The sequence below is a fragment of the Kaistia soli DSM 19436 genome (genome assembly GCF_900129325.1).
GTDB lineage: Bacteria > Pseudomonadota > Alphaproteobacteria > Rhizobiales > Kaistiaceae > Kaistia > Kaistia soli.
Genome location: NZ_FQUP01000001.1, coordinates 1,344,615 through 1,570,148 on the forward strand (window position 1 = coordinate 1,344,615; position 225,534 = coordinate 1,570,148).

The following is a 225,534-nucleotide window of genomic DNA, read 5'->3' on the forward strand; positions in this document are numbered from 1 at the left end:
CTCATCGATCGGATGGACAAGTTCGAAGCCGGGGCCACCGTCCGGCGCGCCGCCACCGACGCCCGTTTCGGCAAGATCGAGGATCGCCTGCAGCCGCTCGACAATTATCAATACCGCACCACAACGGTCGAGGCACAGGTGAAGGCGATCAATGAGCGGCTCGATCGCGGCTTTGACGTCCAGCGCGATTCCATGGAAGCGTTACGCAAGAGCATCGGCGACGTGTCGCTGCAGATCGGGCTTCTTTCGCAGCGCCTGGATGCGGTCGTGCCGAGGAAGGGCGCCAATGTCGAACTGCCGAGCCGAATTGCCAAGGAATGAAGTTGATCAGTTTGCCGGCGGCACCGATGGCGTCGATGGCGTGATCCTGATCGAGGTATTGGCCGATCGGCGCTTGCGGCAACTGGGCGCGTGTCTGGCGACCGTCACCGGATGCCCTCGGCCAGCGCGAGCAGGTCTGCTGCTGCGAACTAGGGGATCCGCGCTATAGCGAATTTTCCGGGCTCAGGGATGTCTGCAGCGTCGGGGCCGGCGCAACCTCGCCGGTAGCGATCAGACGCGAAGCCAGCAATCGGGCTCCCGACATGCTTGGATGAGTTTCATTGAAGAACAGGACGCCAACGTCGCGCCTGTAGGCCGGACAGATTGTGTCATTGCAAAAGACTGCCATGGGGTCGAAGTAATCCGACCCGCTACTTGTTCCCGTGTCTTCGATGAAGGCATTCCAGCGCGAAAATCTCGCCCGGACCTCCTCTACGTTTGGTCCGATTGTGGTTGGATCTCTACCAAGCATCAGCTCGAACGCAACTGCACCTGTTGGCTCAAAATCCATGTTCGGGATTTGCTTTATCAGCACAATCCGCTTGCCAGCTTTTCGTAGGCTGTCAACGACCTGCCTGTAACCATCTTCGAGATCCTCTTCGGACTCGAAGTAATAGGCCGATCGGTTCATCAGAAGCAGCACCGTGTCGACATCCGGGTCACTCGCCACCGATTTTAGCGTGTCCTCATTCGCAGCCCGACAGTTCGGCCTGGCACGAAAATCGACGCTCACCACGGGCGGACAGGATGATGCGGTGATCTGCCGAAGTGCGATCCCGCTGTCCTTTACGAGCTCAGACAAGGCCGCGGCTAACTCCGCTCCATGGCTATCGGCCCAGACGACCACTTCCGATTTGTCGCCTACCGACAAGAGGCATGTAGCGTCGTATGCAAGGCGCCTTCCATCGGATTGATGGCATGGCCCCCTCATGGGGCTAATGTCTTGATCTGCAGCGAAGGCTGCGAGAACGCTGGGGCCAAACCTGCCGGGAATGCCGTTGAGTGCTACGATTGCAAATGCCGCAATGGAGATGGTGACCATGCCCATCGTGCCGAACCGCAGGAACGGGAACGTCGTGGTTGCCTTCGCTGCGAACGGGCGCTCGATGAGCCAATAGCTCGCAGTCGCGACTGCAAGCGCGGCCATCACGGCCAGGACGAGTTCCGAAGCGGTCGGACCTATTGAAGGCGTCCAGATTCTGAGAAATGACAGGATCGGCCAATGCCAAAGATAGAAAGAGTACGACACGGCGCCAAGGGCGACGAAGGGTGCCGACGATATCGCTCGCCCGCCCAAGGTCCGGCCACTCCCGCCGGCGAATATAATCATTGCTGCCCCGACCGTTGGGAGGAGGGCAGCAAAACCGGGAAAGGGCGTAGCAGGTGACAGGACGAACAGACTCGCGGCGATGGAAGTGAGCCCAGCTATCGAGAGGCCATCGCGCGCAGCCCGTGAACCGGCGAGCCAGTTTGGTACAGCAATCAACGGTATGCTACATCCGATCAGAAGCTCAAAGGCCCGAAACGGCGTCAAGAAATAGGCACCCGTCGGCGAATAGTTTATCGCGACTTGAGACAGAGCCAGCGATATCGAGCCAACCACTAGGATTGAAAGCAGCATAAGTCGATTCATGTACCTGTGAATCACAAAAACAAACACAGGGAATACAATATAAAATTGCTCTTCGACCGAAAGAGACCAAGTATGCAGAAGCGGTCGCAACTCCGCTGCTCTGTCGAAATACCCGCTAGACAGAAAGAAGTCTATATTCGAAAAGAACAACGTCGATGATATTGTGTTCCGCGCTATTTCTTGGTAGGCGCTGGGAGACAGAAGAAAATACGAAACAATAATTACAACCATGAGCATCGCGAATAGAGCTGGAAATATCCTTCTGATGCGACGCCGGTAGAACTCAAGAATACTAAAACGATTGGTAGATACGTCTCTATATATGGTTGACGATATTAGGAATCCCGAGATAACGAAAAATATATCAACACCAATGAATCCGCCAGGCACCAGTCGGGGAAAAGCGTGAAAGACAACTACCGAAACAACGGCGACTGCTCGGAGCCCCTGAATGTCCAAACGGTAATTATTCAGATGTGCCACGCAATGTCCCCGTGCTCAGCCATATCGCAGTGCAGCAATGATCCTTCGTGAATTTCGATCTGTGAGTCAATCTAGTTAACCTGAGTGCTCACCGCTGGATGCCGGTAACCGTGGCGGCGGCCGTCACCGTCCGTTGGGAGGCTTCGAAGCCGGCTCGACTTCTAGCTATCGGTCGGCAAAGAACGTCTCGATCGCTTCTCCGGTCGCATCGAGAACACGAGCGATGCTCTCGGTCGACGGCCAGCGCGGGCGGCCGTTTCTTGCGAACCGCTTGGACGGATTGAAGATTGTTGGGTCAAGGCCTGCCCGGCGGGCCAGTCCTGACGGGCTGAGCCCATTGCGGTGAGAGAGATCGTCGATGGCACGCCATATGCGCTCGTGAGTAAGCGAGCCAGTTGCTGTTCCTTCAGAACGGTCCATTATCCATCGTCTTCCGATGCGGTTGGTCCCCCATTATACCAACCTCTGCGAGAAGCCTCCAACCCGAGCTGGCGGCGTGGGAGGCTGCCACGAAGGTTGCAGCAGGCGATCGCAGCGCCACGAGCCGCCCGCCGCGCTCGAAACTTTAGGGATGTCCGATCGCGTGTTGCGCGGATCAAAGCACCCGTTGATGCGAACATCCTCGACAGGACGTGACATTGCCGGACCCCGGCATCAGCCGAAACTGCGCGTGATAACCTTGGCTAGGCCGTAAGGAACCCAGATCGGCGCTATTCGATGGGGGTGTCCATGGCAGGCGATAGCCGTGTCGCCGCGCCTGGCGTTCTTCGAAGCGGGCGCGCCGCTGCGACGGGGAGACCTGATGATTTGGCATCACCTGACGGCATAACAGCTTGGCCTTCCCCGCTGCTGATGCCGTGGGCCGGCCTCAGGGTCGGCGGAAGGGCACAGGTCGCAATCAGGGATGCGACCTCTTGGCGGTCAAAGTCGGCCGCCGCCCGCAATTCGATATTGTGATGCACTCTGCGTATTGCAAAGCACGCGGATAAGTTCGAGCGATAGTTCAGTCCGGCTAGCCGGATCGAGGCAGTCCCGCCTGTTTTTGAGTGGGGACAAACTCAGGGGTTGCGGTATTGCCGCCGCCAGCATGCTCAGAGGGCGGGGAGCCGACATAATGCCGGACGTTTCTGTCCCTTCGCGCTTCAAGTCGTCATCGATTGGGCTCCGTCGCAAGCTGTCCGGGACAGGACTGGTCGCCGCGAGCGTGATTGCGGCCATGCTGGTGCTGCTGGCCATCGCGGTTTCGCTAAGACAGTATCGCGAGGAGGTCGGAGCACGTGGGCTTTTGACCGCCCAAGCACTCGACGCCAGCGTCGAAGCGCAATTGCACCGCCAGTTAGAGAGCTATGATGCGGCGCTGCAACTGGTCATTGCCAACTTCTCCGATCCGACCCTTCGGATGATGAACGACGATATCTGGCAGCTTCTCCTCAGCAATATTCAGAACAGCGCCCCATCGATCCTCTCGATTACGATAGCGAATGCTGGGGGGCGGGTTCTATCCCGCCAGGGCGCAGCGATCGCGGAGGATTTTGCTAACCTCCCATTCTTCAAGGCACAGCAGGCGCGCGCAGGCCTCGGCTTGCTGATCAGCGATCTTGCTATAGGGCAGCAGAGCAGCCGCGAGACCGTAATTCTCAGCCGGCGCATCGTGAGGAGCGACGGAAGGTTTGGCGGTGTCGTCGCGGCCGTCGTTGATCTCGCTGTCGTCCATCGCATTCTTCAACCGATGCCGCTCGGGCCACAGGATCTGATTACGGTGGTGTCGGAATCTGGCCGCGTGATTAGCCGCATGCCGGCCATCGATGGTGGCGACGCCGGAATGGATGTCTCGAAAAGTCCGAACTTCTTGCGCATGCAGCGTTTGGGGCAAGGCAGCTTCACATCGCTGTCATCCTTGGACGGTGTCGAACGCCTATTCCGCTTCTCGAGGGTAGAAGGCACCGACATGCTCGTGGTCGTCGGATTGGGAACCGAGGCGCTCTACAGCAACTGGCGCCGGCAGTCCGCCCTTATCGGGGGACTGGCGCTCGTTGTCAGCGTTGCCCTCGTTCTCGCGGCCCTGTTGCTCGCCCGAGAGGCTCGGTTGAGGACGGCCGCACAGGACGAGCTGGAAAAGCAGGCCATGACCGACTTTCTGACTGGTCTACCCAACCGGCGGCAGTTTGAAATGAGCCTTGACAGGGAGTGGCGCCGCGCGGCGCGAACCGGCGCCGACCTGGCAGTGATCCTGTTCGATGCCGATCATTTCAAGCAGTTGAACGATCGGCACGGACATGCTGTCGGTGACGAGATGCTGAAGCTGATAGCGGAGGTCCTGGTCAGTGCCACTCACAGGCCGGGCGACCTTCCCGCGCGCATCGGCGGCGAGGAATTCGCCATAATCCTTGCCGACACTTCAGAGGAGGGCGCGTTGTGCGTCGCCGAGCGCATCCGGTCGACGCTTGGAGAGAAGACGCTTTCGGTGCATGGGGGAATTCCCGCGGTTACCCTCAGCGCCGGCATCGCTGCCACGGTCGGAAGATCAACTGGCTCGGCTGCTGAGCTACTCGCGGCCGCCGACGCTGCGCTCTACGTTGCGAAGGAAGAGGGCCGAGACCGGATCCGAGTGCGGTCGGTGCCGGAGACGAACGCGCCGGCATGATCGTTGGATCGCGCGTAGCCATGCAGATGCTGATGCCGATGTTCGGGCTGTAGACTATGGGTACGCGTGCTTGCAATGCACCATAAAGACACCGAAGCCATGGGAATGTCGCGGTATGCCGGTTAAGAGCGGATCATTCTGCGGCGGGCGCTTGTGACCGCAGAGCGGCTCTGCCGCCGTCGGTGAGCCGGAAACAGTTGGCGGCACCGTCCCAGATGATCAGATCCCTTGCGACAAGACTCTCGATTGTCGGACCATCATGAATCAGGCATCGGCTCGGATCCGCTACATCTTCGAGCGTCGATCGCTCGCCAATCGAAAGCGTCTTGGGCATCTGCATCTCCTTTCCGTTCATTTTTCCCCAATGCAGATCCATCAGTCCTGTTCCTGGCAATTCCGCGTGCCAATCGCAGTGCTCTTTCTGGGCGTCTGGCGCCGGCAATCAGAAGCCGACGCTCGAACAGCGCAGCGGATGGACCGTCGATGGGTCGGAATTCAAGGTGCGGCACGACGCGGCGTGAAGGCCCTGCATTGGCGGGGGCTCTACAAAAACGCTGGACTGTAGCCCTGGTTTCCCTTCGGGGGGCCGCGACCGGCCTGCTGCAGATGTCGCCGCGAAGGCGATCGACTGGCGCGGACTCTGGAAAAACCCGGGCGCTTAGTCGCCTGACGAACCGCCGCCGGACCGGTGACCGACGGCGCGAGCGGTGCGGTGCCACGCGCCTCTCTGGCGCCGGTTGCCAACGAGTCCACGCATTCTCGTGGCGGCCGGCGCCGATCTCGTACCCGCTGCTGACTGTCGCAGGCGTCCGGGACCTGTGTCGGGTCAGCGCGTCGGATTTCGCGGGGTTGTCGCGGTCGGCGGGCCCGTTTGGGCAGGCGATACGGCCAAGACTTCCGAAGTACCCGGGCTGCTGAATAATCCGCCCCCAATGCCCGAGCTAGCACCAGCACCTCCCTTTCGCGCGATAGAATGGTAGAGTAATGTAGCTCCTCAGATAGAGATGATCTGAATTCGTGCTTTCGGATTGCTGTCGTCCGCCAGGGTTGCGGCGTTTGCCGGAGCGAAGGAATGCAGCGCCAGGTAGCGCTTTCTCTGTCGGTGAGGCATTGTCTTCGCAATGATCATTTCGGCGCTTACATCTCGGCGCTTATATCGGCAACCCTCTCTTGGGCCGGGCTGTCCACGGATAACGAGGTACCGCAGCAGGACATCTGCAATAGCTTCCAATCATGCTGAGATGCTTGAGCAACTGGAAAAACAATGAGGGAAATCGCCGTGCAGGGTGGACAATTCTATTCTTATTCTGACTTTAAGACGCTTACCGGGACGATGCCGAGCGAAGCGTCCAGCGAAATGCTCGGAATTTTGCTCATGCGGAAGGGGCAGGAAATCGCGGACAAAGGCATTGTACCGTCGTTGAGCTATTTCGACGCGAGGTCAGGGGAGCACATACACTTTATCCTCGCGGGTTGGAGGCGGGACCAAATTGCACCAGGCCCACTTGTATGGAGCTACGATGATTCTGCGTTTGTAAGAGCCTGCCAAGTAATATCCGAGCAAACAACTTGGCTGTATAGTGGGGGCGTTGATCTGCTACTCGTCACCGCAAACCGCAGACCAAATGGCGGTTTTATAGTGGATTTTAAGAATGTTATCTACCTCCCTCTCCACACTCTGAAGGAACGAAAGCTTATTGAGAGCCCAGAGGTACTTTTCGAGCGCATATTCCGCTTTGCACAGCACTACAAGGGACCGAATCCGCTTGCGGCGTTCTCCGCTCAAGAGGCCCGGGTGTCGCTTGTGCAGGCGGTAATCGAAAGCGTTTTGGGCTGGCTTCCGAGAGAGGCAAAGGAGAACTTCGACTACGCAAAGAATTTCGTGGTCCGTGACGTGTCAAAATCCTCGCCCAGCAACGCAGCGTTGGTCCAGCAAGTATCGTGGGCGGGCCCGCCGTTTGTATGAGCGGTGGAGTCTCGATAGGACCGCTTGCTCGCCACGCATCATTTGGCCTTCCAGGGGTTGTACGGCTCCTTTACGCCTAGAGCAAAATCGGACCTTCCCCTGTGAGCTCCGAAATCAATAGGAGCGGCAATGATATAGCTGCGCCCAATTCCGCCTCGCTGGGCGCGCCAACTTGCAACTATGTAGCTTGCATTGAGATGCGGGCAGACAGGTTAGATTTGCGGAAGGCTGTTCCGTTCTTCCTTGCCGCGGCTGAGCAGGTTCAGGCGTCAGAAGCGCCGTTTTCGGCACAGGCTACCGACCGGAGTGGGACCGGAATCCTGCGTGCAGCGATACGCCCCAATACGGTTATCCGGAGCTTTCGGCGTTTCCTAAGCGCTGCCGTTCCGAGATCGCGACAAAAGGCCAGAATGCGATGGTTTGCAGGCGGTTTTGAGACGACGAGCGCGGCATATTGGAAGGTAGCTAAACGAGACCAGTCGACGCGCATATGCGCTATCTATTCCCGTTTAGAGTCATATTCTCCGGCGTAAAGACTGTCGAACGTGCAAAACAGGCGCGTATTTACTCGCTCGATCCAGTCCATCGTTCCTCTAATGTTCTCATCGTAGGCGTCGATCCGTTCCAGCCACATCCGAAATGGACGGGTCGTAAAATTCAGGATCGGTGCCATGAAACGAATGTCCGCCGGATGGTAGTCAGTGAATGCCGAAAAAGTGCCATCGTTATTGCGGACTAGTCCCCAGTCCATTGATTCATTCCACGAACCATGGATCGATTCTGACATCACGCCGTAAGTAACTGCGTATAAATCATCGTGTTCGATCTCGGAGAATATTGTCCGGAAGTTTTTGCCTTGCAACTTCCAGCCGTTCTTTTTTTGCGTGGCGAAGTCGTCTTTCGTCAAACCCTCGAGACGCATTTTTTCGCGCACGGCCGCCAAAAGACGCTTTCCCGCTTTCGTTTCGAAGAACCGAGATCCGCTTTCCGAATCGCGCAAGATACGTAAACGATCTTTGTAGGAGCATTTCCGATAGTCGGTGACGGCATCGGGCCCATTGAACATAAGGTATGTTGCGACGATCGAGGCCTCAATCATGGGCCGCTCGAGAGCACTAATGATCTCGGCATTATCGATCTTATAATATTTCACTACTTCTTTGACGAGCTTCGATATACGCACGAGCAGGCCGAGGATAGGAGCGTCATCCGTTGAGAAGCCGGTCGGGTTTCGCTCCACGTTCCTCAACCGCGTCAGGGTACCGTACAGTTCGCCTACGTCCTGATAAAAAGTGACGGAGAACTCATGAAGCCCGGCCATTGAGCTTAAGCAGCGCTCGATATAGGCGGGCTGGTATTTGGTTGTGATCTCGACCAGATCTTTCATCAATCGTGGGCCTCTCTCATCCTGCTTCATATCTATGGCAGGTTCCGTCGAGGCTCTGCAACGACGTCTGAAATGGGTTGCGAAGCCAGACAGAAACCGCCGCATTCCTGCCGTTCGACGTATCTTGCACGCAGCCCAAAGCGAATATCACCCTGAGCTCTGCTAATGGGGGTGAGTACGTCCCCGGGCCCGATATCGCACTTCAGCTGTTGCTGGTGTGATCAGCCGGATGCTTCAAGAGTGCCGGTTGGGGAAGGCGAATGTTGTTGTGCCTGTGTGTACGATCGACGGAAGAGATTAGGCTGAGGGCATGACACAAAACCGAATCTCACTTCGAAAGTACATTCGCTTCCAGCTTGAGCAGATGAGCGCATCCAACGAGCACCACCGCTTCGAGGATCTTGCATACGAGTTGTCGAGGCTGCGGATCGCCTCGAACGTGGTCCGTTCCACCGGGCCTGTGCAAGCAGGCGGCGATCAGGGGCGGGACTTCGAGACGTTCCGCACCTACCTGGGCAGATCTGCGATCGGCAGCAGTTCTTTCGTCGCCAGGGCATCGAACGAGACCATCGCCTTCGCATGCACGCTGAACAAGGCGATAGAGAGCAAGGTGAAATCGGACCTTGCGGCGATCTTCGGTGGGGGTGACCGCCCTGACGCGGTAACCTATCTCTGCGTGCCTGACATACCTGTCGCAATGCGTCACAAACTGCTGGACCACTGCAGGGACCAGTACGGTGCGAAGCTGACGCTGCTGGATGGGCAGACGATCTCGGACATGCTGAGCGATCCCGATACCTTCTGGATCGCTGAGGAATTCCTGTCGGTGCCAGCCGAGCTCTTCCCTCCGGTCGTGGTGGACGAGGAATACCAAAAGCTGAAGGAGAAGTGGCTGACCGAGCCGCTGGACGGCGGGCCGTCCAATCTGGCCGAGTTCCTCGAGATCAAACGCGGAATGCGCCGAGCGACGTTCGAGGAGAACGCTAGACCCGATCTCGACGGTTGGATTAGGCGCATGGAGCCTCTGAAAGCAATTCCCGGGCTTCGGCGCAAGGTTGTCTACGAGATTGCAGTCGCCACCCTGCGCGGAAAGGGCTTTCTCGATGCGAAGGACGCAGCGCTAGCCGAGTACTTCTCGACCCTACCGATCGAGGCCCCGCTGGAGGACATCGAGGACATCGTCTATCTCGCGTCGTACACCTCGTCGGCACGCGCTCACGGCCACCTAAGTCGGGCGAACCACGAGGTGGAAGGCTGGATCGACGAGGCGGCAAAAGCGGTCGATCGAGGCTTGCAGCTTCATACCGCGCAGTCCAGCCAGTTCCGCCTCCTAAGCCTTCGCGGCCATGTCGAGATCTTGGCCTTCTGGCACCAAGGTGCGACCGAAGCCGCCGGAAAGGCCATATCGACATGGAACCTTGCTGCGGACATCGCAAAGGAAGACCCGTTAAGCGATGCGTCGACCCTGGCCGACATAATCATGATCATTGCTCCGGCATTGGGGTCGCGCGGCGACTTCCAGGACCTCACCGACAAGATTGACATGCTGGTGTCGGAGAGGGAAGGCAAGGTCGCCGCAGGCGACCTGGCGCGTGGCCGCGCAGTGGCATTTGCGGAGTCGGGGCAGTTACTCCTCGCTATCGACCAATTACAAAGAGCCAAGGAGAATTGGTTCAGTGCCGAGACCCTAAAGGGGTCTGTGCTCGCCATGCTCTTGCTGTCCCAGTGGTACGCGGAACTGCACCTACCACATGCCGCTAGGTACCACGCGTCCATGGCGCTTTATACGATCGTGAGGGCTGACGACGACGGGCTTGGCGAGATGTCGGTCCGCAGCGGGTTTGCACTGGCAGCCACGTTCTTCCTCGCCGGCGAGATGCTGAGCTACCTTTCTTGCGTCGGTCACGTCCTACCGATGCACTCTAGCTACCGCGTGGACCCAGACGACGCCGAGCTGCATGACGACTTCGCGCGTGCGATCGCCCAAGGCGCCGTGATCCTCGCAACCGCGTCGGTCGTGGCGCCAGAGATCGTGCAGCGCGCCAGATCGATCGTCGTCGGCTGGAACGTGGACGAGGCCTACAAGGACGCCATGGACACTGCGACCAAGTCGCCACCGTGGTTCGGAATGTCCCATGACGAAGTTATTACTAAGCTTCGGGCAGAGATCGGTCAGGACATCGTCAACGACGTTTTAGGCGAGGTGCGCATCACCTGGAAGGCGTTGGGCCTGAACTGGACGATACTGGCGCCGCGGCGGCTGCGCAGGCGTGCTGAGGCGCTTGCTGCCACTCTTCAGATCGTCTTGGCCGATCTGGCCAGCACCGATCTGGTTGTGATCCCCTCGGCGGTCGAGCTGCGCTTGCAATTAGGCAGCGCGCAGTGGGATACGAGACACGAACCCAATAACGACAAGTTGTCGTGGATACTCTCATTGCCCACCGACGACGATAAGTCCAACGATCCAAAAGTTTTGGATCGCGAAGCACGATCAAGCCTTGCCTTCGTGATGCAGACCCTTCGCCAAGTCTCTGCACTGCCAAATGAAATGTTGATGAAGGCCTTCGAGGCGCGCATGGAGCGCGGGCTCTGGAAGAAGGTCGGGTTTGTGCGGCCCCCCGGCCACCTCATGGAGGAAGCACGTGCAATGGCAGATCATGAACGCGACGCCGGGCCTCTGACGGTTGCCGAGCCGCGTCCGTCGATCGAACCGCTGGAGCACCAGCTAATGGTTGGACCGCAGGGCGACGCGGTGCTCTACTCGAAGACCAAGGCTATGGAGATGATCGCCAACCGCTACGCCAAACTTGGGCCGTACGCGGCAAGGGTTATGCCGGGGCTGATGCGTGATCCGAAGATCAGAGCAATGCTGCAGGCGGAGCACGATAGAGGGATCAGGGATTGGGAGTTGATCACCATCATCCTCAACATCGCGCTGAACCAGTCCGTCAGGGCCGACCCGGCCAGGGTCAGAGTAGACGGAATGGACGCCTATCGTTCGCAACTGGCAGCGGAGAGCCAAGTGCTCCTGTCAGGCGGCGGTCCACCGTTCGATCCCGCATGGCTGAAATCGGAGGACTGGCCGATGCACGTGCGGACTTTCATCATGGCCGTGACCAACTCGTGGGGATTGGTCAGCAATCGCCAAACACCAAATATCGACGCGTTCAGGACGCTACTTGAGAGGCGCTTCCATCACCTTGACGATGATTTGCCCCACGATAACTGGTTCGGGTGGTTCAGTCCTGCCCAGGCCGATCGGGAACCGTAGCGGTCACTCGGCTGCTCTCTTTCTTACGCCGCTTACGATCCGTTCTCGGACATTCCAGCTCGAAGTCACGAACCCCTAAAGCTGCCATTCATCGCGTTCTAGTCACAGCGACCCCAATGACGGCATTTCCTTCTCGCCCGATGATATGTATTTCTCGCCTATACGACGGGGGGGCAAATTGGGGGATTGGACGCCAGAAGCGGCGGAGGCGATTGATCTCTGCGCACAATGGGCACGCGAGGTTAGCGCTGCTATCCCATGCGATATCTATCTGTTTGGAAGCGCGATCTACCAGGACGGTGATCAGTTCGACGCCCAACTGAGTGATCTTGATATCGTCGTCAAGTTTCATTGTGATTTGGAAGCGACCGAGCGTGTCGAGAGGATGATGGAACTTCGCACGCATAAAATGATGCTTGAGCTTCGAATGGTCCCTTGCCTTCACCGCACGAATTGTGCGGATCCGGGGGTCAGTGTCCTTCCGATCACTTCCCTCGAGCTTCTGGCGAATGTCCACAAGGGCAAATCGCGGCACTTCTTCACCAGGAATATTTTTCTCGATCTGCTTTCGGACGTGGAAACAATCAGCATCCCAACTGCAGGGACCAGTTCGTTATCGGATGAAGCACGACAAGCACTCGAGTTCGCCCAGGAGGTGCGGAACCACTTCTTGGCTGTCAGCGCAAATGGGACCGGTGGCTTGGCGCCGTTCGACGGGCCAGATCCGCTGCCAAAAGCGCTTGCCCGAACGGCTGCTCAACTTGTGCCGGAAGTCGAAGCCGGTAGCTGGTATGACACGCGATACGGTCTTGAATATCTCTGGGACGAACTGTCTCGGCGCCGAAGTGAGTCGCCGGAACTCCTCCAGTTGCATCGAAAAATTTCAATTAGGCGGGGCGGACGCGGTCATCGCCAAAAGCTCTCCGATGTCGACCAATTACTGCTCGCCGAGATCCTTTACGACCGTGCCGCGGCGTCCCCCGTGGTTCCCTTGGTCACATGGGAAATCCGCTTCGGCGGCATCTCGCCGAGTCGTAGCGAACGCGACCGGCTAGTCGAAGCGTTGCGGAGCCTAGTTCCGGATGCGGAGATTTTGGGCGTGTTTGATGGCAGCATCGTCATCAGACTGCGGAGTTCGAAGCGCAGCTTCTTGACGATGCGTCGGCTTCACGAACTCCAAGCTTTGCCGGAGTTTTTTACGGTCGAAGATGTTGATCTTGTCGATCTGGAAAGCGGAGAGGGAATCGCTGGGTTCAGCACGCATGGAGTCATTGATCGCATCGCCGAACGCATTTCAGAATGGCGTCCTCAATCCGGCGATCATGCAGCAGAGTCGGAGGCCAGTCTCGCGCGTTGGCTGAGTGATTGGCTGAGTGAGGATGACCAGCTTTCCACGGCCAAATTGGTTCGCGAAGCACTGATTGGCGACTTTGAACGCCCGCTGCGCGCGGACATTCTTCTGCAGTTTGCTCAGCCGGGCGGTGAACAGCGCGTGGTGATCGAGCTAGTGCGCGTAAGGCATCGGAGAGATTTCTTCTCCCAGCTTGGACGCGCGCAGGGACTTGGCGTCCCGACAATTCTCGTGTTGGTGGGTGAGCCCGGCAAGCTCTCCAGTCTTGCGCCTGACATCCGCGCTCTTACGGCCCTCGACGCCAAAATTAGGGTCGTGCCGGTCGCTCTAGATAATGGCTAGAGGCATGCTATTGCTATGCGTCCGCTTCTTCGTGAGTGCTCTAAAGGGCTGCCAGTCAGCTTTGCACCCGAACGCGGACATCGGCAGCCGCTTTGACTCCGGCAGGCAATGATGACTGCTACCGCCGCACCACCTTTCGACGCGATCCCCGCTCTCGCGCTTATTCCCATCTATCTGTGCCGATTGTTCCCAAGCAGCCGTCCGCCGGCCGCGGCCGTGGTTCGCGGGCGTCCCGCTCGGGTTGCGGTAGGGCTATCGTCTGCGGGCTGTCGAGCACGCCGAGGGGTGGCGATCGGCCCGCGATGACGCGCAAGCGGAGGCCCCCCGAAGGGGCTCGCTTGAATTGTTCGGGATTCGAGAGCAACCTGTCCGTGGGTGTGAGAACCCGGACCGAAGACCGCACTTCCTTTGACGAGGAACATCGCCATCCCCTTGCAGGGATAGCGGCGGTCGAAGAGCATCCGCTTTTTGGCGGAGGTGCTGCCAGCGCTTTGGCGAGCGCGCCGACCTGGCTATATGGCCGGGAGCGGTGCGCTATATCCAGGGGGCACCTTAAAAGCGTTCGGCCTGTCACTTCGGCAGTAAGCCGCTGCCCCTCGAGGTAGATGGGGAGATGCGGAAAGACGTCCTGTAGCTGCGACAGCCTGCGACGCTGCAACGCAGCGCCCGCGCGGCGATCGTCGCGGACTTGCCTTCAATCGCGCCGAGCACTGGAGCGTCAGGGCCGAAACGCTTTGCCATGGCATTGAGGTCGATCTCGCGGCGGTGATCGCAGGCATGGCAATAGGCGGTCAGTTCGTAGCGTCCGTCGATGAGCTTTTGCAACGTTCCGGTCATGTTGGTACGGCAGCGAGCGAGTGAAGATGGCGCTGAACTTCAGCGGCTTCGCTGTGGCCCCTTGTGTCATCAAATGTCCGGAACGATCGACGGCGGCGCGCCATTGTTTGGCCGGGCTGCTTCCCGCGCGGCACAGCGAAGGCGTACCGCGACCACATCGAGGCCTTCGCGGTCAGCTATGACAATGAGATCAGCGAGCCGCCGGCGGATTTGCGCGAGCGCTTCCGTTGATGACGGCTCCGGATTCTCGTCGGAGCGCTTCATTCGTCGCCTCTTCTGCCGCCATCTCCAGGAGGTAACGCAGGAACGACATTCCTGCGCCCTCAGCTTCCCGTGCCAAGCGGCGTGTCTCTTTCTCGATGTAGAGCGCGTTTGCTGTCATGGCCGACCAATCCCCCGATTTGTCAGTACAGTTAACATGGGTTGTATACACTATAAATTCTACTTCTGCGCACAATGTTCGCTCGGCGACTGGAACAATGTGTATTGGCTTAAAGTTATTGCAACGAGCCTGTACAGTTGCCCCTATCGTTTCTTGTCGTGCAAACGATGCCCGCCGTCATACCAGCCACGATCCCCAAACTGGTCCGGCTCGCCGCGCATCATGCATTTGAGTTCGTAGCCGAGATCGACGCAGCGTCGGCAAAGCGGCTCACATGGTGTCCGCTTGGCATTGGTCCGCATGCAGATGACGCGGGCGAGCGCCTCGCGCTTCGGATTGGCGACGTAGGCCCGGAGGGCCTCCAGCACGACGAAGCTGGTCTCCCAGGTGAGCCGGGCCCCGCGCTTCGCAGCGACCCGCTCCTCCAGGCGCTGAATGACCGCCCATGGTGTCAGCGGCGTCCGATCATCGGCCATGGTCGAGAAGCGCGGCACCCACTGCTCGGCCGCGAACATAGCCGTAGGACGTCGCTGCCGCGCGTGCATCGTTGACCAGCAACAGCGTCTCGATGACAGCACGCGGATCGCCGCCATGCGCTGCGACTAGATCATCAACGCGCCGCTGGAGGCCGTCCTCGACATCGTCACTCTGTTCTGCCGCCGCGCCCATCGCCGCCTCCGTTTGGGAATTCGTTCCCATTTTGTTCACGGTTTCGAAAGAGTCAAGCGAGGGCGGCGCTATCCACACCAGTGCGCCGCGCGGGCGGCATAGGCCTCGGCGCCTGGCTTGTATGAAAGAGCAAAGCCTTGGCGCAAAAGAGCCGCGCCAACATCGCCGTCAGGAGTCACGACCCGAACCAGCGGTCGGCTGTAGCGGTCTGTCTTGCCGGAATAGCGGATCGTCACCTGCTGCCCGGCAATCAGGGATCGGAGAGCTGCGGTCGCAGCCGCGCCGGCGCTCGCCTCGGCGGTGCAGCGCGGCTTGGAGGTTTCTGGCGTGTCGATGTCGAGGAGGCGCAGCCGCTCGCCCTTGTAACGCAGAGTGTCGCCGTCGACGACGACAAGCGCCGATCCGCTGACGACGACTGCCTGACCCGTGCCGAGGTCTGGAAGTGTTGGGAGGTCCTTGATGATCGCTGGCAACCAGCCCGCGGGCAGCTCAACGCCGAGAACAGCGCCGACGGCCAGCGCCGCCAAGACGATCGGCACAGCGGTGCGGCGCGGTCTGCGTCTTTTTGGAAATCGTGTGACGGACATCAGGAGGGTCTGCCGCTTGGGAACGCGGCCGCAGCATCTCAGCGTTCCGTTACCGATCCGGTCATAGTGGAGCTTCGTGCATGACCGTGGCATGCTGGCGGCCATGTGCAATCTCTACAGCATGATGTCGAACCCCGAGGCGATCCGCGCTTTTGCGAGCGCCATGCTCGATTCGACCGGCAACCTCGAGCCGCAGCCGGGGATCTTCCCCGACTATCTCGCTCCGATCGTCCGGAACACACCGGACGGCCGCGAGCTCGCCCGCGCGCGCTGGGGCATGCCGTCGTCGTCGCAGGCGCTGTTCAAGGCCGCGACGACCCGCGCCGACAAGCTGCGCGCCAAGGGCAAGGATGTCGACTTCCCGGCGCTACTGAAGGCCGAGCCGGACAGTGGCACGACCAATATCCGCAATACGGCAAGCCGGCACTGGACGCGCTGGCTTGGGCGAGAGAACCGCTGCGTCGTGCCGTTCACTTCGTTCAGCGAGTTCAATCGCGACGCCGGGGGCGATATCTGGTTCGCGCTCGATGAGAGCCGACCGCTCGCCTTCTTCGCTGGGATCTGGGTGCCGCAATGGACGTCGGTGCGGAAGATCAGGACCGGCGTCGAAACGTCCGACCTCTACGGCTTCCTCACGACCGAACCGAATGCGGAGGTGGATGCCATCCACCCTAAGGCCATGCCGGTGATTCTGCGCACGCCGGAAGCGGTCGAGGCTTGGATGACGCTGCCCACGGCGGATGCTCTCGTGCTGCAACGGCCGTTGCCGGATGGTTCGCTCAAGATTGTGGCGCGGGGGGCGAAGCAGGACGGATGAGTCTGGCGTCTTAGTGGATCGTCGGTCGGCGTACCAACTGAAGCCGGATCGTTGACCCGCTAGGCTGATCAATATGTGCGCAGCCGATCATGACGGTTCCGCCCGGCGTCATGTCGACTGAGCACACGGCCATGAGCCGCCTTCCGGAGACTAAGCGAACGAGGTCACCGACCTTTAGTATGTCTGCCATTGCGATTGACCTCCAGAGCAGGAAATATCTTGCGTCCAGCCGGGGGGCTCGATCGCGACGGCTACCAAAGTAACGGTCGGTGGACTTTCCAGGTGCCCTGCCGAAATCATATCATGGATCGACGAGGCAAGACGGATGAATACGGTCTGGCAGTGGTTGCTGGTGTTCGGCGGGGTTTGGGCCGCCTGGCTGCTGTATGTGGAGCCGCATCTGTCGCACTACGTCATCAATCGTTGGGACGACGAGCAGCTGCGCAGAATACCTGCAAGCAAGACGCGGCATTAGGTTCGGGGGCTATAGACTTGACGCACCGAATCCGGTGGACGGCGCGCGGCAAGACTAGCGGCGAGTTCATCGGTCGAGAACGGCGGCGCGGCGGGGCGCGATTGAGGCGCGGGCAGGGCTGATAATGTGCAACAGCGTGACCTATGAGGGCAGGATCTACAATACGCCCGGCGAGCTTGCCGAGCTTGTCGGCGGCGTCGATCGGCTCGTCTGGCAGAGCTTCAATCCGTTTACCCCTTGGCCCGCAGGCAAGGATTGGCATGCGCTCGACCTCTGTCTGTGCCCGGTTAATGTGGAGGCGACACTCACGAGCGCCGGCTTCACGGCGACGAACGATGGCGATCCGATGGAGTGGCAGGTCCAACGATGACCGAGCCATGCGGCGGGCGATCGAGGAAGCCGGCGTCGAGTTCATCGCTGAGAACGGCGGCGGGGCGGGAGTAAGATTAAGTAAATGAATGGACACGCCCGCGACCCTCTACATGAGATAACGATAAATGTTGAGAGCCTTCTTCGTAGCTCAAGAACAATACATGACAGTGGTAATTATGCCCTTTCTACGCACGTTTCTATATTGTGTATCGAAGAGAGCGCTAAATATTTATTAGTGTATTGCAAAGCGCATTTGCCGCATGATGTCTTCAGAAAACGATTTCAGCACGTCCACAAGCATGCGGTGTCAAATGCCCCGTGGTTTCTTGCCGGCCAATTCTCCGTGGCATATATGCTTCATATAACCGGAGAAATGGTCGACAAGAGTGAAAGTATCCGCGACCAAATGAGAGGATTGTCTCAGGCTGTTACCGAATACATTTTTCAGAACGACCCACAGATCGTTGCTGAGGCTATTGCTAGCGTTCTTGCGCCGAAAGATGCCGAAACCGATCGACAGTACAGACAATTTCATGACGAACGTGAGAAGGATCGCGTTAATTCTATATACGTTGACGTATCTGACGATCTAGTTGTCACGGCATCACCCAGAAGCTTCGGTCGCGCAAAATCGAAAGAATACGTCGAGCGCGCAGAACTGTGTGCGGCGCTCATTCAGTTCCTCGCCAACCCTACAGCAGACATAGTGGAGTTCGTCGATAGATTACCTCCGAAAGAGCGACTAAGAATCAAAAGAGAAGGACTGAGGAATGCAAGAACGCTAATCGCACGGCTACGGGCTGCGGGAGCAACGCCTGGGACCGAAGGCAGCGCAGCGAACGAAGGGAACAAGTCGTGACGGGGCTAATTGAAGAACTTCAACGTCAAGCACTTGATCCCGCTGTAGCGGTGAGCACGCTCTTGAGGAGGGTTAAGCTGATCGCTCTAAAGCTTGGCTTGCCGGATTTGCAAGAATGGGTCGAACTGGAGTTGAACGGCTATGATGGCCGGCCAGTGCCCAAATACCGAGTGCTAAACGGACAACCTAAAGCGCTCAATCCTTACAATGGCTGGATACCAATAATGGGCCCGCCAGACCTAATTCGAAAGCTCTCTGAACGCGACGTGGGACAGTCGCTGAGCTCTTTGGAAGCCATTGCAAGCTCAAACTCCGGAGAGCGGGTCACGATTCCGTTCTCACCCGAGACGATTGCTTGGCTGAACGAGCGTATGGATGTTCCCTTTGCAAGAATATCGCTCCACTGTCCCGCGTCCTCCGTCGTGGGGATCATAGACTGTGTTAGGAATCTTGTTCTGGATTGGTCTATCGAAATGGAAAAGGCGGGCATAACGGGAGAGGGTCTGTCCTTTTCTCCGGAGGAGAAGAAGGCTGCACACTCTCAATCGACGACCGTACACATTGGCACGATCGGGTCTTTTGCGGGGAACATCGGATCAGGAAACAAATCGGGTGACATTTCGATGTCGTCTGTCAATGTCGAGGCAATCAAGAGCCTCATCGGGCAGACAAGATCAAATATGGCGTCGTTGGATGGCGTTGACCATTCTGCCGTTATCGCGCATCTGGCCGAGCTTGAGGATGAGGTGGCCAAGCCCAGTCCCAGCGCCAGCCGTGTTCGAGCGACGCTTTCGGCGCTTCAAGGACTACTCACTGAAGTCTCAGGCAATCTCATTGCGGCTGGCATCATCGCCCTCATACAGCAGATTTCTTGAGCCCTATTGGGGGTCACAGCCGAGCCAAGACGACGCCTACCCTCACCCCCTATTCCCCTTGCATATCCCCGGGATCACTGCGAGCACAGTCGAGCACCGAAGCACACGATCACATCGAGCACCGCCCTCGATAGCGAAACGCTTGATATATCTCATTTATTCAAATTTTCATGCGCGATATCGCGCAACTGAACTGGATATATACGCCAATAACGCGCGAAGTGCTCCTTCACTAAAGACGTTTCGAGGCTGCCTGAAGCGCGGGCTAGTAGCTCGCATCCAATCATTGTACCGGAGCTGCCGACTGGCGAGAATGGCTTCGACGATGTGAAGGAAATAGCAATGGCGAATGGTCGGCAGGCAACAACAAAACGCATGAAAATGGCGGAACGCGCCGAACAGGCGATGAACGTTCATTTTCCCAATATGCCATCCTGGTGGCTTTGGCATCGCAAAACGAATGATGGCTTCGCAACAATCCCTCGTACGCTACCGATTGTGATGCAAGCGGCGGATGCTCAGTCTAAGGGACAGCCCGCGGGTCATGTTCTCTTCAGTCTTTGGATACGCGCGCCAGATCATCCCGTCTTGACGATCGAACATCCGGCGACCTTTGCAGCGGAAGCGGGCTTTGTAGGTGAGCGCGCGATCGATACCTGGCGAAAACGCATGAAGCGCTTGCGAGAGTTGAATTTGATTATGACCAAGCCCGGCGCGTCTGGGGAATTTCACTATGTTCTGCTTCTCAATCCCAACGCTTCTCTGGAATGGATGCGAAGCGCGGGATTGGTGCAGGACGGGCTTTATGGCCGTTTCGTCGATCGTTTAATCGAGGTGGGCGCCTACGGCGAACTCGAAGCTGTCCACGAGGGATGGGCGGCTGCAGCAAAGGCAGCAGCGCAAGCTCCGAGTATTGAACAGGCAATCCCAGCCCAGACAATCCCAGCCGCCGAAGTGCCGCCGGTCTGATGGGCCCACACGACTTAGAGGATAAGGAGCAGCTATGAATAAAAGAAGATCGCATGGCCTCGGACGCCAGCTTGCCCGTCCGAGGCCATGAAACGAACGGTCTGACCGAAGTTTTCCGCTCAGACCGATGGCGAGCATCCGAGATGCTGCTGAGCCTGGCACCAACCGAAGCTCCGATAGCAGTCTACAAAAATCAGGGAGTTCGCGCTACGGGCGCGATCTCCTTGTTATAGCGCGAGACGCGTGATCACCCAACCGGCCCTGGCTGACGCCACTTGGGATGGCTCACGCCAACGCCATGTCGTCCGACCAATCCGCCGGACTGTCATAGATCGACTGGCCGGTAGACCCGGCCGGGCAGCGCGCGACGACAATGGCGGCGGGGACCGCGCCATCGATGCGATCCCGGCTCTTGCCCTTATGGGAGGTCCGGATTGCCGGCCTTGTGCGCTTCGACAGCGATGTTGCCGAAGTTCCAGCGCAGCATGGGTTGGCAGCCATGAATGAAGCGGCCACCTAAGCCGTAAGCCTCAAGCAAAACGGCGGCTTCCCTTGGGGGGGTAGCGGCCGCAACGGGCTCCCGCTACCACCATTCCACTGATGATTTGCCGGCGGATTTGAGGCTGGCGAAATGTCCGGCGACGGATAGTTCGATGTCGCTAGTGTCGGCCATGAGGGGACTATGACTGTCTCAATTCCGATTCTGCCGGCCGCAACCCATGTGAAAGCGCGCGACGCACCACGAGAATGCGTCGGGCTATATCGTCGAGCGGCGCTTTCTGCTCAGTCAGCCTAGTCGGTCGGTTTGACTGCGTCAGGGAGCATGGGGAACGCCTGTCGCAGCGCGCGCTCGGCGCGGATCACCTTCATTTTGTCCTGCATCACATTGGCCGGATTGAAGGATGGAGGGAATGAACGCGGCGGGAAGTCATCGAAAGTCGCCACGAACTGGAAGACGTCATCCATCATTCCGTAGGCAGGGCCGACGTGATTGAGGTTCCAGTCCCAATAGGTGTTGGACGTGATGTCGGCACGCTCATAGGGGTCCTGCATCAGATTGAAGATCTTCTGGAGGCGCAGGGTCGTGAAAGGCTCGGCCCAGAGGCCGAGCGTGCCTTCCTTGCGCTGCTCGGAGAAGACGTATTTGTAATCGCCCTGCCGCATGGCAACGAGCAGGCCGTCGTCATCAGCATAGAAGAAATCGTTGCGCGCGCTTTTGGCGCCGTTGTTCTTGCCGACCGTCCCTGAGACCGTCTCCAGGAACGTGGCTTGGTCGAGCCCATCGAGATGAACCTTGTAGGCTTTGCCGTTCAGGGTCGTGCCGGCCTTCAGCTCGTCCACAAGCTTCGGATCGCCCGCGATATCGGCGAGCGTCGGCATCCAGTCATTGTGGCTCATCAGTTCGTTGGTGACCGTCCCAGCCGCGATATGGCCGGGCCAGCGGACCATCATGGGCACGCGGAATGCGCCCTCCCAATTGGTGTCCTTTTCTGAGCGGAACGGAGTCATCGCTCCGTCCGGCCAGCTGTTCATGTGAGGGCCGTTGTCCGAGGTGTAGACGACGATCGTATTGTCGGCGATGCCCATTTCATCGAGGGCATTGAGGATCGTCTCGATCGTGTCGTCGTGTTCGATCATGCCGTCGATATATTCGCTGTCGCCGTGGGTGTAGCGGCCGCGATGCTCCGAGCGAACATGCGTTCGAAGATGCATGCGCGTCGCATTGAACCAGACGAAGAATGGCTTCTCGGCGGTGTGCTGGCGCTTCATGAAGTCGATCGCTGCCGCCGAGGTTTCATCGTCGATCGCCTCCATCCGCTTCTTTGTCAGCGGGCCGGTATCGACGATCATCTGCTTGCCGATCTTGCCGAAGCGCGGGTCGAATATCGTTGTCATCTTCGGCGACGATATCGGCATCGCCAATGTCAGCGCCTATAGCGACGGCCTGATGGGCTATACGACCCCCAACATCGACCGCATTGCAGAGCAGGGTGCGCGGTTCCTGCAATATTACGGCGAGCAAAGTTGCACGGCGGGACGGGCGGCCTTCCTCATCGGCCAGCATGGCCTCCCTACCGGTCTCACCAAGGTGGGATATCCCGGCGCGCCGATGGGTCTCAGCCAGCTCGATCCGACCATCGGTGTCGTTCTCAAGAATCTGGGCTACGCGACCGGCCATTTCGGCAAGAACCATGTCGGCGACCGGAACGACACGCTGCCGACGGTCAACGGCTTCGACGAGTTCTTCGGTAATCTCTACCACCTGAATGCCGAGGAAGAGCCGCAGCTGCCGGATTATCCCAAGGGAGTGAGCAGCTTCGATTGCGTCAGATCGTGCCAAGCAGGCGGGAAGGGTCGGCGTCTGTCGGTAGCAGGCGGACGATTTCGACCGGCTTTTGCGGGTTGAGGCCGTCTTCCAGGCGTTGGCGTGCGGCATCGGGCCAGAAGCGCTGGACGGCGCCGGCCTTGCCGCGCTCGGCCCAGAATCGGCAGAGCAGGACGAGGCCCGACTGGGTCGTCTTCTCGACGGTGATGTCGGGTGCCGGATGCTCCTTGACGTCTGCCGTCGAGCGGGTGACCTCGCCGAGGACCGCTCGGGCGGCGTCGACATCCGTGCCGGACGGAAGATTGATCTGATAGGCGATGAGCCGGGATCGCGACTGGCTGTGATTGCGCAAGGCAACGTTCCAGATCGTCGAGTTCGGCGCGAAGATGACGACGCCGTCATAGCTGACGAGGCGGCAGGCGAAGAGGCCCATTTCCTCGATCGTGCCGGCGATGCTGCCCGACACGAGTTCGATATAGTCGCCGGCGCGAAACGGCCGCAGCCATAAGAGCATGATGCCCGCCGCGATATTGGTCAGCGTTCCCTGCAGGGCCAGGCCGATGGCGAGGCCGGCGGCGCCGAGGACGGCCAGAAGCGAGGCCGTCTGCACGCCAAGCTGACCGAGCGCCGCAATGAATGTCAGCACCAGGATTCCGTAACGGACGACGGCGCCGAGGACCGGCCGAACCGTTCTGTCGATATGGGCGACCGACGCGCCCATGCCGGCTACGAAACGGCCCGCAGCGCGCGCGATGAAAATGCCTGCGACGACGATGAGAGCGGCCGTCAGGATCCGCGGCAGGAAGGCGACGGACCAGGTCCAGGCCATGGCGGGGAGGGCGCCAAGATCGTTGGGAGCGATGCTGTCCACCGGCAGTCTCCTTTTTTCATGTTGCGATGCGCAACGCGTGGCGCCGCCAATCGATCCGGACGGGAAGGCGCGATTGCCCCAGGAAATCTGTCGGGTCAGCGCCCGGGCCCGCTGACGCTGTCCGCGCTCGGGAGGATGAGGCGTGCCTCGAAGCCGTCGATGCGGCCGGATGCCGGGGAGACGAGTTGCAGCTGTCCGCCGGCATTGCCGATGATCTGGTCGACGATGGCGAGTCCGAGGCCGGAGCCTTCGGCGCGGGTGTCGCCGCGCTCGAAGCGCCGGGTGAGGAGCGCCAGGCGCTCCGGCGCGACGGCCGGGCCTCCATTGGTGACGGCGACGACGCGATCTTCGGGCACGGCGACGGTCACCGGCGCCGCGACATCGCCGTGTAGGAGGGCATTTTCGAGCAGGTTTCGCATCGCAATGCCGAAGGCATCGACATCGAGCGGCGTCAGCAGCGACGCGCCCTCGACGATGTCGAGCCTCAGTCGACGGGCATCGGCCATGGCGCGCCGCGTATCATCGACCACCAGGCGGAGCGCCGGCATCAGATCGCGCGGCTTTGCTGTGCCGCTCATGCCAGAATCGGCGCGGGCAAGCTCCAGCAGCTTTTCGGACAGACGGCGCAGTCGCCGCAGGCTGTCCTCGACCTGACGCGCGCGAGCCTCCGCGGGCTGGCCTTTGAGTTCCGCCAGCAGACGCTGCGTCTGCGCCAGGCTGCCGGCGATGGGCGTCCGCAATTCATGCGCGCTGTTGGCAGCGAGCGATCGCTCCGCCTCGAAGGCCGCGGCAAGGCGCGCGATCAGCGCCTGGACGGCCGCCCCCATCGGCGCGAGTTCGACCGGCAAGGTGCCGGTCTCGATCGGGGCGAGGTTGCGGGCGTCGCGGCGGCTGATCTCCGCGCTGAACGCGCCGAGCGGCCTCAGGGCGGCACGGACGATGAGAAAGATCCCGATCGCAGACAGTGGAATCAGCGCTGCGATCGGCAGGACGAGGGTCGCGATGCTGCCGACGAGGGTCTCCGAGCGATGGCTGAGCTGCTCGGCGACATGGATGAAGAACCGCCCGTCCTGCGTGCCGATTGTCAGGATGCGCCAGCCATCGTCCTCGCTGAAGCCATTGGCCAGCGGCGCCTTGAAGGGCTCCATCGGGGCGTCGAAGGAGCGGACGAGGATCTGCCCTTTGGCGTTGCGGACCTGATAGACGATGTATTCGCCGTCGGCGGCGTCGAAGACGGGAATTTCGAGGCTCTCATCGCCGTCGTGCGCGCCGCCGTCCATGCCCTCCACCGCGAGCGGGAGCAGCCGTTCGGCGGTTTCGCGAAGGCCGCCATCGAAGGCAGCCTGAAGCTGGTGCTGCAGGACCGCTGCCGCAAAGAGCGCGCCGCAGAGCCAAAGCACGGTGGCGCCAAGCGTCAGCCAGAGGATGAGGCGCCGGGTCAGGCTTGAAGGACGTCGTCTCGCCGATTGCGTCATTCAGCGGCAAGCCGGTAGCCGAGGCCGCGCGCCGTCTGGATCAGGTTGGCCCCGAGTTTCTTGCGAAGGCGGCTCACATAGACCTCGACGGCATTCGACTCGATCTCCGCGCCGAAGGCATAGAGCGTGTCCTCGAGTTGCGGACGCGAGATGAGCATTCCGGGGCGCTGCGCGAGACGCTCGAGGATCGCCCATTCGCGCGCGGTGAGGTCGAGCCGACGGCCCTCGATGCTGGCGGTCCGGTTTCCCTGGTCGATTTCGAGCGGTCCGATGGTGATGAGCGGGTTGGGGTTGCCGGCATAGCGGCGGGCGACGGCACCGAGGCGGGCCATGAGTTCCGAAAGGTCGAACGGCTTGACCAGATAGTCGTCGGCGCCGGCATTCAATCCGTCGATGCGCATCGAGAGCTGATCCATGGCGGTCAGGATGATCACGGGCGTCGTGTCGCCCCGGCGCCGAAGGCGCTTCAGAAAGTCGAGGCCGCGGCCGTCCGGCAGGCTGAGATCGAGCAGAGCGAGATCGTAGACGACCGTCGCATGCGCGTCCTCGGCCTTGTCGATCCGGCGCACCCAGTCGATGGCATGGCCTTCCGCGGCGATGTGATCGCGCAGGGCGCCGCCCAGCATCTCGTCGTCCTCGATCAGCAATATCCGCATGTCGCTCCCCGTCCAATCGCTGAACGGAACAGTCCCGGCTGACGTGGAGCTTACGGCGTTGTCCCGGCCGCGTCAGCTTCGCGTCAGGGCGATGGGGGAGAACGGGTCGTCGAGCCAATCGACTGCAACAATGAGGTTACCCTGATGAAATCGACCCCTTCGATATTGCTCCTGGCGACGGCGGCGATGATCGCGATCGGCACCGCCGGTCCGGCGCTGGCGGCCGACGTCTGCAATGTTCCCGCCGCAAAGGCCCAGAGCACGGACGCCCTGAAGGCCCAGCTCGAGAAGGACGGCTGGACCATTCGCAAGATCAAGCATCAGAAGGGCTGCTACGAGGCCTATGCCGTGAAAGGCAGCGCCAGGATGGAGAAACTCTTCGATCCGGCGACGCTGAAGATGCTCGACGTGGCGGCTGACTGAGGAGGCCGCGATGTCGGGCGAGGTCAAGGTCTGGGATCCGGTCGTACGCCTGTTCCACTGGGCGCTGGCGATTTCGATCGCCATCGCCTGGCTGACGGCGGAGGACATGCAATCGGTGCATCATGTCGCGGGCTATGTCGCCGCCGGGCTGCTTGCGGTGCGCATCGTCTGGGGCGTGATCGGGCCGCGTACCGCGCGCTTCTCGTCCTTCGTGCGGCATCCCTCGACGGTGATCGGCTATCTCTGTGATATCGCCGCAGGGCGGGAACGTCGGTTCCTCGGCCACAATCCGGCCGGCGGGGCGATGATCGTCGCCTTGATGCTGGCGATCGCGGCCCAAGCGACCATGGGCTACCTGCTCACCACCGATGCGTTCTTTGGCGTCGATTGGCTGGCCGAACTGCATGGCGCCTTCGCCTATGTGATCCTCGGATTGATCGGGCTGCATGTCGCCGGGGTCCTGATCGCCAGCGTTCGCCACCGCGAAAACCTGCCACTTGCCATGATCACCGGGCGGAAGCGCGGGCTCGCGGCCGACGAAATGGGCTGACGTCGCCAAGGAATCCCCTGCCAAATCTCGCCCACGGAGAAGCAGCAAGGGGGTCGTGGAGCGGCCGCCGGCACCCACGCCGGTTGGCCGCTCTCGTCCATTTTGGAAGACCCAAATTGCGTTCCGCGTTCCGCTCACGACAACGCAACTTCACCAACGCAATAAAAAAGGGGCGGCCGAAGCCGCCCCTGATCCTACCCCGCCGACAACGGTCAAGTTGTCGAGGGAACGTCCTCGTCACGGAGCTTGCCAGCAAGAGCGGCCGAGACCGCTGCGATGAACGCGCCGATCAGCAGGGCTACGAAGCCGAGCAGCATTGTCGTCGTCGCGGCCTTGCGGGCCGCATCGGCTGCTTCCTTGGCCTTCGTCTTGGCAGCCTCGACCTGAGCGAGCATGTCGTTGACCCGTTTCTCGGCGTCAGCTGCAGGTATTCCGGTCCGAGCAGCGATGAGCTGGGCCAGATAAGCCTTGTCCGCATCCGTCATCTCGCCATTGGCGATACTGGTCGCAACGATGCGTCCTGCCTCGGTGCGGACGTCGCCCTGATTGGTGGCCGGCGTGGTCGGCGGCAACTGATCGGAGACCGGGCGAAACAGCGTATCGACCAGATAGCCCGATGGATCGCTGATATTGCCAGCTGCCTGGGCCGCGCCCTGCGAAGCACCCTGCGCCGCGCCTGACAACACGGACGTGGTGGCCTGAACGCCGGTTGAAACCGTTCCGACGACTGCCGAGCCGACCAGAAGAGCAGCAATCAGCGTCGAGACGCACCAGGCAAGGAAGCCATGCGCCGTGTCGCGGAAAAACACCTCATCGGTGTGAACGCCAACCCAGCGCGTCCGCAGACGGCCGGTGACGTAACCGCCGAGCGCCGAGGCGAGCCACTGGACAATGACGAGCCAGATCGCTGCCGAGACGGCGAAGGTGCCAGCTGCGACACCCGCGTTCGACCAGGGTGAGACTGCGGCGAAGCCGAGGCCGGATCCGAGAACGAAGAGGCAAAGCGAAGCCGCCGAGGCCGCTGCCGCGCCGGCGAGAATAGCGCCCCATGATATCGCCGATTGCGACGATTCCGGCGCCGCTACGGGCGCCGATGTTGCAACGATGGTCATCGTATTCCCCTAGTGCCAGAAGAGGGCAAGGAGGATGATGATCGGAATCGGGATACCGAGCAGCCAGAGAAGAATTGAGCGACCCATTTGTCAGCCTCCACTAGTGAACCAGATGATCACTAAACGGCGGCGTCGCGGTTTTGGTTCCGACAAATGAAAAAGGGGCGCGACAACGCGCCCCCTCTCAAGCAACGGTCGCTGGCGCTATTCGGCCGCGACAAGACCGGGGACGGGAGCCTCGATCAGGACGGTCTCGTCGTCGAGATCGCCGTCGAGTGCGGCTTTCATCTGTGCCACGTCCAGCTCGCCTTCCCAGCGGGCGACGACCAGCGTGGCGACGGCGTTGCCGATGAAATTGGTCAGTGCGCGGCATTCCGACATGAAGCGATCGACGCCGAGGATTAGCGCCATGCCGGCGACCGGCACGGTCGGCACCACCGAGAGTGTCGCAGCGAGGGTGATGAAGCCAGCGCCGGTGATGCCGGCGGCGCCCTTTGACGACAGCATCGCGACGAGGAGCAGCAGCACCTGCTGTTCGAGCGAGAGATGCGTATTGGTGGCCTGTGCGATGAACAGCGCCGCCAACGTCATGTAGATGTTGGTGCCGTCGAGATTGAACGAATAGCCGGTCGGGACCACAAGGCCGACGACCGAGCGCTTGGCGCCGGCCTTCTCCATCTTCTCCATCAGCGAGGGCAGGGCGGCTTCGGACGACGAGGTGCCAAGCACCAGCAGCAATTCCTCCTTCAGGTAGCGGATCAGCTTCAGGATTGAGAAGCCGTTGTAGCGCGCCACAGCGCCAAGCACGATCAGGACGAACAGGATCGAGGTCAGGTAGAAGGTGCCGACCAGGAAGGCGAGGTTGACCACCGAGCCGATGCCGTATTTGCCGATGGTGAAGGCCATTGCGCCGAATGCACCGATGGGGGCAGCCTTCATCAGGATGGCGACGAGGCGGAAGATCGGAACGGTGAGCGCAGTCAGGAAGCGCGTCACCGGCTCGCCGGCCTCGCCGACCATGGCGAGCGCGATGCCGAACAGGACCGCGACGAACAGCACCTGCAGGATATCGCCCGAAGCCAGCGCATCGGCCATGGTGGTGGGGATGATGTTCATCAGGAAGCCGACGATCGTCTGGTCATGCGCCTTCTCGGCGAAGCTCTGGACGGCGGCGGGATCAAGGCTCGCCGGGTCGACATTGAAGCCGGCGCCGGGCTGCACGACATTCGCGACGATGAGGCCGATGGCGAGCGCGAGCGTCGAGAAGGTGAGGAAATAGGCCATCGCCTTGCCGACGACGCGGCCGACCTTGCGAAGGTCGTGCATCGCCGCGATGCCTGTCGTGACCGTGAGGAAGATGACCGGCGCGATGATCATCTTGACCAGCTTGATGAACGCATCGCCCAGCGGCTTCAGATCGGTGCCGAGTTGCGGATAGAAGTGACCGACGGCGATGCCGAGCGCGATCGCAGTCAGAACCTGCACATAGAGCTGGGCATAGAAGGGCTTGCGACGATGAACGTGCGCAGCTGATGGGATGCTGATGGCCATGGAAAGGTCCTCCTCCTCGTCCGGGTGAGACGGCGGCCCCGGACTGGTTCCTCCCGCAGCGGCGGCACTTTCTTCGCACACGCGCTTCGTCCCGTGGTCATAGCCGCAAGCGCTGTGCCATCCGTTTGAAACGGCAGAAATCCGCGATTTTGACGCCGACATCGTCGCGAGTTGTGCGAATTTCCGCACGAGGCGGATTTCCTAGTGCGGGATTTCGCACTAGGCTGCAGCGATGACCGTCTCAGGCATCCCGATCGCTGCCGCGCGGGGCTCGGCCCGGCTCTGGACCGCCGCCGGGCTGCTGTTCGCCGTGCCCGTTGTGAGCGCTGCGGTCATCGGTGCCGATCGCTACGGTCGCTCTCTCGCTATGGCCGACCTCGATGGGCGCGCCGCCTCGACCTTGCCGCTCGCCGCCACTGTGCTGTCGGGCGAGATTTCCAAGCAGCAGCTTCTCCCTGCCGTCCTCGCGGTCGACAGCGATGTGGTCGCCCTGCTTCGGTCCCCGGACGATCAGCGCGCGAGGGCGATGAGCGCCAAGCTCAAGGCGCTCGCAGCGGAGGCCGGCGCCAGCGTGCTCTATCTGGTCGGCCGCGACGGCATCACGCTCGCCGCATCGAATTTTGACGCGCCCGACAGCTTCGTCGGCAGCGACTATGATTTCCGCACCTATTTCACCGCGGCCATGGCCTCTGGGCGCGGGCTGCAATACGCGCTCGGCACGGTCAGCCGGCGGCCCGGCCTCTATCTCTCGCATCGCGTCGACGGCCCTCCGGGAGCGCTTGGCGTCGTCGTGGTCAAGGTCGAGCTCGACCGGGTCGAGGCCAATTGGCGCGAGAGCGGCTATACCGTCTACGCATTCGATCCGCAGGGGATCGTCCTCGCGACGAGCCGGCCGGATTGGCGCTTTGGTCTCCTCGCGCCGCTTGCCGACGAAGATGCGGCACGGCGGGCGTTGCAGCTTGGCGATACGCCGTTGACGCCCGTGCCGCTTAAGACCGACAGCGACGGATTTGTGCTGATCGGACCCGGTGATGCCCGCGCGCATTTCGCCGTCGCGACGGGCCCCGTCGGCGCGGTCGCGCCGGAATGGCGGATGACGGTTCTCGTGCCGGCGGACGCGGCGGTCGCTTCGACATCTCGCACGGCGATATCGATCGCGCTCGCCGCACTCCTTGCCGTGATCGCGGTTGGCGTCGCCGTTCAGCGGCGTCGCTTGTCGATCCGTCGGCGGCAGGCGGCGCTGAGCGCGATGAATACCGAGCTTGAGCGGCGCGTTCTGGAACGCACCGGCGAACTCAGCCACGCCAATACGGCACTCGCCGGTGAGATCGAGGTGCGCGAGGCGGCGGAGCAACGTGTGCGGCGGCTGCGCGACGAGCTCGCGCAGGCCAACCGGCTCTCGATTCTCGGGCAGATCGCGGCCGGCGTCGCGCATGAGATCAATCAGCCGGTCGCCGCCATTCGCGCCTATGCCGACAATGCCGGCCGGATGATCGAAACCGGTCGCACCGATCAGGCACGCGAAAACATGGGCGCGATCGCGCGGATGGCCGACCGGATCGGCGAGATCACCGGCACGCTGCGCGGCTTTGCGCGGCGCGCCACCAGCCCGATGGGACCGGTGCGTCTCGACGACGCGATCGAAGGCGCGCTGTCGCTGCTGGCCGGCCGCATCCGCGATAGCGGGGTCGCACTGGAGCGCCGGCGGGCAGCGCCGGATCTGATCGTGCTGGCGAGCCGCATCCGGCTGGAGCAGATCCTGGTCAACCTGCTTCAGAACGCCCTCGACGCCGTGAAGGGCCAAGCGGAGGGGCGGATTCTGATCAGTGTCGAGAGCGATGATGCGGCTGTCTTGGTTCGTGTCGCGGACAATGGGCCGGGCATCCCGGCCGATGTCGCCGAAACGCTGTTCATGCCCTTCGTCACCACCAAGGAAGCCGGCCTCGGCCTCGGCCTCGTCATCTCGAGCGAGATCGCGCGCGAATTCGGCGGCGCTTTGCGTTTTGAGCCGGGCGACGCGGAGGGCGCCGTTTTTGTCCTCGAACTGAGGCTCGCGCCATGAGCGACGCTGCGCCCGTTATCCTCGTCGACGATGATCCAGACATGCGCGCCGCGACGGCTCAAACGCTGGAACTCGCCGGCTATCGCCCGCAGGTTTTTGCGGCCGCAGCGCCGGCTCTCACTGCTGTCGATGCGGATTTCCCGGGCGTCGTCGTCAGCGATATCCGCATGCCCGGCCTTTCGGGCCTGCAGCTTTTCGAGCGCGTCCGATCGCTCGATCCGGATTTGCCGGTGATCCTCGTGACCGGCCATGGCGATGTCGAACTTGCGGTGGCCGCGTTGAAGGACGGCGCCTACGATTTCATCTCAAAGCCCTTCGCCAGCGACCGTCTGGTCGAGGCCGTGCACCGGGCGCTGGAGAAGCGCGCGCTGGTTCTGGAGAACCGGCGCCTGCGCGCGGCGGCAACAGGCGATGCGGACGACATCACCTTTCTCGGCGATGCGCCGGCGATGCGGCGGCTGCGCGCCACGATCCGCCAGATCGCCGACGCAGATGTCGATGTCCTCGTCGAAGGGGAGACAGGGTCGGGCAAGGAGGTCGTTGCCGAGCATCTTCATCGCTGGAGCCGGCGGGCCACGCGGCCGTTCGTGGCCCTCAACTGTGGCGGCATGCCGGAGAGCATCATCGAGAGCGAACTGTTCGGCCATGAAGCCGGCGCCTTCACCGGCGCTCAGAAGCGACGCATCGGGCGCATTGAGCACTCGGACGGCGGCACGCTGTTTCTCGACGAGATCGAATCCATGCCGCCGGGCCTGCAGGTGAAGCTGCTGCGCGTGCTTGAGACGCGGCGGATCGCACCGCTCGGGACGAACGAGGACCGCGCCGTGGATCTCCGTGTCGTCGCGGCCGCGAAAGTCGATCTGTCCGATCCCAATGCGCGCGGCGATTTTCGCAGTGATCTCTATTACCGTTTAAACGTCGTAACCCTCCGCGTCCCGCCGCTGCGCGAAAGGCGAGAGGATATCCCGCTGCTCTTCGGCTTCTTCCTCCGCCGCGCCGCGCAACGCTTCGGAAGACCGCAGCCCGATCTGACGGCCGCGGCGCGCACGCATCTCGAAACGCATGACTGGCCCGGGAATGTGCGCGAGTTGCTGCATTTCGCCGAACGCTACGCGTTGGGTCTCGATGACGAGGCGTCGCCTGTCATGCAGGATGTCGCGACGGCGGGCGAGGGCGGGTTGACCGAGCGCGTCGACCGTTTCGAGGCAGACCTCCTCCGTGCCGCGCTTCGCGAGAGCGGCGGCGATGTACGGACGACGATCGAGAGGCTGCGCCTGCCGCGCAAGACGTTCTACGACAAGCTGAAGCGGCACGGGATCACCCGCGCTGCGTTCGAGCCGGGAGATCCCGGCTGATCGCAGGGCGACTTGAGCCAAAGCCAAGTGCCACCGAGCCCAATGGGCGGGTGGCACTTGCCTTGGCCGAGATGTGAACGGGAGGCGGTGTCAGACCGCTGTCTTTGCCTTCGGCGCGCGTGTCTTCTTCGCTGTGGAGGTTGTGCCCTCCGGCGCTGCTTCAGCGGCGGCCGTGGCTTCGGGCGCGCTGCTGCCGGCTTCCGTTACGGTTGCTGGCGCCTCGCTATCGACTTTCTGCGTCTTCGACTTGGACGAAGCCTTGGCCTTCGGGGCAGCCTTTGCTGCGGCGGTCTTGGGCGCTTCTTCCTTCACGGCCTTGGCGCTCGCTGCCTTGCCAGGGGCCTTAGCCGCCTTGCCAGTTGCCGGTTTGTCGGCAGCAGCTTTCTTGACCTTCTTGGCCGGCTTGTCGCCGCCCTCGACTTCGGCGACCGCCATCAACCAGTGATCCCAGTCCCGCCCATGCGGTTGGCCTTCGGCCACCCAAATCTCATAGGCCCTGATACGGATCGCTTCGTCGCTCTTCCCTGGCATGGCATGCTCCTGTTCCATCGGCGCGGCTGTGACCACCTGCAACGCGCGGCAGTCGATCGAAGTTCCTCGACCTTATTGCGCGCGCAGAGTGTGCCACTGCTTCGTTACAGATTCGACGCCGAAATTTGTGCGTCATGCTGAGGCCACGACATCGTCGCGCTTCCAGCGGTCCAGCATGCTGCCAAGGCGGTCGAACGCGAGATCCGTGACCACCGCGAGCAGCCCGACGACAAGCGCCCCCTGAACGACATAGGCCGTGTTGAAGCCGCTGAGCCCGATGATGATCGGCAGCCCGAGCGTCTTGGCGCCGACCGTCGAGGCGATGGCCGCCGTGCCGATATTGATGATCACCGAGGTGCGGATGCCGGCGAGGATCACCGGCGCGGCCAGTGGCAATTCGATCTGTCGAAGGCGGCCGGCCGGGGTCATGCCGATGCCACGCGCCGCCTCGCGTGCGCCGGCTGGAACCTGCTCGATGGCAGCGACAGTCGCCTCCGTCACCGGCAGCAGCCCGTAGAGCGCCAGCGCGATCAGAGCCGGCATCGCGCCGAAACCGATGAGCGGCACGGCGATGGCGAGCACGGCGACCGGCGGGAAGGTCTGCCCGGTCGCCACCACGGTCTCCACCAGTGGCCGGAACTCGCGACCCGAGGGCCGCGTGACGAAGAGCGCGAGCGAAACGCCCACTAGAACAGAGATCGCGCTCGAAGCCGCAACGAGGCCGATATGTGAGAGAGTCAGGTTTATGAAGCTGTCCTGCTCGAACAGCGGTCGATCCTGATCCGGAAACAGCAGGGCAAAGACCGGCTTCAGCGCCGGCATGAAGACGACAAGCGCCACCAGCGCAATGCCGGTCCAGATCAGCGGATCTCGGAGCCAGCGCCTCACGTCGGCCCACCCGTGAGATCGGCAAGGCGGATCGCGCCTGCGAGCGTTCCGGACGGGCCGATGACTGGCAGGCGATCGATCCCGCGGGCGACGAAAAGGGACAGGGCATGGCGAAGGCTGGCGTCAGCGGCGATCGGCTCGCCTTCGGCCGTCTCGCCAGGGCGCATGCGGTCGCTGACGCGCTCGATCGAGAGAAGCTTGATGCCGATATCCTCGCGGCCGACGAAATCGGCGACGAAATCATTGGCCGGTTTTGTCAGGATCGCGCGTGGCGTGCCGGACTGCACGATACGGCCGCCGTCGAGAATGACGATGCGTGAGCCGAGGCGGATCGCCTCGTCGATGTCATGCGTCACGAGGACGATCGTCGTGCCGGAAGCCTTGTGGATGCGCAGCATCTCGGCTTGCAACGTGTCGCGCGTCACCGGGTCGAGCGCGCCGAAGGGTTCGTCCATCAGCAGGACGGATGGATCGGCCGCAAGCGCGCGCGCGACGCCGACACGCTGCTGCTGCCCGCCGGAGAGATGGCGTGGATAGCGGTCGCGAAAGCGCTCGGGCTCCAGAGCAAGCAGGCCGAGCAGCTCGGTCACGCGGTCGCGGATGCGGCTCTTCGGCCAACCGAGCAGGCGCGGCACGGCGCCGATGTTCTCTTCCACTGTCCAATGGGGAAAGAGCCCGATCGACTGGATCGCATAGCCCATGCGCCGGCGCAGTTGCTCGGGCGCGAAGGAGCGGATTTCCGCGCCTTCGAACAGGATGCGGCCGCGATCGTGCTCGATCAGGCGGTTGATCATCTTGAGCGTCGTCGTCTTGCCGGAGCCAGACGGGCCGATCAGCACGCAGAACTCGCCCTCGGCGACATGCAGCGACAGATCGTCGATCGCCGTCCAGTCGCCATAGGTCTTGCCGACATGTTCGAAGGTGATCATCCGGACCTCATCTTGAGCATGGTGACGGCAAGCTTCAGCGCGATGTCGGCGGTGATGGCGATGGCGACGAGCGGCACGACGCCCAGCAAGACGAGGTCGATTGCGCTGCCGTTCAATCCCTGAAAGATGATCGCGCCGAGGCCGCCCGCACCGATGAGCGCGGCAACGGCCGTGAGGCCGACAGCCTGCACGACGGTGACACGAAGACCCGCGACGACGACGGGCAGGGCGAGCGGCACCTCGACGCGTCGGAAGATCTGGGCCGGCGTCATGCCCATGCCGGTCGCCGCGTCGACCACGGAACCCGGCACCTGTTCGAGCCCCGCCGTGGTGCTTCTGACGATGGGCAGAAGCGAATAGAGCGTCAGGGCAATGATCGCCGGCGTTGCGCCGATGCCGGAGATGCCGATCCGTCCGAGGAGGGGCGCGAATGCCACGAGGCCGGCGAGCGGCGCGATCAGGAGGCCGAACAGCGCGATCGACGGGATCGTCTGGATGATGTTGAGCACGGCGAAGACCGGTCTCCGCAACCGCGCGCGGCGATCGAGCAGGACGCCGAGCGGCAGGCCGATGCCAAGCGTCGGCAGAAGCGTTGCGCCGACGATGGCGAGATGCGTCGCCACCGCGGTAGCGAAGACACTTCGCCGGTTGGCATATTCCTTCATGATTGAAAGCTGGTCGATCGCGCCGCCACCAATCACCGCCAGGATCGGCAGGATCAGCACGGCGCCGATCGTGATGCGCGCCGCCGGATTTGAAATGCCGCGCTGGAGCGCGTCGGCCGCCGCGAGCGCAGCCATTGCCTCGATGAGCCAGAAGGCACCACCGAAGGACGTGCGCGCCGATGGCGTTGCCGTGTCGGCAAGACGGATCGCCACGTCGCCGGCCAGCCAGAGCAAGGAGGCGGCGAGCGCAGCGGCCGAGACGGCGAGAACCAGATGCACCGCACGGCTCTGCGGCAAGAACGGGCCAACGACGAGCGGGAGCGCAGGCAAAAGCGCCATCCACCGGCCCGCGCCGAGCACGATAGCCCAGCTGACGGCCTGGCCCGAAAGCAGCCGGTTGGGCGCATGCGTCACGAAGGCAAGGCCGGCCGCCGCGGCCAAGCCGACAGCGACCAGCAGCAGGAGCACGCGGTTCTTCAACATCCGCGTTTCCGCGCTTTCGTTATTTCAGGAAGCCCTTTGACTTCAGGTAGTCCGAAGCAACCTGGCCGGCATCCTGGCCATCGACGGCGATCTTCGCATTGAGGCCCTGCAGGGTCGGCGCGTCGAGGGACTGGAAGACAGGAGCGAGCAGATCCTTGATCTGCGGATAGTCCTTCAAGACTGCCTCGCGGATGATCGGAGTCGGCGCATAAACCGGCTGTACACCCTTGTCGTCGGCCAGCGCGACGAGGCCGAGCGCGGCCAGGGCGCCGTCCGTGCCATAGGCGAGGGAGCCGTTGACGCCGGATGTCTGTTCCGCCGCAGCGCGGATGAATGTCGTCGTATCGCCGCCGGCGAGGGTCACGATCTGGTCCGGCCCGAGCTTGAAGCCATAGGCAGTCTGGAACGCCGGCAGAGCCGCCGGGCTCTCGACGAATTCAGCCGACGCGGCGATCTTGAACGTGCCGCCGCCGTTCAGCCATTTGGCAAAATCCTCAAGCGTCTTCAGATTGTTGGCATCGGCGACATCCTTGCGGACCGCGATCACCCATGTGTTGTCGGCCGGGGCGGGCGTCAGCCAGACGATCTTGTTGGCGTCGTAATCGAGAGCTTTGACCTTCTCATAGCCTTCCTTGGCGTTCTTCCAGACCGGATCGCTGTCGATCGAGAAGAAGAACGCGCCGTTGCCCGTATATTCCGGATAGAGATCGACCTCGCCGGCAGTGATGGCGCCCCGGACGATCTTGGTATTGCCGAGCGAGACCTTGTTGACGGTAGGAATGCCGTTGGCCTCAAGGACATCGATAATGATGTTGCCGAGGAGCGCGCCCTCGGTATCGATCTTGGAGCCAACGCGGACGGGGTCGGCCGCTTGGGCAAGCGTCGCGCCCATCAGCGTTGCCATGGTTGCCGCGATCAAGGCGCGGCGATTGAGGATGGCGATCATGCTTCGTCTCCTTCAAGGGCCGCTCTGGAGCGGCGATTGATGCGATGGGTATGAATGACGCGCTCGGCCCAGCCCCCCAGGGTTGGGCAAAAAAACCGAATTTCAGGAACTGTACCCTATTCGTTCTTCGTGGTCATCGGCAATTGGAGCTCGATTTATTGCGTTCTTTCTCGGTGCGGTGGTTCGGCGTTGCCCCAATTGCGTCGAATTGCGAACGCTGTTGCCGAGCCCTCATTTCGTTCGCCCTCGCGGCTCAGCGCGCATTGGCGTTAGGAACCCGTCGCGTATAGGCTTTGAACGGTATCACTCAACTGCCGCGAGCCCCACTTGCCTTTCTCGACCGCGAAACAGCTGCGTCTCAATCTCGATGTCACCCGTCTCGTCGCATTGATGGGCATGCTGGGCATCCTGCTGACGCTGGCGACGACGGCATATCTGGCGCAACGCGAATATCAGCAGCGCTTCCGGGACGCCAAAAACGAGCTGGTGACGGAAGCCTTTTTTCTCTCGGACCATGCCAATCGGCTGTTCGAAGTTGCGATGATCGCGCTCTCCAGCGCTCGCTCGCTCGCCGCGGGCCGGAGTTGGGACGATATCGCCAACAATCCGCAACTGGCGCGACAGTTCCGCGATCTTGCGAGTGCGATTCCCTATATCGAGGATGTCTGGCTGAACGATTCGACCGGTCAGCTCCGCGCGACATCCTTTGCCTTTCCCGCCCCGAAGTCGGACGCCTCGGATCGCGAGAATTTCAAGGCATCGCAACTTCCGGTCGACGAACTGTTTGTCGGGCCGCTGATCCGCGGCAAGGTCACGCGGCGGCCGACATTCCTGCTCTCCAACCGCATGCAGACCGCGGATGGCGGGTTCAACGGCATGGTCTCGGTTACGGCGGACCTCGCTTATTTCAGCGACTATTGGCAGGGCGTGGCGCTCCCCTATGATGCGCGAGTCACGATTACCCGTGTGCCGACGCTGGAGGTGCTGGCCGAATTCCCCGAGCGTAGCGAGCGGCCGGCAACGCCCGAAGGGCTTGGCAAGAGCGTCGCCTACGCGCCGGGCGATGGCGAATATGCCTCCGAAGGCCCGAATGGCCGCTTTGGCGCTTTCCGCAAGGTCGGCGACCATCCGATCTATCTGACGGTCGATATCTCTGATGCTGCTGTTGTCGCCGGGTGGAAGTCGTGGCTCGCCAACATCCTCCCGGTGCCGGCCATCGCGATCGCGCTGTTCGGCGTCCTGAGCTGGCTGGCGATCCGGGATTCCCGGATGCGGCACGCTTCGCAACTGTCGCTGGCTGCCGCCAACGAGGGTTTGCTGGTTGAGATGAAGCGCCGCGAATCCGCCGAGGACCAGCTTCGCCAACTGCAGAAGATCGAGGCGATCGGTCAATTGACGGGCGGAATCGCACATGACTTCAACAACATGCTGGCGATCATCGTCGGCAGCCTCGGGCTGATGGAGAAGCGTCTGAAGCGCGGCGAACGCGACATCGAGAAATATTTGACGTCAGCTCAGGAAGGCGCCAGCCGGGCCGCCGCGCTGACGCAGCGGCTGCTCGCCTTCGCGCGCAAGCAGCCCCTTGCGCCTCAGACGATCGACCCGAACCGCTTCGTCGCCGGCATGTCGGATCTGCTGCAGCGGACGCTGACCGAGTCGATTCGCATCGAAACGGTACTCGCCGCCGGGCTCTGGAAGGTTCGTGTCGATCCGGCCCAGCTTGAGAACGCGCTCCTCAACCTTTCGGTCAATGCGCGGGATGCCATGCCGCAGGGTGGACGGCTCACGATCGAGACGGCGAATGCGAGCATCGATCCGGCTTATTCGGCGGCAAACGGCGATGTTCCCGCCGGACAATATGCGATGATCGCGGTGACCGACACGGGCACGGGCATGCCGCCCGAAATCATCAAGCGTGTCTTCGAACCCTTTTTCACGACCAAGGGAATCGGCAAGGGCAGCGGCCTCGGCCTGTCGCAGGTCTATGGCTTCGTTCGCCAGTCCGGCGGGCAGGTCACGATCTATTCCGAGCTTGGCCAGGGCTCGACGGTAAAGATCTACCTGCCGCGCCATTACGGGGTCGATGCCGAATTCGACAAGGATCAGCCGGCAGTCGATGGCCGGCCGACGGGCTCGCCCGACGAGGTGATCCTTGTGGTGGAGGACGAGGCCGGCGTGCGGCAGCTCAGCGTCGAGGCGTTGCGCGATCTTGGCTATACGGTCATCGATGCCAGCGGAGCCGGCCGTGCGCTGGAGCTGATCGAAACCAACTCGCGCATCGATCTCCTGTTCACCGACATCATCATGCCGGACATCAACGGAAGAGAACTCGCCGATCGGGCGCGGGCGCTGCGGCCGCTGATGAAGGTGCTGTATACCACCGGCTACACGCGCAACGCAGTGGTGCATAACGGCCTCCTCGATCCGGGTGTCCGCCTGCTTGGCAAACCCTTCTCGATCGATCAGCTTGCGGCCAGCGTCCGGGCCGCGCTCGATTCCTGACGGCGGCGCGCGCCGCCGCAGGCGACGCCTCGGGGAGGGGCGCCGTGATGGCAGACAAGACCTTCGCCATGCCTTCCATTCTCAATCGCTATTTCATCTTTGCCGCCTGCCTCCTGCTCGCGCTCGTCTTTCTGACGCTGGTGATCGCAACCGGGCGCGGCTTCCTGCCACTCGCGATCTTCGCCGCGCTCGGTCTTATCGGCATTCGCGACCTCATCCAGACGCGCCACGCCATCCTGCGCAATTATCCGGTGATCGGACATATGCGCTACCTCTTCGAGGAGGTGCGGCCGGAGCTCAGGCAATATCTCTTCGAGGATGATCGCGACGAAGTGCCCTTCTCGCGCACGCAGCGATCGCTCGTCTATCAGCGGGCCAAGAACGAGCCGGACCAAAGGCCATTCGGCACGCTGCTCGATGTCTATGGCGAGCGCTACGAATTCATGGGGCATTCGGTGCGCCCTGTCCCGGTGCCAGATCCGGCGAGCTTTCGCGTGCCGATCGGCAACGAACAGTGTGACCAGCCCTACGACGCGTCGGTTCTCAACATTTCGGCGATGAGCTTCGGCGCCCTGTCAGCCGCCGCGATACGAGCGCTCAACAAGGGCGCGCGCGAGGGCGGCTTCGCGCATGATACCGGCGAGGGCAGCATCAGCCCCTATCACGAGGAGTTCGGCGGCGATCTCGTCTGGCAGGTGGCGAGCGGCTATTTCGGCTGCCGCAAGGACGATGGCAGCTTCGATCCGGACAAGTTCGCGGCCCGTGCCGCAAGCCCGCAGGTCAAGATGATCGAGCTGAAGCTCAGCCAGGGCGCGAAACCAGGCCATGGCGGCATCTTGCCGGGCCACAAGGTCTCGGCCGAGATTGCCCGCGTCCGGGGCATTCCCGAGGGCCGCGACTGCATCTCGCCGGCGCGCCATTCGAGCTTCGATACGCCGCTCGGCATGATGCGGTTTCTCGCGGAGCTTCGCCGTCTTTCAGGCGGCAAGCCGGTTGGCTTCAAGCTCGCCCTCGGCCATCCATGGGAATTCATGAGCATCGTCAAGGCGATGCTGGCGACGGGGATCGTGCCGGATTTCATCGTGGTCGACGGTGCCGAGGGCGGCACGGGCGCCGCACCGGTCGAGTTCACCGATCACATCGGCATTCCGATGCATGAGGGCCTGCTGCTGGTCCACAACACGCTGGTCGGCGCGGGTCTCAGGCCTCAGGTCAAGATCGGCGTCGCCGGCAAGGTGATCTCGGCCTTCGATATCGCATCCTGCCTCGCGACCGGAGCCGACTGGGTCAATATGGCCCGCGGTTTCATGTTCGCGATCGGCTGCGTCCAGTCGCTGTCCTGCCATACCAACACCTGCCCGACAGGCGTTGCGACGCAGGATCCGCTGCGTCAGCGCTCGCTCGTCGTTGCCGACAAGGCCGAGCGGGTTGCGGCCTTCCATCGCCATACGCTCGCGGCGCTCGCCGAGATGCTCGCCGCCGCGGGTCTCAGCCACCCCGCGCAACTCGCGCCGCATCATCTTGCGCGCCGCGTCACGCCAACGGAAATCCGCCTGCTGTCGCAGCTGCACGTTTTCCTGAAGCCGGGCGAACTGTTAGAGCCCGCCGCGAAGGAGGGCTTCTATCAGACCGTCTGGGCGCGGGCGCAGGCCGAAAGTTTCGACGCGCTGCCCGTATAGTGTCGTCAGCGAAGCGCTTGCACGATGTCGGCGATGAGGTCGTCGGCCTCCTCGATGCCGGCGGAGATGCGGACGAGCGAATCCGAGATGCCGATCGCGGCACGTTGGTCGGCCGGGATCGAAGCATGCGTCATGGTGGCCGGATGCTCGATCAGGCTTTCGACGCCGCCGAGGCTTTCGGCGAGGGCGAACAGCTGCACCCGCTCCAGGAAGCGCTTCGTCGCGGCGAGATCGCGGTCGAATTCGACGGTGATCATGCCGCCGAAGGCATGCATCTGCCGCCGGGCGAGATCATGCTGCGGATGGCTTTCGAGACCCGGATAGCGGACGCTCTTCACATCGGGCCGCGCTTCCAGGAAGCGGGCGATCGCCATGCCGTTTTCCGAGTGCCGCTGCATCCGGAGCGCCAGGGTCTTCAGGCCACGCAACGCGAGAAAACTGTCGAACGGGCCCGAGATCGCGCCGACGGCATTCTGCAGGAATTTGATCTTCTCGGCGAGGTCGGCACGCGAGCCCACAACGACCGAACCGCCGACCATGTCAGAATGGCCGTTCAGATACTTGGTCGTCGAATGCACGACGATGTCGATGCCGAGTTCCAGCGGGCGCTGGATATAAGGGCTGGCGAAGGTGTTGTCCGCGACCGCGATGACATTGTGTCGGCGCGCGATGGCGGCGACGCCCTCGAGATCGACGATGCGCAGCATCGGGTTGGTCGGCGTCTCGACCCAAAGCATCTTTGTTTCCGGACGGATCGCCGCTTCGACTGCGGCGAGGTCCGTGAAGTCGACAAAGGAGACGTCGAGACCGGCGGAGCGCTTGCGCACGCGCTCCAGCAGGCGAAACGTGCCGCCATAGATGTCGTCGGTCGCGACGATGTGGTCGCCGCTGTCGAGCAGCTCGAGCGTCGTGGAGATCGCAGCGAGGCCTGACGCGAAGGCAAATCCGGCACTGCCGCTTTCGAGATCCGCGATCGCCCGCTCGAAAGCGAAGCGAGTCGGGTTCTGCGAGCGGGCATATTCGAAGCCCTTGTGGACGCCCGGGCTTTCCTGCGCATAGGTCGAGGTGGCGTAGATCGGCACCATCACCGCGCCCGTCAGCGGATCGTGACTCTGGCCGCCATGGATAGTGCGGGTGGCGAAGGCGAGGCGGTTCGAGCGTTCAGATGCGGTCAAGGCGAGAGCCTCAGATGGTTGATGAGATCGACGCGGGTGATGAGGCCGACGAATTCGTCGTCGTCCATGACGATCGCGACTTCGTTTCGCTCGAAGATCGGCAGCAACGCGTCGACGGGCGCTGTCGAGGGAACGGTGTGGAGATGGGTGACCATCGAATCCGCGACAGCCGCACTGAATTTGCCGGGCTCGCCCTGGCGCAACCGTCCAAGGCCCGCGAGAACGTCGCTCTCATCGAGGATGCCGACGAGACGGCCATCCTCGATGACTGGCAATTGCGAGACATCGGCACCGCGCATCCGGCCATAGGCGGTCGACAGTGTATCGGCCGGCGACACGGTGACCGTGCCGCCTTCGGCGTGCGAGCGCGCGACGAGATCGCGGAGATTGCCGTGTTTCAGCCGCTCGGCGAGCCCCTGCTCAGCGACCCAGACATCGTTGAAGACCTTGGAAAGGTATTTGTTGCCGCTGTCGCAGACGAAGGTGACGACGTTCTTTGGTTCGGTCTGCTCCCGGCAATAGCGCAGCGCCGCCGCGAGCAGAGTGCCTGATGACGAGCCGGCCAGGATGCCTTCCTGGGCCAGAAGCGCGCGTGCGGTCGCGATGCTTTCGCGGTCGGTAATCGTGAAGGCGCGCGCGACCAGCGAGAGATCGGCATTCGGCGGTACGAAATCCTCGCCAATACCTTCTACCGCCCAGGAGCCCGCCTCGATCATCTGGCCGGTCTCGATCAGCGGCGCCAGCACCGAGCCCTTCGGATCGGCGAGCACCATCCTGGTCTTCGGCGACGCGCGGCGGAAGAAGCGTCCGAGACCCGACAGCGTGCCGCCCGAGCCGACGCCGACCACGACTGCATCGACGTCGCCTCCAAGCTGTTCCAGGATTTCGGGGCCGGTCGTCGTCTCGTGCGCCAGAGGGTTGGCGGGATTGCCGAACTGGTTCACGTAAAAACCGCCGGTCTCGGCAGCAATGCGCTCGGCCATGTCCTGGTAATATTCGGGATGACCTTTGCCGACGTCGGATCGCGTCGTGCGCACATCGGCGCCGAGGGCACGCAAATGCTGCACTTTCTCGCGCGACATCTTGTCGGGAACGACCAAGATGAGATGATAGCCTTTTGGCAGGCCGACCTGGGCGAGCCCAAGGCCGGTATTGCCGGCCGTTGCTTCGACGATCGTCCCGCCTGGCTTCAGGCGGCCATCGCGCTCGGCGGCGGCGATCATCGAAAGGGCGATGCGATCCTTGATTGATCCGCCGGGGTTCTGGCTCTCGAGCTTGACGAAAAGGCGGCAGAGTCCGGTGTCGAAGGTCGTCAGCTCGACGATCGGCGTGCGGCCGATCAGATCGAGGCTGGAGCGCACAGGCGGCGGCAAAGGCAGCGCGACATCGCTCCGGGAGTTTGTCATCATCCTGCCTCCGGCACGGGAAACCTTGCCTTCATCTAGTGGGAAGGCCGAGCCCGCTCAAGGGCAGGATATCTCCATCGGACGCAAGCGCGCGGAATGATTTTCCGCTGCACGGCATATAGGGCACGCCCCCGGCAATCGATCAGCCTATAGGGCGGCTGCACGCGCAATTCCATTTCAGCGCTAAGCCTACGGCCAAAGCTGGCGTCAGGACACGCGCCGCTCGAGCTGCTCGATCTGCGGAACGATGATCTGGTCGTAGACGCGCCGCTGCGTGTCGTCCAGCACCGCCGCGCCGTCGCTGATCACCATCTGCATGATACGGAAGGCCTTGGAGCGACGCTTGATCTTGCCCTCATCAACCAGTCGTTCAAGGGCAGCCGTCAGGAATATTCGACGCAACATCGATCTCATCCCGCCGTTATGATTCTCTTCGTGAAGAATCCGTTTATTCGGCAGCGAAATCAAGGCATCAAAGCGGCTGAGCCTCTGATCACCTGTTTGTCCAACGGTTTCCTGGCGGAGGTGCCCATGGCGACGGCCCATGGCGGTGGCGTTGCAGGCCCGCCGGACGCGAGAACAAATTCAGTTGCAGTGAAACTCGTTGCCGCTGGCAGCACGCGGCCTATAATGGCAGCGGTTCAGGAGTTCATCACTTATGCAGAAGAAACTGGTTGCCCTCCGGGGGCGCCTTGTCGAAGAGCAGCAGAAGCTTATCTCGCAGGCGGCGTTGTCCGGCGTTTTGCCCACCGATAGTGCCATCCGCAAGATTTCCGATATCGAGAATTCGATCATGGCCGTCGAACACATGATCGAAGAACTGGGAAGCTCGAAGGCTCCCGCGAAGGGCGCCGCCAGCAAGGCATGACATGCCGGCGCTGGACTGTAGCGCGAACAGGCATTCTATCGGTGGTGGATACCGCCTTGGCGAATCCACTGGGGGAATAGTATAGTTCCGTGACGGATCGCATTGATTGCGATGCGGCATCGTTCGATAAGGAACGCCACGTGCTTTTCCCCCGGTTTCGCTCGAAGGAGCGTGATCTTCGCAGTGACATAGACCGACTGTCATCCATTCAACAGGTCGTCATGCGCGCGCTTTCCGATACGGAGAGCGAGGCCAGCGGTCTTGCTGCGCGCCTTGAAGATGCGCGCTCGCGTGCCGCATTTCTCTATGGCGATGTCATCGAGGGCGATGAGGGCGAGGACGGCAAGAGTTCGATCCTCATCCAGGAAGCAGAACGTTTTCTCGTGCGCGGCGAAAGGCGGCGCGACGAACTCGACACTCATGCCGCGTTTCTGCGCCAGCTCGACGAGCAATTGACTCGCGGAATCGATTCGCTCCGCCAACAGCCGACCGAGGACTGACCGCCGGCTGACGCCGCTCAGTCGACCCGGCCGCGCGCCGCGACTGTCTCCGTCGCGCTGACATGCTCGCCCGAAACGAGATGGACGCGATCGAATAGGTTCGAGACCGGACAGGCGTGGTTCGGCACGATGCGCAGCCGTTCGCCGATGGCGGGCTTCCGCTCCGACGCCGACAAATCGATCGTGCCATGTTCCTCGCTGAGGCCGGTGATCACCGCATCGGGATAGCCCATCACGAGGCCATGGCCTGAGAGCCCGAGCAGGTCGCTGGTCAGCGCCTTGGAGCCGGCATCGATCACAGCGCGATCCGGCGTCGGGCGGCTCACCACCGTCGTCAGCACCGTGAGCGCACAATCGTCAAGCGTGCCGACGCCCTTTGCGACCTGATACCTGTCGAGATAGATATAGGTGCCGGGCCGATATTCAGTGGCGATCCGTGTCTCATGCGCCGCCCAGAGATCGGGCGTGCCGCCTGTCGAGATCATCGTCGGCGGCAGGCCGGCATCGCGCAGCGCGCCGGCCATTGCCGCGAGGACGGCGCGCGCCGCGGCCGGCGCTCCGGCGGGCGGATAGGTCATCAGGCCCTCGAAGACGAGCCCGGGGCTGGCATCGATCGCCTGCGCAAGCGCCAGTGCTTCATCGGGCGTCTGCACGCCGCAGCGTCCCATGCCGGTGTCGCACTCGACAAGGACGCGCAGCGGCGCCGTGGCGTTGGCGAAGGCGCGCGCATAGCCCTCGATGGTGGCGAGGCTGTCGGCGGTGACGGCGAGCGTGACCCGGTCGGCGAGGCGGCGCAGTCGATGCAGCTTCTCTGCCCCCATGATGTTGTAGGGCAGCAGGATATCTTCGATGCCTGCATCGGCCATGACCTCGGCTTCACCCAGCTTCTGGCAGGTGATGCCGATGGCGCCGAGCTCGACCTGGCGATGCGCGAAGCGCGGCAGCTTGTGGGTCTTGATGTGCGGGCGGAGCTTCAATCCATGCGCATCGGCATAGGTCTGCGTGCGAGTGAGATTGGCCTCGACGCGGTCGACGTCGATCAGGACCGTTGGCGTTTCCAGCTGGTCGATATGAGCGGGCATGCAATGTCCTTTTCGGGTCCTGGCGACAATCCGAGGCTTCGCGAACGGATCGGCGACGGTCAAGCGCCTTGTCAGCCGCCGAGCACTTCGCTGACGAAACGGCGATTGCCGGCCGTCAGTCCGGCATCGACGGCGATAGCTGTCCCGGTGATGCCCGAGGAAAGCGGCGAGGCGAGGAAGAGCGCGGTCTGGGCAACTTCTTCCGGCGTTACGAGGCGACCGAGCGGATAATACCGCACGACGTCGTCGAGCAGTTGCGGCTGCTTCTCGATGCGATGATCCCAGGCGGGCGTGCGTACCGATCCCGGGCAGATGCAATTGGCGCGGATGCCGTGCTGTCCATGCTCGACGGCAAGCGCGCGCGCATAGGCGTTGAGCGCGGCCTTGGCGGCGGAGTAGGCGGGATTGCCGAAATGGGCGATGGCGTTGACGGAGGAGACCAGGACGATCGATCCGCCGCCCGCGGCGATCATGGCGGGAAGGGCGGGGGCGATGAGATTATAGGTGCCCGTGAGGTTGATTGCGATTTCGCTGTCCCAGACATCGGGGTCGATATCGGCCATGCGCTCGGCGCGCGTGAATCCGGCATTGCCAATGATCGCATCGGGCGCCCCCGATCGGCCGATGATCCGCTCCATGGCGGCGGTCGTCGCGGCGCGGTCCGTCAGTTCGAAGGTCTCGGTCGTCACATCGGGAAGCGCCGCGAGCAGGCCCGCATCGCGGTCGCAGGCCGTGACGCGCGCGCCGCTTTCAAGGAACAGGGCGACGAGCGCGCGGCCGATGCCGCCTCCAGCGCCGCTGATCACGACATGCTTTCCCGCCATTCCGAACATCGCGCGTCCCCTCGTCAGACGCACCAGCTTCGCGCCAAAATGAAAAAAAGCAACATGATTTGGCGCTTGACGGGCCCTCGGCACAGGAATTTACATAGCAATGCGGGCATCGCGGTGCTTCAGAGCGGGAGAGATCGGTGGCGAAGTTGAAAACGGTTTACGGAGCCTCGCATGTTCCGCTGTCGCCAGCCGTCCGGGCGGGCGACTTCGTCTACATCTCGGGCCAGGTGCCGACCGATAGCGATCGCAATGTCGTCCCGGGCGGCATCGAGGCACAGACCCGACAGGTGATGGAGAATGTGAAGGCGGCGCTGGCGCTGGCCGGCTGCACGCTCGACCAGGTGGTGAAGACGTTTGTGATCCTCACCGACGCCAACGACTTTGCCGCCTTCAACGCCGTCTATGCCACCTATTTCCCGATGGAGCCGCCAGCCCGCACCACTGTCGAGGCGCAGCTGATGATCGACATCAAGGTCGAGATCGAAGCCATCGCCTACGCGCCGCTCGGCTGACCCGTCATGCGGATCTTCACAGCGTCGCTCGCGACCGAGACCAATACCTTCTCGCCGGTCCCGACCGACCGGGCGAGCTTCGAGATGGCCTTCTATGCTGCTCCCGGCGAGCATCCGGCGACGCCGACGCTCTGCTCCTCTCCGATCGTCGCGCTACGCCGCCGGGCCGAGGCCGAAGGGATCGATCTCGTCGAGGGCACGGCGACATGGGCCGAACCGGGTGGCCTCATCCAGCGCGCCGCCTATGAAGGACTGCGCGACGAGATTCTCGACCAGCTCCGTGCAGCGCTGCCCGTCGACGGTGTCGTGCTTGGCCTGCATGGCGCCATGGTGGCGCAGGGCTATGACGACTGCGAGGGCGATCTGCTCGAACGGATCCGCGCGATCGTCGGTCCAGATGTCGTCATCGCCGCCGAGCTCGATCCTCACAGCCATCTGACGGCGAAGCGGGTTGCGAACAGCAATATCCTCGCGGCATTCCTCGAATTTCCGCACACCGATTTCTATGAGCGCGGCGAGCATGTCGTCGATCTCGCCATCCGCGCCGTCCGCGGCGCGATCAAGCCGGTGATTTCGACCTTCGATTGCCGGATGATCGAGGTGTTTCCGACGAGCCGTGAGCCGATGCGCTCGTTCGTCGATCGGGTAAAGGCGCTGGAAGGGCATGATGGCGTGCTGTCGATCTCCCTCATTCACGGCTTCATGGCCGGTGACGTGCCCGAGCTCGGCACGCGCATGATGGTGGTAACTGATGGCGATCAGGCCGGCGGCGACGCGCTGGCGAAGCGGCTCGGCCTCGAGATCTTTGCGCTGCGCGGCCAAACGATGATGCCGCAATTCGGCATCGATGAGGGGCTCGACCGCGCCGCGGCGCTCGCCGCGACCGATCCCGGCAAGCCGGTCGTCATCGCCGATACCTGGGACAATCCCGGCGGCGGCGTCGCGGGCGACGGGACATTGATCCTCCGGCGCATGATCGAGCGGCGGATGGACAGCATCGCGGTCGCGACGATCTGGGATCCGATTGCCGTCACCTTCTGTCTCGCGGCAGGAGAGGGCGCGCGCATCCAGCTTCGTTTCGGCGGCAAGGCCGGGCCTGACGGCGGCGCGCCTGTCGATGCGGAAGTCGACGTGCTCCGCGCCACCGAGGAGGGCTGGCAGAGCTTTGGCCGCAGCCGCGTGACGCTCGGGCCGGCGGCGGTGGTCCGCATCGTCGGCACCACCATCGACGTGATCCTCAACACCAACCGCACGCAGACCTTCGAGCCCGACATCCTCAGCAATCTCGGCATCGATCCTTCTGAAAAGGCGATGCTGCTGGTGAAGTCGACCAACCACTTCTATGCCGGCTTCGCGCCGATCGCGGCGGAGATCGTCTATATCGATGCGGGCGCGCCTTATCCCTCCAATCCCCGCCTGACGGATTATCGCAAGCTCGACCGGCCGATCTGGCCGCGCGTCGAGAATCCGCATGCCGATCTCGATCAGGCTTTGACCCAACAGTGAAAACGCCTTTCAGGTTGCGCGCATAATCAGCGTGATCTTGCGGAAAACCTGCAAAATGATGCTTGACAGGTGTGTGTCTTGCGGCATGATTGTGGAAAGAATTTACAAAGCTGCTGGTCGGCGCTGAAGCCCGATCAAGCCGCTGTCTTGACGAAGCAGGGGATTCTATGAAGGTCGGCATTGTCGGGCTCGGCTATCGGCTGGGCTATCTGGCGCGCATTTTTTCCGCCTCGCTCCCGGATTTCGATGTGGTCGGCTATGTCGACCCCGAGCCGGCCGGGCTGTCCTATACGAAGCAGTTCGATGTTCCGGTCGGCAAGGCGTATGGCTCGCTCGAGGAACTGCTTGCTGGCGAGACGCTCGACCTTTTGATGGTCGGCTCGCCCAACCACCTCCATCTCGGCCATATCCGCACCGGCCTCGACAGCGGCGTAAAGGTCTTCTCGGAAAAGCCCGTCGTGACGACGGTCGAGGAGACGATGGAGCTGGCGCGCCTCATCGCCGAATTTGGCTCCGACAATGTGATGGTCGGGCTCGTGCTGCGCTATGCGCCGCTCTATGTCGACCTCCGCAAGGCGCAGAAGGACGGTTTGCTCGGCGACATCGTGTCGATCGAAGCCTCGGAGCATATCGCGCCGTATCATGGCGCGTTCTTCATGCGTGATTGGCGGCGCTACGAGAAGTATTCGGGCTCGTTCATGCTCGAGAAGTGCTGCCACGATCTCGATCTCTACAATGGCGTCGTGGGCGCTCGTCCGGCGCGGGTCGCCAGCTTCGGCGGCAAGCGCAGCTTCGTGCCGAAGAATGCGCCGGAAGGACTCGGCATCAACGATACCGAGGTCTATCATCGCAAGCCAAGCGGCTGGATGGGAACCGAAAAGGTGTTCGACAGCGATGCGGACATCATCGATTTCCAGACGGCCATCGTGGAATATGCGAATGGCGCCTCGATGACCTTCCACACCAACTTGAACGTGCCCGACGAATACCGCCGCTTTTGCGTGATCGGTGCCAAGGGCATGGCCGAGGGTGATTTCGTCCGCAATTTCTTCAAGGTCCACGACGCGCGCACGTCGGCGAAGCTGATCGACACGGCCTATTCCGGGTCCGAGCTTTCGGTCCACTATGGCGCCGACGAGCAGATGGCCCGCGATATCGGCGCCCATATGCTGGACGGCGCGCCGCTCCCCGTTTCGGTCATCAATGCGCTTGAAGCCGGCCTTCTGGCGCTTGCCATGGACGAGGCCCGCCGCACCAAGACCGTCGTCGACATGAGCGAGACCTGGAAGCGCTTCGATGCGGCGCTTTCCGGCCACGGCAGCTGAGAGGAGTGGGCGGATGACGCGGTCCAGAAGTGCCACGCTTTTCGCCCTCGCTCTCCTGCTTCCGGCCACGATCTACATTCTCGTCATCGTCGCGTATCCTCTGGTCGACACCTTCTCGCTCTCCTTCACCGACGCCTCGCTGCGCAAGACGGTGAACTGGGTTGGCTGGGCCAACTACCAGAAGATCTTCGGCGGCGATTTCGGGACGATCATTGTCCGAACCTTCGTGTGGACGTTCTTTTCCGTCAGCATCAAGATGATCATCGGCACGTGCGGCGCTGTCTTGCTCAACGCGCTGGTCCCGGGCCGCGCGCTGTTCCGAATGCTGACGCTCCCGCCCTGGATCATCCCGATGGCCATCGGCATCTTCATGTGGGGCTGGATGTATAATGGCCAGTTCGGCATGATTTCCGGCGTTCTGCAGAATATCGGCGTGCTCGACCGGCCGCTTGCCTGGCTCGCGTATGGCAATACCGCGTTCGCAGCAACTGTTCTGACAGATGTATGGATCGGCGTGCCGCTGGTGACGCTCTATCTGCTGGCCGCGATCCAGTCGATCCCGAAGGATCTCTATGAGGCGGCGTGGACCGACGGGGCGGAGCGCTTCTATCGCTTTCGCCGTATCACGCTTCCGCTGATCGTGCCGGCGCTGCTGACGATGTCGATGATTTCGCTGATCTCGACGTTCAATTCCTTCGACATCATCTGGATCCTGACACAGGGCGGTCCGAACGGCCAGACGACGACGATGATCATCGACACCTACAGGACGGCGATCGGCTCGTACAAATATGGCGAAGGCGCTGCACGGGCCGTGATGATCTGCATCTTCGTCTCCATTTTCTGCTTCTTCTATTTCCGTGTCGTCAACAAGCTCTCGGCAGGAGAGGCAAAATGAGCAGCGGCCGCCCGATGATCGATCGGTATCGCTGGTATGAATATGCGGTGATCTATGCCGGCATGTTCCTGTTCCTGGCCTTCGTCCTGTCGCCCTTTGTCGAAGGATTCCTCGTCTCGCTGAAGCCGCTGACGCATCTCTTTTCCTCGCCCTACCGCTTTTGGCCGGATGACGGATCGTTCGATGCGTATTTCACCATCTGGGAACATGTGCCGCTGCTCGGGCGCTATATCTTCAATTCGCTACTGATCTCGACTGTGGCGACAGTTGTCGTGCTGATTCTCGTGGTTCCTGCGGCATATGCCTTCGCGCGGTTCGAGTTTCCCGGCCGCGGTCCGCTGCTCGGCGCCTTTCTTGGCGTCAACATGTTTGCGGGCGCGGTGCTCCTCATCCCGCTCTATCGGCTGATGCGTTCGATGGGGTTGCTCAACACCTATTTCGCCATGATCGTACCGGGCGTCGCGTTCCTGATCCCGACCGCGATCTGGCTGCTCAGGACCTATCTCCTGCGGATTCCGCGCGAACTGGAGGAGGCTGCCTGGGTCGATGGCGCCGGCCGGCTCTATATCCTGCGCCGGATCGTGCTGCCGATCGCCGCGCCGGGCATTCTTGTGGTCGCGCTGGCCACCTTCATCGGTGCCTATGCACAGCAGTTCATCTTCGCGCTGACCTTCAATTCGAAATCCGAGCTGATGCCGCTCGCCGTTGGGCTTTTCGCGTTTTTCGGCAAGGAGCGCGTGGTCTGGAACGAATTGATGGCAGCGAGCTTCGTCGGCATCGCTCCGGTGATGATCGGCTTCATCTTCCTGCAGCGTTACCTCGTCGCCGGGCTCACCGCCGGCGCGGTCAAGCAGTAGCGTTCAGGCTTCCGAACCGTCCCGAGGGAAGGGACGGCAACAACAAGTGAGGGAAATCGCATGAGATATTACGGGACACTTCTGGCGGGCGCCGCCGTCGTCCTCTCGACGATGGCGGGTTCTGCCTTCGCTGAGGACAAGGCGGTCAGCATGATCCAGTGCGGCGACGCGATCGCCGAGACCTATCCTGACCTGATCAAGGCCTGGGAGGCCAAGAATCCGGGCTTCAAGGTCAATGTCGAGATCGTCGGCTGGGCGCAGTGCCAGGACAAGATCACGACGCTCGCCGCCGCGGGCACGCCGGTGGCGCTCGCCTATGTCGGCTCGCGCACGCTGAAGCAGTTCGCCGACAGTGACCTTATCGTGCCGATCCCCATGACGGATGCCGAGAAGGCCGCCTACTACCCGCACATCGTCGATACGGTCACCTTCAAGGGCGAGGCCTGGGGCATCCCGGTCGCCTTCTCCACGAAGGCGCTGTTCTGGAACAAGGCGCTGTTCGAGAAGGCCGGCCTCGATCCGGCCAAGCCGCCGACCACCTGGGACGAGCTCTATAACGACGCGAAGACCGTCAAGGACAAGACCGGCATCGCCGGCTATGGCCTGCCGGCCAAGACGATGGACAACACGATGCACCAGTTCCTGCATTTCGTGTACACCAATGACGGCACGGTCATCGACGCCGATGGCAAGATCACGCTCGACAGCCCGCAGAACCTGCAGGCACTCGAATTCATCAAGAAGCTCGTCCCCGTGTCCGAAGATGGTCCTTCGGCCTATGACCAGGACGACATGATCAAGCTGTTCTCGGACGGCAAGGTCGCGATGATCGAAGGCGGCCCTTGGGTCCGCAACCAGGTCTCGAAGGACATCCAGTGGGGAGTCGCGCCGCTGCCGGTCGGCCCGCAGGCCAAAGGCGCCGGCACGCTGCTCATCACCGACAGCATGGCTGTCTTCAAGGGCACGGGCGTCGAGGATCAGGCGGTCGACCTCGCCAAGCTCCTCACCAACCCCGAGAACCAGTTCGTCTATGAAAAGACGCATGGCCTGACCCCGCTGCGTCCCGTCGCCGGCGTCGAGACGCTGGTCTCGGAAGATCCGAGCTGGAAGCCGTTCCTCGATGGCATCGCCTTCGGTGGTCCGGAGCCGCTGTTCCTTGACTACAAGGGCTTCCAGAATGCCCTGATCGACATGGTCCAGTCGGTCGTGACCGGCAATGCCGAACCCGCCGCAGCCCTGACCAAGGCGGCCGGGTCGATCGACCAGTACAAGTAAGCACCTGAGCCTCGACTCTCCCCCATCGCGTTCGCGCGGTGGGGGAGGGTCTGAAGTGCATGGCTTTCGTCTCCTTGCCCTCTCCAGGGCGAGGCGGATGGAAGCTCTTCATTCTCGCCTCCACGAGCGGAGACCGAAGCCTTGAGCGAACTCACGCTGTCCAGCCTGAAGAAGTCCTTCGCGGGCACAGACGTCATCAAGGGCGTCGATCTCGACGTCACGCAGGGCGAATTCGTGGTCTTCGTCGGACCGTCGGGTTGCGGCAAGTCCACGCTGCTTCGCATGATCGCCGGGCTGGAGGAGGTCACGTCGGGCGAAATCGTCATCGCCGGCAAGACCGTCAACGATCTGCCGCCGGTCAAGCGCGGCATCGCCATGGTGTTCCAGTCCTATGCGCTCTATCCGCATATGAGCGTCTACGAGAACATCGCCTTCCCGCTTCGCGTCGAGAAGCTGCCCGAAGATCAGGTCCGCACCCGCGTTTCCGAGGCAGCCCGCGTGCTGCAGCTCGAAAGCCGGCTGCAGCAGCGGCCGGGCACCTTGTCCGGCGGCCAGCGCCAGCGTGTCGCGATCGGCCGGGCCATCGTGCGGGAGCCGAGGATCTTCCTGTTCGACGAGCCGCTCTCAAATCTCGATGCGGCGCTGCGCGCCGATATGCGCATCGAGCTGACACGCCTGCACAAGAAGCTCGGCGCGACCATGATCTATGTGACGCACGACCAAGTCGAGGCGCTCACCATGGCCGACAAGATCGTCGTGCTGAATGCCGGTCGCATCGAACAAGTCGGGTCGCCGCTCGATCTCTATCACCGGCCTGCCAACCGCTTCGTGGCCGGCTTCATCGGCAATCCCAAGATGAATTTTCTCGCAGGAACCTGCACGGCAGCGAGCGGGGAGGGCATCACGGTTGATCTCGGCCCGCTGGGTTCGATTACGCTGCCGCGTCCGGGCAGCGCCGCGCTGGTCGGCCAGACGCTGGAGATCGGCATACGTCCTGAGCACCTCAGCCTCGATGACGAAGGCGGCTTCAGCCTGACGATCCGGCCGGGCATCATCGAGCGGCTCGGCATTCACACCGTCGCCTATGCACCGCTGCCGAACGGCGACACCTTCGTCGCGCTGTTCGAAGGCGATCCGCCGGTCGCCGACGAAACCGACATCGTGGTCAGTGTCGATCCCGCCCTGTGCCATCTGTTCGACGAGGCGGGCCTCGCGGTTGGCCTTGCTACGCATTAATGGCGGGGTGCTGCTTTCGGTCTCGACCGCGCGGAAGCTTCTAGAGCCGGCACCTTGGGAGGCGTTTCGGACATCATGCTCGATCTTGTCGGGCTCTTGCAGGCGGACATGGAGAGCTTCAGCCGCTCTGAGCGGCGGCTGGCGGATCTTGTCCTGTCCGACGTCCAGTCGGCGGTCAACGCCTCGATCGTGGAGCTTGCCGCGCGCGCCGATACCTCGCCGCCGACGGTGACGCGCTTCTGCCGGCGGCTGGGCTGCCAGAGCTTCGCAGACTTCAAGGTGCGCCTTGCGCAGAGTCGCTTCATCGCGCGGCGCTATCTGGTGCCGCCGAGCGGGCCGGAAACCGCGACGGAGATCACCCGCCACATCGTCAACTGCGCCCAGACGACGCTCTATTCGTTCTTCGAGCAGATCGACCCTCTGGCGATCGAAGCGGCGGCCGACAAGATCGTCGGCTCCAGCTACATCCTTTCATTCGGGTCCGGCGGAGCCTCGTCGATGATCGCGAACGAGTTGGAGACGCGGCTGTTCCGGCTTGGCCTGCGCGTAACAGCCTCGATCGACCATCAGGCGCAGATGATGCGCACGGCCGGCGCGCCGAAGGGGACGGTGATCATCGCCTCCTCGACGAGCGGCCGGAATCTTCCGCTCGCCAACACGCTGGCGATCGCCGGCGAATATCATCTCGATCGCATCGTCCTGACGCGGCCGGGCTCGCCTGTCGCTGAGCATGCCGACGTGCTGCTTGCCATCGACGTTCCCGAACAGGATGACATCCTCCGGCCGTCGTCGGCACGCTATGCCTTTCTCGCGATGATCGACGCCGTTGCACAGACCGTCGCGACCCGCATGCAGGGCCGCGCCGTCGAGAGCATGCGACGCATCAAGCACCAGCTCATGATCAATCGCGACGGCGACGATACGCAGCCGCTCGGCGATTGAAGCTCCCTTTGCAGACATTCACGACAGGCAGATCAGCATGACCGTTTCCTCGCGCGCCTTCCGTCTCGAAACCGAATGGACGCCGCCCGCCGAAGGGGTGCCGCTCGCCTACGCGCTGAAGCTCAGCAATCGGTCGAGCGAACCGGTCAGCGGGTTCCGTCTCTGCGTCAGCGGGCCGGCGCGGATTGATCCGGCGGCGAAGATCGAGGGCGGCTCGCTGGTCGAGCGGCTCTCCAACCATTCCGAATTCGCGCCGCCATCGGGATTTGTGCTGGAGCCCGGCGCCACCTGGACCGTCACGGTACACGGACTGTCCTATCCGCTGCGCCATTGGAGCGACGGGGCGGCGTCCGCCTATCTCGCTTTTGCTGATGGCAGCACGGCGCAAGTCGGCGTCGCGGCGACGCTAGCGCGCGGCGACAACGCGCCGCTGAAGCGCGGCTCCGTTGTCTATCCGGTTCCGGCGAGCGCCCCGGTCTCAGTGTCCGTGATTCCGTGGCCGGCCGAGGTAAAGATCGCCGGCCGCGCGCCGACCCCGCCCGGTCTCGCCCTCGAATCGCAGGAAGGCCCGGCGTCCGCGGCCACCGCCAGCTTCGCGGCGCTTGCCGAGGCGCTGTTCCCGGGTGATGCGCTGGTGCGTCCGGTTACCGAGGGCGGCCTTCCGGTCGCTTTCGAGCCCGACGAAGCGCTCCCCGGCGAAGCCTATCGCCTTGATTTCGCGCCGAACGGCGTGGTCGTCACTGCCCATTCGGAGGCTGGCTATCTCTACGGCCTCATTACGCTCGGCCAGATTCTCCGCGGCGCCCTGCGGCACCCGGCAACCTTCCTGTTCCCGGCTTCGGGCAGGATCGCCGATGCGCCGGCGCTCGGCTGGCGCGGCACCCATCTCGATGTCTCAAGGCAGTTCTATTCGACCGGCGAGATCAAGGCGCTGATCCGCATCCTCGCCTGGAACAAGATGAACCGGTTCCACTGGCATCTGTCCGATGACGAGGCGTGGCGGATCGAGATCGACGCCTATCCGGCGCTGACGGAGGTCGCCGCCTGGCGCGGCCATGGTTTCGCTCTGCCACCGCTGCTCGGCACGGGTCCGCAGAAGACCGGCGGCTACTACACCAAGGCCGCGATCCGCGAGATCGTCGCCTATGCCAAGTCGCTCGGCGTCACCGTGGTGCCGGAGATCGATATTCCGGGTCACTGCTATGCGATGCTGAAGGCCATTCCCGAGCTGCGCGACCCCGGCGAGAGCGGCGAATATTTCTCGGTGCAGGGCTTCCCGAACAATTGCCTCAATCCGGCGCGCGAAGAGACCTATTCCGTCCTTGAAACGATCTTCAACGAAATCATCGCGCTCTTTCCGGATCGGATCATCCATATCGGCGCCGATGAAGTGCCAATCGGCGCCTGGTCCGGTTCTCCGATCGCGCTGGCGCGGCTGGAAAGCGTCGCTGGTAAGCCGGCGGCCGAGGCTCATGCGCGGCGGAACAATGTCGTCACCAATCATCACGGCGCCGATGAGATCGAAGGCTCGGGCGCGGCCGTGCTGCAGGCGGAATTCCTGGCCCGAATCCAGAAGTTCCTCGCCTCGCGCGGCTGCATCACCGGCGGCTGGGAAGAGGCGGCGCATGGCCATGTCATCGACAAGGCCAAGGTCTATCTGGTCGGCTGGCGCAACCACGAGATCTCAGCCGCGCTCGCCGGCGAGGGCTATGACATCGTCGTCTCGCCGGGCCAAGCGTACTATCTCGACATGTCCCAGGCGACCGACTGGTCCGAGCCCGGCGCCGGCTGGGCCGGGTATTCGAGCCCGGAGAAGACCTATCGCTTCGATCCGACGGCCGGCTGGAGCGAGGCGCAGCGCGCGCATTTCCTTGGCATCCAGGCTTGCATCTGGTCGGAGCCGATGGCCGATCGCGCCATCTTCGACCGCCTCGTCTTCCCACGCCTCTCCGCGATCGCCGAGAGCGGCTGGACGCGCGCGTGCGACAAATCCTGGGAGCGCTTCCGATCCATCGCAGGGCTGATGCCGATCCTCTATGGCTGGCAGGACGCATCGGGAGAAGGCGCATGAAAATCGCCGTCGGCGGCATTCACACCGAATGCTCGACCTATAATCCGCTCCTCGCCACCACCGCCGACTTCACGGTCCTCAGAGGCGCCGAACTGACGGCGGCCGCCGATTTCGCCTGCCTCGCCGACTGGGACTGGGAGGTGGCGCCGACGCTGCATGCCCGCACGATTCCGGGCGGCCCTGTCGAGCGCGGCACCTATGAGGCTTTCCGTGCCGAATTTCTCGATCGGCTCGCAGCCGCCCTGCCGATCGACGGGCTCTATCTCGCCATGCATGGCGCGATGAACGTCGACGGCATGGACGATTGCGAGGGCGACTGGATCGCGGCGGCGCGCGATGTCGTCGGTCCCGATTGTCCGATCTCCGTCAGCTACGATCTGCACGGCAATGTTAGCCAGCGCGTCATCGACGCGATCGACATGTTCTCTGCCTATCGCACGGCGCCGCATATCGATGTCGAGGAGACCAAGCGGCGTTCTCTGGCGATGCTCTATAGCCGGCTCAATGGCGAAATCGATCCCTTCGTCGTCTGGGCGCAGGTCCCGGTGCTGCTGCCGGGCGAACGGACCAGCACGGTCGACGAGCCGGCTCGGTCGCTCTATGCCCGGTTGCCAGCCATCGATGCCGTACCCGGCATTTTCGATGCGTCGATCATGGTCGGCTATGTCTGGGCCGACGAGCCGCGTGCCACCGCCTCGATCATCCTGACCGGCGACGATCGCATCGCGATGGCGACAGAGGCCGAGAAGCTTGCCGCAGCCTATTTTGAGGCGCGGGAGGCGTTCGCCTTCGGGCCTGTTACGACGTCGATCGACGAATGCCTCGCGCTGGCCAATGCATCGGCGACGCGCCCGGTGATCCTCGCCGATTCCGGCGACAATCCGACAGGCGGCGGCGTCGGAGACCGGGCGGATGTGCTTGCGGCCTTTCTCGCCAAAGGCAGGGGCAGCGCGCTTTTTGCCGGCATTGCCGATCGACCAGCGACCGAGGCGGCCTATCGGGCCGGCATCGGCGCGCGGCTATGGCTGCAGGTTGGCGGCACGCTCGATCCGTCGAGCAGGCCGGCCGAAATCGAGGCCGAGGTCGTCGCGCTGCTCGAAGCGGACGGCGTCATGCGCGAGGCGGTTGTCCGAAGGGGAACGGCGACGATCATCCTCACCGCGCGGCGGCGGCCCTTCCATGACATCGAGGATTTCACGCGGTTCGGCTTTCACCCCAGCGATTTCGATCTCGTGGTCGTCAAATCGGGCTATCTCTCGCCTGATCTCGCGCCGATCGCCAATCCGAACCTGATGGCGCTCTCGGAGGGCGTCGTCGACCAGGATATCCCACGCATCGGGAACATTCGTCGCCAGCGGCCAATGTTTCCGTTCGATGGCGATTTCACTTTTGCGCCGAAGGCTGTGGCATCTGCCCGCGCGCGATAAGCCGCGGACGCGTATTCCTGCTTGTGCCCGGCCGACGAACGCGCGATGAGGGGAGGTCTCCTCTCCGCGCCCGCCAATGCCATCGACCGTCCCCAAATCGTCCCTGATCGCGTTTCTCGTTGCCGGTGCGTTCTTCATGGAGAACCTCGACGGCACTGTGATCGCCACCTCGCTGCCCGCGATGGCGCGGTCGTTCGGCGTGCAGCCGGTCGATCTCAATATCGGCATGTCCGCCTATATGCTGACGCTCGCAATCTTCATCCCAGCTAGCGGCTGGATGGCGGATCGTTTCGGCGCACGCACGATCTTTGCGTCCGCCGTGGCGGTCTTCACGCTCGCCTCGGTCTTCTGCGCGATCAGCGAGGGCGTTCTTTCCTTCACTTTGGCCCGTGTGCTGCAGGGCATGGGTGGGGCCATGATGGTGCCGGTCGGCCGCCTTGTGGTTCTGCGCAACACGTCGAAGACCGAGTTGATGCGTGCCATCGCCACGCTGACATGGCCGGCGCTCTCGGCGCCGATCCTCGGCCCCCCGCTCGGCGGCTTCATCACCACCTATGCCTCGTGGCACTGGATCTTCATTCTCAACGTGCCGATTGGCATCGTCGCGCTGGCGCTGTCATTCTGGTTGATCCCGAACGATCGGACCGGCGATCGGCCGAGTTTCGACTGGATCGGCTTTCTCTTTACGAGCCTCGCCTGCGCCGGCTTGATGTATGGGCTGGAACTCATCGGCCAGTCGGCCCAGCAGGGGATCGTCGGCGCCGCGATCCTGGTCGCCAGCCTCGTCTTCGGCGCGGCCGCCTGGCGTCATGCCGGGCGTCATCCTCATCCCGTGCCAGACCTTTCCGCCGTGTCGATCCAGACTTTCGCGGTCACGATGAAGGGCGGTTCGCTGTTCCGCACTGCAGTGAGTGCCGTGCCGTTTCTGCTGCCGCTCCTGCTGCAGCTCGGCTTCGGGCTCGATCCATTCCAGGCGGGCCTCTATGTGCTGGCACTCTTCGCCGGCAATCTCGGCATGAAACCGCTGACCAGCCTGGTGCTGCGGAGTTTTGGCTTCCGCACGACGCTGATCGGCAACGGCCTTCTGTTCGTCGCGACGATGGTGGCTTGTGCCTTCCTGACGCCGGCGACCCCCGGCTGGATCATCGCGGCGCTGTTCGTCGTGAGCGGCGCTGCCCGGTCGATGCAGTTCACGGCGATCAACACGCTCGCTTTCGTCGATGTGCCGCAGCCGAAGATGGCGGGCGCCAACATGCTGTTCAGCCTCATCCAGCAGATCACTTTCGGTCTCGGCATCGCGGTCGGCGCCGTGGCGCTCCGCTTCGCGGACAGCGTCGCCACGCCTGGCACCGAGACGCTCGGTCTCGTCGATTTCCGCTACGCATTCCTGATCATCGGCGCGCTCGGATTGATTGGGCTCTATGACAGCCTCGGCCTGCCGCGCGATGCTGGCGCCGTGGTCAGCCGCCATCGCCACCGTGAAAGCGCCGCGGCGCCGCGCACTTGACGCCGGCCGCGCGCAGGCAATATCTCGCGGCCAAGAACCCGCCACCGCTAGGCGCGACACCGGGGCTGATCCCTGCAGTGTCCGTCGCCGCGATCCAAGGAGCCTTTCATGAACGCCATCAATCGCGATCCCTTCCTCACCCATGATGTGAAGCTCGACCGCCTCGGCGAGGTCGCCGTGCGCGTCGGGCTCGGTTTGCAGCCGGGGCAGGAGCTGGTCATGACGGCGCCGATCGACGCGCTGCCGCTCGCTCGCCGCATCACGGAGCACGCCTACAAGGCAGGTGCCTCGCTAGTGACGACGCTGTTCACCGACGAGGACTCGACGCTGATGCGCTTCCGCTTCGCCGCGGATGGCAGCTTCGACGTCGCCTCGGCCTGGCTCTATGAGGGCATGGCTTCGGCGTTCAAAGGCGGCGCGGCACGGCTCGCGATTGCCGGCGAGAACCCGTCGCTGCTCTCCGCGCAAGATCCCGACAAGGTCGCGCGGGCCAACCGTGCCCGCTCGCGCGCCTATCAGCCGGCGCTGGAACTGATCGCCGGCTTCGACATCAACTGGACCATCGTTTCCTATGCTTCGCCTTCCTGGGCGAAGGCCGTGTTCCCAGACGAGCCAGAGACGGTGGCGGTCGCCAAGCTCTGGGAAGCGATCTTCGCCGCCTCGCGCGTCGACCGCGTCGACCCTGTCGTCGCCTGGCAGGAGCACAACAAGGCGCTGCACGCGCGCACCAAGCTCTTGAACGACAAGCGCTATCACGCGCTGCACTTCACCGGCCCCGGCACCGACCTCACCGTGGGCCTCGCCGACGACCATGAATGGGAAGGCGGCGCCTCGACCGCCAAGAACGGCGTCATCTGCAACCCGAACATCCCCTCCGAAGAGGTGTTCACGACACCGCACAAGGATCGCGTCTCGGGGACCGTTTCGAGCACCAAGCCGCTTTCCTATCAGGGCACCCTGATCGATGAGATCCAGGTGCGCTTCGAGGAAGGCCGCATCGTCGAGGCCAAGGCGAAGTCGGGCGAGAACGTGCTGCGGCAGGTGCTGGAGACGGACGAAGGCGCGGCCCGTCTCGGCGAGGTGGCTCTCGTACCGCATTCCTCGCCGATCTCGGCAAGCGGTCTGCTGTTCTTCAACACGCTCTATGACGAAAACGCGGCCTGCCATATCGCGCTCGGCCAAGCCTATGCCAAGTGCATCCGAGGCGGAGACACGATGACGGCCGAGGAACTGGCCGAAAAGGGCGCCAACCGCAGCCTGATCCATATCGACTGGATGATCGGCTCGGGCGAGGTCGACATCGACGGCCTCTCCGCTTCGGGCGCCTCCGAGCCGATCATGCGCAAGGGCGAGTGGGTCTGATCCGCCAGACCAATCGCGCAGCGCGCACTTTTATGTGAGGCCGACGGAAACCGCCGGCCATACCCGCGGCCTCGTGCCGCCACGCCTCTGCCGGCCTCAATCCGGCCAGATTTGCGGCCTCATCACAGGGGCAACGCAATATCTGGGAAGGGCGCGTCGCCTGGTTGACATCGATCGACCGTATAGCGAGGCCCCGCAGGGGTAACATGTCACAGGCTGCAATGGCGTCACGCCGTTCAGAAGGGGACCTTGCGGTCGCCCAGCCGGCTGCTGCCGGTGAAACCGCTTCCGGTGCCGGCGAAGTTTCGCCACGCCCGCGTCCGCTCGACCGGATTCTTGGCTTTCTGTCCGCCTGGAAACCCGCCATCGGCGCGGTCGCGGGGCTGGTCGTCCTCGTCCTCGTCTGGCTCGCGATCAATCACCTGATCGGCGAAGTCGACTATGATGACGTGATCGATGCGCTGCACGCGACGCCGATCACGGCTATCGCGGCGGCGCTCGGCTTCACCGCGCTCTCGTTCCTGTCGCTCAGCATCTATGACTGGTCGGCACTCCAGCATCTCGGCCGGCGGGTCTCCTACCCGATGGTGGCGCTGACCTCGTTCTGCGCCTATGCCGTGGGCAATACGGCCGGCTTCGGCCCGCTCACCGGTGGCGCGATCCGCTTCCGCTTCTATGGCCGCCTCGGCTTCGAGCCGGCCGACGTCGCGCGCATCGTCGCCTTCATCACGGTTGCCTTCGGGCTCGGACTGGCCGGTGTCACCGCGCTCGGACTCGTCTTCGACCCGGCTGATGTGGCGGCGCCGGTCGGGCTGCCGCCCGCGGTCCTGACAGTGATCGGCGCTGCGATCCTGACCGGCCTTGCGGCGCTGCTCGCCTGGTCGACATTCGGTTCCGGGCGGATCGGCTGGCGCGGCATTTCATTCGCGCTGCCGACGCCCCGCATCATGCTGATGCAGTTCGGCGGAACGCTGATCGACGTCGTGACGTCCGCAGCCGTGCTGTGGGTTCTGCTGCCGCAGACCGATGTCGGTTTTCCCGCCTTCATCGCAATTTATGCGGTCGCCATCGGCCTCGGCGTCGCCAGCCATGTGCCGGCCGGCCTTGGCGTATTCGAGGCGGTGATCGTCGCCGTCATCGGTCGCACGGCGCCTGTCGATCAGGTGCTGTCGGCGCTGTTCCTCTATCGCATCATCTATTACGGCGTGCCGCTCATTGCCGCCTCGGGCCTCGTCACATCGCTGGAACTGCGCCGCGTCGCGGCCGGCACTCAGGCCTCGCGGGTGCTGAAGGCGGGCGCGCATCTTTCACCGCGCGTTCTGTCGGCGCTGACACTGGCGATGGGTGCCGCTCTGATCTTCTCGGGCGTGACGCCGGCCGCTGATGAGCGGCTCGACATGCTCTCCAACATCCTGCCGCTGCCGATCCTCGAGGGGGCGCACTTCATCGAAAGCGTGCTGGGCCTCGGGCTGATCGCGATCTCGCGCGGCCTTGCGCACCGGCTGGACGGTGCCTGGTGGGCCGCCATCGTCTCGGTCGGGGTCGCGGTGGTGTTGTCGCTGCTGAAGGCGATCGCCATCACGGAGTCGATCGCGCTGGCGCTGCTGTTCCTCGCCCTGCTGGCGACACGGCGCGAGTTCAGCCGCCCCGCCTCGCTGTTTCATCAGCGGCTGACGCCGGGCTGGTTCTTCGCCATCGCCACGGTCATCGTCAGCGCGGTCGTTGTGCTGCTGTTCGTCTATAGCGATGTCGATTATTCGCGCCAGCTCTGGTGGCAGTTCGAGTTTTCGGAAGAAGCCCCGCGCAGCCTCCGCGCCCTGCTTGGCGTCGTCATCGCCGCCGGCTCGCTCGCCGCCTGGTCGCTGCTGCGGCCTTCAAAGGGCAAGACCGGGACGCCGACCGACGAGGAGATTGCCGACGCCGTCCATATCCTTGCCGACCAGCCTTATCCGGATGCGAACCTCGTTCGCATGCGCGACAAGACGCTGCTGTTCTCGGAAGATCGCCGCGCCTTCATCATGTTCGGCCGTCAGTCTCATTCCTGGGTGGCGCTGTTCGATCCGATCGGGCCGCGCGATGCCTGGCCGGGCCTTGTCTGGCAGTTCGTCGAGATGGCGCAGGCTGCCGGCGGGCGGGCCGTCTTCTATCAGGTCCAGCCGCAGAACCTCGCGCTCTATGCCGATGCCGGGCTACGGGCCTTCAAGCTCGGCGAGGCGGCGCAGGTCGATCTCGCGAGCTTTGATCTCAAGGGCGCAAAGCGGGCCGGCCTTCGTCACGGCAACAACCGCGCAATCCGCGAGGGTCTCAGCTTCGAGCTGATGCCGCCCGAGGCCGTTGCCGAAGAAGTCGATGCCCTGCAGGCCGTCTCCAATCTCTGGCTCGCCGAGCACAAGGCGCGCGAGAAGCGCTTTTCTATCGGGGCTTTCGACCGCGGCTATGTCGCGGCACAATCGGCGGCGGTCGTGCGGCGCGAAGGGCGGATCGTCGCCTTCGCTACCGTGATGACGACCGCGCTGAAGCAGGAGGGGACCGTCGACCTCATGCGCTTTGCCCCCGACGCGCCAGCCTCGACGATGGAGTTCCTGTTCATCAACCTGATGCTGGCGCTGAAGGCCGAAGGCTATCGCACCTTCGATCTCGGCATGGCGCCGCTGTCGGGACTGACCGGAGGTCCGACTGCACCGTTCTGGCACCGGATCGGCAGCGCCGTCTTCGAGCACGGCGAGCGTTTCTACAATTTCAATGGTCTTCGTGCATTCAAGGCCAAGTTTCAGCCGGAATGGCAGCCGCGCTATCTCGCCGTGTCCGGCGGCGCAAGCCCGGTGCTGGTTCTGACGGATGTCACCGTCCTTATCAGTGGCGGTTTGAAGGGAGTCGTCGGCAAATGATCCGTTTCCTCGCATCGGCGGTCGTCGCGACTGCATTCGCGTTTCCCGCCTTCGCCGACGCGCCCAAGCCGCTGCCAGAGTTCACGGCAGGTCTGCTTGGCAAGCCGCAGATCCTCTTGCCCACGGTTCCCGTGACTGGCACGGTCATCCTGTTCGCCGACAAGGACGGCTGGACAGCTGACGAGACTGCGCTCGCGAGCGATCTCCAGAAGAGCGGCGCGATCGTCGTTGGCGTCGATACGACGGCGATGTATGCCGGGCTTGAGGCCGACAAGGAAGACGAGTGCATCTATCTCGTCGCCGACATCGAGGATCTGTCACACCAGATCCAACGCGCGCTCGGCACGCCGAACTATCATTCGCCGATCATCGCCGGTGTTGGCACGGCTGGCGCGCTCACGCTTGCCATTGCAGCACAGACGCCCGACGCAACCTTCGGCCATAGCGTCGCTGTTGACCCGACCCTTGCCATCCCGCTGAAGAAGCCGCTTTGCACCGACGCGCCGCGTCAGGCGACGGCCGATGGCTCGATCTATGGCCTGGCGGAAGGCGACCTCACCAATCCGGTCGATGTGCTTTATACGACCGCTGCGCCCAAGGATGGCCGCGACCACGTCACGGCACTGCAAGGCCAGGGTTTCGGCATCAAGGCGAAAGATGTGACGGAAGGCGCTTTTCCCGCGCTGAAGTCACGCCTGACGCGTCTGCTCGCGCCGAAGCCGGATACCGACAATCCGCTCGCCGACCTGCCGCTCGTCGAACTTCCGGCGCCAGCGCAGCATGGCTCCATGGCGATCATCTATTCGGGCGATGGCGGCTGGCGCGATCTCGACAAGTCAATCGGCGATGCGTTCCAGAAGCAGGGCGTCCCAACCATCGGCGTCGACTCGCTGCGCTATTTCTGGTCGCGCAAAACGCCGGAACAGACCTCGGCTGATCTTGCCCGCATCATCGACTACTACACCGAGAAATGGGGCATCGATCATGTCGTCCTGGTCGGATACTCCTTCGGTGCCGACGTGCTACCGTCCGCCTACCGGTTGCTGCCGCCGGACGAACAGAGCCAGGTGAGCGAAGTCTCCCTGCTCGGTCTTTCGGACCAGGTCGATTACGTCATTTCAGTCGGCGCCTTCCTCGGTACCAATTCGGGCGACGGCGAGACGCTGCCCGATATCAAGACGATGAAGCCATCGCTGATCCAGTGTTTCTACGGTGAAGAAGAGGACGACAGCCTCTGTCCCAAGCTGGAGGGCACCGGCGTCGAGCTGATCAAGACGACCGGCGGCCATCATTTCGATGGCGATTATGATGGGCTTGCCCGTCGCATTCTCGATGGGCTCAATCGGCGGCTTTCCGGTGCCGTCGAGCCGGTGGCCGATCGATAGACCACCTGCATGAACGGACGAGGCGAAGCGAACGGGACCGGGGGCGGCGCATTAGCGGCCGCCCTTCCCGTGCCAACTGAGCGGTTTCCCCCGATACCGGCGGGACGCAAGGCAATCCCGTATCGGCAGAGCATGCTTCTGGTTGTCCGCTTCCTGTTCGACGCCAGCTTGGTGCCGGTAGCCGTGTTGGTTCTCGCGGGCCATTTCGGCCGTGCGGACTGGCTTCTCGACATGACCAACTATTTCCGCCCGCATATCGCGGGGATGGCGCTGCTGCTGCTGCTGGTCGCCATCATGGGCGGTGGATGGCTGCGCCTTGCCGCGGCATTCCTGGTGTTCGTTGCAGCGCTCTATCCTCTCGTCGCCACAAGCCTGCCCGCCGCCACTACCGTCTCAAAGGGCAATCTGCGACTGACCACGGCGAATGTCTTTGGGCCGAACCGGGATTATGCGCGCTTCGAGGCTATGGTGGCCGAAATCGCGCCGGACATCCTCGTCGCACAGGAAGCCGTTGGAGCGTGGCCCTTGCATCTCGCTGCGCTGCCGGGTCTTCCGTTCGTATCGGATCTGGGCCTGCGCTATCGCTCGCATGTGATGGTCGCAAGCCGCTATCCGATCAAGACCACTCTCATCGGTCTCGAGCCGCCAGCGGTGCCCAGCTACCGTACGGGCGGCTCCCTGGCGCTGCGGATCGAAGTCGACCGGCCCGCCGCGACGCGCCCGCTCGTCATCTATGCCATTCATCCGCAAACCACGCGAACCTACGAAGGCTGGTTTGCCCGCAACGCCTATCTTCATGCGATCGCCAAGCGGCTTAAGGCTGAGAAGCCTGGGACGGACCTGATCGTTGCCGGCGACTGGAACACCCCATTCTGGTCGCCCGTGCTGGCGGAATTCTTCGCCGCTTCCGGACTCCAGACGACCGAACGGGGTTCGTGGCCGCCGCCGACCCGCTTTTTCCGCGAGGCCAGGCTGCCGCCGGCGCTGGGCACGCCGATCGACCGCGTTGCGGTATCCAAGGATATCGGTCTCGCCGACATCCACATCGGCAAGCCATTCGGCTCAGATCACCTTCCGGTGACGGCTGATCTCGCGATCCCCTGACGCCTACCAGCCCGAACCGCCACCGCCGCCGCCGCCCGAACCCGACGACCCGCCGCCGGTCGAGCCGGAGCTCGATCCAGGGGCGGTCGAGGCCGCAGCAACGGTTTGGGAAAGGCTCGATCCCAGTCGGTCGACTAGGCTCGAGGGATCGCGGTGCGAACTGGTCATGTACCAGCTGGCCACGGCGGCCGAAGCACCCGCCGTCGCGAGAATGTCGGCAAACTTGGCGGCCCAGGCATTCTCGACATCGAGCGCCACTGCATAAGGCAGATAGCGCTCGAAAAGCGCCGGCGTCTTCTCGGGCGGATGCAGAACCTCCAGGCGGTGCTCCTCGGCGGTACCGAGATAATGGCGGAAGCCGGCGACAGAATCGCGCAGCTTCTGCCCCGCCGCGGTCGGGCTTCGCATCCAGCCGAAGGACGAGACGAGCACCGGCAGCACAACCGCCGGCAGCAATAGCGGCGCGGCATCGAACGGCGCCACGATGGTCTCGGCAAACGCGATGACCCCGGCCCCGCCAAAGGCGATCGCAAAGACGCCGAGAAAGATCCATGTCAGGAGGCGCGAGAAGAGGGACTGCCCCGTCTGTCCGGCATTCAGTGCAATGCCGACCACGATGCCGGCGACTGAAGCGAAGAGCAGCCCGACAATCGCCTGCACGCCGCGATCGCCGCCCATCGACAGCGCGAGACCCAGCCCCGTGAAGATGTAGGTCACCGCGGTCAGCAGCAATCCCACCGCGAGCCAGCCGCCGTTCCAGTGGAAGATCGTGCCGGCATAGCTGCGGGCGAGGCCGCGCGATAGAGCCGTCTTCGCCGTCTGCAGCACCGTATGGTTCTTCTGCACCAGCGGCACAGCGGCAGAGGCGCCGAACAGCGCCGCCTCCATGTCGGTCTCGGGAGCTGCCAGCGATGTCGGGCTGTCCTGGCGCGTCACGACGAGCGCGGCGCCGCTATCGGCCAGTTGCAGATGACCATGCACGCCAAGATCGAGCAGGGCGGCTGTGAAGGCGCGATCATCAAAGGCCATCGCCGAGACATAGCGCGCGGCGGCGGCCGACAGCCCATCGGGCGGTGCGAACAGCGGCACCATCGGCCCGCGCGGCGGATCGCGGCCGACTTTGAGCCACGCCAGGAAGAAATAGGCGAGCGTGACGACGCTGCCAGCGAGTGCCGCCAGTGCGCCGAGATTGTCGAAGATCCACCAGAGCGCCCGGCGCTCAAAGGAGGGCGGGTCGACGATGCCTTTTTGCCATGAGGCAGAAACGGTGAGACCGCTGCCAATCGCCAGCGGCGCCGTCGTGCGGAAGAGCAGCGTACCCGGATGAGCCGTGTCCCAGATCACGGAAGCCGCATGGTCGCGCGAGCCGGGTGGCCCGGTATAGGCGATGAAGTTTTGGAACGACACCGCTTCTGGAAGCGTGATCCGCGCTTCTGCGCTCTCGATAGGAAACGTCCAGTCGGTTCCCGTAGCGTTCCAGGTCAGTTCGTCGAAATCGGAAAAGAAGCCGATCTGCCGCGTCGTCTTGTAGTGAATGACATAGTCATGCGGCCCTTTCGGAACGAGCGCGTCGGCGGAGCCTATCCGGATGCGCGTTCCGTTGCCGATCTGCTCAAGTGCGTAGGGCTCCGCCTTCCCGTCGCGACTGATGCCTTCGACCGAAAAACCGACGACCACCGAGGCGCCGCGCCTGTCCTGATAGCGCGTCGGGAAATCGCGCACGATGCCGTGTCGGATCTGCTCGCCTTCGGCCTCGATACGGATCGTTTCCGTCACGTCGAGATCGCCGTTACGGGCGACGACCACATCGCTGACGAAGGAGAGAATGCGCTCCTCCGCCATCGCAGGAGCCAGGGTCGCCAGCAGGGCGATGCCGGCAATGAGGAGGCGGGACATCATCGTCCTCAGAATGTGACCTTGGGCGGGATCGACGCTGCTGCACGGTCCTCGATCTCGTAGAAGGGTTCCTCCTTGAAGCCGAGCGTATTCGCGATCAGCACGGCGGGGAAGGATTGGACCGAGGTGTTGAGATCGCGCGCCGTGGCATTGTAGTAACGCCGCGCCATCTGCATCTGGTCCTCGATGCCGGCGAGTTCGGTCTGCAACTGGCGGAAATTCGCATCGGCCTTCAGTTCGGGATAGGCCTCGGCAATCGCGATCAAGCGGCCGAGTGCCCCGGACAAGGCTGCGTCGGCGGCAGCCTGACTCTCGACCGTGCCCGCCTTCATGCTGGCAGCGCGCTTGTCGGCCACATCCTCGAAGATGCCCTTTTCGTGGGCGGCATAGCCCTTCACGGTCTCGACGAGATTGGGGACGAGGTCGGCACGGCGCTTTAGTTGCACATCGATGCCGCTCCAGCCCTCGCGGACGAGATTGCGCTGCCGCACGAGCTTGTTGTAGAGCGCCACGGCATAGGCGCCGAGAGCGACGATGATCGCTATGACGATCCAGATGGACATGAGCTTCCGATCCCTTCGTGGCGCTCTTTGGCGGCGCCGCTCATCCTAGCCTGTCCGGCCGTGAATTGCGCCTGCCTGTCGAACGACGCTACGGGCGCCATGACAATCTGACAGTGGGGTCGGTCACTTCATTTCGAGCGCAATTTGCGCTCTGCTCGCGGCGATGCTCGCGATGCCCTGCCAACGCCGCCGATGCACCTTGGGGCTCTGAGGCTCAGGCCTTTCCGGCCCAGGGCACCAGCCAACGTTCAACGAGACGGATCAAGGCTTCGAGCGCGAATGCGACTGCGGCGATGACGAGAATGCCCATCACCACGACGTCGGTGACGAGAAACTGCGCCGCCGACTGGATCATGAAGCCAAGGCCTCTCGACGCGGCGACGAGTTCTGCGGCTACCAGGGTCGACCAGCCCGTGCCGAGCGCGATCCGCACCCCGGTGAGGACGCTCGGCAGCGCGCTCGGCAGCACGACGTGTCGCACCAACTGGCGCCGCGTCGCCCCCAGCGCACGAGCCGCGTTCAATCTGTCTGTCGCAACGGCGCGCACGCCGGACGCTGTCGCGATGACGATCGGCGCCAGCATCGCGATCGCGATGATCAGGATTTTGGATGGCTCTCCGATTCCGAACCATATGATGACCAGTGGCAGATAGGCAAGCGGCGGGATCGGTCGGAGGATCTCGATCAGCGGATCGAAGATGCCCCGTCCGACCGGGCTCGCGCCGATGGCGAAGCCGATCGGCACGCCGACCACGATCGCCGCCGTCAGGGCGGCGAAGACGCGGCCAAGGCTCGCTGCCAGATGCTGTGCAAGGGTCGCGTCGACGAAGCCGTCGCGCGCGACGGCGACGAACTGCCCAAACACGGCAGCCGGTGCCGGCAGAAACAGCGACGGCACAAGTGCCAGGCTCGCCGAGACCTGCCAGGCAGCGAGCAGCACGGCGAGCGTCGCGAAGCTGATCAGCCGCACGGGCACGGCACCACGCTTCCTGCTCGGCCGATGATCGGTCGGTTCATCTGGCGCCAGTACGGCTTCGGCGAGATCGAGGCTCATGCGGCTTCCCTTTCGAAGATGGCGTCCAGCAGCGCCTCGCGCATCGCGACGAAATCGCGGCTCGACTTGATCGATCGGGCGCTTTCGCCGGCGAGACGGCGCCTGCTGAAATCGACGTTGAGCGTCTTGACGATGCGGCCGGGATTTGGGGCCATGACCACGATGCGGGTTGCCAGGAACAGCGCCTCCTCGACGCCGTGGGTGATCAGCAGCACGCCGGCACCGCTCTTAGCCCAGACTTCGACGAGGAGCTCCTGCATCGCCTCGCGCGTCATCGCGTCGAGCGCTCCGAGAGGCTCGTCCATCAGAAGGAAGGTTGGCCGGGCCGCCAAGGCTCGCGCGAGGCCGACGCGCTGGCGCTGACCACCGGAAAGACGCCAGATCGGCCGATCCGCCAGCCCTTCCAGGCCGACAATCGCGAGCTGGTTCTCCGCTATGCGGCGGCGTTCGGCCTTGCCGATGCCGGAAAGGCGCGGTCCCAACGCAACGTTCTCGGCCGTGGAGAGCCACGGAAACAACGCGTCGTCCTGGAACACCACGGCGCGATCGGCACCTGGTCCCGTGATCGCGACGCCGTTGACGGCGACGCGGCCCGTGGTTGGCGGGACGAAACCGGCTGCCAGATTCAGCAGCGAGGTCTTGCCGCAACCGGAGCGTCCGACCACCACAAGGAATTCGCCGTCGCGAAGGTCGAGCGACACGCCGCCGAGCACTTGCGGGCCATCGTCATAGCGCAGCGATACCGACTCGATGGCGAGATGAGCCATGGCGCACTCCTCAACAGGACCAAAATGCCGTCGGCCCGTTTCGTGCCAGAGGACACGAAACGGGCCAGATGCGCTTCGGGGTGCCGCCTTCCCCGAAAGCGGCATCAGTTGGAGGCGAGCGCCTCGGTCACGAATGTGGTCGTGACATAGGGAGCGTAGTCCGGCAGCACGGCCGGGATCTTGCCCTGCTCCTTGAGGAAGTTCGAAGCGTCGGCGACGGCCTTGACCGTGCCGCCGCCGAGAAGGGCGGCCGAGGCCTGCTCGTCGAGCTGCGGGAAGTGATAGCCCTTGAGCAGCGCCGGCACTTCGTCGACCTTGGCGCCGGTCAGCCTAGAGATCTTCGCGGCCTCAGGCGATTTCGCATCCCAGCTCGCGCCCTTAGCCTTGAAGTCGGCATAGGCAGCGCCCGTCACCTTCACGAAGGAGGCGACGATCGCGGGGTGCTTTTCGGCGAAATCCTTGCGCACGATCCAGGCGTCGAAAGTCGGTGCGCCCCATTTTCCGACCTCGGCCGAGTCCGTCAGAACCTTGCCGTTCTCTTTGATCTTGCCAAGCGCCGGATCCCAGACATAGGCGGCGTCGATATCACCACGCTGCCATGCGGCCGCGATCTCCGGCGGTCGCAGATTGAGGATCTCGACCGACTTCGGGTCGATGTCCCAATGCTTCAGAGCGGCCAGAAGGCTATAATGGGTAGTCGAAACGAAGGGGACGGCGATCTTCTTGCCGACGAGGTCCTTCGGCTCAGAGATCTTGGCGCCGTCACGCACGACCAGCGCCTCGCTTTCGCCGATCAGTCCGACGACATAGATCGTCTCGATCGGCAGTTCGCGGCTGGCGGCGGCGGCGAGCGGGCTCGACCCGACATAGCCGATATCGACCGCGCCCGAAGCAATGGCAGCGATGACGTCCGCGCCCGAGTCGAACTTCTTCCAGTCGATACTGGCCTTGGCGGCCTTCTCATAGGTGCCCTCGGCCTGCGGAATTTTGGAGGGCTCGACGACGGTCTGGTAGGCGATCGTGACTTTCTGCTCCTCGGCTGCCTTGGCATTGACGCCCGCGGCGAAAGTGAGGCCGACCGCGGCGGCGGTGGCGAGGAGAGTTCTGCGGGTGATGTGGCTCATGGTGTGTCCTGACATGCGCGCGGGCTCGATCGGTCCCTTGCGGCGCTTGTGTTCATCTGATGCTTGGTACGGAGTGCCGCGCTGGTGATCCAAGGCGCGGCGGCCATCGCGTGGCGCGTCAACAGAGCCGTTCGGTCATGGACGTGTCCCCCCTCGGGGCTTAGCCGTTGTTGGCGCGGGGCAAGCCTCACGGATCCAATGATCCTCAAATCGCCGCGACGATCGACCACTCGACCGTGGCCCAAGACTAGGCAATGACGCCTATCTCGATAAAGGAAGTAGATTTTATTTTGAGCGCCGCGTCGGGTAATCCTTCCGCCGCCGAAGCGCCGCCGCGGCAGATGGCTTCCCGTTCAGGCGGGTCGATCCTGCTGGAAGTAAGCGAAGCCACGAAGCTTCAGCAGCACGTTCGGCACGGCCATCGGCAGTGCACCGCCGATGAAGGAGCTGATCGGCGTCGGATAGAACAGCATCACCGCCGTGAAGAGGATGGGCGATAAGCGACCGCCGTCCGCACGAACGTACCGGCCTGGAAGAAGGTGGCGCTGATGAGAAGGAGGGCGGCGCGACAAGCGGCACCAGCGGCATAGTCGCCGCAAGCTCAGCGTCACAGGCATCCGCTCCAGCGACCGACCGAAAAAGACATTCTCCCCGGCCGCTGCAAGGGTCGGCAGATCAGCCGCCGGCGCGCAGCTTCTGCAGGAGAGCGGTGTCCGGATAACCATCCGGCGGCAGGCCGAGTTCGAGCTGTGCGGCGCGGACGGAGGCGCGGGTGCCCGAACCGATCATGCCATCGGCCTTGCCGACCGGATGGCCGCGCTTGGCGAGCAGTGTCTGCAGCTCCTGCACTTCCTTGAAGGAGAGACCGTCGACATTGCCACCGCGGCTGACGGGCGGCGCGCCGGCAAGCCGGGTCGCGTAATAGGCGGCGGTCAGCGCATAGACAAAGGACTGGTTCCACTGCAGATAGACGTCGAAATTGGCATAGCCGAGGAAGGCTGGGCCATTGCGTCCCATCGGCAGGATCAGTGTCGCCGGCAGGCTTGCGGGGCCGAGCGTCGAGCCGGGAGCCGCGGTGATGCCGAGGCTCTGCCATTCGGCGACACTCTTGCGGACCGAGAGATCGGATTGCGACCAATCCATCGTAGAGGGGACACGGATTTCGGTCAGCCAGGGCTCATTGCGCTGCCAGCCTTCATGCACCAGCAGGGCGGCGGCCGAGGCGAGCACGTCCGCTGTTGAATGCAGCAGGTCGCGCTTGCCGTCGCCGTCATAGTCGACGGCGAAGTCACGGTAGTGCGTGGCGAGGAACTGGACCTGGCCGAGTTCACCGGCCCAAGGCCCCTTCATCTCGGCGGCTGTCAGATCGCCGCGGTCGATGACGGTCAGCGCTGCCATCAACTGGTCGCGGAAGAGGTCCGATCGGCGGCAGTCATAGGCGAGCGTCGCCAGCGAGCGCAAAGTCGGCATATCGCCGAGATTGGCACCGAAATCGGTTTCCAGGCCCCAGAAGGCGACGAGAACCGGCGCGGGGACGCCGTAGTCCTTGTCGATGCGTGCGAAGAGCTTGGCGTTCGACTTGATCAGCTGAGCGCCCTTCTGCAAGCGGTATTTCGCGACCATGCGATCGGAAAACTGCAGGAAGTTCTGTGCGAAGACGTTCTGTGCGCGGTCCTTGGCGATGACGTCGGGTGCATAGGACAGGCCGTCGAGCGCCGAGGATACCGTCGCCGGGGAGATGCCACTGGCCAGCGCCTGGCCTTCGAAGTCCTTCAGCCAGGCTGTGAAACCCGCTCCATTGTTGGCGCAGGTCGCGGCAGAAGCGGCGCCTGCCACCGTCGTCACGAGAACCATGGTGAGGAGCCGCAGCCCGGCCTTCAGCATCGAGAAACCTCCGAAAGGCGTCATATCCTCGGCGACACGTGCCATTCCCGCGCCGAGAATGCAACGCCGTCGCTGGCATTCGGGGCGATCGCCGTGCGCCGTCACATGTCTGCCGCACTGCGTATCCGACCAGCGTGTCAGCCTTCAGCCGCCCGCGCCTGGTCGTAACTGGCGATCAGCCGTTTCGGTGCGGCCATGCGCCATGCGCGCTCCACCAGCGGCGCCATCCGTTCGGCGTCGATCGCGGCGAGGCGGATCAGCACATAGGGATAGCCGCGATAATGATCGGTCGTAAAGAACGCCTCAGGCTCGATCTCGATCAGAAAGTCGCGTTCGTCCAACTCGCAGCGGAGCGCAAAGACCGTATCCTCATCGCGAATGCGGCCGAGAAAGCGCTTGGCGACCATGAACGACATCGTGCCGTGATGCGTGCTCTCGGCAACGCCTGGAAGCGCCAGGAATATGCGGCGGAGGTCATCGGGGCTGGTCGCCATCATCGGGCTCCCGCAACGTCGCTCTACCGCTTTACTCCGCGGCGATCTTGGCTGCGTCCTGATCTGCATAAAACAATGCGCTGACGGATTCGCCGCAATTGATGCGCCGCATTGCCTCGGCGAGCGCCGGCGCAACGGACAGAACCGTCAATTTCGGTACCCGCTTCGCATCCGATAGCGGCACGGTATTGGTGCAGACGATCTCGACGATATCAGGCTCGGATGCCAGGCGCTGGAGGCTGTCGCCAGCGAAAATGCCGTGCGTCGTGGCGATGCGCACCGAACGGGCGCCGCCGGAACGCAGATGCTGCAGCAATTCCAGGATCGAGCCGCCGCTGGCGATTTCGTCGTCGAGGACGATGACGTCGCGGTCCCTGACATCGCCGATCAAGGTCGAGATGCGCACCTGCGTATCGCTGATGCGTTCCTTGGCACCGGCCGCGACAGGAACGCCCAGCCGTCTCGCAAACGCGGCGGCGTTCTTGGCGTTGCCAAGATCTGGAGAGACGACGACCCCGCTACTCAGATCATAAGATTGAAAATGCGACGACAGCTCGTCGAGCGCATGGAGCTGGTCGACGGGGACGCTGAAGAACCCGTGCACCTGGGGCGAGTGCAGCGTCATGGTCAGTACGCGGCTCGCGCCGGCTGTCGACAGGAGATCGGCGACTAGACGCCCGCCGAGGGAGATGCGCGGCGCGTCCTTCTTGTCGGACCTTGCATAGGAAAAATACGGAATGACAGCGGTAATGCGGGCGGCCGATGCACCGCGCGCGGCGTCGAGCATCAGCATCAGCTCGAACAGGTTTTCCTGCACCGGCGCCGTGAGCGGCTGGATCAGAAACACGTCCTGATCGCGGCAGTTCGCTTGCAACTGCACTTCCAGGCAATCGTTTGAAAAGCGCTTCAGCCGTGTCGGGAGCAACGGAACCTTGAGATGAGCGCAAATCTCTTGTGCGAGATCGGGGTTAGCGTGACCGCTGAAGACCGCCAGTTCGCTCATAGATCCACCCCATGAAGCAATAGCGGCCGATTACCGGATTCGGCGGTCACAAGCAAACGGTGAGTGACGCCGTTTTGGCGTCACGCCGCCTGCTGGCGCTGATAGTCCTTGATCTCGCTGGCGGTGATCGTCGGAGCGCGATCGAGCTCGTAGCGGAGCTCGAAGGCGGAGGGCGCCATGAAGACCGGCGCGCCGTCGAGATCGGAGGCCATCGAGCTGCGGTGGCGCTCCACGAACATATTGAGCGCATCCTTGTCGGTGCCGGTGACCCAGCGGCAGACTGTGAAACGCGACGGCTCGAAGTCGATGGGCAGGCCATATTCGACCTGCATGCGCTCCTTGAGCACGTCGAGCTGGAGCGCGCCGACGACACCGATGATCGCGGGCGAGCCGTCCTGTGGCAAGAAGACCTGAACGACGCCTTCCTCAGCCATCTGCTGCAGCGCTTCCTTCAGCTTCTTGGCCTTCATCGGATCCTGCAGGCGGATGCGGCGCAGGATTTCCGGCGCAAAGCTCGGCACGCCGCGGAAGACGAGATTCTCACCCTCGGTCAGGGTATCGCCGATGCGCAGGGTTCCGTGATTGGGAATGCCGACCACGTCGCCGGCAAAGGCTTCGTCGGCCAGCAGGCGGTCCTGCGCGAAGAAGAATTGCGGGCTCGACAGCGGGATCGGCTTGCCGGTGCGCACGAGCTTCGCTTTCATGCCGCGCTGCAGTTTGCCCGAGCAGACACGCAGGAATGCGATGCGGTCGCGGTGGTTCGGATCCATGTTCGCCTGGATCTTGAACACGAAGCCCGACATCTTTTCCTCGGTCGGCTCCACCACACGGCCTTCGGCCTGCTGGGGCCGCGGCGACGGTGCGAAGGCTGCAAGCGCGTCGATCAGGTCGTGGACGCCGAAATTACGGAGCGCCGAACCGAAATAGACCGGCGTCAGGTGGCCTTGGCGGAAGCTGTCGGTGTCGAAACCGTTACCCGCTCCCTCGATCAGCTCCATCTCTTCGCGGAAGCTGGCAACGGCTTCCGGCGTGGTCAGGCCGTCGATCTGCGGATCATTGGGGCCTGAGACCGGGATGACGGCATCGTCGGTGTCGATGCGGCGGACCGTGCGCGCGATGATGTCGTAAGTGCCGGCGAAGTCGCGGCCCCGGCCGATCGGCCAGGTCATCGGCACGGTGTCGAGCGCCAGCACCTTCTCGATCTCGTCGAGCAGGTCGAACGGGTCGCGTGTCTCGCGGTCCAGCTTGTTGACGAATGTCACGATCGGGATGTCGCGCAGGCGGCAGACCTCGAACAATTTTCGCGTGCGATCTTCGATGCCCTTGGCGGCGTCGATCACCATGACGGCGGAATCGACGGCCGTCAGTGTCCGGTAGGTATCTTCCGAAAAGTCTTCGTGGCCCGGCGTATCGAGCAGGTTGAAGATCCTGCCGCCATATTCAAACGTCATCACCGAAGTGACGACCGAGATGCCGCGTTCGCGCTCGATGCCCATCCAGTCCGAACGGGTCTGGCGACGGTCGCGCTTGCCCTTGACCTCACCGGCGAGCTGAATCGCGCCGCCCATCAGCAGCAGCTTTTCGGTCAGCGTCGTCTTGCCCGCGTCGGGATGCGAGATGATGGCGAATGTCCGTCGGCGGTCGACGGGTCCGGTGGAGGCGTCCATGGGATCTGCGTGCTTCTAGCGATGGTCGGTGTGGCGCGCATGGTTAGACGACACGTGGGCGAAAGGCCAGCCCTCAGGTCACTCTCCAACCGAGTCCTGACCCTGGGGTCTTGTCGGCGCGCTGCACTTGCCCTCTGATGGGCACACGCGCGAAACGGCCTCTGCAACTGGCTCGCGGTGCTGGCGCGGGGGACAGCGCACCGACGGGGTCTTGATTGGACGCAACGCCATGTCCGATGCGATGTGCTTTGCCGGTTTCGCCTTTGCAGCAGATTTCACGTCCGCTCGACGCGAGGATGGCAGCTCCATCGCGTTTACGCGGGCGGAGCGGCGTCTGCTCGCCCACCTCGTCGCCCATGCGGGGGCGCTCTGTACTAGGGACCAACTGCTCGATGCCATCTCAGGTCTGGGCTCGGATGCCGGAGACCGCAATATCGATTTCGTCGTCGCCCGCGTGCGATCCAAGCTCGGCGATCCGGCGCGGCAGCCGATCTTCATCGCGACGCGCTATGGCGAGGGCTATGTCTGGATCGCTACGCCGCGCAGGCCTGCCTCTGAGACAGTTCCCCCATTCCTTATCGTTGGGCCGATCAGGCGGCTGTCGGGCGAGGGGGAGCCGGGTGGTACCTCGCTCGCTTTCGCGGAGGCACTCGCCGCGGTGCTGCGGGCCGAGATCGCGGACCAACGGGGCGTGGTGCTCGACCCGGACGCGTCGCTTACCGGGACTGCCTCATCGCCCGCGCCCGAATTCCAGATCGAGTTGACCTTCGTCGATGTCGACGGCCGGACCGACTGTGTCTCCGTCTTGCGGCATTGCGGGACGGGCGCCGTGCTGAAGGTACGGCGCGACGAGGATGTCGATGCTTCCGGACGGGCGGATGTCACGGCGGGCGACCATGCGGCGGCGCTGTGGTTGTCCCTTGCCACGGAGCGTGGCGAGGGCAATCCCGAAATCGGGCCGTCCGACCTGCGCATCTACGAGGCCGGGACGCCCTTCGTCCGCAACGACGACCCGGACCTGCCGCCCGAGGTCTCAGTGAAGGACGAGGCATTCCCGATCGGCGAGAACTTCCGCCGCAACGAGGCGCAACTGCGCAAGTTGCGGGAGTTGCGGCCGGCCGACCCCGTCCTGAAGCTCATGCTGGCGATCAATATCCACGCGCGCTACATCGCGGATGGCTGGCGCTTCCTTGCCACGAGCGATCCGCGTGCGCGCGACGAAGCGGACATCCGCGATCTCGTTCTCGGGGCGTTGCCCGAGCTGATGCCGAGCCCACAGCATGTTCTGTCGGCGGCGAAGCTGCTCCAGTTTCTCGGTCCGGAATATGGCACGGCGGCCCTGTCACTGGCAGAAGACGCCTTTCGCCGGGCCACCGAACTTGGGCACGCCTTGACGACACTCGGCGCTATGCGCTGCTTCAGCGACGATTTCGCGGCCGGGCTGCCATTGCTCTGGCAGGCGCGCGCGTTGGTCAAGCCGGGGACGCTCGCCGAGCGCTACATCGTTGCGACGATTTGTCAGCACCTGATGGGAGCGGGCGATTTCGCGGGTAAGGATCGCGAATTACAGCTCCTCACGCGCTCCCCGCTCAGCAAGGGTCCGTTCCGCCTCGTATTCGCCAATCCCGGTGAGGTCGATCCCTCGCTGCCGGTGCGCATGACGCTCCGCCTGTTGTCCGCGAAATATGCCCGCGCGATGCTATTGTGGAGCTACTACACCAGCACGCGGCTCTATACTGGCCGCGAGGCGCGCGAGAACGTCATCGTCGGCTTGGCTGGCCACCTTCGCCGCCGGTTCGGCGACGCGATCATCCTGCCGGAGGTCGCCCAGGCGGTGCCAGGCATCTTCGGGACGCGCGCCGCGGTTGCCGAGCCGGTCTCCTGACAAGTGGAACTTGGGCAGTTCCCGCCGCGCGATATCGGGTGCTCCGATTTCCCGCAGCAGCTTGATGCGCATCGCCCGCCTGAAATCGCCGATGCCGATGGCATCGATGACGAATGAGCCGGGTCCGCTGGCGACGAAGGTGCGATAATAGCTCCCGAGACCGGGCTCGTTCCCGGCAATGGCGAGGCCGTTGACGGTGACGCCGAGTTGCTCGGCTCTGGTCCGCGCAGCGGACAGAGTGACGCTGGCGGGTCGGCGGGGTCGGCGGCTCTCGCGGCCATTGCCGGATATGTCGACGACGCGCCGCATCGAGCAAAGCGAGGGATCCTCGAGGAGGTCGAGGGCGCGCGAGAGGCCGACACCGATGTCCGTGCTGCCGCCGAGGTCGCGCGGCAGCCTCACGATGCGCCCGGCGAAGCGCGCCGCGTCGGCGGCGGCGAAGAGATGATCCCAGGGGATGACGCGCACCCCCATGGCGTCGTCGGCCCACAGGACCGCAGCCACCGAGAGACCGCCGCCCGAGCGGATCGCCGCCAGCACATCCCGGGAGCGCAGTGCGTCGGCGATGCCGTCGATCTGAACCGCGAATGCGGAATCATCGACACTGCTTGAAGCGTCTATCGCGAAGACGAGGGCCGTCGTCGTGCACGGTGGTTGGGCAGCAGCGCGGTCGGCTACCAATGCGCCCGCGACGAATGGGGTAACGAAAGCCAGGACAAGCCGGATCAAAGTGCCGGCTTGCTTTGAGACAACGCCTTCTTGCTTCGCCATGATGCGCTCGCAGTCAGCTTGAGACTGCGGGAGCGATAGCCGGCGATTGTTGCGCGATTGTTTGATTGGGTCCGTCAGCGCTTCCCTGCGAGCGCCGCGATTCCGATGCCGAGCCAGCCGAGGATCATCGCCGTGCCGCCCCAGGGCGCGGCAAAGGCCAACGCTGCGCTACCAGTGAGGTCGTGGAAAGCGAGCGCGCCGGCAAAGACCAGCAGGCCGAGCGCGATCGCCGCGGCCGAGACGGTCATGATCCGCCCGCGCGCCACGCCATAGAGCCCGAGGGCGAGGAGGGCGGGGGCCTGCGCCATGGCCATCTGCCCGGCCGTCGCGAGCCGGTCGGCACCCGCGATATGCGCTCCGGCCGCGGCGAGCGCCACGCCGAGCGCGCCGGCAAGCCCAGCGGCAAGAAGAAGGGCGCGATCCATATTTCATCACCTCATTGGCATGCCGGCGCTGGCGCAAGGCGGGTCAGCGCCCTAAGTTCGCGTCCAGACCCTAAATCGATTCAGGAGGACGAATATGATCATCGTGACGGGAGGAAGCGGCCTTGCGGGCCGCGCCGTGGTCGAGGACCTTGTCTCGCATGGATATGAGGTGACGTCGATCGACAGCGCGCCGCAGCTGGCCGGCCAGGCCGCCAAGTATGCGCGCACCGACCTGACGGATTACGGCCAGACGATCGCTGCCCTTTCCGCCATCGACGAGCGCGTCTCGAATGTCGAAGGCATTGTCCATCTCGCCGCGATCCCGGCGCCGGGCCTTGCCCCGAACCACGTCATCTTCGAGACCAACATGATCTCGACCTACAACATCTTCGAGGCGGCGCGCGTGCTCGGCATCCGCAACGTCGTTTGGGCGTCGAGCGAAACCGTCCTCGGCCTGCCGTTTGAAACGCCGCCGCCCTACGTTCCCGTGGACGAGGAGTATCGCGGCCGGCCCGAGACGGCCTATTCGCTTTCGAAATTCCTGTCCGAAGAGATGGCGAAGGAATTCTGCCGCTGGGATCCTTCGTTCAAGATCTTTGGCCTGCGCTTCTCCAACATCATGGCACCCTATCGCTATTCGGAGTTCCCGGATTTCGACAAGGACATCAACCTGCGCAAGTGGAACCTCTGGGCCTATATCGATGCCCGCGACGCGGCACAGGCCGTCCGCCTCGCGCTTGAATCGAAGCTCACCGGCGCCGAGGTGTTCATCATCGCCAATGAAGACGGGGTGATGGGGAAGCCAAATGAGGAACTGCTCGACGAGGCCTTCCCGGGCGTGACGCGCAAGCGGCCCTTTGGTCCGCACGAGACGCTGCTGTCTATCGAGAAGGCCAAGACGGTCCTCGGCTACAAGCCGCTGTTCAACTGGCGCTGAAGAGGCGAGGGCGGACGAGTGCCGCCCTCAATCTGCCAACTGGCCGGCGGTAAGGTTGAATATCTCCGCAGTGACCGAGCCAGCATATTCTGAGGCGAGCAGCACCGCGGCGTTGCCGACTTCGGCGAGCCGCGGCAGACGGCCGAGCATCGTCGAGGCGCCATAGCGGGCGTCGAGTTCTTCTCGCGCTATCCCTTCCTTGGCGGCATGTTCGTCGAATAGATCGCTGAGGCCTGGTGCGTCAGGCGATCCGGCAGAGCGGATGCAGGCAACGCGTATATTGTGAGGGCCAAGCTCGGCGGCCAATTGGCGGCAGAGGGCCTCGATCGCCGCGCAGGCGACCCCGAAGCCGCCGGTCGTCGGAGAGGGGTTGCGGCCACATTGGGCCGTGAGCGCCAGGATCACGCCACTGCGCTGGCTCATCATCCGCCGCGCGGCTGCCGTCGCCGTCAGGAAATGCGTGTGCATGGCGCGGTTGATCGGCTGTGCGAAACTACCGACCGGCATGTCGACGAGTGGCGTGCCCTGGATGTCGCCGACATCGATGAGATTGAACGAGATGTCGATGCGGCCGAAACGCTCGACGATCGCCTCCATGTGCCGTTCGACAGCGTCGGCGTCCAGCGCATCGACGGGCATCGCTGCGGCATGGCCGCCTTTGTCCCAGATGCGGCAGGCGACGCGCTCGAGCTTCGCTTGCGTCCGGCCCGCGAGCACCACGCGAGCGCCGTGCCGTGCGAACGCCTCTGCGACGGCGCCGCCGACAGCGCCGCCGCTCCCATAGATGACCGCAATCTTTCCATCGAGCATGCTGTCCTCCTCATCCATTTCCGGCAAGGACGAACGGCGACAACGCTTTCCGACAGCGCTAGACGACCGCTGTCACGCCGCCATCGACATAGAGGATGTGACCGTTGACATAGGTCGATGCGTCCGAGGCGAGGAAGATCGCGGCGCCGGCGAGTTCTTCGAGTTCACCCCAGCGACCCATGGGCGCGCGCTGCGTCAGCCAGGCATGGAAGGTCTCGCTTTCAACGAGAGCCCTGTTCAACTCGGTCTTGAACCAGCCGGGTCCGATGCCGTTCACATTGAGGCCGTGCTTTGCCCACTCGGCGCACATGCCCTTGGTCAGCATCTTGACCGCGCCCTTCGAGGTCACATAGGGCGTGATGGTCGCGCGGCCGAGTTCGCTCGTCACCGAGCAGATATTGATGATCTTGCCGCGCCGGCGCGGGATCATGTGGCGCGCCACCGCCTGGCCGACAATGAACGGCGCGTCGACATTGGTCTCGAGCACGCGGCGGAAATCCTCGAGGGGGAAGTCCTCCAGCGGCAGGCGCTTCTGCAGGCCGGCATTGTTGACGAGGATGTCGATGGGCCCGATCTCGGCCTCGATCTCCGCGACCGCCGCCGTAACGGCATCCTGGTCGGTTACGTCGAAGGCTGCGGTCGAGACCTGGTCGGGGAAGGGGCCTTTCAGCGCAGCGGCGGCCTCGCTGAGCGCCGTCTCGCTGCGGCTGTTGAGCACCACTGTCGCACCAGCCTCGACCAGGCCGCGCGCGATGGCAAGGCCTATGCCGCGGCTGGAGCCGGTGATGAGCGCGACGCGCCCGGTCAGATCGAACAGCTTCATCACCATACTCGCCTCCCGCGTTGGAGTTCCGTTCATAGCCGCTTGACGGCAGCAGCGGCAACGCTCAAAAAACGAGGCCTTAAATCGATTCAGACCGCCGGAGCCGTTTCATGATCTATGTCGCCGCCGACACACGCTACGACACGATGCGCTTCAATCGTGTCGGCCGGACCGGGCTCAAGCTGCCGGCCATCTCGCTCGGGCTCTGGCACAATTTCGGCTATGACGGCAAGGTCGAGACGATGCGGGCGATGTGTCATCGCGCGTTCGATCTCGGCATCACCCATTTCGACCTTGCGAATAACTATGGTCCGCCGCCCGGCTCGGCCGAGGAATTCTTCGGAACGATGGTTGAAGGCGACTTCAAGCCTTATCGCGACGAGATGATCATTTCATCTAAGGCTGGCTATTACATGTGGCCCGGCCCGTATGGCGAATGGGGCAGCCGGAAATATCTGTTTGCCAGCCTCGAGCAGAGCCTGAAGCGGATGAAGCTCGACTATGTCGACATCTTCTATTCGCACCGCTTCGACCCGGACACGCCGCTCGAGGAAACGATCGGCGCCCTCGACGCGATGGTCCGGCAGGGCAAGGCGCTCTATGTCGGCATTTCCAGCTATTCCTCGCAGCAGACGCATGAAGCCGCGGCGATCGGGCGGGCGCTCGGCACGCCGCTCATCATCCATCAACCGCGCTATTCGATGCTCGATCGCTGGACGGAGCGCGACGGGTTGCTCGATGCGCTGGAAGAAGAGGGCATGGGCTGCATCGTGTTCTCGCCGCTGGAGCAGGGTGTTCTGTCCGACCGCTATCTGAAGGGAATCCCGGCCGACAGCCGCGTGCGCCATTCCCACTTCCTGCAGGAAAAGGTGCTGTCGGATGCCAATCTCGGCCGCGTGGCAGCGCTTGACGCGATCGCCAAGGCGCGTGGCCAGACGCTGGCGCAGATGGCCCTTGCCTGGGTGCTGCGTGATCCCCGCATGACCTCGGCGCTGATTGGGGCGAGCCGTATCTCACAGATCGAGGACGCAGTCGCAGCGCTCGACAACCTCGCCTTCACGGCCGACGAGATCGCCGCGATCGACGCTCATGCGATCGACGGCATGCTGAAGGTCTGAGGCAGGGGAGGCCGGCTAGATCACGCCGGCCTTATCGGCGAAGTGGAACATCTCCAGGCCGCCATCCCAGATCATGCGGAAGGCAACCCAGGCGATGACCAGCAGGCCAACATAAGCGATCCAGGGCGCGCGTTTGAGGATGCGCGCCACGAAATTGGCGGCAACGCCCATGAGCGCCACCGACAGAACGAGGCCGACGACCAGCACCCAGGTGTGATCGCGCGCTGTTCCCGCGACGGCGAGGACATTGTCGAGCGACATCGAGACGTCGGCGATGACGATCTGGCTGAGCGCCTGACTGAGAGTCTTGGTGCCGGTGCCGGCGGGCTGATCCTCGAGCGCAGCATGCCCCTCGGCTTCTTCCGCGCCATGGCCGTTGCGGATCTCGCGCCAGAGCTTCCAGCACACCCAGAGCAGCAGGATGCCACCAGCCAGTGTCAGGCCGATCACGCCGAGTAGCTTGGTCGCGAACAGCGCGAACATAATGCGGAGCACCGCGGCGGCGCCGATGCCGATGATGATGGCTTTGCGCCGGAGATCCTTCGGCAGCCCGGCCGCCGCCATGCCGACCACGATTGCATTGTCGCCGGCGAGCACGAGGTCGATCAGGACGACGGTCGCGAGCGCAATGAGTTCGGCGGTCACGATATCCATGAACGAGCGTGTCCTTGTCAGTCAGGCAGGTCTGCGGCGGGGCGGTTCGACCTATCTGGGGTTTGCGGCGCGCGTTGTCCAGACGGCGGCACCCGGTCGCCGCTCAGGCGGGGATCGGCGACGCCGGGTCGATGAGGCCTTCGGTGCGAAGGTCGGTCCAGAGCGAGGCGGGGATATCGGCTGCGAACCAGGCGGCGATTTCGCCGACTTCCGCCGCTGAGCGTGGGCCGGGGATGACGCTGGCGACGAGCGGGCTGCCAAGCGGAAAACGCAACGCGGCGGCGGGAAGCGCGACATCATGCGCGTCGCAGACCTCTGCGATCTTGCGGGCGCGGGTCATGATCGCCTCAGGCGCGCGAGCATAGTTCCAGGTGTCGCGGCCGGCGAGAATGCCGGAATTGAACGGGCCGCCGACGATGATGCTGGTTCCGGCCTTCTCGCAGAGTGGGAACAAAGTGTGCAGCGGCTCCTGCTCCAGCAGGGTGTAGCGCCCCGCGAGCAGGAACGCGTCCCACTGGCCGTGCTTCGTCGCCTCGGCCAGCACCTGCCATTCGTTGACGCCGAGGCCGATCGCTTTCACCGCACCGGACGCGCGCAGTTCGTCCAGCGCCCGGTAGCCGCCATCCATTGCGATCGGGAACAGCTCTGCGTTCAGCGCTGCGCCATGCTGATCAACGCCGATATCGTGGATCAGAAGTAGTTCGATGTGATCGACGCCGAGCCTCTGGAAGCTCGCCTCGAAGGATCGCATCACGCCATCATAGGAATAGTCGTAGACGTGCTCGAACGGGAGCGGATTGACCCACTGGTCGCCTTCAGGCTGTGGCGTCACGCGCGGCCTGAGCAGGCGTCCGACCTTGGTCGAGATCATCACGTCCGGGTGGCCGCGGACCACATCGCCGACAAGGTGCTCCGACCGGCCATAGCCGTAATAGGGCGCCGTATCGACATAGCGGATGCCAAGTTCGACGGCACGCTCAACGATGGCACGGCCTTCGGCGTCGGAAATCGGCGGGCGGACATTGCCGCCGAGCGTCGCAGTGCCGAGGCCGAGCGTAGAGAGTCGCAGCGACGTCCGGCCGGCGGCGCGGGTCTCGATTGGCATGTATGATCCTCCTGCGGCGGCCGCGTCGCGGACGCACTCGGTCTTTGAAGTCGGGACGATTCCTCGGCGGGCTTCATAGCCATTTAGGTGGGGCTGCCCTGTTGGGCCGAGGTTAGCCGCGCCGCTAATCGGGAGGCAAGAGTTGAAGGCTAGGCCGCTTGGATTGTCCCGCGCGTCATGCCTAAACAAGTGCTGGGACTTTTCCACTGGGGCAAAGCAGCATGCTGTCGATCCGCGAGATGACGCGCGAGGATCTCGACCTGGCCCTCACATGGGCCGCCGGCGAGGGGTGGAATCCGGGCCTCGGAGACGCGTCGGCGTTTCATGCGGCCGATCCCGGCGGCTTCCTGATGGGTTTCCTCGGCGACGAGCCGGTGACCGCGATCTCGGTTGTTGCCTATGGCGAGGCATTCGGCTTTCTCGGCTTTTATATGTGCCGCCCCGAGCACCGCGGTCGCGGCTATGGCTGGCAGACTTGGCGGGCGGGTATCGCGCGGCTCGGCCATCGTGTCATCGGGCTCGACGGCGTGGTCGCGCAGCAGGAGAACTATCGCGACTCCGGCTTTGCGCTTGCCCATCGCAATATCCGCTTCGGCGGCGTGGTCGACTGCGAACCGCCACGCGACGTGCGCCTGATGCCGGTTTCGGGCGATCTGACGCCGGCGGTCCTCGCCTATGATGCCGGGCTTTTCCCCGCGCGCCGTTCCGCTTTTCTGAACGCGTGGCTCGATGGTAGCGGCGGTCGCGCCGCAGTGGCGTTGGTCGAGGACGGCAGCGTGCGCGGCTATGGCGTCATCCGGCCGGCGGTGAGCGGCTTCAAGATCGGGCCGCTCTTCGCCGACAGCGCCGATGGTGCCGACCTGTTGTTCCGGGCGCTTGCCGAGAAGGCGGAGGGTGCACCCGTCTTTATCGATCCGCCGGAGCCGAACGGCGCAGCGCTGGCGCTCGCCGCACGCTACGGCCTCGAGCCGGCGTTTGAGACCGCGCGGATGTACCGGGGACCGGCGCCCAGCCTGCCGCTCGATCGCATCTTCGGGATCACGAGCTTCGAACTCGGCTGACCGCACCCACCCGGGATTGCAGCCGACGGCGTCGCTTGCGATGATGGCGAACGGTGCCGTGGGGGATGTCCGGATGCGTTGGTTACCCAATCTGCTGTCGCGTTTCGTGCGGAACGGACGCCTGACGGTCATCTTCCATGACGGGTTCAGACAGAGCTTCGGCAGCGGCACCAACGGGCCTGATGTCACCATCCGCCTGGCGGACGCCAAGGTCGATCGCGAGATCTTTCTCAACCCGGAATTGAAGTCGGCCGAGGCCTACATGGACGGCCGGCTCGTCATCGAAGATGGCGGCAGCGTGTTCGATCTTCTGTCGCTCTTCTCGGTCAACCGAACCGGTCTCGCCGCCCATCCGCTGCAGAAGGCGCTGCGAAAGGCGTGGCGGGCGCTCAAGCGTCGCCATCAGAACAATGCGCTGGGCCTCGCGGCGAAGAACGCCAGCCATCACTACGACATTCCGACCGCCTTCTACCGACTGTGGCTCGACGAGGCGATGATCTATTCCTGCGCCTATTACACCGAGCCCGAGATCAGTCTTTCCAGGGCGCAGCAGGACAAGCTGCGCCATATCGCGGCCAAGCTGAAGCTCGAGCCGGGCATGGAAGTGGCCGAGATCGGCTCCGGCTGGGGCGCTCTTGCGATCTATCTGGCCAAGGTATGCGGCGCCCGCGTCACGGCGATCAATGTCTCGCCGGAGCAACTGGCTGAATCGCGACGCCTTGCCGAGGCCGCGGGTGTCGCGGACCGGATCACGTTCCGCGAGATCGACTATCGCGACCTCGACGGCCGGTTCGATCGCGTCGTCTCGATCGGCATGATGGAGCATGTTGGCGTCGGCCATTTCGATGCCTATTTCGGCAAGATCCGCAGCCTGCTGAAACCCGGCGGCTTTGCGCTCGTCCATGCGATCGGCCGCATGTCGCCGCCCGGCTCGACGGCGCCGTTCATCCGCAAATACATCTTCCCCGGCGGCTATGTGCCGGCGCTCAGTGAGGTCTTCGCGTCGCTGGAGCGCACAGGAGTGTGGTGCGCCGACTGCGAGAATCTGCGCCTGCATTACTACTGGACGATTCGGGACTGGCGGCGCGGCTATGAGGCGACGCGCGGTGAGGCGGTCGCCATGATGGGCGAGCGATTCTGCCGGATGTGGGACTTCTATCTCGCCTCGGTCGAGCTCGGCTTCCTCAATGGATCGAACTTCGTCTTCCAGCTCCTGCTCGCCAATGAGCGTGACGCGGTGCCGGTCATCCGCGACTATATCGTCGACGAGGAGCGGCGGCTCGCTTCTTCAAGCGTTGCGTGAAGTCGTTCGAGGATTGAGTCCGTTCTGCCGTGCAAGTCTTTGGCGCTGAATCACTTTCAGCCGAGATCGATGCGGCGCATGTGGTTGTCGAATTCCACCGCGCCGACCCGCGTGATCGGCTCGATTATCTCACCCGCGACATGCATCAGCCGGCCATCGCCGGCGCTGGCCAGGAAGCCCTCGCCGCTTGCGCCAGCAAGGCCGCAGCCATCGCGCAGCCGGTGGGCGGCATGCAGAGCCTTTCGCTCGGCGTCAAACACGAAGATCGTGCCGCCGATCGGCGAAGAGGCCGCGATCGCCGTGCCGTCGCGGCTGGCGACCACCGATCCGATATAGTTGCGCGCCAGCGGCGCGACAGCGTCGGGGAAAGGCAACAGCATCGCCTCGCCCTCGCCATCGATCCGGCCGACCAGCGGCGGACGGCGCCCCTTCTCACCCTCCCACTGACAGCCGAACCAGAGCGCGCCGCTGCCGTCGAAAGCCATGTGCCGCGTCGAGAGCTGGTTGAGGCCGGCGTCGAGCTGCGTCTCACCTATCAAGTCGCCAGTAGCGCTGTCGATGCGGACGATTGAGGGCCGCATATCCGCGACATTGAGCTTCTGGCGACCGAATTCCGGATGCGTCTCGATGCCGCCATTGGCGACAACGAGGGTCTGTCCATCTGGCGCCATGAGGATTTCATGCGAATCCATCCCATGCGTCTCGAACTCGCCGATGCGGCGAAAGTCGCCGGACACGTCATAGACGCCGACCACGCCGCGCGGTTGTTCGGTAGTGAAGACGTTCTCCGTTGCGTAGAGTATATGGCCGTCGGCCGAGAAGGCACCGTGACCGAAGAAGTGATGACCCTCGGGCGGGCGAATGGTGGCGAGCGGAGAAAGGCTTCGCCCGTCGACGATGACGGCGAAATAGCCAGGACGACGCGCGAAGACAGCGACGCGGCCGCCGGCTTTGTCGACGGCGATGTCATGGCCGCGGCCGGCAAGTGGCATGCGCCCGATCTCCGTGCCGCGCTCGTCGATGAGCAGCAGTGCATGCTGGCGCGGGCCAACGCGGACCGAGCTCAGATAGACCGCGCGCTCGGCAACGCCGATCGCCGTCTCGAAGCCGAGGACGGCGGCAAGCCCTTCGCGCATCCGGTGAAACAGCGCCGCCATTTCAGTCGCCGTCGAGTGCATTGAAGCCAGGCGAGATGCCGGCCTCGGAGGGGAAACGGAAGCTGTACAAGTCCTCCAGCGTCTTCAGCGCATCGAAGGCGTCGCGCAGATGCTTGTAGTTCGCCGCATCGGCAAAGGCTTGCTGCCAAGTGGCGCTCGCGGCGAGGCCGGCGCGATAGGCGGCGAAACCGGCGCTGCTCTCGGCGCCAAGCTTTGGCGCTTCGGTCGGCGTCAGGCTGAAGAGGTCGGATGTCCGTGCAATGTCCTCGATCGCCGCGCCCGAGGCGGCGAGATAGGCGAGCGCATTGCCCGAGGCCACGAAGGCGGCGCGGTTAGGCTTCGCGGCAGCGAAGTTCTCGCCGAGAGCCGGCAGCATGCGCTGGTCGCGGATCTGCAGCAGCCCGGTCGTGATGGCCTTCAGGATTTCGATGACCGGCTCCTCGGAGTCGCGATAGACGATGTTGCTGCCGCCGGGCTGTTCCATCAGAGCCTGCCAGCCGCCGGTCTTCGTCCAGCCATCCAGCGTATTATGCGCGATGGTATCGAGATTGCCGGCGATCGCCGCGGCGAGGCTCCATCGATAGGCGCGGGTCTCGCTGTCGCTGTCGGCCGCGAAAATGAGGCTTTCGAGCGCAGGCAAGCCTTGGACGGCAGCGGAGAGCTTCGCGACAGCGCCCGGCGCGAGCTGAGCCGGATCCGGCGTCGCCAGCATGCGGCGGAGCTGGCGGGCGCCGGTGCCGTGCCGATCCGGATAATAGGAGAACTTCTCCAGCCGGCCTTCCTCAGCCATGGGGCCGAAGCGCAAGAAGTCGACCTTTGCGAATGCGGCGACAACGGCCGCGAAGGCCGCGCGGGTGGCTTCGTCCGGGGCGCCCGGGGCTGTCGGCGCAACAGCATTGACCGCTGTGACAAGCTTCGACGTTGCCGCGGCGAGATCCTGGTATGCGGGAAGGATATAGCCTTCGACGGCGCGCTTGGTGACGGCATCGAGCGCTGCCGGCGTCAACGGCGGCGGCGTGACAGCGACCACCGGCGGCTCAGGCCCGAGGTCCTGAGGCTCGCCGGACGCGGCTGCGAAGGCCTTCCGCGCTAGCAGCGCCAGCGGGGAAAGCAGCAGGAACCTCTTGGTAATCGCGATCATAGTCTATCCAGGAAAGAGAGCAGCCGCATGCGGTCTTCGGCTGTTAATGCATTATAATTGGCACGGGCGCGTGACGCCTCGCCGCCATGGGCGCGTATCGCTGCATCGATCGTGCCGGCGCGTCCGTCGTGAAGATAGCGTGTCTCGGTGCCACGGCGAAGGGCAAGCGCGATCAGCGGTGCCGTGCGCCATTCCGAAGATCGGACGCCAGGCTCGCCGACGCCGTCATCGAGAGCCGGGCCCATGTCATGCAGCAAAAGATCGCTGTAGAGCGCCACCGTGCCCCCGCCGGTGCGTGGCAGCGACGGGACATGGCAGGCCGCGCAGCCGGTGGCGGTGAACAGCGCCAGATCGGGGTCGTCTTCCGGCGGGGAGGTGGGCGCTTTGAGCCCATCGAGATAGGCTGCGACGAGTTGGACCATCTGTTGCGAGATCTCCTCGCCATCAAAGCTCGCGTCGCGTCCGTCCGGAGCCTTGAGGCAGGCTGTCTCGGCCGCCGTGCAGTCGCCCGAGGGATGAGGGCTGAGGGGGCTGGACATGCCGATATCGAGCATGAACGCATCCGCGACCTGCTGGTCGAGTGTCGCCGCCGACGCTTTCCAACCATAGCGACCGATCGAGCCATCGGCGAGGCGGCGGGCGCGGCCGAAAATGCCGTCGCCATCGCGATCGTCGGGGTCTTCGCGCTGGAGGATCGCGGCCTCGTCGACCATGCCGATACGCCCGATGCCGGCTAGCGGCGGGGCGAGGCGCGGACCAAGCCGGGTGGCCGGCGCAAGCGGCCCGAAGGCCGGCGCGAAGGCGACTGCCATCGGCAGGCCGTCACGCACTGTGTATGTCACCGTACCCTCGCTCTGAAGGCCCGGGACGGAACGCGGCTGGATCTGCCGGCCATAAATGGGATCGGCCAGACCCTCGGCGTCGCCAAGCCGCGTTGCAAGGCCCCGCGCGGTGACGACGCCATCCGCCGTCGCTGTCACGCGCGCCGAGAAGGCCTTGCCGGAATGGCAGGTGATGCAGCCCTTCTCGTTGAACAGTGGCCCGAGCCCGTCATTGGCGAGCGTTGAAGATGGGGCGGCGACCCATTGGCGGTCGAACAGCGCCTTGCCCATCGCGCGCTCCAGCCCGTCGGCCAGCGCAAAGCCGGGCAGCACGAGCAGCGCGACCAGAAGCAGGCGGCGGCGCATGGTCAGGCGACCTCGAACCACGCCATCATCCCGGTCTCCTGATGCTCGATGATATGGCAATGCATCATCCAGCGGCCGGGATTGTCGGCGACGAAGGCGACCTCGATCGTCTCTTCGGGCAGCAGCAGCACGGTATCGGCAAAATGCGGCGGCAGCGTCCGCTTGCTGGACCGCAGCACCGTGAAGCTGTGGCCATGCACATGGATCGGATGCATGCGCGGGGTGACGTTCTTCAGCGTGCAGCGATAAGTCGTGCCGCGCGCCAGCCTGACAATCGGCGGGGGCAGTTTGTCCATGCCGGAGCCGGGCCAGGACTGCTTGTTGATTGCCCAGAGGCTTGCCGCCGACAGGCAGAGCGGCCCGAGCGGTCCGCCATCATCTCCTGCCGCTTCCGCGACGGCCGCCCCGGTCGCCGTCGCTGAGAAGGTAAAAAGCTGGTTCTGCGCCGCGCCGAGATCAGGCGGCGCAATGCGGGCGGCCGCCAGCGGAGCCGGGTCGAACGGCTTGGTGCGAACCGCGGGGCCGCGCGCGACAAGCCGCGCCAGGGGCACGGGTGCGGCGGCGAAATAGTCGTACATCGTCACGCTCCCGCCATCGGAAGGCGTGCGGAGCACGACATCGATCCGCATCGCCGGGCCCATCTTCCAAGAGCGTAGTGGGAAGGGCGGGCAGGCGAGCCCATCGATGGCGACGACCGCCGCGTCGGCACCGTCGAAGCCGATTTCGGATATGCGGGTCGGGTCGACATTCAGGACGCGGAGCCGCACATCGGCCGATGCGGGAACCTCGATATCGGGATTGCTGGCACCATTGACGCTGCGTACCGTGCCGAACGTGCCCGACTTGCCGGCACCTTCCATGGTGAGGAACGGCAGGAAGCCGGATCGGTCGGGCGTAAGCCGCCAGTCGCGCACGGCGAGAATCCGCTCCGCGTCATAGGGCTCGGTCTCGTCGCCCTCGATGATCAAGAGGCCCATGAGGCCACGACCGAGCTGCTCGACGGTGTTGCAATGGGTGTGGAAGAAGAATGTGCCAGGGTCGGGTGGCACGAAGGAATAGTCGTAGCTCGCGCCCGGTTCGACGGGCTGCTGCACCAGGTAGGGCACGCCATCCTGATCGTTCGGCAGGCGGATGCCATGCCAGTGGATGGATACATGCTCGCCCGGCCGGGTGAGACCATTGACGAGATGCGTGTCGAGCCGCTGGCCGAGCTTGAGGCGAACGATAGGCGGTGTGGCCTGATTGGCGAAGGTCCAGAGCGGGAGCGCGTGACCGTCAGAGCAGGGGAGGGCCAGCTGGCGCTCCGCGGCGGTGAGGTCGAGGCGGACGATCGTCTCGGGGCCGGGCGGCAGCGGCGCAGGCAAGGCTCGGGAAAATGCCGGCGCTGCGTCGGGGCGGCCGAACAATCCAGCGCCGGCCATCGCGGCGGCACCGGCGAGAACCGAGCGGCGGGAGAGCATCTCTTGTGTCCGCTTTCTCAATCCGGCCGCCGGAGGCGGCGGCCGGAACTGTCTCTAGGCTCGGAGGCTGCGCCCGTCCATGCGGCGTCTCGCCGTGGCGGGCGCAGTGCGCCTCTCGTGTGGCCTATTTCGCAACGGCGTCGGGATTGTCGAGGCTGTCCGACCCTTCGACCTTGACCTCGACGCCGAGCAGCGCGACGACCGATTCCAGGGCCCGTGTCTGAGCGACCAAGCCGTCGATGGCGTCCTGGACGATCTTGTTGCCCTTGTCGTTGCCGGCCGCGATCATCTGGTCATAGGCCATTTCGCCGGAATCGGCGGTCGCCTTCAGAACCCCCATCTTCGCCATTGCATCGGCCATGGCGTCGTCGACGCGCTTGGCAGCGTCGGGGTTCTTCGCCGCGACGAGGTCCCGCAGGCTTGCGCCCTCGACCAGCGTGCCGTCCGGCCGGGTGTAGCGCGCGTTCCAGATCGTGACGATGCCGACCTCGTCGAAGAAGTGGCTGTTATGCGTGTTGTCGGAGAAGCAATCATGCTCTTCTTCGGGATCATGCAGCAGCAGGCCGAGCTTCATGCGCTCGCCGGCGAGCTCGCCATAAGAGAGCGAGCCGATGCCGGTCAGGATCGTCGCAAGACCGCCATCCGGACCCTTGGGGTCCAGTTCCTTGCGGGCGGAACCATCGGGCTTCCAGGCGTCGACCGCTTTCTGCAGGTCGCCAACCAGCATGTCCGTCGCAACGCGCAGATAGTCTGCACGGCGATCGCAGTTGCCATGTGTGCACTGCTTGAGATCGAAGTCGGTGGCGGGACGATTGCCGGCGCCAGGTCCCGTGCCATTGAGATCCTGGCCCCAGAGCAGGAATTCGATGGCGTGATAGCCGGTGGCGACATTGGCCTCGACATCGCCGGCGCCCTGCAGCTTCTGCAGCAGTTCTGGCGTGATCGTCGAGGCATCGACCTTGTCCGGGCCGATCTGGATCTGCTTGTTCGCGATCACATCCGCCGCATAGAGCGGATTGGCGTCGGAGGTTTCGCCGTAGGTCTTGGCGTCGACATAGTCGATCAGGCCTTCGTCGAGCGGCCAGGCGTTCACGGCGCCATCGAGATCATCCGACGCGGTGTTGGCGAAGCGATAGCCTTCCGCCTGCATATAGGCAGGCCGTGAGGCCTTCCAGGCATCGCGGGCAAGGGCCAGCGTCGCCGGGGTCGGATTGGCGATCAGCACGCCGACAGCGGCGCGGAGCGCCTCCGCACCGTCGAGCGAGTCCTGATATTTGGCCTCGGCTATGTCGGCATAGGTCTTCAGCACCGCCTGAGGCGTCGGCGCGTCGGCTGCGAAAGCCGGCGTTGCCGCGGCAATCGCCGCAGCCGCGCAGGCGGCGAGAAGAAGCTTTCCGATCATCAGTCCCGTCTCCATGGAGTGGCCGCCACGCGGCCCGGTGCAGGTTTCGCCTTGCTGACCTTCGAAGTCAAGAATATCCAACTGATTGAAATTATTCCAATTCCAGACTTCAGCGCCGTGCGGCGAAATGGGGCTTGCCTGAAATGCAATGATATAACATAACATGTCGCAATAGACGCGAGAGCGGAGCCTCAGGCCGTGTCGATTGACAGCAACACCGTGATTGTCCCTGGCCCCATGAAGGCCGTTGCGGATCATGGCCACGATCATGCCCATCATCATGCGCAGGCGCATGACAGCCCTGCCGTCGCGAAACCCTTCTCGCCCTTTCTGGCCTCGGTGCTCGACAGGCTCGGGCTCGCCGTCGTCTTCGCCGGGCTTGTTTGGATCGGCGTCTTCTGGGCAGTGCGTTGATATGACGGCCTCACCGTCGATTCATTGTCGCGACCTGACGCTGTCCTATCGGCGCCATCCGGCGGTTCATCACCTCACCGGCACGTTTGCGCCGGGTTCGTTCACGGCCATTGTCGGTCCGAACGGTGCCGGCAAGTCGACGCTGCTCAAGGGTATCGTCGGATTGGTCCGGCCGGATGGCGGGACCATCGAGGTTACCGGCGCGCGCCGCAGCGACATCGCCTATCTGCCGCAGCAGGCGGCGCTCGATCGCGGCTTTCCGATGCGGGTGCTCGATCTGGCCGCGATGGGCCTCTGGCGCCGCACCGGGCCGTTCCGGCGCATCGGTGCCGCACTGCTTGGCGAGGTCGAGGCGGCGCTCGATGCCGTCGGTCTCTCCGGCTTTGAAGATCGCATGGTCGGCAGCCTTTCCGGCGGCCAGTTCCAGCGCGCGCTGTTTGCCCGGCTGCTGCTCCAGGATGCACGGCTGATCCTACTGGACGAGCCTTTCGCTGCCATCGACGCACGGACGGCGGACGCGCTGCTTGGATTGGTCGGCCGCTGGCATGGCGAGGGCCGGACCATCATTGCGGTCCTGCATGATTTTCATGCCGTGCGGCAGCACATCCCCGAGACCTTGCTGATCGCACGCGATCCGATTGCCTGGGGACCGACGTCCGAGGTGATGACCGAAGCCAATATCGCCCGCTCGCGGGGTCTGGACGAGGCATTCGACACCGATGCCGAGCTTTGCGAGCGTCCGGCAGCATGACCACCTTCAATCTGCTTGTGGCGCCGTTCCTCGAGTTCGGCTTCATGCGGCGTGCGCTGATCGGCTGCCTGGCCCTGTCGCTTTCCGGCGCGCCGATCGGCGTGTTCCTGGTCCTTCGCCGCATGAGCCTGATGGGCGATGTGATGTCGCATGCCATCTTGCCCGGCGCAGCCGTCGGTTTCCTGCTTTCAGGCTTCTCGCTGTTCGCGATGACGCTTGGCGGGGTGGTCGCCGGCCTCGCGGTGGCGCTGGCGGCGGGGTTCATCTCGCGCACCACGCCGCTGAAGGAGGATGCGAGCTTCGCCTCCTTCTATCTCGTCTCGCTTGGCCTCGGCGTGCTGATCGTCTCGCTGAAGGGCTCGAATGTCGACCTCCTGCATGTGTTGTTCGGCAATGTGCTCGCACTCGACGATCCGGCGATCTATCTCATCGCTTCGATCGCGACGGTGACGTTCCTGGCCTTCGCGGTCGTCTACCGCCTGCTGGTGGCCGAGTGCTTCGATCCGGGCTTTCTGCGCAGCGTCGGCGGCGCCGGCGGCGCCGTACATTTCCTGTTCCTGGTGCTGGTCGTGCTCAATCTCGTCGGCGGCTTCAATGCGCTTGGCACGCTGATGGTGGTCGGGCTCATCATCCTGCCGGCTGCCTCCAGCCGCTTCTGGAGCGAGTCGATCGGTGGCCAGATCATCGCGGCCGCGCTGATCGCGGTGGTCTCATCCTATGTCGGACTGGTGGTTTCCTATCACGTCGCCGTGCCGACCTCGCCCGCCATCATCCTGACGGCCGGCGCTATCCATGCGCTGTCGCTGCTGCTCGGCCGGCACGGCAGTTTCCTGAGACAGATGCTGCGGGCGCAGCATTTGAGGGGCTGATTTCTCGTTCCTGTAACGGAGCTATCCATGCGGATTACCAAAGTCCTCCTCGCCGCAGCGCTTGCGGCAGGGCTCTCCAGTTCTGCCTTTGCCGCCGACAAGCTGAAGGTCCTGGCGAGCTTCTCGGTTCTCGGCGATCTCGCCGCGGAAGTCGGCGGCGACCATGTCGATGTCACGACGCTGGTCGGGCCGAATGGCGATGCCCACACGTTCGAGCCGAGCCCGCAGAACGCCAAGGCACTCGGCGAAGCGGCCGTCCTTGTCGAGAACGGGCTTGGGCTGGAGCATTGGATGCAGCGCCTTGTCGCCGCCTCCAGCTTCAAGGGCGAGACCGTGATTGCGTCGAAGGGCGTAACGCCGCGGCTCTGGCAGGGCGACGCCGACGAAGCCGAGGAACTCGAGAAGAACACCGACGGCAAGGCGATCGATCCCCATGCCTGGCAGGACCCGCGCAACGGCATCCTCTACGTCAACAATATCGTCGCCGGCTTCTCCGCCGCCGACCCCCCGCATGCCAGCGACTACCGGCGCAATGGCGATGCCCTCAACGAACAGCTGACCACCATCCACGACCGGCTGGCTGCCGAGTTCGGCAAGCTGCCGGAGGCCCGACGCCGGATCGTTACGAGTCACGATGCCTTCGGCTATTTCGGCGCCGCCTATGACATCCAGTTCATTGCGCCGGAGGGTCTCTCGACCGAGGCTGACGTCTCTGCTGCCGACGTCGCCAAGATCATCCGTCAAGTGAAGAACGAGAATATCCAGGCGATCTTCGTCGAGAACATCACCGATCCGCGCCTCATCAGCCAGATCGCGCGCGAAAGCGGCGTAAAGGTCGGGGGCGAATTGTTCTCTGACGCGCTTTCGCCAGTGGACGGGCCGGCCCCGACCTATGTGAAGATGTTCCTGAACAATGAGAGCCAGCTGCTCACCGCGATGAGCGGCAGCTAGCCCTGAGGCTCGCGGCGCGCCGGACCCTCAGCGCGCCGCGAGCGCGGCCTCCACAGCGGCGCGGCGCGGCATCGGCGCCACAGCGCCGTAGCCCTCCGTGGCAAGACCCGCCGCCGCATTGGCATAGATCGCGGCGGCAAACGGATCGCCATGGGCGAGGTATTCAGCAAGGAAAGCGCCGTCGAACGTATCGCCGGCGCCTGTCGCGTCGAGCGGATGGACAGGCATCGGGGCAATGTGTTGCCGACGCTCGGCGGTGGCCACCAGTGCACCAGCACTGCCTTGCGTCACGATGGCGATCCGCGCGCCGTGCGCGAGATAGAAGTCAGCGACCTTGCCGGGATCAGTGAGCCCCGTCAGCGCCGTTGCGTCCTCGATGCTCGTCTTCACGATATGGGCAAGGCTTGCCGCAGCATGGATGACCGCGCGGGCGCGGTCGATCGGCCAGAGCCGGCTTCGGAGATTGGTGTCGTAGGACACGAGGCCGCCCGCCGCGCGGATCGTATGCATCGCCAGGAACACCGCATCGGCGGCGGCGGCCGAGATCGCCTGGCTGATTCCCGACGCATGCAGGATGCGCGCGCCGCGAATATAGTCGAGCGGCAGTTCAGATGGCGCGAGCAGGCTCGCGGCCGAACCAGTCCGGCGATAGGTGAACTCATGGCCGTCAGGCCCATGCGTCACGAAATAAAGCCCGGTCGGTGCATGAGGATCGCGCTTCACCGCGCTCGCATCAACGCCTTCCGTCATCCAGAGATCGAGGAAGGACTGCCCGAAGCTGTCCGTGCCGATGGCGGTCAGCATTCCGACCGAAGCTTGCTGCCGCGCGGCGGCGATGGCGGCGTTCGACGCGTCGCCGCCATGGCCCGGATGAAACACGCTTTCGCCCTTCGGCTGGTTCAGCTCGAACATCGGCTCGCCGATGCAGATGATATCCGGGGTCACGCGGTTCTCCTCCCTGAAGGCCGCGCATTTTTGAAGCCTTGTGCGCCGTCATGCAAGCGCGTGACGGCGCGAAGCGCATCAGTGGGCCGGCGCGGCTCCAATACCGTCCAGAACCGCCAGGACCTCGGGTGACAAGGCGATGTCGCCTGCAGCAAGGTTTTCAGCCAGATGGGCCGTCGACGAGGTGCCGGGGATCAGCAGGATGTTCGGCGAGCGATGCAGCAGCCACGCGAGAGCGATCTGCATCGGCGTCGCGCCGAGGGCCGAGGCGACTTCGGTCAACGCCGATGATTGCAGCGGCGAGAAGCCGCCAAGCGGGAAGAACGGCACATAGGCAATGCCCTCGGCGGCAAGCTCATCGATCAAGGCGTCGTCGCCGCGATGCGCGAGGTTGTACTGGTTCTGGACGCAGACGATGTCTGTGATCGCCCGCGCCGTTGCAACCTGCGCCGACGTCGCGTTGCTGATACCGATATGGCGGATCAGGCCGCGCCCCTTCATGTCGGCGAGCGCCTCGACAGTTGCCTCGATGGGGCCCTCTGCCGGTCCGTGCGTATCAAACATCAGGCGCAGATTGACGACCTCCAAAACGTCGAGGCCGAGATTGGCGAGGTTCTCGTGAACCTGTTGCTCGAGCTCGGCCGGCGACGCGGCCACATTCCATGACGCATCCTCGCCGCGCCGTGCGCCAATCTTGGTCACGATGGCGAGCGCGTCGGGGTAGGGATGCAGTGCTTCGCGGATGAGACGATTGGTGACATGCGGGCCGTAGATGTCCGCGGTGTCGATGTGGTCGACGCCACTCTCCACGGCCGCGCGCAGCACGGCCAGGGCGGCGTTATGGTCGCGTGGTGGTCCGAAGACCCCAGGCCCGGCGAGTTGCATGGCGCCGTAGCCGATGCGCTTCACCGTGCGGTCGCCGAGGGGATAGGTGGATTGGATGCCGGTCGCGGCCATGCTGCGATCTCCTTGATGTGCAGGCCATAGCTAGGACCTATTCAACTGCACGATAACGGGTCATTATCGGCACGGGCTGTACGGCATGGCGAACAATGAAGACTGATCTCGGTGATCTCTCGGCTGTTCTGGCGGTCGCCCGTTCCGGCGGTTTTCGCGGCGCCGCGAAGACACTGGGCGCCAGTCCGTCCGGCGTCAGCGAGGCCGTGCGGCGGGTGGAGGACGGGCTTGGCATGCGGCTCTTCCATCGCACAACGCGGAGCGTTGTGCCGACTGAGGCCGGGCGGCGGCTGCTCGAGCGGCTGCACCCGGCGCTTGTCGAGGTCGAGGCGGCCCTTGACGCGGTCAACAGCCTGCGCGACCGGCCAGCGGGTCCGCTGCGGCTCAATGTTCCCTTTAGTGCTTCGCGACTCGTGCTGCCGTCGATCGTGGCACCATTCCTCGCCGCCTATCCCGATATCAGGCTCGATATCGTCGCTGAGGATGCCTATGTCGATCTCGTCGCCGTCGGATGCGATGCCGGCATCCGCTATGACGAGCGGCTGCCGCAGGACATGATTGCGGTCCCAATCGGCCCGCGCCGCCAGCGCTTTGCCTGCGCAGCATCACCGGCTTATCTCGATCAATATGGCCGTCCCAGCCATCCGCAGGATCTTCTTACTCATCGCTGCATAACCGCCCGTATGGCGAGTGGTGCGCAGCATGACTGGGAGTTTGAGCGCGATGGGAAAATCGAGCAGATCCGCGTGAGCGGTCCCCTCGTGATCCAGCCGGGCGCCGCATTCGATCTGGCGATCGAATCCGCGGCGAGGGGGCTCGGCGTCGTCGCGATTTTCGAGGACTGGCTCCGGCCCTATTTCGAGAGCGGTGCTCTTGAACCGGTCCTTGAAGACTGGTGGCAGGAGTTCTCCGGGCCGTTTCTTTACTATCCGGGGCGCCGCCTGGTTCCGGCGCCCCTTCGTGTCTTCATCGACTTCATCAAGACTGCCGCTCTAATGGAGGCAGGCTGAGCGTTGCCGTTGGCGCCCGCCTAGACCGTCCCTTCGATCGCGCGGCGAAACAGCGTTTCGTATTCTTTTTGGCCGATTGCGATCGGATTTCCACCGTTTGAAGGGTCGTGCTCGGCCATTCGCGCCGCATCCGGCAGGACGCTCTCGTCGACGCCGATCTCCTTCAGCGTGTGCGGAATGCCGAGCTCGGCGCGGAGCGCCAGCACCCAGTCGATCACGCTCGTCGCGGACTGGCCGGGCAGGTCGAGATAACGGGCGAGGGCGGCGAGCTTGTCGCTGATCACCGGCGCGTTGAAGGCGAGGACATATGGCATCACGACGGCGTTGGTCAGCCCGTGATGCGTGCCGCGCAGGCTCGAGCAGGGATGGCTCATGGCATGCATGGCGCCGAGGCCCTTCTGGAAGGCGACGGCGCCCATCGAAGAGGCGATCAGCATATAGGAGCGTGCGTCGAGCCGGCTGCCATCCTTGACCGCGATTGGCAGCCAATCCTTGACGAGGCGCATGCCTTCGAGCGCGATGCCAGCGGACTGGGGATGGAAGAACGGGCTCGACCAGGCTTCGAGCGAATGGCTGAGCGCATCCATGCCGGTCCAGGCCGTGATCTTCGGCGGCAGGCCGAGCGTCAGTTCGGGATCCTCGATCACGATCTTCGGCTGCATCTTCGGATGGAAGATGATCTTCTTGGTATGGTCGGCCGGATCGGTGATCACCGCGGCGCGGCCAACCTCCGAGCCGGTGCCGGCGGTGGTCGGCACGGCGACGATCGGCGCGATGCCGTTCGGATCGGCGCGCGTCCACCAGTCCTCGCGATCCTCGAAATCCCAGACTGGCCGCGTCTGGCCGGCCATGAACGCGATCGTCTTGCCGATATCCATGCCGGAGCCGCCGCCAAAGGCGATGACCCCGTCATGGCCGCCGGCACGATAGGCGACTAGGCCGTCATCGAGATTGGCGAGCGTCGGGTTGCCGTCGACTCTGGAGAACACCGTGTAGGGGACGCCGGCCGCATCGAGCACGCCGAGCGCCTTGGCAACGACCGGCAGCGTGACGAGGCCAGGATCGGTGACGAAGAGCGGCGAGGTGATGCCAGCTGCCTTCACAGCGTCGGCCAATTCCCCGATCCGCCCCGCTCCGAAGCGGATGGCCGTCGGATAGGACCAGTTGGCGGTCAGCGAGGCATATTGGTCGAGCATGGTGGGTCCTCAGGGTCTCTGTCGGCTGCTGTCACGACGCTCCGTGACTGCCTGTTCCTCTCCGTCGCCCCGGCAAGGCCGGGAGGACGACATTCATTCGGTGTCCGGGCCTCAGCTCGTCTTCGTCCTGAGATGGAATGCCTTGGGCCGTGTCAAATGCTCGTAGCCGACACGCGAGAGCGTGGCGCCACGGCCGGTCTGCTTGACGCCGACCCAGGGCAGGGCCGGATCGAGGAAGTCGCAGCGGTTCATGTAGACGGTGCCGGTTTCGATGCGGTCGCCGATGCTCTCGGCCGCCTCGACATCCTCGGTCCAGATCGCGGCGGTGAGGCCGAAGGGCGAGTCGTTCATGAGGCCGATCGCCTCTTCGTCCGACGAGACCTTCATGATGCCGAAGGCCGGCCCGAAGGTTTCCTCGGTCATGAAGCGCATCGAGTGATCGACGCCGACGAGCACCTGCGGCGCGAGATAGGCCGTGCCTTCCGATGCTTCGGGGAAGCGGGCGGCGTCGATCAGGGGCTTCGCGCCGGCATGCACCGCCTCGTCGATCTGCGCCTTGATGAAGCGGGCGGCTTCCGCGCGCACCACCGGGCCCAGCGTCGTTGCGGGATCGGTGGGGCTGCCGAGCTTGTAGGCGTTGACGGTCGCGACCACGCCCTCGACGAAGGCGTCATAGACGCTCTCATGAACGTAGACGCGTTCCATGGCGCAGCAGGACTGGCCCGAATTGAAGAACCCGCCATCGACGATGTTCTCGATCGCGAAGGGAAGGTTCACGTCCGGCCGGACATAGGCCGGGTCCTTGCCGCCGAGTTCCAGCGTCGTCGCCGGGAAGTTCGGGGCGCCGGCGACGGAAGCCATGATATGGCGCCCGCCCGCCGTCGAGCCGGTGAAGCCGACTTGGTCGACGAGGCCGGAGCGGATGACCTTGTCAGTCACCTCATGCGACATATTCACATACTGGAACACATCCGGCCACAGGCCGGCCTTGGCGAAGGCCGAGGCGAAATGCTCGGCGACGAGGGCGGTCTGGCTCGAATGCTTCATCACGACGGTGTTGCCGGCGAGGATCGCTGGCAACACGGCGTTGAGAGCCGTCATATAGGGGAAGTTCCAGGCCGGCAGGTTGAGGCAGACGCCGAGTGGCTCGCGGCGAATATAGCGCTTGAAGCCTTCCTTGGGGCCGACGTCGATATCGGCGAGCGTCGCTGGCGCGATCTCAATCATGTAGCGCGCGCGCTCCTCGAAGCCGCGCATCTCGCCATGGCCATAGCGGATCGGCCGGCCCATCTGCCAGGCGAGCAACTCGGCGACCTTGTCCTTCTCAGCGACCATCGCGTCGACGAAGGCGGTGGCGATCTTCTGCCGTTCGGCCATGCTCGCGCTGCGCCAGCTACGCTGCGCCGCCTTTGCGCGCTCAAGCGCTGCAAGCACCTCGCCTTCACTGGCGAGCGGCCGCTCGGCATAGATGGAGCCGTCAACGGGCGTAACGATCTTTAGGACGGGGGCGTTCATGATGAGCCTCGATCAGGTCGTGTCGCCGAGCATGTGTCGGCGCGGGTGGCGGCAATCAATACCTCTCGAAGCCGCGCTGCAACTCCCAGTCCGTGACGCGGCGGTCATATTCGAACTGCTCCCAGCGGCCGGTGTGGAGATAGTGCTCCACAACCGCATCGCCGAGCACCGCGCGCAGCATCGCCGAGCCGTCGAGCGCCGAGAGGGCATCGCGCAATGTCTTCGGCACTTCGCGGACGCCGGCCGCGCCATAAGCGTCGCCCGAGAATTCGGCCTCCAGCGTCAGTTTTTCGTCCATGCCGGCAAGGCCTGCGGCGATCAAACCGGCAAAGGCGAGATAGGGGTTCAAATCCGCGCCGCCGATACGGCATTCGGTACGGATCGACTTGCCTTCGCCAACGACGCGGAAGCCAGCCGTCCGGTTGTCGATCGACCAGACCGCCTTGGTCGGCGCGAAGGTGCCGACCTGGAAGCGTTTGTAGGAATTGATGTAGGGCGCGAGGAAATAGGTCAGTTCGCTCGCATGGGTCAGGTGGCCCGCCAGCCACGACTTCATGGTTGCGGACATGCCGAGCGGGTCCTTCGCGTCCATGAAGAGCGGCTTCTTCGCCTTGGCGTCCCAGAGCGAGGAATGGATATGCGACGAGGATCCCGCGAGGTCGTAGCGCCATTTCGCCATGAAGGTGACAGCGCGATTCTGGAGATGGGCGATCTCCTTGATGCCGTTCTTCATGATGACGTGCTGGTCCGCCATTTCCAGCGCCTCGGCATAGCGGACATTCACCTCTTCCTGGCCGGGTCCCCACTCGCCCTTGGAGTTCTCGACCGGAATGCCCGCGCCCATCAGGCCGTTGCGGATCGCCCGCAGCAGCGGTTCGTTCTTGGTAGTCTGGAGGATATTGTAGTCTTCGATGTAGTTGCCCATCGTTTTCAGGTCGCGCCAGCGCTTGTCGCTCGCGCCCTCGAAGGTCTCGTCGAAGACATAGAATTCGAGTTCCGAGGCGAAGAAGGCGGACATGCCGCGTTCGGACAGCCGTTTCAGCTGCGCCTTCAGCATGGCGCGCGGACTGTGTGCCAGGTCCTCGCCATGGTGGTCGCAGACATCGGCGAGCATCAGCGCGGTGCCTTCGAGCCAGGGAATGCGGCGCAGCGACGAGACGACGGGCTTCAGCACGAAGTCGCCATAGCCCTTTTCCCAGCTCGCCGCCTGGTAGCCGGGCACCGGCTCCATGTCGATGTCGACGGTGAGCAGGTAGTTGCAGGCATGAGTTTCATGCAGCGCGCTGTCGAGGAAGAAGGCGCCGGTGAAGCGTTTGCCGATCAGCCGGCCCTGCATGTCGGGGAAGGCAACGATCACGGTGTCGATCGTTCCGTTGGCGATCGCCGCCTCGAGTTCCTTCAGCGTCATGTTTCCAGCCATCGGCGTTTTTCCTTGCGTGTCGGATGCTTGCTTCGGGGCGTCCGTGTCCGCAAAGGGGGGGACGGCGAAGCGCTTAAGCGGGAGGGGCGGACCCCTCCCGCATTGGGTGGAAGCTGGGTCAGCCTTCGCCAACGGCCTTTTCAGCCGCGGCGATGGCCGACTTACGCTTGGCGATGACGTCGCCGATCGGCGGCCCCTGGAAGCGGCGGCTTTCGAAGACGAACCAGACGATTGCGGCCAGCACGAGGAAGCCGATGGTGATGTAGAGCGCCCAGTCGTTCGGCGGTTGGATGCCGATGATGAAGATCAGGACCATCGAGATGATCGAGAGAACGGCAAACACCGAATAGAGCCCGCGCCCGACATTCCACGGTCCCATCTTCGGCCATTTCGACGAGCCATAGGCGAAGAGGCCGAGCACGATCGGGATGACGAAGGAGAAGAACAGGAAGATGACCGTGCAGGAGACGACGATCGAATAGGCCGAGGCGCCGGCGATCGTGATCACCGAGGTGAACCACACGAACAGTACCGCGAGGGTCGCACCAGTCCAGATGGCCGCCACCGGCGTGCGGAATTTTGGGCTGACCTTCGACAGGGCCTTGGACGCCGGAAGGCCGCCATCCCGCGAGAAGGCGAAGATCATGCGCGAGACCGAGGTGACCGTCGCGAGGCCGCAGAGGAATTGCGAGACGAAGATCGCCAGATAGAGGATGATCTTCACGGTCGGGTTTACCTGGGCATCCATGGCCCAGAAGAACACGTTCCAGCCCTGCTTCGCCGCATCGTCCATGTTCGGGATCATCAGCACGAACGAGCAGAGCATGATGTAGCCGAACAGCGCCGACCACACGACCGACATGATCATGCCGCGCGGCACCGCATGGGCCGCCTTCACCGTCTCTTCCGAAGTGTGGGCCGAAGCGTCATAGCCGGTGATCGTATAGATCGGCAGCAACAGGCCGAGCAGGAACACCCACCATTCCGACACCTGCGGCCAGACATTGCCGCCGGCCTCGCCCGAATAATTCGAGAAGGTGAAGAGCCGCGCGAAGTCATAGCTCGGCGCCGCGACGAGGCAGACGATCGCCAGCACGAGTGCCGTCACGAAAATGAGATAGCCAGAGAAATCCGTCAGCTTCGCCGTGAGGCCGATGCCCATATGGTTGATGACGGCCTGCAGGCCGGTCAGCACCACGAGGAACAGCACACGGTTGGTGATCGTGTCTTCCCAGCCGATCATCGGCCCGAAGGCGCCGAAGAAGAAATAGTAGGTGCCGACATTGATCGCGCCGAGAACGGTAACGAGGCCGAGCAGATTGAACCAGGCCGTCAGCCAGCCCGTGAAGCGATTGCCGAGGATCGAACCCCAGTGATAGAGGCCGCCGGCCGTCGGATAGGCCGAGGAGATCTGTGCCATCGCCAGGGCGAAGACGCCGGAGATCAGGCAGCCGAGCGGCCAGCCAATGCCGATTGCCGCGCCGCCGGCACCGGAGGTTGCCTGGGCGAGCGAATTGATGCCGCCCGAGAGAATGCAGATGATGGAGAAGGAGATCGCGAAGTTGGAGAAGCGGCTCATTCGCCGCTCCAGTTCCTGCGCATATCCCATGGAATGGAGGACGTGGATGTCCGCCTTCTTGTCCTGCTCGCTGTAGCCTTCGCGTACGCTCATGCCATGCTCCCCTCGCTGACCTGGGCTGATCCGGCCCTGCCCGGATCGCCGCCAGGCGATGCCCCTGCTCAACTGTTCCCGCCGCCGTTGCCGGCGTCGTCGTTGCGGCGGTCCCTGGTCTTGGCGCCAGTGGGTACCGCCGCATCCGGCCTGGCTCAGGGCCCGGCCAATCCCCTATGCCTCTTCCGCGCCGCGTGGCACCTCGATGCCGAGACTGAGTGCGCTCGTGGCCAGCGCGTCGCCGAGACGCTTCGTCCAGCCGTCGATGCCGGCACTCGTCCGCAGCAGATCGTTGCGCACCTCGATCATCACATGCGGCAGGCCGCGATCCCGGCCGTGCCGGCGGATTGTGTAGTCGACATTGTCTTTCGCCGAATAGGGCTCGTTGTCGCCGACGGTCAGCGCCGGATCGGCTCCGAGAGCCGCCAGCATCGGCTCGGTGAGGCTGCGATCATCCGACTGGATGATGCCGACATGCCAGGGCCGCGCGACGTCGCGATAGATGGGCGTGAAGGAATGCAGCGTCACGAGGATGGTTGGCCGACCGGCGATGCGCCGCGCGTCCATCATCTCATCGATCGCCCGCATGGAACGGCGCCCAGACGGCATCAATGCGGCGCGCGCGATCCGCCGTGGAGAGCGCGACATTGCCGGGGATCGCCGTCGTTTCGGAGAGCGGCGTAATCGCATCGGCAAGCTCAGGCGCGCGATTGCAGTCGATGACGAGCCGCGAATAGGCCTGAAGCACCGCTGCGCCGCCGAAGCGGCGGGCCAGGCCGCGCGTTATCAGCGCCGCACCGGGATCCCAGGCGATATGGCGTTCAAACGCTTCTGCCGGGAGGCCGAGATCGACAAGGGTGCGCGGAACGCGATTGCTGGCATGCTCGCAGACGAAGACGAAGGGATCGGCCTCAGCGGCGATGACCTCGACGGCGGCAGGCTCGCCCGCGCCGATCAATGACGCGTCGAGGTCGCGCCGTTCCATCGCCACACCAGGGGTCGAAGGGCTCGACATGCTGCCTGAGGCTCCGCAGAAGGGGTGCCGGCCGACAGCCGACGCTTTGACTTATCGATTGGCTGAACGATACGTTACAGCAGCGGCCGATTGCGTCAATTCTGAAATGAAGGCGTCAACTGCCTCCGGAATCGGCAGCGGCGATCGAATGCAGCAGGGCACGGAATGAAGAGCGGGTTGCGCGGCGCAGGTGCAGTGAAATGAGCGACAGCAGCGCTTCGATCGCAGAGCGTCTCCGGCGCGATCTCGGGCGGATGACGCCGAACGAGAAGCGCGCGGCGCAGCGGCTCCTCGCCGACTTCCCGATGGCCGGGCTCGATTCAGCGGCCCGCTTCGGCGAGGCATCGGGGGTCAGCGCGCCGACCGTGTTGCGGATGATCGCCAAGCTCGGCTTCCCAAGCTACGGCGCGTTCCAGGACGAGTTGAAGGCCGAACTGGCAGCGCGGCGGGCAACCCCGCTCACCAAGGGCCTGCAGCGCTACGCCGACGATCCGCTGGCGGCCTTTGCCGCCGCCTCGGTCGACAATCTCCGCGCCACGGCCGCCAATGTGCCGCGTGACGAGTTCGCGGCGGTGGCAGCGCTTTTGTCCGATCCACGGCGTTCCGTGCATCTTCTCGGCGGCCGCTTCACCGATCCGATCGCCGATTATATGGCGGTTCATCTGCGCGTGCTCCGCCCTGATGTTCGGCGGGTGACGGGACAGCCGGCCACCTGGCTCGACCAACTGCTCGACATCCAGAAGCGGGCCGTGGTCGTGCTGTTCGATATCCGCCGCTATTCGGCCGATCTTGCCGATTTCGCCGAGCGGGCGGCGGCCCGCGGCGCCAGCGTCGTCCTCGTCACCGACCAGTGGCTCTCGCCGATCTCGAAGGTGGCGCGCCATGTGCTCCCCGCCCATGTCGCCGCACCCTCCGTCTGGGATTCCGGCGCTGGCCTGATGCTGATCGCAGAGGCCCTTCTCTCCGCCGTCGCCACCGCGCGCGGCGCCGAGGGCCGCGCCCGCCTGGAGGCGTTGGAAACGATCCGGCGAGAGGGAGATTGACGGCTTTGCAGCAGTCGTAGGGTTGTCCTGATCCCACGATCACAGCTTGACCGTTGCTGGAGCGCGGGCTTAGCTTTCGCGTACAGGTTGTCGAGCGTCGGGGGGCGGTCGTGGAAGACGGTTCGGGGGGAATGCCAAGGCCCGCGTCCAGCGCGGGCGTGGCCGGGACTTTGCCGCGGCATCCCTTGGACGGGGAATGGTATGTCCATGCCGAGGGCCAGACCTATGGTCCGTTTACGGGGCACGAACTCGCCGACTTCGTTCGGGATGGCAGGCTGACGCCAACGACGGATGTGGTGCGGGTCGGGTCCGAGGATTGGACGGCAGCTTCGGAGGATAAGGTCCTGGTCAGGCTGTTTCCGCCCGCAACGCGGCCCCAGACCGCACGCGATCTCCCGCCAGAGCGCGGGCCTGTCACCGCCGCGAGCGGCGCTACCGTAGTTCAGGTCACCAATACATTCGCGGCTCCGGAGCAGCCGCGACCGGTCGTGCTGCACGCGGGTGATGCCAAGCCGAAATCGGCTGGAACGGCGCTGGTCCTGTCGATTTTGATCGTGGGCGCGGGGCAAATGTATAATGGCCAGGTGGGCAAGGGTTTCGGCATGCTGATCCTGTGCGTCGCGCTCTGGTTCGTTGCGCTCGGCTGGATCATCAACATCTGGTCGTGGATCGATGCCTATAAGACGGCCAAGGCGATGAACGAACGCTACATCCGTCTGGTGGCTGCAGGTGCCATCATTTGAGCGAGCAGCCTCTCTCCCAAGAGCCGGTGCCCCAGCGAAACCTGCCGCCGCGTGTGGTCAGTTATCCAGTTGATCCTGTCGCCAGTGCCTATCGCGATTTTCGTTCAAGGGGCCGGCTGGGGCGACTGCGGATGAGCACCGTCGCATGGCTTCTCGCGGTGATACCGCTCCTGCTCGGCCCGCCGGTCGCTGCCTTGGCGATGGGCGTCGCTCAATGGTCCAAGTCAGGACAAGGAAAAGGGCCGTCCGAGACCTGGCGAACCATCATGCTGGTGGCGCTGCTCAATATCGTGCTGAGCCTTGTCTTCTGGCGGTTCGCGCTCGACGAGGCGGGCAGCGTCCTGCCGGGTTTCGCACATTGGATCCGCGCTCTGCTCGGCCTACCGGGGCAGGGGCATGCGGGCGTCATCGCTATCGAAGCCTGACGGCGTCATGCCGCGCGTTTCCCCTTTGATCCAAGATGCGTGTCGCCGAAAGCGGTGCCGTATTTGAGGCCGTAGCCGAGCAGGCGGTCGAAGCCGATATGGGCGGCGAGGATCACGGCGCTGTCGATGGCCCAGTTCAGGTCGAAGAGGTAGCCGGCGGCGCCGAGGGCGAAAGCGGTGAGGGTCGTATGGACCGCGTTATAGAGGGCCGCGCCAATCCGATTGCCAGCGAGATAACCGAGCATGGCGAGGTCGGGCGCGAAGAAGATCGCTGCAAAGAGCGCCCAGTTTCCGCCGAGATGGCTGTAGGCGGCGAGGCTGACGGCAAGCACCGCCGCGCCTTCGGCTTGCAGCAAGCGGCGCGGCACGCCGGCGACGGCCGGGCTTGTTGACGGTTCCGTGGTGATGGACATTTCGAACTCCGGTGAAGCTGGTGATGCACCATCGTCACCGATCCGACAGGTCTACGGAATTCGATAAAGCCGACTATCCGCCAAACATAAATGTATGATCGGCCGCTACTCGATCCGCTTCAGCGTACCAAAGCCGAGATCGTCGAGGCTTTCGATCTGGATAGACGAAGCCTTACCGTCCGAACCGATGGCAAAGGTCACGGCAGATGGCAATTCGGGCATTTCCGGCGCCGGATACATCAGGAACAGGTCACGATCGAAATGGGTGAGCGGAAAGCGCGTCTCTCCCGTGGGCCCGAGGCCGAGCGATAGGCCATCCTTGTCGGCGCTCACAACGGCCGTGCCGAAATAGGCATTGGCGTAGCGGCCGAGATAGGCGTCGTTGGCTAGGGCTGCACCGGTATTGGCGGGCGGATGGGCGAAGCGGGCCTTGCCAGCTGCGATCGCCGGACCAAACAGACCCTCATAGGCCGCGTTCCAGCTGCCGATCCAATCCTTCTGGACCTTGCCGGTGAGGATGAGGTCGAACAGCGAATCGGCCAGCCCCTCCGGCAAACCGGTCGGGAAGGCGTTGGCGAGCACGACGATACCGAGCCCCTGGTCCGGCAGGATGCTGACGAGGGTGCGCGCGCCATTGCTGAAGGCGCCGGCATGGCCCCAGGAGAGGCCGTAGCGGCCGAATTCGACATTCCAGCCGCGGCCATAGAAGGACGACGCGCCGTTGACCGGGTTCTTGCCGCGCTCCATCAGCGGGACATGCGTCGCGGCGAGCGCCTCGGCATTGATCAGCGGCTTGCCATCGAAGCTGCCGCCTGAAAGCTCGAGCCGCAGCCATTTGGCGAGATCGCGCGCGGTCGATGAAACGCCGCCAGCCGGCGACTGCGCATCGGGCGCGCGCGGGGGGCCGGGTTTCCACGCGCCGATCGCGCCGACATGCAGCGCGGCACGGTCCGGCTGCTTCAGGAAATCGGCATAGCGTGACGAGGTCGCCGTCATGCCGAGGGGCTTGTAGAGCCGTGTCTCCGCAAGGTCGGCCCACTCCATGCCCTCGGCCTTCGCCACGGCGACCGCGCCCTCGGTGATGCCGAAATTGCTGTAGGAATAGGTCGAGCGGAAGCCGCTCAGCGGCACCTGGCGCAAGCGCTCCAGGATGGTCGTGCGGTCGAAGCCGAGGCTTTCGAGCTCGTTGCCGGCGTCGCCCGGCAGGCCGCTGCGATGTGAAAAGAGATCGGTGACGGTGAGGTTCGCGGTCGGCCAGGCCTCGGAAAGGCGGAACGACGGATCGAGATCGGCGATCTTGGCGTCCCAACCAATCTTGCCGTCGCCGACGACCGCCGCAACGACGGTGGCCGAGATCGGCTTCGAGAACGAGGCGAGCTGAAAGACGGTGTCTGCGTCGACCGGCTCTGGCTTGCCGATTTCGCGCAGGCCGAAGCCCTTGAGATAGACGACCTGATCCTCGGCGACGATGGCAATCGAAAGGCCCGGAACCTGCCCGCCGGCGATCGCCTGCTGCACCATCTGCTCGAATTGCGGCAGCACCGCCTCGACCTTGGCGCGGGTGACCGGCGCGGTCTGGGCGTCCTGCGCGAATGCACCCGGCAGCAAGAGGAAGAAACCAGCCGCCTGTGCGGCGATCGACAAGCCTCGGCGCGACATCATCTGCGATCCCCCCGATCCATCAAGACGGAACATCACGTAGCATAAACCCCGCGGAGCTGTCGCGCCTTCGCCCTAGTCGAGCGCGGCGCGCCATGCGGCGACATAAAGCGCGATGTCGACGGCAAGCGGGGCCGTCGGCGGCGCATCCGGAGCGCCCGGCCCGGCGCCATCAGGACCGTCGGCGAGCAGTGCTGCGCCCTCGGTCGTGCCGGTGGCATCGGCGCGCGCGATCACCGGGCGACCGGCGATCGAAGCCAGCGCCGACAGGAAGATGCGGTTTCCCGACAGGGGGCCCTCGACGATGATCGGGCCGGCGGCGCTGGTCAGCGCCATGCAGGTGGTGGCGACGAGGGCGCAATAGAGGCTCGCAGCCGCGATGCGTTCGCCCGGCCTCAGTGTCTCCGGATCGACCGTCCAGCGCCCCTCAAGGAAGGCATAAGGGCCGGTGCCCGGGGCAAAGGAGGGCAGCGCCATCGCGCCTTTGGCGACGACGGACGCGATATCGCGGTCGTCGGCGTCGGCCTTCGCGCCCTCGGTAAGGCGCTCGAACTCGCGCCCGGCCATGAAGCGAGCCGAAGGCACAGGCCGCCCGAATGCGTCGACATTGGCCAGGCAATCGCGCGCCGGATCGAGATGCGCCATCGAGCCGCCGAGCGCGAAGACGATCAGCCATGTGCCCGTAGAAAGCACGGTGAACGGCGTCTTGCGGCGAAGAATATGCGGCAGCAGGCTGGCATTGCTGTCGTGAATGCCCGCGACGACACGGCAGTCGGCCGGCAGGCCGGTCTTCTCCGCGAGCGCTGGTCGGATCGTGCCGGCGGTATCCCAGGGATGCACAACGGGCGGAATGAGCTTGGACCAGCCGCGATCCTCGGCAAGGCGCGAGAAGGTGCCGGCTTCGGGATTCCAAAGATCGCTGTGGCAGCCGAGCGAGGTCGGCTCGCTGACAAGCGCGCCGCTGAGCCGCCAGACCCAATATTGCGGATAAGGCAGGATCGCCTTGGCGCGGCCGAAGGCGGACGGGAAGGTTTCCTCCAGCCAATAGAGCTGCCGGCCGGCATTGAGCCCGCCGGGGAGATCGGGCGACAGCGTCTCCCAGAACGCGCCGCGCAATGGCCGATAGGCCTCGTCGATGGCCGAGGGCCCGGCATACTCATAATCAAGGATCGGCAGTACCAGCCCGTCCGGGCCGATGATCGCAATCGCTGCGCCATGGGTCGTCGTGGAAACGCAACGAACGGTGCCCTTGGCGGAAAAATCCTTCAGGCCGGCGACGATCCACGACCAGATGCGGTCGGTGTCGAAATGCGGATAGAGCCCATCGCGGACAACCTCGTTCGCCGTGGTCCGGATGTCGATGATCGCGCGTGTCGTTGCGTCAACCAGCGCCAGCTTGGCGTTGGTCTTGCCGATATCGAGGACGACGGTGCTTTCGGGAAGCGACATTGGAACCTGCTTGGCGTGAAACGAGGCGCCAGGATAGCCGGATTCGGCCATGGCGTCGCCGCAACGGATGTTCAGTCTCCGGCGGCTGTCCGCCAGGCCGCCGCATAGGCAGGAAAGCCGCCGCCAAGCGGGACCGCGGGCGCCGGATCGGCGGCGCCTCGACGCGCGTGCTCCGGTCCGTCGGCGAGGAGGGCAGCGCCTTCGGTTGTGCCGGTGGCATCGGGACGGCCGATCACCGACCGGTCCACCAGCGCCGCGAGCGCCGAGAGGAAGAGCGGGCTTTTCGCCAGCGGGCCCTCGATCAGCACCGGACCCTCGGCGCCGGCAAGGCGCAGCGAGGTGTCCGCGACGAGGGCGGCATAGAGGCTGGCTGCCGTCGTCCGCTCGCCATCGGTGAGGCTTTCCGGATCATGCGTCCAGCGGCCCTGGCGCTGGCCGTAAGGTCCGGCGCCGGGAACGAAACCGGGCAGCGCCATGATTTCTTCAGCGATGACGCGGGCGATCTCGTCGCTGGTCGGCGCTTTCGCCCGACCGGCGGTGAGGATCTCGAATTCTCGGCCGGTCATCGACATCGTCGAGGGGACGGGTCGTGCGAAGGCATCGACATAAGCGAGGCCGCCGCGGGTCTGGTCGAGCCGGTCGAGGCTGCCGCCGGCGGCGAAGGTGATCATCCAGGTGCCGGTCGAGATGACGGCGAAGGGCAGGGGGCGAGACAGGATATGCGGCAGGAGGCTCGCATTGCTGTCATGGATGCCGGCAACGACACGGCATCGTGCGGGCAGCCGCGCGGCTTCGGCAATGTCGGCAAGGACTGGCCCTACCTCATCCCAGGGCGCCATCTGCGGCGGAAACAGTTCGGTCCAGCCTTCGCGGATCGCGAGGCCGGAATAGATGCCGGCGCCGGCGTTCCAGAGATCGGAATGGGCGCCGAACGAGGTCGGCTCGGCGACGCGGCGGCCGGTCAGCCGCCAGACCCAGTATTGCGGATAGGGCAGGATCGTGGTCGCGCGGCCGAAGTCCTCCGGAAAGCTTCGGGCGAGCCAGAAGAGTTGGCGCCCGGCATTGAGCCCGCCCGGCAGATCGGGCGACAGGATCTCGGCAAAGTCGCCACGTACGGCGCGATAGGCGTCCGCCACGCTATCCGGGCCGGGATACTCATAATCGAGCACGGGCAGCACGAGCCCGTCTTCGTCCAACACGGTGATCGCCGCGCCATGCGTGGTCACGGCGATTACCTCGACATCGACGGCCGCGCTCGCCTCGGCAAGTCCCGCAATCAGCCATGCCCAGATCGTCTCGACATCGAAATGCGGATAGGGTGGTCCCGCGCGCACGACATTCTTCATCGTGCGGATCGATCGCATCGCGCCGCTTTCGCGGTCGATGAGCGCGAGCTTCGCGTTCGACTTGCCGATGTCGAGGACGGCGATGGCGGCCGGTTTTTCTGTCATGGCTGCGGTGATGCGGGGGCTGTCCGGGCGAGCGCGCGCCGGTAGATCTCGGCGTCCCAGTTGAACAATTCACGCTCCTCGTCAGCCGAGAGGACCCGCAGTGGCGTGTTCCCTGCGATCCGGCCCGTCACCTCGGCGAGCGCGCGGGCGAGATCGTCACCTCCGCGCAGCACGTCGCGATGGATCAGCACGCCTTTGCCAGGCACAACGAGCAGCATTTGCGGCACCGCGGCGTCGCTGACGAATTCCACCGGCTTCCCGCCCTCGGGCAGGACGGCCACGGCGCTTCCAAGGAAGACGACATGATCGGGATAGAGCGAACCCTGGCGCGCGATCGCGAGGCGTTCCGGGTCTGTCGCGGTTGCATGCGCGACGGGATCTGCCGGCAGGCGCCAGTTGGAGCCATCGGCAAGCTCGGCGAGGAACGCGGTATCCGCCGGCGGCGCAGCGCGAACCGGCGAGGCAAGCGCGTTCGAGACGCGGTCAAGCAGGGCGCCGGCCGCACCGACATCGTCGGCCGCGACGATGAGGCCGTGATTGCCCAACGTCACGACATTGGTGCCGGGGTTTGCTGCGGCTTGGATCGCGCGGGCGAGCGGCAGGCCGGGCTTCAGATAGGGGATGTGACAGTGGATGACGTCGCCGAGCGGGCGGAGACGTTCGGCAATGACGTCTGCTGCGTCGGCGCGGACGGCGAGCGCCACGGTCTCGATGCAGTGGACATGCAGCACGACGGCAAACGGAACGACCGCATGCACCGACGTTTCGACAGAGGGGCGAAGGCCGAGCAGGTTCTCGTCTGGAATGATGAAATCGGTTGCCTTGGCGGCGCGCGGATCATTGGCTTCGACGGCGGCGGTGAGCGGCGCTAGCGCGACCGGAAGGAAGATATCGCGCGTCTCCGCTTCGGCGAGCCATGTGCCGGAGGCCTTGATCCAGAGGGCGCCATCCTCCTTGAGCGAGGTATTTCCGCCCGCGGCCTGCGTCTTTAGCGGGTCGTGGCCGATGCGAGCCGATAAGGCGACAAGCGCTTCGAGGCGCGATGATCCGGCCACATCAAAACTCCGCACCGTGCTTGCATGGAAACGCGAGGCATGGGGTTGCCATGCCTCGCGCGCCGGTCAATTCGAACTAGAAGTCGAACTGGCCGATATTGGCCTTGTCGAACACGAACGGTGCGCCGAGCAGGATCTCGGAGCCGTTCACGACCTGCAGCTCGCCGAGCTTGCCGGCCTTCACGGACGTGTCGCCCGGCTTCAGGGTGCCGTCGGCGGCGGCGCGCAGCACATAAGCTGCCGCATAGCCGAGATCGACGGGATTCCACAGAACGACCGACTTGACGCAGTCCTTCTCGACATAGGGCTTCATCGCATTCGGCGTGGCGAGGCCGACGACAGCGACCTTGCCGCACTGGCCGGCCTGCGTGACGGCCTCGGCCGAGGCCGGGGTCGCGACGGAGGTCATGCCGACGATGCCCTTCAGCTGATCACCATATTTGTTGATCAGCGTGGTGGCCTGGTTGAACGACAGGACGTTGTCTTCCTGGGCCTCGACCGTCTCCAGCCACTTCAGGTTGGGATGGCACTTCTCGGCATAGGCGCTCATCTCGGCGATCCAGCGCGCCTGGTTCGGCGTGGTGAAGGTCGAGGTGACGATCGCGAACGAGCCGTCCTCGCCGATTTCCTTGGCGAGCGAGTCGATCATCGTCTTGCCGATGCCATTGAACTCGGCCTGGTTGACGAACCACTGGCGGGCGTCGGGGGTCGAATTCGCGTCATAGCCGACGACGTTGATGCCGGCTGCCAGCGCCTTCTTCAGGACCGGGGCGATCGCGACCGGATCGTTGGCGGCGAACAAGATGCCGTCGACGCCCGAGGTCACATAGTTGTCGATGAAGGTGATCTGCTCGTCGATATTGGCCTTGGTCGGGCCGTCGGTCTTGGCATCCACATTGCCAAGTTCCTTGGCGGCGTCGGCGATGCCCTTCGACGTGGCATTGAAATAGCCGATGCCGATCAGCTTCGGAATGTCGACGACGGTAATCTTCTTGCCGTTGCGATCCGGCGGATTGGTCGGGACGCCGCCGTCATAGGGCTTGGCGGCGACCGTGCCGGGGGTGCCATCGCAGGCGAGTGGGCTGGTCGGCAGATCGTCGCCGCCGGTCCACGATGCCGCGTAGGCGGCCGAGCTGGCCAAGACCAGGCCAGCTGCGAGCAACACTGTCTTCTTCTTCATGTTCATCTCCTCCTCGAACATGTTTCGGTGGAGCCGTTGTCGGCGAGGCTCCTTCTCCCGCAGTCGTCTATGATCAGCCGTCGCCGTTGCGGCTGAAGAGGTTGGTCGCCAGGATGGCGAGGATCAGGACAAGGCCGATGACGACGATGGTGCCGTCACCCTTGACGCCCGAAAGGGCGAGACCGTTCTTGAGCGCCTGGACGAGGATCAGACCGACCACCGTGCCGATGATGGTACCGCGGCCGCCGAAGATCGACGTGCCGCCGAGTACCACCGCCGTGATGACGTCGAGTTCGACGCCCGTGCCCATGTCCGAACGCGTCGTCGAGACGCGCGAGACGAAGATCACCGCGGCAAGGCCCGAAATCAGGCCGGCGCCGGTGTAGATCAGCAGCTTGGTGCGATCGACATTGATGCCCGAGAAGCGCGCGGCGGTCTCGTTGGCGCCAACTGCATAGGTGGCGCGGCCGAATGTGGTGAGGCCGAGGATCGCAGCGGCGATGATCGCGAAGATCACCAGGATCCAGAGCTGGGTCGGTACGCCGAGCACTTCGCCCTGGCCGAGCACGAAGAACCAGTCCGGATAACCGCGCACGGAGCGCGCCTGGCTGATGCCTTCGGCAAGGCCGCGATAGAGCGCCAGCGTCGCGAGCGTGGCGATCAGCGGTGGCACCTTGAAGCGTGTGATGATCAGCCCGTTGATCAGCCCGGCGATGCCGCCGACGACGATGGCCAGGACCATCGCGACCGGCAGCGGCAGGCCGAGATTGTGCCAGAACACCCCAAGCAGGATGGCGCAGAGGCCGAGGATCGATCCGACGGAAAGGTCGATGCCGCCGGTGATGATGACGAAGGTCATCGGCAAGGCGATCAGCCCGACCTCCGCCATCAGGCGACCCTGGTTCAGGATATTGGCCGTGGTGAAGAACTTGTCGGACTGCTGCGCCAGCAGGAACAGCACGACGATCAGGAGGAAGCCGAGCACGGCCTCATGGCGCAGGAAGGAACGGAGCGTCATGGTCATGGCGATCACTTGACCCCGCGGCGGCGGGCCATGTCGGCGAGCACGGTGGCGAGGATCAGGAGACCCTGCACCGAGCGCAGCCAATAGGCCGAAACATTGAGGAAGATCAGCGAGGAGCCGATCGCGGCGAAAAGGATGGCGGCAAGCGTCGAGCCGACCACGGTGCCGGTGCCGCCGAGGATCGAGACGCCGCCGACGACCGAAGCCGTGATGACCGTGAGCTCGAGGCCGGCTGGAACGGTCGACTGGATCACCTGCAGCTGTGTCGCGAACAGAATCGCCGCGATGCCGGCGAAGAAGCCGTGGATGGCGAAAATCGCGACCGTCGAACGCTCGACGCGGATGCCGGCGACGCGCGCCGCTTCCGGATTGCCGCCAATCGCATAGATCGATCGGCCAAAGGCGGTGTAGCGCATGAACATCGCCGCGACGATCGTCAGGCCGAGCATGAACCAGACGGGCGAGGGGACGCCGAACAGGCGGAATTGCGCGATCAGGAAATCGGGCGGCAGGTTGGTGATCCAGGCACCTCCGGTCAGGCTGATCAGCCCGCCTTTGAGGATCGAAAGCATGCCGAGCGTCACGACGATCGAGGGGATGCGCACATAGGCGACGAGCGCGCCGATCAGCGAGGTGATGACCATGCCGACTACGATCGGCGCGCACCAGGCAATCCAGATCGGATAGCCGTTGACCGCCAGCGTTCCCGCGATCGTGGCGAGCACGCCGATCAGCGATCCGACGGAGACGTCGATGTGACCGGAGATGATCACCATCGACATGCCGATCGCGGCGACGGCGATATAGGCATTGCCGCTGAAGATGCTGGTGAGATTGGTCTGGCTGACGAAGCGTGGCGCGATGAAGCCGACCACGATGAACAGCGCGACGATCGCGGCGAGGATGATGAATTCCTGGCCATAAGTGCCGATTGTCCGCGCGAAGACGCCTGTCGAGGCCGAGCGACGCGGAGCGGCGATGTCGAGGCTCATGGCGCGCTCCCTGCCTGTTCGGCGCGGCCATGCGCGGCGCCGGCGTGGGTCATGGCCGCGCCGACGACGTCAGGCGTCGCCTCGCTGCGGTCGAAGGTCTTGACCATGCGGCCACCATTCATGACGAGGATACGATCGCTCATGCCAAGCACTTCGGGCAACTCGCTCGAGATCATGATGACCGCGAGCCCTTCCCCGGCGAGCTTGCACATCAGCGCGTGGATTTCCGATTTGGCGCCGACGTCGATACCGCGCGTCGGTTCGTCCATGATCAGGACCTTCGGATTGGTCGCGACCCATTTGGCGAGCACGACCTTCTGCTGGTTGCCACCCGAAAGCTGGCCGGCGCGCTGCTCGGGGCCGCGGGCGCGGATGCCGAACCGGGCGATGGCATCGCGGGCCATGGAGGATTCGAGCGCCCGGTTGACGATCGAGGCCCTGGAGATGCGGGAGAGCAGCGCCATCGAGACGTTCTCGCGGATGGTCTGCGCCTTGACGAGGCCCTGCAGCCCGCGATCCTCGGGCACATAGGCGATGCCGATGTCGCGCGCCTGCCGCGGGCTTCGGATCGTGACAGGTTCGCCGTTGAGCAGGATCTCGCCGGAGGTCGCCGGCGTGATGCCGAAGATGGTGAGCGCGAGTTCGGTGCGCCCCGACCCGACGAGGCCGGCGATGCCGAGGATCTCTCCGGCGCGCAGGACCAGCGAGATGTCCTGCACCTCGTCCTTGAACGAGACGTTGCGAAGCTCCAGCACCGGCGCGCCGATCGGCACCGTGACCTTGGGGAACAGCTGGTCGATCGAGCGGCCCACCATCATCGAGACGAGGGCGGCATCGTCGACCTCGCCGATCGGCCGTGTGCCGATCAGCGCGCCGTCGCGGAGCACCGTGACGCGATCGGCCAGCGCAAAAATCTCCGGCATGCGGTGGCTGATATAGATGATGGCGACGCCGCGCGCCCGGAGGCGCCGCACGACGTCCAGCAGCCGCCGAACATCGGCGTCGGCAAGCGAGGCGGTCGGCTCATCCATGATGAGCAGCCGTGCGTCCTGCGACAGAGCCTTGGCGATCTCGACGCGCTGCCGATTGGCAACGGAAAGCCCGCCGACCCGGGCATCGACGTCGAGATCGGGGCTGTCGAGATCATCGAGCAGGGCGCGGGCGCGGCGGCGCATCTCGTTCCAGTCGAGCGCCATGCCGGTGCGCGGTGCGTGACCGATGAAGATGTTCTCGGCCACGGTCATATCGGGGAACAGCAGCAGTTCCTGGTAGACGGTGGCGATGCCGGCGTTGCGGGCGTCGCGCGGCGCGGAAAAGGCGACAGGCGCCCCGTTGACAGTCAGCTCGCCGCCCTCGTCGGGATGATGGAAGCCGGACAGGATCTTGATCAGCGTCGACTTCCCGGCACCGTTCTCGCCGAGCAGGGCGTGAACCTCGCCGCGGCGGACGTCAAAATCGACGTTCTTGAGAACCTTGATGCCGCCGAAGGTCTTCGAGATGTTGCGGAGCTGGACGAGCGGCGTGGCCGATGCGTCCTCCGTCGCGAGGGTGGTGGTCATGGCGTTCCCATTGCCTCGGAGACTTCGTTCTGATCGGGTTCGACGACCAGGAGACGCACCCCTGCCTCGCCGATCAGCTTGGCGTCGCGGTTCTTGATGCCGTTGTCGGTGATGATCATCGCAACGCGATCGAGCGCGCAGAGGATGAGCGAGGAGCGGCGTTCGAATTTGGTGGAATCGACAAGAAGGATCAGCTCCTCCGCCTGGTTGATCAGCTTTTGCTCGGCCTGGATGAGCAGCGGATCGCCTTCCATGATGCCGATCGGGCTGACGCCCTGAGCGCTCATGAACATCCGCCGCGCATAGAAATTGCGCGTCACGTCGTTCTCGAACGGCGACAGGATCAGGCTCTGCTCGCGATAGACGGCGCCGCCCGGCAGGATGATCGTGTTCTTCGAGGTGTGGACCAGCGTTTCGGCAATGGCGAAGGAGTTGGTCAGGATCTGCATGCGCCGGCTGGCAAGATGATCGACCATCTGGAAGGTGGTCGTGCCGCCATTGATGATGATCGAATCGCCGTCCTCGCACAGATCGACGGCCGCCTTGGCGATCGCGCGCTTCTGGGCGACGTTCATCTGCTCGCTGACCGAGAAATGGCGCCCGCCGATGCCGACCAGCTGCGGCGGATGCAGCGCTTCAGCGCCCCCGCGCACCTTGTGCAGCTTGCCGTCCTGGTGGAGAGCGTTGATATCGCGGCGGATCGTCGCCTCGGACGCGCCCGTCAGCTCGACCAATTGGGCGACCGTCACGACCGGACGGTCGGCGATCTCCCCCAGAATGATCCGCTGGCGTTCGATTTCGTGCATGTGCCCTCCCAGACGGCCTGATCTTGCAGGCACGTGAAGCTGTGTCAATCAATTTCGATCAAAACCACTTATACTGCGTCGCAGCAAGGCTCTATCGCGCCGCAGCAGCGGCAATTTTGAGCGTATTGCGACGCAATATGACCGTTTGTGATCGCGCATGATTGACAAGGCGCGCGTCGCCTGAGAAAGCTTGGGCATCCGACCGCCCCGACATCCGTCGTGGCGCGTCTTTGCGTGTCGGCAGGGCGAGGTTCCAGCCGGCTTGGCTTCGAAAGCGGGCATTTCCGATCATGACAGGCACTTCACACCTTCTCGACAATCGCTGGGACGATGCCAAAACGGCCGGAATGAACGAGTCCGAGCTGCTGCTCTATCGGTCAAATCTGCTCGGATCCGACAAGCGCATCACCAATTTCGGCGGTGGCAACACATCGGCGAAGGTGACGGAGAAGGACCCGCTCACGGGCGAGGATGTCACGGTCCTCTGGGTCAAGGGCTCGGGCGGCGATGTCGGCTCGATCAAGCTTGACGGTTTCGCGACCCTCTACCAGTCGAAGCTCGAGGCGCTGAAAGGCATCTATCGCGGCCTTGCCTATGAGGACGAGATGGTGGGGCTGCTGCCGCACTGCACCTTCAACCTCAATCCGCGCGCTGCATCGATCGACACGCCGCTGCATGCCTATGTGCCCTACACGCATGTCGATCACATGCATCCCGACGCGATCATCGCCATCGCGGCGTCGAAGAACTCCAAGGAGCTGACCAAGCTCATTTATGGCGACGAGATCGGCTGGCTGCCTTGGAAGCGGCCCGGCTTCGAGCTCGGCCTCCGGCTGTCGAAATTCGCCAATGAGAACCCCAACGCCAAGGGCGTGGTTCTGGAAAGCCATGGCCTCTTCACCTGGGCTGACAATGCCAAGGATTGCTACGAGCTGACGCTCGAGATCATCAACAAGGCGATCGCATGGTTCGCCAAGGAGACCGAAGGCAAGGCGATCTTTGGCGGGGCGGTCGCAAGCTCGGCCGATGCCGAGAAGCGCCGCGCCATCGCCGCGCGCCTGATGCCCGAAATTCGGGGCCGCATCGGCAAGACGGAATCGAAGATCGGCCATTTTGACGATCAGCCGGCGGTGCTCGAATTCGTCAATTCGGCCAATCTGAAGCCGCTGGCGGCGCTCGGCACGTCCTGCCCGGACCATTTCCTGCGCACGAAGATCCGCCCGCTGGTGCTCGACTATGATCCGGCTGCAGACAATATCGACGCGGTGATCGCCGGCCTCGACGCGGCGCTCGACGCCTATCGCGCCGACTACGCGGCGTATTACGAGCGCTGCAAGCATCCCGACAGCCCGGCGATGCGCGATCCGAACGCCGTCGTCTATCTCGTCCCCGGCGTCGGCATGATCACCTTTGCCCGCGACAAGGCGACGGCCCGCATCTCGGGCGAGTTCTATGTCAACGCCATCAACGTGATGCGCGGCGCCTCGACCGTCTCGACCTATGTCGGTCTCGACGAGCAGGAGGCGTTCGACATCGAATACTGGCTGCTGGAGGAAGCGAAGCTCCAGCGGATGCCGAAGCCGAAGAGCCTCGCGGGCCGCATTGCTTTCATCACCGGCGGCGCGGGCGGCATCGGCTCGGCGACGGCGGCGCGCTATCTGCGCGAGGGCGCGGTGGTGATGATCGCCGATATAGACCAGAAGGCGCTCGACGACACCGTCGCCTCGTTTGGCAGGGCTTTCGGCAAGGACAATATCCGCGGCGTGATCGCCAATGTGACCAGCGAGAGCGATGTCGAGAAGGCGTTCGACGAAACGCTGCTCGCCTTCGGCGGAATCGACATTCTCGTTTCCAATGCCGGCATCTCCTCGGCGGCGCCCTTCGAGGAAACGACGCTTGAGACTTGGGATCGCAACATCGCGATCCTCGCCACCGGCTATTTCCTCGTCTCGCGCTCCGCCTATCGGATCATGAAGACGCAGAAGCTCGGCGGCTCGATCGTCTTCATCGCCTCGAAGAACGGCCTGGCCGCTTCGGCCGGCGCTTCCGCCTACTGCACCGCCAAGGCGGCCGAGATTCATCTCGCCCGCTGCCTGGCGCTCGAAGGGGCGCCGTTCGGCATCCGCGTCAACACGATCAATCCGGATGCGGTGCTGCGCGGCTCGAAGATCTGGCAGGGCGAATGGCGCCAGCAGCGCGCCGAGTCCAACAAGATCGGCGAGGACGACCTCGAGGAATTCTACCGCAATCGTTCGCTTCTGAAGCGGAGCGTGTTCCCGGACGATATCGCCGAGGCCGCCTTCTTCTTTGCCGCCGATCTTTCAGCCAAGTCGACCGGCAACATCATCAATGTGGATGCAGGTAACGCCATCAGCTTCACCCGCTGAGGTCGCCGTCCATTCTACTATGCGGGTCGTCTGACGCGCCTTTCTGCGCTTCCGGTGTTCACGGACGAAAGTCCGCTCCGCTCCGGTTCTCGAAAGCTTCGCCAGCCGACTCCGCCTAGCGAATGGTCGATCGCCCTCAATCGAGCATCGACACGAAGAAAACGAAACGCCCTCCGGGGAGGACCCGCAGCATGACCGATCTTCCGATTTCCGCCGAGCTCCTCGCCGAGAACAACAAAGCGGGGGAGGCGGCGCTCGCCAATGACTATGCCTCGCTCGGCGAACAGCTCGACCGTCGCGGCATCGATATCGATGCCATCACGCGCAAGGTGGCGTCGTTTTCGGTCGCGATCCCCTCGTGGGGCGTCGGCACCGGCGGCACGCGCTTTGCCCGCTTCGCTGGTCCCGGCGAGCCGCGCGGCATCTTCGAGAAGCTGGACGACTGCGCCGTCATCAACCAACTCACACGCTCGACGCCGACCGTCTCGCTGCACAATCCCTGGGACAAGGCGGATCCGGCCGCGCTGAAGGCGAAGGGCGACCAGCTCGGTCTCGGCTTCGACGCGATGAATTCGAACACGTTCTCGGACGCCAAGGATCAGGCGCTGTCCTACAAGTTCGGCTCGCTGTCGCATGCGGATGTCGCCGTGCGGCAGCAGGCGATCGAGCACAACATCGAGACGATCGAGATCGGCAAGGTGCTGGGCTCCAAGGCTCTCACGGTCTGGGTCGGCGACGGTTCAAACTTCCCCGGACAGTCCAACTTCACCCGAGCCTTCGAGCATTATCTGGATGCAATGAAGACCGTCTATGCGGCGCTGCCGGACGACTGGCGGGTCTTCACCGAGCACAAGCTCTATGAGCCTGCCTTCTACTCGACCGTGGTGCAGGATTGGGGGACCAACTACCTGATCGCCAAGGAACTTGGACCCAAAGCGTTCTGCCTCGTCGACCTCGGCCACCACGCGCCGAACGTCAATATCGAGATGATCGTCGCGCGGCTGATCCAGTTCGAGAAGCTTGCCGGCTTCCATTTCAATGATTCGAAATATGGCGACGACGATCTCGACGCCGGTTCGATCAACCCGTTCCAGCTTTTCCTGATCTTCAACGAACTCGTCGATGCCGATCATCGCAAGGCGCCGGGCTTCAACCCGGCCTATATGATCGACCAGTCGCACAATGTTACCGATCCAATCGAGAGTCTCATGGCGAGCGCGATCGAGATTCTGCGCGCCTATGCGCAGGCGCTCCTCGTCGACCGGCCGGTGCTTGCCGCCTTTCAGGACTCGAATGATGCACTGATGGCCAATCAGACGCTGAAGCGGGCCTTCACAACCGATGTCGGCCCGATCATCGCCAAGGCTCGGCTCGCGAAAGGCGGCGCGATCGACCCGATCGGCACCTATCGCGCCTCCGGATACCGCGCCCGCGTCACAGAACAGCGGCCGTCTTCCGGCGGCAGCTCCAGCGGCATCGTCTGAACGCCGCTGTGACTTTGGTCACCTTGCGCCAAGCTGGAGGGCGCTTGCCTCTTCTCCGGACGCCGGAGAACGGCTAGGCTTCCGCTTGAGCCTGGTCCCTGTCGGGATGTGTGTGACGTATTTCTTCGCGATGCTTGTCGTCGTAAGGGTCTGTTTCCGCAAACGGGTGTTCAATTGCGGCTGCAAAGCCAGACGCTGGGCATTACCCAGCAACGTCCAAAGGAGGACTTCAGAATGAAGAAGGTCACGACCCTCGTCTCGATCGCGCTGTTCGGTGCATTGCTTGCGGGCTGCAACACGCCGACCACCGGCTCGCGCGCCGGCGACGGCGCGGTTGTCGGCGGTCTCGCCGGCGCAGCGGTCGGTGGCCTGGCCACGGGCACCTGGGGTGGCGCGGCCATCGGCGCCGGTGTCGGCGCCATCGGCGGCGCGATCATCGCCGACGCGACCGGCAAGTGCTACTGGGTCGACCAGCAGGGTCGCAAGCACTACACCGCCTGCCGCTGAACGCGCGCATTTCCATTCGGAACGGCCGGGCCTTGCCCGGCCGTTTTTGTTTCATATTGCTGCCCTATGTTTCTTCTCAGGCGGGTATCGGACGGTCCCGCCGTTGGTCTTTGTCGGGCAATGCGGGAACGAATTCGCTCCCAGAGGCATTTTCCCCGCGAAGGCGGCCAACGGTGGACCGCGCCAGAGGAGTTCTTGAAATGAAGGCATCCATTTTGATCGTTGCGGTGTCGCTGGCCGGCGCGGCGCTGGCCGGTTGTTCGACGGGCTCCGGAGCCGGTGACGGCGCCGTCGTCGGCGGCCTGGCCGGCGCGGCCGTCGGCGGAATCGCGGGCGGCAACGTTCAGAGCGCGGCCATCGGTGCCGGCGTCGGTGCACTCGGCGGCGCCGTCATTGGCGATGCGGCCAGCAAGCGCTGCTATTGGGTCGACAGCTATGGTCGTCGCCACGCCACGGCCTGCCGCTAAGCCTCTCTCGGCTCCAGACTTTGAAGGCCCGGACATCGCGTCCGGGCCTTTTTCGCGACTCTACGGCACAACGCCAAGCATCCGGGTCGGGTGCTGATTGAGCAGATTGTCGGTCCAGCCTGTCACCTTGGGGGACACAAGACCGAGCGCTGCATAGGATAGCAGGGGAATGACCGGCGCGTCGGTCGCGACAAGCGCGCTGGCCTTGGCGAGATCGTCATTGCGCTTGGCCGGATCGATCTCTGCATTGGCGGCGGTGATCAATCGGTCAAGCTCGGGATTGGCGTAGCGGCCATAGTTAAACCGCCCGCCGCTTTTCAGGATTTCCAGCATGGCAAGCGCATCCGTCTCGTCGGCGATCCAGCCGGCCCAGGCGAGATCGAAGTCCGCGCCGTCGCGTAGCGCGCCGAAATGCGAGCCGTCCGGCTCGCTCACGACGCGGCCCTCGACGCCGATCATCTTCCAATCATCCATGACCAACCGCGCCGTCGCCTCATGCGCCATGCCGCTGCCGACGCGGATCGCGAGCTTCAGTGGCGGCTTGCCGGATCCGAACCCGGCGGCAGCGAGGAGGTCGCGTGCCTCATCCCGCCGGGCGGCGATCGGTGCTTCCGGAGCAGGGGATGCTGGCGCCAGTCCGGAGGGAACAAGATCATCGGCCGGCAGCATGCCGCCGGACCACGCCTTCGCGGCCAGGTCCGCGCGATCGATCGAAAGGCTTAGGGCGCGTCGCACGCGTGGATCATCGAAGGGCTTCTCTCGCGTGTTCACGACGTAGAAATAGGTGCCGGCATAGGGCGCAACATGCAGCGCGTCGCCGAATTCGGCCTTGAGATCCGGGAGATTCTCGGTGGGGACGTCGGGACAGATGTCGATCTCGCCGAGCCGATAGGCCGCAAGGCAGGACGCCGCTCCGTCGAAGGGGCGGTAGACCACGCTGTCGATCGAGGGTGCCCCAGTTCCATTCCAGCGCGGGTTCTTGGCCAGGACATAGGTGCTTCGGGCGCCTGCACTGCCGAGCGTATAGGGGCCGTTAGAGACGAGCTTGGACCCAGACGCATAGTCGGTGCCGAGTTTCTTCGCCGCCGCCACATTGACAGGCAGCGCCACGGGCGAGGCCAGCCTTTCCAGGAAGGTCGGCGTGACCTGATCGAGCCGGATCGTAAGTGTCTTCTCGTCATTCGCAGCGACGCCGAGCGTGTCGGGCTTGGCAGCGCCCGTTTTGACGGCGCCGGCATTGGCGATCGCCTGCAGGGGCCCGTCCTCGGTCGCCTCGGTGGCCGGATCGAACAGCCGGCGGAAGGAGGCGACGAAGTCGGCCGCCTCGACGGTATCGCCATTCGACCAGCGTGCGCCGTCGCGCAGCGTGAACGTATAAGTGAGGCCGTCGGCGCTGATGGTCCAACTGCTGGCGGCGCCAGGCGTGATCCTGCCGTCGGCATCGCGTGTCACGAGCCCTTCGAAGAGATCCAGCAAGAGCGCCGTTTCGCTGGCCGTCGCCGCCTTTTGCGGGTCGAGCGTCGTTACCGGTCCGACGAGGCCGCGTTTCAGTACGGTCGCGGCCATCGCGGGCGACGCAAGCATTCCGACGACCAGCATCGTCGCGGCCAGGGTGCCGCCGATCCACCTTGCCGGGCCGGCCTGCTCGTTGAAACGATGCTGCATTCCTATCCATCTCCCATCGCACGCCGCATCGGACAGAACCCATCGCCGCGCGTCGCAAGGCGCTGCGGCGGCGCCTCGGACCCATGCGGGGCGCAGCTATTTGACGTCGATGATGACGGCACCGATCGCCGTAGCCAGCATTTTCGGATCGATGGCGAAGATGGCGTGCGGCGTTCCCGCCGCGGCCCAGACGGTTTCATGCGCCAGCAGGTCGCGGTCGATGAAGGTCGGCAATGGTGTCGCATGACCGAAAGGCGGGATGCCTCCGATGGCAAAGCCGGTGAGGGCGCGCACGAAGGCGGCGTCCGGCCGGGTGATCGGCTCGCCGATCGGCCCGACCACCTTTTTCTCGTCGACCCGGTTGGCACCCGAGACGAGCAGGAGCACGCCTCTGCCGGACTGCGTGCCGCGAAACACCAGGGATTTGACGATTTCGTTCACTGAGCAGCCGCAAGCGGCCGCGGCCTCTTCCGCAGTGCGCGTCTTCTCGGGCATAATCCGGGGAATCACGGATAAGCCGAAGGATTCGGCGGCGCCCTGGACTCGGGATGCAGGTCCGTTGATCTCGGTCATAGTCGAATTGGGGCCTTCTGCTCGCCGAGCGGCGGATGGATAATGCGTCGTGTGACCAAATTTGCTAAACGGAGTCTAAACAACTTCGCGTCAATTCGGAGCAGGTTATGAATGACACGAGCGGGCGGAGCGGAACGACGTCGAACGTGCGCAACCTGACCGATGCGATCCGCAAGGTTCGCGTCGCGGAATCCGAGCGCACCGACGTCGTTGTCGAATTGCGCGAGGCAGAGCGTGCGCGCCTCGACATGCTGGCCGACGAACTACGGACCGTCTTCGCGGAAGTGCCCGAAGGCGACGAGCAGTTCGTGTTCCAGATTTCGGGTGGCAGCCAGCCGCGATTCTGGATCGACATGACCTCGATGGTCCTCATGGGCCGCGATCGCCGCACCTATCGGTTCGTCAAGGACACGCGGCTTGGCCGCACCGTGATCCTCGAGACCGCCGATCTCGACGACATGGCGGACTGCATTACGCAATATGTCGCCGAGCGGATCATCGAACGCGAGCGCGCGTTGGAGGCCGATTGGCTCGCTGACCGCATCCTGCGCCAGGACGAAGCGCCGGCCAAGGCTGACAGGCGATCGGCGCTGCTGCGGAAGACGCACGAGAACGTCGAAGCGGCACCGCCGCGCTCGCGCGTGCATCCGGGCTGGATCGTGTCGGCATTTCTGGGTGGTCTGTTGGTCGGCGTTGCCGCGCTGCTGGCCTATGCCTGGGTGCATGTCGGCTGAGCTGAGCGCTGCTGACCGACCGTCAGCGCAGCTGGCGCTCGCGGATCGTGCCGACCACTGAGCCGGGGCCCGTATAGCCGCGCTCTGTCATCTGACAGCGCCAGGAACCTGGCTCGCCATCGATCGAGAACAGATTGTAGCGGCCGGCTGGCTTGTTGCCGCCGGGTGCATTCGATGCTGAGGGGACGCCAATCACCGGTACAGGTCCGTCGCGGCCTTCGATCTCGACCAGGCTGTCGAGATGCGTGTGACCGTGCAGCACCAGTTCGGCCCCCGCTTCCCGGATGACGGCCCGCACGCGGCCGGAGCCGACGAGGCGCTTGTGCCAGGGCGTCGCATCCGGCGTCGGCGGATGATGGATCATCACGACGCGAAAGAGCCCATCCTTGCCCGCGCGCACCAGTTCGTCCCGCAGCAGAGGCAAGGTGGCGCTGTCGACATGGCCGGTCGCCATGAACGGCGCGGACGCGCGCGCGCTCGATGCTCCGATGAGGGCGACATTGCCGCGGCGGCGCAAATAGGGAAACACCACCGCGCCCGGATGTGCATGACTGTCGCCGGTCAGATACGGCGCCCAGGCGTTAAGCGCCTTGCGCAAGACACCCGGCACATAGGCATCGTGATTGCCGGGCACGACGGAGATGTGATGTGGCGGCCCGAAGGCTTCGAGCCATTCGCGCGCCGCGATGATCTCGCCGGGCAGGCCGATATTGACGAGGTCTCCCGTCACCGCAATGTGATCGGGCCGGTGGGCGATGAGGTCGTCGAGCAACCCCGCCAGCACGGGCCCCGCCAGAGCATGCATGCGGCCGCGCCGCCAGTTCACATAGCCGAGCACCCGCTTCGAGGCGAGCTCGCGCGCTCGAATGCGGGGGAGGGGGCCGAGATGGGGATCGGAAAGGTGGGCGAGAACGAACATCGTCGTATCGATTAGAGCCTTTCCGGCATCGGCGAAAGCGCGCCGGGGCGACCGCGCCGACTTGTCCCAACGCACGCAGTGCGAAAGCGCTCCCTGGCAGACCGCTGATCATCAGTGGCAAGCCATCGCGATCTGCGCCATCCTGCCGATCGACCGCCATTATCCATCCGGAGAGTGCTGCTTGACTGTGATGTCCGCCTTGGCTCGTCTCGCCGGGACCGTTGCGCCGCTGACGCGCGGCATGACTCTCGGTGTTCGCGGGTGTTGCATCGACGCCGACGGCCGGGTCTTCCTCGTCAGGCACAGCTATATGCCCGGATGGTACCTCCCCGGCGGCGGCATCGAGCGGCGGGAGACGGCGATCGAGGCGCTCGGTCGCGAATTGCGCGAGGAGGGCGGCATCGTGCTGGACGGCGAGCCGACGCTGTTCGGCATCTATTACAACCAGCGCCGCATGCGGGATCATGTGTTGGTCTATGTCAGCCGGAGGTTTGGCCGGCCGAACCCGCCGCGCTACCCCAATCGCGAGATCGCCGAGGCGGGCTTCTTCGATCCCGCGTCCCTGCCGGATGACTCGACTCCAGCCACACGGCGGCGGCTTGCGGAGATCCTCGCCGGCGAAGCGGCCGACCCGTTCTGGTGATTGGCGCTTTACGGGCGGCGGCGTCGCGTGATATGCGCGTTGCCGGCTCAAATTCGGAACCTCTGATGGCTGCGAGGCTTTCCCTGCGACGACGAAGCGACGGCCGCGACCTCACGTCGCGTGACGCCGCTTGTCTGTTCGTCTGCCGGTTCCGTCGCGCCTGATCCGCGGCCTCCGTCGGACACCGCGCCCTCCGACGAGAGCCACTTTTCCATGAAGATCGACAGTTTCACGGTCCAGGCCGAGCGGCCGACGGACGACGCCGCCATCGAAGCGCTGCATGAAGCTTCGTTCGGCCCCGGGCGCTTTTCTCGCGCAGCGTCGCTGCTCCGCGAGGGCGTGCCGCATGACCCGGCCATTTCCTTCATCGCGACGAGCGGGCTCGATCTCATCGGGTCCGTGCGGCTGACGCCGATCCTGATCGGCGCGCGGCCGGCGATCCTGCTCGGCCCGCTCGCAGTGGTCGATGGCTGGAAGGGCAGGGGCGCCGGCAAATCGCTGATGCGGACGGCGCTTGCCGCGGCGCGGGAAGCTGGTCACCAGGTGGTGCTGCTGGTTGGTGACGAGCCGTATTACGGACCGTTCGGCTTCATGCGCGTCCCGCCCTACAGCATCACGCTGCCAGCCCCCGCCGATCCCGCGCGCGTGCTGGCCTGCCCACTTGTCGAGGGGGGGCTGGACGGATTGACCGGCCCCGCGCGAAGGGCGCTCTGAGGCCTGTCAGCGCCCTTCGCGATACCAGGTGGCGGCGGCAAGGCCGAGCAGGATCGCGAGGCCAAGGAAGCCCGAGAAGAGGGGAATGCGGTCGACGCCGGTCAGCAGCGATGCCTCGGTCATGCGCACGCCGATCCAGTCGCGTCCCGAGACGGCGCGCCCCGAGTGAACGGGGACGACGCGCGGGGCGTCCAGCTTGCCGTCCGCATCGGCCATGCGGGCGATTTGGCCGCCGGACGCCTCGGCAACCGGCTGGAGCTTGTCGAGGGTGGAGCGGACGTCCTGGAATTCGCGCGGATTGGCCGGACCGACCAGCGCAAAGGCGCGATGCTCGCCGTCTTCGACTCGCCAGAGGCCAATTTCGCTTGCTGCCAGATCGGCCCGGAAGCGTCCGGGGCCGTCAGCATTGAGCGTGACGGTGCTGCGCTTGCCGGACGGCGAAATCGTCGTCACAGGCGCGACCGTGTCCTGCATCGTTTGCCGCTCAATCCTGAGCATGCCGCCATTCGCGCTCGCCCGCAGCGCTTCTTCCTCGAGATCCGGTTCCTTCATCAGCCAGTGGGCGAGGCGGCGCAGCAGGTCGACATGCGGTCCGCCGCCCTCATAGCCGCGGGCCCAGAGCCAAACCTGGTCTGAAAGCAGCAGCGCGACCCGGCCCTTGTCCTCGCGTTGGAGCACCAGCAGCGGATCGCCGTCGGCGCCCTTCATGATGACCTCGCCGGTCGGCTTGTCGGTCTCGACCTGGCGGAACCAGCGGCTCCAGTGTGGCGGCGTGGTGTCGCCGCCCTCCAAGCCGCGCGTCACGGGATGGCGCTTGCCGAGATCCGTGACCTCTGGCGTGAACGGCTTCTCGATGACCCGGCCCGTCGGTGCGGCCGGCAGGACCTCGGCGAGCGGCGTCGTGTAGAGGCTGCTATCCGAGGCATAATCGGGGCCGGACGCGACGAGCAGCGCGCCGCCGTCGCGGACATAGCGGGCGATATTGTCGAAGTAGAGGATCGGCAGCACGCCCTGCTGGGCGTAGCGGTCGAAGATGATCAGATCGAACTGGTTGATCTTGACCGAGAACAGCTCGCGGGTGGGGAAGGCGATGAGTGACAACTCGTCGATCGGCGTGCCGTCCTGCTTTTCCGGCGGACGCAGGATGGTGAAATGGACGAGATCGACCGACGCGTCGGATTTCAGGAGATTGCGCCAGATGCGTTCGCCGGCATGCGGTTCGCCGGACACCAACAGAACGCGAAGGTTTTCGCGGATGCCGTCGACCACCGCCGCGGCGCGGTTGTTGACTGGCGTCAGTTCGCCTGCGAGCGGCTCGGCCTCGAATTCGTAGATGTTCTGCCCGGCATGCGCGATCTCGATTTCAAATCGATTGTCGGCGCCGGGGATGACCATCTCGGTGGCGATGGGCTCGCCGTCGCGTGAAATGGTGACCTTGACCGGGGCCGATGAATTGGTGCCGCTGTCTATGACGGTGTAGTCGATGACCTGCTTCTCGCCGACAATGCCGAAGCGGGGCGCCGAGCGGATCGCCAGCTGGCGATCGATCTCGTTGGCGCGGCCGGAGATCAGCGCGTGCAACGGCGCGCTGCCGAGCGTTTCGGACGGGTTGGCGGGGACGTCATGCACCTGGCCGTCGGTCAGCATCACGACGGCACCGATCCGTTCCGGCGCGACGTCGGCGAGTTCGGTCTGCACCGCTTTGAAGAGTTCGGTGCCGTCGACTGGAACGCCGCCGCTCGTGCCGCCGACTTCGACGGTCCGCAGTTCGATATTGCGCAGTTCGCCGAACCGCTTGGCGAGTTCTGCGCGCATCGCGTCGGTCAGGGCAGTGCGGTCCGACAGCGACTGGCTCGCCGTCTTGTCGACCACCATGGCGACGATGGTCGGCAGAGATTGGCGCTGCTCTTCCAGCAGGACCGGGCCTGCGAGCGCCGCCACAAGCGCTGCGAGCGCCAAAAGGCGGAGCAGCGCGCCGCGCGTCCGGCGGACCAGCAGCGGGGCAATGGCGAGAATGCCGACAGCCGCCAGCACGGCCAGGATCGGCAGCGGGATCAGCGGCGCGAAGGTGAGGGACCAGTTCACTGGCCGAGCCTTTCCAGCAGCGCCGGCACATGGACCTGATCGGCCTTGTAGTTGCCCGTCAGCGTGTACATCACGATGTTGATGCCGGTGCGATAGGCCATCTCGCGCTGCCGCGGATCAGGCGGCACGGTCGGATAGAGATAGCGGCCATCAGGGTCGGTTGCCCAGGCGCCGGCGAGGTCGTTCTCAGTGATGAGGATCGACGAGACGCCATCACCCGGTCGGACAGGTCGATCCCCCGCCGCGGCTGGGTCTTCATCGGCGGCCGAAGCCTCGACCCAGAGCGGGCCGCCGGAATAGCGCCCAGGGAAATCGGCGAGAAGATAGAAGGCCTTGGTCAGGACATGGTTGCCGGGAACCGGCTCCAGCGGCGGGATGTCGAGCCCGGCCAGCATGGCGCGCAGCCGCTCGGCCTCGGGCGTTCCGCCGAAGCCCTCGGTGCCGGGCGGGCGGGAAAGCTCGTCGCGCGTGTCGAACAGGATCGAGCCGCCCTGCTTCATATAGGCATCGATCCGCGCCAGCGTTTCGGATGTTGGCATCGGTGCGCTGGCGTCGATCGGCCAGTAGAGGAGCGGGAAGAAGGCGAGTTCGTCCTTGGCGACGTCGACGCCGATCGGATCGCTCGGCTCGAGGGCCGTCCGGTTGGCAAGCTCATGCGAGAGGCCGGCGAGGCCCGCCTTGCTGACTTCGTCGATCGCGGCATTGCCAGTGACCACATAGGCCAGGCGCGTCGCATTGACGGCATCCATCGCGAACTGGTCCGCAGCCGCGTCGGCATGGGCTGGCCTCGGCAGCGCACCGCCAAGAAGAGCGAGCAGAATCACAGCGGCCGGAACCGCGCGGCGAAGACGCAGACCGCCATTCAGCCAAAGCACGGCGAGTGCATCGGCGATGAGGCAGGCGAAGGCCGCCAGCAGAAGGAAGGGCGAGAGGTCGGTCGGGGCCGTCGTTGGATAAGGCTGCACTGAGGCCCCGTTGACGAGCGACGCATCGAAGGCAGGCAGCGTCGCGTCCGTTCGCAGGAGGTTCACGGCCCGGAACGCATCATCCGTACCATAGAGACCGGGCGGATGATCGCGGTTCGGCGTCACGTTCTCGGCCGTCGCTGCCAGCGGCCGGGCGAAGGGATCACTTTGGGCACTGCGGCCGAAGCCGTCCAGCAACCGCCAGGGCGGCAGCATCACGCCGCCGGCCGTGCCCTCGACGGGCTTCGCGTCCGCAGCGGCGAGCGGCACCGTCGAGAAGGCGGCGATGCGGCGCAGCATGTCGACGAAGCTGCCTGAGAGCGGCAGGTTGGACCAGCTCGTATCGGCCGTGACATGGAAGAGGACGAGCCAGCCCTTGCCGAGCCGGCCGGCCGTGACCAGCGGCGTGCCATCGCCAAGCGCCGCCCAGGTGCGCGCGGCCAGATTGGCGTCCGGCTCGGCCAGCACCTGCCTGACGACGGTGACATCGGTCGGAACGGCCATGCCGGCAAAGGGTCCGTTTTCCGAGAAGGAGGCGAGGGGCTGCGGGCTCGACCAGGAGAGACTGCCGCCGAGGACGCGGCCGCCTTCGCGCAGGCGAACCGGCACCAGCGTATTCTCATCGGCAGTTGCCGCCGCGAGGCGCGGGCCGGCGAAGCGCAGCAGCGTGCCGCCATCCTCGACCCATTTGCTGAGGCGCTGTTCGACATCTGGCGTGAGCGTGCCGATATCGGCGAGAACGATGATCGCCGCGCCGGCATCGATGAGCTGCGGGATTGCGGTCGCGGCGTTGGCGTCGCGCGGCTCGATCACATCGGCGAAGGGCTGCACGGCGCGGGCGATATAGTAGCGCGGTGAAAGCAGCGGCTGCGCATTGTCGCTCGATCCGCCCGATACGATGCCGATGCGGCGGCGCTTGAAACGATCATCGAGCAGTTGCACGGCGCCGACCGTGGCGCTGCCGGCGATCTCGACGCGGACAATCTCGTTGCGGAGCTCGGCCGGGAGATTGAACACCGCGTCGGCTTTGGTTTCCCCCGCCTTGAAGGCAAACGGCGCCGTGCCGACCGAACGACCTTTCAGGTCGCGCGCCTCGACCAAGCCGGCGCCTGCGAGCCGCCCATCGCTGCGGGTGATCGGCAGCGTCAGCGCATCGGTTCCAATGGTCGGCGGCGTCAGGCCGAGCAAGGTCTTGCCGTCCCCCGCATAGACGGATGCCGGCGCCTTGACGCTGTCGTTTAGGAACCGGGCGAAACCTTCGGCATCACTGCTGCCAAGGCCGCTGGTCAGCCAGACGACCCCGCCGAAGGGCCGCGTCGAAAGCCCTGGCGCCATGGCGGACGCGATCGCGGCGCGGTTGGCGTCAAAGGGTCGTGGCTGCAGCGCATCGAGCCTCGCCGCGACCGAGCGGGCGTCCGTCGGGGCGAATTCCTGGTTGGGCGGTTCGGCCGTGGCCACAAGGGTCACGGGCCGGCCGCTTCCCTCGGCGAGTGCCGCAACGCGCTTCGCGGTATCGATGCGGGCCGGCCAGTCGCGGGCGGCCGCCCAGTCATTGTCGAGGACGAGCAACAGAGGCCCGTCGCCGGGCGCGCTTTCGCCGACGGGGCGCCAGACCGGTGCGGCAAGCGCGAAGATGACGAGGGCGGCGAGCAGCAGCCGCAGCGCCGTCAGCCACCAGGGGCTTCGCGCCGGCTGTTCTTCCTTCGGAACGATCTCGGCAAGAATGCGGGTCGGCGGAAAGGTCTCGATGCGCGGGCGGGGCGGCGTCAGTTTGAGCAACCACCAGATCGCTGGCAGCAGCACGAGCGCGCCCAGGACGAGCGGCGCCCCAAAAGCGAGCGGAAGGCCGCCCATCAGACCGCGCCTCCGGCCAGCGTCCGATCGGAAAGGCGGGCGTGAAGGGCCAGCAGCGGCTCCGTCGCCGGGCGATCGGTGCGATGCAGGAGATAGGTCCAGCCCATGCGGCGGCAGGTGGCGGCGAGGTGCTCGCGCCGTGCCGCGAGATGCCGGCGATAGTCGTCGGCAATCTGCTCCGCCCGCCCGGCGAGATAGACGGCGCCCGATTCGGGGTCACGGAACTCGGCCCGCCCGGCATAGGGGAAGGTCTCCTCGACGGGATCGCGAATCTCGACCAGATGGACCGTCGCCCCGGCGCGGGAGAATTCGGCGAACTTCGCCTCGATCTCCGCCAGCGGATCGAGCAGGTCGCTGATCAGGACCAGATCGGAGAAGCGCGTCAGCCGCCGTGTATCGGGCAGGCCGCTTGCCGCGCCGCCTCGTATCGCCAGCGTCTCGGCGAGACGTTCGGCGGCGTTACGAGCGAGAACCGGGTCGCTGAGGCCGAGCAGCCCGATGCGCTCGCCTGCCCCGGCCAGCAGCTCGGCGAGCGCCAGCAGCAGGACAACGGCGCGGTCGCGCTTCGAGACATTGGCGAGCGTTGAGCGGAAGTCCATGGATTGCGACAGGTCGGCGGACAGCCAGATCGTGTGCGCCGCTTCCCATTCTCGCTCGCGCACATACAGGTGTTCATCGCGCGCGGAGCGGCGCCAGTCGATGCGGCCCGGCGCTTCGCCGGCGACAAAGGGGCGGAACTGCCAGAAGGTCTCCCCGGGCCCCGCTCGCCTGCGGCCGTGCCAGCCGGCAAGCACCGTCGTCGCGATGCGGCGGGCTTCCACCAGCAGGCCGGGCAGGCTGTCGGCAAGGCTCTTCGCTTCGGCGAGCGATCGGCCTGCGCCGACGCCCAGTCCTTGACCGCGACCAAGTCTTTGACCGGTATCGTTTGGGGCAGCCGCTTCGCTCACCCGGTCATCCAATCCGTGACGTCAGGCGGCCAATGACGCCGCGCACCGTCTCGCCATCGGCCCGGGCCGCAAAGGAAAGGCTCATGCGATGCTGAAGCACGGGCTCGGCGAGCGCGAGCACATCGTCGATGGATGGCGCGTAGCGGCCGTCGATCAGAGCGCGGGCGCGCACGGCGAGCATTAGCGCCTGGCTGGCACGCGGCCCCGGACCCCAGGCAATCGCGTCGGCCAGCTTCTTGTCGGTTGTCCCGCCCGGCCGCGCCGAGCGGACGAGTTCGAGAATCGCCTCGACGACGCTGGTCCCGACCGGCAGGCGGCGGACGAGTTGCTGGATCTCACGCAGGCCCTCGGCCGTCATGACGCGTGTCGCCACGGCGTCGCTGGTTCCCGTCGTCTCGAACAGCATGCGCCGCTCGGCCTCGATGTCGGGATAGAGCACGTCGATCTGCAGCAGGAAGCGATCGAGCTGGGCTTCGGGAAGCGGGTAGGTACCTTCCTGCTCCAGCGGATTCTGCGTCGCGAGCACATGGAAGGGCGCCGGCAGATCGTAGCGTTGGCCGGCAATCGTGACGTGATATTCCTGCATGGCCTGCAGCAGCGCCGATTGCGTGCGCGGGCTGGCGCGGTTGATTTCATCGGCCATCAGGAGCTGGGCGAATACCGGGCCCTTCAGGAAACGGAAAGCGCGTCGACCCTCGGCGTCCTGGTCCATGACCTCGGAACCGAGAATATCGGACGGCATCAGGTCCGGCGTGAACTGGACACGCCGCTCATCGAGACCGAGCACGATGCCCAGCGTCTCGACCAGCTTGGTCTTCGCAAGGCCCGGCACGCCGACGAGAAGGCCGTGTCCGCCGGACAGCAGCGTGACCATCACGCGCTCGACGACCTGCTCCTGGCCATAGATCAACTGGCCGATCGCGGCGCGGGCCGCCTTGATGGTCGCTACCGCCGCATCGGCCTCGGCGACGATGGCGGCGGGATCGGGGTCGGCGAGGTGTGTCTGATTGAACGCGCTCATGTCGGCCCATATAGTTTCTGTTGTCGTGACGGCGAGCGCCAAGCGCGAAGCACCGCGCACGCATCTTCGCAGATCGGTTCGCCGGCGCCAGCCGCCGGTGCAAGGGAAATGCCGGATCATGGCAGGGTCAAAGCAAGGCGAAACCATGACCGTGACGGAAGGAAGCCCTGCACCCGTGCCAATGGCCCGGCTTGAAGCGCTCCTGACGGACTTTCGGCCAGCCCCGGTCGAGCGCTGGAATCCGGCCCATTGTGGCCGGATCGACATCATCATTGATCGCAACGGCGATTGGCATCATGAAGGCGGGCGGATCGAGCGCGCTGCTTTGGTGCGCCTCTTCGCCACGGTTCTCCGTCGCGAAGCCGACGGGACCTATGTGCTGGTCACGCCGCATGAAAAGCTGATGATCACCGTCGAGGACGCCCCGTTCCTGGCGATTGATCTGGTGGAGGATGATCGCAGCCGGCCGCCCGCGCTCGTCTTCGCGACCAATATTGGCGAGGCGGTCAGGCTCGATTGCGATCATCCGCTGCGCGTTGCAGGCGGCGGACCCGATGCGCCGTTCATTCCCTATCTGACAGTCCGCGCTGGTCTCGAGGCCCGGCTGACGCGTGCCGTTGCTGCCGACCTCGCAGACAGGGCGATCGTCAGCGATGGTCGGCTCGGCGTGATGTCCGCTGGTCAATTCTTCGTCATCGGCGATGCCGGGATGGCTACAAGCGCATGACGGTCTTGGTCGAAGATGATCGCTTCCGGCCTGATCGCGTTTTTGCGCGGGCGCAAAGGCTGTTGATTCCGATCGGCGGCAGCGGCGTTGCCGAGCGTGTGCTCAACCCCGAATTCCATCCGCCGCATGGCTTCAGGCCGAAGGCCGCCGCTGTGCTGATCCCGATCGTCGCCCGCGAGGCCCCGACCGTTTTGATGACGCGGCGGACGACACGCCTGCGCAAGCATGCCGGCCAGATTTCATTCCCCGGCGGCCAGATCGATCCCGGCGACGCCGGTGTGGCGGAGGCGGCGATGCGCGAGGCGGAGGAAGAGGTCGGTCTCGATCCGCGCCTCGTCCAGCCTATTGGGCGTCTCGACCCCTATATCGCCCCGACCGGCTATCACATCACGCCGGTCGTTGCCCGGGTTGATCCCGCGCTGCAGCTGCGACTCAACCCCGACGAGGTCGAGGCGGCATTCGAAGTGCCGCTCGCTTTCCTGATGACGCCCGAGAATCATCGGCGTGGCAGCCGTGAGTGGGACGGGGCGCGGCATTTCTTTTATGAGATGCCCTATGACGAACACTATATCTGGGGCATCACCGCCGGGATCATCCGCGGGCTGTATGAGCGAGTGTTCGCCTGACCATGCTGCGTTTCCTCGGCTTCACGATACTCTGCTTCCTGCTGCCCTTCCTCGCTTATGGGCTGTGGCGCTTCGTCCGCCACGGAGCGGCGCCTGGAAGCGAAGCCTGGCCGACCGTCGTTCTGCTGCGTCTTTCAGGCGCCGGAGCGCTCGCAATGCTGCTGGCGATCGCCGTTTTGGTTTCCTTCTCCGGCGGCGATGCCGGCCGCGTCTATCATCCTGCCCGGATGGAGAACGGGCAGCTTGTTCCCGGCAATTTCGAGTGACTGATTCCGAATGACCGAACCCTCTCTTGCCGGCGCTTCATTCCTGTCGGATCCGCTCGTTGTCGACGTGTTGCGCCTCCTTTCCGCCGATGGCGGCGAGGCACGCGTCATTGGCGGCGCCGTGCGTAACGAACTGATGGGCTATCCCGTCACCGGCGATATCGACATCGCGACGACGCTGCTGCCCGATGCGGTCATCGCTCGCGCCGACGCCGCCGGTCTGAGATCGGCACCGACCGGGGTCGAGCATGGCACCGTCACCTTGATCGGGCGCCACCGTGTCGTCGAGGTGACGACGCTGCGCGAGGATATCGAGACGGATGGCCGTCACGCGGTCGTGCGCTTCGGCTCGGATTGGGCTGCAGATGCCGCCCGGCGCGATTTCACAATCAACGCGCTCTCGGTCGACGCCGAAGGCCGCCTCTATGACACTGTCGGCGGGCTTGCAGACATCGCCGCTAGGCGGGTGCGCTTTATCGGTGCCGCGGACGAGCGCATCGCCGAGGATCGCCTGCGCGTGTTGCGCTTCTTCCGTTTCCACGCCGCCTATGGCACCGGCGCTCCCGATGCCGAAGGCCTTTCGGCCGCGATCCGTGCGCGTCATGACCTTGGCGGGCTTTCCGCCGAGCGCATCGGCCAGGAAATGCGCAAGCTGGTCATGGCGCCCGGCGCGGCGACGACGCTACGGGTCATGCAGGAAGGCGGCATCCTGCCGCTTGTTGCAGCAGGGGTGGGCGATCTCGGCGGCTTCGACCGTCTTGTCGTCGATGCCGCCGCGCCAGCCGACGCGAGCCTCCGTTTCGCAGTGCTGCTCGCCCGTGTGCAGGAGGATGTCGACCGCACCGTTCGTCGCTTCCGCCTCTCAAATCGCGAGCGCGACCGGATGACCGATGCCCTGGCAGAGGCGGAGGCGCTTCTCGCCGGTAGCACAGTCACGGATCGCGTCTCGGTCTATCGGCGCGGCCGCGAGGCCGTGCTCGGCGGGCTGACACTGCTCGCTGCCCGCAACCGGCTGTCCGCGCACGAGATCGCCGCGCGTCGCGCCGCCATCGCGGCGTTCACGCCGCCAGCCTTCCCGCTCAGCGGTCGCGATGTCGTCGATCTCGGCGTCGGGCGAGGCCCGGCGGTCGGTGTCATTCTCCGCGATCTCGAGCGCTGGTGGCTGGCCGAGGATTTCCGCCCGGACGAGCCAGCGCTGCGGCGGCGCCTTCAGTCGATGATTGGCGCGCAGCAGTAGCGGGTCCGGCCGCTCGGTTTCATCAGGCTGGTGGCCCGGCACCGACAGCGAAACGAGAGAGCGATCGCCGGGCTTCGGTCGGGCGATGCCGATTGGCTCCAAAGGCCGCGCGCCGGGCAAAGAAAAACGCCGCGGCTCGTCCCTTCAGGAGGAGCCGCGGCGCTTTGAAAGCTAGTGGACGCGTGTCGCTTTAGTGGGCGACCTTCGACCAGATCTTCCTCTTCGTGTAGTAGAGCAGCCCGGCGAAGACGACCAGGAAGATGATGACCTGGAAGCCGGCGCGCTTGCGTGCGTCGAGATGCGGTTCGGCCGCCCACATCAGGAACGCGGACACGTCACGCGAATACTGGTCCACCGTCTGCGGCGTGCCATCGGTATAGGTCACCTGGCCTTCCGACAGCGGCGGCGGCATGGCGATCGCGGGGCCGCTGAGGAAGTGCGGATTGTAGTGCAGGCCTGGCGGGATCTGCAGGCCGGCAGGCGGCTCCTTGTATCCCGTCAGCAGGCTGTGGATATAGTCCGGGCCGCCTTCTTCATACTGCGTGAACAGGTCGAGGACGAACCAGGGGAAGCCGCGCTCGACGGCGCGGGCCTTGGCCATCAGCGACAGGTCCGGCGGGGCCTTGCCATTGTTGGCAGCGGCTGCCGCCTGCGGATTGGGGAAGGGCGAGGGGAAGCGGTCTGAAAGCCGGCCGGGCCGCTCGAACATATCGCCCGCATCGTTCGGGCCGTCCTGCACCTGGTAGCTCGCCGCGACCGTGCGGGCCTGCGCCTCGGTGAAGCTCGGACCGCCCGGCTGCGCCAGGTTGCGGAAGGAGAGCAGATGCATCGAGTGACAGCTCGAGCAGACCTCCTTGTAGACCTGATAGCCGCGCTGCAGCTGCGCGGTATCGTAGCTTCCGAAGAGGCCGGCGAAGGACCAGGGCTCCAGCGTCGGCTTCAGGATCGGGAAATGCGTCGGCTGTGCGCTCTCGCCGCCTTCTTCGGATGCGATGGCCGCACCGGCGCCAAGCGCCGACACCGCGAGCATCACGCCAAGGCCGAGGCCAGCGAGCTTCGTGGACAAGGTTTTCATCGTCATCGATCCGTTTCCTGTCCCACGCTCACTTGGTCTGCGGCGCAGAGGGTGCACCGGCCGTAACAGCCGCCCCACCATGGCCGAGAACCGATTCCGTGATCGAGGCCGGCAGCGGCTTAGGCTTCTCGAAGAGGCCAAGCAGCGGCAGGATGATCAGGAAATGCGCGAAGTAATAGACCGTCAGAATGCGACCGGCGATCAGATAGCCACCTTCCGGAGGCATGGCGCCGATATAGCCGAGCCCGACCGCCACCACCGCCCAGATCCAGAAGAACTGGCGATAGAGCGGGCGGAAATTCGCCGAGCGGACCTTGGACGTATCGAGCCAGGGCACGACGAACAGGACGGCAATGGCGCCGAACATCGCGATGACGCCGGCCAGCTTGTCCGGGATCGAGCGCAGGATCGCGTAGAACGGCAGGAAGTACCATTCGGGAACGATATGCGCCGGCGTGACGAGCGGGTTCGCCTCGATATAGTTATCCGCGTGGCCCATGTAGTTCGGCATGTAGAAGACGAAATAGCTGTAAACGATCAGGAATACGACGATGCCGAGAAGGTCCTTCACCGTGAAATACGGGTGGAAGGGCAGGGTGTCCTGCTTGTCCTTGACCGAAACGCCGGTCGGATTGTTCGAGCCGGGGATGTGCAGCGCCCAGATATGCAGCACCACGACGCCGGCGATCATGAACGGCAGCAGGTAATGCAGCGCGAAGAAGCGATTCAGCGTCGGGTTGTCGACCGAGAAGCCGCCCCAGAGCCAGGTGACGATCGAGCCGCCGACCAGCGGGATGGCGCCGAAGAGATTGGTGATCACGGTCGCGCCCCAGAAGGACATCTGTCCCCAGGGAAGCACGTAGCCCATGAAGCCGGTCGCCATCATCAGCAGGAAGATGATCATGCCGAGGATCCAAAGGACCTCGCGAGGCGACTTGTAGGAGCCGTAATAAAGGCCACGGAAGATGTGAATGTACACGGCGATGAAGAACATCGACGCGCCATTGGCGTGCAGGTAGCGAAGCATCCAGCCGCTGTTCACATCGCGCATGATGCCTTCAACCGAATTGAAGGCCAGCGTGACATGGGCGGTGTAGTGCATCGCCAGCACGACGCCGGTGGCGATCTGGGCGACCAGCATGAAGGCGAGGATGCCGCCGAAGGTCCAGAAATAGTTCAGATTGCGCGGGTTTGGGAACACGATGAAGGACGAGTGCACCAGCCCGATGATGGGCAGGCGCGCCTCGAGCCACTTCAAGGCGGGGTGCTGCGGCTGATAGGTCGAAGGTCCGGACATGGTTGCGTGGTGCTCCCGTCAGCCGATCTTGATCTTGGTGTCGGTCATGAATGAATAGACCGGAATGGCCATGTTCTCGGGCGCCGGTCCTTTGCGGATGCGTCCCGCGGTGTCGTAGACGGAGCCATGGCAAGGGCAGAACCAGCCATTGTATTCGCCTTCCTGGCCGAGCGGAATGCAGCCAAGATGGGTGCAGACATTGACCATCACGAACCAGTTTTCCTTGCCCGTCGCGGCGCGATTGGCGTCGGTCGCGGGGGCGTCGTCGGGCAGGTTCGCATTGCGGGCGACCGGATCCTTGAGGTCCGAAAGCGGCGCGGCCTTGGCGTCGGCGATTTCCTTGGCGGTGCGGTTGCGCACCACGACCGGCTTGCCGCGCCACTTCACCGTGACCGACTCGCCTTCCTTCAGCGAGGAGATGTCGACTTCGGACGAGGCGAGCGCGAGCGCTGATGCGTCCGGGTTCATCTGGTTGATGAACGGCCAGACGGTCGCCGCCAGACCGACCGCCCCGACTGCGCCGGTCGCGATGTAGAGAAAGTCGCGTCGGGTCGGCTGTGCCGCAGCGCTGTGTGCCAAGATAAAATCCCCTCTCATCCCTAAGGCCGCAGCCCGTTCCCCTTCGCCTTGCGGCCCCGGGCTTGGGCCGCAGGCGCGGCCGAACAGACACGGCCGGGGCGCGGTCAGCACGCCCATGACACGTGAAGCTGTTTAGCCATCGCCGGCCTTCAATGTCCAGAGACGGCAGCGGCGATGCGCACATTGTCGCGGCAGGAATGCGGCAGTCATGCCGCAATCGCGGCCACCACCGGTTCAGCCGCGCGCAAGCGTCGCGAAGCGGGCCAGCAGTTCGGCGAAGCGAGCAAGCTCGTCGTCGCTCCAGCCCGTGACATGACCGAGCAGCAGCGCGCGTTTCTGGCGCCGCGTCGCGGCGATGAGTTCAAGGCCTGCCGGCGTGAGTTCAAGGACGCTGCGCCGTCCATCGCCGGGCGAGGCGAGGCGCTGGACGAAACCGGCGCGGACGCATTCTGCGACGAGGCGACTCGCCTGCGACGGGTCGACGTCAAGCCGCGCCGCCACCGTGCCGATCGCGACGCCACCCGGTTCGGATGCGTTCGATTCCGCGATGATGTCGACCACTTCGACGAGAGCCGGTTCGATCGCCAGGCCGAGTTCGTCGAGCACGCGTCGGCCGAGCGAGCGCCGCGCCATGGAGCGGCGCAGCTTGCCGAGCGCAGCATCGATCTCAGCCACAGCGGCGCTGCGGCTTGCCTCGCCGGCTTCGTCGACGTCGGCGGATTTGTCAGGCGCGTTCATCCTGTCGATCTAGCACGAAGTCCCACGCCTGCCATCGCTTGACGATATATATGATTGAGTCATATACATGCGTGATGCACGCATATATATGGCGTGTTGTTCTCAAGTGATGGAGCCCGTCATGTCCGATCTTGCGTCTGCTTCCTCGTCGCCCGTCTACCGGATCGCCTGTCTTGCCGTGCCAGAGGGTGCGCGCGCCGCTTTTCTCCAGCGCGCGGCCGAAGTGAAGCAACTGGTGCAGCAGCAACCGGGGCTCGTCTCCCAGCATGCCTATGAGCAGCAGGGCGGCCCTGGCCGATTCAACTATGTCACCATCGCCGCCTGGGCCGATCAGGCCGCGCTCGATGCTGCCGACACCGTGCTTGCCGCTGCCGCCGCGGCCGGCGGGGTCGATCGTGCGGCGTTCACTGCCGCCCACGGCATCACGACCGAGATCGGGACATTCCGGCCGGCGATGATCTAGTCGATGGCTCGCCGCGCGAGGCGGCGAGCCATCTGGTTCAAGCGGCGTCGAGGAAGCCGCCCGACTGGCGATGCCAGAGACTGGCATAGAGCCCACCCCTGCGGAGCAACTCGTCGTGGCTGCCGGTCTCGACGATCGCCCCCTTGTCGAGCACGATCAGCCGATCCATTGCGGCGATGGTCGACAGGCGGTGGGCGATCGCGATCACCGTCTTGCCGGCCATCAGGCGGAAGAAGCTCTCCTGGATGGCCGCTTCGACCTCGGAATCGAGCGCCGACGTCGCCTCGTCGAGGATCAGGATCGGCGCATCCTTGAGCAGGACGCGGGCGATCGCGATACGCTGACGCTGGCCGCCCGACAGCTTGACACCGCGTTCGCCGACATGCGCGTCGAGCCCGGTCCGGCCATGCGGGTCGGAGAGCCCAGCGATGAAGTCGAGCGCATGCGCCTGCCGCGCCGCCTCGATGATCGCAGCCTCCGTCGCATCCGGCTGCCCATAGCGGATGTTGTCGCGAACTGAGCGATGCAGCAGCGAGGTGTCCTGCGTCACGAGGCCGATCCGGCGGCGCAGGCTGTCCTGCGTCACCGCGCCGACATCCGCGCCGTCGATGCGGATCGCGCCGCTCTCGACGTCGTAGAAGCGCAGCAGCAGGTTGACGAGCGTCGACTTTCCCGCGCCGGACCGACCGACAAGGCCCACCTTCTCGCCCGGCGCGATCGTCATCGACAGGTCTTCGATGATCCCGCCCGTCTTGCCATAGTGGAAGTGGACGTTCTCGAAGCGGATCTCGCCCTTCTCGACGGCAAGATCCGGCGCTCCGGGCTTGTCGAGCAGCGCATAGGGCCGCGAGATCGTCTCGAGGCCTTCCTGCACTGTTCCCATCTGTTCGAAGATCGCGATCGAGACCCACATGATCCAGCCGGACATGTTGGTGATGCGGATGGCAAGACCCGAGGCGACCGCGATGGCGCCGAGCGTGATGCCGTCCCACGACCAGAGCCAGATCGCGAGCGCACCCGTGCCGACGACCAGCAAACCGTTGAGGCAGGAAACCGTGGCGTTCATCGCCGTAATCAGGCGCGTTTCGCTGCGGAAATGCGTCGTGTGATCGACCAGCGCCTCGCGGGCATAGTCGTCCTCGCGATCGGGATGGGCGAACAGCTTCACCGTCTGGACATTGGTGTAGCTGTCCACGATGCGCCCGGTCACGATCGACCGCATCTCCGACATGATTGTCGCGCGGTCGCGGATGCGCGGCACGAACAGAGCGAGCGTCGCGACGTAAGCGATGATCCACAGCGCCAGCGGCATGGCGAGCCGCCAGTCGACGTCCCAGAAGATGACCAGCGCAGAGCCCGCGAAGATCGTCACGAACCAGAGCGCATCGATCACCTGCGTCACCGATTCGCGCAGCGCCGGACCTGTCTGGACAATCTTCGAGGCGATGCGGCCCGCGAAATCGTTGGCAAAGAAGGTCACGGACTGCCGCATCACATAGTGGTGCGTCTGCCAGCGGATCAGATTGGTGAAGGACGGCGCGATCGCCTGCTGGTTCAAGAGGTCATGGGTGATCTGGGCCAGCGGGCGGGCGACAAGGATGACGATGGCCATCCATATGAATGTCGTGCCGTAGTCGGCCAGCACCTGCTGCGGCGAGGTCGCCTTCAATAGATCGACGATCGAGCCGATATAGCGCAGCATCGCGATCTCGATCAGTGAGACCACGAGACCGATCGCCATCAGGGTGAGCAGGAACGGCCACACCTGCCGGCAATAGCGCCAATAAAAGGCGAGCAGCGTCGGCGGCGGCATGGATTCGTCATGCGGGCGAAACGGATCGATGAGTGTTTCAAATCTGCGGAACATGATGGCGTCCGGAAAAGGCGCGGCCAGGGAACCAGGCGGAATCGGCCGAAGGAAACGACAAGGAGAGATGCTTCGACGCGGCGCGACATGCGCCGGCTCGAACCGGTCCTGGCGAGGGGAAGACACACACCCGCCGGCAGGGGCCCTAAAGGGACGCCAGGCGGCCGGGAGACATGGTCATCTTGGTCAGAGGGTCAGGCTAAAGCCTTGGCTCGAACACATCGCGGACCGGATGTTAGAAAAGACATTATCCATCCAGCCCTCCTGGTTCGTGCTCGCTGCGCGCTGATGTCGCGCATTCCTTGACGCGGCGGAGTTTCCGCCCGTCCTTGCCGCCGTGCAAGATGTCGCAGGTGAATTGGTTGTGCTGTTGCTCTTTGGCGACAGTCGCGCGCAGCACGGGGAATGACGCGCCTATGACAAGCGATCGCGGCGATGCCGAAATCGACTATGTGATCTACATCGCGGCGGCGCGGGAGCGAATCTGGGCGGCCCTGACGGATGCGGCTACAACGCCCATCTGGTTCTTCGGCCGCAGGATCGAGAGCGAATGGAGAGCCGGTTCGGCCCTCTGCTATCGCATGCCTGATGGCGGGGTCGAGGCGCGCGGCCAGATCATCGAAATCGATCCGCCGCGGCTCGTCAGATATCGGCTGTCTCCGGAGCGGGCCGGGCCGGCTATGATATCGTCCGTGATCGCAGTCGAGATTGCGGAGTTCGGCGGAATGTGCCGGCTTGAGCTTCGGGAAGAGCATGCCGCGCCGGTGCCGGAACGGCGCATCGTAGCCGCGCGCCAGGTGTGGCCCGCCGTGCTTTCCAGCCTCAAGACGCTGCTGGAGACCGGTCGTCCGGCCGAAATCGATGTCGTCCGTCTGTTCGACGGAGAGGCGTGACGGCGAGGCTCAGGTCTGCTCGGGAGTCGGCGGTGTCGCGACGACATGGCCGGCGGTATGCAGCGCCAGCTTGGCCTCGAGTTCCGCGATGCGGGCGGCCAGCGCCTCGTTCTCGGTGCGCGCCTTCTGCGCCATCTCGCGGACGACGTCGAATTCCTCGCGCTTCACGAAATCCATCTCGGAGAAGAAGCGCTCGGCCTGATGGCGGACCACCGTTTCCGCTTCGCGCTTGACGCCCTGCGCGACGCCGGCTGCGTCTGTCATCAGCTTGGCGAATTCGTCGAACAGTCGGTTCGAGCCCTGGTCCATGGCAAACTCTCCGGCAGCGTTTCTATGCCCTTTACTATGGGCAGGCGGCGATCGGCTCACAAGGGCCGGCAACGTCGCGGGGAAGGGTACTCGGTGCCGCCTCTTGACCGATCAGCGCGGATCGGCGCACCAATGCCGCGCCCGCACTGCCAAGGATGCCGATGCTCACCGCCCTGACATTTCCCGCCATCGATCCGGTGCTGATCGAGATCGGGCCGTTCGCCATCCGCTGGTACGCGCTCGCCTATATCGTCGGCATCCTGTTTGGATGGTGGTACGCGAAGCGCCTTGTGTCGGAGCCGCGCCTCTGGGGCGCGTCGGGTGCGCCGATCCGTCCCGTCGATCTCGATGATTTCGTCATGTGGGCAACGGTCGGCATCATCGTCGGTGGCCGGCTCGGCTATGTGCTGTTCTACAATCTCGATGCCTTCCTCGCGGCGCCGCTGACCATCTTCGAAGTTTGGCATGGCGGCATGTCGTTCCATGGCGGTTTCCTCGGGACCGTGGTCGCGATGGTGCTGTTTGCGCGGCGACGAGCCATTCCGTTTCTCTCGCTGATCGATGTCATCGCGCCAAGCGTCACCGTCGGGCTCTGCCTCGGCCGCCTCGCCAATTTCATCAACGGTGAGCTCTGGGGGCGGCCGAGCGATATGCCATGGGCGATGGTGTTTCCAAATGCCGACGGGCAGCCGCGCCATCCGAGCCAGCTCTATGAGGCGGCGCTCGAGGGCGTCGTGCTGTTCGTGGTGCTGCGCCTCCTGACGCACAGGCAGTTGCGCCTCAAGCAGCCCGGCTATGTCGCTGCGGTCTTCGCCATCGGCTATGGCCTGGCGCGTATCGTCTCCGAGTTCTTCCGCGAGCCGGATATCCAGATCGGCTATTTCTCAGGCGGTCTGACCATGGGCATGCTGCTGTCGCTGCCGATGGTGCTCGCCGGCATCGGATTGCTCGTCTATGTCCGCCGCCGCGACGCCAAGCGGGCCTGAGCCCTTCGTGACGCTGGAGCAGCGGCTCATCGCGCGGATCCTGGCGACCGGGCCGATCACCATTGCCGACTATATGGCAACCTGCCTCGGCGATCCCGAGCATGGCTACTACATGCGCCGCGATCCGTTCGGCGCCGCCGGCGATTTCGTGACCGCGCCCGAAATCAGCCAGATGTTCGGCGAACTCATTGGGTTGTGGGCCGTGGAGACCTGGCGGCGCATGGGGCGGCCGGCGTCCTTTGTTCTCGGCGAATTCGGACCCGGCCGCGGCACGCTGATGGCCGATGCGCTGCGTGCCGCGCGTCTTGCTCCCGATTTCTTGGTCGCAGCGCGGATCGTGCTGGTCGAGACCAGTCCACATCTCAGGGAGATGCAGCGCACGCGGCTGGCCGGCCATGACGTCACATTCGCGGCCCGCGCCGAGGACCTTCCCGACGGTCCGGCGATCGTCATCGCCAATGAATTCTTCGACGCCCTCCCAATCCGCCAGTTCGTGCGGATCGGCGACGGCTATGCCGAGCGCATGGTTGGTGTCGTCGACGAAAAGCTGGCCTTCGGGCTGCGGCCCGGCGCGGCCATCGAAGGCTTGCCGAGCCATCCACCCGAGGGCGCCGTCGTCGAAATTGCCGGTCCGGCCACCGCCGTGATGACGACATTGGCAGCGCGGATCACCGCGATGGGCGGTGCGGTGCTTGCCATCGACTACGGACATGACGGCGGTTTCGGCGATACCCTGCAGGCGATGCGCCGCCATGCTTTCGTCGCACCACTCGATGAGCCTGGCGCAGCAGACCTGACGGCGCATGTCGATTTCGCCGCTTTGGCCGCTTCGGCGCGGGCGGCTGGCGCTTCGGTGTTCCCGCTCATGATGCAGGGCGATTTCCTGCTCCGCCTCGGCCTTGTCGAGCGGGCAGGGCGCCTTGGTGCCGGAAAAGACGCCGCGGCACAGGAGGCGATCCGCGTTGCTGCTGAGCGTCTCGCCGGGCCGGAAGCGATGGGAACGCTGTTCAAGGTCCTGGTCGTCGCGCGAGATGGCCTCGTGCCGCCGTTCTGAAGAAGGGAGACGGAGCCGATGAAGATCACCGCCGATGCGCTCGACCTGCCGGGCATCCGCCATGGCTTCTATACAAGGCAGGGCGGCGTTTCCGACGGCATCTATGCCAGCCTCAACTGCGGCGTCGGCTCGGAAGACGCACGCGACCTCGTGCTTGAGAACCGTGCCCGTGTGGCGCGCGACCTCGGCGTCGACGCCGACAAGCTGGCGACCCCGTTCCAGGTGCACAGTCCTGATGTCGCGACAGTGGACGCGGTGTGGGAGACCGGAGCCGGCCCGAAGGCGGACGCCGTCGTCACGGGCCGGCCAGGTATCGCCGTCGGAATCGGTACGGCCGACTGTGGGCCACTGCTCTTCGCAGATCCGGCGGCGCGAGTGATCGGTGCCGCCCATGCCGGCTGGCGCGGCGCCTTCACCGGCGTCATCGAGGCGACGCTTGGCGCGATGGAGGCGCTCGGCGGCGATCGAGAGCGAATCACCGTCGTGCTTGGCCCGACCATTTCGGCATCCGCTTACGAGGTCGGCCCCGAATTCATCGCGCGCTTCCTCGCCGCCGATACCGCCAATGATCGCTTCTTCGCGCCATCGGAGAAGGCGGAACATCATTATTTCGACCTGCCGGCCTATATCGGCGCGCGGGCAAGGGCGGCGGGTGTCGGTCGTTTTCATGACCTCGCGCTCTGCACCTATGCCGATCCGGCGCGCTTCTATTCCTATCGCCGCATGACGCATCAGGGCGAGGCCGACTACGGCCGCCTCCTTCACGCGATCGCACTCGACGATGATGAAACGTGATGCATGGATTTGACCGCGATTGAACGTTGCAGGAGCGGCGTTCTGGACCCACCCCGGTTTTGCCGTTAGACAGGGCCCAAGGGGCTCCGGACTTGTGCCGGCGGGACGATCACTATGATTGAGAAGGGAAATTGGCCGGTTCGGGCCTTTGTCGCCATGACGGCGGCTATGGCCCTTTCGGCCTGCGGTGGCGGTGACGGTGTCACCGGCGCAGCCCAGTCCATGGCGACGGCGATCACGCCGACGGCCGTGGCACCGCCCGCCGTGCCCCTGTCTCAGGCGAAGATCGCGTTTGCACCGGTCACCGGCGCGCCAGCGACGATCCTCACCAATATTTCGGCGCAACTCGGCAAGGAGGCCTTCACCCAGCAGGTGAACCTCGTTCCGTCGAACGACCCCGAGGCCACCTACATCATCAAGGGCTACCTCTCGGCAGTCGGCGACGCGTCAGGCACGATCCTCGTGTTTGTCTGGGACGTTTTCGATCGCAGCGGGCGGCGGGTCCACCGCATCTCGGGCCAGTCGATGGCACCCGGCGCGACGCGCGATCCCTGGTCAGGCGTCGATGCGGCGACCACGGCCGATGTGGCGCGCCAGACCATCAACGCGCTGGTCGATTGGGGCAGGGCAGGGCCGACTGCGGCGGCGGCTCCCGTTGCCGCACCAGTTGCCGTACCCGTGACAGTTGCTCCCTCGATCGACGCGATCCCATCGACGACGCTGCCGCCCGAGACGGCACCTGCGGCCGCGCCGATCATATTGCCGGCGGGTTCGGGCTGAGGCCGATCCGAAGCCGGCGGAATCACGTTTGCAGTGCGGTGGCCGAGTTGCTACAACGCCGCCGCGCCATAGAACGATCCCAAACCGGATCGTTAAGCCCATCTGCACCAAGGACGAACGGGGACCCGAAACCTTGAAACTGGTTGCCGGAAACTCCAACAGGGTGCTCGCCGAGGCGATCGCCACCTATCTCGAAATCCCCTTGGCCAAATGCCTCGTGCGGCGCTTTGCCGACCAAGAGATCTTTGTTGAGATCCAGGAGAACGTGCGCGGCGAGGATGTGTTCGTCATCCAGTCGACGAGTTTTCCGGCCAACGACCATCTCATGGAGCTGCTGATCATCATCGATGCGTTGCGTCGCTCTTCCGCGCGCCGCATTACGGCCGTGCTGCCCTATTTCGGCTATGCACGGCAGGATCGCAAAGCAGGCCCGCGCACGCCGATCTCGGCCAAGCTGGTGGCCAATCTCATCACCCATGCTGGTGCCGACCGCGTGCTGACGCTTGATCTGCATGCCGGCCAGATCCAGGGCTTCTTCGACATTCCAACCGACAATCTCTTTTCGGTGCCGGTCATCACCCGCGACATCAAGGAGCACTATGAGCTCCAGAACGTCATGGTGGTTTCGCCGGATGTCGGCGGCGTGGTGCGTGCCCGTGCGCTCGCCAAGCGCATCGACGCGCCGCTCGCCATCGTCGACAAGCGCCGCGAGCGCCCCGGCGAATCCGAAGTGATGAACATCATCGGCAATGTCGAGGGGCGGGACTGCATCCTGTTCGACGACATCGTCGATTCGGGTGGCACGCTCTGCAATGCGGCGGAAGCGCTGGTCGCCAAGGGTGCGAAGTCGGTCGTTGCCTATATCACGCATGGCGTGCTCTCTGGCGGCGCGGTGGCCCGGATCGCCGGCTCGATGCTGAAGGAACTGGTGATCACCGATTCGATCCAGCCGACCGAGGCAGTCCAGAGCGCGGCCAATATCCGCGTCACCTCGATTTCGACGCTGATCGGCGAAGCCATCAACCGCACGGCCAGCGAGAAGTCGGTCTCGAGCCTCTTCAGCTGATCGGACGCGGCGATGAGTGATCGCGCCGCGCCGATACCGTCAAATGGCACCGGTCTTTCGATCGGTGGCACCGGCATGCTCGCCGCCGCAACGCATTGGCTCGCCGCCCGTGAGGCGCAGACACTGGTCGTCTCGCGGCATGCACGCCGCTTCACCGGCGATAGCGAACGCATGGTCGCGCTCGACGCAGACTGGACGCAGCCGGATTTTCTCGCGGCCATCGAGACCCGCCTCGCCGCGATGCCGCCGGTCAGCCGGGCGCTGCTGTGGCTTCACAAGATGGACCAGCATCTCTCGCCGCTCATGGGTTTGCTCGGATCGGCGCGCATCATTCTCATGCTCGGCAGCATGGATGGGCGGCCGGCGCTGCCCGGTACCGAAGGCATCGTGACGGTGCGGCTCGGCAGCGTGGCGACGGCCGGCGGGCGACGCTGGTTGTCCAACGACGAGATTTCGGCCGGCGCGATCAAGGCGCTGGAGGATGGTCGCGACCGGATCGTCGGTGAATTGAAGCCGATCAGCTGACGCTTGCGGCGCTTCGCCTTGTTCTCAAGGCATCCCTCGTCTATAAGCACCGCGGCTGCGCCGACACCCCTGGAGGCACCGCGGCCGTTTTTCGTTTTTCAAAGGAGAATTCCGATGAGCACTTCCTACGAGCTCACGGCCTCCGTGCGCAACCGCGTGGGCAAGGGGGCCGCCCGGGCGTCGCGTCGCGAAGGCAAGATCCCGGCTGTCATCTATGGTGACAAGCAGACCCCCCTCGCGATCGAACTGTCGCACAAGGACGTGTTCCTGAAGCTGCACGCTGGCGGCTTCCTCACGACCGTTGCCACGATCAATGTCGACGGCAACAAGATTCGCGTCATTCCGCGCGACTTCGCGCTGGACCCGGTCTCCGACCAGCCGATCCATGTCGACTTCCTGCGCATCACCGAAGGCAGCACGATCCACGTCCAGATCCCTGTTCAGGTGATCAACGAGGACAAGTCCCCCGGCCTCAAGGCGGGCGGCGTGCTCAACATTGTCTCGCATGAAATCGACGTGAATTGCCCGGCCGATGCTATTCCGGACCACATTGTCGTCGATCTGACCGGCCTCAATATCGGCGACTCGGTGCACCTCTCGTCGATCGCTCTGCCGGAAGGCGTCAAGCCGACTTCCTCCGAAGATGCGACGCTTGCGACCATCGCTCCGCCGGCCGCGCTGACGACCGAAGAGCAGGCCGAGGACGCGGCGGCTGCGGCCGCCAAGGCCTAAGACGCAATCCCGGTTCATAGCGGGGAGAGCGTCATGCTCCTCATCGTCGGCCTCGGAAATCCCGGTGGCCAGTATGCTCTGAACCGGCACAATATCGGCTTCATGGCGGCGGATGCGATACACCGCCGCCATGGCTTCTCGCCCTGGCGCTCGCGCTTCCAGGCCGAGGTCGCGGAAGGCGTTCTGCAGGGCCGCAAGGCGCTGCTGATGAAACCGCAGACCTATATGAACGAGAGTGGCCGGGCCGTCGCCGAGGCGGCGCGTTTTCTCAAGATCCCCAACGCCGACATCATCGTGATGCATGACGAACTTGACCTGCCGCCCGGCAAGATCCGGATGAAGCAGGGCGGCGGACATGGCGGCCATAACGGCCTCAGATCCATCACGGCCCATCTTGGCGACGACTATCGGCGCCTGCGCCTCGGCATCGGCCATCCCGGCGCCAAGGAGCTCGTGCATGGCTATGTGCTGCACGATTTCGCGCGTCCGGATGGCGCCTGGGTCAATCCGCTCCTGGATGCGATCGCCGAGAATGCCGGCCTGCTCGCCGATGGCAAGGACAACACCTTCGCCAACCGCCTGCACCGCGCCGCCGAGCCGGAAAAGCCCGCGGCAAAGCCGGCTGCTCCGGCCACTGCAGCCGCTGAGCCCACCAGGGCGCCAGTTGCGGACAATCCGCTGGCCGCGGGGTTGAAGAAGCTGTTCGGCAAGGGCGACTAGTACGATCCGTTAGCCGAGCGGCCGCCGGCGGCCATGCGGCGACGTCCTGAAAGGCGTAACGGCGAATGGCGGGTTGCCGATCAGGGCCGCTGGGCGCTATGGAGCAGCAGAACATCGCTTTGGCAGGCGCGGCGCTCATCGGCGCGCGGTTCTCTGCCGGTCCGTCTTCGTGAACTGAAAGAGCATCATGGGCTTCAAATGCGGGATCGTCGGCCTGCCGAATGTCGGCAAGTCGACACTCTTCAACGCGCTGACCAAAACGGCGGCAGCGCAGGCGGCGAACTATCCGTTCTGCACGATCGAGCCGAATACCGGCGAGGTGGCGGTGCCTGACCCGCGCCTTGACGAGCTTTGCCGCATCGGCAAGTCGCAGCAGATCGTGCCGACGCGGCTGACCTTCGTCGATATCGCCGGCCTCGTGCGCGGCGCGTCGAAGGGCGAGGGACTCGGCAATCAGTTCCTGGCCAATATCCGCGAGGTCGACGCGATCGCGCATGTGCTGCGCTGCTTCGAGGATGGCGACATCACGCATGTCGAGAACCGGATTGATCCGGTGGCGGATGCCGAGACCGTCGAGACCGAACTCATGCTCGCCGATCTCGACAGCCTCGAGCGCCGCGTCGTGCCGCTGAAGAAGCGGGCTGGCGCCGACAAGGACGCCAAGCAGCAGGTCGAACTGATGGAAGGCGCGCTCGCGCTTCTGCGCGAAGGCTTGCCAGCCCGCCAGCTCAAGGTCTCGGCCGAGGATCGCGCCGCTTTCGACGCGCTGAACCTGCTGACGTCGAAGCCCGTGCTCTATGTCTGCAATGTCGAGGAGGCTTCGGCCGCCACTGGCAACGCCTATTCGCAGAAGGTCGAGGCGATGGCCAAGGCCCAGGGCGCGGGCTGCGTGGTGATCTCGGCAGCGATCGAGTCGGAGATCGCGCAGCTCGATCCCGCCGAGCAGAAGGACTTCCTGGAGACGCTCGGACTGGAAGAGCCGGGTCTCGACCGCCTGATCCGCGCCGGCTATGCGCTTCTCGGGCTCATCACCTATTTCACGGTCGGTCCGAAGGAAGCGCGCGCCTGGACGATCACCGCCGGCACGCGGGCACCGCAGGCTGCCGCCGTGATCCATACGGATTTCGAACGCGGCTTCATCCGCGCCCAGACCATCGCCTATGAGGACTATGTGCGTCTCGGTGGCGAGGCAGGCGCCAAGGAAGCCGGCCGGGCCCGGGACGAAGGTAAGGAGTATGTCGTCGCCGATGGCGACGTGCTGCTCTTCCGCTTCAACACCTGAGAGGCGCTGCCGCCCTCAGCCGCGGTCCTGATCGGGTCGCGGCCGGCGGCGCTTCAGCGGTGTCTGCCCGCCTTTGGCCGGATGGCGCGTGTTGCCGCGATTCTTGGCTGCTGCGGTCTTCTGCGGCGGCTGGCCTTGCGGCTTTTCGCGCTCGCTCTCCGACGCCTTGGCGGCAGGGGCCCGCAAGATCGGGCCCGCATGATCCGCAACAGCGGCCTTTTCCGGCGGAACCACGACCGGAGCGGCGTCCGTGACCGCGCCGTTCACCTCGGTCGCATGGCCGTTGCGACGGCGGGCCTTTTCCTTTGGCAGTCCCGACGAGAGCGCGATCGGCGCATCATCCGTCTCCGACTGGTCGGACTCACGCGTAGCAATGAAGGCGGGAAGCGCCGTGACGTCGCCCGTATCGACGGGCATAGCGACGGCTGGTCGGCGCGGCTCGGCGGGTAGAGGCGCGACGTCCGAGGGACGCGTGCGCCGTTCGGAGAGTTGGCTCTCCAGTCCCTCGGCGAGACTCGCCCGCATCGCTTCGCTGCTCGAAGGCTCGGAGAGGCGCTTTAGCGCGTGCTCGATCGGCGGCTCTGTCCGGCCGGCCGGACGTCCCGGTATCTCGCGCGGCGGCGTCTTCGGCTCGCTGCGATCAGGAACGGTGATAATTGGCGGCGAGCGACGCTCGGCTGCGCGGCTTTCAGCGGCTGTCTCGCGCATTCGCACGGGCGGCTCGACGGCCTCGATCTCAACCACAGGCTTCGGCTCTGGCGGCTTCGCCTCGTTTGCCCGGGGCTGCGTCGGGCGGACATCCCAGGCCTTCGGCTCGACGCGGCCCTGGTCGGGCGCGAACGGGTCACGGGCCTCGCTCTCAGTCTCGGTCGGCTGCAGTTCGACGGGTCGGTGGTCGATCGCGGGCCGTTCCGGCGCGGCCTCTGCGCGGGCGGCGGCGCGCTCGCGTGCTTCCGCAACGCGGCGATCCAGCCGGGCCGTGTCATTCTCAGACATCGCAGGAATCTGCGGCGCAAGGCTGCGCTCGGCAATGTCCATCAGGTTTTCGTTGACGCGAAAGAGGATGACGATCGCTTCGCAAGCGACGCGCGCGGCTATGATGCCAACCAGCGTGCCGATGATCGAAATCGCAATGAGAATGAGGCCCGGCAGCGCATTCTCGCCGACCATGGCAAGGCCGGACACAAGACCCCATACGCCGAACAGCACCGCGATGGCTGAGACAAGCCAGAAGAGCAGTTCCATCGCAGACGGCGCGACGAAACGATCCCATTTGAAGACATCGAAGAAGGAATTCATACCGTCATCCCGGCAGGATCAGCATGGTACCCCCTCGCAAGCCTGAAGCTAAGGGACACCATGGTCAAGGCGGCAAGGCACTGTGCCGCCGTCACATTTCCTTCAGCGCCGCCTCTTCCCACGCCTTGAAGCCCGGATCGGCGAGCAGCGTCGCGACATAAGCCTCGGAAGCGTCCGAAAGCGTCGGCCCATAGGTTCGAAAACGACTCGCGACCGGCGCGAACATCGCATCGGCGATGCAGAAGCGCCCAAAAAGATAGGGCCCGCCAGCGCCGAATCGCGACCTGCAATCAGCGAAGATTGCATCGATGCGCTGAATATCGGTCTCGACACCCTCGGCGTCCAGTCCCTCGCCGGGACGCGCGGCAAAGAGATCCATCGGCATCGCCATGCGCATCGATCGGAAGCCGGCATGCATCTCGGCCGAAACGGCGCGTGCGATGGCCCGCGCTGCCGCATCGCGGGGCCAGAGATCGGGAAAGCTCTCGGCGAGATATTCGCAGATGGCGAGCGAATCCCACACCGTCACCGGTTCTTCCGGGCGGTGGTCGACGAGCACCGGCACGAGGCCAGACGGGCTGAAGCGCGTGATCGCCGCCTTGGTCGCGGGACTGCGGAGCGGGGTTACCACCGCGTCGAAATCGGCGCCCGTCGCGGCAAGCGCCATGAAGGGGCGCAGCGACCAGCTCGACCAGATGCGCGTGCCGATATGCAGCGTGAAATCCGTCATGGCGTCAATCCGGTCAGTGGCCGTCGAAGGCGACGAGTGTGCGCACCGCGACGCCGAGCGCGCGCAACTTGTCGGCGCCGCCAAGCGCCGGCAGGTCGACGATGAAGCAAGCGGCCTCGACCTTGACGCCCGTCTCGTGCAGCAGCTTGATCGCCGCCTCGGCCGTGCCGCCCGTCGCAATCAGGTCGTCGACGAGGATGACGCGTTCACCCTTCTCGACGGCATCGACGTGAATCTCGATCCGGTCCTGGCCATATTCGAGCGCGTAGTCCATGCCGATCGTCTCGAAGGGCAGCTTGCCCTTCTTGCGGATCGGCACGAAGCCGGCCGAGAGCTGGTGCGCCACTGCGCCGCCGATGATGAAGCCACGAGCCTCGATACCGGCGACCTTGTCGATCTTGGCCCCGGCCCAGGGTTGGACGAGCTCGTCGATGGTGCGGCGGAAGGCGCGCGGATTGCCGAGCAGCGTGGTGATGTCGCGGAACATCACGCCTTTGGCCGGATAGTCCGGAATCGTCCTGATAGCGGCGGCGTAATCGAAGGGTTCGGAGGTCATGTCGGCTTTCGCGGCCCTTTCGGCAATCGGGATTGCGCGGGTGAAGCCGCGCATGTTGGCGCTAAGGCTTGCCCCAGCTTTTGCGCGGCGTCCAGTCGCGCGCTGCTCAATCCGTCGTCAACCGCCGAGAACGCGACCGGCAACCGCATCGAGCTTTGCCAGCAGCGCGGGATCGCGTGCGGATGGCGCAGTCAAGATCGCATGGTCGAGCGCCCTATCCGAGCCGATCGGGCAGGGCGGATGGTCGGCCGGGAAGTCGCGCGCGAGCCGCGATACGAGGCGCTGGGCCTTGTCGGCATTGTCGCGCAGGACCGCGATGACCTGGTCGACCGTGACGGCCGCATGGCCCGGATGCCAGCAGTCGTAGTCGGTCACCATCGCGACGGTCGCATAGGCGATCTCGGCCTCGCGGGCGAGTTTCGCTTCCGGCATGTTGGTCATACCGATGACGTCGGCGCCCCAGCTGCGATGGAGATGCGATTCGGCGGCGGATGAGAATTGCGGTCCTTCCATCGCAACATAAGTGCCGCCGACGTGATGGCCGATCTCCTCAGCTTCGGCGGCGTGGCGGATGACTTCGACGAGCAGCGGCGCAACCGGATGGGCCATCGAGACATGGGCGACGCACCCATTCTCGAAGAAGCTCGATGCGCGTGCGTGGGTCTTGTCGATGAATTGGTCGACCAGCACGAAATCGCCGGGGTAGAGCTCCTGCTTCAGCGATCCTACGGCCGAGACTGAGACGAGGTCGGTGACGCCTGCGCGCTTCAGCGCATCGATATTGGCGCGGTAGTCGATACCTGACGGAGAAAGGCGATGGCCGCGGCCATGGCGCGGCAGGAAGACGATCGGCGTCGTGCCGATGCGGCCGAAGCGGAGCTGATCGGACGGCGTGCCCCAAGGGCTTTTAACGGACCGCCATTCCGCATCCTCAAGACCGGGGAGATCGTAGAGGCCGGAGCCCCCGATGATGCCGAGTACGGCTTTCGTCATGGAGATGTGCCTCGTCCCACTGCGATGATCACGGCCATTTCACCACCGGCGGCATGGAGGACAGGATCGAATCGACGTTGCCGCCGGTCCGGAGCCCGAAGATCGTGCCGCGATCGTAAAGCAGGTTGAATTCGACATAGCGGCCGCGACGGACGAGTTGCTCTTCGCGGTCGGCTTCGGTCCACGGTGTGTCGAAATTCGCGCGGACGAGCTGGTCGTAGATCGAAAGGAAGCTGCTGCCCACATCCTGCGTAAAAGCGAAATCGGCTTCCCAGTCGCCGGAATTCAGCCCGTCGTAGAAAATACCGCCGATGCCGCGCGGCTCATTGCGATGCCTCAGGAAGAAATAGGTGTCGCACCAGTCCTTGTAGCGGCCGTAGTCCGCGACAGCATGCCGTTCGCAGGCTCCCTGCATCGCCGTATGGAAGGCAACCGTATCGGCGTCATCCTGCGTGCGGCGGCGATCCAGCACCGGCGTCAGGTCGGCGCCGCCGCCAAACCATTGGCGCGTCGTCACGACCATCCGGGTATTCATATGAACGGTCGGCACATTTGGGTTGGCCGTATGGGCGATCAGCGAGATGCCGCCGGCCCAGAAACGCGGATCCTCGCTCGCGCCTGGAATGTCCTTGGCGAATTCGGGCGCGAAGCTGCCATGCACGGCCGAAACGTGGACGCCGATCTTTTCGAACAGCCGGCCCTTCATCAGCGCCATGGTGCCGCCGCCGCCGTCGGCGCCGGTGTGGTCCGTGCGCTTCCAGGGCGTCTTGACGAAGCGGCCCGGCGTTCCGGCATAGAGCGCGGGTGAGGCCTCGTGTTCCAGAGCTTCGAACGCTGCAATGATCCGCGCCTGGAGGGTCGCAAACCAAGCGCTGGCGCGTTGCTTCTTCTCGTCGAGGCCTTCGGGAAGAGTCATGTCTTCAGGCGCGGTCATGGCCGGCATCCTTGTCGTTTGTGTCATCCGCGGCCGGCCCGCCGGTCTGGCGCAATGCCTCGCCGGCAACCATCGCGACGGTCATGGCAAGGTTGAGCGAGCGAAGTCCCGGCTGCATGTGGATCCTGAGGCGGTGATCGGCGAGCGCATGAACATCGTCAGGCACGCCGGCGCTTTCGCGGCCGAACATCAGGAAGTCGTCCGGCCTGTATCGGAAATCGAGATAGGACCGCTCCGCCTTCGTCGTCAGAAGGACAAGGCGGCTGCCCGCCGCGAGACGGAATTCTTCAAAAGCTGCAAAGGAAAGGTGGCGGGAAAGGGCCGCGCGCTCCAGATAGTCCATGCCGGCCCGTTTCATGCCGCGATCGGACAAGTCGAAGCCCGCCGGCTCGATCAGATCGACGCCAAGGCCGAGACAGGCCGCGAAGCGCAGAATGGCGCCGGTGTTGTGCGGGATGTCGGGCTGGTAGAGAACGATGCGGGGCATGGGGACGGAAACGCGCTCTGCTTGCGTTGAAGGGATGCCGGAAGCGGCGCGCAAAGGTCAATGATGCTTCGCTATTTCGAACGACTGATCGATCCTTTTTCTACCGAGTCGAGCAGTCCGCCGACCGGGCTGATTGCGTTCTATCGCTATTTCCTGCAGCCCGTCTGGCCCTATGTGCTGGCGCTGCTTCTCGCCGGGCTTGGCGCGTCTCTCGCCGAGGTGGCGATCTACTCCTATGTCGGCCAGCTCGTCGACATGATGACGCGCGGCACGCCGGCAACGTTCCTCGCTGAGCACGGCCATCAGCTGGCGCTGATGGCGCTTGTCGTTCTGGTGCTGCGGCCGCTCGTCAATGCGATCCAGTCGATCATCTCGAACCAGACGCTGCCGCCGGCGCTGACCGCCCGCATCCGCTGGCTCAACCATCTGCACGTCCTCGGCCAGTCCTACACCTTCTTCCAGAACGACTTTTCCGGCCGCATCGTCACGAAGATCGTGCAGACCGGCTCGGCGATGACGCAGAGCGTCACGCAGGTGATCGATGCGCTCTGGGTCGTCGCGGTCTTCGTCACCAGCACGTTCTTCATCTTCGCCAGCGCCGATCCGCTGATGGCCGGGCCGCTCGCCGTCTGGGTAGTCGTGCTCGCCGTGCTGGCCGCGACCTTCGTGCCGCGCGTGCGGCGCCGGGCGGCGGCGGCCTCCGAGGCGCGCTCGCTGCTCACCGGTAAGCTCGCCGACATCTATGGCAACATCCAGACGGTGAAGCTGTTCGCGCGCGACGGGCGCGAGGAGGAGACCGCGCGCGGCGCGATCGCCGAGCAGACCGGCCGCATGCTCGACCAGAATCGCCTGCTCACGACCTTGTCGATCCTTTTGCAGATTTCGAATGCGCTTCTGGTCGGCGCAACTGGCGCGGCTGCGGTCTGGCTCTGGACGCGGGGGGCGATCAGCCCGGGCGAGACGGCCGTCGCTCTCGGCCTTGTCATGCGGCTCAGCGTCATCTCGGGCCGGGTCATGATGACCCTTACCGGGCTTTTCGACAATGTCGGCACGGTCGAGGATGGCATGCGCACGATTGCGCGCCCGCATGGGCTGATCGATCAGCCCGACGCGCCTGATCTCGTCGTGCGGCGCGGCGAGATCGTGTTCGATCATGTCAGCTTCGCCTATGGCGGCACGACGCCGGTGCTGCGCGGTGTCGACCTCGTCGTGCAACCCGGCGAGCGCATCGGCATCGTCGGCCGTTCCGGCGCCGGCAAGACGACCCTCATCAGCCTGCTGCTGCGCCTTTACGACCTCGAGCAGGGCGCGATTCGCATCGACGGCCAGGACATCACGACGGTGACGCAGACCTCGCTGCGCTCGGCGATCGGCGTCGTCACGCAGGATACGGCGCTGCTCAATCGCTCGATCCGGGACAATATCCGCTATGGACGGCCCGATGCCGACGAAACAGAGGTCAGGATCGCCGCCGAGCGCGCGTCGGCGGCCGGCTTCATTGCCGGCCTTGCCGATCCGCGCGGCCGCAAGGGCTATGACGCGCATGTCGGCGAGCGCGGCGTCAAGCTCTCGGGCGGCCAGCGCCAGCGCATCGCGATTGCGCGCGTCCTCCTGAAGGACGCGCCGGTCCTCGTCCTCGACGAGGCGACTTCGGCGCTCGATTCGGAGATCGAAGCCGTGATCCAGGAGCAGCTCGAAGGCCTGATGGCGGGCAAGACGGTGATCGCGATCGCCCATCGGCTGTCGACGATCGCAGCGATGGATCGTCTCGTCGTCATGGATGAGGGACGGATCGTCGAGACCGGTACGCACCAGGAATTGCTGGCGAGCCAGGGTCTCTATGCCCAGCTATGGGCCCGCCAGTCCGGCGGCTTCATCGGCGACCGGGCGCCGCACGAAATCGCGGCGGCCTGATCGGGGATGGGAGGCGTCACGGCCGGAACCACCGGCCATGACCCATTGTGTCGACGCGTCTCAGGCGTTGGCTGCCAGCTTCGTCGCCGGCGGGGTCACCGCGGCGGTGTAGTCGGCCATCAGCATTTCGCTCATCTTGCCGGGCGTGAAGCGATAGGGGCCGATTTCCGAAACCGGCGTCACTTCGGCGGCCGTGCCGCACAGCCAGCATTCGCTGAAGGTCGGCAGTTCTTCCGGCGAAATCCGACGCTCGATCACCTCAATGCCGCGCGCCTTGGCCAGTTCGATAACCGTCTGGCGCGTGATGCCGTTCAGGAAGCGGTCGGCGAGCGGGGTGTGGATCACGCCGTCCTTGACGAAGAAGATGTTGGCGCCAGTGGCCTCGGCGACATTGCCCTCCCAGTCGAGCATCAGCGCATCGGCATAGCCCTGCCGCTCGGCGTCATGCTTGGAGATCGTGCAGATCATGTAGAGGCCGGCTGCCTTGGCGAGCGAAGGCGCGGTCTGCGGATCGGGGCGGCGATATTTCGCGAAGGCGAGGCGAATGCCCTTCAGCCGCTCGGCGGGGCTGAAATAGGACGGCCATTCCCAGGCGGCGATCGCGACGTTGATCTTATTGTGCTGGGCCGAGACGCCCATCATCTCGCTGCCGCGCCAGGCGATCGGACGCAGATAGCCGTCGGTCAAGCCGTTCTTCGCGAGCGTCGCGTTGCAGGCCTCATCGATCTCCTCAAGCGTGTAGGGGATCTGGAAATCGAGAATTTCCGCCGAGCGGAACAGACGCTCGGTGTGCTCGCGCAGCTTGAAGATGGTGCCGCCATAAGCGCGCTCGCCCTCGAACACCGAGCTTGCATAGTGCAGGCCGTGCGTGAGGACATGGACCTTGGCGTCCTTCCACGGGACGAAGGAGCCGTTGAACCAGATCCATCCGTCTTTCTGGTCGAAGGCAGGCGCGCTCATTGTCGTTGCTCCCGGTTCGGGCCATCGGCGGCCCGCTTGGCGGTCGGCCGGCGCCTGAGTGCGCCAGTCCGGCCTTTGATCTGGCCGCAAGGCCCTGCGGCTGAGGGGCCGCGCGAGGGCGGCGGGATTTTGCGCAGCGCGGAAACTATCGGTAATGTGCCGGTCGAAGCGCTGTCACGGCAACTTTGCGTGAGGCGGGACGGCTGGCGCGTTCGAAGATTTCGCCGCGGCGGGCATTCTCGTAACAATCGAACCGAAATATGTCAATATGGCTGACGTAAATATCGCGGCTCAACCGGAAGGGGCAGCGGAGGAGACAATGGGAGCGGAGGGCGGCACGGGGCCGGTGACCGCTCCGGTTACGATTGCCGACAAGCCGGAGATCGTGCTGATCGAATTGCTGTTCTATGCCTATCGCGATTTCGTGTCGGACCCCGATGCCGTCCTGCTGCGCTATGATTTTGGCCGGGCGCATCATCGCGTGTTGCATTTCGTTGATCGTCATCCCGGCATGCGCGTCGCCGATCTGCTCGATATTCTCAAGATCACCAAGCAGAGCCTCGGCCGCGTGCTGAAGGAACTGATCGACACCGGCTTCATCGAACAGGTGCCGGGGCCGGTCGATCGGCGCCAGAGGCTGCTCTACCCGACCGAGAAGGGCAGGGCGCTGTCGGCCCGGCTGACGGAGCCGCAGGCGCGCCGCATCGGCGCCGCATTGGCAGCGCTCGATCCTGCCGGCAGGGCCGGGGCCGAACGTTTCCTGCGTCTGATGATCGACGCCGACGAACGGGATAAGGTATCCCGCCTGATCAGCCGCTAGCTTTGGCGGCGCTGGAGCCATTGCCATGACCCAACTCGCCGGAACGGAAGCGGCGATCCTGCCGGACGATGCGCCGCATCTTCTTGTGATCGACGACGACCAGCGCATCCGTTCGCTGCTCTCGCGCTATCTCAGCGACAATGGCTTTCGGGTCGATGTTGCGGCCAATGCCGAGGAAGCGCGCACGCGGCTCGGCTCGCTCGCCTTCGACCTGTTGATTCTCGATGTCATGATGCCCGGCGAGAACGGGCTCGATCTCCTGAAGAGCCTGCGCGAGACGATGCAGGTGCCGATCCTGATGCTGACGGCGCGCACGGAAATCGACCATCGCATCCGGGGCTTCGAAGGCGGCGCTGACGACTATCTTGGCAAGCCGTTCGAGCCGCGCGAACTGGTTCTGAGGATCAACGCGATCTTGAAGCGCGGCACGCCGCCGACGGAGCCGCTGATCGAACAGCTCCGTTTCGGGCCGTTCAGCTTTCACATCGGCCGCCGGGAATTGCGCCGGGGGCAGGAGGTGATCCGCCTGACCGACCGCGAGCGGCAGATTATGGCCGTGTTCGCCGCGACGCCGAACGAGACCGTGCCGCGCCTCTCGCTTCTCTCAGAAGATGAACCGGCCGGCGAACGCACCATCGACGTGCAGATCAATCGCTTGCGCCGCAAGATCGAGGTCGACCCCGCCAATCCGCTCTATCTGCAGACCGTGCGCGGCATCGGCTATCGTCTCGTGACCGAGGCGTGAGGACGATGGCTGCTCGACGGCGGGAGCGAGCCACGGCGCCGGAGGCCGCGTGACGGAACAGCCGCTTCACCCCTTTCACCGTGCCGGCCGAACCGGGAGCTGGTTCGACTGGCCGGTCGTCACCGCCATCCGCCGTCTCGGCCGCGCACCGGCCGTGAACGCCGCGCGCCGCCTGCTGCGCAGGGCGGATCCCGTTTTCTCAGTCTTGCTGGCGCCCTATCGCTTTCTCGGTCGCCGCCTAGGCGCAGCGATGCCGAAAGGGCTCTATGCGCGCGCGCTCATCATCATCATCGCGCCGATCGTCATCCTGCAGTCGGTGGTCGCTTTCGTCTTCATGGAGCGACACTGGCAGACCGTGACGCGCCGTCTTTCGGCGGCCACGGTGCGCGACATTTCGGCGATCGTCGATCTCATCGAAACCTATCCGTCCGATCCCACCTACGAACAGATCATCCGCATTGCGCAGGACCGGCTCGGCCTCATCATCTCGGTCGTGCCGGGTGAACCGCTGCCGCCGGCTGCGCCGAAGCCGTTCTTCTCGCTGCTCGACAGTGCGCTTTCAGATGAAATCAGCCAACAGATCGGCAAGCCGTTCTGGATCGACACCGTCGGCAAGTCGAACCTCGTCGAGGTGCGCATCCAGCTCGGCGACAAGGTGCTGCGGGTTCTCGCGCGCCGCAGCCAGACCTATGCGTCAAATTCCGAGATCTTCATCTTCTGGATGGTCGGCACCAGTCTTGTGCTGCTGGTCATCGCCATCGCCTTCCTGCGCAACCAGATCCGTCCCATTCAGGAACTCGCCGACGCGGCCGAAGGTTTCGGCAAGGGTCGAGCGATCGAGGATTTCAAGCCGCGCGGCGCACGTGAGGTTCGCCGCGCAAGCGCGACCTTCATCGAGATGGCTGATCGCATCAACCGCCAGATGGAGCAGCGCACGACGATGCTGGCTGGCGTCAGCCATGATCTCAGAACCGTGCTGACCCGCTTCCGCTTGCAACTCGCGCTGCTGCGGGAAAACGACGATGTTCGCGCCATGCGCCGCGACGTCGACGACATGCAGCGCATGCTCGAGGGCTATCTCGCCTTCGCGCGTGGCGACGTCGACGAACCGACCGTCAAGACCGATGTCGCGGCGCTCATCGCCGATGTCATCGAAGGCTCGCGCCGCGTCGGCCATCTCGTCGAGGCGCGCTTCGAGGGCGACCCGATCGTCAGCCTCCGGCCGAACGAGTTCAAGCGCTGCATCGGCAATCTCGTCGCCAATGCCTGCCGGCACGGCAACACGATCGTCGTGACCGCAACGCATGTCGAGGGCTGGCTGACGGTCACGGTTGATGATGACGGTCCCGGTATCCCCGAAGATCAGTTCGAGATGGTGTTCCGGCCGTTCTACCGGCTCGACGAGGCGCGCAATCTCGACGAAAGCGGCACAGGGCTTGGTTTGCCCATTGCCCGCGACATCGCCCGTGCCCATGGCGGCGACGTCACGCTCTCGACATCGCCGCAGGGCGGCCTCAGGGCCAGCATCGAGATCCCCGCCTGAAGCGCTGCCGTTTCAGGCTCAGGCTGCTGCCAGTCGCACCACCGTGCCCCAGGGATCGACCAGTTCGCGATCGGCTGCGATGCCGGAGCCCGAAAGCGTGACATGCGAGAGGCCGCCCCGCGCTGCATCGCGCTTGCCGGCACCGCGGCTCCGCCAGATATTGCCGGCGATGTGGTGATGATAGCCGCCCGAGGCCAGGAAGCTTGCGCCAGGGTAGTGCGCCATCACGTCGAGGCCGATTTCCGAGGTCCACCAGTCCTCGGCGAGCTTGTCGTCGCCGACACGCAAGTGAACATGGCCGATGCGCAGGAGATCCGGCGCCTGATGGTAGGGGGCGGCTGACGCAGGAACGGCTTGCACGATCGCGTTCACGTCGAGCGGTTCCGTCGCCATCTTCAGGCCCTTGCCATCGCGCGTCCACGTTGTCTCGGGCCGGTCGGCATAGATCTCGATGCCATTGCCCTCGGGGTCGGTCAGGTAGAAGGCTTCGCTGACGAGATGATCCGACATGCCGTCGACGGGGAAGCGTTTCTCCGAGGCGTGCAGCACCCAGCGTCCGAGATCGGCCCGCGTCGGCATGAGGAAAGCGGTGTGGAAGAGACCGGCGCGACGCGGATCATCGAGCGCTGCGCCAGGGGGCAGCGCGGCGAGTTCCAGGAGCGGAACGCCGCCGGCACCGAGCACCGTCAGGCCGTCCTTCTCGGAGATCGTCTCGAGCCCCAGCAGAGCACGATAGTAATTCGCGACCGTGGGGATGCTCTTCACCTTCAGCCCGACCGACGCGATATGAAGAGGCCGGGTCAGGGCGAACGGCAGATCAGTTTCGGCGGCAATAGTCTCGGCCATGACATGGCTCCATCAGGAAAACCCGCATCATAGCTAGTGATGACGCCGCCGCAGCGATAGCGGGCTTCTTGTGAACACTGCGTGCTCAGAAAAGCCGCCCGCCATTCGGCACAGCGCGCTCGACGGCCGTCAGGACGACAGCGCCCTCATCGTCCGGCACGCCCAGCGTCAGAACTTCCGACATGAACGGGCCGATCTGGCGCGGCGGAAAATTGACGACAGCCAGCACCTGCCGGCCGACGAGCTCGTCGAGCGCGTAGTATTTGGTGATCTGCGCCGAGGACTTCTTCTTGCCGATCTCGGGTCCGAAATCGATCACCAGCTTATAGGCTGGCTTTCGCGCCTCGGGAAAAGGCGACGCTTCGACGATGGTACCGACGCGGATGTCGACCTTCAGGAAGTCGTCAAACCCGATCGTCGCGCTTGTTCCAGCCCCGTCTGCACCCGTCGCCATCTGCCTGTCGCTCCTGTTGCCAGCCAGCGACGGGTATCATCGTCGGCCGCGGCGTCAAGCGGCGGCTTCGCTTTCGGGCGAGGCAGGCGCGTCCGAGCGCGTACGGCTCCTTCGATCGAACCGGCGACCAATCCGGCAGAAGGCCTTCTCGATCTTGCCCGCGCGATGATCCCAGCCTTCAGCGCGGGAGAGCGCCTTGTCGAGCGCCGCCATGGTGCGTGACTGATCGGGGTCGGTATCGTCGATCCAGACCGGCGTGAGGCGTGCCAGCATGGTCACCAGGCCCTGGACGCGCGCGCAGCCGCGCAGCCCGTCGGTTCCGATGCCCGCGGCTGCGAGCATATAGCGGGCCGAGGGGAGGGCGAGGCCATTCAGCCCGAGCGCCAGCGCTGGATCCCGCCGGGCGCTTGCGACCAGATGAGCGACAGCGCGCTTGTGCGGCGCCAGCTTGTCGAAGCGGCGCATGAGAATATCGAAAAGACGGTCGCGTCGGCTATCTTCGCTCCCGCTGTCGATCTCGTCGAGCACGGCGCGGTCGATACGGCGCAGGAAGGCGGCGAGGATCGCGAACTTGCCATCGGCCGCTTCGCGCAACGCCCCGAGCGTCAGCCCCGCGCGATCGGCGATCTCGCCAAGTTCGATCGTCTCGTAAGGCTTTTCGGCCAGCAACGCCGTGAAGGCGTCGATGACGTTGTCCGGCACGGTTCGCTGCATGTCATATCCTCCTGATCACCCTTCCAAGATATGGGGCGATTGAGGCGTGTTTCAGCCCGCGAGTTCCTCGGCCCGCTGTTTGGCCGTCGCGACAGCGCGGTCGAGCAATGGCTGCAGTCCGTCATCGGCCATCAGCACCGCCAGGGCCGCGGCCGTCGTGCCGTTCGGCGAGGTGACGTTCTTACGCAGCGTTTCGGGCGGGAGAGACGACTGCTGCAGCAATTCGCCTGAGCCTGAAACGGTCTGCCGTGCGAACCTTGCGGCGATATCTGCCGGCAGGCCGGCCTTGATGCCAGCCTCGGTCAGTGCCTCCGCGAGCAGGAAGACATAGGCGGGACCGGAGCCGGACATGGCCGTGACGGCGTCGATCAGCGTCTCGCTTTCGACCCAGCCAGTAATGCCGACGGCGCCGAGCAGCGCCTCGACCAGCACGCGGTCGGCGTCGCTGGTTGCGGCGTTCGCGAAAAGTCCAGTCGCGCCGCGGCCGACCTGCGCCGGCGTATTCGGCATCGCCCGGACGACCGCGCCTCCGAGCGCCTCTTCGATCGTCGAGACGGTCGTGCCGGCCGCGATAGAGACGGTGACTGTGCCGGGTCCGACCAGCGCCCGGACCGCCGGCAGAGCATTGCCCATCATCTGCGGCTTGACGGCGAGGAGCAGGACGCGCGCCTTGATGCCGTCTGGAGGCGTCGTGCCGTGGCGAACACCGTATTTCGCCATCAGGTCCGCCGTCTCCGGCGGCGGGCCGGGATCGACAACGGTGACGGCTTTCGCATCGAGGCCGCCGGCGAGCCAGCCGCCGAGCAGCGCGCCGCCCATCTTGCCGGCACCGATCAGGACGAGGGGGGAGTCGGACGTGAGATCTGAGAACGACATGGGGCCACCGAAGACGAATGCTGCTGCTGCGTCATAGAACACCGGCGGCCGGGATGGAAACGGGAACAGCGTTTGCGGATCAGGTCTCGTCGAGCGCCCGGCGCATCGCGGCGGCCATCACCGGGCCGCCATGGCCCTCCTCGGGCAACATGATCAAGCGGCTGGCGGGCCATTGCTGGTGAAGCCGGTAGGCGGTGACCGCGGGGCTGCCGATGTCGCGGCGTCCGTGAAAAAGAACGGCCGGAATTCCCGCGAGACGGTCTGTCCCAGCAAGGATCTCTCGCCCTTTCCGCAGGAAGCCATCATGCGCCCAGTAATGCGTGACAAGGGTGGCGAAGGCGCGTGCCTCATCCTCGTCGAAGCGCGCGGTGATCGGCGACCAGTTGGGATCCAGCGAGACATGGGTCGATTCCCAGTCGTTCCACGCACGGGCGGCGGCGATCCGGTCAGCGACATCGTCGCCGGCGAGGCGCCGCGCATAGGCTTCGACGATGCGCTCGCCATCGCGCCGCTTCGAGTCCTCCGCAAAGCGCTCGAACGCTTCCGGGAAGATTCGCCCGATGGACCCCGTGATCCAGTCGACCTCCTCGCGGCTGGTGGTGGTGATGGCGCCGAGCACCATTCGTGACACCCGCTCGGGATGGGCCTCGGCATAGGCCAGGGCAAGCGTGACGCCCCAAGAGACCCCCACCACAACCCATCTCGTGATGCCGAGATGCCGGCGCAGCACTTCGATATCGGCGATCAGCGCGTTGGTGTTGTTGTCCGCCAGCCTGTCGAGCGCGTCGATGGCGAGCGGCCGGCTGCGGCCGCAGCCGCGCTGATCGAGCCCGACGATCCGGTAGCGGGCAGGATCGAAAAGGCGTCGATAGCGACCGGAACCAAGGCTGCTTCCGGGCCCGCCGTGCAGATAAAGGGCTGCCGATCCCGCTGGGTGACCGGAAAGCTCCCAATAGACGGTATTCCCGTGGCCGACGGGTAGGAGGCCGCTCTCGAGCGGATCGATCTCGGGATAGAGCACATCAGTCATGACAGAGGGCTGCGCGTCGCGCCGTGATCGCGCTGGGCGTTGCGGAGCGGCCATTCTCCCGGAGGCCGCCCGCCTTGGTTCAGGCTTCGCCCACGGTTTCGAACATCACCGTCTCGAGCGCTTCGGGTGCGGACTTGCCGGCCCACACCACGAACTGGAAGGCCTGATAATAGCGCTCACAGCTCTCGATGGCGTTTTCGAGCAGCCCTTCGACCTGGGCGCTGTTCGGCTCGGCGCCGCCGGCGAGCAGAAGCGTCTGTCGGTACATGACGACGCCTTCCTTGCCCCAGAGGTCAAAATGGCCGATCCATAATTGCTCGTTGACCAGTGACAACAGGCGCATCACCTCAGTCTTGCGCGGGTCCGTCACCTTGAGGTCAAACGCGCAGGCGAGGTGCACCGCCTCCATATCCTCCATCCAGGAGAAGGAGACGTGATAGTCACACCAACCGCCGCCGATCGAGATCGTGATCTCGTCGTCGCCCGAACGCTCGAAAGCCCAGTCGTTGATCGCAGCGATATTTTCGATCGTGTCGACGGGATTCGATTGCCGGTCTTCGGTCTCGAATTCGATGAGGCTCATAGCCGATCCTCGCGCTTGATCGGAAGGGACAGCACCACTCAGAACACCCACTCCGGAAACAGGACATGAGGCCCAGTCTCCGATCCGGACGAAAAGCTGCCAGCCGATAGAGGCAAGCTAGCTTTCACCCCGAACTCCTTGTCGGCATGAAGCCAAACAGCGCGAATCTCTTGCTCATCACTATAGTGCGGCAGAACGGCTTGGCGAGATCACTTTTGCTCGCGGCTGCGAAAGACTGTTGAACAGTGAGATCGCGCCGCCGCATCCAGCGTTCGGCACACGTGATGGTCGGTTCAACACAAAAAGCCTCGGGCATTGCCCGAGGCGCTGTGGCATGGCCGCTGGTTGTTTTATGCGGGGCGCAGATCCACCGCCTTCGGACCCTTGCCGCGCTTGTCCGGCTCGGTGTCGAATGAAACCCGCATTCCGTCGTTGAGCGCGGTCAGTCCCGAACGCTCGACAGCCGTGACGTGCACGAAGACGTCGCTGCCGCCCTCATCGGGCGTGATGAAGCCGAAACCCTTGGATGCATTGAAAAACTTGACGGTCCCCGTCTGGCGCATGTCCGATCCTCTCACTGTCATCTCTCGGCGGCGCCACCCCGGCCGCCGTCGTCGTCAGGTCCTCGGATGTCGGGGGAAAATGTCGGTATCGCCCAGTGACCGACTGTGTCCGGGGTGGCTGTCTTCCTCCAGCAGCCATCCCCTTTGCCAGCGGTCCAGTCTCCGTCCGTCCTTCGTCTGACCTTGCCTGCAAATCATGCAGTAGAAAATCGCAGAAATCAACGATATCACCCGAATGGAACCAGCAAGCACAGCGGTTGCCAAGTTGCTTTCAACGTTTGAGCCTTTGGTCAAGATTTCGCGGTGTGGATCGTTTTGGATTTGCTTGCAGCGCATGGCCGCGACCCGGCTGTCGGATCCTGAACCAATTGTGATCGGATTGGGCGGTCTTGCTGCCTACACATGCTTGAATGTTGGCGGGCTGGCGCCAATTCTCGGCCTGGACAAGAGGAGAGGAAGACCATGGCCGTCAACGAAACCGAGACGCGTCCTGCGATCACGCAGGACATGATCAAACTCTACGACGACTACACGCATCTGACGCTCGATCGTCGGGGCTTCATGGACAAGCTGACGAAGCTCGTCGGCAGCTCCGCCGCAGCCGCAGCCGTCGTGCCGCTGCTCTCGGCCAACAAGGCGCATGCGGCCGTCATCGCGCCTGACGATGCGCGTATCAGCGCCGAGCGGGTGACGTTTCCTGGTCCAAAGGGCGACATTTCAGGTCTCCTCGCAAAGCCCAAGGATGCGTCGGTCACGCTTCCGGCCGTCCTGGTGATCCATGAGAACCGCGGCCTCAATCCGCATATCGAGGACGTCACGCGGCGCTTCGCGGTGGCGGGCTTCCTGGCCCTGGGCGTGGACCTTCTGTCGACGGCCGGTGGCACGCCTGCCGACGAGGACAAGGCACGTGAGATGATCGGCCAGCTCACGCCGGCCGACGCCCTCGCCGAAGCGAAGGCGGCCGTCGCCTATCTGAAGTCAAATCCGGCCTCCAACGGCAAGGTTGGTGCGGTCGGCTTCTGCTGGGGTGGCGGCATGGTCAACCAGCTCGCCGTGAACGATCCCGATCTCGTGGCCGGCGTCGCCTATTACGGCATGCAGCCGAAATCGGCCGACGTGCCGAAGATTAAGGCGAAGCTGCTGCTTCATTATGCGGGCCTCGATGACCGCATCAATGCCGGCATCCCCGACTATGAAGCGGCGCTGAAGGCGGCCGGCGTCGACTACAAGGTGTACGTGTATGACGGCGTCAATCACGCCTTCAACAACGATACTTCGGCTGCACGTTATGACGAAAAGGCCGCGAATCTCGCCTGGGGCCGGACGGTTGATTTCCTGAAGGCCAATCTCGGCTGACCGAGTAGACGAGGCGCTGCCCTGTCATGCGATTGGCATGCTGGCTGCATACGCTTAGCTGACGGTGCCGGTTTCCGGTTTTGCCAGGAACCGGCACCTCTCGTCAGAGTTGTTGCAGTACAGCATCGATCGGTTGGGGTTGCGTCATGACACGTTTGGGCGCGGAAGCTTGGTTCGCGGCGGCGGCGATCTGGATGGGGGTCATGCTGCCGAGTGCAGCATTCGGCTCTTGGACCGGCGATGCGATTGCGCTGCACAATTCGGTGCAACTGATCCGTCCGCTCTAGCCACTATTCAGCAGCCACTGCAGCGAGCCGCCGGCGGCCCATGCGCCAGGATTGCAGCGCGATGCCGAGCGCGAGCGTCGCCAGGAGCGCGCCGAGGATCGGCAGGCGATCGTAGTCGAGGCCGAACGTCAGCGCCGTCCCCCCGATCCATGCTCCGAGCGCGTTGCCGAGATTGAACGCCCCCTGATTGAGGGTTGAAGCGAGGTTCGGCGCTGCCGAGGCACATTCAACGACGCGCATCTGCAAGGGTGCGATCAAAGCAAAGAAGACCACGCCCCAGACGAAGACCGTCGCCGTCGCGGCCGCCGCGTGGTGGCTCGCCAGCGTGAACTGAAGCATGACAATCGCGAGCAGGGCGAGCGCGCCGATGATGGTCTCCATCAGCCGCCAGTCGGCCAGGCGCCCGCCGACAAGGTTGCCGATGGTGATGCCGGCGCCGAAGAGGAGCAGCACCAGCGTCGTCGCGCCGGGCGAGATACCTGTGACAGTCTGCAGGATGGGCGCGATATAGGTGAAGACGGCGAAGAGACTGGCCGAGGTCACAACGCTGATCGCCATTGCCAACCAGACCTGGCTATTGCGAAACACGCGGAATTCGCTCGCAAGGCTGGCCGGAGCCTCGCCTTCGCCGGTTTTCGGCACGAAGGCAGCGATGGCCGCGACCGAGACGAGCCCGATCATCACCACGACCCAGAAGGTCGAACGCCAGCCAAAGGCCTGCCCAAGCGCGGTGCCGGCAGGCACGCCGAGAATGTTGGCCAGCGTCACGCCGGCGAAGAGCATCGCCATAGCGCGGGCGCGCTGGTGACGCGGCACGAGGCTGGCGGCGACGATCGAGCCAATTCCGAAGAAGGCGCCGTGGCCGAAGGCCGTGATGACGCGCGCTGCCATCAGCAACGCATAGTTCGGCGCGATGGCGCAGAGCAGGTTGCCGACGACGAACAGGCTCGTCAGTCCGATCAGCGTCGTCTTGCGCGGCAGCCTGGTCGTCGCGATGGCGATGATGGGGCCGCCGACCACGACGCCGAGCGCGTAGCTGGTGATCAGGAGCCCGGCCTGGGGGATGGTGACGGAGAGGTCGCGGGCCAGTTCCGGCAGCAACCCCATGATCACGAATTCAGTGGTGCCGATGCCGAATGAAGCGACGGCAAGGGCGAAGAGCGCCAAAGGCATGACGGCAGTGTCCGGGGAGAAACTCTGTCTCCCTTATGACGCAAACCGCCATGCCGCGATGCAACGAAAATGCCGCAGCTGTCAGTGAATTCCAGTGAACAGCCGGTTCCAGCGAATAGCCCACGGCCAGTCCCAGACCTTCCAGAACGACGAGCGATCGTCGATCGAGAAGAAGATCACCTGCGCCTTGCCTTCGAGATTCTCGACCGGCACATAGCCCATCGAATTCATGTCGCGGCTGTCGGCCGAGTTGTCGCGATTGTCGCCCATCATGAAGACATGGCCGGGCGGGACTTCGTATTTCGGCGTGTTGTCGAACCCGCCGCGATCGCCCTCGATCTCGATGACGCGGTGCTGGACCCCGTTCGGCAGCGTCTCGATATATTGCGGTGCGTCGATCGGATTGCCGAAGAAATCACGTGTCCGGTAAGGCTCGATCGGCTGGCGCTCGACGATCTTGTCGTTGATGTAGAGCCGTCCCTCGATCACCTGGACGGTATCGCCGGGCAGGCCGATTACGCGCTTGATGAAGTCTGTCGAGTTATCCTTCGGGCCCTTGAAGACGGCGATGTCGCCCTGCGTCGGCAGAGAGCCGAGGATGCGCCCCGAGAAGGGCGCTATGCCGAACGGGAAGGAATAGCGCGAATAGCCGTAGGAGAATTTCGAGACGAACAGATAGTCGCCGATCTCGAGCGTCGGGATCAGGGAACCCGACGGGATCTCGAAGGGTTGAAACAAAAGCGTCCGGACGACGAGGGCGATGATGAGCGCTTCAACGAAGACTCGAACCGTACCGCCGACACCCTCCTTGCCGGCTGCCTTCTTGCCGGCCGGTTTGGCCGGGACGGTCTTCTCGATTTCGGACATGGGGCCGGTTTCCGGACGATTGGTGTTGCGGGTGATGTAGGGGAAGCCGTGGAAGCGGGCAACAACGAACCCCGGCCGGAGCGCTCTGGCGGTGATCAACACCGACGCGCAGGCTATATCATCCGTCTCTGAGGCGAAAATATGAGTCGCGCCGCTCTCATGGCGCCTGCGTGGAGGCAGCAATTGACGATGCGCATTCCTTCGGAATCGACGCGTTGGCGGCATAGGCTGGTGGCGGTCGCCGCTCTTGGCTTTTCTTTGATCGCCGGATCGGCGCTGGCCGATGATGCGTTCACGACCGGCAGCGTCAACATGCGGACCGGGCCTGGAACCGGCTATGCCAAGATCGGCACGCTGCCAAGGGGCACGGGCGTCGATGTGCTCGGCTGTACGAGTGGCTGGTGCCAGGTTTCGGCCGGCGGCGCACCCGGCTGGGTATCCGACAATTACCTGGCCGGCTTCGTCGGACCGCCACCCGTCTATCGGGGGCCGCCGCCGCCACCCGTTTATGTGACGCCGCCGCCGGTGTATGTCGAACCGCCGCCCTATTATGGGCCCGGCTATTACGGACCGGGATACCGCCCGCCGCCCCCTTATTACGACCGTCCGGGTTACCGTCCGCCGCCGCCCTACTATGGCGACCGTCCGCCAGGCTATCGCCCGCCTCCAGGCGGCTGGAACAATAATGACCGGCCCCCGCCGGGCTACCGTCCGCCGCCTGGCCAGGGCGGTGGCGGGCAGGGTGGTGGTTGGCAGGGTGGCAATCGTCCGCCTCCGCAGGGTGAGGGCCGCCCGCCGCAGGCGTATCAGCCTCCGCAGCAGGGGGGACAGCGCCCGCCGCCCCAGCAGCAACCGCAGCAGGGTGGACAACGACCGCCGCAGCAGCCCCAGGGTGGACAGGCCCAGCAGCCGCCGCAGCAGCAGGGACAGCCCGGCAAACCGCAGTTCTTTGTGCCCGGTACCGGCGCCGCGCCGCCCTGCCAGCCGGGAACGATGTTCTGCTCGAACCAGTAGCCGTCTGCCGTGTGAACACTCTGTCGCTTCGCGGTGGCATTCCCGTGCCGCCGCGAGGTCCCCATATTCGGCGTTCGAAGGCCTTGGGGGATGAATATGGAACTCGGCATCTACACGTTCGGCGACCTGATGGCGGATCCGACGAACGGAGTCCGGATCAGCCCGCAACAGCGGATCGCCAATCTCCTTGAGGAGATCGAGCTGGCCGACCAGCTCGGCCTCGACGTGTTCGGGCTCGGCGAGCACCATCGTCCCGATTATCTGATCTCGGCGCCCGACGTCATCCTGGCGGCTGCAGCCACCCGCACACAATCCATCCGTCTCACAAGTGCGGTCACGGTCCTCTCCTCCGAGGATCCCGTGCGCGTCTTCCAGCGCTTCTCGACGCTCGATCTCCTCTCCGGCGGCCGCGCCGAGATCATGGCCGGCCGCGGCTCGTTCATCGAGTCGTTCCCGCTGTTCGGCTATGATCTTGCCGACTACGACGCGCTCTTCTCGGAGAAGCTCGATCTGCTGCTGGCCTTGCGTTCGCAGGAACGCATCACCTGGCAAGGCCAGCATCGCGCGCCAATCAACGACCGCGGCGTCTATCCGCGTCCCTTACAGCAGCCGCTGCCGGTCTGGATCGCGGTCGGCGGTACGCCGCAGTCCGTCGCGCGCGCCGGGGTGCTGGGTCTGCCGCTTGCCGTCGCGATCATCGGTGGCGAACCCGAGCGCTTCGCTCCATTGGTCCATCTCTATCGCGATGCGGCGGTAGAGGGCGGTCATGACCCCGCCAGCCTGCCCGTCGGCATCAATTCGCATGGCTTCATCGCGGAAACGTCGCAAGAGGCCGCCGAGATCGCTTTTCCGCCTTTTGCCGACGCGATGAGCCGGATCGGCCGCGAGCGCGGCTGGCCGCCGACGACGCGCGGACAATTCGAGGCCCAGCGCAAGCTGCGCGGCGCGCTCTTCGTCGGCAGTCCGGCCGAGGTGGTCGAGAAGATCCTCTACCAGCATGAGTTTTTCCAGCACGACCGCTTCATGATCCAGTTCAGCGTCGGCACGTTGCCGCATGACAAACTCATGAAGTCGATCGAACTGTTCGGCACCAAGGTGGCGCCCGCTGTGCGCAAGGCGCTCGCGTCGCAAGCGATGGCTTCGGAACCGGCCGCTTCCTGAGCGACTGGATTTGTTTGCCTGCAGCCCGATGTTTCGCGAAACCCTGTTCTCTGCTGGCATGAATGCCGGGAGTTCTGCCCCTATCAGTGCGCTTCGCGCGCGCTAGACTACGAGTTCAGAAGCGAGATCCGCCCGTGCCCGAACAGCCTGCTGCTCCCCGCCAACTTAAGCTTGGCGCGTTCATGCGCCCCGTCAGCCTTCACACGGGCGCCTGGCGCTATCCCGGCGGCTGGCCGGACGCCAATTTCAACTTTGATCATTTGAAGACGATGATCCGCACGCTCGAGCGCGGCAAGTTCGACGCCTTCTTCATGGCGGATCATCTCGCGGTGCTGAACATGCCGGTGGCCGCGCTGAAGCGCAGCCACACGGTCACCTCATTCGAGCCATTCACGCTGCTGTCGGCGCTGGCAGGCGCGACCGAGCGCATAGGCCTTGTCGCAACGGCATCGACGACCTTCGACGCGCCCTATCACATCGCCCGCCGCTTTGCCTCGCTCGATCATATCAGCGGCGGCCGTGCCGGCTGGAACATCGTCACGACTTCGAACCCTGACGCCGCCCTCAATTTCGGGCTCGAGGAGCATGTCGAGCATGGCGAGCGCTATCGCCGCGCGCGCGAGTTCTTTGACGTAGTGACCGGTCTTTGGGACAGCTTCGCCGACGACGCCTTCGTGCGCGACGTCGAGAGCGGCGTCTTCGTCGATCCCGAGCGGATGCATGTCCTCGGGCACAAGGGCGAATTTCTTTCCGTGCGCGGGCCGCTCAACATCGCCCGCCCGCCGCAGGGCTGGCCGGTGATCGTGCAGGCCGGCGCCTCGGAGCCAGGACGCCAGCTTGCGGCGGAAACGGCGGAGGTCATCTTCGGCGCCGCGCCGACGATCGAGGACGGGCGGCTCTTCTACGCCGACATCAAGGCGCGGATGGCGCGTATCGGACGACATCCCGACAGCCTGAAGATCCTTCCTGGTGCCTTCGTCGTGGTCGGCGACAGCCTTGACGAAGCCGAAGCCATTCGCGCCCGGCTCGACGCCGGCGTCCACTATGACAGCGGCATCGCTTCGCTCTCGATCGCGCTTGGCCACGATGCCTCGTCCTTCGACCCAGATGGCCCGCTGCCCGAGATTCCGGAAACCAATGCCAGCAAGACCGGTCGCGACCGGGTGGTCGCATTGGCGAAGCGCGAGAACCTCACCGTGCGACAGCTTGCGCAGCGCCTCGGTGGCTTTTCGGGGCTGGAAATGGTCGGCACCGCCCGGTCGATTGCCGATACGATGGAGGCGTGGCTGGTGAGCGAGGCCTCGGACGGCTTCAACATCATGTTCCCCTACCTGCCGGGCGGGCTCGACGCATTCGTCGACAAGGTGGTGCCCGAGCTGCAGCGTCGCGGACTGTTCCGCACCGGCTATCAGGGGACGACGCTGCGCGACCATCTCGGTCTCGCGCGTCCGGCGAACCGCTTCTTTCCGGACTAAACCGGTCACCCTTGAAGCGAAATGAGCGGTGGATGGATGTTCATTCCATCCCGCCTTGCGGCGGCATGGCCCGCTGCCGCCTGTAACGGCACGGCCGTGGCGCGCTGGTAACGAATCAAGCTCGTTTGCTGCCAGTTTCCCGGTCGCGGTCGTCGGGAGGGAACTGCTGGTCACAAATTTTTAACTGTGTTTCTGACGCAAAAATGGCTGCGCTCGGCCATTTCATCCCGCATTGCGGCTTTTGGCATTAACCGCTCGTTAACCGGAACGGGCTGAGAAAATGCTTAACAGAACGCAAAGAGCAAGCCGTGAGCACAGCAGCCCCGAATACAGCAGCCAAGAGCACAGCCGCCGCCGATCCCGCAGCCAGGGAAGCGGCGGAAGCCGCGATCAAGGCCGCCAAGAACGCCGCCAAGCAGGCGATCCGCTTCCGTGGTCGTTCGTTCCTCGCCACGGTACTGGCACCGGCGCTGCCGATCTCGGACTGGCTCGCGGAACTCGATAAGCTCGCCGGCCGCTCGCAGGGCTACTTCGCTTCGCGGCCCGTCATTCTCGACGTCACCGGCCTTGCCATCACGAAGCGCGATTTCGCGGATCTTCTGGCGCTGCTCTATGAGCGCGAGATCAAGGTGATGGGGGTCGAGGGCGCCGATCCGTCCTGGCTCGGTTTCGGCATGCCGCCCTCTGTGAGCGGTGGCAAGCACACCGAGATCGTGCACAAGCCGAGTGCCGAGCCACCCAAGCAGCAGGGCTTCGTCGACCGGCCGATCCCCTCGCTTCTGATCGAGACGCCGGTTCGCTCCGGCCAGTCGATCATCTTCCCCCAGGGCGATGTGACGGTGATCGGATCGGTGGCCTCGGGTGCCGAGATCATCGCCGGCAACTCGATCCACGTCTACGGCACGCTGCGGGGGCGGGCGATCGCCGGCACCACAGGCAACGCCGCAGCGCGCATCTTCGTGCAGAAGTTCGAAGCAGAGCTGATCGCGATCGACGGGCTCTACCAGACGGCGGACGAGATCGACGCGACGTTCCGCGGCCGCTCCGTACAGGCCTGGCTCGCCGACGACAAAATGAACATGGCTGCTCTGGCCTGACCAGAGAATTGAGGAGCAAGGGGTATGTCGCAGGTTCTGGTGGTCACATCCGGCAAGGGCGGCGTCGGGAAGACGACGTCGACGGCAGCGATCGGCGCAGCGCTCGCCATGAATGGCAGCCGGGTCGCCGTGGTCGACTTCGACGTCGGTCTGCGCAATCTCGATCTCGTCATGGGCGCCGAACGCCGCGTCGTCTATGACCTGATCAACGTGGTCCAAGGCGAGGCGAAGCTGCAGCAGGCGCTGATCCGCGACAAGCGGCTCGAGACGCTCTATCTGCTGCCGGCCTCGCAGACCCGTGATAAGGATGCGCTGACGAGCGAGGGCGTTGCCCGCGTGATGGACGATCTTCGCGAGAGCTTTGACTGGATCGTCTGCGACTCGCCCGCCGGTATCGAGCGCGGCGCGCTGCTGGCCATGCGCCATGCTGATGTCGCCGTGGTCGTCACCAATCCGGAAGTCTCCTCGGTGCGTGACAGCGACCGCATCATCGGCATGCTGGACGCCAAGACGGCGAAGGCCGAGCGCGGCGAATATATGGAAAAGCACCTGCTGCTCACCCGCTACGACGCGGCGCGCGCCGAGCGCGGGCAGATGCTGAAGGTCGAGGACGTGCTCGAGATTCTGTCGATCCCGCTGCTCGGCATCATCCCCGAGAGCGAGGCCGTCCTCAACGCCTCGAATGTCGGCTGCCCGGTGACGCTTACCGCCGCCGACAGCGCCCCGGCCCGTGCCTATATCGACGCGGCACGGCGCCTCGAAGGCGACGTGATCCCGATGATGATCCCCGCCGACAAGCGCGTCGGCTTCATGGGCAAGCTGTTCGGTCGGAGGGCGGCATGACGATCTTCGATTTCTTCAGGCCAACCCGCTCAGCACCGGTCGCGCGCGACCGACTGCAGATCCTGCTGCAGCATGAACGCGTCTCTGCTGGCGCCAGCGATCTGATCGCGGTGCTCCGTGAGGAAATTCTCGAAGTGATCTCGCGTCATGTCGAGATCCCCGCCGAGAAGGTCCAGGTCAAGATGCAGCGCGACGAGGCGATCTCGACGCTCGAAGTCGAGATCGAACTGCCAAACCCGATCCGCCGCCGCGCCGCGTAGTGGAGTCTCCGGAGGGGCCAGCCGCAAGGCCGGTTTAGTAATAGCTTCGGACGAGATCCTGAACGCGCTGCTCGTAACTGAGACGGCCGGCGCGGGCGCGAGCCCCGCTTTGCAGCGACGCGAGACGACCCGTGTCGCTGCCGATCTCCGCAAGCGCATGGGCGAGCGCCGTCTCGACGGCGGCCCGGCTTCGACCCTTTGTCGGGATCACCACGCCGCACGTCGCGTCAACGACGACGCCCGGTCCGCCAAGATCAAGGCAGGCGACGGGCAAGCCATGCGCCATCGCCTCGCCGATCGCCTGGCCGGCCGAATCGTGCAGGCTCGGAAAGACAAAGACGTCGTGAGCGGCATAGAGCTTGTTCATTTCGGCATGTGGAACGCTGCCCACGAAGCGGACGATGTCCTGCATGCCCAGATCAGCGGCAATCGCGCGAAGATATCCCTCCTCGGGACCGGAGCCGGCGATCGTAAAGGATAGGCCGGGGACACGATCCTTGAGTTGCGCCAGCGCGCCAAGCGCGAGTTGCGCACCCTTCCAATATTCGAGACGTCCGGCAAAAAGGATCGCCAGCCCCCTATTTGCGCCGGCTTGGCGTTGCGCGTCGCCGGCCGGCGAGGGTGCGTAGATGTCGGTGACCACGAAAGCCTTATCGCGCCACCATGGCGGGACGATGCGCCTCGTCGCCTCGTCGGTGACTAGGATCACATCCGCCTGACCGAGGCAGCGCAGCACCATCGGATCGAACCGGCTCACCATGTTGAGCACGTCGCGCTTGGCCTCGAATTTCCATCCGCGATCAGGAAATCCATTGCGCAGCCGCCAGGGCGAACTCTGTCCACCGCCGACCGGCCCGAACACGAAGCGCGGCCCCAGCCCGCCCAGGAAGGACGGCCATCGGAGGACCGTCCAGGTCAAATGATGGATGACGTCGTAGCGGTTCTGCGCATGCAACTCCGCGACCACCCGTCGGGCCTTCATTTGCCAGACATAGTAGTGCTGCCGGATGCCTTTCGCGTTGACGTATCCCGGACCGGGCCAGCCAGGAATATCGTGCCAGACAAAATCGAGCCGATCAGGCCAGTCATGCGTCTCGCGATAGCGCTCGATGGCCTCGCGATGATGGCTGCCGCAGGTAAGGACGGTCACATCATGACCTTGGCGCGCCATCTCGGCAGCGAGATTCCAGCCCTTGCCAAGTTCGGATCCCGCGCCCGGTTCGCAGGCATAAGCTGACGCGAGTATGCGCATCCCCGAACGCTCCCCCCGTTCCAAGGTCGACAATCGACTGTCGATAGGAGGAGATTTCAGCCGCTTTCTGTCAAACCACACCTTCGAGGTGCGGTGCAACCGCAGGATGTGATCACACGCAACCTGGATCATTCTTTCGGCTGATCTCGTCCTGCGATCCGCCGAAGCCCTTATCCTAGACGAAGCGTGGGATGGGGCCGTCCTGCGGGGTGGTATCGTCGCCAAGGTCGAGGAAGACTTCGTCGACGTAGCACCACCCCCAGCCCTCCGGCGGATCATAGCCCTCGATGATCGGATGGCCGGTAGCATGGAAATGGGCGGTGGCGTGCTTGTTGGGCGACTGGTCGCAGCAGCCGACATGACCGCATGTCCGGCAGACCCGAAGATGCACCCACCAGCTGCCGGTCTTGAGACACTCCTCGCAGCCTTTGGCACTCGGCGTCACTTTTCGGATCGTATTCGTATGCGTGCAGTCCTCACTCATCGGGGATCGGCTCCTGTGTTGAGGGGAGGGACGCGGCCTGCGTCGGCAGCGAGATAGGCATGGATAGCGGCGACGACCTGGGCACCTTCGCCCACGGCAGCCGCGACGCGTTTGACCGATCCGGCACGGACGTCGCCAACGGCGAAGATGCCGCGCCGATTGGTTTCGAGAGCATGGTGGCCGGGAACGCTGCCTGTATCGACGAAGCCCTTGCCATCGAGCGCGATGCCGCTGTCGTCAAGCCAGCTCGTGTTCGGATCGGCCCCGATGAACAGGAAGACATGGCGGATAGCACGCCGCGTTTCGGCTCCGGTCACACGCTGGCGCCATGTGACGTGCGAGAGGTTGCCGCGATCACCTTCCAGGCGCGTGATCTCGCTCTGCGTCACGAGCTCGATATTGGGCAGGGATTCGATGCGATCGATGAGATAGCGCGACATGCTGGCGGCAAGGCCGTCGGCGCGGATCAGCATCCAGACCTTGGCCGCCTGGCCGGCGAGATAGACAGCGGCCTGGCCAGCTGAATTGCCGCCGCCGACCAGCACGACTTCCTGCGCCGCGCAGAGTTTGCGCTCGAGGGGCGAGGCCCAGTAGTGGATGCCGGTTCCCTCATAGTCGTCGAGGCCCGGGATGGATGGTCTCCGATAGCGCGCGCCGCTGGCGACGACGACGGTGCGCGCCGCCGCCGTCTCGTCCTGTCCGAGCGAAAGGCGGAAGCGCCGCTCGCCGTGGACGTCGAAAGGGGTGATTGACAATGCTTCATCGGGGATCGCCAGCTCGGCACCGAATTTCTGCGCCTGGTTATAGGCGCGCGCCATCAGGGCCATGCCCGTGATGCCGGTCGGAAAGCCGAGATAGTTCTCGATCCGCGCGGAGGCGCCGGCCTGGCCGCCAAAGGCGCGCATGTCGAGCACCAGCACGGAGAGGCCTTCCGACGCCGCATAAACTGCCGTCGCCAGGCCTGCGGGCCCGGCGCCGATCACCGCGACGTCATAGAGCTTGTCGGGATCAAGCGTCCTAACAAGGCCGAGGCATCGGCCAAGCGCCGATTCGGTCGGATTACGCAGCACATCGCCATTGGGGCACAGCACGACCGGCAGCGTCGCGGCGTCGATCGCGAAGCGCGAGACGATGGTGCGCGCGGTCTCGTCCGTTGCGGGGTCGAGCGTCTGGTTGGGCACGCCATTTCGGGTCAGGAAGCCCTGAAGCCTCAGAACATCGCCATGATCGCCTTGGCCGATGATGACTGGGCCGGCACCGGCCTCGATCAGCCCGACGCGGCGCAGGATCAGCGCCCGCATGATCCGTTCGCCGAGCTCCGCTTCCGCGACCATCAGGCCGCGCAGTCTGTCGGATGGGATGACCAGCGCGTCGACAGCTCCGATCGCGCGGGCATCGACGAGCGCCGGGCGATCGGAAAGCTGCGTCACCTCACCGACGAATTGGCCTGGCCCATGCTCGACAATGAGATGGTCGACGCCCGCGGCATCCTGTCGGGTAATGCTGACCTTGCCAGATAGCACCACGATCAGCCCCGCTATCGCGAAGCCGCGCCGCGCCAGCATATCGCCGTCCGCATAGGATGCGGCGGTGCCAAATCTCCGCAGCCGCTCGATCTCTGCCGGCAGGAGCACCGGATACATCTGCGCTTGCCGCGTATCGACAATCGAGGCCATGGCCGATGGGGCTCCTAGTAATGCGGGGGCGGCGGTTCGGGCACGTTGGGACGGCCAGAGCGCGCCTCGGCTTCCGATAGCCGCTCTTCGAGCCGGCGGACAAGTCGGGTCAGTCGGTCGATCTCCTTCCACTGCGCCAGGACGACCTCATTGAGCTCGTCGAGATTGCGCTCGTGATGCGCGGCGCGGATTTCGAGCGCATCGACGCGATCGGGAACGGAGGGGTCTTCACTCATCGTATTGCTTTCGCGGGTTGGCTGGCCAGCAGCCGCTGCAGTTCGGCCGCAAGCGCACGCACCTCGTCGGCGGCCTTTGAATGCGGGAAGGCTTCGAGCACGGTGCTCCCTGATCCCATTGTAGCGCCAAAGGCGACCCGGTTGCCGAGCTGGCCGGCGGCGATGGGCGCGGGGAGCTTCTGCAATTGCGCCAGCGTTGCCTCGGCGATCGCTCGCGCTGGGGCGCGATTGACAATCAGGATCGCGGGCGGGCCGCCCTTTTCGACGAGTTCGAGCGTCGCCACCGTCGCCCAAAGATCGACCGGCGTCGGTTGGACGGGGACGGCGACGAGGTCGGCCGCCTCGATCGCATTGCGCGCTTCCATATCGGAGCGCGGCGGCATGTCGATCAGCACCAGATCGTGGTCACGCGCCAGAATCCGTGCCTCGCGCTTGGCGCCCCAGCCCGAAGCAGTGCGCAGCAGCAATCCGGTCTCGCCTTCGCCAAGGCGCCGCTCCCGGCGCTCGTACCATTGGCCGAGACTGCCCTGCGGATCGATGTCGAGAATAGCAACACGGCCGCCGCCGGAGACGTGAAGCCCCGCGACGGCGAGATGAGCGGCCAGCGTGGTCTTGCCCGAGCCGCCCTTCTGCTGCGCGATCACCAGGATCTTGCCTGTCATGGCGGTCGCCTCATTGGCTGTTGCGCGCTGCCGCATCTGGCACGTGTTCGACAACAACTGTTGCAGGATGCGGTGACAAGGGCAATGCAGCGAAGGGCATGCGGGGGCAGAGAAGCGCGGCATCGCGTTTTTTCGAGCCATGCTCCCCTTCAAAAAACGACTGACTCGTTCTACTTTCGTACCCATGGCCAAACGCTCTAGACCATCCGGCTTCGGCGAAGCGCCGCAGGCCGCTTTCGAAGCAGACAGCTCAGCCGGGCTTTCCGGCAATATCGCCGACTGGATCGACGAGATCGCGCGCGCCGCCGATGCGCAGCCGATCGCGCCGAAGCCGAAGCGCGCCCCGCGGGCGCGGCCGGAGCGGATGCAGCTTGTCGACCTCCCGGTCGATGAGGGCCGGAAGAAGGGCAAGGCGAAGGACAAGTCAGCCGACAGTGGCGCCTACAAGTCTGGCCGCGGTACGTCGATCGGCGTCGCCAGTTCGGCGCGCGAACGGGCGGCCAGCGGGCTCAATCCCGTCGCCGGGCTCGACATGGGGCTTGAAGAGGCCGAGGCGTCGTCGAGCCTTGCCTCATCCTCTGTGACGGCGACCGTCGCGGCGCTGACGGCGCTCATCGAGCATGGCCGGCAGGAGGTGCGCGACAAGACGTGGGTGCCGCACCGGCCGGAGCGGCCGCAGAAATCGGAGGGCGGACAGCCCTTCCGGATCGTGTCGCCCTTCGAGCCGAAGGGCGACCAGCCGAACGCCATCAAGGAACTGGTCGAGGGCGTCAGCCGTCAGGAAAAGGATCAGGTGCTGCTCGGCGTCACCGGTTCCGGCAAGACCTTCACGATGGCGCAGGTGATCGAGCGGACGCAGCGTCCGGCGCTGATCCTGGCCCCGAACAAAACGCTCGCCGCTCAGCTCTATGGGGAATTCAAGTCATTCTTCCCCGACAACGCCGTCGAATATTTCGTCTCGTATTACGATTATTATCAGCCCGAGGCCTATGTGCCGCGGACGGACACCTATATCGAGAAGGAATCTTCCGTTAACGAGCAGATCGACCGGATGCGCCATTCGGCGACCCGCTCTCTGCTGGAGCGCGACGACGTCATTATCGTTGCGTCAGTGTCATGCATCTACGGTATCGGCTCTGTCGAGACCTATACCGCCATGACCTTCGGCATTGAGCTCGGTGAAAAGCTCAACCAGCGCCAGCTGCTCGCCGATCTGGTGGCCCTGCAATACAAGCGGCAGGATCTCAATTTCGTGCGTGGCAGTTTCCGCGTGCGCGGCGATACGGTCGAGATCTTCCCGGCCCACCTTGAGGATCGCGCCTGGCGGTTGTCGCTGTTCGGCGACGAGGTCGAGAGCATCACCGAATTCGACCCGCTGACAGGTCAGAAGACCGCCGACCTCAAATTCGTGAAGGTCTATGCGAACTCGCACTATGTGACGCCGAAGCCGACGCTCAACCAGGCCATCGCCTCGATCAAGACCGAGTTGCGGGCCCGCCTCGTGGAACTGGAGGCGGCAGGGCGTTTGCTGGAGGCGCAGCGGCTCGAACAGCGCTGCCGCTTCGATATCGAGATGATCGAGGCGACCGGCTCCTGCGCCGGCATCGAGAACTATTCACGCTATCTCACAGGCCGCCTGCCGGGCGAGCCGCCGCCGACACTGTTTGAGTATCTGCCCGACAATGCGCTCGTCTTCACGGACGAGAGCCATGTCACGATTCCGCAGATCGGCGCGATGTATCGTGGCGACTTCAGGCGCAAAGCGACGCTGGCCGAATATGGCTTCCGTCTGCCGTCCTGCATGGACAATCGGCCGCTCCGCTTCGAAGAGTGGGACGCGATGCGGCCGCAGACGGTGCATGTCTCGGCGACGCCGGGCGGCTGGGAGATGGACGCGACGGGCGGCGTGTTCACCGAGCAGGTCATCCGTCCAACGGGGTTGATCGATCCGGTGATCGAGATCCGCCCGGCCAAGACGCAGGTCGACGATTTGCTTGGTGAGGTGCGCGAAACGGCGAAGGCGGGATACCGGACGCTGGTGACGACCCTCACCAAGCGTATGTCGGAGGATCTCACGGAGTATCTGCACGAGAACGGCGTCCGCGTGCGCTATATGCATTCCGACGTCGAGACGTTGGAGCGGATCGAGATCATCCGCGACCTGCGCCTCGGCGCCTTCGACGTGCTGATCGGCATCAACCTGCTGCGCGAGGGGCTCGATATTCCGGAATGCGCACGCGTGGCGATCCTCGATGCCGACAAGGAAGGTTTCCTGCGGTCCGAGACTTCGCTGATCCAGACGATCGGCCGTGCAGCGCGCAACGTCGACGGCAAGGTCATTCTCTATGCCGATCACATCACCGGCTCGATGGAGCGGGCGATGGCCGAGACCGAGAGGCGGCGCGAGAAGCAGGTCGCCTATAATCTCGAGCACGGCATTACGCCGGAATCGATCAAGCGCCAGATCGGCGACATCATGGCCTCGGTCTACGAGCAGGACCATGTCACCGTCGATGCCGGCCTCGCCGATACGGCACTCATCGGCAACAACCTCAAGGCTCATCTCGAAGATCTCGAAAAGCGGATGCGCGAAGCGGCGATCAATCTCGAATTCGAGACCGCGGCGCGGCTGCGCGACGAGATCAAGCGCCTGCGCGAGACGGAGCTCGCCATCGCCGACGATCCGCTGGCGCGTCAGTCAGCCATAGACGACCGGACCGGCGGCTATCGCGGCGAGAAGAAATACGGGGCGGCCGGCAATCTGCCGCCCGAACCGAAGACGCGGGCCCGCAAGAACGACCTCGACGAGATGACGGTGAAGCGCACCGAAGTGCCGCTCATCACGAAGGCGCGCAAGCCCACGCTGGACGAGATGGGCGCCAGTTCGAACATGACACAGGTCGCCGCCGATCACGGCGAGAAGCCGAAGCGTCCGGACCCGATGACATCAAACCACCGCCCAGGTGGGCGTTCGGTCGGCGGCAGGGCAGGATCGAGCGCGGGCCGGAAGGGTCCGAAGCGGTAGGGCAAGCAGGACAGGTCGTGCGGGCGACGATCGAACCCGTCGCGGCCGGACTGGCGACCGGTCCATGGATGGAGCAGATCTCTTGGAGCGTATGGCGGCCTGCGCCTGTGGACATCTGCGCGTCTTCTGCACCGACGAGCCTGACAAGGTCTCACTCTGCCACTGCCTCGCCTGCCAGAGGCGGACTGGAAGCGCCTTCGGCATCGCCGCATTCTTTGCACGCGATCATGTCCGGGTCGAAGGGCCAAGCCTTTCCTATGAGCGTCCCTCCGACAGCGGGTTTCCCGTGCTGCTGCATTTCTGTCCGGACTGCGGATCCACCGTATTCTGGGAGCCGCGGCGGAAGGCGGACATGATCGCGGTCGGCGTGGGCTCGTTTGCCGACCCGGCCTTTCCCGCGCCGTCGCAGTCAGTTTATGCGGAATTCAAGCATCCCTGGCTTGGAGATATCGGCTGAAGCAGACGACGGCCGCCCAGGTTTTAACGGAACCATGGATGCAATCGCGTCGGCATATGCGCCGCTCACCGTTGTGGGTGCGCGCTCAGATGCTCATGCGCGATGAGCCATCCATCGCGATCGCGGCGCATGACGGTCGTGCCGCGTCCGCCGCCGCTGACGGGGCGGCCATCAACCGTAGCCGTCCAGTGAAAATGATAGGTGCAGGCCGCCGCTCGGTCGTCCCGCGCGACCCATGCGACGGTGTCCAGCCAGTAGCTTTCGAGCGGGAAGCGTTGCCATGTCTCTTCAAAGGCTGAGCGGATCGCCGCAATTCCCTCGAACGATCCATCATTGAACCAGAAGATAGCGTCTTCGGCGATAAGCGGCGCGACATCATCGAAACGATGGTTGTTGATGCGCGATCGATAGAGATCCAGCAGATCGGCTGGACTTCCGGCCAGACACGCCATCAATCGTTCTTCTTTGCCACGAGCACATACCCTCTCGTCCTGTTGCCATTGTCCTTATCCGGTGTGTTCATCGCCGCGAAAAGGTCGGCGGCCTTGACCCAGACCGGCGGGTATTTGTAGCGGGCGACGTCGAGGATCAGGAAGCGGTCCTGCTCTGCGTCATAGGCGGCCAGCGGCGAGATATGGCCGCCGGTCTCCTGGCCCATCGCCTTGCGCAGATAGTTCACGATGACGAAGCGATCCTCGTCGGCCAGATAGGCGCGGGCCTCACTCCGGAAGGCGTCGAGGTTGGTGTCGCCGGCATGGTGGACAGCGGCGATGACCGGCTTGGTGGCGATCGCCGCACCGAGCTGGTCGAGCGTCATGCCCATCCGCTCGATGGTCGCGCGAGGAACGACCGCCTCAGTCCTGTCGTCGAGCACATTGTCCTGTGTGAAGGTGCGGAACGGCTTGTATTCCGGCACCTCCGGGGCGGGCAGGGCCATAGCGTTGAACACCATGGTCATCGAGGCCACGCCGCAGAAGGACTGCGTCTTCTGGGTGACGAAATTGTCGACAAGCGGGAAATAAGCCTCGCGCGCCTCCGCCTCGACCAGCAGCGCTTCGCCCTCTTCGCTCGATGCGCTGACCATCGAGGGCGGCAAAGCGAGCGTCTCGGCGAAACCGTAGCCGGTCAGGCCGACCAGCATGGCGGCAATGAGCGAGCGGGAAGCCAGGCGGCGGAATGACATCGCGACGTCCCCGGCCGCTCGCGTGAGGTCTCATCGAGGAAACCGGCCGCTTGACCTCGATGGCTGGTCCTGATCCTATCAGCGTCAGACGATCCGGTCGAGCAAGGCTCCCGGCGACTGTTCCCCCCAGCAGAACCCATCCGTCGGCCGCGCCGCGGCCGGCCTTTGTCGGAGTGACTATCATGTTCGATTATGATGATGATTTCGCTAGTCTTTCTGAGCTCAGAGAGCGTTTCGTGATGATCTCGGGATGTTCAGGCGGCGGCAAGTCGACGCTTCTCGAGGCCCTGGCGCTGCATGGCTTTGCCGTTCAGCGGGAACCCGGTCGGCAGATCGTGCGGGAGCAACTGTTCATAGGTGGCGACGCGCTTCCTTGGGCCGATGCGGGCGGCTTTCTCCGTCTCGTGCTGTCACGGGCAATGCATCAGCTGGCCAAGGCCGCCGCGAGCGGGCGGCTGACGCTGTTCGATCGCGGGCTGGTCGATGCCTATGCCGGGTTCCGCCGTGCGGGCGCCGCGGTTCCCGCATGGGCCGCGACGGCGGTAGCGCAGCTCCGCTATGCGGACACGGTGTTCATGGCGCCGCCTTGGCCCGAAATCTTCGTGCAGGACGCGGATCGGCGGCATGACTTCGACGCCGCCGAGGCCGAATATCATGACTTGTGGGCGGCTTATGAGTCGCTCGGCTATCTTCTGGTCGAGCTCCCGCGCAGCGATGTCGAGAGCCGCGTCAGCTTCGTCGTCGACCGGCTCGGCGCGCCCTAGATGACGAGCGCCATGGAGCGTGTGTCGTAATAGACGCCGTCGATCAGGTCTGTCCCGCGGTGGAAGCCCTCGGCCGTGAAGCCGATCTGCTCATAAAGGTGAGCCGCGGCCGGATTGTCGGCGCGCACCGTCAGGGCGATCCGTGTCATGCCGCCGGCATGCGCGGTATCGATGGCCGCTTCGAGAAGTCGGCGGCCGATGCGCTGGCCGCGATAGGCCGGCAGCAGGCCCATGCCGACCGTTCCAGAATGCGCATAGATCGGCAGATGGTCGTTGCGGACGATGTCGCACCAGCCGACGACCATGGGGCCGTCGACAGCGACCAGGTGGGGATTGCCCTTGGCAAGATTGTCGCGGACGAATTCCGCCGCCTGCTCGAGGGTTGGACCTTCAGTTCGTGCCAAGAAACGCTTCTCGCGAGCGACGCAGTCGACCGCGTCGCGAAAGCCGGGAATATCCTCTTCGCGGATCGACCGTATCTCGATCACGCCTCAGCCTTTCAGGAAGGCCTGGAAGGCGTCGCCGTAATCCGTGTGCCACCGCGACAGTGGCGGGCGGTTCTCGGCGATGTCGCCGGCGGCCCAGAGAATGCGCTTCTCGTCGGTCGGTCGCTGGACCTCGTTGTCGGGGCACAGAATGTAGAAATCACCCTTCTCGATCGAGGCGAGCATGAAGTCGATGGTCTGTTCTGGCGTCCAGGCGCCATCGGGCTTGACGGCGCGCTCGCCGGTCGTCAGGCCGGTCCAGACGAAGCCGGGGATCAGCAGCTTGGCCTCGACCCTGCCGCCCTCGATGTTGCGCAGCTCGTGCTGCAGCGCCTCCGTGAGCACCTTCACGCCAGCCTTGGAGACATTGTAGGCGGTGTCGCCGGGCGGCGTGGTGATGCCCTGCTTGGAACCAGTATTGATGATGAGCCCGGGCGCGCCGCCGGCGATCATCGCCGGGCCGAAAACCTGAACGCCATTGACGACGCCATAAAGGTTGGTCCCGATGACGCGCTGCCAACTCGCGAGTTCGCCGAGCGCCGGACCGCCATTGCCGATGCCGGCATTGTTCATGACGATATGAGGCGTGCCGAACCGGTCGATGACGGCATCGAGCAGGGCTTCCACATCGGCGCGGTTGGAGACGTCGGCCTTGACCACGAGCGCCTCAGGCCCCAGCGCGGTTCTTGCCCGTCCCAGCGCCTCCTCGCTCCAATCGGCGATCGCCACGTTGAGGCCGAGCGCCTGGAACTTGCGCGCGGCGGCAAGGCCGATGCCGGAAGCGCCGCCCGTGATCACGGAGACATGGCCGGTGGCGATGGCGGGATGCGTCATGTCTTCGTCCTGCTGGTCGATTGTTGGAGGTTGGCCGACGCGGTGATCGGGATGGATGCACAAAGCATGATAACCTTCTATATCCGGATTGGGGACTGGTTTCGCCACAGGGATTTCATGCCGATGCGCCGCACGCTTCTTGCTCTCATGCTCCTCGCCGCGACCATGCCGGCGGCTCTCGCCTGCACGAAGGACGAGCTGCAGGCGAAGTCGATTGAGCTCGCCGATCTCGTCAAGGCGATCGTCGCCAAGGATCCGAGTCAGGCGCAACCATGGCGCGCCAAGCAGGTGACCGTCGATCAGGTGGCCGAGGTGACAACCGACCTCGACAAGATCTGCGCCGCCTATGATTCGGCGATCGCAGAGGCCAAAGCCGCGCCGTAGCTGCTCTATCGGGCTCGCGCCATGATCCGCATCACCGACGAGATCGAACTCGACGAGAGCGAAATCGAGGAGACGTTCATCCGTTCGTCGGGACCTGGCGGGCAGAACGTCAACAAGGTGTCGAGCGCAGTACAACTGCGCTTCGACGCTCGCCGATCGCGGGCGTTGCCCGACGCCGTCGCCGTGCGATTGATGCGGCTCGCGGGGTCCAAGCTGACGCAGGATGGCGTCATCGTCATCACCGCGCAGCGCCATCGCGACCAGGCGCGCAACCGCGCCGATGCTGTCGAGCGCCTTGCTGAGTTGATCCGCGCGGCCATTCCGCCGCCGATCCCCCGCCGCGCCACCAAGCCGACAAAGGCTTCCAAGGAGCGGCGGTTGGACGGGAAGGCCAAGCGATCAGGCGTCAAAGCCATGCGGGGCGGGGTCAAGTTCGATTGAAGGTCGGCACGCAGACATAGGTTTTGCGCGATCTGGCTAAAATCACCTGAGCGGTGCAACATCCTTGAAGGCCGCGCATTGAAGCTCGGGCTTAACACGAGACGAGGGACGCACCATGGGTATCATCTGGACCATCATCATCGGCTTCATTGCCGGCGTGATCGCGAAATTCATCATGCCGGGCGACAATGAGCCCCGGGGCTTCATTCTCACCATCATCCTCGGCATTGCCGGCGCTTTCTTGGCCACCTGGCTCGGGCAGGCGATCGGATGGTATGGCCCGAACGATCAGGCAGGACTGATCGGCGCGGTCGTCGGCGCGCTGATCGTCCTGTTTATCTGGGGCGCTATCGTCCGCCGCCGGGCCTGAAAGAAGAGATCCCGCTTCGCATGCGAAGCGGGATCGCTCTAGCGACGGCGCGGAAGTTCCGGGTGCTCGCTGAAATGTTCTTCAAGCGCCTCGGTGATCGGACACCGGCCGGTCGCGCCGCGATAGGCGAGGTAGGACCCCGTCGCCAGAGCCAGCACCGACAGGAAGCGATTGGGACGCGGCCGCAAAGCGGCGGCGGCCAAAGCGAGCCCGCCCAGAACCGATAGGGTCCTGCTGGCGGTCGACATTTCCGGAACCACGACAGGTTCGACGGTTCGCGAGCGGAAGATCATTTGTGGTCTCCTCTTGGAATCGAGCGTTCAACGCGGCATCGGCGGTTGCGTTCCCGCGACCCTTTCGCCGCAAGGGAGGGTGTCATGATCAAAGTGGGCATCGGTGGCTGGGTGTTCGAGCCCTGGCGCGGCGTGTTCTATCCCGAGGGATTGCCGCAGAAGCGCGAATTGGAGCATGCCAGCCGGCATGTCACATCGATCGAGATCAATGGCACCTATTACGGCAGCCAGAAGCCGGAGAGCTTCCGAAAATGGGCTGCCGAGACACCCGAGGACTTCGTCTTCGCGCTGAAGGGCTCTCGCTACACGACCAACCGGCGCGTTCTCGCCGAGGCCGGCGAGTCCGTGCAGCGGCTGATCGACAGCGGTATCACCGAACTCGGCGACAAGCTCGGCCCGATCAACTGGCAATTCATGGAGACCAAGAAATTCGAGCCGGAGGATTTCGAGGCGTTTCTCGCGCTCTTGCCGAAGAAGGAAGGCAGCCGAAAGCTGCGCCATGCGGTCGAAGTGCGGCATGAGAGCTTCAAGTCGCCGGAGTTCGTGGCGCTGGCCCGGCAGTACGGCGTCGCCATCGTGCTGGCGGACTCGGACCATTTTCCGATGATTGCCGATCCGACTGCGGACTTCGTCTATGCCCGCCTGCAGGCCGCTTCCGAGGATGAGGCGGTGGGCTATTCCGACGCAGCCCTCGACCAATGGCTCGACCGTGCCAAGGCGTTTGCCGAGGGCGGGTTCCCGGAGGACCTGCCTCGGCTGTCAGACCATACCATCGTGAAGGGCGGACGCGACGTTTTCATCTACATGATCAATGGTTTCAAGCCGAAAGCCCCGGCTGCTGCGATGGCGCTTATTGAGCGGCTGGGCGGCTGACCCATTGCTCTTCGGTCTCCGCTTTCCCATAGAGCCTCAAGCCTGATACGCCCGGCCTCAAGGCTCTATGTGCGTTTTGGTGCACAATCCACGCCCCATTCTCGCCTTTTTTCGCCGGTTGATGAACGACGTCGAACAAGGGCTTCCTTCGATCAGGTGTGGATGCGCGCCAGCGAGCGCGATAACGGAGAGTAACCGGGTGAGTTCCAAGACCTATTTGCCGGCCATTACGGCCGGCCTGATGGCTATCGCGGCGACGACGTCCCTCAACATTCAGCCGGCCCAAGCTGGCGCTCAATGCGGGCGGGCCTCCTGGTACAAGCTCTCCGGCCGGACGGCGAGCGGCGAGCGCAACAACCCCGCCGCCCTGACGGCAGCCCATCGGTCTCTCCCCTTCGGCACCCGCGTCCGGGTCGAAAATCTCCGCAACGGCAAGTTCGTCGTCGTCCGCATCAATGATCGCGGTCCGTTCGTCGGTGGCCGCGTCATCGACGTCTCGCGCGCCGCCGCGCAGCAGCTCGGCATGGTTTCGACGGGTACGGCCAAGGTGCGCGTCGTCGCCGACGGTGTCGCCATGAAGGGCGCCTGCGGCTAACGTTCGTCGAGTGCCACGGCCTTGATCAGCGCCGTTACCGCAAGTCCTGGCGCAAGGCCAAGATCGCGCTGAGCCCCGCGTGTAACCCGAGCCAGCATCGGTTCGCCGCCGACATCGAGACTCACCGCTACATCCGACATCTGTTCGCTGACCGCGACGACCCGCGCCGCCAGGCGGTTGCGGATCGAGAGCCGTCCAGGTTCGCCAACGGCGAGCGCGATGTCGCGAGCGCGAATATGCACGCGGACCCGGGTGCCCAGGCGGCGACCGAGCTTTGGTATCTGCAGCACGCCCGCCGGATGATCGAGCAGCGTCACTCCGTCGATCTCATCCTCTGCATGGACGATCGCGGTCAGGATCGCGCCGGTCTCGCTGTCGGCCGCGACATCGGCGAAGACCGTTCCGACGGGCCCTGCCGCCGCGACGCGCCCCGCCTCGATGATCACCACCTGATCGGCCAGCCGCGCCACTTCGTCGACCGCATGGCTGACATAGAGGATCGGCAGCTTCATCTCGTCGCGCAGGCGCTCGAGAAAGGGCAGGATCTCGGCCCGCCGCGCGCGGTCGAGCGCGGCAAGCGGCTCGTCCATTAACAGCAGGCGCGGGCTCGCCAGCAAGGCCCGGCCGATCGCGACGCGCTGCTTCTCGCCGCCCGAGAGGTCGAGAGGCCGACGTTTCAGTAGTGCGCCGATGCCGAGCAGTTCGACGATGGCGCCGAAATCGCCCCAGCGTCCGGCCCGCGGTCCGAACCAGCGGCCATAGGAGAGGTTGGACTGTACTGAGAGGTGAGGAAACAGCCGCGCATCCTGGAAGACATAGCCGATCCGACGCCGTGACGGTGGCAGCATGACGCCAACTGCCCGGTCGACGAGAACTTCGCCGTCCAGTGTGATGCGTCCGCGGTCGGGCTGCGAGAGGCCCGCGACCAGATTGACGATCGTCGTCTTGCCAGATCCGGAAGGACCGAAAAGAGCTGTCACGCCGCCCTCGGAGGTGAAGCGCGCCTCCAGCACGAAGTCGCCAAGCCGCTTCTCGGCCTCGAAAGTCAGCGTCATGGCCGTGTATCGCGCGTCGCGCGCCTGGCGATGGCTTCGGAGAGCACAAGCGCGCCCAACGAGATCACCACGGAGACGATCGTCAGCCGCAGCGCCGCTCCATCGCCACCGGGCGTCTGGATCAGGCTGTAAATCGCCGAGGGAATGGTCTGCGTCTCGCCGGGAATGTTGGAGACGAAGGTGATCGTCGCGCCAAATTCACCAAGCGCCCGCGCGAAGGAGAGCACAAGGCCGGCCAAGATGCCGGGGAGGGCAAGCGGCAGCGTCACGGTCAGAAAGACCGCGACGCGTCCGGCGCCGAGCGTCGCGGCGGCCTGTTCAAGCCGCTGGTCGATCGCCTCGATGGACAAGGCGATGGCGCGCACCATCAGGGGAAAGCCCATGACGGCGCAGGCGAGCGCGGCTCCCGTCCAGCGGAAGGCAAGCACGACGCCGAATTGCTGGTCCAGGAAGGCGCCGATCGGTCCCTTGCGGCCAAAGGCGAGCAGCAGCAGGAAGCCCGTCACCACGGGCGGCATCACCAGCGGCAGATGGATGACGGCGGAGAACAAGGTCCGGCCTGGGAAGCGTCCGCGCGCCAGCAGCATGGCGCAGGCTATACCGAAAGGCAGACTGGCAGCGACGGCGACGCAGGCGACACGCAGACTGAGCCCGATCGCCTGCCATTCTTCGGCTGTGAAAAGACCGTCCATCACTCCTCGGCGGCCCCATCACGGCCTGTCTGTCTCGCTCGCCCTGATGTCGCCGACAGAGGCGTGTGAGGCAAGGGCAGAGCTTGCCGCTGCTTCTCTCAACCCTGACTGCCGATGACCGTGAAGCCGGCTTGCTCGAAAGCGGGGCGCGCCTCTGGCGAGACGAGCCAATCAAGAAACGCCCGGGCGTCCGGGTTGCTCGAGGCCTTCACGAGGGCAATCGGATAGACGATGGGCGGATGGCTGTCTTCGGGAAAAGTACCGACGACCTTGACGCCAGGCTCAGCCTTGGCGTCGGTGCCATAGACGATCCCGAAGGGCGCTTCGCCCCGCGCCACGAAGGCGAGCGCGCCGCGGACATTATCGGCCTCGGCAACATGAGGGGCGACGGCGTCCCAGACGCCGAGTGCGGTCAGCGAGGCCTTGCCATATTTGCCGGCCGGCACCGAGGCGACGGCGCCCATCGCCAGCTTGCCATCGGCGCCGAGCGCCGCAGCGAGCGGGGAGTTCTTGCCGATCGTGATCGTTGCGGCGGAATCCTTCGGCGCCACCAGCACCAGCGTATTGCCGAGCAGCGTCGTTCGCGTTGACGGATCGATCAGGCCCTTCTTCGCAAGTTCGTCCATCCAGTCGAGATCGGCAGAGAAAAAGATATCGGCCGGCGCTCCGGCCTCGATCTGCTTGGCGAGCGCCGAGGACGCCGCATAGCTGACCGCGACGGGCTTGCCGGTCTTTGCCTTGTAGGTCGCCGTCGCGGCGCCCAACGCTTCCTTGAGGCTGGCGGCGGCGAAGACGGTGACGTCGGCGGCGCGGGCAGGCAGGGCCGCCAGAGGGGCGGCAACGAAGGCGAGGCCGGTAAGCGCGAGCGCAAGGCGGCGAGTCAGACGGATCATGGCAAAGGGCTCCGGACGCGAGAGCGACATTTCTGCACGGAAATATCGATGGATCAACCGTCGCATCGATCGGCGGCACTGATGGATACGCAACAGGTTGGAATTGGACATTCATCGTTCATGCGGCGATCGTTGAGCGATCCAGGGGAGATCCACATGGCCGCCATCCATACGCTGTTTTCGATGCAGTCTTCAGGCAATTGCTACAAGCCGCGGCTGCTGATGCATGAACTCGGCATTCCCTTCCGCATCGTCGAGGTGGAAAAGGGAAGCGGCAAGACGACGGCGCAGGATTTCCTGAAGCTCAATCCAAACGCGCAGGTGCCGCTGCTCGTCCTGCCCGATGGACAACCGCTCGCCGAATCGAACGCGATGCTGCTGCATCTTGCCGAGGGCTCGCCGCTCATCCCGGCCGACGCCTATGACCGTGCGCTCTGCTACCAATGGCTCTTCTTTGAGCAGTACAGCCACGAGCCCGTCATCGCTGTCGCGCGCAACTGGCTGTTCCTGACGCCGGGCGGACGGGTCACGATGGCGCATCGCATCGAGGAGTGGCAGGTCAAAGGCCACAAAGCGCTCGGGGTCATGGAAGCGCGCCTGTCCGTCGCCGATTTCCTTGCCGGCCCGGCCTTCTCCATCGCCGATATCGCGCTCTATGCGTATACGCATGTTGCCGAGGACGCGGACTATGATCTCGCGCTCTATCCCGGCATCAGCGCCTGGCTCGCGCGCATCGCCGCCCGGCCGCGCCATGTCGGGATCGACTGGCGGCCCCTCGCGTGACCGAGGTCACAGACAGCTTCAGCCTTCCCGGCTAAGGACCGGCAGCGGCACAGTTTTCAGGCCGTTTACCTTTGCCGCAATTTGGTCACGACATGGCACGGTGGGAGCCACATTCGCTCCGAACCACCGCCGCAGTCGGGGTTCTGAATGGCGATGTGGGACGAAGACAGCCGAGACGGGGAACCGCCATGACCGAGAACATCCATCGCCAGCGCGCCAATCCCCGGCGGGAAAAGACAACCCGCCGCGCCTTCATTCTCTGGATGGCCGCCTACACCGTCGCCCTCGTCCTCGTCGCGATGCTGCACAGCTTCGGCGGCGGTCCGGGCGGCGTGACGATCGATTCGAACGGCGTTGCGACCCAGCAGGCGCGGGCAACCGGCGCGCCGCAGAGTTCGCTTGCCGACCGCCTGTTGCCTGAAACCGTGTCGCTCCGCGTCGACGGCTAAGGCCGGGCAAATCCGGGCGACACACCTGGCAGCATGAAAAAAGGAGCGCCCGTCGACGCTCCTTCTAGTCTAGGTCCGGCGGCTTCACAGCCGCCGGCTGCTTCCGAAAAGTATCGCCTATTTCTGGATGCAGGTGTCGGCGGTGTCCTTGGTGCATTCGTCGAGGCCGGTGAAGACCGGATCTTCGACCTTCTCGCCCTTGATCAGGCTGATCATGACGCTCGGCGCCTTGTAGCCCATCTCGAACGGACGCTGGCCGACGAGAGCCTCGACCCGGCCCTCCTTGGCGATCGCGACTTCGTCGCCGATCGTGTCGGCCGCGACGATGACGAGATCCTTGCTGGCGATCCGGTCCTTGTACTGGTCGGTCAGCTGGCGATAGGGCTGCGGCGCGCCGAACAGCGGCCAGCCGCCCTCGATTACGAAGGCGTCAAGCTTCGGATTGGCAGCCAGAATGTCCGACATCGCCTGCACGCCGGCAGGGCCGTCATCATTGGTGAACACCGGGCAACCGGCGATCTCGGTCCAGCCGCCTTCACCCTTGAGCGCGTCCAGGCCCTTCTGGCCGGACAGCGCGTCGCGGGTGCCGGAGGCGCGGCGCAGGATGTTGTCTGCCGCGGCATTGCCTTCGATCAGGCAGACGGTGCCGCCATTCGGCTTCGCCTTCTTGAGATATTCGCCGAGACGGAAGCCCATCAGGTAGTTGTCAGTGCCGAGATAGGTCTTGCGCAGCGCGGCGTCTTCCTTCTTGAGGTCGGCGTCGAGCGTCATGATCGGGATCTGCGGATTGGCAGCCCGGAGCGTGTTTGCGATCAGCGGCGCGTTCGACGGCGAGATCGCCATGGCGACCGTCGAGGGCTTGCCGAGCATGTCCTGCACGATCTGCGCCTCGCCGGCCTCGTCGGAGGTCGAAGCGGGGCCGGTGTAGAAGCACTCGTACTCGCTGTCGGCGTTTTCCTTGTTCCACTTCTCGCAGCCCTGATGGATGGCTTCGAAGAAGGGGTTGTCGAGGCCCTTCACGACGATGACGAGCTGTTTCTTGGCAGCGAACGCATCGCCGGCCGAAAGGGCCAGCACAGCGGCTGCGATCAGCATGAGGCTCTTTTTCATGGTCTCCTCCCGAGACGTTTGAAAATCTTGGCTCCGGATGTCCGGCCGCGGCCCAGTTCCCTGGTTTCTTCGTCTTTCTGGCCCCGCCGGATCCGACGGGGAGATGATGCAGGCACGCGCAGGCCTGCAGCCACCATCCCCGATGCAGAGAAGCTATCGTTGTCGATCCAAGCGAGTCAATCCGAATGATCGTATGATATTGACATATTCCGCTTTGCGATAATTCTATACTGCGATGCAAAAAGTATTGCGCCGCAGCATCGTAATATGGTGCTCATGCGGACTTGATCTGCTCGGCCATACTGCGCGTTTCCGGCTCCATTTTTCCGCCAGAGCCGATACGGATATTCATCGGACGATCGGATTGACGGCAATCACGCTGCCGATTATTGGGATAGGGGACTGGAACGAGCCGCCCGGTCCCGCTGCGGCGGTTGGGGCCATCAGCTTCGGGAGGAGGCGGGGGTGCCGGTTCTTGAGATTTCGAATGTCTCGAAGCATTTCGGGGCCATTCATGCGCTGAATGATGTCTCGTTCTCGCTCGAGCCGGGCGAGGTCATCGGGCTGATGGGCGACAACGGCGCCGGCAAGTCCACGCTCGTGAAGATTATCGCCGGCAATTTTCGCCCGACGCATGGCTCTCTGAAAATGGACGGGCGCGAACTCGTCATGCACAAGCCGGTCGAGGCGCGGCAGCATGGCATCGAGATCGTGCACCAGCACCTCGCGCTCTGCGACAATCTCACGGCGGCGGCGAATGTCTTTCTCGGCCGTGAGCTGCGCAAGGGCGTTGGCCCGTTCCGCGTCCTCGACTATGGCGCGATGTACAAGCGCGCCGGCGAGCTGTTCAAGGAATTGAAATCAGAGACGCGGCCGCGCGATCTCGTGAAGCAGATGTCGGGCGGCCAGCGCCAGGCGGTCGCGATCGCGCGCACGAGGCTTTCGGATGCCAAGATCGTGCTGATGGACGAGCCGACGGCCGCGATCTCCGTGCGGCAGGTGGCGGAAGTGCTGAACCTCATCCGTCATCTCCGCGATCAGGGCATCGCCGTGGTGCTGATCAGCCACCGCATGCCGGACGTCTTCACCGTCTGTGATCGCGTCGTGGTGCTGAGGCGCGGGCGCAAGGTCGCCGATCGGCCGATCGCTCTCAGTTCTCCCGAGGAAGTCACCGGCCTCATCACCGGCGCCATCGAACAGGTGGCGTGAGTTCACGGCCAGCAGCAGGGCGACGACATCATCATGGCGACCACCATCGACGACCATATCGGCCAGCGGCAGCACAGCCTCCTGTCCTGGCTGACCTCGCGCCAGACCTTCTGGGTGCTGATCGCCGTCATCCTCGCCTGCGCCTTCCTGTCGTTTGCCACGGATTCGTTCGCGACCTCCAACAACCTCTTCAACGTCACCCGCAATTTCACCTTCGTGGCCGTCATCGCGCTCGGCATGACGATCGTGATCATTACGGGTGGCATCGACCTCTCGGTCGGCTCGGTGCTCTGCCTCTGCAGCATGGTGCTCGCCGTGACGATGCATGCGGGCTATTCGATCGAGGTCGGCATCGCCGCGTCGCTGGGCACCGCCCTGATCATCGGCGCGGTCAATGGCGTGCTCATCGCCTATGTCGGCATGCCGCCCTTCGTGGTCACGCTCGGCATGCTGTCGATCGCACGCAGCCTTGCCATGGTCGCCTCGAACAACACCGTCGTGTACCAGTTCGGCCCCGACCACGATAAGCTCTTGGCACTCGGTGGCGGACATTTCTTCTTCGGCATCGCCAACCCGGTCATCTACATGGTCGTGCTGACGTTGATCACAGCCTTCGTGCTGCGCTGGACGCGGTTTGGTCGCCATGTCTACGCCATTGGCGGTAATGAAAATGCGGCGGTGCTCACCGGTGTGCCGGTGAAGCAGATCAAGGTCGCCGTCTACATGATCTCGTCGCTCTCGGCCGGCATTGCCGGCGTGATCGAGACGGGCTGGCTCGGCGCCGTGACAACCAATCTTGGCACTGGGATGGAGCTACAGGTGATCGCGGCCACCGTCATCGGCGGTGCGAATCTGGCCGGCGGCGTCGGCACCGCCTTCGGCGCCATTGTTGGCGCGGCGCTGATCGAGATCATCCGAAACAGCCTCGGCCTGCTCGGCATCAACGCCTTCTGGCAGGGCGCCTTTATCGGCTCGTTCATCATCGTTGCGGTGCTGTTCGACCGGATCAAGAACCTCCGCCAGCCCTCTTGAGCCGCTATCGGCATGGACGGCGCTTGCTGTTGGCGGCACACTGAGAGCTGTGTCGTCAGGGCTTCAACCGCGTGCATGCTCCCAACCAGACCGAAGGCCTGCGTTTCCGTCTTGTGCTGAAGGCGGGCTTCGCGCTCGGCCCCGGCAAGGGTGATCTGCTTGATGCGATCGCAGCGACGGGATCGCTGGCCGCATCCGGTGATCGCCTCGGCATGAGCGCCAAGCGGGTCTGGACGCTGATCCGCGAGATGAACGAGGCATTCCCGACACCGCTCGTGGAAACCGAAAAGGGCGGGACGGGTGGCGGTGGCGGCGCGCGATTGACGGTGCTCGGCGCACGGGTGCTTGCTCGCTACCGCGCGATGGAAGCGGAAGCCAATGCCGCGATCGCCGCCGGCCTTGATGAATTGCGCCTGCTGCTTAAGGAAACCGACAACCCCGAAACCTGAGTCAGGCCAAGGGCTCCGGCACGAATTCTGATGTGCCGGCTGAGGGCCGCGCGAGCCAGGCCTTGATGCCGTCCGATGCGGCGACGCCGGTCGCGAAGCAGGCCTGCAGCAGATAGCCGCCAGTCGGCGCTTCCCAATCCAGCATTTCCCCGGCCACGAAGGTGCCCGGCCGCGCCCTCAGCATCAGCTGATCGTCGACAGCGTCGAAGGCGACGCCGCCCGCGGTTGAGATCGCGCGCTCGAGCCCGGCTGGCGGACCGAGGCGCAAGGGCAGCGCCTTGATGAGCGCAGCCAGCGCCTCCGGCTCCCGCGGCAGATCGGGGCGTGTCTCGCGCAGCAGATTGATTGCGACGGGTGCGAGCTTCACGGCCTTGCGCAGACGGTTCGACAGCGATTCCGTCGGGCGCTGGCGTGCGATCCGCCTGGCAATCTCGGCCGCGTCCAGTTGCGGCAACAAGTCGATGGCGATCTCCGCGCCGCCGGCCTTCGCGTTCTCGCGGAGCGTGCTGCTCAGCGCGTAGAATGCGCCACCTTCGATGCCATAGCGGGCAATCATCGCTTCGCCACGCACCCGCTCGTGCTTGTAGCTGACGGCGATATTCTTGAGCGGCGTCCCAGCGAAGCGATCGCGAAACGTTTCCGACCAGGGCAGCGAAAATCCGACATTGGCGGGGGCGAGCGGCGTCACCGCGACGCCCGCCTCTTCGAGGATCGGCACGAACCGGCCGTCGGCACCGAGGCGCGGCCAACTGGCGCCGCCGAGCGCGAGCAGCGTCGCATCCGCCTTGATTGTCTCGATCGTCCCGTAGGGCGTGCGGAAGCGATCCTCGCCCGGCCCGCCGAAGCCGATCCATTCATGCCGAGTCACCAGCGTGACGCCGAGCGCGTCGAGCCGGCGGAGCCAGGCCCTCAGCAGTGGCGATGCTTTCATCGATTTCGGAAATACGCGTCCGCTCGAGCCGACAAAGGTTGTCTCGCCAAACGCATCGGCGAAAGCACGGAGCGCATCGGGCGGGAAGCTCTCCACAACGGCCTGGAGCCTTGGCGCGGCCACGCCATAGCGCCCGAGGAATCGCTCCATCGGCTCGCTATGGGTGAGATTGAGGCCGCCGCGTCCCGCCATCAGGAACTTGCGGGCCGGGGAGGGCATACGCTCATGCACGGTGACCGCCGCGCCCGCCTCGGCGAGGCGGAGAGCGGCGATCAGCCCGGTTGGGCCGGCGCCGACGATCGTGACGCGACGTGTCACGCGCTACTGCTTGCCGACCAGCTTGTCCGCGAAGAGCGCTGCGCTTTTGGCATAGACTTCGGCCTTGTTCCACTGGCGCAGCACGTTGAAATTGGCCGAGCCCTCTTCCCAGCTGCCGCCGCGCTGCCAGCCATAGCCCTTGAGGTAATTGGCCGTCGAGGCGAGGACGTCGGCGGGGCTGTGGCGCAGGTCGGCATGGCCGTTGCCGTCGAAATCGATGGCGAAGCGGACATAGGAGGACGCCATGAACTGCGTCTGTCCGATCTCGCCGGCCCATGCGCCCTTCATGTCGCCGGGGGCAAGGTCGCCACGCTGGACGATCTTGAGTGCGTCCATCAGCTGCTCCTGGAAGAAGTCGGTGCGGCGGCAATCGAAGGCCAGCGTCGCAAGGGAGCGGAAGGTCGACATATTGCCGCTGCCGGCGCCGAAATCCGTCTCCATACCCCAGATCGCGATCAGGATCGGCCCGGGAACGCCGAACTGCTTCTCGATGCGGGCGAGCACATTGGCATACTGCGCCATCAGCTTCTTGCCACGAGCGACGCGACCGGCCGAGACGACGCGGGCGGAATAGACCGAGAAGGGCTGCTTGAAGTGCTTCTGATTGCGGTCGAGCTTGATGACGCGCGCATCATAGGTCACGCCCGAAAGCGCCGCCTGGACGACGCGCGGCGAAATGCCATTGGCGATCGCCTCGCCCTTGAAGCTTTCCAGCCAGGTTGGGAAGTCGGCCGGATTGTTGCTGCAGGTCGCGGCGTTTGCTCCCGCCGCGCCGGCAGTGAGGACCAGCGTGGCAATCAGCATGCGAAGCTTGGAACGGATCATGGTCTGCTTTCGTCTCTTTGTTGGCCGGCGCCGGAGAGCCTTGGCGGCATTGAGTGCCATCGATGCGCCAAGTACTCACGGGTGGACGGTACGTTCAAGACGAAGCCTAGACGATCGAGGTTACTTTCCGGTTGAAAGGACCCGGTGTTGCATTCCTGCTCAGGTCGTCGCTGCACCGAAACCCCGGCGTTTCAGCCGCACGATGGCGAGATCGAGCGCCGAGAGGAACGCTGATCGATCGCGCGGCGAGAAGGGCCTCGGTCCGCCAGTGATCGCGCCTGCGGAGCGTAGGTCTTCCATGAGATTGCGCGTCGCCAGCGCCATGCCGATCGAGGCTTCGGTGAAGGGTCGGCCATTTGGCGCGATGACGTCCGCGCCGGCCTTTATCGCGCGGTCGGCGAGAGGTACGTCGGACGTCACCACGATGTCGCCCTCGACCGCCCGCTCGGCGATCCAGTCGTCGGCGACATTCATGCCGCCGGGCACGATGACCCGTTCGATCATTGGGTCGCGCGGTACCTGCATGAAGCTGTTGGCGACGACGAAGGTCTTGAGGCCGTGCCGTTCGGCGACCTTGTAGATCTCGGCCTTCACCGGGCAGGCGTCGGCGTCGATATAGATCAGGATCGGTCGAGACATGGAGAACAGGCTTCTCAAATGAGAAGGGTCGCCCGTTTGGGCGACCCTTCCATTGTCAGACCGCGACCCGGCCCGAAGGCCAAGCAAGGCCGGTCAAGCGGTGCGAATCCCTACGAAATCAGAGATCCGGACCATTGCGACCAAGCCACGCGGCAAACGACAATGAGACACAGGATCACCTCCTTTCGATTGTTGAAGACAGACCGAGCTTACCGAAGATGACGGCGATTGAAAGCGGAAATTCACCGGCTCATCGAATCTGTTTGAGCAGTGCCGCATCCGGGAAGCAGGTGGGCGGAACGCCCTTCGCGGTCTGCCAGGCGCCGACCGCGTTGCGCGTCTTGTAGCCCACCAGCCCATCGGCCGAGCCTACATCGACGCCGCGTGCTTCGAGGCGCTGCTGCATTGCACGGACGTCGCTGCGCCTGAATCCACCCACGTCAGCCCAGCGTCCAAGGAAGGCACCGGCATTGGACCGGATGCGATCGGAAAGATGGCCGATGAACAGCGCGTAGAGATCGCTCTCGTTATAGGTCTTCAGGACGTAGAAATTGTCCGAGACGAGGAAGGCGGGGCCATACCGACCGGCGGGCATCAGCAGATGCATGGTCTGCTTCTGGGCCCGCGCGTTGATCGGCGTTCCATCGGCATTGCGAATGCCCATGGCGAGCCAGTCCGTCATCGGCCTGCCCTGGTCGGGGCCTTCGAGGCTGCAGGTGATTTCCGGCGGCAGCGACACCTCGAAGCCCCAGCCGACGCCGGGCTGCCAGCCATTCTGCTTCAGGAAATTAGCGATGGAGCCGAGCGTATCCGGGACCGAGTTCCAGATGTCGCGGCGGCCGTTCTTGTCGAAGTCCACCGCCGTCGTGAGGTATTTCGACGGCAGGAATTGCGGCTGGCCGAGCGCGCCGGCCCATGAACTCTTCATCTCCTTCAGGGCGATGTGGTCACCCTCAAGGATTTCCAGCGCCGCGAGCAGTTCGGGATAGAAGTTTTCCTTGCGCGCGCCCATGAAGGCTTCGGTCGCGAGCGCCCGGATCGCGGAATAGGGCAGCTTGGCCGCGCCATAGCCGGACTCGCGGCCCCAGATCGCCAGAACGATCGAGGGCGGCACGCCGTAACGTGTCTCGACCTCGGCGAGGGTTCGCGACAGTGACCTGAAGCGGCTGCGGCCGCCCTGGGCAAGCGACTTGACCTTGCCTTCATCGAAATAGCGGGCCGGTCCCTGGAATTCGGCCTGGCGCTGCGGCTCCTCTCGCCCCGGCTGTCCAGGTGGCGCGAGGTCGGGCAGCGTCCAGTCGAGCGTCAATCCTGCAAAGGCGCGCTGAAGCGTCGGCTGCGTCACGCCGCGCTTCTCCGCGTCGGGCGCCACCGTTGCGGACAGCCATTTCTGGAACGCGATTTCGGTCTCGCCCCGCGACTGTGCATAGGCAGGCGATGCGGCGACGAGACCGAGGAGAACGCAGAGATTGAAGAAGAAGCGCAAGGTAATCACCCGATCCGAAAGTGCAATTCGCAGCCGACAGTGGCGGGTTGCCGGGCCGGACGCAACGGGGATGCTAGCGCGACATCCAGTTGTTGCGACGCGCCTCGCCGATGAGACAATCGGCCGTATCGCGCGCCGCGCTATCGGCGACGCGAATGAGCGGCGGACCCTTCGAGGGGCCCCAGTATTCAGCGATTTCCTGGATGAGCTTGCGGCGGATCGCGGTCTCGAACTGGTCGCTCGACGTGACGGGAATTGTGAACGCACCTGGGCCGCCGACGACGCAGTCGCGGTAATACCCGTCGAGATCGGCGATATCAAAAGCGCTGTAGCCGCCGGGGCGCAGCACGATCGGCAGGCCGTTGATGACGATGCCGCGCGCCAAAACCGCGTCGCGGGCCGGCACGACGGGGCCGCCGACATTGTTCGGTCCGTCGCCCGAGACGTCGATCACCTGCCGCTCGCCGGCAAAGCCGTTGTCCATGAAGAGACTGGCCGCAAAGAGGAGGCTCGACGAGATCGATGTGCCGAAGCGCCCGCTCGCCTGCGAAGGTCCGATCGCAGCGGAAAAGGCGTCGGCGCCTTCTTCGTCTTCCACGAGGCTCCAGGGAACGACGACATTTTCGGAGCCCGGTCCCGACCATTCGAAATAAGTGAGCGCGATGCGACCGTTGAGTCCGGAACGAATGGCCCTGATGACATCTGGATGGCGCAATGCGTCACGATAGCCCTGCCTCTGGATCGCACGTTCCCCGGCATCCATCGAGCGCGAGACGTCGACAGCGAGCACAAGTTCGACATCGACGGGGAGATCGGCCGCTTGCGCGGGCATCACCGACGTCGCGAGCAGCGCGGAAAGACCCGCGATGAGGCATAGCGGAAAGCAAGCGGGCTTCATGTCCTCCTCCTCGGGCGTGGCGGGCAGAGCGCGAAGACCGGGGGATGCAAGGCTTCCCTGACAACTGTAGGGTGAGCTGAGCGATCCTCAAGGCCTTTTCGGGCTGGGCTGATCGAACGCTAGCGAGCAATCTGGATGGCAGCGACTGACGAAACGGCATCAGGGACGGCCCGCGTGGTGCTTGCGGCGACGATCCTGGCCTCCGGCATGGCCTTCATGGACGGTACCGTTGTCACGGTGGCCTTGCCAGCGATCCGCGCCGGGCTCGGCGCCGGCTTTGCAGAGGGACAGTGGACGGCGAATGCGTACACGCTGACGCTTGCCGCCTTCACGCTGCTCGGCGGCGCCGCCGGCGACGCCTTTGGTCTCAGGCGCGTCTTCATGATCGGGATCGCGCTGTTTGGCCTCGCTTCAGCGGCCTGCGGGTTCGCATGGTCGCCGGAGAGCCTTGTCGTGTCCCGGGCGATCCAGGGGGTCGGCGGTGCCTTGATGGTGCCGGGCTCTCTGGCGCTGATCGCGGCGCACTATCCGCCGAAGGTTCGTGGGCGGGCGATCGGCGCCTGGGCTGCAGCCTCGTCGATCGCGCCGGCGATCGGCCCCGTCATCGGCGGCCTTCTCGTCGATCATGGTTCGTGGCGCGCTATCTTCCTGATCAATGTGCCGATCGCCATAGCCGCGCTTGTCCTCTGCCAACTGCGTGTTCCGGCCGATGGAGCGCGCGCCGAAGCGCGGATGGACTGGACCGGTGGCGCGCTCGCGGTGCTCGGGCTTGGGCTGACCGCCTACGGACTGACGGCGGTCGCGGATCCGGCGGGCGGCGGCGCGGCGATCAATCTCGGCCTCGCCGCGCTCGGGGCCTTGATACTGGTTCTGTTCGTCTTCTGGGAGCAGCGGGCTCCGAACCCGATGATGCCCCTTGGGCTGTTCAAAAGCCGAACCTTCTCGGGCGTCAATGTGTTGACGCTGCTCCTCTATTTCGCGCTGTCCGGCGCCCTGTTCTTCCTGCCGACGGCGCTTATCGAGGCACATCGCTATCCGGCGGCGCTCGCTGGTTCGGTATTCATTCCGTTTGTCGTGGTCATGGGCGTGCTGTCACGCTTTGGCGGCGGCCTTGCAGACCGTATCGGCACGCGGCCCTGTCTGACCTTCGGTCCCATCATCACCGGGCTGGGATTTTTGGCTCTGGCGCCGGCCGTCGCGCAGGGCGGCTATGGAACGGCGGTGGTGCCCGTCATGCTGCTGATGGGGCTCGGCATGGGCATTACCGTCGCGCCGCTTTCGACTGCCGTCATGAATGCCGCGCCCCCCGAACGCAGCGGCGCGGCCTCAGGCATCAACAACGCGGTCGCACGAGTCGCCGGCCTGCTCGCCGTCGCAAGCCTCGGCCTCGCCGTCGGCATCGGTTTCACGATAGCGCTCAGCGGCGAAGCCGGGCCAGCCGCGGATGCCGTTCGGGCGGCTGGCTTCGGCGCGGCGCAGGCCGGCGAGCTCGCCGATGGAGCGATCGAGGCGCTGCGGGCGCGCGCAACGATCGCCGGCTTCGGCGCGGCGACCGTGATCTGCGGCGTCCTGGCGCTTCTCGCCGGCCTCGTCGGATGGCTGTTCACCGGAGCCGAGGCCGGCTCGGAGCCCGGCGGCTGAACGTCAGGCGGCGCGGGCGTTTGTCTTTCGCCCGTCCGGCGTAGTGGTGCGGCTGGTCTGTTCGGCGAGGTGATCATAGCGCGCCGTATAGCTGCCCGCTCCGGAGGTCGCCGAGCGCAGCTCGACGATGAAGCCCGCCATTTCCGCTTCCGGGATTTCCGCCTCGACGGTGTCCCAGCCAGGCCAGCCGCTGCGCGCATCGAAGCCGAGCAATTGGCCACGTCGCTGTGTCACCATCATGTTGACCCGCGGCGCGGTCTCCGACGGAACAATCACTGAGACATGGAGGACAGGCTCCAGCAAGACGGGCTGGCATTGCTCCAACGCCTCGCGCATGCCGATCTGCCCCGCCGTGCGGAATGCCTGGTCCGAGGAATCGACGCTGTGATAGGAGCCGTCGGTGAGCCGCACCGCGACATCGACCACCCGATGGCCGAGCGGCCCTTTCTTGAGCGCGTCCAGAACCCCCGCCTCGACGGCGGGAATATAGTTGCGCGGGATGGCACCGCCGGTGATCGCGTCCTCGAACAGGAAGCCGGCGCCTCGTGGCTGCGGCCGGACCTCCAGCACGCAGTCGCCGAACTGGCCATGGCCGCCAGACTGCTTCTTGTGGCGCCCGCGCACGGTGGCGCTGGCGCGGATGGTCTCGCGATAGGGAATGCTCGGTGGCCGCTGCTCGACCGAAAGGCCGAAGCGTGCGGCAAGGCGCTCCATGGCGACGCGCAGATGCATCTCGCCCTGGCCGCCCAATCGCACTTCGCCCGTATCGGCGTCCTGTCCGACGACCATCGCCGGACTTTCCTCGGAGAGTTTGGCGAGGGCAAGCGCGAGCTTCGCCTCGTCCTTTCGATCGATGGAACCGATCGCGAGTGCCATCACGGGTTCAGGCGCTGCCAGCGGCGCCAGTTGCGGCACGGCTGATTTGCCCGCCGCGAGCGTCATTCCCGTCGCCGCGCCGTCGAGTTTGCCGAAGCCGGCCGTTTCTCCCGTCTGCACCGTGTCGCGCTTCACCATCTGAACCCCTGTCGGTCGCAGGAGGCTAGAAACGCGGCCGACAGGCCCGCTTGGTCCCGCCAGTTCGGCTGCGTCCTCGATCGCGCCACGCAGCACGCGGCCAATGGAAAGCTTGCCAGCATGGCCGGCATTGACTGTCTTGACGATCTGGACGACCGGTTCCCCGGCGCTCGGAAGCGCGAGGCGGTCGAGGACGGCTGTGATGTCGGGCGCCTCGTGACGGATAGCCTTCAACAGCCGCCCGACGCCATGGCCATGCAGCGCCGATCCGATCAGTACCGGACAAACCAGGCCGTCGCGGAAGTCGCGCACGAGATCGGCGAAGACGTGGTCCCGCGCCGGCTCGATATCGTCGAGCAGCGCCTCCATGAGCGCATCGTCATAGTCGGCGAGCTTTTCCAGCATCGCATAGCGCGCCTCTGCCTCGCGGACGCGGTCGGGATCGGACATGTCGATCACCTCGCTCGGCGCCTGTTCGCGGTAGAGGAATGCGCGTTCGAGGGCGAGGTCGACGAAACCGGTGACGATATCGTTCTGGCGAATAGGGATGTGGCGCAGCAGCAGCGGGGCGCGGCTGGCCTTCTGCATCAATTCGAGCGCTTCCTCGACGCCCATTTCGCTCTTGTCGATCTTGTTCAGGAAAACGAAGCGGGGGATGCCGCGCGCTTCCAGCATGCCGAGCCAGGTCTGCAAGGCCGGGATCTTGCGCGGATCGGCCTCGACGACGACGACAGCGCAGTCGACGACCGCGAGCGCCGCCTCGGCCTCATGGGCGAACTCCACCGAGCCGGGGCAGTCGAAGATCGTGATGCGGTCATCGAGGAACGCGGTTTCAGCGATATTGAGCTCGACACTCATCTGGTGCGCGCGCGCCTCGGCCGAGGCATCGCCAACCGAGGTGCCGGATGCGACGCTACCCTGGCGGGGGATTGCGCCGGTGCGCGCCAGCAGTGCTTCCAGCAGGGTTGTCTTGCCACTCGCAAAAGGGCCGACCAGCGCGATCGCCCTGGGGCCGGCTCTCCTGCCGGCGCCACCGTGGATTGACTCGGTCATCGCTTCCTCCGTTCATGAAATGTTCTCGTGCCATTCTCATGCTTCGGTGCGCGAACCGGGCCCGGAAGTCCGGTCGGCGAAGGGATGGTCTCAGGGAACGGGGAGACTGACAAGCATCCTGTACATCACGACGCGGCGAGGACAAACGCAATCGGCCCGCGCATCCGGGGATGTGCGGGCCGAAAGAATGAACCGATCGGTGTCCGAATCAGGTGGTCGGGACGAGCGTCAGCGCGGCGCCGCCGGCTGCTGCATTAAGGCCGGTCTGGCCGGTGACACTGATCATCTGCAGGGCAATCGAGCCACCTGTGCCGCCGACGAGCACGTTGGTGCCGACGCCGACAATCGCCGTCGCCTCGGCTGTCGCGCCGAGATAGAGGCCCGAGAGCGCGCCATGGTGATAACCCGCGACCGGTGCGAACACCGCCCAGAGCAGCTTGCCTTCGCGCGTCCAGCCCACATCGACGCCGAGCTTCTTGATGTTGCCCGTATAGGTCTCGACGCGGCCCTTGGTCGAACGGAAGGTGCAGGAGACCTCCTTCGCCGAACCGATCAGGTAGCCTAGGCCGCCGCCGATGTCGCATTCCAGCATGCCGATCTTCACGCCATTGCGCTCGTCGTCCTGATAGGGAGCCGGCGAGGACATGTCTGCAGCGTGGGCGAATGTGCCAGCACAGGCAACGGCCATGGCGGCGGCGGCAATCTTCAGCGAGACGGTCTTCATTGGTATTTCCTCTTCAAGTCGAGCACCGCGCCGGGGGGCGCGACGCCGTTGGAGCCCCGTGTAAGCCCGAGTCAACGCAGTTCGCAGGAGTTTGATCCCGCGATGCATTGATCTGCGTCATCGCAGCCCATGCCGGCACGATCAAGCGCCGCCCGGAGTTGTGGTAAACCCGGGCCAAAGGCAGTCGGCTTCTTTTGACTGCCGCCATAAGCGGAGTTGTCAATGCTCACAGCCTATGCGGTTGCCGATCGCGGACCCACCGTCGTCGCGCTGCCTCCGATCGAGGCGATCGGGCGCGGGGAGGCGCGGGACATCGCGTGGGTCGACCTCCATGACCCGACGGCGGACGAAGAAAAGCAGGCTGAGGCCTATCTCGGCGGCCTCATTCCGACCCGCGAGGAAACGCGCGAGATCGAGTTTTCGAGCCGTTTCTATGTCGAGGATGGTGTTGTGGTCATGACCGCCAGCATCCTGGTCGGTATTGACCAGGGCACGCCCGGCCTGACGCCCTTCTCCTTCGCGGTGGCGAAGAACAAGATCGTGACGCTGCGCTATGCCGATATGACTGCGTTCAAGCAGTTCCTGGCGCGCGCGCCAAAGCCGGACAGCGGCTGTACCTCGGCTCCCGGAGTTCTCGCTGGCCTTCTTGAGGCCTTCATCGATCGTTCGGCCGATGTTCTTGAGCGCATCGCCCAGTCGGTCGACCACCTCAATTTCGAGATCTTCCAGCAGCGCGGCAAGCGGCGCCATCGCGGACGCCTGCTGGCGGCGGCGATCAGCGGCCTCGGCATTCAGGGCGATCTCGCATCGAAGACGCGCGAGAGTCTCGCCTCGCTGGAACGGCTGGTGCAATACGCAGCGGCCATGCTGCCGGATGTCAGCCTGAAGGCGGGGCTGTCATCGCGGCTGAAGCTGATGCTGCGCGATATCCGGTCTCTTGAGGACCATGTGAACTTCGTCCTCAACAAGATCACATTCCTGCTCGACGCGACGCTCGGGCTGATCTCGAACGAGCAGAACCAGGTGGTGAGCGTCTTGACCGTCGTCTCGACGATCCTGCTGCCGCCGATGCTGATCGGCACCATCTACGGCATGAACTTCCGTGACATGCCCGAACTCAATTTCGCCTGGGCCTATCCGGTGGCGATCATTGCGATGGTGCTCTCGGCCATGCTGCCCTACCTCTATTTCAAGTGGCGCGGCTGGCTTTAGGGTTTCGGCAAACGGTCGGTACGGCAGCCGCGACAGAGTCTGGATTGCCGGGTCGGGGCCTGGCAATGACAGGAAGGGCTGCGCAGGCGCCGCGCGCCTTTGACGCGCCCTCAGAACGATATCGCTTGGTCCTAAAGATAGGGCGAGGCGAGGCGGGTGGCGGAATCGCGCAGCCGTGTCAGGATCGAGCGCTGCCTGAGTTCGACAAGCGTGACTCGCTTCGACTGCGCGAGCTTGCCGTCGATGATGGCATCGATCGTGGCGGCGAACTCGGTCGAGTAGGCCTCGACATTGAACTCGAAATTGAGGCGCAAGCTGCGCGCGTCCCAATTGGCGCTGCCGAACAGCGACCAAGCGCCATCGACCGTCATCAGCTTTGAATGGTCGAAGGGCGCTGCGGTGCGGCGGACGTTGCAGCCGGCCCGCAGAAGCGGCGCCATCAGGCCGTTCATGGCCCAGTCGATATAGATGTGGTTGGACCGGCCAGGGATGACGAGTTCGACGCTGACGCCGCGCAGCGCCGCCAGGGCGAGTTGCGAGCCGAGCCGGTCGTCCGGCACGAAATAGGGCGTCAGGATGCGGACGCGCTTTTCGGCCCGGCTGATCGCCGAAGCCATGGTCCACATAAGCTTCTCATTGTCCTCGTCGGGACCGCTCGCGATACCGCGCGCCGGGATATCGCCGGCCGCGCCGATTTCGGGGAACCAGGCGAGGCCGTCGAGCCGCTCGCCGGTTGTGAATGCCCAGTCCTCGGCGAAGGTCTCCATGAGGTGGGCGACCACCGGGCCTTCGACGCGAAAATGCATGTCCTGCACGGCGCGCTGCGGCGGAATGTTCATGACGCGGAAGAGATTGTCGTCGGAAATGTTCATGCCGCCCGTGAAGCCGTGCCGGCCGTCGACCACCAGAACCTTCTTGTGCGTCCGCAGATTGATGAACGACATCTTCCAGGGCGCCACTTCGTGCATGAAGCGGGCTGCGGGCACGCCGGCGGCGCGCAGGCGCTCATAGACGGGGCTGCGCAGATAGCCTGCGCCGATGCCGTCGACCAGCGCCCGCACGGCGACGCCGCGCTTCTGCGCCGCGATCATCGCATCGACGATTGGTCCGCCGCCGGCATCGTCGTGGAAGATGAAGCTCGAGATCGCCACGCTCTTCTCGGCCGCTTCGATCGCCGCGATCATCGCGGGATAGGCAGCATCGCCATCGACGAGCGGGGTGATGGCATTGCCGGACAGGAGCGGCCGTCCCGTCAGGCGGAGGCCGAACTCGGCTAGCGGTTCAAGATGCTCGTCGCCGCCATGCTCGATATCCGCCGGCGCCAGCACGAAACGCGAGCGTGGCGCATCGATGTCGCCTTCGGGGCCGGAGAGCTTGATCGCCTTGCGGCGCACCCGGTTGACGCCGAACAGCAGATAGAGCACCGGCCCGACATAGGGCGAAAGCCAGGCAAGCCCGATCCAGGCGATGGTTGATTGCGGTGCAAGGCGCGTGAGCAGCGCATGCACCGTAACAGCCGAAGCCATCGCGATGTGCAGGGCTGAGAGAAACAGCGCGAAAGTACTCGACGTCATCGTCGCCTGACTGCCTTGTTCGAATGCCTGGACCGGCTCGTTGCCGAGGCCGCGATCAGAGCATGATTCTAGTCGTGGCGCGGAGGCGCGCCGTTGATCTCGATAATGTTGCGGTCCGGATCGCGCAGATAGAGCTGGGGAAAGCCGGCGACGCTGTCGCGATAAACGACGATGTGCGCAGGATCGTCCTCATCTCCGTCCTCGCGGAAGCCGCGCGCGAACAGTCCGCCCAGAAAGCCTGCGAAGTCGTCGGTGCGAAAGCAGAAGTGTCCGTCGGACGTATCGATCGGGCCGGTGCGGAAGCTGCCGGGCGGATACTGGATGAGATGGATCTGCACCTTGCCGCAGGCGAGCCAGGCGCCTGCCGTCTTGAACGGCGGGCGATCAAGGCGCGGCAACCCGAACAGCGAATGATAAAAGTCGATGGAGCGGTCGAGATCGCTGACCACGACCGAAATGTGATGGACCTCGAGTTCAGCCATGGCGCTCCTCCCCGAATGCCGTGTCGCTCGTCAAGCAACAATAGGCGTCCGGAGAGGCGTCGTCCCGCTCAAACTGGAGCGGGACGGACCAGCTTTCAGCGGAGATTGCCACAGAAGCGCTGGATGCGCGTGCAGGCGTCTTCCAGCGCTTCGGTCGAGGTGGCGTAGGAGATGCGGAAATAGGGTGCGAGGCCGAAAGCCGAACCCTGCACGACCGCGACGCCTTCCTCTTCCAGGAGCGCCGTGACGAAATCCTCGTCGGCCTTCAATAGCTTGCCGCCTGCGGTGGTCTTGCCGAGCGTGCCTGCACAGGACGGGAAGACATAGAAGGCGCCCTCCGGGTTCGGGCAGACAATGCCATTCGCCTGGTTCAGCATGGACACTACGAGGTCGCGGCGCTTCTTGAAAATCTCGGCGTTCTTCGGGATGTAGTCCTGCGGGCCGTTCAGCGCCTCGACCGCCGCCCATTGCGAGATGGAGGAGGGGTTGGACGTCGACTGCGACTGAATCGTGCCGATCGCCTTGATGAGCTCGGCTGGACCGCCGGCATAGCCGATGCGCCAGCCCGTCATGGCATAGGCCTTGGACACGCCGTTCACTGTCAGCGTCCGATCGAAGAGCTTCGGCTCGACCTCGGCGATGGTGGCGAATTCGAAGCCGTCGAAAACGAGGTGCTCATACATGTCGTCGGTCATGATCCAGACCTGCGGATGCCTGAGTAGCACGTCGGCGAGCGACCGGAGTTCGGCGCGCGTATAGCCGGCGCCCGTCGGGTTCGACGGCGAGTTCAGGATCAGCCACTTGGTCTTCGGCGTGATCGCCGCCTCGAGCGCCGCGGCGTTGATCTTGAAGCCCTGCTCCTGCGGACCGACGATCTCGACCGGGGTGCCGCCGCCAAGCGCCACGATCTCCGGGTAGGAAACCCAGTAGGGCGCGGGGATGATGACCTCGTCCCCGGGATTCAGCGTCGCCATCAGTGCGTTGTACAGCACCTGCTTGCCGCCGGTCCCGACCGTGATCTGGTTCGGCGCATAGGTTAGGTTGTTCTCGCGCTTGAACTTGGCCGCGATGGCGGCCTTCAGCTCGGGAATGCCGTCGACGGCGGTGTACTTGGTCTTGCCTTCGCGGATCGCCTTGATCGCCGCTTCCTTGATGTTCTCCGGCGTATCGAAATCCGGCTCGCCGGCACCGAGGCCGATCACGTCGCGGCCCGCGGCCTTGAGTTCGCGCGCCTTGTTCGTCACCGCGATGGTCGCGGACGGCTTGATGCGGGCGAGACTGTCGGCGAGGAAGGCCATTTTGGGCTCCAGCGGGGCTGTTCGAAGGGTTGAGGCGGCGCGGAACCTAGTCTCCGACGTGGCTCATGGCAAGGACGAAGCTGGCCGGCGCTCGGCTAAGCCCGTCCGCATCAGCGGACGAGCCAGCGGTCATCAAAGGGCTGGCCGGGGCGCCAGCCGTTCGACCTATTTCCAGGTGTAGGCGCGCGTGACGCAGTAGTTGAACACGGCGCTCATCAGGGCACCGGCAACGCCCGCGACGAGCGGCTGCGGTTCCGAGGCATAGATGTTGCTGGCGACAGAGACGCTGGCGATGCCGCCGACCGAGCAGATGGCGATGAACTCGATCAGGCCGATCACCATCTTGCGGCCCTTCAGCTTCCTGTCGGCATAGGTCAGCGTATTGTTGAGGAAGAAGTTCCAGACCATGGCCGAGAGCGTGGCCACGATCTGAGCTGCGACGAAACCGATGGCCAGCACGACATTGGTGAGCCACAGCACGGCAAGGTGCACCAGCAGCCCGCTGATCCCGACCATTGCAAAGAGCAGGAAGCTCATCGGCAGCCGGCCATTGGTCAACTGCGATAGCCACAGGCCGAGGAACTGCACGACGATGATCGAACTCATCTTGCTCTCGCCGGCATTGCGCTCCCGGAACGAGTAGCCGACCTCGCGCACCGAAAGCGGCGCGCCGTGGCGCGCCGAAGTCGCGAGGATGTCGAGCAGGATCTTGAAGCCGTCACGGTTGAGAAACGGCGCGACCTCCTCGAACTTCCGTCGCGGCATCAGGAAGAAGCCGCTCATCGGGTCCGAAATGTCTCGTCCGACGATGAAGCTCGCAAGCCTGGTTGCGAACTCGCTCCCCTTCAGTCGGGTGGAGGAGAGCCCCTTGCCGACCGAACCATCTTCGACGAAGCGCGACCCGATGGCGATGTCCGCGCCAGCCTTCGCCGCCGCAAGCATTTCCGGCAAAATACGCTCGTCATGCTGATGATCGGCATCGATGACCGCAACATAGGGCGCCGCCGTCGACGCCATGCCCTCGACGCAGGCAGAGGACAATCCGCGCCTGCCGAACCGGCGGATGCAACGGATGTTGCTGTGCTGTCGCGACAGTTCCTTGGTCAGTTCCGCGGTGCCGTCAGGACTGTTGTCATCGACCACGATGAACTCGAACGGAACGCCGGCGAGCGCCGTGGTGACCTTTTCATACAAGGACTTGATATTGTCGCGCTCATTGAACGAAGGAACGACGATCGCAAGCTCGGGCGCCTGTTCCCCGTCAAGCCTGGCGTTCTCGACACGGTCTAGCTGCACGGTCTCGACCAAAGCTTTATCTCTCTTCCATTGGGCATATAGACGGAGTCAAAGACTGAGAAGCCAGCGTTCCGCGCGGCTTGCTCCAGTGCTGCAGGATCGACGGAGGGTCGAATGTCGCCGTCCGTCCCATCTGCTGAAAGGAGGACGCAGCTTGGGCTGGATCTGATCCATGCATCATAATCTGCCACAGTTCCTGGAAAAGGAGGGGCGTTGTCAATTGGCAGCAGATCAGCAGCATCGAGTAGGTTAAACATTGTCAAGGTATTGGCGTTAAGCGGGTAGGTGCGAAAGCCGTCCTTGATCACCTTATCCGGCTTCGTTTTATTTTTGATGCGATCGTATAGCGATCTTCCCAGCTCGTACCATTGCTGCGATATCTCCTTTGAGACGATGGTCGCATTGTCAGGGTCGCCAAGCCCACTTTCCTTGAGATACCAGTGAATCGGTACCCGCGATGAGAACGCCGGGATCCAGCCAACTACCGGCAACTCAATCACTGAGTTACGGTAGTAGGGCGAGGCCATGCTCACCAGCGGAAAAGCAGCAACGAGCGAGGCCAAGCTCAGTGCGGCCGCCCCGGCTTTGCGCACCGACGCAACAGGGATCAACGCCCGGAATCCATAGACGGCTATGATGATCAACGCCGGTGCCAGAGGGGCCGAGAATCCGGTGCCCTTGTTCGCGGAACTCATCAACGCCATCATAGAGGCCGCTGCGAATATACTGATAGGAGCGATAGGAGACGATCGTATATCCGATGCTGTCTTGCGCCACCCGACGCTGAGAGCAGAGACTAAAGTAGCTATAATCAGCGCTAGAACGCCGGATAATATCAACAGAGTCTGAAAGAGCTGAAAATAGGCGGCCGAATATTGCAGTGTGGTCCGAACACTGTCCCAGAATGCGGTGGGACCATAGCTGGCTGCCTTGTCGCCATAGCCGAAACTTGTCAGATAGTCGAAGACCTCACGCCAGGTAAAGGCGAGCCAGCTCGCCGCCGTTATCACGGCGACGATACCGGCGATAACGGCATTGAAGAATGCTCTGCCGACCCCATCCTTGCGGGAAAAGACACACCAGAGGACTGCCAGCATAATGGCTGGGTAGAAGGCGATCGTCACCGTGCGCGCGATGACCATCAGGCCGACGCAAAAGCCCAGTGCGATCGCCCAGCGGCGTGATCGCATCTGCTGTGACGAGACAAGGCACAGCAGGGCTGCCGTCGTGCACAGAGTTGCGGCCATGGCGAAATTGAAAGTCCGACTATAGCCGATCATGTAGGGCGAGGTTGCTATCAACAGCGTCGCCAGGAGAGCAAACCATTCGCCCGCTATACGTCTGGCCATAAAATAGGAGACAAAGACAGAGAGTCCCCCGAACAAGATCGGCACGATGTATCCAAAGAAGGTCGTCGGCCTGAATATCAGGAAAAGAACGGACGCGGTGGCCGTTGTCATCGGGGATTGTATCGAAGGGGCCAAAACCCTGTCGAGCCAGGCGGTGGGTCCACCTGAAAGCCAAGCATAATAATCCGACAGGGATATGGATAGATATCCTGCCTCGTCTATGTCGACAATTTGATCAATCCGGTATTTTATTATCCAGTCGACATTCAATGCTATAAATATGAGCGCGAATATTGCGGAAATGATCGGAGGTGCGACTTTTTTATTCAGATACAACGAAACTCGGTTCTCCAAAATACAAATCACTCTGTTCTTGTATGAGCGGCGAAAATCGACATCGAACGAAAGACATGCACGCGTGGCGAGCCTTCGTAAAGCCTGTTGGACCGCGCTGTCCATGCCTTTGTCAGGCTTTGGCTGGGCGTCGGCACATTATTTTCGTCGATGGCCTAATGGAAAAAAGCGACGCATACAGATTGCATCACGACATCTTGCGATGACGTCACGCCCATGTTGCTTGGAATGGCCGAAGCTGAAACTAGATTTCGTCCTACTGGCAGAATCAGAGGGATGCACGGAACATGTTGATCAAGCGCCATCGAGGCTGGGAGATTGCCGAGCGGGAGGCGACGCCGGAAGCGCTGTTCCTTGATCGCCGGGCGGTTCTGGCTGCTGGCGGCTTCGGGTTGATGGCGGCCGGGATACCGCGGATCGCGCGCGCCGAGGATGCCGATCCGAGCGCCTCGCTCTATCCCGCCAAGGCCAATCCGAAGTTCACGATCGACCGCCCCGTCACGCCCGAGGCCATTAATCTCCACTACAATAACTTCTACGAGTACAGCACGGACAAGGATCTGGCCGATGCCGCGCAGCAGTTGAAGACGCGGCCCTGGACAGTGCAGTTCGACGGTCTTGTCGAGGCGCCCAAGACCGTCGATATCGATGATCTCCTGAAGGCGATGACGCTTGAGGAGCGGCTCTACCGCCATCGTTGCGTCGAGGCGTGGTCGATGACCGTGCCGTGGACGGGCTTCCCGCTCGCGGCGCTCGTCGCCTATGCCAAGCCGCTCTCCGGCGCGAAATATGTGCGCATGGAGACCTTCATGAATGCCGATATGGCGCCAGGGCAGAACCAGCCCTTCTATCCCTGGCCCTATGTCGAGGGCCTGACCATGGCCGAGGCGACCAACGAGCTCGCCTTCATGGTGACGGGCGCCTATGGCAAGCCTTTGCCGAAGCAGATGGGTGCGCCGATCCGCCTGCATACGCCGTGGAAATACGGCTTCAAGAGCGTCAAATCGATCGTCAAGATCTCGTTTGTCGAGGAGCAGCCGCTTAATTTCTGGCAGCAGCTGCAGTCATCGGAATATGGCTTCTGGGCCAATGTGAACCCTGAGGTGCCGCATCCGCGCTGGAGTCAGGCGACCGAAACGGTCATCGGCACCAACGATCGGATCCCGACCAAGCTGTTCAATGGATACGGGGAGTTCGTAGCCGGCCTCTACAAGGGCATGGAGAGCGAGCCGCTCTATATGTGAGCGATGACATGAGAGGCGGGCGCGATCCGCGCCCGCAGCAGCGCGTCTCGACGAAGCAGTGGCACTCGCCCGCGCCATTCTGCGCCGCAAGAGGTTAGGTGCACCGCGAAAAGAAAAGGCCGGGCGCTCTTGCGAGGCCCGGCTAAGTCTTTGTTGCTGCGGCAGGGAAATGCGCAGCAAACACCTTCCAGAGGGAACAGTTGAGGTCCACTGGTGGCAGGGAGGAGAAAGCCACCGGCAACGCATCAACTGGTGTGTATATGGAGCGATCAGGCTGCTCAAACAACCGGCATGAATGCATCGCAGCTATGCATTTCCGGCAGAACAGTAACAATTTTCTGCCACAGTCCGCAGAAAATCCGGTTTTTTTCGGCTCAGGCGTTCCCATAGGAACGAAATTGCGCCGCCAGCCTGGAAAATGGGAGTTGGTTGATCAAGAATTTCTGCAGCGCAGCAAGCTGCATGCAATGGTGCCCAAAAAATGGGCCGCTAATAATGCTGCCTTCAGAACTGCCAGTTTTGGGCCTTGGCCAGCATGAAGTCGCGGAAAGCCGTCACGCGGGCCGAATTCTTGAGTTCCGCTGGATAGCAGAAATAGGTCGGGAAACTCGGGACCTGCGCTTCCGGCATCAGCTTCACGAGGGTCGATTCGTCCTCGATCATATAGTCGGGCAGAATCGCAATGCCGGTGCCGCGTTCCACCGCTGCCTTGATGGCGTAGATATTGTTGATGCGAACAATCGGCTCACGCGGATTGTCAGTCGACCGGCCGGCGATCTCAAGCCAGTTCACATCGCGGATATTGGGCGGGACCGGAACGCCGAAGGTGACGATGCGGTGATGATCGAGATCGTCGAGCGACTCGGGCTTGCCGAAGCGCTCGACATAAGCCGGCGCGGCATAGACGTGATAGTGCGTCGTGAACAGCCGGCGCTGGATGAGGTCTGGCTGTACCGGTTGGCGGAGACGGATTGCGACATCCGCCTGTCGCATGGTGAGATCCAGTTCCTGGTCGTCGAGGATCAGATGCAGGTTCACCTGCGGATGCAGGTCGACGAATTCGTTCAGTCGCTCCGTCAGCCAGGTGGAGCCAAGGGCCACCGTCGTCGTAATCCGCAGCGTACCCGTTGGCTTCTCGCGCGAATCCGTCAGGCGGATACGGACGCCCTCGAGCTTCATCATCACGTCCTGCGACGTTCGATAGAGCAGTTCACCCTGTTCGGACAGGATGAGGCCACGGGCATGGCGATGGAAGAGCGGTACGCCGAGATCCTGTTCGAGCGCGCTGACCTGACGGCTGACGGCTGACTGGCTCATGCCGAGCGTTTCACCCGCGTGGGTGAACGACCCGGCCTGCGCCGCCGCATGGAAAATCCGCAGTTTGTCCCAATCCATGATGCGGCCCGCCCCCCGCGGCCTTCCCGTCTATTCGGCCGCAACGGCCGTCATGTCCGCAACGGGATTTTCGGCAACCCAACGCTCGGCCTCGAGCGCCGCCATGCAGCCTTGTCCCGCCGCGGTCACCGCTTGGCGGAAAGTCTCGTCGGTGACGTCACCGGCCGCGAAGACGCCGGGAACGCTGGTCGCGGTCGAATCGGGCGCGGTCCAGATATAGCCGGACGCCTTCAACTGAAGCTGGTCGCGCACAATTTCGACGGCCGGCGCATGGCCGATGGCGATGAAGACGCCATGGGTTTCATGCTCGGTGATGACGCCGGTCTGGACATTCTTCAGCCTGAGACCGGTCACCGATGGCGGGAAGCCGGCCTTGCCAGTCACTTCCTCGATCACCGTGTTCCAGAGCACCTCGACATTGTCCTTGGCCAGCAGGCGGTTCTGCAGGATGCGCTCGGCGCGGAAGTGGTCGCGCCGGTGAATGATCGTGACCTTCCGCGCGATATGAGAAAGATAAAGCGCCTCCTCGACCGCGGTGTTGCCGCCGCCGACGACATAGACGTCCTTGCCGCGATAGAAGAAGCCGTCACAGGTGGCACAGGCTGAGACACCGAAGCCCTTGAAGCGCTGTTCGCTTTCAAGGCCGAGCCAACGTGCCTGGGCGCCGGTCGCGATGATCAGGCTGTCAGCCGTGTAGATTTCTCCGGAATCGCCCTTGAGCAGGAAGGGGCGCCGCGAGAGGTCCGCCTCGATGATGTGATCGGTCACCATGCGCGTGCCGACATGCTCGGCCTGCAGGCGCATCTGTTCCATGAGCCATGGGCCCTGGATCACATCGGCGAAGCCGGGATAATTCTCGACATCGGTAGTGATGGTGAGCTGGCCGCCGGGCTGGACGCCGGCGATGAGCAGGGGTTCCAGCATCGCGCGCGCGGCATAGATGGCGGCGGTGTAGCCGGCGGGGCCGGAACCGATGATGATGAGCTTGGCGTGTTGCATGATGCGCCTGAGATGGTGACGGCCGGCCGTTTCGTGAAGTCCGGAAGTCTAGAGGGTTGAGCACAGCGCATGCAAGGCGCCGAGCTATGCAATCCTGTGCGTTCTCGCGAACAATTGTTTCCGAATCATGGCGCAATCGGCGAGAATCGGCGAAAGCGGCGGGCCGGCGTCGCCGCGAAGCGGTTTGCTCCGGCCGGAGGCACTCGTGTGAAGGCCAATCTCGACGCCATCGACTGGAATATCCTCAAGGAATTGCAGGACGATGGTCGCATTACCAATGTCGAACTCGCGCGGCGGGTTGGCATTTCCGCGCCGCCTTGCCTGCGCCGCATGCGCGCGCTGGAAGAGGCCGGCATAGTCACCGGCTATCGCGCGCTCGTCGACGAAAAGGCGCTCGGCTTCGATGTGACGATGTTCGCGATGGTCGGACTTTCGAGCCAGGCCGAAGCCGATCTCAACGCCTTTGCAGCACGCGTCAAGGATTGGGCCGTCGTCCGTGAGTGCTACATGCTCTCGGGAGAGGCGGACTTCATCCTCAAATGCGTGGCGCCGACCCTGCGCGCGTTCCAGGGGTTCATCGAAGAGCTGACCGGCGCGGCCAATGTCGCGAGCGTCAAGACCTCGCTGACCATCCGCCGCATCAAGGACGCCCCAATCGTTCCGATCGCCTAGCTGGCGCGTCGCTCCATCCACGAAACGGCGAATGCGACGATCGGTGCCGCCTCGACGAGGATCGCTTGGGCGCTGCCGATTTGCCCGCGCGATCCGGCACCGGTCGCAAGATAGTCCTCGACGATCTCACCGAAATAGTCCGGCTCGAAGGCCGCGACGACCGGATCGCCGGTGTCGAATTCCTCGACCATCCGCCAGACGGTTCCTCCCGGCGATGCGAACGGGACCTCGACGCGGCGAATGCGCTTACCGGGGAGGCGGGCGAGATGTTCCG

At 64.4% G+C, this 225,534-nt stretch carries 216 protein-coding genes and 3 pseudogenes (1 of these 219 cut by a window edge); 99 read left to right on the forward strand and 120 right to left on the reverse strand.

From position 1 onward, the window contains the following. Positions 1–321 (forward strand): hypothetical protein (locus BUB39_RS06625; RefSeq protein WP_175561757.1); only part of this gene is annotated, 321 nt, incomplete at its 5' end. Between the two features lie 163 nt (positions 322–484). Here BUB39_RS06625 and BUB39_RS06630 read toward each other — a convergent pair. Next, on the reverse strand, positions 485–2,437 hold the full coding sequence (locus BUB39_RS06630; RefSeq protein ID WP_084526936.1) for an acyltransferase family protein: 1,953 nt from the start codon (positions 2,435–2,437) through the stop codon (positions 485–487). Between the two features lie 174 nt (positions 2,438–2,611). Then, positions 2,612–2,857 (reverse strand): annotated as a pseudogene (locus BUB39_RS25720) (helix-turn-helix transcriptional regulator); the annotation flags it as partial. 694 nt (positions 2,858–3,551) lie between these two features. Between BUB39_RS25720 and BUB39_RS06640 the strand changes: the two are divergent. After that, on the forward strand, positions 3,552–5,081 hold the full coding sequence (locus BUB39_RS06640) for a GGDEF domain-containing protein (RefSeq protein ID WP_073052163.1): 1,530 nt from the start codon (positions 3,552–3,554) through the stop codon (positions 5,079–5,081). 133 nt (positions 5,082–5,214) lie between these two features. Here the strand turns inward: BUB39_RS06640 and BUB39_RS06645 are convergent, their stop codons facing one another. Then, positions 5,215–5,457: a hypothetical protein gene (locus tag BUB39_RS06645; RefSeq protein ID WP_073052164.1), complete on the reverse strand. Its 243-nt coding sequence runs from the start codon at positions 5,455–5,457 to the stop codon at positions 5,215–5,217. An 888-nt stretch (positions 5,458–6,345) separates the two neighbouring features. On the opposite strand from BUB39_RS06645, the gene BUB39_RS06650 reads away from it, so the two are divergent. Beyond that, positions 6,346–7,047, forward strand: coding sequence for a hypothetical protein (locus tag BUB39_RS06650; protein WP_073052165.1), 702 nt, complete (start codon positions 6,346–6,348; stop codon positions 7,045–7,047). A gap of 499 nt (positions 7,048–7,546) precedes the next feature. On the opposite strand, the gene BUB39_RS06655 is transcribed toward BUB39_RS06650, so the two are convergent. Further along, positions 7,547–8,434, reverse strand: a complete 888-nt coding sequence (locus BUB39_RS06655) for a DUF5677 domain-containing protein (RefSeq protein WP_073052830.1) — start codon at positions 8,432–8,434, stop codon at positions 7,547–7,549. Positions 8,435–8,744: 310 nt separating this feature from the next. Between BUB39_RS06655 and BUB39_RS06660 the strand changes: the two genes are divergently transcribed. Together BUB39_RS06660 and BUB39_RS06665 are read left to right on the forward strand one after the other, a co-directional pair. Continuing rightward, on the forward strand, positions 8,745–11,705 hold the full coding sequence (locus BUB39_RS06660; protein WP_073052166.1) for a hypothetical protein: 2,961 nt from the start codon (positions 8,745–8,747) through the stop codon (positions 11,703–11,705). A gap of 178 nt (positions 11,706–11,883) precedes the next feature. After that, complete coding sequence (locus BUB39_RS06665) at positions 11,884–13,398, forward strand: hypothetical protein (RefSeq protein WP_073052167.1); 1,515 nt, start codon at positions 11,884–11,886, stop codon at positions 13,396–13,398. 570 nt (positions 13,399–13,968) lie between these two features. Here the strand turns inward: BUB39_RS06665 and BUB39_RS06670 are convergent. From BUB39_RS06670 to BUB39_RS25160, 4 genes are all read right to left on the reverse strand, one after another. Then, positions 13,969–14,235 carry a hypothetical protein gene (locus tag BUB39_RS06670; RefSeq protein ID WP_139251362.1) on the reverse strand — a complete coding sequence of 89 codons (267 nt, stop codon included), beginning with the start codon at positions 14,233–14,235 and terminating at the stop codon, positions 13,969–13,971. A gap of 525 nt (positions 14,236–14,760) precedes the next feature. Next, a complete protein-coding gene (locus BUB39_RS06680) occupies positions 14,761–15,111 on the reverse strand; it encodes a hypothetical protein (protein WP_139251363.1) in 351 nt (116 codons plus the stop codon). After that, the gene (locus tag BUB39_RS06685; protein ID WP_139251364.1) at positions 15,083–15,286 is read right to left on the reverse strand and encodes a hypothetical protein; all 204 of its coding nucleotides are present in this window, start codon (positions 15,284–15,286) and stop codon (positions 15,083–15,085) included. Before BUB39_RS06685 ends, BUB39_RS06680 begins: the two co-directional genes overlap by 29 nt. 68 nt (positions 15,287–15,354) lie before the next feature. Continuing rightward, complete coding sequence (locus BUB39_RS25160) at positions 15,355–15,873, reverse strand: thermonuclease family protein (protein ID WP_139251365.1); 519 nt, start codon at positions 15,871–15,873, stop codon at positions 15,355–15,357. Between the two features lie 103 nt (positions 15,874–15,976). Between BUB39_RS25160 and BUB39_RS06695 the strand changes: the two genes are divergently transcribed. The 6 genes from BUB39_RS06695 (at position 15,977) to BUB39_RS06720 (ending at position 20,240) form a co-directional block, all read left to right on the forward strand. Beyond that, positions 15,977–16,690, forward strand: coding sequence for an SOS response-associated peptidase (locus BUB39_RS06695; protein ID WP_073052832.1), 714 nt, complete (start codon positions 15,977–15,979; stop codon positions 16,688–16,690). Positions 16,691–17,015: 325 nt separating this feature from the next. After that, positions 17,016–17,165 carry a hypothetical protein gene (locus BUB39_RS25435; RefSeq protein WP_175561764.1) on the forward strand — a complete coding sequence of 50 codons (150 nt, stop codon included), beginning with the start codon at positions 17,016–17,018 and terminating at the stop codon, positions 17,163–17,165. Positions 17,166–17,289: 124 nt separating this feature from the next. Next, positions 17,290–17,535 carry a hypothetical protein gene (locus BUB39_RS06705; protein ID WP_073052173.1) on the forward strand — a complete coding sequence of 82 codons (246 nt, stop codon included), beginning with the start codon at positions 17,290–17,292 and terminating at the stop codon, positions 17,533–17,535. Between the two features lie 84 nt (positions 17,536–17,619). Further along, positions 17,620–18,396 carry an AbiV family abortive infection protein gene (locus BUB39_RS06710; protein ID WP_073052174.1) on the forward strand — a complete coding sequence of 259 codons (777 nt, stop codon included), beginning with the start codon at positions 17,620–17,622 and terminating at the stop codon, positions 18,394–18,396. Beyond that, on the forward strand, positions 18,393–19,271 hold the full coding sequence (locus BUB39_RS06715; RefSeq protein ID WP_139251366.1) for an AbiTii domain-containing protein: 879 nt from the start codon (positions 18,393–18,395) through the stop codon (positions 19,269–19,271). Before BUB39_RS06710 ends, BUB39_RS06715 begins: the two co-directional genes overlap by 4 nt. 342 nt (positions 19,272–19,613) lie before the next feature. After that, a complete protein-coding gene (locus BUB39_RS06720; RefSeq protein ID WP_210187038.1) occupies positions 19,614–20,240 on the forward strand; it encodes a hypothetical protein in 627 nt (208 codons plus the stop codon). A gap of 792 nt (positions 20,241–21,032) precedes the next feature. Here BUB39_RS06720 and BUB39_RS06725 read toward each other — a convergent pair. After that, positions 21,033–22,136 carry a sulfatase-like hydrolase/transferase gene (locus BUB39_RS06725; RefSeq protein ID WP_244540165.1) on the reverse strand — a complete coding sequence of 368 codons (1,104 nt, stop codon included), beginning with the start codon at positions 22,134–22,136 and terminating at the stop codon, positions 21,033–21,035. Between BUB39_RS06725 and BUB39_RS06730 the strand changes: the two are divergent. Further along, positions 22,105–22,545 (forward strand): annotated as a pseudogene (locus BUB39_RS06730) (sulfatase-like hydrolase/transferase); the annotation flags it as partial. The gene BUB39_RS06725 and the pseudogene BUB39_RS06730 sit on opposite strands and share 32 nt — an antisense overlap. Positions 22,546–22,567: 22 nt before the next feature. On the opposite strand, the gene BUB39_RS06735 reads toward BUB39_RS06730, so the two are convergent. The 3 genes from BUB39_RS06735 to BUB39_RS06745 all read right to left on the reverse strand — a co-directional run bounded on the left by BUB39_RS06735 (position 22,568) and on the right by BUB39_RS06745 (position 25,568). Continuing rightward, positions 22,568–23,437, reverse strand: a complete 870-nt coding sequence (locus BUB39_RS06735; RefSeq protein ID WP_084526942.1) for a mechanosensitive ion channel family protein — start codon at positions 23,435–23,437, stop codon at positions 22,568–22,570. 95 nt (positions 23,438–23,532) lie between these two features. Further along, on the reverse strand, positions 23,533–24,912 hold the full coding sequence (locus tag BUB39_RS06740; protein WP_073052177.1) for an ATP-binding protein: 1,380 nt from the start codon (positions 24,910–24,912) through the stop codon (positions 23,533–23,535). Further along, a complete protein-coding gene (locus tag BUB39_RS06745; RefSeq protein ID WP_073052178.1) occupies positions 24,909–25,568 on the reverse strand; it encodes a response regulator in 660 nt (219 codons plus the stop codon). Before BUB39_RS06745 ends, BUB39_RS06740 begins: the two co-directional genes overlap by 4 nt. Positions 25,569–25,712: 144 nt before the next feature. Here BUB39_RS06745 and BUB39_RS06750 point away from each other — a divergent pair, with 144 nt between their 5' ends. Together BUB39_RS06750 and BUB39_RS06755 are read left to right on the forward strand one after the other, a co-directional pair. Continuing rightward, the gene (locus BUB39_RS06750; protein WP_084526944.1) at positions 25,713–25,991 is read left to right on the forward strand and encodes a PepSY domain-containing protein; all 279 of its coding nucleotides are present in this window, start codon (positions 25,713–25,715) and stop codon (positions 25,989–25,991) included. Positions 25,992–26,001: 10 nt separating this feature from the next. Next, positions 26,002–26,541: a cytochrome b/b6 domain-containing protein gene (locus tag BUB39_RS06755; RefSeq protein ID WP_073052179.1), complete on the forward strand. Its 540-nt coding sequence runs from the start codon at positions 26,002–26,004 to the stop codon at positions 26,539–26,541. A gap of 212 nt (positions 26,542–26,753) precedes the next feature. Here the strand turns inward: BUB39_RS06755 and BUB39_RS06760 are convergent, their stop codons facing one another. Both BUB39_RS06760 and BUB39_RS06765 read right to left on the reverse strand, forming a co-directional pair. Beyond that, positions 26,754–27,653: a hypothetical protein gene (locus tag BUB39_RS06760; RefSeq protein ID WP_073052180.1), complete on the reverse strand. Its 900-nt coding sequence runs from the start codon at positions 27,651–27,653 to the stop codon at positions 26,754–26,756. Between the two features lie 204 nt (positions 27,654–27,857). Next, a complete protein-coding gene (locus tag BUB39_RS06765; RefSeq protein ID WP_073052181.1) occupies positions 27,858–29,204 on the reverse strand; it encodes a dicarboxylate/amino acid:cation symporter in 1,347 nt (448 codons plus the stop codon). Positions 29,205–29,436: 232 nt separating this feature from the next. Between BUB39_RS06765 and BUB39_RS06770 the strand changes: the two genes are divergently transcribed. Together BUB39_RS06770 and BUB39_RS06775 are read left to right on the forward strand one after the other, a co-directional pair. Continuing rightward, positions 29,437–31,266 carry a sensor histidine kinase gene (locus BUB39_RS06770; protein ID WP_073052182.1) on the forward strand — a complete coding sequence of 610 codons (1,830 nt, stop codon included), beginning with the start codon at positions 29,437–29,439 and terminating at the stop codon, positions 31,264–31,266. Then, complete coding sequence (locus BUB39_RS06775) at positions 31,263–32,621, forward strand: sigma-54-dependent transcriptional regulator (RefSeq protein ID WP_073052183.1); 1,359 nt, start codon at positions 31,263–31,265, stop codon at positions 32,619–32,621. The genes BUB39_RS06770 and BUB39_RS06775 overlap by 4 nt, the downstream gene beginning before the upstream one ends. Positions 32,622–32,711: 90 nt before the next feature. On the opposite strand, the gene BUB39_RS06780 is transcribed toward BUB39_RS06775, so the two are convergent. The 5 genes from BUB39_RS06780 to osmF all read right to left on the reverse strand — a co-directional run bounded on the left by BUB39_RS06780 (position 32,712) and on the right by osmF (position 37,054). Beyond that, the gene (locus BUB39_RS06780) at positions 32,712–33,152 is read right to left on the reverse strand and encodes a DUF2934 domain-containing protein (protein WP_073052835.1); all 441 of its coding nucleotides are present in this window, start codon (positions 33,150–33,152) and stop codon (positions 32,712–32,714) included. A gap of 132 nt (positions 33,153–33,284) precedes the next feature. Beyond that, positions 33,285–34,040, reverse strand: coding sequence for an ABC transporter permease (locus tag BUB39_RS06785; protein ID WP_073052184.1), 756 nt, complete (start codon positions 34,038–34,040; stop codon positions 33,285–33,287). After that, entirely contained in the window at positions 34,037–34,969 is a 933-nt protein-coding gene (locus BUB39_RS06790) for an ABC transporter ATP-binding protein (protein ID WP_073052185.1), read from the reverse strand. Before BUB39_RS06790 ends, BUB39_RS06785 begins: the two co-directional genes overlap by 4 nt. Continuing rightward, a complete protein-coding gene (locus BUB39_RS06795) occupies positions 34,966–36,117 on the reverse strand; it encodes an ABC transporter permease (protein ID WP_073052186.1) in 1,152 nt (383 codons plus the stop codon). The genes BUB39_RS06790 and BUB39_RS06795 overlap by 4 nt, the downstream gene beginning before the upstream one ends. 19 nt (positions 36,118–36,136) lie before the next feature. After that, complete coding sequence (gene osmF / locus BUB39_RS06800; protein ID WP_425292897.1) at positions 36,137–37,054, reverse strand: glycine betaine ABC transporter substrate-binding protein OsmF; 918 nt, start codon at positions 37,052–37,054, stop codon at positions 36,137–36,139. A gap of 336 nt (positions 37,055–37,390) precedes the next feature. Here osmF and BUB39_RS06805 point away from each other — a divergent pair, with 336 nt between their 5' ends. Further along, positions 37,391–39,565, forward strand: coding sequence for a hybrid sensor histidine kinase/response regulator (locus tag BUB39_RS06805; protein ID WP_244540166.1), 2,175 nt, complete (start codon positions 37,391–37,393; stop codon positions 39,563–39,565). Between the two features lie 47 nt (positions 39,566–39,612). Next, a complete protein-coding gene (locus BUB39_RS06810; protein WP_210187040.1) occupies positions 39,613–41,244 on the forward strand; it encodes an FMN-binding glutamate synthase family protein in 1,632 nt (543 codons plus the stop codon). Between the two features lie 5 nt (positions 41,245–41,249). On the opposite strand, the gene BUB39_RS06815 is transcribed toward BUB39_RS06810, so the two are convergent. The 3 genes from BUB39_RS06815 to BUB39_RS25170 form a co-directional block, all read right to left on the reverse strand. Further along, positions 41,250–42,419, reverse strand: a complete 1,170-nt coding sequence (locus BUB39_RS06815; protein WP_073052188.1) for a cystathionine gamma-synthase — start codon at positions 42,417–42,419, stop codon at positions 41,250–41,252. Then, complete coding sequence (locus tag BUB39_RS06820) at positions 42,416–43,828, reverse strand: pyridoxal-phosphate dependent enzyme (RefSeq protein ID WP_244540167.1); 1,413 nt, start codon at positions 43,826–43,828, stop codon at positions 42,416–42,418. The genes BUB39_RS06815 and BUB39_RS06820 overlap by 4 nt, the downstream gene beginning before the upstream one ends. Before the next feature lie 204 nt (positions 43,829–44,032). After that, positions 44,033–44,371, reverse strand: coding sequence for a hypothetical protein (locus tag BUB39_RS25170; protein ID WP_139251368.1), 339 nt, complete (start codon positions 44,369–44,371; stop codon positions 44,033–44,035). Between the two features lie 112 nt (positions 44,372–44,483). Between BUB39_RS25170 and BUB39_RS06830 the strand changes: the two genes are divergently transcribed. After that, positions 44,484–44,693 carry a hypothetical protein gene (locus BUB39_RS06830; RefSeq protein WP_073052190.1) on the forward strand — a complete coding sequence of 70 codons (210 nt, stop codon included), beginning with the start codon at positions 44,484–44,486 and terminating at the stop codon, positions 44,691–44,693. Positions 44,694–44,914: 221 nt separating this feature from the next. After that, positions 44,915–45,193: a hypothetical protein gene (locus tag BUB39_RS06835; RefSeq protein ID WP_139251369.1), complete on the forward strand. Its 279-nt coding sequence runs from the start codon at positions 44,915–44,917 to the stop codon at positions 45,191–45,193. A gap of 17 nt (positions 45,194–45,210) precedes the next feature. Here the strand turns inward: BUB39_RS06835 and BUB39_RS06840 are convergent, their stop codons facing one another. Beyond that, the gene (locus BUB39_RS06840) at positions 45,211–46,275 is read right to left on the reverse strand and encodes a D-TA family PLP-dependent enzyme (RefSeq protein WP_073052192.1); all 1,065 of its coding nucleotides are present in this window, start codon (positions 46,273–46,275) and stop codon (positions 45,211–45,213) included. 71 nt (positions 46,276–46,346) lie between these two features. After that, complete coding sequence (locus BUB39_RS06845; protein WP_073052193.1) at positions 46,347–47,108, reverse strand: SDR family oxidoreductase; 762 nt, start codon at positions 47,106–47,108, stop codon at positions 46,347–46,349. Positions 47,109–47,245: 137 nt separating this feature from the next. Here BUB39_RS06845 and BUB39_RS06850 point away from each other — a divergent pair, with 137 nt between their 5' ends. The 15 genes from BUB39_RS06850 (at position 47,246) to BUB39_RS06920 (ending at position 67,403) form a co-directional block, all read left to right on the forward strand. Beyond that, entirely contained in the window at positions 47,246–47,620 is a 375-nt protein-coding gene (locus BUB39_RS06850) for a RidA family protein (protein WP_084526946.1), read from the forward strand. 6 nt (positions 47,621–47,626) lie between these two features. Continuing rightward, on the forward strand, positions 47,627–49,126 hold the full coding sequence (locus tag BUB39_RS06855) for a M81 family metallopeptidase (protein WP_073052194.1): 1,500 nt from the start codon (positions 47,627–47,629) through the stop codon (positions 49,124–49,126). Between the two features lie 167 nt (positions 49,127–49,293). Further along, positions 49,294–50,451, forward strand: a complete 1,158-nt coding sequence (locus BUB39_RS06860; protein WP_073052195.1) for a Gfo/Idh/MocA family protein — start codon at positions 49,294–49,296, stop codon at positions 50,449–50,451. 13 nt (positions 50,452–50,464) lie between these two features. After that, on the forward strand, positions 50,465–51,349 hold the full coding sequence (locus BUB39_RS06865) for a carbohydrate ABC transporter permease (RefSeq protein WP_073052196.1): 885 nt from the start codon (positions 50,465–50,467) through the stop codon (positions 51,347–51,349). After that, positions 51,346–52,206, forward strand: coding sequence for a carbohydrate ABC transporter permease (locus BUB39_RS06870; RefSeq protein WP_073052197.1), 861 nt, complete (start codon positions 51,346–51,348; stop codon positions 52,204–52,206). The genes BUB39_RS06865 and BUB39_RS06870 overlap by 4 nt, the downstream gene beginning before the upstream one ends. Positions 52,207–52,266: 60 nt before the next feature. Then, positions 52,267–53,481, forward strand: a complete 1,215-nt coding sequence (locus BUB39_RS06875; protein WP_073052198.1) for an ABC transporter substrate-binding protein — start codon at positions 52,267–52,269, stop codon at positions 53,479–53,481. Positions 53,482–53,622: 141 nt separating this feature from the next. Next, entirely contained in the window at positions 53,623–54,717 is a 1,095-nt protein-coding gene (locus tag BUB39_RS06880; protein WP_073052199.1) for an ABC transporter ATP-binding protein, read from the forward strand. A 75-nt stretch (positions 54,718–54,792) separates the two neighbouring features. Further along, on the forward strand, positions 54,793–55,659 hold the full coding sequence (locus tag BUB39_RS06885; protein WP_073052840.1) for a MurR/RpiR family transcriptional regulator: 867 nt from the start codon (positions 54,793–54,795) through the stop codon (positions 55,657–55,659). A gap of 37 nt (positions 55,660–55,696) precedes the next feature. Continuing rightward, entirely contained in the window at positions 55,697–57,730 is a 2,034-nt protein-coding gene (locus BUB39_RS06890; protein ID WP_073052200.1) for a beta-N-acetylhexosaminidase, read from the forward strand. Next, the gene (locus tag BUB39_RS06895; RefSeq protein ID WP_073052201.1) at positions 57,727–59,157 is read left to right on the forward strand and encodes a M81 family metallopeptidase; all 1,431 of its coding nucleotides are present in this window, start codon (positions 57,727–57,729) and stop codon (positions 59,155–59,157) included. Before BUB39_RS06890 ends, BUB39_RS06895 begins: the two co-directional genes overlap by 4 nt. A 76-nt stretch (positions 59,158–59,233) precedes the next feature. Then, positions 59,234–60,664, forward strand: coding sequence for an MFS transporter (locus BUB39_RS06900; protein ID WP_073052202.1), 1,431 nt, complete (start codon positions 59,234–59,236; stop codon positions 60,662–60,664). Positions 60,665–60,772: 108 nt separating this feature from the next. Beyond that, the gene (locus BUB39_RS06905) at positions 60,773–62,026 is read left to right on the forward strand and encodes an aminopeptidase (protein WP_073052203.1); all 1,254 of its coding nucleotides are present in this window, start codon (positions 60,773–60,775) and stop codon (positions 62,024–62,026) included. A gap of 206 nt (positions 62,027–62,232) precedes the next feature. Next, complete coding sequence (gene mprF, locus BUB39_RS06910; protein ID WP_244540168.1) at positions 62,233–64,914, forward strand: bifunctional lysylphosphatidylglycerol flippase/synthetase MprF; 2,682 nt, start codon at positions 62,233–62,235, stop codon at positions 64,912–64,914. Further along, a complete protein-coding gene (locus BUB39_RS06915; RefSeq protein ID WP_073052204.1) occupies positions 64,911–66,299 on the forward strand; it encodes a virulence factor family protein in 1,389 nt (462 codons plus the stop codon). The genes mprF and BUB39_RS06915 overlap by 4 nt, the downstream gene beginning before the upstream one ends. Positions 66,300–66,431: 132 nt before the next feature. After that, complete coding sequence (locus tag BUB39_RS06920) at positions 66,432–67,403, forward strand: endonuclease/exonuclease/phosphatase family protein (protein WP_073052205.1); 972 nt, start codon at positions 66,432–66,434, stop codon at positions 67,401–67,403. A gap of 3 nt (positions 67,404–67,406) precedes the next feature. Here the strand turns inward: BUB39_RS06920 and BUB39_RS06925 are convergent, their stop codons facing one another. From BUB39_RS06925 to BUB39_RS06965, 9 genes are all read right to left on the reverse strand, one after another. Further along, positions 67,407–69,299, reverse strand: a complete 1,893-nt coding sequence (locus BUB39_RS06925) for a DUF2207 domain-containing protein (protein ID WP_175561765.1) — start codon at positions 69,297–69,299, stop codon at positions 67,407–67,409. Between the two features lie 8 nt (positions 69,300–69,307). Beyond that, complete coding sequence (locus BUB39_RS06930) at positions 69,308–69,856, reverse strand: LemA family protein (RefSeq protein WP_073052842.1); 549 nt, start codon at positions 69,854–69,856, stop codon at positions 69,308–69,310. A gap of 220 nt (positions 69,857–70,076) precedes the next feature. After that, a complete protein-coding gene (locus BUB39_RS06935) occupies positions 70,077–70,916 on the reverse strand; it encodes an ABC transporter permease subunit (RefSeq protein WP_073052207.1) in 840 nt (279 codons plus the stop codon). After that, the gene (locus BUB39_RS06940; RefSeq protein WP_073052208.1) at positions 70,913–71,683 is read right to left on the reverse strand and encodes a taurine ABC transporter ATP-binding protein; all 771 of its coding nucleotides are present in this window, start codon (positions 71,681–71,683) and stop codon (positions 70,913–70,915) included. Before BUB39_RS06940 ends, BUB39_RS06935 begins: the two co-directional genes overlap by 4 nt. Before the next feature lie 104 nt (positions 71,684–71,787). Next, positions 71,788–72,807: a taurine ABC transporter substrate-binding protein gene (gene tauA / locus BUB39_RS06945; protein ID WP_073052209.1), complete on the reverse strand. Its 1,020-nt coding sequence runs from the start codon at positions 72,805–72,807 to the stop codon at positions 71,788–71,790. A gap of 675 nt (positions 72,808–73,482) precedes the next feature. Continuing rightward, positions 73,483–74,736: a lytic murein transglycosylase gene (locus BUB39_RS06950; RefSeq protein ID WP_244540169.1), complete on the reverse strand. Its 1,254-nt coding sequence runs from the start codon at positions 74,734–74,736 to the stop codon at positions 73,483–73,485. 92 nt (positions 74,737–74,828) lie between these two features. Beyond that, on the reverse strand, positions 74,829–75,185 hold the full coding sequence (locus BUB39_RS06955) for an MmcQ/YjbR family DNA-binding protein (protein ID WP_073052210.1): 357 nt from the start codon (positions 75,183–75,185) through the stop codon (positions 74,829–74,831). A 31-nt stretch (positions 75,186–75,216) separates the two neighbouring features. Continuing rightward, positions 75,217–76,188, reverse strand: a complete 972-nt coding sequence (locus tag BUB39_RS06960) for a ribose-phosphate diphosphokinase (protein ID WP_073052211.1) — start codon at positions 76,186–76,188, stop codon at positions 75,217–75,219. An 80-nt stretch (positions 76,189–76,268) separates the two neighbouring features. Continuing rightward, positions 76,269–77,855, reverse strand: a complete 1,587-nt coding sequence (locus tag BUB39_RS06965; RefSeq protein ID WP_073052212.1) for a peptide chain release factor 3 — start codon at positions 77,853–77,855, stop codon at positions 76,269–76,271. Positions 77,856–78,084: 229 nt separating this feature from the next. Here BUB39_RS06965 and BUB39_RS06970 point away from each other — a divergent pair, with 229 nt between their 5' ends. Continuing rightward, on the forward strand, positions 78,085–79,740 hold the full coding sequence (locus tag BUB39_RS06970) for a winged helix-turn-helix domain-containing protein (RefSeq protein ID WP_073052213.1): 1,656 nt from the start codon (positions 78,085–78,087) through the stop codon (positions 79,738–79,740). A gap of 54 nt (positions 79,741–79,794) precedes the next feature. On the opposite strand, the pseudogene BUB39_RS25725 reads toward BUB39_RS06970, so the two are convergent. Further along, positions 79,795–80,511: pseudogene (locus BUB39_RS25725) on the reverse strand (DUF1194 domain-containing protein); the annotation flags it as partial. Positions 80,512–80,585: 74 nt separating this feature from the next. Then, positions 80,586–80,936: a DUF423 domain-containing protein gene (locus tag BUB39_RS06980; protein WP_073052215.1), complete on the reverse strand. Its 351-nt coding sequence runs from the start codon at positions 80,934–80,936 to the stop codon at positions 80,586–80,588. 94 nt (positions 80,937–81,030) lie between these two features. On the opposite strand from BUB39_RS06980, the gene BUB39_RS06985 reads away from it, so the two are divergent. Next, on the forward strand, positions 81,031–81,873 hold the full coding sequence (locus BUB39_RS06985) for an NAD-dependent epimerase/dehydratase family protein (protein WP_073052216.1): 843 nt from the start codon (positions 81,031–81,033) through the stop codon (positions 81,871–81,873). A 27-nt stretch (positions 81,874–81,900) separates the two neighbouring features. On the opposite strand, the gene BUB39_RS06990 is transcribed toward BUB39_RS06985, so the two are convergent. Both BUB39_RS06990 and BUB39_RS06995 read right to left on the reverse strand, forming a co-directional pair. Further along, entirely contained in the window at positions 81,901–82,683 is a 783-nt protein-coding gene (locus BUB39_RS06990) for an SDR family NAD(P)-dependent oxidoreductase (RefSeq protein WP_073052844.1), read from the reverse strand. A 58-nt stretch (positions 82,684–82,741) separates the two neighbouring features. Further along, complete coding sequence (locus BUB39_RS06995; protein ID WP_210187041.1) at positions 82,742–83,512, reverse strand: glucose 1-dehydrogenase; 771 nt, start codon at positions 83,510–83,512, stop codon at positions 82,742–82,744. Between the two features lie 104 nt (positions 83,513–83,616). Between BUB39_RS06995 and mgrA the strand changes: the two genes are divergently transcribed. After that, on the forward strand, positions 83,617–84,624 hold the full coding sequence (mgrA, locus tag BUB39_RS07000; RefSeq protein ID WP_073052218.1) for an L-glyceraldehyde 3-phosphate reductase: 1,008 nt from the start codon (positions 83,617–83,619) through the stop codon (positions 84,622–84,624). 15 nt (positions 84,625–84,639) lie between these two features. Here mgrA and BUB39_RS07005 read toward each other — a convergent pair whose 3' ends face one another. Next, a complete protein-coding gene (locus tag BUB39_RS07005; protein WP_073052219.1) occupies positions 84,640–85,278 on the reverse strand; it encodes a YjbE family putative metal transport protein in 639 nt (212 codons plus the stop codon). A 103-nt stretch (positions 85,279–85,381) separates the two neighbouring features. After that, entirely contained in the window at positions 85,382–86,383 is a 1,002-nt protein-coding gene (locus tag BUB39_RS07010; protein ID WP_073052220.1) for an aldo/keto reductase, read from the reverse strand. A gap of 221 nt (positions 86,384–86,604) precedes the next feature. Between BUB39_RS07010 and BUB39_RS07015 the strand changes: the two genes are divergently transcribed. Together BUB39_RS07015 and BUB39_RS07020 are read left to right on the forward strand one after the other, a co-directional pair. After that, positions 86,605–87,444 (forward strand): GNAT family N-acetyltransferase, encoded by an 840-nt coding sequence (locus BUB39_RS07015; RefSeq protein ID WP_073052221.1) that lies wholly within the window; start codon positions 86,605–86,607, stop codon positions 87,442–87,444. Between the two features lie 73 nt (positions 87,445–87,517). After that, positions 87,518–88,747 (forward strand): SAM-dependent methyltransferase, encoded by a 1,230-nt coding sequence (locus BUB39_RS07020; RefSeq protein ID WP_073052845.1) that lies wholly within the window; start codon positions 87,518–87,520, stop codon positions 88,745–88,747. A 56-nt stretch (positions 88,748–88,803) separates the two neighbouring features. Here the strand turns inward: BUB39_RS07020 and BUB39_RS07025 are convergent, their stop codons facing one another. The 5 genes from BUB39_RS07025 to BUB39_RS07045 form a co-directional block, all read right to left on the reverse strand. Continuing rightward, positions 88,804–89,904 carry a DUF1513 domain-containing protein gene (locus tag BUB39_RS07025; RefSeq protein WP_175561767.1) on the reverse strand — a complete coding sequence of 367 codons (1,101 nt, stop codon included), beginning with the start codon at positions 89,902–89,904 and terminating at the stop codon, positions 88,804–88,806. Position 89,905: 1 nt separating this feature from the next. Continuing rightward, entirely contained in the window at positions 89,906–91,045 is a 1,140-nt protein-coding gene (locus BUB39_RS07030) for an imelysin family protein (RefSeq protein WP_073052223.1), read from the reverse strand. After that, a complete protein-coding gene (locus BUB39_RS07035) occupies positions 91,042–92,253 on the reverse strand; it encodes a di-heme oxidoredictase family protein (protein ID WP_139251372.1) in 1,212 nt (403 codons plus the stop codon). Before BUB39_RS07035 ends, BUB39_RS07030 begins: the two co-directional genes overlap by 4 nt. After that, positions 92,235–93,692: a multicopper oxidase family protein gene (locus BUB39_RS07040; protein WP_073052225.1), complete on the reverse strand. Its 1,458-nt coding sequence runs from the start codon at positions 93,690–93,692 to the stop codon at positions 92,235–92,237. The genes BUB39_RS07035 and BUB39_RS07040 overlap by 19 nt, the downstream gene beginning before the upstream one ends. 124 nt (positions 93,693–93,816) lie before the next feature. Continuing rightward, a complete protein-coding gene (locus BUB39_RS07045; RefSeq protein ID WP_175561769.1) occupies positions 93,817–95,094 on the reverse strand; it encodes an imelysin family protein in 1,278 nt (425 codons plus the stop codon). A gap of 198 nt (positions 95,095–95,292) precedes the next feature. Between BUB39_RS07045 and BUB39_RS07050 the strand changes: the two genes are divergently transcribed. Genes BUB39_RS07050 through BUB39_RS07065 form a run of 4 tightly spaced genes read left to right on the forward strand, consistent with a single transcriptional unit; the run spans position 95,293 to position 98,079 of the window. Next, entirely contained in the window at positions 95,293–95,508 is a 216-nt protein-coding gene (locus tag BUB39_RS07050; protein WP_073052227.1) for a hypothetical protein, read from the forward strand. A 1-nt stretch (position 95,509) separates the two neighbouring features. Then, entirely contained in the window at positions 95,510–96,259 is a 750-nt protein-coding gene (locus tag BUB39_RS07055; RefSeq protein ID WP_073052228.1) for a metal ABC transporter ATP-binding protein, read from the forward strand. After that, positions 96,256–97,128 (forward strand): metal ABC transporter permease, encoded by an 873-nt coding sequence (locus BUB39_RS07060; RefSeq protein WP_073052229.1) that lies wholly within the window; start codon positions 96,256–96,258, stop codon positions 97,126–97,128. The genes BUB39_RS07055 and BUB39_RS07060 overlap by 4 nt, the downstream gene beginning before the upstream one ends. A 27-nt stretch (positions 97,129–97,155) precedes the next feature. Then, complete coding sequence (locus BUB39_RS07065) at positions 97,156–98,079, forward strand: metal ABC transporter solute-binding protein, Zn/Mn family (RefSeq protein WP_073052230.1); 924 nt, start codon at positions 97,156–97,158, stop codon at positions 98,077–98,079. 27 nt (positions 98,080–98,106) lie between these two features. On the opposite strand, the gene BUB39_RS07070 is transcribed toward BUB39_RS07065, so the two are convergent. Together BUB39_RS07070 and BUB39_RS07075 are read right to left on the reverse strand one after the other, a co-directional pair. Continuing rightward, a complete protein-coding gene (locus BUB39_RS07070) occupies positions 98,107–99,024 on the reverse strand; it encodes a sugar kinase (protein ID WP_073052231.1) in 918 nt (305 codons plus the stop codon). A 78-nt stretch (positions 99,025–99,102) separates the two neighbouring features. Further along, positions 99,103–99,981, reverse strand: a complete 879-nt coding sequence (locus BUB39_RS07075; RefSeq protein WP_073052232.1) for an aldo/keto reductase family oxidoreductase — start codon at positions 99,979–99,981, stop codon at positions 99,103–99,105. A gap of 95 nt (positions 99,982–100,076) precedes the next feature. Here BUB39_RS07075 and BUB39_RS07080 point away from each other — a divergent pair, with 95 nt between their 5' ends. Next, positions 100,077–100,991 (forward strand): LysR family transcriptional regulator, encoded by a 915-nt coding sequence (locus BUB39_RS07080; protein WP_073052233.1) that lies wholly within the window; start codon positions 100,077–100,079, stop codon positions 100,989–100,991. A 20-nt stretch (positions 100,992–101,011) separates the two neighbouring features. Here BUB39_RS07080 and BUB39_RS07085 read toward each other — a convergent pair whose 3' ends face one another. The 6 genes from BUB39_RS07085 to BUB39_RS25180 form a co-directional block, all read right to left on the reverse strand. Further along, the gene (locus tag BUB39_RS07085; protein WP_073052234.1) at positions 101,012–102,187 is read right to left on the reverse strand and encodes an iron-containing alcohol dehydrogenase; all 1,176 of its coding nucleotides are present in this window, start codon (positions 102,185–102,187) and stop codon (positions 101,012–101,014) included. A gap of 111 nt (positions 102,188–102,298) precedes the next feature. Further along, positions 102,299–103,702, reverse strand: coding sequence for an aldehyde dehydrogenase family protein (locus BUB39_RS07090; RefSeq protein WP_073052235.1), 1,404 nt, complete (start codon positions 103,700–103,702; stop codon positions 102,299–102,301). A gap of 55 nt (positions 103,703–103,757) precedes the next feature. After that, on the reverse strand, positions 103,758–105,122 hold the full coding sequence (locus BUB39_RS07095; protein ID WP_073052236.1) for a glutamine synthetase family protein: 1,365 nt from the start codon (positions 105,120–105,122) through the stop codon (positions 103,758–103,760). 118 nt (positions 105,123–105,240) lie between these two features. Then, positions 105,241–106,794 carry an amino acid permease gene (locus BUB39_RS07100; protein ID WP_073052237.1) on the reverse strand — a complete coding sequence of 518 codons (1,554 nt, stop codon included), beginning with the start codon at positions 106,792–106,794 and terminating at the stop codon, positions 105,241–105,243. A gap of 174 nt (positions 106,795–106,968) precedes the next feature. Then, on the reverse strand, positions 106,969–107,382 hold the full coding sequence (locus BUB39_RS25175; RefSeq protein ID WP_175561770.1) for an N-formylglutamate amidohydrolase: 414 nt from the start codon (positions 107,380–107,382) through the stop codon (positions 106,969–106,971). Then, positions 107,366–107,809, reverse strand: coding sequence for an N-formylglutamate amidohydrolase (locus tag BUB39_RS25180; RefSeq protein WP_139251374.1), 444 nt, complete (start codon positions 107,807–107,809; stop codon positions 107,366–107,368). The genes BUB39_RS25175 and BUB39_RS25180 overlap by 17 nt, the downstream gene beginning before the upstream one ends. A gap of 200 nt (positions 107,810–108,009) precedes the next feature. Between BUB39_RS25180 and BUB39_RS07110 the strand changes: the two genes are divergently transcribed. The 3 genes from BUB39_RS07110 (at position 108,010) to BUB39_RS07120 (ending at position 110,020) form a co-directional block, all read left to right on the forward strand. Then, positions 108,010–108,852: a MurR/RpiR family transcriptional regulator gene (locus BUB39_RS07110; RefSeq protein WP_073052238.1), complete on the forward strand. Its 843-nt coding sequence runs from the start codon at positions 108,010–108,012 to the stop codon at positions 108,850–108,852. Positions 108,853–109,037: 185 nt separating this feature from the next. Further along, on the forward strand, positions 109,038–109,595 hold the full coding sequence (locus BUB39_RS07115) for a DUF4339 domain-containing protein (RefSeq protein WP_244540170.1): 558 nt from the start codon (positions 109,038–109,040) through the stop codon (positions 109,593–109,595). A gap of 131 nt (positions 109,596–109,726) precedes the next feature. Beyond that, positions 109,727–110,020 (forward strand): hypothetical protein, encoded by a 294-nt coding sequence (locus tag BUB39_RS07120; protein ID WP_073052240.1) that lies wholly within the window; start codon positions 109,727–109,729, stop codon positions 110,018–110,020. 5 nt (positions 110,021–110,025) lie between these two features. On the opposite strand, the gene BUB39_RS07125 is transcribed toward BUB39_RS07120, so the two are convergent. From BUB39_RS07125 to BUB39_RS07170, 10 genes are all read right to left on the reverse strand, one after another. Next, positions 110,026–110,433, reverse strand: a complete 408-nt coding sequence (locus BUB39_RS07125) for a DUF4260 domain-containing protein (protein WP_073052241.1) — start codon at positions 110,431–110,433, stop codon at positions 110,026–110,028. A 105-nt stretch (positions 110,434–110,538) separates the two neighbouring features. Next, positions 110,539–112,095 (reverse strand): serine hydrolase, encoded by a 1,557-nt coding sequence (locus BUB39_RS07130; RefSeq protein WP_244540171.1) that lies wholly within the window; start codon positions 112,093–112,095, stop codon positions 110,539–110,541. 72 nt (positions 112,096–112,167) lie between these two features. Next, entirely contained in the window at positions 112,168–113,541 is a 1,374-nt protein-coding gene (locus BUB39_RS07135; RefSeq protein WP_073052847.1) for an FGGY-family carbohydrate kinase, read from the reverse strand. Between the two features lie 71 nt (positions 113,542–113,612). Beyond that, the gene (locus BUB39_RS07140) at positions 113,613–114,992 is read right to left on the reverse strand and encodes an FGGY-family carbohydrate kinase (protein ID WP_073052242.1); all 1,380 of its coding nucleotides are present in this window, start codon (positions 114,990–114,992) and stop codon (positions 113,613–113,615) included. Further along, entirely contained in the window at positions 114,989–116,047 is a 1,059-nt protein-coding gene (locus tag BUB39_RS07145) for a class II aldolase/adducin family protein (RefSeq protein ID WP_073052243.1), read from the reverse strand. Before BUB39_RS07145 ends, BUB39_RS07140 begins: the two co-directional genes overlap by 4 nt. Before the next feature lie 76 nt (positions 116,048–116,123). After that, positions 116,124–117,227 (reverse strand): autoinducer 2 ABC transporter substrate-binding protein, encoded by a 1,104-nt coding sequence (locus tag BUB39_RS07150; protein WP_073052848.1) that lies wholly within the window; start codon positions 117,225–117,227, stop codon positions 116,124–116,126. 73 nt (positions 117,228–117,300) lie between these two features. Beyond that, the gene (locus BUB39_RS07155) at positions 117,301–118,251 is read right to left on the reverse strand and encodes an ABC transporter permease (RefSeq protein ID WP_073052244.1); all 951 of its coding nucleotides are present in this window, start codon (positions 118,249–118,251) and stop codon (positions 117,301–117,303) included. Positions 118,252–118,256: 5 nt separating this feature from the next. After that, entirely contained in the window at positions 118,257–119,243 is a 987-nt protein-coding gene (locus BUB39_RS07160; RefSeq protein WP_073052245.1) for an ABC transporter permease, read from the reverse strand. Beyond that, positions 119,240–120,802 carry a sugar ABC transporter ATP-binding protein gene (locus BUB39_RS07165; RefSeq protein ID WP_073052246.1) on the reverse strand — a complete coding sequence of 521 codons (1,563 nt, stop codon included), beginning with the start codon at positions 120,800–120,802 and terminating at the stop codon, positions 119,240–119,242. The genes BUB39_RS07160 and BUB39_RS07165 overlap by 4 nt, the downstream gene beginning before the upstream one ends. After that, positions 120,799–121,608: a DeoR/GlpR family DNA-binding transcription regulator gene (locus BUB39_RS07170; protein ID WP_073052247.1), complete on the reverse strand. Its 810-nt coding sequence runs from the start codon at positions 121,606–121,608 to the stop codon at positions 120,799–120,801. The genes BUB39_RS07165 and BUB39_RS07170 overlap by 4 nt, the downstream gene beginning before the upstream one ends. A 290-nt stretch (positions 121,609–121,898) precedes the next feature. Between BUB39_RS07170 and BUB39_RS07175 the strand changes: the two genes are divergently transcribed. The 4 genes from BUB39_RS07175 to BUB39_RS07190 all read left to right on the forward strand — a co-directional run bounded on the left by BUB39_RS07175 (position 121,899) and on the right by BUB39_RS07190 (position 126,453). Continuing rightward, complete coding sequence (locus tag BUB39_RS07175) at positions 121,899–123,995, forward strand: bifunctional rhamnulose-1-phosphate aldolase/short-chain dehydrogenase (protein WP_073052248.1); 2,097 nt, start codon at positions 121,899–121,901, stop codon at positions 123,993–123,995. Positions 123,996–124,186: 191 nt separating this feature from the next. Continuing rightward, positions 124,187–125,479, forward strand: coding sequence for an L-rhamnose catabolism isomerase (gene rhaI / locus BUB39_RS07180; protein ID WP_073052249.1), 1,293 nt, complete (start codon positions 124,187–124,189; stop codon positions 125,477–125,479). Between the two features lie 234 nt (positions 125,480–125,713). After that, positions 125,714–125,986, forward strand: coding sequence for a glycine zipper domain-containing protein (locus BUB39_RS07185; protein WP_073052250.1), 273 nt, complete (start codon positions 125,714–125,716; stop codon positions 125,984–125,986). A 200-nt stretch (positions 125,987–126,186) separates the two neighbouring features. Continuing rightward, positions 126,187–126,453, forward strand: a complete 267-nt coding sequence (locus tag BUB39_RS07190) for a glycine zipper domain-containing protein (protein WP_073052251.1) — start codon at positions 126,187–126,189, stop codon at positions 126,451–126,453. Between the two features lie 60 nt (positions 126,454–126,513). On the opposite strand, the gene BUB39_RS07195 is transcribed toward BUB39_RS07190, so the two are convergent. Together BUB39_RS07195 and BUB39_RS07200 are read right to left on the reverse strand one after the other, a co-directional pair. After that, positions 126,514–128,118: a peptide ABC transporter substrate-binding protein gene (locus BUB39_RS07195; protein ID WP_084526954.1), complete on the reverse strand. Its 1,605-nt coding sequence runs from the start codon at positions 128,116–128,118 to the stop codon at positions 126,514–126,516. 96 nt (positions 128,119–128,214) lie between these two features. Then, positions 128,215–128,691 (reverse strand): YbaK/EbsC family protein, encoded by a 477-nt coding sequence (locus BUB39_RS07200; RefSeq protein ID WP_073052252.1) that lies wholly within the window; start codon positions 128,689–128,691, stop codon positions 128,215–128,217. A 107-nt stretch (positions 128,692–128,798) separates the two neighbouring features. On the opposite strand from BUB39_RS07200, the gene BUB39_RS07205 reads away from it, so the two are divergent. Beyond that, positions 128,799–129,425, forward strand: a complete 627-nt coding sequence (locus tag BUB39_RS07205) for a hypothetical protein (protein WP_073052253.1) — start codon at positions 128,799–128,801, stop codon at positions 129,423–129,425. A 22-nt stretch (positions 129,426–129,447) separates the two neighbouring features. Here BUB39_RS07205 and BUB39_RS07210 read toward each other — a convergent pair whose 3' ends face one another. After that, positions 129,448–130,344 (reverse strand): metallophosphoesterase family protein, encoded by an 897-nt coding sequence (locus BUB39_RS07210; protein ID WP_073052254.1) that lies wholly within the window; start codon positions 130,342–130,344, stop codon positions 129,448–129,450. A gap of 190 nt (positions 130,345–130,534) precedes the next feature. Here BUB39_RS07210 and BUB39_RS07215 point away from each other — a divergent pair, with 190 nt between their 5' ends. Both BUB39_RS07215 and BUB39_RS07220 read left to right on the forward strand, forming a co-directional pair. Then, a complete protein-coding gene (locus tag BUB39_RS07215; protein WP_084526956.1) occupies positions 130,535–130,987 on the forward strand; it encodes an NUDIX domain-containing protein in 453 nt (150 codons plus the stop codon). 213 nt (positions 130,988–131,200) lie between these two features. Then, positions 131,201–131,701, forward strand: a complete 501-nt coding sequence (locus BUB39_RS07220) for a GNAT family N-acetyltransferase (RefSeq protein ID WP_073052255.1) — start codon at positions 131,201–131,203, stop codon at positions 131,699–131,701. 6 nt (positions 131,702–131,707) lie between these two features. On the opposite strand, the gene BUB39_RS07225 is transcribed toward BUB39_RS07220, so the two are convergent. The 4 genes from BUB39_RS07225 to BUB39_RS07240 all read right to left on the reverse strand — a co-directional run bounded on the left by BUB39_RS07225 (position 131,708) and on the right by BUB39_RS07240 (position 138,573). Further along, on the reverse strand, positions 131,708–133,786 hold the full coding sequence (locus tag BUB39_RS07225) for a hypothetical protein (RefSeq protein WP_073052256.1): 2,079 nt from the start codon (positions 133,784–133,786) through the stop codon (positions 131,708–131,710). Continuing rightward, positions 133,783–136,605, reverse strand: coding sequence for a DUF4159 domain-containing protein (locus BUB39_RS07230; protein WP_073052257.1), 2,823 nt, complete (start codon positions 136,603–136,605; stop codon positions 133,783–133,785). Before BUB39_RS07230 ends, BUB39_RS07225 begins: the two co-directional genes overlap by 4 nt. Then, on the reverse strand, positions 136,605–137,495 hold the full coding sequence (locus BUB39_RS07235) for a DUF58 domain-containing protein (protein ID WP_073052851.1): 891 nt from the start codon (positions 137,493–137,495) through the stop codon (positions 136,605–136,607). Before BUB39_RS07235 ends, BUB39_RS07230 begins: the two co-directional genes overlap by 1 nt. Before the next feature lie 61 nt (positions 137,496–137,556). Further along, positions 137,557–138,573, reverse strand: coding sequence for an AAA family ATPase (locus BUB39_RS07240; protein WP_073052852.1), 1,017 nt, complete (start codon positions 138,571–138,573; stop codon positions 137,557–137,559). A 118-nt stretch (positions 138,574–138,691) separates the two neighbouring features. On the opposite strand from BUB39_RS07240, the gene BUB39_RS07245 reads away from it, so the two are divergent. From BUB39_RS07245 to BUB39_RS07260, 4 genes are read left to right on the forward strand one after another with little or no spacing between them, the layout of a single operon-like run. Next, positions 138,692–139,300 carry a DUF1285 domain-containing protein gene (locus BUB39_RS07245; RefSeq protein WP_084526960.1) on the forward strand — a complete coding sequence of 203 codons (609 nt, stop codon included), beginning with the start codon at positions 138,692–138,694 and terminating at the stop codon, positions 139,298–139,300. After that, complete coding sequence (locus tag BUB39_RS07250) at positions 139,297–139,926, forward strand: CoA pyrophosphatase (RefSeq protein ID WP_073052258.1); 630 nt, start codon at positions 139,297–139,299, stop codon at positions 139,924–139,926. The genes BUB39_RS07245 and BUB39_RS07250 overlap by 4 nt, the downstream gene beginning before the upstream one ends. 2 nt (positions 139,927–139,928) lie before the next feature. Further along, complete coding sequence (locus BUB39_RS07255; protein WP_073052259.1) at positions 139,929–140,192, forward strand: DUF6111 family protein; 264 nt, start codon at positions 139,929–139,931, stop codon at positions 140,190–140,192. A 10-nt stretch (positions 140,193–140,202) separates the two neighbouring features. Further along, on the forward strand, positions 140,203–141,429 hold the full coding sequence (locus BUB39_RS07260; protein WP_073052260.1) for a CCA tRNA nucleotidyltransferase: 1,227 nt from the start codon (positions 140,203–140,205) through the stop codon (positions 141,427–141,429). 190 nt (positions 141,430–141,619) lie between these two features. Here BUB39_RS07260 and BUB39_RS07265 read toward each other — a convergent pair whose 3' ends face one another. From BUB39_RS07265 to BUB39_RS07280, 4 genes are all read right to left on the reverse strand, one after another. Further along, positions 141,620–142,504, reverse strand: coding sequence for a cytochrome c1 (locus BUB39_RS07265; protein WP_084527160.1), 885 nt, complete (start codon positions 142,502–142,504; stop codon positions 141,620–141,622). 28 nt (positions 142,505–142,532) lie between these two features. Continuing rightward, positions 142,533–143,801 (reverse strand): cytochrome b, encoded by a 1,269-nt coding sequence (locus tag BUB39_RS07270; protein WP_073052261.1) that lies wholly within the window; start codon positions 143,799–143,801, stop codon positions 142,533–142,535. Between the two features lie 18 nt (positions 143,802–143,819). Next, the gene (petA, locus tag BUB39_RS07275; protein WP_073052262.1) at positions 143,820–144,398 is read right to left on the reverse strand and encodes a ubiquinol-cytochrome c reductase iron-sulfur subunit; all 579 of its coding nucleotides are present in this window, start codon (positions 144,396–144,398) and stop codon (positions 143,820–143,822) included. 216 nt (positions 144,399–144,614) lie between these two features. Then, on the reverse strand, positions 144,615–145,118 hold the full coding sequence (locus BUB39_RS07280; RefSeq protein WP_073052263.1) for a MarR family winged helix-turn-helix transcriptional regulator: 504 nt from the start codon (positions 145,116–145,118) through the stop codon (positions 144,615–144,617). A 121-nt stretch (positions 145,119–145,239) separates the two neighbouring features. On the opposite strand from BUB39_RS07280, the gene BUB39_RS07285 reads away from it, so the two are divergent. Continuing rightward, complete coding sequence (locus BUB39_RS07285; RefSeq protein ID WP_073052264.1) at positions 145,240–145,581, forward strand: antibiotic biosynthesis monooxygenase family protein; 342 nt, start codon at positions 145,240–145,242, stop codon at positions 145,579–145,581. Between the two features lie 37 nt (positions 145,582–145,618). Here BUB39_RS07285 and BUB39_RS07290 read toward each other — a convergent pair whose 3' ends face one another. Then, complete coding sequence (locus BUB39_RS07290; RefSeq protein WP_139251375.1) at positions 145,619–147,448, reverse strand: ABC transporter ATP-binding protein; 1,830 nt, start codon at positions 147,446–147,448, stop codon at positions 145,619–145,621. Positions 147,449–147,864: 416 nt separating this feature from the next. Between BUB39_RS07290 and BUB39_RS07295 the strand changes: the two genes are divergently transcribed. Then, positions 147,865–148,341 carry an SRPBCC domain-containing protein gene (locus tag BUB39_RS07295; protein WP_073052265.1) on the forward strand — a complete coding sequence of 159 codons (477 nt, stop codon included), beginning with the start codon at positions 147,865–147,867 and terminating at the stop codon, positions 148,339–148,341. Between the two features lie 9 nt (positions 148,342–148,350). On the opposite strand, the gene BUB39_RS07300 is transcribed toward BUB39_RS07295, so the two are convergent. Further along, positions 148,351–148,650 (reverse strand): accessory factor UbiK family protein, encoded by a 300-nt coding sequence (locus BUB39_RS07300; protein ID WP_073052266.1) that lies wholly within the window; start codon positions 148,648–148,650, stop codon positions 148,351–148,353. Between the two features lie 161 nt (positions 148,651–148,811). Here BUB39_RS07300 and lgt point away from each other — a divergent pair, with 161 nt between their 5' ends. The 9 genes from lgt to ychF all read left to right on the forward strand — a co-directional run bounded on the left by lgt (position 148,812) and on the right by ychF (position 156,590). Continuing rightward, positions 148,812–149,636: a prolipoprotein diacylglyceryl transferase gene (gene lgt, locus BUB39_RS07305; protein ID WP_084526966.1), complete on the forward strand. Its 825-nt coding sequence runs from the start codon at positions 148,812–148,814 to the stop codon at positions 149,634–149,636. Next, a complete protein-coding gene (locus BUB39_RS07310) occupies positions 149,605–150,690 on the forward strand; it encodes a class I SAM-dependent methyltransferase (RefSeq protein WP_073052268.1) in 1,086 nt (361 codons plus the stop codon). Before lgt ends, BUB39_RS07310 begins: the two co-directional genes overlap by 32 nt. 18 nt (positions 150,691–150,708) lie before the next feature. Further along, on the forward strand, positions 150,709–151,485 hold the full coding sequence (gene pgeF, locus BUB39_RS07315) for a peptidoglycan editing factor PgeF (protein WP_073052269.1): 777 nt from the start codon (positions 150,709–150,711) through the stop codon (positions 151,483–151,485). A 114-nt stretch (positions 151,486–151,599) separates the two neighbouring features. Continuing rightward, on the forward strand, positions 151,600–152,265 hold the full coding sequence (locus BUB39_RS07320; RefSeq protein ID WP_073052270.1) for a hypothetical protein: 666 nt from the start codon (positions 151,600–151,602) through the stop codon (positions 152,263–152,265). Positions 152,266–152,398: 133 nt separating this feature from the next. Further along, positions 152,399–153,331: a ribose-phosphate pyrophosphokinase gene (locus BUB39_RS07325; RefSeq protein WP_073052271.1), complete on the forward strand. Its 933-nt coding sequence runs from the start codon at positions 152,399–152,401 to the stop codon at positions 153,329–153,331. Positions 153,332–153,343: 12 nt separating this feature from the next. Then, positions 153,344–153,856, forward strand: a complete 513-nt coding sequence (locus BUB39_RS07330; protein ID WP_073052272.1) for a Rossmann-fold NAD(P)-binding domain-containing protein — start codon at positions 153,344–153,346, stop codon at positions 153,854–153,856. Positions 153,857–153,970: 114 nt separating this feature from the next. Next, complete coding sequence (locus BUB39_RS07335; protein ID WP_073052273.1) at positions 153,971–154,588, forward strand: 50S ribosomal protein L25/general stress protein Ctc; 618 nt, start codon at positions 153,971–153,973, stop codon at positions 154,586–154,588. Positions 154,589–154,621: 33 nt separating this feature from the next. Further along, positions 154,622–155,308 carry an aminoacyl-tRNA hydrolase gene (gene pth, locus BUB39_RS07340; RefSeq protein ID WP_073052274.1) on the forward strand — a complete coding sequence of 229 codons (687 nt, stop codon included), beginning with the start codon at positions 154,622–154,624 and terminating at the stop codon, positions 155,306–155,308. Positions 155,309–155,495: 187 nt separating this feature from the next. Then, a complete protein-coding gene (ychF, locus tag BUB39_RS07345) occupies positions 155,496–156,590 on the forward strand; it encodes a redox-regulated ATPase YchF (RefSeq protein WP_073052275.1) in 1,095 nt (364 codons plus the stop codon). A 15-nt stretch (positions 156,591–156,605) separates the two neighbouring features. On the opposite strand, the gene BUB39_RS07350 is transcribed toward ychF, so the two are convergent. The 6 genes from BUB39_RS07350 to BUB39_RS07375 all read right to left on the reverse strand — a co-directional run bounded on the left by BUB39_RS07350 (position 156,606) and on the right by BUB39_RS07375 (position 161,589). After that, complete coding sequence (locus tag BUB39_RS07350; protein ID WP_073052276.1) at positions 156,606–157,889, reverse strand: DUF4282 domain-containing protein; 1,284 nt, start codon at positions 157,887–157,889, stop codon at positions 156,606–156,608. A gap of 91 nt (positions 157,890–157,980) precedes the next feature. Further along, a complete protein-coding gene (locus BUB39_RS07355) occupies positions 157,981–158,619 on the reverse strand; it encodes a glutathione S-transferase family protein (protein ID WP_073052277.1) in 639 nt (212 codons plus the stop codon). 13 nt (positions 158,620–158,632) lie between these two features. Next, positions 158,633–159,175 (reverse strand): adenine phosphoribosyltransferase, encoded by a 543-nt coding sequence (locus BUB39_RS07360; protein WP_073052856.1) that lies wholly within the window; start codon positions 159,173–159,175, stop codon positions 158,633–158,635. 117 nt (positions 159,176–159,292) lie between these two features. Then, on the reverse strand, positions 159,293–160,168 hold the full coding sequence (locus BUB39_RS07365) for an S-methyl-5'-thioadenosine phosphorylase (protein ID WP_073052278.1): 876 nt from the start codon (positions 160,166–160,168) through the stop codon (positions 159,293–159,295). Between the two features lie 28 nt (positions 160,169–160,196). Beyond that, positions 160,197–161,102 carry an oxygen-dependent coproporphyrinogen oxidase gene (gene hemF / locus BUB39_RS07370; RefSeq protein WP_425292891.1) on the reverse strand — a complete coding sequence of 302 codons (906 nt, stop codon included), beginning with the start codon at positions 161,100–161,102 and terminating at the stop codon, positions 160,197–160,199. Then, a complete protein-coding gene (locus tag BUB39_RS07375) occupies positions 161,089–161,589 on the reverse strand; it encodes a tRNA (cytidine(34)-2'-O)-methyltransferase (protein ID WP_073052279.1) in 501 nt (166 codons plus the stop codon). The genes hemF and BUB39_RS07375 overlap by 14 nt, the downstream gene beginning before the upstream one ends. A gap of 60 nt (positions 161,590–161,649) precedes the next feature. Between BUB39_RS07375 and BUB39_RS07380 the strand changes: the two genes are divergently transcribed. Then, entirely contained in the window at positions 161,650–163,503 is a 1,854-nt protein-coding gene (locus tag BUB39_RS07380; protein WP_073052280.1) for an ABC transporter ATP-binding protein, read from the forward strand. A gap of 60 nt (positions 163,504–163,563) precedes the next feature. Here the strand turns inward: BUB39_RS07380 and BUB39_RS07385 are convergent, their stop codons facing one another. Further along, on the reverse strand, positions 163,564–164,463 hold the full coding sequence (locus BUB39_RS07385; RefSeq protein WP_073052281.1) for a branched-chain amino acid aminotransferase: 900 nt from the start codon (positions 164,461–164,463) through the stop codon (positions 163,564–163,566). 268 nt (positions 164,464–164,731) lie between these two features. Here BUB39_RS07385 and BUB39_RS07390 point away from each other — a divergent pair, with 268 nt between their 5' ends. The 3 genes from BUB39_RS07390 to BUB39_RS07400 all read left to right on the forward strand — a co-directional run bounded on the left by BUB39_RS07390 (position 164,732) and on the right by BUB39_RS07400 (position 167,571). Continuing rightward, on the forward strand, positions 164,732–165,283 hold the full coding sequence (locus tag BUB39_RS07390) for a MarR family winged helix-turn-helix transcriptional regulator (protein ID WP_084526968.1): 552 nt from the start codon (positions 164,732–164,734) through the stop codon (positions 165,281–165,283). A gap of 25 nt (positions 165,284–165,308) precedes the next feature. Then, on the forward strand, positions 165,309–166,028 hold the full coding sequence (locus tag BUB39_RS07395) for a response regulator (protein WP_073052283.1): 720 nt from the start codon (positions 165,309–165,311) through the stop codon (positions 166,026–166,028). A 205-nt stretch (positions 166,029–166,233) separates the two neighbouring features. Continuing rightward, a complete protein-coding gene (locus BUB39_RS07400; protein WP_425292898.1) occupies positions 166,234–167,571 on the forward strand; it encodes an ATP-binding protein in 1,338 nt (445 codons plus the stop codon). An 18-nt stretch (positions 167,572–167,589) separates the two neighbouring features. Here BUB39_RS07400 and BUB39_RS07405 read toward each other — a convergent pair whose 3' ends face one another. The 7 genes from BUB39_RS07405 to BUB39_RS07435 form a co-directional block, all read right to left on the reverse strand. Next, positions 167,590–168,417 (reverse strand): VOC family protein, encoded by an 828-nt coding sequence (locus tag BUB39_RS07405; protein ID WP_073052284.1) that lies wholly within the window; start codon positions 168,415–168,417, stop codon positions 167,590–167,592. Positions 168,418–168,502: 85 nt separating this feature from the next. Beyond that, positions 168,503–168,871, reverse strand: coding sequence for a tRNA-binding protein (locus BUB39_RS07410; protein WP_073052285.1), 369 nt, complete (start codon positions 168,869–168,871; stop codon positions 168,503–168,505). Positions 168,872–168,925: 54 nt separating this feature from the next. Beyond that, positions 168,926–169,585, reverse strand: a complete 660-nt coding sequence (locus BUB39_RS07415) for a hypothetical protein (protein ID WP_073052286.1) — start codon at positions 169,583–169,585, stop codon at positions 168,926–168,928. Positions 169,586–169,636: 51 nt separating this feature from the next. After that, the gene (proC, locus tag BUB39_RS07420) at positions 169,637–170,461 is read right to left on the reverse strand and encodes a pyrroline-5-carboxylate reductase (RefSeq protein ID WP_073052859.1); all 825 of its coding nucleotides are present in this window, start codon (positions 170,459–170,461) and stop codon (positions 169,637–169,639) included. 79 nt (positions 170,462–170,540) lie between these two features. After that, positions 170,541–171,491, reverse strand: a complete 951-nt coding sequence (pip, locus tag BUB39_RS07425; RefSeq protein ID WP_073052287.1) for a prolyl aminopeptidase — start codon at positions 171,489–171,491, stop codon at positions 170,541–170,543. Positions 171,492–171,570: 79 nt separating this feature from the next. Further along, complete coding sequence (locus BUB39_RS07430; RefSeq protein WP_073052288.1) at positions 171,571–172,074, reverse strand: type III secretion system chaperone family protein; 504 nt, start codon at positions 172,072–172,074, stop codon at positions 171,571–171,573. A 350-nt stretch (positions 172,075–172,424) separates the two neighbouring features. Next, positions 172,425–172,637 (reverse strand): cold-shock protein, encoded by a 213-nt coding sequence (locus tag BUB39_RS07435; RefSeq protein ID WP_073052289.1) that lies wholly within the window; start codon positions 172,635–172,637, stop codon positions 172,425–172,427. Between the two features lie 462 nt (positions 172,638–173,099). On the opposite strand from BUB39_RS07435, the gene BUB39_RS07440 reads away from it, so the two are divergent. Next, positions 173,100–173,993 (forward strand): dienelactone hydrolase family protein, encoded by an 894-nt coding sequence (locus tag BUB39_RS07440; RefSeq protein WP_073052290.1) that lies wholly within the window; start codon positions 173,100–173,102, stop codon positions 173,991–173,993. Positions 173,994–174,139: 146 nt separating this feature from the next. Continuing rightward, a complete protein-coding gene (locus tag BUB39_RS25440; protein WP_175561771.1) occupies positions 174,140–174,280 on the forward strand; it encodes a hypothetical protein in 141 nt (46 codons plus the stop codon). A 3-nt stretch (positions 174,281–174,283) separates the two neighbouring features. Here the strand turns inward: BUB39_RS25440 and BUB39_RS07445 are convergent, their stop codons facing one another. Both BUB39_RS07445 and lepB read right to left on the reverse strand, forming a co-directional pair. Next, positions 174,284–175,453 carry an MFS transporter gene (locus BUB39_RS07445; RefSeq protein WP_073052291.1) on the reverse strand — a complete coding sequence of 390 codons (1,170 nt, stop codon included), beginning with the start codon at positions 175,451–175,453 and terminating at the stop codon, positions 174,284–174,286. Positions 175,454–175,534: 81 nt separating this feature from the next. Continuing rightward, positions 175,535–176,320: a signal peptidase I gene (gene lepB / locus BUB39_RS07450; RefSeq protein ID WP_073052292.1), complete on the reverse strand. Its 786-nt coding sequence runs from the start codon at positions 176,318–176,320 to the stop codon at positions 175,535–175,537. A gap of 189 nt (positions 176,321–176,509) precedes the next feature. Between lepB and BUB39_RS07455 the strand changes: the two genes are divergently transcribed. The 6 genes from BUB39_RS07455 to minE all read left to right on the forward strand — a co-directional run bounded on the left by BUB39_RS07455 (position 176,510) and on the right by minE (position 182,170). Then, on the forward strand, positions 176,510–177,334 hold the full coding sequence (locus BUB39_RS07455) for an SH3 domain-containing protein (protein ID WP_210187054.1): 825 nt from the start codon (positions 176,510–176,512) through the stop codon (positions 177,332–177,334). A gap of 96 nt (positions 177,335–177,430) precedes the next feature. Continuing rightward, positions 177,431–178,495 carry an LLM class flavin-dependent oxidoreductase gene (locus BUB39_RS07460; RefSeq protein ID WP_073052860.1) on the forward strand — a complete coding sequence of 355 codons (1,065 nt, stop codon included), beginning with the start codon at positions 177,431–177,433 and terminating at the stop codon, positions 178,493–178,495. A 182-nt stretch (positions 178,496–178,677) separates the two neighbouring features. Beyond that, the gene (locus BUB39_RS07465; protein ID WP_073052294.1) at positions 178,678–179,970 is read left to right on the forward strand and encodes an LLM class flavin-dependent oxidoreductase; all 1,293 of its coding nucleotides are present in this window, start codon (positions 178,678–178,680) and stop codon (positions 179,968–179,970) included. Between the two features lie 389 nt (positions 179,971–180,359). Then, positions 180,360–181,067 carry a septum site-determining protein MinC gene (gene minC / locus BUB39_RS07470; RefSeq protein WP_073052861.1) on the forward strand — a complete coding sequence of 236 codons (708 nt, stop codon included), beginning with the start codon at positions 180,360–180,362 and terminating at the stop codon, positions 181,065–181,067. 24 nt (positions 181,068–181,091) lie between these two features. After that, complete coding sequence (gene minD / locus BUB39_RS07475; RefSeq protein WP_073052295.1) at positions 181,092–181,910, forward strand: septum site-determining protein MinD; 819 nt, start codon at positions 181,092–181,094, stop codon at positions 181,908–181,910. Beyond that, positions 181,907–182,170, forward strand: coding sequence for a cell division topological specificity factor MinE (gene minE, locus BUB39_RS07480; RefSeq protein WP_073052296.1), 264 nt, complete (start codon positions 181,907–181,909; stop codon positions 182,168–182,170). Before minD ends, minE begins: the two co-directional genes overlap by 4 nt. Before the next feature lie 34 nt (positions 182,171–182,204). Here minE and BUB39_RS07485 read toward each other — a convergent pair whose 3' ends face one another. The 5 genes from BUB39_RS07485 to parA all read right to left on the reverse strand — a co-directional run bounded on the left by BUB39_RS07485 (position 182,205) and on the right by parA (position 186,480). Then, positions 182,205–183,422 (reverse strand): glycosyltransferase family 4 protein, encoded by a 1,218-nt coding sequence (locus BUB39_RS07485; RefSeq protein WP_073052297.1) that lies wholly within the window; start codon positions 183,420–183,422, stop codon positions 182,205–182,207. 175 nt (positions 183,423–183,597) lie between these two features. Beyond that, complete coding sequence (locus BUB39_RS07490) at positions 183,598–183,906, reverse strand: UBP-type zinc finger domain-containing protein (RefSeq protein ID WP_073052298.1); 309 nt, start codon at positions 183,904–183,906, stop codon at positions 183,598–183,600. Beyond that, entirely contained in the window at positions 183,903–185,582 is a 1,680-nt protein-coding gene (locus BUB39_RS07495) for an FAD-dependent oxidoreductase (protein WP_073052299.1), read from the reverse strand. The genes BUB39_RS07490 and BUB39_RS07495 overlap by 4 nt, the downstream gene beginning before the upstream one ends. Before the next feature lie 14 nt (positions 185,583–185,596). Further along, positions 185,597–185,818 (reverse strand): SlyX family protein, encoded by a 222-nt coding sequence (locus BUB39_RS07500; RefSeq protein WP_073052300.1) that lies wholly within the window; start codon positions 185,816–185,818, stop codon positions 185,597–185,599. Beyond that, complete coding sequence (gene parA, locus BUB39_RS07505) at positions 185,815–186,480, reverse strand: ParA family partition ATPase (protein WP_073052862.1); 666 nt, start codon at positions 186,478–186,480, stop codon at positions 185,815–185,817. The genes BUB39_RS07500 and parA overlap by 4 nt, the downstream gene beginning before the upstream one ends. A gap of 184 nt (positions 186,481–186,664) precedes the next feature. On the opposite strand from parA, the gene uvrB reads away from it, so the two are divergent. Together uvrB and BUB39_RS07515 are read left to right on the forward strand one after the other, a co-directional pair. Next, a complete protein-coding gene (uvrB, locus tag BUB39_RS07510) occupies positions 186,665–189,505 on the forward strand; it encodes an excinuclease ABC subunit UvrB (RefSeq protein WP_084526976.1) in 2,841 nt (946 codons plus the stop codon). 82 nt (positions 189,506–189,587) lie between these two features. Then, entirely contained in the window at positions 189,588–189,962 is a 375-nt protein-coding gene (locus BUB39_RS07515; RefSeq protein WP_073052302.1) for a GFA family protein, read from the forward strand. 65 nt (positions 189,963–190,027) lie between these two features. Here the strand turns inward: BUB39_RS07515 and BUB39_RS07520 are convergent, their stop codons facing one another. Both BUB39_RS07520 and BUB39_RS07525 read right to left on the reverse strand, forming a co-directional pair. Then, on the reverse strand, positions 190,028–190,414 hold the full coding sequence (locus tag BUB39_RS07520) for a YybH family protein (RefSeq protein WP_073052303.1): 387 nt from the start codon (positions 190,412–190,414) through the stop codon (positions 190,028–190,030). Beyond that, positions 190,414–191,145 (reverse strand): phytochelatin synthase family protein, encoded by a 732-nt coding sequence (locus BUB39_RS07525; protein WP_073052304.1) that lies wholly within the window; start codon positions 191,143–191,145, stop codon positions 190,414–190,416. Before BUB39_RS07525 ends, BUB39_RS07520 begins: the two co-directional genes overlap by 1 nt. Before the next feature lie 182 nt (positions 191,146–191,327). On the opposite strand from BUB39_RS07525, the gene BUB39_RS07530 reads away from it, so the two are divergent. Next, positions 191,328–191,909, forward strand: a complete 582-nt coding sequence (locus BUB39_RS07530) for an AAA family ATPase (RefSeq protein WP_073052305.1) — start codon at positions 191,328–191,330, stop codon at positions 191,907–191,909. Here the strand turns inward: BUB39_RS07530 and BUB39_RS07535 are convergent. Further along, entirely contained in the window at positions 191,906–192,397 is a 492-nt protein-coding gene (locus tag BUB39_RS07535) for a GNAT family N-acetyltransferase (RefSeq protein WP_073052306.1), read from the reverse strand. The genes BUB39_RS07530 and BUB39_RS07535 overlap by 4 nt on opposite strands. A 3-nt stretch (positions 192,398–192,400) precedes the next feature. Continuing rightward, positions 192,401–193,228 (reverse strand): SDR family NAD(P)-dependent oxidoreductase, encoded by an 828-nt coding sequence (locus BUB39_RS07540; RefSeq protein ID WP_073052863.1) that lies wholly within the window; start codon positions 193,226–193,228, stop codon positions 192,401–192,403. Between the two features lie 66 nt (positions 193,229–193,294). On the opposite strand from BUB39_RS07540, the gene BUB39_RS07545 reads away from it, so the two are divergent. The 3 genes from BUB39_RS07545 (at position 193,295) to BUB39_RS07555 (ending at position 194,423) form a co-directional block, all read left to right on the forward strand. Next, entirely contained in the window at positions 193,295–193,612 is a 318-nt protein-coding gene (locus BUB39_RS07545) for a hypothetical protein (protein WP_073052307.1), read from the forward strand. 21 nt (positions 193,613–193,633) lie between these two features. Continuing rightward, positions 193,634–194,053, forward strand: a complete 420-nt coding sequence (arfB, locus tag BUB39_RS07550) for an alternative ribosome rescue aminoacyl-tRNA hydrolase ArfB (protein ID WP_073052308.1) — start codon at positions 193,634–193,636, stop codon at positions 194,051–194,053. Positions 194,054–194,168: 115 nt separating this feature from the next. Next, positions 194,169–194,423, forward strand: a complete 255-nt coding sequence (locus BUB39_RS07555; RefSeq protein WP_073052309.1) for a GlsB/YeaQ/YmgE family stress response membrane protein — start codon at positions 194,169–194,171, stop codon at positions 194,421–194,423. Positions 194,424–194,461: 38 nt separating this feature from the next. Here BUB39_RS07555 and BUB39_RS07560 read toward each other — a convergent pair whose 3' ends face one another. Beyond that, positions 194,462–194,716 (reverse strand): YgaP-like transmembrane domain, encoded by a 255-nt coding sequence (locus BUB39_RS07560; protein WP_073052310.1) that lies wholly within the window; start codon positions 194,714–194,716, stop codon positions 194,462–194,464. A gap of 84 nt (positions 194,717–194,800) precedes the next feature. Between BUB39_RS07560 and BUB39_RS07565 the strand changes: the two genes are divergently transcribed. Both BUB39_RS07565 and BUB39_RS07570 read left to right on the forward strand, forming a co-directional pair. Then, positions 194,801–195,589 carry a DUF72 domain-containing protein gene (locus tag BUB39_RS07565; RefSeq protein WP_073052311.1) on the forward strand — a complete coding sequence of 263 codons (789 nt, stop codon included), beginning with the start codon at positions 194,801–194,803 and terminating at the stop codon, positions 195,587–195,589. Between the two features lie 241 nt (positions 195,590–195,830). Continuing rightward, entirely contained in the window at positions 195,831–196,184 is a 354-nt protein-coding gene (locus BUB39_RS07570) for a septal ring lytic transglycosylase RlpA family protein (RefSeq protein ID WP_073052864.1), read from the forward strand. Here BUB39_RS07570 and modC read toward each other — a convergent pair. The 3 genes from modC to modA all read right to left on the reverse strand — a co-directional run bounded on the left by modC (position 196,181) and on the right by modA (position 198,821). Beyond that, positions 196,181–197,239: a molybdenum ABC transporter ATP-binding protein gene (gene modC, locus BUB39_RS07575; protein ID WP_073052312.1), complete on the reverse strand. Its 1,059-nt coding sequence runs from the start codon at positions 197,237–197,239 to the stop codon at positions 196,181–196,183. The two genes, BUB39_RS07570 and modC, sit on opposite strands and share 4 nt — an antisense overlap. Then, a complete protein-coding gene (gene modB, locus BUB39_RS07580) occupies positions 197,236–197,931 on the reverse strand; it encodes a molybdate ABC transporter permease subunit (protein WP_073052313.1) in 696 nt (231 codons plus the stop codon). Before modB ends, modC begins: the two co-directional genes overlap by 4 nt. Positions 197,932–198,029: 98 nt before the next feature. Further along, positions 198,030–198,821 carry a molybdate ABC transporter substrate-binding protein gene (gene modA / locus BUB39_RS07585; RefSeq protein ID WP_425292899.1) on the reverse strand — a complete coding sequence of 264 codons (792 nt, stop codon included), beginning with the start codon at positions 198,819–198,821 and terminating at the stop codon, positions 198,030–198,032. 159 nt (positions 198,822–198,980) lie between these two features. Between modA and BUB39_RS07590 the strand changes: the two genes are divergently transcribed. Together BUB39_RS07590 and BUB39_RS07595 are read left to right on the forward strand one after the other, a co-directional pair. Then, entirely contained in the window at positions 198,981–199,607 is a 627-nt protein-coding gene (locus BUB39_RS07590) for a glutathione S-transferase family protein (RefSeq protein ID WP_073052314.1), read from the forward strand. Positions 199,608–199,795: 188 nt separating this feature from the next. Further along, positions 199,796–200,056, forward strand: a complete 261-nt coding sequence (locus BUB39_RS07595; protein WP_073052315.1) for a hypothetical protein — start codon at positions 199,796–199,798, stop codon at positions 200,054–200,056. 117 nt (positions 200,057–200,173) lie between these two features. Here BUB39_RS07595 and BUB39_RS07600 read toward each other — a convergent pair whose 3' ends face one another. Continuing rightward, the gene (locus tag BUB39_RS07600) at positions 200,174–201,166 is read right to left on the reverse strand and encodes a substrate-binding domain-containing protein (RefSeq protein ID WP_073052316.1); all 993 of its coding nucleotides are present in this window, start codon (positions 201,164–201,166) and stop codon (positions 200,174–200,176) included. Positions 201,167–201,631: 465 nt separating this feature from the next. Between BUB39_RS07600 and BUB39_RS07605 the strand changes: the two genes are divergently transcribed. From BUB39_RS07605 to BUB39_RS07615, 3 genes are all read left to right on the forward strand, one after another. After that, on the forward strand, positions 201,632–202,375 hold the full coding sequence (locus BUB39_RS07605; RefSeq protein WP_073052317.1) for an ATP-binding cassette domain-containing protein: 744 nt from the start codon (positions 201,632–201,634) through the stop codon (positions 202,373–202,375). A gap of 33 nt (positions 202,376–202,408) precedes the next feature. Next, on the forward strand, positions 202,409–203,407 hold the full coding sequence (locus BUB39_RS07610) for an ABC transporter permease (RefSeq protein WP_073052318.1): 999 nt from the start codon (positions 202,409–202,411) through the stop codon (positions 203,405–203,407). Positions 203,408–203,478: 71 nt separating this feature from the next. Continuing rightward, entirely contained in the window at positions 203,479–203,856 is a 378-nt protein-coding gene (locus BUB39_RS07615; RefSeq protein ID WP_073052319.1) for a winged helix-turn-helix domain-containing protein, read from the forward strand. 1 nt (position 203,857) lies between these two features. Here the strand turns inward: BUB39_RS07615 and BUB39_RS07620 are convergent, their stop codons facing one another. The 5 genes from BUB39_RS07620 to BUB39_RS07640 all read right to left on the reverse strand — a co-directional run bounded on the left by BUB39_RS07620 (position 203,858) and on the right by BUB39_RS07640 (position 208,953). Beyond that, positions 203,858–205,105, reverse strand: a complete 1,248-nt coding sequence (locus BUB39_RS07620) for a BaiN/RdsA family NAD(P)/FAD-dependent oxidoreductase (protein WP_073052320.1) — start codon at positions 205,103–205,105, stop codon at positions 203,858–203,860. A gap of 3 nt (positions 205,106–205,108) precedes the next feature. After that, a complete protein-coding gene (locus BUB39_RS07625; protein WP_073052321.1) occupies positions 205,109–205,930 on the reverse strand; it encodes a lytic murein transglycosylase in 822 nt (273 codons plus the stop codon). A gap of 159 nt (positions 205,931–206,089) precedes the next feature. Then, complete coding sequence (locus BUB39_RS07630) at positions 206,090–206,569, reverse strand: YaiI/YqxD family protein (protein ID WP_073052322.1); 480 nt, start codon at positions 206,567–206,569, stop codon at positions 206,090–206,092. A 250-nt stretch (positions 206,570–206,819) separates the two neighbouring features. After that, positions 206,820–208,055: a lytic murein transglycosylase gene (locus BUB39_RS07635; RefSeq protein WP_175561773.1), complete on the reverse strand. Its 1,236-nt coding sequence runs from the start codon at positions 208,053–208,055 to the stop codon at positions 206,820–206,822. 73 nt (positions 208,056–208,128) lie between these two features. Next, positions 208,129–208,953 carry a DUF1194 domain-containing protein gene (locus tag BUB39_RS07640; protein ID WP_073052324.1) on the reverse strand — a complete coding sequence of 275 codons (825 nt, stop codon included), beginning with the start codon at positions 208,951–208,953 and terminating at the stop codon, positions 208,129–208,131. Positions 208,954–209,088: 135 nt separating this feature from the next. Here BUB39_RS07640 and BUB39_RS07645 point away from each other — a divergent pair, with 135 nt between their 5' ends. Next, positions 209,089–210,594: a DHA2 family efflux MFS transporter permease subunit gene (locus BUB39_RS07645; RefSeq protein ID WP_073052325.1), complete on the forward strand. Its 1,506-nt coding sequence runs from the start codon at positions 209,089–209,091 to the stop codon at positions 210,592–210,594. 3 nt (positions 210,595–210,597) lie between these two features. On the opposite strand, the gene BUB39_RS07650 is transcribed toward BUB39_RS07645, so the two are convergent. Together BUB39_RS07650 and BUB39_RS07655 are read right to left on the reverse strand one after the other, a co-directional pair. Continuing rightward, positions 210,598–212,661 (reverse strand): elongation factor G, encoded by a 2,064-nt coding sequence (locus tag BUB39_RS07650; protein ID WP_073052326.1) that lies wholly within the window; start codon positions 212,659–212,661, stop codon positions 210,598–210,600. 208 nt (positions 212,662–212,869) lie between these two features. Next, complete coding sequence (locus tag BUB39_RS07655; protein WP_073052327.1) at positions 212,870–213,385, reverse strand: DUF992 domain-containing protein; 516 nt, start codon at positions 213,383–213,385, stop codon at positions 212,870–212,872. 222 nt (positions 213,386–213,607) lie between these two features. Here BUB39_RS07655 and BUB39_RS07660 point away from each other — a divergent pair, with 222 nt between their 5' ends. After that, positions 213,608–214,597: a magnesium transporter CorA family protein gene (locus BUB39_RS07660; RefSeq protein WP_073052328.1), complete on the forward strand. Its 990-nt coding sequence runs from the start codon at positions 213,608–213,610 to the stop codon at positions 214,595–214,597. A gap of 131 nt (positions 214,598–214,728) precedes the next feature. On the opposite strand, the gene BUB39_RS07665 is transcribed toward BUB39_RS07660, so the two are convergent. From BUB39_RS07665 to BUB39_RS07685, 5 genes are all read right to left on the reverse strand, one after another. After that, positions 214,729–216,171, reverse strand: a complete 1,443-nt coding sequence (locus tag BUB39_RS07665; protein WP_073052329.1) for a phospholipase D-like domain-containing protein — start codon at positions 216,169–216,171, stop codon at positions 214,729–214,731. Positions 216,172–216,239: 68 nt separating this feature from the next. Next, positions 216,240–216,653 carry a VOC family protein gene (locus BUB39_RS07670; protein WP_073052330.1) on the reverse strand — a complete coding sequence of 138 codons (414 nt, stop codon included), beginning with the start codon at positions 216,651–216,653 and terminating at the stop codon, positions 216,240–216,242. A 95-nt stretch (positions 216,654–216,748) separates the two neighbouring features. Next, on the reverse strand, positions 216,749–217,951 hold the full coding sequence (locus BUB39_RS07675) for a pyridoxal phosphate-dependent aminotransferase (RefSeq protein WP_073052331.1): 1,203 nt from the start codon (positions 217,949–217,951) through the stop codon (positions 216,749–216,751). Between the two features lie 165 nt (positions 217,952–218,116). Beyond that, entirely contained in the window at positions 218,117–219,259 is a 1,143-nt protein-coding gene (locus tag BUB39_RS07680) for a glycosyltransferase (RefSeq protein WP_244540174.1), read from the reverse strand. Then, on the reverse strand, positions 219,238–221,055 hold the full coding sequence (locus BUB39_RS07685; RefSeq protein WP_084526984.1) for an ArnT family glycosyltransferase: 1,818 nt from the start codon (positions 221,053–221,055) through the stop codon (positions 219,238–219,240). Before BUB39_RS07685 ends, BUB39_RS07680 begins: the two co-directional genes overlap by 22 nt. A 182-nt stretch (positions 221,056–221,237) precedes the next feature. Between BUB39_RS07685 and msrP the strand changes: the two genes are divergently transcribed. Beyond that, a complete protein-coding gene (gene msrP, locus BUB39_RS07690) occupies positions 221,238–222,194 on the forward strand; it encodes a protein-methionine-sulfoxide reductase catalytic subunit MsrP (protein WP_073052333.1) in 957 nt (318 codons plus the stop codon). A 504-nt stretch (positions 222,195–222,698) separates the two neighbouring features. On the opposite strand, the gene BUB39_RS07695 is transcribed toward msrP, so the two are convergent. Further along, entirely contained in the window at positions 222,699–223,589 is an 891-nt protein-coding gene (locus BUB39_RS07695; RefSeq protein ID WP_073052334.1) for a LysR family transcriptional regulator, read from the reverse strand. Positions 223,590–223,619: 30 nt separating this feature from the next. Then, positions 223,620–224,588 carry a thioredoxin-disulfide reductase gene (gene trxB, locus BUB39_RS07700; protein WP_073052335.1) on the reverse strand — a complete coding sequence of 323 codons (969 nt, stop codon included), beginning with the start codon at positions 224,586–224,588 and terminating at the stop codon, positions 223,620–223,622. Between the two features lie 207 nt (positions 224,589–224,795). Between trxB and BUB39_RS07705 the strand changes: the two genes are divergently transcribed. Further along, positions 224,796–225,260, forward strand: coding sequence for an Lrp/AsnC family transcriptional regulator (locus BUB39_RS07705; RefSeq protein WP_073052867.1), 465 nt, complete (start codon positions 224,796–224,798; stop codon positions 225,258–225,260). Here BUB39_RS07705 and aac(3) read toward each other — a convergent pair. Beyond that, positions 225,257–225,534 carry the end of an aminoglycoside 3-N-acetyltransferase gene (aac(3), locus tag BUB39_RS07710; protein WP_073052336.1) on the reverse strand. The gene runs 535 nt beyond the window's last position, so 278 of the gene's 813 nt are visible here — the last part of the coding sequence; the start codon falls outside the window, past its right edge; the stop codon is at positions 225,257–225,259. The two genes, BUB39_RS07705 and aac(3), sit on opposite strands and share 4 nt — an antisense overlap.

Excerpts from the sequence above, each read along its gene's own strand:
- BUB39_RS07675 (WP_073052331.1), bottom strand. The coding sequence starts at position 217,951 with ATGGCCTTCCTCGCCGACAGTCTCGCCCGCATCAAGCCGTCCGCGACC.
- BUB39_RS06840 (WP_073052192.1), bottom strand. The coding sequence starts at position 46,275 with ATGCCCGCTCATATCGACCAGCTGGAAACGCCAACGGTCCTGATCGAC.
- BUB39_RS06985 (WP_073052216.1), top strand. The coding sequence starts at position 81,031 with ATGATCATCGTGACGGGAGGAAGCGGCCTTGCGGGCCGCGCCGTGGTC.
- hemF (WP_425292891.1), bottom strand. The coding sequence starts at position 161,102 with ATGACCGCGCCTGAAGACATGACTCTTCCCGAAGGCCTCGACGAGAAG.
- BUB39_RS06670 (WP_139251362.1), bottom strand. The coding sequence starts at position 14,235 with ATGACCGGAACGTTGCAAAAGCTCATCGACGGACGCTACGAACTGACC.
- BUB39_RS25175 (WP_175561770.1), bottom strand. The coding sequence starts at position 107,382 with ATGCGGGCGATCGATGAGATGATGGACGCGCGGCGCATCGCCGGTCGG.
- BUB39_RS06740 (WP_073052177.1), bottom strand. The coding sequence starts at position 24,912 with ATGACGCAATCGGCGAGACGACGTCCTTCAAGCCTGACCCGGCGCCTC.
- BUB39_RS25170 (WP_139251368.1), bottom strand. The coding sequence starts at position 44,371 with ATGGGCCGTCGCCATGGGCACCTCCGCCAGGAAACCGTTGGACAAACA.
- BUB39_RS07015 (WP_073052221.1), top strand. The coding sequence starts at position 86,605 with ATGCTGTCGATCCGCGAGATGACGCGCGAGGATCTCGACCTGGCCCTC.
- BUB39_RS06835 (WP_139251369.1), top strand. The coding sequence starts at position 44,915 with ATGCGCGCGCTTTCCGATACGGAGAGCGAGGCCAGCGGTCTTGCTGCG.
- BUB39_RS07160 (WP_073052245.1), bottom strand. The coding sequence starts at position 119,243 with ATGAGCCTCGACATCGCCGCTCCGCGTCGCTCGGCCTCGACAGGCGTC.
- BUB39_RS06980 (WP_073052215.1), bottom strand. The coding sequence starts at position 80,936 with ATGGATCGCGCCCTTCTTCTTGCCGCTGGGCTTGCCGGCGCGCTCGGC.
- trxB (WP_073052335.1), bottom strand. The coding sequence starts at position 224,588 with ATGCAACACGCCAAGCTCATCATCATCGGTTCCGGCCCCGCCGGCTAC.
- BUB39_RS07020 (WP_073052845.1), top strand. The coding sequence starts at position 87,518 with ATGCGTTGGTTACCCAATCTGCTGTCGCGTTTCGTGCGGAACGGACGC.
- BUB39_RS07640 (WP_073052324.1), bottom strand. The coding sequence starts at position 208,953 with ATGAAGCCCGCTTGCTTTCCGCTATGCCTCATCGCGGGTCTTTCCGCG.
- BUB39_RS06855 (WP_073052194.1), top strand. The coding sequence starts at position 47,627 with ATGCGGATCTTCACAGCGTCGCTCGCGACCGAGACCAATACCTTCTCG.
- BUB39_RS07415 (WP_073052286.1), bottom strand. The coding sequence starts at position 169,585 with ATGCAGCGAACCGTGCCGGACAACGTCATCGACGCCTTCACGGCGTTG.
- BUB39_RS07205 (WP_073052253.1), top strand. The coding sequence starts at position 128,799 with ATGAATGACACGAGCGGGCGGAGCGGAACGACGTCGAACGTGCGCAAC.
- BUB39_RS07100 (WP_073052237.1), bottom strand. The coding sequence starts at position 106,794 with ATGAGCGTACGCGAAGGCTACAGCGAGCAGGACAAGAAGGCGGACATC.
- BUB39_RS06830 (WP_073052190.1), top strand. The coding sequence starts at position 44,484 with ATGCAGAAGAAACTGGTTGCCCTCCGGGGGCGCCTTGTCGAAGAGCAG.
- BUB39_RS07495 (WP_073052299.1), bottom strand. The coding sequence starts at position 185,582 with ATGGCCTCGATTGTCGATACGCGGCAAGCGCAGATGTATCCGGTGCTC.
- BUB39_RS07215 (WP_084526956.1), top strand. The coding sequence starts at position 130,535 with ATGTCCGCCTTGGCTCGTCTCGCCGGGACCGTTGCGCCGCTGACGCGC.
- BUB39_RS07210 (WP_073052254.1), bottom strand. The coding sequence starts at position 130,344 with ATGTTCGTTCTCGCCCACCTTTCCGATCCCCATCTCGGCCCCCTCCCC.
- BUB39_RS07005 (WP_073052219.1), bottom strand. The coding sequence starts at position 85,278 with ATGGATATCGTGACCGCCGAACTCATTGCGCTCGCGACCGTCGTCCTG.
- BUB39_RS25435 (WP_175561764.1), top strand. The coding sequence starts at position 17,016 with ATGAATACGGTCTGGCAGTGGTTGCTGGTGTTCGGCGGGGTTTGGGCC.
- BUB39_RS07135 (WP_073052847.1), bottom strand. The coding sequence starts at position 113,541 with ATGTCGCTTCCCGAAAGCACCGTCGTCCTCGATATCGGCAAGACCAAC.
- BUB39_RS07625 (WP_073052321.1), bottom strand. The coding sequence starts at position 205,930 with ATGATCCGTTCCAAGCTTCGCATGCTGATTGCCACGCTGGTCCTCACT.
- BUB39_RS06970 (WP_073052213.1), top strand. The coding sequence starts at position 78,085 with ATGTCCGATGCGATGTGCTTTGCCGGTTTCGCCTTTGCAGCAGATTTC.
- BUB39_RS06710 (WP_073052174.1), top strand. The coding sequence starts at position 17,620 with ATGAATGGACACGCCCGCGACCCTCTACATGAGATAACGATAAATGTT.
- BUB39_RS06900 (WP_073052202.1), top strand. The coding sequence starts at position 59,234 with ATGCCATCGACCGTCCCCAAATCGTCCCTGATCGCGTTTCTCGTTGCC.
- BUB39_RS07330 (WP_073052272.1), top strand. The coding sequence starts at position 153,344 with ATGAGTGATCGCGCCGCGCCGATACCGTCAAATGGCACCGGTCTTTCG.
- BUB39_RS07320 (WP_073052270.1), top strand. The coding sequence starts at position 151,600 with ATGATTGAGAAGGGAAATTGGCCGGTTCGGGCCTTTGTCGCCATGACG.
- BUB39_RS07085 (WP_073052234.1), bottom strand. The coding sequence starts at position 102,187 with ATGCTCGACCAATATGCCTCGCTGACCGCCAACTGGTCCTATCCGACG.
- BUB39_RS07250 (WP_073052258.1), top strand. The coding sequence starts at position 139,297 with ATGACGGTCTTGGTCGAAGATGATCGCTTCCGGCCTGATCGCGTTTTT.
- BUB39_RS07570 (WP_073052864.1), top strand. The coding sequence starts at position 195,831 with ATGGCTATCGCGGCGACGACGTCCCTCAACATTCAGCCGGCCCAAGCT.
- BUB39_RS07695 (WP_073052334.1), bottom strand. The coding sequence starts at position 223,589 with ATGGATTGGGACAAACTGCGGATTTTCCATGCGGCGGCGCAGGCCGGG.
- BUB39_RS07395 (WP_073052283.1), top strand. The coding sequence starts at position 165,309 with ATGACCCAACTCGCCGGAACGGAAGCGGCGATCCTGCCGGACGATGCG.
- BUB39_RS07150 (WP_073052848.1), bottom strand. The coding sequence starts at position 117,227 with ATGAAGAAGAAGACAGTGTTGCTCGCAGCTGGCCTGGTCTTGGCCAGC.
- BUB39_RS07670 (WP_073052330.1), bottom strand. The coding sequence starts at position 216,653 with ATGGCTGAACTCGAGGTCCATCACATTTCGGTCGTGGTCAGCGATCTC.
- BUB39_RS07240 (WP_073052852.1), bottom strand. The coding sequence starts at position 138,573 with ATGAGCGCGTTCAATCAGACACACCTCGCCGACCCCGATCCCGCCGCC.
- uvrB (WP_084526976.1), top strand. The coding sequence starts at position 186,665 with ATGGCCAAACGCTCTAGACCATCCGGCTTCGGCGAAGCGCCGCAGGCC.
- BUB39_RS07375 (WP_073052279.1), bottom strand. The coding sequence starts at position 161,589 with ATGCCCCGCATCGTTCTCTACCAGCCCGACATCCCGCACAACACCGGC.
- BUB39_RS07170 (WP_073052247.1), bottom strand. The coding sequence starts at position 121,608 with ATGCACGAAATCGAACGCCAGCGGATCATTCTGGGGGAGATCGCCGAC.
- BUB39_RS07055 (WP_073052228.1), top strand. The coding sequence starts at position 95,510 with ATGACGGCCTCACCGTCGATTCATTGTCGCGACCTGACGCTGTCCTAT.
- BUB39_RS07390 (WP_084526968.1), top strand. The coding sequence starts at position 164,732 with ATGGCTGACGTAAATATCGCGGCTCAACCGGAAGGGGCAGCGGAGGAG.
- BUB39_RS06705 (WP_073052173.1), top strand. The coding sequence starts at position 17,290 with ATGTGCAACAGCGTGACCTATGAGGGCAGGATCTACAATACGCCCGGC.
- BUB39_RS07220 (WP_073052255.1), top strand. The coding sequence starts at position 131,201 with ATGAAGATCGACAGTTTCACGGTCCAGGCCGAGCGGCCGACGGACGAC.
- BUB39_RS07665 (WP_073052329.1), bottom strand. The coding sequence starts at position 216,171 with ATGACGTCGAGTACTTTCGCGCTGTTTCTCTCAGCCCTGCACATCGCG.
- BUB39_RS06655 (WP_073052830.1), bottom strand. The coding sequence starts at position 8,434 with ATGAAAGATCTGGTCGAGATCACAACCAAATACCAGCCCGCCTATATC.
- BUB39_RS06695 (WP_073052832.1), top strand. The coding sequence starts at position 15,977 with ATGTGCAATCTCTACAGCATGATGTCGAACCCCGAGGCGATCCGCGCT.
- pip (WP_073052287.1), bottom strand. The coding sequence starts at position 171,491 with ATGACTGATGTGCTCTATCCCGAGATCGATCCGCTCGAGAGCGGCCTC.
- BUB39_RS07300 (WP_073052266.1), bottom strand. The coding sequence starts at position 148,650 with ATGGACCAGGGCTCGAACCGACTGTTCGACGAATTCGCCAAGCTGATG.
- BUB39_RS06795 (WP_073052186.1), bottom strand. The coding sequence starts at position 36,117 with ATGTTGAAGAACCGCGTGCTCCTGCTGCTGGTCGCTGTCGGCTTGGCC.
- BUB39_RS07290 (WP_139251375.1), bottom strand. The coding sequence starts at position 147,448 with ATGTTCCGCAGATTTGAAACACTCATCGATCCGTTTCGCCCGCATGAC.
- BUB39_RS07270 (WP_073052261.1), bottom strand. The coding sequence starts at position 143,801 with ATGTCCGGACCTTCGACCTATCAGCCGCAGCACCCCGCCTTGAAGTGG.
- BUB39_RS07245 (WP_084526960.1), top strand. The coding sequence starts at position 138,692 with ATGGCAGGGTCAAAGCAAGGCGAAACCATGACCGTGACGGAAGGAAGC.
- mprF (WP_244540168.1), top strand. The coding sequence starts at position 62,233 with ATGTCACAGGCTGCAATGGCGTCACGCCGTTCAGAAGGGGACCTTGCG.
- BUB39_RS06720 (WP_210187038.1), top strand. The coding sequence starts at position 19,614 with ATGGCGAATGGTCGGCAGGCAACAACAAAACGCATGAAAATGGCGGAA.
- BUB39_RS07195 (WP_084526954.1), bottom strand. The coding sequence starts at position 128,118 with ATGCAGCATCGTTTCAACGAGCAGGCCGGCCCGGCAAGGTGGATCGGC.
- BUB39_RS06995 (WP_210187041.1), bottom strand. The coding sequence starts at position 83,512 with ATGGTGATGAAGCTGTTCGATCTGACCGGGCGCGTCGCGCTCATCACC.
- BUB39_RS07685 (WP_084526984.1), bottom strand. The coding sequence starts at position 221,055 with ATGGACAGCGCGGTCCAACAGGCTTTACGAAGGCTCGCCACGCGTGCA.
- BUB39_RS07485 (WP_073052297.1), bottom strand. The coding sequence starts at position 183,422 with ATGCGCATACTCGCGTCAGCTTATGCCTGCGAACCGGGCGCGGGATCC.
- BUB39_RS07645 (WP_073052325.1), top strand. The coding sequence starts at position 209,089 with ATGGCAGCGACTGACGAAACGGCATCAGGGACGGCCCGCGTGGTGCTT.
- BUB39_RS25180 (WP_139251374.1), bottom strand. The coding sequence starts at position 107,809 with ATGTCGAGCCCTTCGACCCCTGGTGTGGCGATGGAACGGCGCGACCTC.
- BUB39_RS07310 (WP_073052268.1), top strand. The coding sequence starts at position 149,605 with ATGTCCGCCGCCGCGACGCCAAGCGGGCCTGAGCCCTTCGTGACGCTG.
- BUB39_RS07600 (WP_073052316.1), bottom strand. The coding sequence starts at position 201,166 with ATGAAAAAGAGCCTCATGCTGATCGCAGCCGCTGTGCTGGCCCTTTCG.
- BUB39_RS07660 (WP_073052328.1), top strand. The coding sequence starts at position 213,608 with ATGCTCACAGCCTATGCGGTTGCCGATCGCGGACCCACCGTCGTCGCG.
- BUB39_RS06845 (WP_073052193.1), bottom strand. The coding sequence starts at position 47,108 with ATGTTCGGAATGGCGGGAAAGCATGTCGTGATCAGCGGCGCTGGAGGC.
- BUB39_RS25440 (WP_175561771.1), top strand. The coding sequence starts at position 174,140 with ATGACACGTTTGGGCGCGGAAGCTTGGTTCGCGGCGGCGGCGATCTGG.
- BUB39_RS07500 (WP_073052300.1), bottom strand. The coding sequence starts at position 185,818 with ATGAGTGAAGACCCCTCCGTTCCCGATCGCGTCGATGCGCTCGAAATC.
- BUB39_RS07405 (WP_073052284.1), bottom strand. The coding sequence starts at position 168,417 with ATGGCCGAGACTATTGCCGCCGAAACTGATCTGCCGTTCGCCCTGACC.
- BUB39_RS06905 (WP_073052203.1), top strand. The coding sequence starts at position 60,773 with ATGAACGCCATCAATCGCGATCCCTTCCTCACCCATGATGTGAAGCTC.
- modB (WP_073052313.1), bottom strand. The coding sequence starts at position 197,931 with ATGGACGGTCTTTTCACAGCCGAAGAATGGCAGGCGATCGGGCTCAGT.
- BUB39_RS07355 (WP_073052277.1), bottom strand. The coding sequence starts at position 158,619 with ATGACGGATTTCACGCTGCATATCGGCACGCGCATCTGGTCGAGCTGG.
- pth (WP_073052274.1), top strand. The coding sequence starts at position 154,622 with ATGCTCCTCATCGTCGGCCTCGGAAATCCCGGTGGCCAGTATGCTCTG.
- BUB39_RS06925 (WP_175561765.1), bottom strand. The coding sequence starts at position 69,299 with ATGTCCCGCCTCCTCATTGCCGGCATCGCCCTGCTGGCGACCCTGGCT.
- BUB39_RS06885 (WP_073052840.1), top strand. The coding sequence starts at position 54,793 with ATGCTCGATCTTGTCGGGCTCTTGCAGGCGGACATGGAGAGCTTCAGC.
- BUB39_RS06780 (WP_073052835.1), bottom strand. The coding sequence starts at position 33,152 with ATGCCAGGGAAGAGCGACGAAGCGATCCGTATCAGGGCCTATGAGATT.
- BUB39_RS06895 (WP_073052201.1), top strand. The coding sequence starts at position 57,727 with ATGAAAATCGCCGTCGGCGGCATTCACACCGAATGCTCGACCTATAAT.
- BUB39_RS07440 (WP_073052290.1), top strand. The coding sequence starts at position 173,100 with ATGGCCGTCAACGAAACCGAGACGCGTCCTGCGATCACGCAGGACATG.
- BUB39_RS07130 (WP_244540171.1), bottom strand. The coding sequence starts at position 112,095 with ATGATGTCGCGCCGAGGCTTGTCGATCGCCGCACAGGCGGCTGGTTTC.
- BUB39_RS07560 (WP_073052310.1), bottom strand. The coding sequence starts at position 194,716 with ATGATCTTCCGCTCGCGAACCGTCGAACCTGTCGTGGTTCCGGAAATG.
- BUB39_RS06820 (WP_244540167.1), bottom strand. The coding sequence starts at position 43,828 with ATGATGACAAACTCCCGGAGCGATGTCGCGCTGCCTTTGCCGCCGCCT.
- BUB39_RS07630 (WP_073052322.1), bottom strand. The coding sequence starts at position 206,569 with ATGTCTCGACCGATCCTGATCTATATCGACGCCGACGCCTGCCCGGTG.
- BUB39_RS07540 (WP_073052863.1), bottom strand. The coding sequence starts at position 193,228 with ATGACGCATCCCGCCATCGCCACCGGCCATGTCTCCGTGATCACGGGC.
- pgeF (WP_073052269.1), top strand. The coding sequence starts at position 150,709 with ATGAAGATCACCGCCGATGCGCTCGACCTGCCGGGCATCCGCCATGGC.
- BUB39_RS06870 (WP_073052197.1), top strand. The coding sequence starts at position 51,346 with ATGAGCAGCGGCCGCCCGATGATCGATCGGTATCGCTGGTATGAATAT.
- msrP (WP_073052333.1), top strand. The coding sequence starts at position 221,238 with ATGTTGATCAAGCGCCATCGAGGCTGGGAGATTGCCGAGCGGGAGGCG.
- BUB39_RS07590 (WP_073052314.1), top strand. The coding sequence starts at position 198,981 with ATGGCCGCCATCCATACGCTGTTTTCGATGCAGTCTTCAGGCAATTGC.
- BUB39_RS07200 (WP_073052252.1), bottom strand. The coding sequence starts at position 128,691 with ATGACCGAGATCAACGGACCTGCATCCCGAGTCCAGGGCGCCGCCGAA.
- parA (WP_073052862.1), bottom strand. The coding sequence starts at position 186,480 with ATGACAGGCAAGATCCTGGTGATCGCGCAGCAGAAGGGCGGCTCGGGC.
- BUB39_RS07185 (WP_073052250.1), top strand. The coding sequence starts at position 125,714 with ATGAAGAAGGTCACGACCCTCGTCTCGATCGCGCTGTTCGGTGCATTG.
- BUB39_RS06965 (WP_073052212.1), bottom strand. The coding sequence starts at position 77,855 with ATGGACGCCTCCACCGGACCCGTCGACCGCCGACGGACATTCGCCATC.
- BUB39_RS06955 (WP_073052210.1), bottom strand. The coding sequence starts at position 75,185 with ATGGCGACCAGCCCCGATGACCTCCGCCGCATATTCCTGGCGCTTCCA.
- BUB39_RS06640 (WP_073052163.1), top strand. The coding sequence starts at position 3,552 with ATGCCGGACGTTTCTGTCCCTTCGCGCTTCAAGTCGTCATCGATTGGG.
- BUB39_RS07080 (WP_073052233.1), top strand. The coding sequence starts at position 100,077 with ATGAAGACTGATCTCGGTGATCTCTCGGCTGTTCTGGCGGTCGCCCGT.
- BUB39_RS07255 (WP_073052259.1), top strand. The coding sequence starts at position 139,929 with ATGCTGCGTTTCCTCGGCTTCACGATACTCTGCTTCCTGCTGCCCTTC.
- BUB39_RS06760 (WP_073052180.1), bottom strand. The coding sequence starts at position 27,653 with ATGACCATCGTTGCAACATCGGCGCCCGTAGCGGCGCCGGAATCGTCG.
- BUB39_RS07335 (WP_073052273.1), top strand. The coding sequence starts at position 153,971 with ATGAGCACTTCCTACGAGCTCACGGCCTCCGTGCGCAACCGCGTGGGC.
- BUB39_RS06960 (WP_073052211.1), bottom strand. The coding sequence starts at position 76,188 with ATGAGCGAACTGGCGGTCTTCAGCGGTCACGCTAACCCCGATCTCGCA.
- BUB39_RS06890 (WP_073052200.1), top strand. The coding sequence starts at position 55,697 with ATGACCGTTTCCTCGCGCGCCTTCCGTCTCGAAACCGAATGGACGCCG.
- BUB39_RS06645 (WP_073052164.1), bottom strand. The coding sequence starts at position 5,457 with ATGGATCTGCATTGGGGAAAAATGAACGGAAAGGAGATGCAGATGCCC.
- BUB39_RS07230 (WP_073052257.1), bottom strand. The coding sequence starts at position 136,605 with ATGGGCGGCCTTCCGCTCGCTTTTGGGGCGCCGCTCGTCCTGGGCGCG.
- BUB39_RS07140 (WP_073052242.1), bottom strand. The coding sequence starts at position 114,992 with ATGACAGAAAAACCGGCCGCCATCGCCGTCCTCGACATCGGCAAGTCG.
- BUB39_RS06685 (WP_139251364.1), bottom strand. The coding sequence starts at position 15,286 with ATGGGCGCGGCGGCAGAACAGAGTGACGATGTCGAGGACGGCCTCCAG.
- BUB39_RS07190 (WP_073052251.1), top strand. The coding sequence starts at position 126,187 with ATGAAGGCATCCATTTTGATCGTTGCGGTGTCGCTGGCCGGCGCGGCG.
- BUB39_RS07155 (WP_073052244.1), bottom strand. The coding sequence starts at position 118,251 with ATGACCATGACGCTCCGTTCCTTCCTGCGCCATGAGGCCGTGCTCGGC.
- BUB39_RS06935 (WP_073052207.1), bottom strand. The coding sequence starts at position 70,916 with ATGAGCCTCGATCTCGCCGAAGCCGTACTGGCGCCAGATGAACCGACC.
- mgrA (WP_073052218.1), top strand. The coding sequence starts at position 83,617 with ATGATCTATGTCGCCGCCGACACACGCTACGACACGATGCGCTTCAAT.
- BUB39_RS07025 (WP_175561767.1), bottom strand. The coding sequence starts at position 89,904 with ATGGCGGCGCTGTTTCACCGGATGCGCGAAGGGCTTGCCGCCGTCCTC.
- BUB39_RS07295 (WP_073052265.1), top strand. The coding sequence starts at position 147,865 with ATGACAAGCGATCGCGGCGATGCCGAAATCGACTATGTGATCTACATC.
- BUB39_RS07525 (WP_073052304.1), bottom strand. The coding sequence starts at position 191,145 with ATGTCATTCCGCCGCCTGGCTTCCCGCTCGCTCATTGCCGCCATGCTG.
- BUB39_RS07040 (WP_073052225.1), bottom strand. The coding sequence starts at position 93,692 with ATGCTCTCCCGCCGCTCGGTTCTCGCCGGTGCCGCCGCGATGGCCGGC.
- BUB39_RS07435 (WP_073052289.1), bottom strand. The coding sequence starts at position 172,637 with ATGCGCCAGACGGGGACCGTCAAGTTTTTCAATGCATCCAAGGGTTTC.
- BUB39_RS06990 (WP_073052844.1), bottom strand. The coding sequence starts at position 82,683 with ATGCTCGATGGAAAGATTGCGGTCATCTATGGGAGCGGCGGCGCTGTC.
- BUB39_RS07520 (WP_073052303.1), bottom strand. The coding sequence starts at position 190,414 with ATGGCGTGTCTGGCCGGAAGTCCAGCCGATCTGCTGGATCTCTATCGA.
- BUB39_RS06745 (WP_073052178.1), bottom strand. The coding sequence starts at position 25,568 with ATGCGGATATTGCTGATCGAGGACGACGAGATGCTGGGCGGCGCCCTG.
- BUB39_RS07565 (WP_073052311.1), top strand. The coding sequence starts at position 194,801 with ATGATCAAAGTGGGCATCGGTGGCTGGGTGTTCGAGCCCTGGCGCGGC.
- BUB39_RS07385 (WP_073052281.1), bottom strand. The coding sequence starts at position 164,463 with ATGAGCGCGCCTGCCTTCGACCAGAAAGACGGATGGATCTGGTTCAAC.
- BUB39_RS07075 (WP_073052232.1), bottom strand. The coding sequence starts at position 99,981 with ATGGCCGCGACCGGCATCCAATCCACCTATCCCCTCGGCGACCGCACG.
- lgt (WP_084526966.1), top strand. The coding sequence starts at position 148,812 with ATGCTCACCGCCCTGACATTTCCCGCCATCGATCCGGTGCTGATCGAG.
- BUB39_RS06755 (WP_073052179.1), top strand. The coding sequence starts at position 26,002 with ATGTCGGGCGAGGTCAAGGTCTGGGATCCGGTCGTACGCCTGTTCCAC.
- BUB39_RS06915 (WP_073052204.1), top strand. The coding sequence starts at position 64,911 with ATGATCCGTTTCCTCGCATCGGCGGTCGTCGCGACTGCATTCGCGTTT.
- BUB39_RS06875 (WP_073052198.1), top strand. The coding sequence starts at position 52,267 with ATGAGATATTACGGGACACTTCTGGCGGGCGCCGCCGTCGTCCTCTCG.
- BUB39_RS07380 (WP_073052280.1), top strand. The coding sequence starts at position 161,650 with ATGATGCTTCGCTATTTCGAACGACTGATCGATCCTTTTTCTACCGAG.
- lepB (WP_073052292.1), bottom strand. The coding sequence starts at position 176,320 with ATGTCCGAAATCGAGAAGACCGTCCCGGCCAAACCGGCCGGCAAGAAG.
- BUB39_RS07410 (WP_073052285.1), bottom strand. The coding sequence starts at position 168,871 with ATGGCGACGGGTGCAGACGGGGCTGGAACAAGCGCGACGATCGGGTTT.
- BUB39_RS07365 (WP_073052278.1), bottom strand. The coding sequence starts at position 160,168 with ATGACGAAAGCCGTACTCGGCATCATCGGGGGCTCCGGCCTCTACGAT.
- BUB39_RS07650 (WP_073052326.1), bottom strand. The coding sequence starts at position 212,661 with ATGACCGAGTCAATCCACGGTGGCGCCGGCAGGAGAGCCGGCCCCAGG.
- minE (WP_073052296.1), top strand. The coding sequence starts at position 181,907 with ATGACGATCTTCGATTTCTTCAGGCCAACCCGCTCAGCACCGGTCGCG.
- BUB39_RS07065 (WP_073052230.1), top strand. The coding sequence starts at position 97,156 with ATGCGGATTACCAAAGTCCTCCTCGCCGCAGCGCTTGCGGCAGGGCTC.
- BUB39_RS06940 (WP_073052208.1), bottom strand. The coding sequence starts at position 71,683 with ATGGCTCATCTCGCCATCGAGTCGGTATCGCTGCGCTATGACGATGGC.
- BUB39_RS07530 (WP_073052305.1), top strand. The coding sequence starts at position 191,328 with ATGTTCGATTATGATGATGATTTCGCTAGTCTTTCTGAGCTCAGAGAG.
- BUB39_RS07090 (WP_073052235.1), bottom strand. The coding sequence starts at position 103,702 with ATGAACGCCCCCGTCCTAAAGATCGTTACGCCCGTTGACGGCTCCATC.
- BUB39_RS06750 (WP_084526944.1), top strand. The coding sequence starts at position 25,713 with ATGAAATCGACCCCTTCGATATTGCTCCTGGCGACGGCGGCGATGATC.
- BUB39_RS06765 (WP_073052181.1), bottom strand. The coding sequence starts at position 29,204 with ATGGCCATCAGCATCCCATCAGCTGCGCACGTTCATCGTCGCAAGCCC.
- ychF (WP_073052275.1), top strand. The coding sequence starts at position 155,496 with ATGGGCTTCAAATGCGGGATCGTCGGCCTGCCGAATGTCGGCAAGTCG.
- BUB39_RS07030 (WP_073052223.1), bottom strand. The coding sequence starts at position 91,045 with ATGATCGCGATTACCAAGAGGTTCCTGCTGCTTTCCCCGCTGGCGCTG.
- proC (WP_073052859.1), bottom strand. The coding sequence starts at position 170,461 with ATGTCGTTCTCAGATCTCACGTCCGACTCCCCCCTCGTCCTGATCGGT.
- BUB39_RS06860 (WP_073052195.1), top strand. The coding sequence starts at position 49,294 with ATGAAGGTCGGCATTGTCGGGCTCGGCTATCGGCTGGGCTATCTGGCG.
- BUB39_RS06660 (WP_073052166.1), top strand. The coding sequence starts at position 8,745 with ATGACACAAAACCGAATCTCACTTCGAAAGTACATTCGCTTCCAGCTT.
- BUB39_RS06810 (WP_210187040.1), top strand. The coding sequence starts at position 39,613 with ATGGCAGACAAGACCTTCGCCATGCCTTCCATTCTCAATCGCTATTTC.
- BUB39_RS07655 (WP_073052327.1), bottom strand. The coding sequence starts at position 213,385 with ATGAAGACCGTCTCGCTGAAGATTGCCGCCGCCGCCATGGCCGTTGCC.
- BUB39_RS06950 (WP_244540169.1), bottom strand. The coding sequence starts at position 74,736 with ATGGCACGTGTCGCCGAGGATATGACGCCTTTCGGAGGTTTCTCGATG.
- BUB39_RS07125 (WP_073052241.1), bottom strand. The coding sequence starts at position 110,433 with ATGTCCATCACCACGGAACCGTCAACAAGCCCGGCCGTCGCCGGCGTG.
- BUB39_RS07280 (WP_073052263.1), bottom strand. The coding sequence starts at position 145,118 with ATGAACGCGCCTGACAAATCCGCCGACGTCGACGAAGCCGGCGAGGCA.
- BUB39_RS07260 (WP_073052260.1), top strand. The coding sequence starts at position 140,203 with ATGACCGAACCCTCTCTTGCCGGCGCTTCATTCCTGTCGGATCCGCTC.
- tauA (WP_073052209.1), bottom strand. The coding sequence starts at position 72,807 with ATGAGCCACATCACCCGCAGAACTCTCCTCGCCACCGCCGCCGCGGTC.
- BUB39_RS07555 (WP_073052309.1), top strand. The coding sequence starts at position 194,169 with ATGGGTATCATCTGGACCATCATCATCGGCTTCATTGCCGGCGTGATC.
- BUB39_RS07110 (WP_073052238.1), top strand. The coding sequence starts at position 108,010 with ATGAGCGACAGCAGCGCTTCGATCGCAGAGCGTCTCCGGCGCGATCTC.
- BUB39_RS07460 (WP_073052860.1), top strand. The coding sequence starts at position 177,431 with ATGGAACTCGGCATCTACACGTTCGGCGACCTGATGGCGGATCCGACG.
- BUB39_RS06775 (WP_073052183.1), top strand. The coding sequence starts at position 31,263 with ATGAGCGACGCTGCGCCCGTTATCCTCGTCGACGATGATCCAGACATG.
- BUB39_RS07490 (WP_073052298.1), bottom strand. The coding sequence starts at position 183,906 with ATGAGTGAGGACTGCACGCATACGAATACGATCCGAAAAGTGACGCCG.
- BUB39_RS07165 (WP_073052246.1), bottom strand. The coding sequence starts at position 120,802 with ATGACCACCACCCTCGCGACGGAGGACGCATCGGCCACGCCGCTCGTC.
- BUB39_RS07265 (WP_084527160.1), bottom strand. The coding sequence starts at position 142,504 with ATGAAAACCTTGTCCACGAAGCTCGCTGGCCTCGGCCTTGGCGTGATG.
- BUB39_RS25160 (WP_139251365.1), bottom strand. The coding sequence starts at position 15,873 with ATGTCCGTCACACGATTTCCAAAAAGACGCAGACCGCGCCGCACCGCT.
- modC (WP_073052312.1), bottom strand. The coding sequence starts at position 197,239 with ATGACGCTGACTTTCGAGGCCGAGAAGCGGCTTGGCGACTTCGTGCTG.
- BUB39_RS06650 (WP_073052165.1), top strand. The coding sequence starts at position 6,346 with ATGAGGGAAATCGCCGTGCAGGGTGGACAATTCTATTCTTATTCTGAC.
- petA (WP_073052262.1), bottom strand. The coding sequence starts at position 144,398 with ATGAGAGGGGATTTTATCTTGGCACACAGCGCTGCGGCACAGCCGACC.
- BUB39_RS07350 (WP_073052276.1), bottom strand. The coding sequence starts at position 157,889 with ATGAATTCCTTCTTCGATGTCTTCAAATGGGATCGTTTCGTCGCGCCG.
- BUB39_RS06920 (WP_073052205.1), top strand. The coding sequence starts at position 66,432 with ATGCTTCTGGTTGTCCGCTTCCTGTTCGACGCCAGCTTGGTGCCGGTA.
- BUB39_RS06770 (WP_073052182.1), top strand. The coding sequence starts at position 29,437 with ATGACCGTCTCAGGCATCCCGATCGCTGCCGCGCGGGGCTCGGCCCGG.
- BUB39_RS07455 (WP_210187054.1), top strand. The coding sequence starts at position 176,510 with ATGCGCATTCCTTCGGAATCGACGCGTTGGCGGCATAGGCTGGTGGCG.
- BUB39_RS07610 (WP_073052318.1), top strand. The coding sequence starts at position 202,409 with ATGGCGACCACCATCGACGACCATATCGGCCAGCGGCAGCACAGCCTC.
- BUB39_RS06725 (WP_244540165.1), bottom strand. The coding sequence starts at position 22,136 with ATGACAACGATATTCGACCCGCGCTTCGGCAAGATCGGCAAGCAGATG.
- BUB39_RS06790 (WP_073052185.1), bottom strand. The coding sequence starts at position 34,969 with ATGATCACCTTCGAACATGTCGGCAAGACCTATGGCGACTGGACGGCG.
- BUB39_RS06865 (WP_073052196.1), top strand. The coding sequence starts at position 50,465 with ATGACGCGGTCCAGAAGTGCCACGCTTTTCGCCCTCGCTCTCCTGCTT.
- BUB39_RS07060 (WP_073052229.1), top strand. The coding sequence starts at position 96,256 with ATGACCACCTTCAATCTGCTTGTGGCGCCGTTCCTCGAGTTCGGCTTC.
- BUB39_RS07010 (WP_073052220.1), bottom strand. The coding sequence starts at position 86,383 with ATGCCAATCGAGACCCGCGCCGCCGGCCGGACGTCGCTGCGACTCTCT.
- BUB39_RS07430 (WP_073052288.1), bottom strand. The coding sequence starts at position 172,074 with ATGAGCCTCATCGAATTCGAGACCGAAGACCGGCAATCGAATCCCGTC.
- rhaI (WP_073052249.1), top strand. The coding sequence starts at position 124,187 with ATGACCGATCTTCCGATTTCCGCCGAGCTCCTCGCCGAGAACAACAAA.
- BUB39_RS07045 (WP_175561769.1), bottom strand. The coding sequence starts at position 95,094 with ATGATCGGAAAGCTTCTTCTCGCCGCCTGCGCGGCTGCGGCGATTGCC.
- BUB39_RS07285 (WP_073052264.1), top strand. The coding sequence starts at position 145,240 with ATGTCCGATCTTGCGTCTGCTTCCTCGTCGCCCGTCTACCGGATCGCC.
- BUB39_RS07095 (WP_073052236.1), bottom strand. The coding sequence starts at position 105,122 with ATGGCTGGAAACATGACGCTGAAGGAACTCGAGGCGGCGATCGCCAAC.
- BUB39_RS07175 (WP_073052248.1), top strand. The coding sequence starts at position 121,899 with ATGACAGGCACTTCACACCTTCTCGACAATCGCTGGGACGATGCCAAA.
- BUB39_RS07120 (WP_073052240.1), top strand. The coding sequence starts at position 109,727 with ATGAGCACCGTCGCATGGCTTCTCGCGGTGATACCGCTCCTGCTCGGC.
- BUB39_RS07465 (WP_073052294.1), top strand. The coding sequence starts at position 178,678 with ATGCGCCCCGTCAGCCTTCACACGGGCGCCTGGCGCTATCCCGGCGGC.
- BUB39_RS07595 (WP_073052315.1), top strand. The coding sequence starts at position 199,796 with ATGACCGAGAACATCCATCGCCAGCGCGCCAATCCCCGGCGGGAAAAG.
- BUB39_RS07360 (WP_073052856.1), bottom strand. The coding sequence starts at position 159,175 with ATGACCTCCGAACCCTTCGATTACGCCGCCGCTATCAGGACGATTCCG.
- minD (WP_073052295.1), top strand. The coding sequence starts at position 181,092 with ATGTCGCAGGTTCTGGTGGTCACATCCGGCAAGGGCGGCGTCGGGAAG.
- BUB39_RS07445 (WP_073052291.1), bottom strand. The coding sequence starts at position 175,453 with ATGCCTTTGGCGCTCTTCGCCCTTGCCGTCGCTTCATTCGGCATCGGC.
- arfB (WP_073052308.1), top strand. The coding sequence starts at position 193,634 with ATGATCCGCATCACCGACGAGATCGAACTCGACGAGAGCGAAATCGAG.
- BUB39_RS07545 (WP_073052307.1), top strand. The coding sequence starts at position 193,295 with ATGATAACCTTCTATATCCGGATTGGGGACTGGTTTCGCCACAGGGAT.